This window comes from Chryseobacterium candidae (assembly GCF_004916905.1).
In the GTDB taxonomy this organism is placed as follows: Bacteria; Bacteroidota; Bacteroidia; order Flavobacteriales; family Weeksellaceae; genus Chryseobacterium; species Chryseobacterium candidae.
In genome coordinates this window covers 1-164,612 of the sequence record NZ_SDLV01000023.1, presented here as the reverse complement: position 1 = coordinate 164,612, position 164,612 = coordinate 1, and the positions used below count along the sequence as shown (strand labels likewise).

The window sequence follows — 164,612 nt, the reverse complement described above, 5'->3', positions numbered from 1 at the left end:
CCTGGTCCCAAACCAGGCGCGATGACCGGACTACGCTACGCCCCGAGGGTGTCATCAGTAACGAATTTTACTTCGTTTTTGCGGTTGCAAATGTACAATACTTTTTGGAATAAAAAAATAAATTTATGAATAAATTTTAATTATTTTTTTATGAACGCTCTTTGATTAGGTATACTTATTTAAAAATCACGTTCTTGGATTATTTTGTTATCCCTCACTAAAATGGATGTCTTTTACCCAAACCGGAGAAAAAACAAAAGACTCACTGTTTCCAGTAAGTCTTTAAGTGAGCGCGAAAGGATTCGAACCTTTGACCGTCTGCTTAGAAGGCAGATGCTCTATCCAGCTGAGCTACGCACCCTAAATGTTTTTTTTAAAGTCGGGGCGGCAGGATTCGAACCTGCGACCTCCTGGTCCCAAACCAGGCGCGATGACCGGACTACGCTACGCCCCGAAAGGGTCATCAATAACGAATTTTACTTCATTTTTAGGGCTCCAAAGTTGCGATTCTTTTTTTAATAAAAAAAGAAAACGAAGTATAATTTTTAATTAATTTTTTATGCGCCCGTTTTTATTACCTTTACCCTGTTAATAACCATTGATTTAGCCCAATTAAAAATGATGAAAGAATTTTCGTTTTTTTTGTTCACATTAAACATTCTTATCCCGAAATATAAAAAAACAGCCTGGAAAGCAGGAGCTTGTTTTCCTCTGTTCTGTTGTTTTTTGATGGTGATGTCTTCTTGCTATAAGAATCAGGAATTTGTAAGTCACACTATTGTAAATGCATCACTGAGTTTACCCAAATCAATGGTCGTTAAAAAAGAATGGACTGAAGATTCCCGGTTATACACCATTAATACTGCAAATAAGCACATTGGTTATATTTATTATGGTGATTATAAACCTTTTGTGGAAGATAATTATATGATTACGATAGAGCCTGAGATTTTTGAGAAGTTTAAGAATAACAGAGAATTCAGAGCTTATTTTTCTGATAATTCTAACAGATATTACAGAAATGGAGTTTTTAATGTTAATTATTATTACTAGGATAGGATATAATCAATAAACACAGCGCTAAGATTATGATGCCGAAAAAAATGAATAAAGGATTTATTGGGATTCATTTTGATAGTGTAGATATTCACCAAAATAAAATGGCAATTATTATCAGTGATTTGATTGAAGAGAATAAACAGTTATTTTTAAAAGTTTTTAAAACTATTTGAAATAAGAATTAATGAAAGATATATTCGAGTTTAAAATTGTAATTTATGAAGAATTGTCGGAGAATCTGGTTGACTGGTTTATTTCTTTTATTGAACATCATGGTCTGTATTGGGGAGGTGGTTGTTCTGGTAATCAGATCAATGGAGGATTATATGCTGACGAGAGTGTAGTACTTAATATCAATGATTTTATGAGAGTGTTTGTTACATTTTTTATGCATCTGGAAATTAAAATCCATAAAATTGAGATTAATATGCATGACTTTTATTTTTATCGTTTTGATCATGATGTTTTTGTTGAAAATTATTCTTCGTTACCTGTCAATATTTGCTGTCGGGAGTTATAATTATTCCGGCGAAAAATGAAATACCTTCCAAAAAAAACTGAATGTTTTATGAAGAAATATAGAGATATCCATCATTATTACCTTTCCAATTTTTTTAAACATAGTGAATTGAGCTGTGATAGCTTTTGGCTGTTTTATAATCTTGAGGATGGAATTCAAATGGAAAATTTTCTTCCTGACCAAAAAGTTTATTCGTTTTTATGGGAGTATGCAGATAAAGATATTTTAGTAAAAATAGATGAATGGAAAAGAGCATTCAGAAGAAATGATATTGAGTTCTTACCAGAGGCTAAGCTACACAAACGAGATTACCTGTCAGGAAAGCGAAAAGTATATCTGGATTGCCTGGAAACCAATCTTAAAACTGCAGATGAAAAATTTAAAGGCCTGACCGCATATGATACCGGACAACGCTTTTTTCAGATTGTGACCGATGAGGATCTCTCTTTTAAAGATATCGATTTAAGTTTTCTGGAATTAACAGATACAGGAGATAAATCTAGAGCGCTTATCAGAATTTTAGATACTGATGGTATTCAGACATTGATCTTAAATGGTTACCATCACCGTGGAGAATTACTGAAAGTCTGCATTGTGAAGAGTGACAAAACTAGCTTAAAAATAACAGAAGATTTACCCCTAAATATCTTTGAAAACACCTATGTGTCCATGCCATTTAACTGGTGAAATTGTAGTTCTGAACTCAAGAGGCTGTGGATAGATATTTTTCATACAAAAGAAATAGAAATTTAATAATCATGTTGATTATAATTGCCGGCATATTTCTATACAAAGCTATATTTTCGTCAAAAAGCAAAGACCGTTTTTTAGATGAAATTAGAAATAAAGGTATAAAATCAATAGTTAGCAAAAAGTATATTAATTATGATAATCACAATATACCATTCTTGGTGTATGGCAATAAAGATAGTATAGTGGTTTATAGAGATTGGTGGGATAAGGTTTTGGATGGAGACTCAATAATAAAACCAAAAGGTTCTTTAGAGATAGTTATTAAAAACTCTGATAAAATTGAAAAATTTGATTATCAAGATAAATTTGGTTTAGAACCCAACTTTTGAGTTAATACATTTAGTTTTAGCTGATACCAATAAACTTAATAGTTTTACAAGTTTTGTTATATACAAAATTGAAGACTTTGCTGGACAAGATCCTAAGAGTAAGGGTGTTTATGAAATAAAATAATTTGGTAAATAAAAATGGAGGTATTTTTAAATAATATTAAAATAGATTATCTAGATCTTACTAGAAATAAGAAAATTGTCAATGATGAATTATTGCTGAAGGTTAAGCCTGAAGCTAAATCCATTATTTTAGCAGAATTAGAAAAGCCTGAAATTAAGCTAACCGTAAAGATTTACAATAAAGCAGGTAAAAAAGAAATATTGTATAAAACCCGATTTATCGTAGACTATGTTTTAACTGAGGAAGATTATAATGAGACAGATGGGATCGTTCTTTATGGAACTATGATTAATAAAATGAGTAGTACAGGAAGAGGATATGATCAATATCTTATGGAAAATTTTTACAATTGGTTCAATTATTCAGAATTTAACTGGTGGGAGACTGAGAACAGTGAACTTAAAAACTCTTATCTCCAGGCTTGTTTTATTTGGAACCATGGTCTTTATAAAATGAGTAAAGAGAATAGCATCATGAAAATGGAGGGAAGTCTTGTTAAAAATAATGAAGATTATTTCTGTTATTTAGGTGAATTATTTTTTGGGAAAAGAGGCTTTATGGGAAATGGATTGGATTCACTTCACGATCATACTATAGACGTAAGTAAGAATAATAATATGCAAAAATTCTATTTGCATATCAATTCAGCAGCTGTTCTAGAAAAAGCATTGGGAACTGGTTGTTTTTTTAGATCTTTAGAAATTTTAAAAAGGACGGGGCTTAATATTTATGTAGATGATTTAGCTTTTTAAGATTCTCTCACTCTGCAAAGTCTCCCGACTTTGATGCAAAAAAAAATCAAATAACTTAATTCAATATTATAAAAACCTCGCATTTTGCGAGGTTTTTTAATTAAAAAGCCCCACTAATCCCTATATTTGCCCCATGAAACGATTAATGCTGTTGTACGTACTTTTCCCTTTATTCCTGTTCTCACAGACGACTGGAAAAGTGATCAAAATTTCAGACGGAGACACAATTACTTTATTGCTTAAAGGCAATCAACAAAAAAAGATCAGATTAGCCGAAGTCGATTGTCCGGAAAATGGGCAGGCGTTCGGTAAAAATGCCAGGCAGTTTACTTCTGCTCAGGTATTCGGGAAAACGGTAAGCTTTGTTGAAACCACTACAGACCGTTATGGAAGATCCATTGCGAAAGTGTACTATGATGACGGAAAATACCTTTCCAGAGAGCTTATCAAAGCCGGAATGGGATGGTGGTATTTTTCCTATTCCAAAGATGCCTCTTTGGGAAAACTGCAGGAAACCGCACAACAGAAGAAAATAGGTCTGTGGCAGGATAGTAATGCCATTGCTCCGTGGGAATATCGTAAAATCAAACGGGAACTTAGAAAGACGAAGAAAATGGAAGCTGCTAAAAATGGAGCAAAAATAAAAGATGTTGCATTTATAGAAGGTTAGTGTTTAATCTGATAAGTGGTAAAAAATGAAAACGGTCAATTAAGCCTCCATCAATCATGCAATTGATGCTCATAATGAAGGGACTCTGAAGAATGTATAAGATAGAATTATCCAAAGTTTCGGAATAAATTACATGAAACTAAAATAAACAAAAAACCTCACAATAAGAATTGTGAGGTTTTTGTGAGCGCGAAAGGATTCGAACCTTTGACCGTCTGCTTAGAAGGCAGATGCTCTATCCAGCTGAGCTACGCACCCTTAAAAGTTGATTCCCGCTTAGTAAATAAGCACATTAAAAAGTCGGGGCGGCAGGATTCGAACCTGCGACCTCCTGGTCCCAAACCAGGCGCGATGACCGGACTACGCTACGCCCCGAATATATAAGAAGAGCGGAGGGTAAGGGATTCGAACCCTTGCGACACTTTCGCGTCGACAGTTTAGCAAACTGCTCCGTTAACCACTCCGGCAACCCTCCTTTTTTGTTTATTTTTTAATGATCGTTGTTCCGTTATTGCGAGTGCAAATATAGAACAGATTTCTTTATTTACCAAATAAAATTCAAGAAAATTTTGTGTATTTTTGAACTAATAAATCATCCAAAAACCAAACTGATGCGTAAAACATTATATATCATCGGATTAAGCACATTTGTTTTTTCATGTACTTCCAGGCAAAATGTGAAAAAAAATACTTACAAACCGAAAACCCCAACAACACAGGCGAAACCAGCTGTTCAGACAAAACCTCCGGTTGCTCAAAAACCTAAAGTTGTATCTGATCATGGAGTGGATTTTTTTACGACCAATATAGCAGATCCAACCAAAAATGATAATACGGCAAGTTATGGTTCTATCGTATCTGCAAAACCAGGCGGATATAAGGTGGTGAAAACTTTTTTTCCTGCAGTGGCCCAGAATTTCAGACAGCGTTATCTGATATTACATTATACAGCTCTTGCAGATGATAAATCAGTTACTGTTCTGACCCAACAGGCGGTAAGTGCCCATTATCTTGTAAATAATGCCGGAGATAATGAGATCTATCAATTGGTGGATGAAAACAAGCGGGCATATCATGCAGGCGTAAGTGCGTGGAGAAATGATAAAAATCTTAACGATAATTCTATCGGTATTGAAATTGTAAATACAGGCTATACTACAGATAGTACCGGTAAAAGAATTTTTGCCCCTTTTAGTGATGAGCAGGTAAAAAAAGTGGCTGCATTGGTTAAAGATATTGTAACAAGGTATCAGATCCAGCCAACAAACGTATTGGGCCATTCAGATATTGCCCCTACAAGAAAGCAGGATCCTGGACCGATGTTCCCATGGAAAAAGCTCTATGACGAATATCAGGTTGGAATGTGGTATGATGAAGCTGCCAAACAGACGTATCTTGCAACTGCACAGGCAGACCTGGCAGCCAGATATAATGATGCCAGCTTTATTTTCCTTATTCAGACTTCATTACAGAAATTCGGATATGCACTTGATCTTAGCGGACAATGGGACGATGCTACCAAGAAAACAATTGAAGCTTTCCAGTACCACTTCCGTCCACAGAATTATGACGGAATCATGGATGCTGAAACATGGGCAATACTCCAGGCTTTAAATCAAAAATATACTGTAAAATAATTCAAATTAAAACGCATCGGTTAGATGCGTTTTTGCTATCTTTAAACGATCAAAAACAGTAAAATATCTGTAATGGAAAATTTCAGAAAAGAAAGTGATCTATTAGGTGAGCTGAATGTGCCTTTAGACGCTTATTATGGGGTTCAGACACAAAGAGCTATCGACAATTTTAAAATTTCAGGACAGCTTTTGTCTTCCTATCCGGATTTCATAAAAGGATTGGCGTTTGTAAAAAAAGCAGCGGCAAAAACCAATTATGAATTAGGGCTTTTAGACGAAAATCTGTATTTTAAAATAGCAGAAGCATGTGATGAAATTGTAGAAGGGAAATATCATGAGCAGTTTCCGGTAGATATGATTCAGGGAGGCGCTGGAACTTCCATCAACATGAATGCGAATGAAGTGATCGCCAATATCGTGTTGGAAAAATTAGGAAAAAATAAAGGAGAATACGAGTTCTGTTCACCTAATGATCATATCAATCTCTCTCAATCTACGAATGATGCTTATCCTACAGCAATCAAAATGGGACTGCTTCAGATGAACATCGGATTGGTGGAAAAACTGGAAAGAATTATCACGGCTTTCCGTGCAAAAGGGCAGGAATTCCAGGATGTGATCAAAATGGGACGTACACAGCTTCAGGATGCCGTTCCGATGACTTTAGGACAGGAGTTTGAAGCCTACGCAGCCACTTTGGAAGAAGATATCTCCAAGCTTAATAACAATGCCAGCCTATTTGTGGAAGTAAATATGGGAGCTACAGCAATCGGAACAGGATTAAATGCTCCGGTAGGATATGCTGCCCTTTGTGCTAAAAACTTAGCTCAGATTACAGGATTTCCGATTGTTTCAGCACCTGATTTAGTAGAAGCCACTCCTGATACAGGGTCTTATGTAATCTACTCTTCAGCAACAAAACGTCTTGCAGTAAAGCTGTCTAAAATCTGTAATGATTTAAGATTACTTTCATCAGGTCCAAGAGCAGGTCTTTTTGAAATCAACCTTCCGCCAATGCAGCCAGGATCTTCTATCATGCCTGGGAAAGTAAATCCTGTAATTCCGGAAGTGGTCAACCAGGTTTGTTTCAAAGTAATCGGGAATGATCTTACCGTAACTTTTGCCGCAGAAGCAGGACAGCTGCAGCTGAATGTAATGGAACCGGTACTTTCTCATGCCATTATGGAAAATATCAACTTCCTTTGCAATGCTTTGGATACACTTCGTGACAAATGTGTGGTTGGAATTACCGCCAATAAGGAAGTCTGCCTGAATATGGTGAAACACAGCATCGGTATTGTAACCGCATTAAACCCTTATATCGGATACAAACAGTCTACACAAATTGCTAAAGAAGCATTAGAAACCGGTAAAAGCGTTTACAACCTTGTTCTGGAGAAAGGAATTCTTTCTCAGGAAAAACTGGATGAAATTCTTGATCCGAAGAACATGCTGAAACCGCATAACAAATAAAATCATCAACGATAAATGATCAATGATAATTGATGCCCTCAAAAGCTACTCATCATTGATCATTTATTATTCATCATTTATACTATAATTCGTGAGGTTTTTAATCATCATTCCCGCTCATAACGAAGAAGACAACCTCCCATTTACTCTTAATTCTCTGCAACAGCAAAGCAGCAAAGATTTTAAAGTAGTGGTAGTGAATGACGGTTCTACAGACAGAACAGCTGAAGTGATCAGGAAATACACAGAAACTGATTCCCGTTTTGAAACAATCAACCTTCAGAAATCTGAACATCAGCCAGGTTCTAAAGTAGTTCATGCTTTTAACAACGGACTCAATACTCAAACGATAAATGAATTTGACATTATCTGTAAATTTGATGCCGATATCATTCTTCCGGAAAACTACCTCACTGCAGTAGAAACAGCTATTATCAATCATCCCGAATATGGCCTTGTAGGAGGCCTTCTGTATATAGAAAAAGACGGAAATTGGGTGTATGAAGGTAATTCTAATAAACATCACGTAAGAGGTCCTGTGAAGGCTTACCGTAAAGAATGTTTTATTCAGATTGGCGGTTTAAGGGAAACTTTGGGCTGGGATAATATTGACTCTATACTGTTGGAAAATCTGGGATGGAAAGAAGTTGTTCTTCCTGAGCTCCATGTAAAGTTGATTAAAGTAAAAGGAGCTGATTATACGATACGTCCTGCAGATTATTACGGAAGATATTTTTATTTCTTAGGACTGAACAGGTTTCTGGCTTATATCGCCTCCTCAAAAGAAGCTATGAAAAGTAAGTCTGCTTCATTTTTCTTTGATATCATAAGGTCTTATGAAAGCTGCAGATCAAAGAAATTAGCACTGAAAATTACAAAAGAAGAACAAAAAGCCGTTAATGATAAGCGTTGGAGAATGCTGAAAAAGAAATGGCTTAAGATGTAAAAGATAAATTATTTTATACATTGTAAATGTTCATCAGTAGAAACGGGCTTTAGCCCGTTTAATTAAAAAAATAAAAATCCATTGGCTTTAGCCAAAACTTAAAATATAACTCCCGCAAACCCTTGAAAAAAATAGCTTACATAGAAATAGACACTCACGCAGAAATAGCTCACGCTTTCATGGATATTATGGAAGGTTGTCAGGATTTTGCGGTAGACTATTATTTTTCAAAGAGAATCAAAGATCAGGTAAGTCATCACAATGAAGCAGTTTTCTTATCAGACAGTTCTATGATTATGGATCAGCTAAAGGGAAAAGGGTATGATCTGGTGATCATAGGAACTGTTCATCGTTATTTTAATACATTTTTGGCAGTAACAAAAAAGTATAATACCGCAGTCATTACCCATAATCTTAATTTCATAAAATCTTCAAAGCTGGACCTTATAAAAAGTGTTTTCAAAGGAGATATTATCTTCAGATTAAAACTATGGCTGAAGGAAGGATTATTTTACAAAACCAAAGTTTATAAGACTTCAGGAACTCTTTTCGTGCTGGATGAAGCATTGGTTTCAGGGAGATATCAGTATTTGCCGCTGTTTTATACAAGAGATTTTGATAAAGCAAAAAATGAAGAACTTGTGGTGGTGATTCCTGGTGGAGTTTCACAGAAAAGAAGAGATTACGCCCATATTTTTAAAACTATTCAGAAACTCAGTACGGATCAGCCCTGCAAATTTGTTTTCCTTGGAAAAGCGGGCGGACACGAGTTAAAACAACTTGAAAACCTGCCTGGAAAATTACCGGAAAATATTGAAATTACCTGTTTTTCAGAAAGAGTTTCCTCCGAAGATTTTGAAAAATGGATGCAGAAAGCAGATGTTTTATGGTGCCCGATTCAGCAGGAAACAGAGTTTTTCGGCATGAAAGAAATTTATGGACTGACTAAAATGACAGGAAATCTGGGTGATGCCATCGCCTACGGAAAATTGGCGGTTTTTCCAGGAAATTATCCTTCAAAACTGGACTTCATTATTGCTGAAAAAGAAAATGTTCTTGAACAATTAAGAACTGTTTCAGAGACTTCATTTGATTTTTTGACAACATACAGCAGGAAAGAAGTTCAGAAGAAACTGGAACAATTTCTAACATCTTTGATCTGAAAAGTCTGGATTATTCTTTTATTTTATCTTAAATACACTCTTGATAAACCTCATATTCAGATAGTCTTCAACCGGGAAAATCTTGGTGAAGTAATTTCCGATATAGATCAGTATCAAAACAACTGCAGGTTTGTAAACAAGATTAAGCAGATTGCTGTTGAAATTTGGGAGAACAATAGCCACGGTAATAGCTAAAGTACAGATAATGGAGACAAAAATCATTTCAATACTCAAAGGCGAAACCTTAAACACAATATAATTGAAAACAATTTTCACCACATTGTAAATGGTAAGGGAAATTGCTGTAGACAGAGCAATTCCGATCAGCTTCAGATCCGTGTTTTTAATGAAATAATAATTCAGTCCGATCGTTAATCCCGCCAGCAAAAGCATCACCAGAATATTGAATCTGTAATATTTTGAGAGTGAAATAATATTCCCGTTGAATCCGGTAGCAAGATCTATTAATACTGCAGAACCCCAGATCCAGACTACGGGTTCATATTCTCTGAGCATGGTTCCGTTCTTTGGCATGAACTGCGTCAGATAAGGAAATCCTACCATAATACATGAGAATAAAACAGCACCAAGGAAATACAGTGTTAAAGAAGTTTTTTTATGGAACCTGTCCAGTTCCACCATATCTCCGTCTGCCAGAGTTTTGTTGATGATAGGTGCTGAAATATTAAATAATCCAAGCTGGGGAATAGAAATTAACGAGATCAGAGCATACAGAACAGAATAAATTCCAACCTCTTCCATTCCCATAAATTCTCCGATCATAAAGCTGTTGATCGCCAGATAATTTCCAAAAGTTCCCAGAAATCCAAAGAAACTGTAATTGAAAAACTCTTTCCAGAAATTATTCTTTTTGAAATAATCGGTATTAAAATCCAGCTGAATTTTTTCCAGTTTGTTGGTGTAATAAATATATCCCAAAAGCATTAAAAAGAAAATTCCAAAAAAGAAAGCATATGCAATGATCTGTGACGCAGAAGCTGTAACATTCTGTGATAAAGCAAAGAAAAAAAGACAGAATGCTCCCAGGTTCGCTATTTTCGGAAACAGATTGTCGAAGATATTGGAAACTACAATTCTTTTGTAATTGGATGTGTATTTATTGAAAATAGCACAGAATGAAAGGATTAAAATCAATGGCAGAATCATTTCCTTGATCTTCCATGCTTCTGAATGTCTGAATTTCGGATAAAAATAGGGAAGTATAAAAAATACAGCCGTGAAAATAATAAAGTTGATAAAAACCGTCAGTAGTGACAGTGACAGCATATTCTGTTTTTTACCATCTTTTTCTACTTTGTGAAAAAATTTCACATTCGAATAAGAAATACCCAAAACAACAAAAGGAACCAGCATTTCAGCTGTAGGAAGAATGTAGCGTAGCTTTCCGTAAAATTCAAAATCATTCGGAAATATGAATATTGCGGAAACCGTGCCCAGCAAAAAACCAATATAACCGATAATGGAATATTTGAAGCCTTGTCTCGCTACTACACTCATAAGTTGTTTTAAATGTTTTTAGGTATAAAAATAATATTGTTGATGTACTGAGTTTTATTTTTTTCGTCGTTTGTATTTTGCGTTATGATATCTTCTGTAAGATTTTCCAGCGTAAAGCTGTTTCTGTTAAGATATTTGGCATCGTATCCCCAGCTCATCACTTCGGATATTTCATTCCATATAGGAGTTTGGTGGTGTCTTTGTTCCATTTCGACCATTAAAGTCGGCTTAAATTGTCTGATGGTTTCTCTCGCCCCGGACAATGTTTTTATTTCATTTCCTTCAACGTCTATTTTGATAAAATCAAGTCTGCTGAAATTTTCCAGTGCAGCCCATTCATCAAGCTTGATAACTTTTACTTGCTCCGTATAGCTTTTCTCTTCTCCTTTTTCTTTGTAAGAAGTATTTAAAGTGCCGCGGGAAGCAATGGTTTTTCCATTAATAATGGGTACTTTGAACTCTGCAATCCTGTTTTCGTCAGAAAGAGCCAGAGGGAGAATGTGCATGTTAGAAAAAAGTCTTTTTAGTCTTCTGTAAAGCTTTTTATTAGGTTCAAAACCATAAATATGCTCATGCTTCAAGGTGTTTTCCAGCTGATAAAGGAAAGTTCCCACATTGGCACCAATATCCAGTATCACAGCATTTTTAGGAAGGTATTCTTTGATCCATACCAATTCCGGTTCTACATTACGTTCCGAAAAGTTATTTTTATTAAGATTATTTAAAGCTTTAAAATATCTTTTTTTGTAGAAATTCGGGCTTATGTATTGTAGTTTCTCTGCAATTTTTTGGTATAAAGACATCTTTGGCTTTTTGGCGAACAGCAAAGATAAGTAAAAATGTAAAACTTTTCTTAAAAAATGTTAATTATAATGGCTTGATTTTCAGGATAGGTTTTTAAAATCACTTTTGTAACCTGTTGAATTTTAATATATTTTTGATTTGTCCCAGAGATATCTGCATACCCTGAATATCTCAATAATAATATTCTAAAATAATACAAACCAGTAAGAACGCACCCGATTCTCTGTTAAAAATGAGTGATCTGTGATTGAAAAAAAATAAAACTGTTTAAAGAAAAGGTGTATTCAGGAAATCATTGAAAGGCTTCATCAGTTTGAAAACTTTGGTCATGTTTTTCACCGCATTTTTGTCCAGTACTTCCTCATCTTTCAGAGAATATACCACAATAAAGTTTTTAAGCTTGAGATATTCTCCCATAGGATCATCTTTCTCAAAACCCTGAGGTATTTTCTTCAGTTTGTCTTCCTGATCAAGTTCCGGAAAATGTTTTTTGAAATCTTTATTATTGAGAATTTTCAGAAAATCATCTCCGTACAAAGAAATTTCTTTACGAACTTCTTTCAGTACGGAAGATTCCGGCATGTAAATTCCTCCGGCTAAAAAGGATTTTCCAGGTTCCAGGTGAAGGTAATAACCTCCTTTCTGATTTCCTTTTCCCATTCCAAGAGAAGCTCCGAAATTGGTTTTATAAGGAGATTTGTCCTTAGAAAAACGGGTGTCTCTGTAAATTCTGAAAAGGGCTTTTTTACTGTCAATTTTAGCAAGCTCATCATCAAAACCAGACATTTCTTTGATGAGTTCATCTAAAAATGAAACTACATTTTGCTGAGATTCTGTGTACAGGTCTTTATTTTCATTAAACCATTCGCGGTTATTATTTTTATTTAACTTTTGTAAAAAATCAAAAGTTTTGGGAGAAATACTTGCAGACATATTGTGTTAAGTGTTTTTTTGTTATTACATGAGATTCGAAGCTGCTTCCCGAGCCCGGACCAAAATTTCAAAGCCCTGAAACCTCAAAACCAAATGTACAAAAAGTATTCATAGAAATATTATTCTGTTTTTTCTATTCAATAAAATTTCCCAGATTTCATACGGATGCATAATAGTATGGATGGACAGGTATTAAATGATTATGCAGAAAGATGCCAAAAGAAAAATTTACTTTTCATGGCTTTATTTTTGAAAATTCATAAATAGTACAGAAAAAATCAATCGAATTTAATAAAAAAAAATAATGTTTAACAATTTTCTAATCTGAGGCTTGTTTTTTTGGGTTTAATTTTCCAAAAATTAAAAAAATATTACAGGATTGTGAATTTAAGATTGTATATTTAAAACTTTATTCAAAAACAAATCAAATATTTATTGTATCTTTGCAAAAATTTTAAAATAGTTAATGAATTTATTTACGGAAACCAATTTAAGTCCTGATATCCTTAAGGCAATTGGCGAACTGGGCTACGAAAGCCCAACAGAAATCCAAAAACAGACTATCCCTTTTATTCTTTCAGATATTCGCGACTTGATCGCACTTGCGCAGACGGGGACAGGCAAAACAGCAGCGTTTTCGCTTCCGATTTTGGATATGATTGACGATACGAGTCGCAAAATCCAATTATTGGTGCTTTGTCCGACACGGGAATTATGTCTTCAGATTTCGAAGGACATAAAGAATTACTCTAAGTATATGAAAGACATCAAGACAACTGCGGTTTATGGTGGAAGTAGTATTGTAGAGCAGATGAGATCTTTGAAGGATAAACCACAAATCATTGTGGGAACTCCGGGAAGAGTAATTGATCTTATCAACAGAAAAGCACTAGACTTTTCTGCGATTCATTGGTTGGTATTAGACGAAGCTGATGAAATGCTTTCTATGGGATTCAAGGATGAATTGGAAACCATTCTAAGCGAAACTCCGGAAACGAAACAAACTTTCTTATTCTCTGCAACGATGAATAAAGAGGTGGAAAGAATTTCCAAGAATTATCTTACAAAACCACATCGTATTTCAGTAGGTTCTATCAACGAAGTGAAGAAGAACATTACTCACGAATACTATGTTGTAGGATACCGTCAGAAAAAAGAAGCATTGAAGAGACTTATTGATGCGAATCCTAACCAGTACTCCATTATCTTCTGCAGAACGAGAATGGAAACTCAGGAGGTTGCTGATTTCTTAATGCAGAACGGATATGCAGCTGATGCTCTTCACGGTGATCTTTCTCAGGCGCAGAGAGATACGGTAATGAAGAAATTCAGATTGAAAAACATCGATATTCTTGTAGCAACAGACGTAGCAGCAAGAGGATTGGATGTGAACTCTTTAACTCACGTTATTCACTTCTCTTTACCAGATGATCCTGAAGTATTCGTTCACAGAAGCGGAAGAACAGGTAGAGCTGGGAAAGATGGTATTTCCATGGCTTTAATCAAGCCTGAAGAAAGCAGAAAACTGAAACAGATCAAATCTGCAACAAAAATTGAAATCAACGAGAAATTCATTCCTACTGGTGATGATATTATCAAAGCTCAGGTAGGTGGTGTATTCGAAAAATTATTGACCGAGCACGAAGATCTTTTCGAATTTGATGACAGCTTAATCCCGGATCTGAGCAACTTTACAAAAGAAGAACTGGTACACCAGCTTCTACAGTTCCAGTTGAGAGATCTTGCTTTATACTACAAAGACAAGCATGATCTTGTAGAGCAGAAATTCAGCAGCAGAGATGACGATTACTCCAGAAGAGACCGTGGCCGTGAAAGAGACAGAGACAGAGGTCGTGACAGAGATAGAGGAGATCGTGGAAGAGACAGAGATCGTGGGGCAAAACCAAGAAGAAGAGATGAAAACATGGTAAGATTCTTCTTCAACCTTGGTAAGAAAGACCATTTGAAAAAGCTTGATGTTTTAGATATTATCAATAAGGCAACTGCTGGCGGAAAAACCAAAAAGAGAGCTGAAATCGGTGATATCGAAATCTTAGAGAAATTCTCTTTCTTCGAAGTTGAAAAATCTTTCAAAGACAATGTATTGAGCAATATTCAATCTATGAAGTTCAAAGGAAAAGATATGAGAGCTGAAGTAGCAAACTAATCTCTTCCTATACCATACAAAACCGGCATTAATGCCGGTTTTTTTTATTGATAATCAGTTGTTAAGCGAATGTTAACAAAACTTAATGTCATATAGTTTCACGTACAATCCTTTTTTAAGAAATTTGCACACGAATTATAAATACTAAAAAATGGGAATTGGTAATATTTTCCACGCTTTTCAACCAAAAGATAAAATCTTCTTTGTACTTTTCGAAAAAGTAACTGAAAATCTAGTTGCAATGTCAGAAGAATTCAACACAGGAATCAAGGATTTCGATCTTAATGACGATTCAATGTTGAAGAAAATGAGCGACTTCGAACACAAGAATGATGAACTTACTCACGAAATTTTCGTAGAATTAGGGAAGAACTTCATTACACCTTTTGACCGTGAAGACATTCACACACTGGCAACAGGACTTGATGATATCGCTGATTATATCTACGCATCCACAAAATATATTTTCCTTTACAAATCACCTGAGATGAAGGCTTATTCAGACTTCTCTTTATTGATCCACAAAGCATGTCTTGAAATTCAGAATGCTATGAAAAACCTGAAAGGGTTTAAAAATATGGAACAGGTGAAAGAAGCTTGTATTAAGGTGAACTCTATTGAGAATATTGCTGACGATTTGCTTTCCAACTCAATGGTAGAATTATTTGAAACCAATGATGCCATCAACATTATTAAAGTTTCATCCGTATTAAACTACCTTGAAATTGTAACAGACAAAGCAGAAGATGTTGCCAATACCATTGAGAACATCATGATTAAATACGCCTAATACATAGCAAAAATGGAATTTCCGATTTTACTTATAGTTATTATTGCGCTGGCATTGATCTTCGATTATATCAATGGTTTCCATGATGCAGCCAACTCAATTGCAACTATAGTTTCTACAAAAGTTTTAACTCCATTCCAGGCTGTACTTTGGGCGGCGCTTTGGAACTTTGCAGCTTTCTTTATTGCTGCTTATATTATTGGAGAATTCAAAATTGGTAACACAATTGCCAAAACAGTTAACGAGAATTTTATCACCCTTGAAGTTATATTTTCCGGTCTTGTGGCAGCTATTGCCTGGAACCTCCTTACGTGGTGGTTCGGAATCCCCTCATCATCATCACATACGCTGATCGGAGGTTTCCTGGGAGCAGCTCTTATGCATGCTTTCATGATGGATTATCATGATGTGGTGGCAACACAGCCAGATCTTGGAATGTGGGGTACTGTTAAAGAAGCTTTCAATCAGGTTACCCATCAGAGTGTAGTGAAGTTTGATAAAGTAATTCCTATCTTCCTGTTCATTTTTATGGCACCAATTATAGGGATGATTATCTCAATCATCATTACCCTGATTATTGTACACCTTTATAAAAGATCAAACCCACACAAAGCAGACCAGTCTTTCAAAAGATTACAGCTGGCTTCTTCAGCTTTATTCAGCTTGGGGCACGGTTTGAATGATGCTCAGAAAGTAATGGGGATCATTGGTGCAGCACTTATCTATTATCATGTTGAAATGCTGCATGACCCGGTTTATCTGAATATTCCTGCTGCAGGACGTTTTGATTATTTTGCAGAACATTACCTTTGGGTTCCTTTGGTATCATTCCTTGCTATCGGTTTAGGAACCATGAGCGGTGGTTGGAAGATCATAAAAACCATGGGTACCAAGATTACTAAGGTAACTTCATTAGAAGGTGTAAGTGCAGAAACCGCAGGTGCTATTACCTTGTTCATTACAGACCACTTCGGTATTCCTGTATCTACTACCCATACGATTACTGGTTCTATCATCGGGGTAGGATTAACGAAAAGAATTTCAGCGGTAAGATGGGGAATCACTGTAAGCTTACTTTGGGCTTGGGTTCTTACCATTCCGATCTCTGCAATAGTAGCGGGAATTACCTATCTTGTGGTAACTTTCGTTTTCTAAAAAACAAATCATATAATTATATAAACTTTGTCCGTTTGGGCAAAGTTTTTTGTTTTATAAAGCCCTGAAAAATCGTATTTTTGTTCAAATTATAAGATTTTATGGAATTTTTAGACAGATACCAGCAGATTGTTGCAGATGCCATCACTAAATATACTTTTAAAGATAAACCTTCGGAGCTCTATGAGCCGATGAATTATATTATTTCCCATGGTGGAAAACGTCTTCGTCCTATTATGGTGCTGATGGCATGTGATATGTTCGGTGGAGATCTTAAACAGGCCATCAAACCTGCATTGGCTATCGAGTTTTTCCATAACTTCACCCTGATCCATGATGATATTATGGATGAAGCTCCTTTAAGAAGAAACAAGCCTACCATTCATACTTTACATGGCCTTAATGTAGGTATTCTTTCCGGAGACGGGCTGATGCTGAAAGCGTATAAGTTTTTTGAAGATCTTGAACCTGAAATTTTCAAAGCATGTATCAGAATATTTACCCACACAGGACTTCTGTTGTGTGAAGGACAGCAGTATGATATCAACTTTGAAACTCAGAAAGACGTTACTTTTGATGATTATATCAGAATGATTACCTATAAAACCGGAGTGTTAAGTGCTTCTTCATTTGAAATCGGGGCTTTGATCGCAAGAGCTGATTTTAAAGATGCGAAAGCTATTTTTAATTTCGGAAAGCATATCGGAATTGCGTTCCAGATTATGGATGATTATCTTGATGTATTCGGAGATCAGGCACAGTTTGGAAAAAAGCATGCCGGAGATATTTATGAGAACAAAAAAACGGTTCTGTATCTGTTAGCAAGAGAACATGCTACCGATGAAGAAAGAAAAGAACTGGATTACTGGTATTCTAAGAAGACTGAAAATGTTGATAAGGTGTATGGCGTAGAAAAGATTTTCAGAAGAACAAAAGTAGATGAGAAAGCTTTACGTCTGATTGAAAAACATAATGAAATAGGACAAAGTTACCTTCAGAAAATAGATGTTCCGGAAGAAAAGAAAAAACCTTTCATTGAACTGGCTAATTATTTGTTGAGAAGAGAAAGTTAATATAGGTAACAGAGGGTAGTTCGCAGGTAACAGCAATTTACCTGCAACCTGTTCCCTGCAACCTAATCCCTATACAATGAAATTCAGAACCGAAGTTGATATTCCCGTATCAGAAAAGAAGATTGAGATTGAAGATAAAATATTTTCAATAGGATCATGCTTTGCCTCTGAAATGACAGATCTACTTCAGGACGGACAACTTCAGACTCTTAACAACCCCTTTGGGACTATTTTTAATCCTTTTTCCATCAATAATGCCATCAACAGATTACATGATTCTGCATTTTACGAAGAAGAGGAGCTGATTACTTACAATGAAGAATACATCTCTCTGGATCATCACACCAGTTTTGATACCCGATATATTCATCAGACCCTGGACAGGATTAACGGTGCTATTGAAGCGGGAAATGCCTTTCTTCAGGAAGCTGACTGGATCATTATCACTTACGGATCTTCATTTATCTATGAATTTCTTCCCAAGAAAAAGCTGGTAGCCAACTGTCATAAAATTCCGCAGAAGTTTTTTGAGAAAAGATTACTTTCCCATCAGGAGCTGACAAGCTCAATTTACCATACAATTCTGGATCTTAAAGATATTTGTAAAGAAGGAGTGCAAATTCTGTTTACCGTTTCCCCCGTAAGGCATACAAAAGACGGAATGGTAGAAAACCAATTGAGCAAATCCAAGCTGATTACGGCTATCCATGAGTCTATTTCTATGTTCGAAGACTGTCATTATCTGCCGGTTTATGAGATTTTAATGGATGACCTCAGGGATTACCGTTTTTATAAAGAAGATATGATTCATCCCAGTACGCAGGCGGTTAATTATATATTTGAGAAATTCGGGAAGTCTTATTTTTCAGAAGAAACACAGAACTTTATCAAAGAAAATTTTAAAATCATCAAGGCTCTTGAACACAAGACAAGCGATAAGAAAGATCCGAAGTTTATTGAGTTCAGAGAAAAACTGGATCAGAGAATTGAAGTACAGCGCAAGAAGGTAAAACATAAAATATTTTAAATGCCTGATTTCACCAGAATTGACTATCTGAAAGATGGAAATGAAAGACAGAAAAAAGCTTACGAAATTCTTAAAAAATATCGTGTTTTCGATAAATTGAAGGATTATTCTCCAATTTTAGCAGGAACTGTTCCTATTGAGATTGATATCAAAGGAAGTGATCTGGATCTTATTTTCGAGGTGGATTTAAAATTTGAACAGGATTTTCTGGATGATTTACTATTTTGCCAGCTTATTCCTCATGATGCAGAAGTGGAATATCCCATTGTAAACGGGGAGAAATGTATTACGTTAAATTTTATACTGGACGGGTTTCTTATTGAGATTTTTGGACAAAATAAGCCTACAACAGAGCAGAATGCATACCTTCACATGGTTGCAGAATACAAAATATTACTGAAAAAAGGAGAAAAATTTAAACAAAAAATAATAGAGCTGAAAAAACAGGGAATAAAAACAGAGCCAGCTTTCGGACTATTGCTGGGACTTGAAAACCCTTATGAAGATCTGTTGAAATTTTAAATAAAATGATTGATACACATACACATCTATACGCAGAAGAATTTGATGAAGACAGAAAAGAAGCCATTCAGAGAGCTTTAGATAAAGGGATTAGAGAATTTTATCTTCCTGCTATCGACTCTGAATCCCATGAGAAAATGCTGCAGCTGGAAACAGACTATCCGGGCCAGATTTTTTCTATGATGGGGCTGCATCCCTGCTATGTAAAGCCAGAATCATGGGAAAAAGAACTTGAAATTGTAAAAAATTATCTTGGTCAGAGACATTTTCCGGCTATTGGAGAGATTGGAATTGATCTTTATTGGGATAAAACAACACTTGATATTCAGGTGAAAGCCTTTGAACAGCAGATTGACTGGGCGATAGAAAAAGACCTTCCGATTGTCATCCATACCAGAGAAAGTTTTGATGAAACATTTGAGGTTCTGGAAAGAAAAAAACATCCGAAACTTAGAGGAATCTTCCATTGCTTTTCTGGAAATCTGGAACAGGCAAAACATGCCATTGGTCTTAATTTTATCTTGGGAATCGGTGGAGTAGTGACTTTTAAAAATGGAAAAATAGATCAGTTTTTGAACGAAGTTCCATTGGATAAAATTGTTCTGGAAACAGATTCTCCATACCTGGCTCCGGTTCCTCACAGAGGGAAAAGAAATGAAAGCTCTTATCTTGATCTGGTTGCCGGAAAACTGGTGGATATCTATGGGAAAGACTTTTCTGAGATAGACCTTATTACAACAGAAAATGCTAAAAACATTTTCAAATACCATAATTAATGAATGCCCTGTTAAATTTTATTAGGAGCAACAGGTTGAATGGCATATTGCTGTTTGCTGTTTATTTCATCATTAATCTTTTATTTCTGACAAAATATGGAATCAGGCAGTCTTTTGTTCCTCTTACTATTTTAGTTATTCTTTTTTCAGGGGGTAATTTATTATTATTCTCTTTAGGAAAATGGTCTCGGTTGAAAAAATTATGGACCGAAAAATCTGTATATTTTCTTATCATTTTTATAACTATTGTTTACATTGCTTTGTGCCATGTGATAAAAGATCCCTACAAAATGAATATTGACAGATGGGCAACTTTAGAATTTTCTGTAGAGCATTGGACAAAAGGAGAATATATCTATGATACTCCAAATTTCATGGGAAATTTATCCTCTTATCTCCCCGGGCAATTGCTTTTGTCAAGTGTTTTTTATTTTTTAGGTAATGTCGGATACCTTCAGGTTGCTGCCTTCTTACTGTTTTCCTATGTTATTTTTTTAGAATTTAAGAGCAATTTTCATAGATTTTTTGCGATAGGAATGTTAGGTATTTCCCTGGCTTATATTTATGAAGTGGTCTGTAAGAGTGATTTTATCTCTTCCTTTATTGCAGTTGCAGCCTTTATTCTTTTTTGGAGCAGAAAGTTTAAAGATGATTACTTTAAAAGACCTTTTCTGTTGGGAATATGCATAGGAATTCTATGTCTTACAAGAAGCGCAGTGATCATCCCTTTAATTATTTTTTTATTAAATCCTTTTATTAAAACCAGCTGGAAAAATAAAATAAAATTTGGGGTATGCTTTTTATTGACGGTAGCAATCTTATTGGCATCTGTTCTGCTGCCTGCCAAAAATATTGAGCATGTGCTGCAATATAATCCTCTTAATCTTCAGGGACAAAGCAATAAATTTGTTATGCTGTTCTTTATGATACTGTCGGTTATCCTTTCCTTCTATGTTAAAAAAATAGAAACAGTATTTTACTTCTCAGCTTATATTCTTTTTTTGGTGATGTTAAGTTTTGTAGGTGAACAGTATTTCACTTTAGGGTTTTCTTACCAGAATAATTTCTTTTCTACCACTTATCTGGCAGCTTGTTTACCTTTTTGTATTATCGGTTATTGCTATACAAAACAAAAAACAGAATAATAATAATCAACGATCATAAAAAAGGTCGTTTTCACAAGTTGTGAGACGACCTTTTTTATTTTATTTCTTTCTTGTGAAATTCTTGTTCTTAGGTTTTTTAAACCCTACCGAAGCTCCCGCAGAAGGCTTTTTACGGTTGTTACTCTGCCTTGAGCTGTTACTGTTGCCTGTTGTTTTAGGTTTCTCACCACCTGCATGCAGAGGTTTGTTATTTGAATCCCTTTTCTGGGCAACAAGATCATCAGTATGGAACGGATGATCTTTGATTACGGGGATTTTCTTTCCAATCAGTTTCTCTGTATTCTTTAAATTCAAAAGATCAAGTCCGTCTACAAAAGATATAGAATTACCTTCGGCTCCGGCTCTTCCGGTTCTTCCGATTCTGTGTACATACGTTTCAGAAACATCGGAAAGCTCAAAATTGATCACGAACTTCAATTCATCAATATCAATTCCTCTGGCAGCAATATCTGTGGCGACAAGAACCCTTGTTTTTCCGGATTTAAAATTATTCAATGCATTTTGTCTCGCATTCTGAGATTTGTTACCGTGAATTGCTTCTGCAGAGATATTATCCTTCTGAAGTTTTCTGGAAATCTTATCTGCACCGTGCTTCGTTCTTGCAAAAACCAATACAGAGTCTGAAATATCATTTTGCAGAATATGAGAAAGTAAATTCAGTTTATTATCCTTTTCTACGAAATACACAGATTGTTTGATGGTATCTGCCGTAGAAGAAACCGGAGTTACCTCTACTTTTATCGGATTATTGAGGATAGAATTAGCCAGTTTTTGAATTTCAGCCGGCATTGTTGCGGAAAAGAATAAAGTTTGTCTTCTCTGAGGTAAAAGTTTAATGATTCTTTTTACATCATGTACAAAACCCATGTCCAGCATTCTGTCTGCTTCATCAAGAACAAAAATCTCAAGATTTTTCAGGCTGATGATGCCCTGTGCAATAAAGTCCAGAAGTCTTCCCGGTGTTGCTACCAGAATATCAATACCTTTTCTCAAAGCTGCCTCCTGGTTTCCTTGCTTTACTCCTCCGAAGATAACAAGTTGTTTTAATGGAAGATATTTACCGTACGCATTAATGTTTTCCTCAATCTGAATAGCCAGTTCTCTGGTTGGTGTAAGGATTAATGCTTTAATATGTTTGTTGGGAATTTTATTTTTGGATAAATTCTGTAGGATGGGGATGGAAAAAGCGGCTGTCTTCCCTGTTCCTGTCTGCGCACAACCTAAAAAGTCTCTGCCTTCCAGAATATCAGGAATAGATCTTTCCTGAATAGGCGTAGGTGTGGTGTATCCCTGCTCCTGGATTGCTTTTGCAATAGGTTCTATTAAGTTTAAGTCTGTAAAATTCAAATGAATTATTTTAAAATTTAAATAAAAATTCCTTCAGTCTGAAAGAATTACATTCTGCAAAGGTAGTTTAAAAAAAATTAAGATTTTTATTCTGCTCATTTGCATCTTTATAAAGCTTATTTTATGGCTGTAAAATATCAATGGCCACCCATATACAAGCAGCCAATTGTTTTATTGTAAAAATAAAATCTTATCTGGATCAAAAGATCATAGTAAATGAAATTATTTCACTTTAGTCCATTGCTGGTTTTTTCGTAAATTTTCAAAAAACTGATACAGTTCCGAAAGCTTTTCGCTTCCACGCTTTCCGTAATCTTCCACATTTTTTGAAGTTCCGTCAGCGAATTGTACTCTTAAATAGGCGGTTGGAAGATCGGTAATATTGTGTTCACCGTATTTGTTATTCAAACTTTTTACATTTAAGCCATCAAGTAAACTGATTAATTTATTATAATCTTCTTCTTTAATGACTCCTTTAAAACTTCCTTCACGTGGTTTGGAGAACTCATCTTTGGAAGGCTTATCATTAAAATTAAAATGTTCTGCTTCAAAAACTGCACTTCTGTCCGGGTTGATTATTATTTTAAAAACAGGGCAGAAACCAAAACACGGAGTTGCCTCATATTCAATTGCAGTATATTTTGAATTTACTTTTTGAGAAGTTGTACAGGATGTCAAAAACACAAATGCGCAAATGGCGAGGAAATATTTCATAGTCTTTTTAAATTTGAAAGAGTCTCCCAAGAATTGTTCCAAAAGATAAAATTTTCTTTGTTTCGATGTTAAACATAAAATAGTAAATCTGCTTAACCTTTAAGATTGTATCAAGTGTTAAGAATATGAAGATAAGCTCTGCTTTATGCTTAAGAGATCAGAATGATTCATCTTAACGATGCTTTATTTTTAAATCTTTTCTTAATGGTTTAAAAATTTACGGGAAATTTTATAAAGAAAAACAGCCTCAGAGGAAATCTGAGGCTGTTTTTTATGCTGCAGCTCTATTTTCAAAATAAAACTGATAAATCAATGTACGTCTATCCGTGCAATTGTTTCCAGATAGCATCTTTCAGCTCCATAAGGCCTTCTCCGGTAACTCCTGAGAAAAATAGAGGCTGTTTGTTTTCCGGGAACTCTGCTGCAATTTCTTTTTTCAGTTCATCATCCAGAAGATCAGATTTTGAAACGGAAACAATGAAATCTTTATCCAAAAGTTCCGGGTTGTACTCCTTCAGTTCGTTTTCAAGAATTTTAAACTCCTGGAAATGGTTTTCAGAATCGGCCGGAATTAAGAATAAAAGGATAGAGTTTCTTTCAATATGTCTCAGGAATCTGTGTCCTAAACCTTTTCCTTCTGCTGCTCCCTCAATGATTCCCGGGATATCAGCCATCACAAATGATTTGTAATTTCTGTAATCTACAATCCCAAGGTTAGGAGTTAATGTAGTAAAAGCGTAATTGGCAATTTTGGGTTTTGCTGCAGAAACAGAAGCCAAGAGTGTAGATTTTCCAGCATTTGGAAATCCAACAAGTCCTACATCGGCCAAAATTTTAAGCTCGAAGACTACATAGCCTTCTTCGCCGTCCATTCCGGGTTGAGCATATCTTGGAGTCTGATTGGTAGAGGATTTAAAATGTTCGTTTCCTTTTCCTCCTTTTCCTCCCTGCATCAAAATGATTTCCTGTTTATCTTCAAGGATTTCTCCGATAATTTCACCTTCTTCATTTTTAGCGATAGTCCCAATAGGAACGTCGATATAAATATCAGAACCGTCAGCTCCTGTCAGCTGGTTTTTCGCTCCGTTTTCACCTCGTTCTGCTTTTATGTGACGGGTATATCGGAGTGGAAGCAAAGTCCATTCATTAGCATTTCCTCTCATGATGACGTGTCCGCCGCGACCTCCGTCGCCACCGTCAGGCCCCCCTTTAGGAATATACTTTTCACGGCGAAGGTGGGCAGAACCAGCACCTCCGTGTCCGCTTTTACAATGGATCTTTACGTAATCTACAAAGTTAGACATATAGTTTGTGTTGCGGGTTGCAGGGATGAAACTTCTTATCCCTTGCCATATCCCGATTATTTAATTTTCTCTACCTCAGCGAAAAGTTTTTGGGAAATCTCATCAATTTCTCCAACACCGTTTACCTCTACATATTTCCCCTGCTGCTTATAAAGCTCGGCAACTTCTGCTGTCTTGGTATAATATTCTTTAATTCTGTTTTCGATGATCTCTACATTGCTGTCGTCTGATCTTCCGCTGGTCTCACCTCTTTTCAGAAGTCTTTCAACCAAAATTTTGTCCTCTACTACCAATGAAAGACAGATGTCAATCTCGTCATTCAGTACTTCTTTAACGATAGTCTCCAATGCTTCTGTCTGAGCAGTTGTTCTTGGATATCCGTCAAAAATAAAACCATTGGTATCAGTAGGCTTTTTGATCTCGTCGATCAGCATATCTGTTGTTACCTGATCCGGAACCAATTCTCCCTTATCGATGTATGACTTCGCCAGTTTTCCAAGTTCAGTGTCATTTTTCATGTTGTATCTGAAAAGATCACCTGTTGAAACCTGTTTTAAATTGAATTTCTCGATCAGATTCTGGGCTTGTGTTCCTTTTCCACTTCCTGGAGGGCCGAACAGAACAATGTTTATCATAATGTTGATACGCTTCCAGCAATTGGCATTTTGCTTCCGGCTCCTGGCTTTTGGCGGTTTGCTCTTTGCTTTCAGCTTTTTTAAGTTAATATTAAATTTATTTCTTTATTATAATTTTTAAGCTAAAAGCTATCAGCTAATAGCCAACAGCGTTTAATGGTTGATTTGTCCGTCTTCCAGCTGATATAAATTTGGAAGGTTTCTTCCCAATTCATCATAATCCAGTCCGTATCCAAGTACAAATTTGTTTGGGATTTCCTTTCCGATGTAATCCAGTTTGAAATCTTTCTTGTAAATCTCAGGTTTCAATAGAAAACTAGCCAGTTTTACAGATTTAGGACGTTGTGTTTCTTTGAAATATTTAAAAAGACTTTCAACCGTATTTCCTGTATCTACGATATCCTCAACAATGATGATATGGCGGTCTTTTACGTCTTTTGTAAGCTCCATTTTCTGATAAACGATCCCCGTAGACTCAGTTCCTACATAAGAGCTCATTTGAATGAAGGCAATTTCGCATTCCCCCGGGTAATATTTTAAAAGATCAGAGAAGAACATCACCACTCCATTTAACACCCCAATGAAAACAGGAACTTCATCCTTGTAATCTTCATAAATTCTTAACGCTGTCTCTTTTACAATTTCCTGAATTTCGGCATCCTTTAAATAAGGAACGAAAGTTTTGTCGTGAACTTTAATGCTTTCCATAAAATTTTTAGTAGGAGGCAAAGTTACGGATTTTTGATTAAAATACTTTCCTGTTTTTATCAGTTTGAAACTTTGATGGTTTCAGGACATCTGAATTGAATAATATGATAAAGTCTGTTTAAATAATAATAAAGAGAAGCTTTTTAACGAGACATTAAGGTATAACCTTAAAAAACGACTCCGCAAACAATGAAAAATAAACAAGTGTTTAAAACAAAGAAGCAAAAGAGGGGGATAAATGTTCTGATTGAAATGAAAAAGAATAATATTCAGGAAAATGACTATCTTTGTTCTTTCAAACCCAACAATACAGACATGTAGGATATCATTTCTTTCAGATTCATAAAAACAGTAATGAAGAAGTTGCTGGTGTTCAACCATTATTAAGAAAGAAATCATGATTTTACTGCAAAATATATCCTTTGGGTTTCCGGGAGGAAATCTTCTATTTAATCATATCAATTTAACAATACAGTCTCATACCAAATCTGCTCTGGTAGGGAGTAATGGCGTGGGAAAATCAACCCTGCTGAAAATAATCGCGGGAGAAATACAGCCTCTCAACGGCAATACCAATATTCCGGGTAATATCTTTTATGTACCGCAGATATTTGGAAATTTAAATGATCTTACCATTGCAGAATGCCTGAGGATAGATCAGAAACTCCATGCTCTTCAAAAAATTACCAATGGAGAGGTGGACGAAATATATTTTGAAACGCTCAATGACGACTGGGATATTGAAGAAAGATGCCAGCATGCTTTGGAGCATTGGGGTCTCGAAAATTTTGAATTAACTCAAAAACTGGAAGACCTGAGTGGAGGACAGAAGACTAAAGTTTTTCTCGCCGGAATTCAGATCAATCAACCTGATATTATTGTATTGGATGAACCTACCAACCATTTGGATCTTAATGGCAGGAAATTACTGTATGATCTTATCAACAAAACAGATGCAACAGTGGTTATCGTAAGCCACGACCGTACTTTGCTCAATCTTGTGGATACCATATTCGAATTAAGCAATCAGGGAATTGCAACTTATGGTGGAAACTATGACTTTTATGCCAAACAGAAAGAAGTGGAGGAGGAAGCATTGCAAAATGATATCCATTCCAAAGAACGTACTCTGAAAAAAGCAAAAGAAAAGGAGCGGGAAACTCTGGAACGAAAGCAAAAACTGGATGCAAGAGGTAAAGGGAAGCAGGAAAAATCCGGAGTAGCCAGAATTATGATGAATACGCTTCGGAATAATGCTGAAAAAAACAGTTCAAAACTTAAAAGTGTACACGCAGAGAAAATTAGTGGGATTTCCGGTGACTTAAGAGATCTGCGTTCCTCCTTAAAGAATTCTGATCAGATGAAAGTTAATTTTAATGATTCCAATCTGCATTCAGGAAAGATCCTTGTTACCGTTGAAGATATTAATTTCACTTACGGAAAAGAAAAACTCTGGAAAGAAAACATCAGTATGGAGGTGCGAAGTGGAGACCGAATATCAGTGAAAGGCTCAAACGGTTCCGGAAAAACTACCCTGATAAAACTTCTGCTGGGAAATATTAAACCTTCGGAAGGAAAAATAAATAAGACAGAATTCAACAGTATCTATATTGACCAGGAATATTCCCTTATTGATAATGATTCAACGCTTTACGATTTTGTACAGACTTTCAATGACAATGCCATGCAGGAATCCGAAGTGAAAACATTACTCACCAGATTTTTATTTTGGAAAGATACTTGGGACAAAAAATGTGGAATGCTAAGTGGCGGAGAGCGTTTACGATTGCTTCTTTGCGGTCTTTCCATCAGTAATAAAGCACCCGATATGATTATCCTTGATGAACCAACCAATAACTTAGATCTTCAGAATGTAGAAATTCTCACCAATTCTATAAAAGATTATCATGGTACCCTGCTGGTGATTTCCCATGATGAGGTTTTCCTTCAGGAGATTGGAATTGACAGAGAACTGATGCTGGGGTAATTGTTACATTTCTTGCAAATCAGACAAAATCCTTTTTAGATATTCAATAGGGGTGGGCTTTAGCCCGCCTTCAACATCAAAACAACTCCATCTGCTTTAGCCAAAACTTATACAGAAATTCCAGATCAATGCTATCTGGAATTTTTATTTTGTTCTTATTATTTTAAGATCCAGTTATGGATTTCCTTCAGAACCTGTTCTCTTATGGATTCGTTTAAAATCTCATGACGCATATCAGGATAGATTTTTAAGTCCACATTTTGAAAACCATCAATTTTTAAGTTGTTGACGGTTTGTATGACACCTTTTCCAAAATCACCGATCGGATCGTTCTGCCCGCTTACGAATAAAAAAGGAAATGATTTAGAAATAGGTGCAGCCCAGTTTCTCGTTGTCGCTTTTTTATAAATGGTAAATAAAGTATAAAAAGCATTATGAGTGAACGGAATTCCACAAAGTTCATCCTGTTCAAAAGCTTGTCGGTTTTTAGGATTTACACTGAGCCAGCTGGTATCACTGAAATCTTTATCCTTTTTAAAATGTTTGTTATTGACACTCGTGAAAACAGAATTCAAAAAAGTACGATGATGAGGCGCTATGGCATTGGCCAATGACAAATAAACTCTCAATATATTGATTCCCGGTAAAGGTCCGCCGGTTCCTGTAATGATAGCCCCGGAAAATTTACTGCTTGCTTTTTGAAGAAGGCATCGTGTAATAAAAGATCCCATAGAATGTCCCAGAATAAAATGGGGGACATCCGGATATTGTTCTGCAAGATAATCTGCCATCATTTCAGCATCTGCAACAAGCCTTTCATCCGGTTTTTCAAGCTGGAAGAAACCAATATCTTTTTTCTCTTTTACAGATTTTCCATGTCCCAGGTGATCATAGGTCAATACAGCAATTCCATGAGACGCAAAATATGCTGCAATCTCTGCATATCTTCCGCTATGTTCCTGCATGCCGTGAACGATGAGAAGAGTGGCTTTTGCTGTTTCCGGAGAAAATATGGTGTGGAAAAGCTGGGAGCTTTTGTTTAAATTTGATGGTAAATATGATGATGTTTGGGATAATAGCATGATAATTAGGGTTTACGTTATTTTATCTCGATTTCAGGAAGCTTTAAAGATTATCATGGGACTTTGTTGATAGTATCGATTTCAGAAGATGTGCGTGTTTGAAGATGAAGTAGGTAGAACAGTGGATTGGTAATTATTGTACTTTAACTTTGTTTTAATCAAAACTTAATGATATTTATAAATCTAAATAACCAAAATATTCATTTGGTGGGATATTTAAATCTATAAAATTAAAACTAGGCTTTTGGTCTTCTTCTTGGAGAAGGTAATAAATTTTGATACTCTCGGTGTCTGAAGACAAATAATAAATGATATTTTTCTCTACATCTGCTTGAGAAAATAATTTTGAGTCATTTGGAATTATATTTCTTTCAGCTAGTTTTAATTTTCCTTTTTTTGTGAAAACTACTTTAGCAATGTCCCCTGTTTTAGTGGCATGATTCAGATTAAATGGAAGAATAGCTAAATTTCTTAAAGGTAGTTCTGATATTGAACCTCCAACACAATATTCAGCAATTGAAATTGTTGAAATATACATTTTGATATCTTTGCTTAAGAAGTATTTATAATATTCCAAAGCATTTTTAAATAATGGATCAGCATCATTTAAAAATCTAATAAAGAAACTTGTGTCTAGTAAAACTCCATTAACTTTCATAGCTTCCTCTCATTTGTCTTAACCATTCATCAGGATTAATATTTGAAAGCCAAGATTGTTTTGCCCTATCTCTTAATTTTTTCAAATAATTTTCGTCAAAAATGGGATTGTAATCAATTAACTCAATGAACTCTAAATTTGTAAAATCAATTTCTCCGTTTTCGGAATGTTGATTACCTTTAGCTCTTATACCTAAAGATCTATATAGAATATTTTCTTCTTGTTGTTCTAAGAATGAAATTGGAGTTTGAATTCTAACCGTTCCGTATTCATCAGTCAATAAATGAATATTAGCTTTATCTTTGCCTCCTGCATTAGTTATTTTTCCATAGAAATAAAATTCTGCTTCAGCCCAAATTGCTTCTGTTCTTTTAAAATCAGAAAATTTATCAATTCGAATATTATTAGAACCTTCAAGTGATGTCGTTATATCAAGAGCAAAATCCTTTTTCTTTGCTAAATCTTGAAGGTTTTCAATAGCTTTAGCTGTTGCTAAATCCAAATAATCAATTGTATTAGTTTGAGAAATTAAACCTAATACGGCATTAAAACTAACTATATATTGTATTCCGGTTTTAAAAATATTTCTAACAGAGCCTTCTTTAATATCATAAGAAATCAAAGGTCTATTTTTCTTATCTCCAGAATATAGCAAATCATCAACATTGTTTAATATAGAAACTATTTCCTTGATATCAAAGTTATCAGGATTTATATCTACGTTTCCAATTTTTCCAGAAACTTTTATTTCTATTTGACCATGTTTTTCCACAAAACAAAAGTAAACAAATTTTTATTTCAAAAATTATACGACATGACTTTATTATTTTAGTCTAAATAATTTTAATAACTTCAACCTCATGATTTTCACCCCAACTAAAAATAAATATCCTCTAGAATTTGGTCGTCATTTTTTTTAAAAGTAATTTTGCACGAATCTAAAAACAAAAGTAAAATATGTCAACTTATGTAGTTGTAGGTCTTCAGTACGGAGATGAAGGCAAAGGAAAAATCACGGATGTTTTATCAGCAAAATCGGACTATGTAGTGCGTTTCCAGGGTGGAGACAACGCTGGTCACACGGTTTATGTGGGTGATGAGAAATTCGTTCTACACCTTCTTCCTTCAGGAGTTCTTCAATGCAAAGGGAAATGTATCATTGCGAACGGAGTAGTGGTAAACCCTAAGTCTTTCATTAAAGAAGTTGGTCAGATTGAGAGCAAAGGCTTGAGAACAGATCATATCTTTATCAGCAGAAGAGCGCATGTCATCATGCCTTACCACATCCTTTTGGATACTTACCGTGAAGAGGAGCACGGAGGAACTCAGATCGGAACTACCAAAAAAGGAATCGGACCTTGTTATGAAGATAAAATTGCAAGAGTCGGGATCAGAATGGTAGACCTTTTAAATCCTGAAATTTTAAGAGATAAAATCGAGAAAAACTTAAAAGTTAAGAACTCTCTTTTTGAAAAATATTACGGAAAGCCAACGTTAGACGTTGAAGAAATCTACAACGAATATTTAGCAATCGGAAAACAGCTTCAGGACAGAATCGTTGATACAGAATTAGAGCTGAACGAAGCGATCAGAGACGGTAAAAACGTCTTATTCGAAGGTGCACAGGCGTTAATGTTGGATATCGACTTCGGTACCTATCCATACGTAACTTCATCTTCTCCATCTACAGGAGGTGTTTGTTCAGGAGCAGGTGTGCCGCCAACTTCACTTCAGAACTTAATTGGTGTTGCAAAAGCTTACTGTACAAGAGTTGGAAACGGACCTTTCCCTTCTGAACTGGATAACGAACTGGGTGAAAAAATCAGACAGATCGGTGGTGAATTCGGAGCAACTACAGGTAGACCAAGAAGAACAGGTTGGTTAGACCTTGTTTCTTTAAAGCATGCTTGTATGATTAACGGTATCAATAACCTTGTCATCACTAAGCTTGACGTTCTTACAGGAATTGAGAATCTGAAAGTAGTAACACACTACAAAACTGAAGACGGAAAAATTATCGATTATTTCACTTCTTCAACAGAAAAACTATACAATTACGAGCCAATCTACCAGGATTTACCAGGGTGGAGCGAAGATATTACGAAAGCAAGAAGCTATGATGAACTTCCTGACACTGCTCAGAAATATATCGAGTTTATTGAAAAATACTTAGGAATCAACGTATACTTGGTTTCTGTAGGTCCTGAAAGAAGTCAGAACATTATCAGAAAAGAATTATTCTAATATTCTTAGAGATTAAAATAATAGAGAGACTATCATTGGATGGTCTCTTTTTTTTAACCCTTGTCAAGGTTCAAAACCTTGACAGGGATAAGGTAATGAATTGCTATTTATTTACAGAAGAAATAACTCCTTTTTCTCCTGTAAACTTTCTATTTGTAAATGTTAAAATTTAAACATTGTCATAAAATTTTCTAATATTATGTTGTTTTGATAAAATTTTGGCAGATGTTTTGATATTGAAACACTACTTATCGATAAGAACAATAAAACTAATAATCAAAATTTTTAACAGTTTAAATAGTAGTAGTGATGAAACAACATAACCAAAATCAGGAATTTCGGTTCAACGAAGTTCTGTTTGAGCACCGCAATAAAGAATATGGTGCCTATGTATTAAGAAACGAATCAGATAGAATATTAACCAAAGCGCTTTTTATCGGAGCAGGTTTAATGGCCGCAGTATCCATTACACCATTTGTGATCTCTGCAATGAAACCTGCTGATATACCCGCAGGACCGTTATATGAACTTCCAAGAGTTGTTGAGATTCAGGAGATAGATAAACCAAAAGATCCTCCTGCGCAGATTGTAAAACCAACGCCGCCAGCTCCTGCAGTAAAAACATATGATGAAAGAGTGCCAGAGCCTAAAGCAATTGTTACCAATGAAAAACAAGTGGAGGATAAAACAAATGCAGTGGCAAGTACACAGACATCGGACGGTAAAGAAGTACCAAATACAACCTATATTCCGATTGTTCCACGTGTTATTGGAGGAGACGGGCCACCCGCTGTAAAGGCTGATCCGGTAGTTGAAAAAGCAGATCCTAAAAAGATTGAAACGGAATTAAGTGTAGAAGCCAATTTTGCAGGAGGAATAGACTCCTTCAGAAATAAAGTGATGAACAGCTTCGACAGTTCAGGATTTGAATCCGAAGATGTAGTAAAAACGACAGTTACCTTTATTGTAGAAATGGACGGAACCATCTCAGGGGTAAAAGCTAACGGAACCAACGCCGATTTTAACAATGAGGCAATGAGAACAATTAAAATGATTTCCAACAAAGGAAAATGGATTCCAGCCAAAAACAAAAAAGGAGAATTCGTAAGAAGTTATTTCAAATTTCCCATCTCCATGAAATTTGAGAATTAATACGAAAAAGTAAATTTCAAATAGTTATCCACAAAGAATTTTTTTTGTGGATAATTTTTTTTATCGTTAAATTGCTTATTAACAATATTTTAACTCAATTTTGATTTTCCCCACTCACCGAGAGCAAAGAAAAAAGTGTATTTTTGAAACTTAAAGTTCTAATAATGGCAAAAATCATAGGTATTGCTAATCAAAAAGGAGGCGTTGGTAAAACTACCACCGCTGTAAACCTGGCGGCAGCATTAGGAGTATTGGAAAAAAGAATATTAATCATCGATGCTGATCCTCAGGCGAATGCTACATCCGGCCTGGGTGTTGAAGATGTTCAGTATTCAACATATAATCTGCTGGAGCACAGTGCGGATACGAGAGTCTGTATCAAAAGAACGGCAACTCCGAACCTGGATATTATTCCGTCACATATCGATCTGGTAGCTGCGGAAATTGAATTGGTAGACAAGGAAGACCGTGAGTATATGCTGAAAAAAGCATTGGCAAGCGTAAGAGATGATTATGATTATATTATCATCGACTGTGCACCGAGTTTAGGTCTTATTACCGTCAATGCTCTTACGGCAGCAGATTCTGTAATCATTCCGATTCAGTGTGAATATTTCGCATTAGAAGGGCTTGGGAAACTTTTGAATACCGTTAAAAATGTTCAGAAGATCCATAATAAAGATCTTGGAATTGAAGGTCTTCTTTTAACCATGTATGACAGCCGATTGAGATTATCCAATCAGGTAGTGGAAGAAGTAAATCTGCATTTCCCTGAGATGGTTTTTGAAACCATTATCAGTAGAAACGTAAGATTGAGTGAAGCACCAAGTTTTGGAGAAAGTATCCTGAATTATGATGCAGAAAGTAAGGGAGCTGTTCAGTATATTCAGTTAGCTGAAGAAGTTCTTTTGAAGAATGAAAACTTAATAAAGAATTAAATTAATAATAAATGGCAATAAGTGAATGCCAGGCATCACTTTTCAAACATCATTTATCAATTATATCTATGAAGGACAAAAAAAGAGCTATGGGACGCGGCTTGGGCGCCATTTTAAGTGCAGAATCCAAAGCAACTATCAATTCCGCTACTGATGAAGGAGCAGATAAGTTTGTGGGAAATATTGTGGAAGTTGCGCTTGAAGATATCTATCCGAACCCAACGCAGCCGAGAACTTATTTTGATGAAAAAGCATTAAATGAGCTAGCACAGTCAATCAAAAACTTGGGTGTAATCCAGCCGATTACCCTGAGAAAAGACGGTGAAAAGTTTGAAATCATTTCCGGGGAAAGACGTTACAGGGCAACTAAAATTGCAGGGTTAACGACTATTCCCGCCTATATTCGTTTAGTGAATGACCAGGAGCTTCTTGAGATGGCTCTTGTTGAAAATATTCAGAGAGAAGATCTTGATGCTATCGAAATAGCATTAACCTATCACAGGCTTTTAGAAGAAATAGGTCTTACTCAGGAAAACCTGAGCCAGAGAATAGGAAAGGACAGAAGTACCATTACCAATTCTATCAGACTGTTAAGATTAAATCCGGATATTCAGAATGCCATCAGAAGCGGTGAGATTTCTGCAGGACACGGAAGAGCCATTATCAGCCTTGAAAGTGAAGAGGATCAGCAGGTTTTGTTTGATCTTATTATCAAAGAAAAATTAAACGTTCGTCAGGCTGAACAGGCTGCTGCAGCATTGAAGAACCCAAAATCTGCTGCCGCTAAAAAAGCAAAAGTAGAGCTTTCCAACAACTATAAAAAAGCCCAGAAGACCATCGCAGATATCTTGGACGTAAAAGTAGAGATCAAAGCTTCTGGAAATGGTAAAAAAGGTAAGATTGTTCTGGACTTCAAAAATGAAGAAGAGCTGGAATATATTTTATCCCATATTAAATAAATGAAGAAAATATTTTTCACATTTTTCTTGTGTATGGCTGCACTGGCTTACTCACAAGTAAAACCTATCGATACCGTTCGGATGCAGACTCTTCCGAAAGAAGAACCTCGTGTGGTGAAACCAGGCAAAACAGAAGCAAAGATTATTGAAGATCTTGAAAAAGCCAATGGTCCCACAGTAAAAACTATAAAGCTGAATCCTACCAGAGCGGGATTGTATTCCGCAGTTTTACCTGGATTAGGACAGTTTTATAACAAAAAATACTGGAAAATTCCTATTGTTTGGGGAGCGGTTGGAGCGGGAGTTGGTATTGCCGTATGGAATGATAACCAATACAAAAAATATCGGGAATATTACGTAGCAAAGCTGAACGGTACACCAAATGAATTTGTAGACACCCACCCTTGGCTGGACAAAAGAGCTTTGGGTAATGCACAGGACAGAGCCAAAAGGCAAAGGGATTATGCCATTGCTATTACAGGTCTGATCTATATTCTGAATATTGTAGATGCTGTAGTAGATGCCCATCTTTACGAAAGCCGTCATGACCCGGATCTGGTTTTTAAGCCATCGGTTATTCAGGATCAGTATGGGTACAGTGCACCGAAAACAGGATTCAGTTTAAGTTACAGATTTTAAAAGACAATAGACCTGCAGAAAGTTCTTAGGATTAAATGCAGATTAAAAAATAAAAAGATTATATGAAAATAGCATTAGTCGGTTACGGTAAAATGGGTAAGATCATTGATGAGATCGCACAGAAGAGAGGTCATGAAGTAGTTGCCCGTCTGAAGGAAACCCCAACTGCTGAGAATCTTAATAATCCGGATGTTGTGATTGAGTTTTCACTGCCGGAAGTTGCATTTGAAAACATCAAAGCCTGTCTTGAAAATAAAATTCCGGTGATCTGCGGAACAACAGGATGGCTTGATCAAAAAGCTGAAATTGAAAAACTGGCTGTAGATAATGAAACAGCTTTCCTATATGGCTCTAATTTTAGTTTAGGAGTAAATTTATTCTTTGCTTTAAATGAAAAATTGGCAGCTCTTATGAAAAACGTAGATGAATACTCTTGCCAGCTGGAAGAGATTCACCACATTCATAAGAAAGATGCTCCAAGTGGAACCGCCATTTCCATTGCAGAAGGAATCATTCAAAACAATCCGAAATTTGATGCCTGGAAGCTGGAAGAAACAGAAGGGAAGCAGCTTGGAATTTTTGCAGTACGTGAAGATGAAGTTCCCGGAACGCACAGCGTGTACTACAGAAGTGAGGTAGACGAAATCGAGATCAAACATACCGCATTCAACAGAAATGGTTTTGCACTGGGAGCTGTAGTAGCTGCAGAGTGGATTAAAGATAAAAAAGGAAACTTCGCAATGAAAGACGTTTTGGGGCTTTAATTTGTAACAAATTCTGTAAATTGCGACAAATAAAGAAGATGATGAATAGTGAATTGTAAACAGCGGACTGCTTTTATCATTTATTACTCATCATTTTATCATTGATATCATAAGAATAGGCACAAAAATTTATGAATTATTTTTTAACTTATACAGTATATGTCCTCATACTATCCGTATTGATGGGCATTTCATCTTGGAAACTGTTCAAGAAAATGGGTTATAGCCCTTTATTTGCTTTTATCCCTTTCTACAACTATTTCATTATTCTGAAAGAAACAAAACACCCGAAATGGTGGGCAATCCTGTCTTATCTTCCGATAGTAGGGCCAATCATGATGTCTGTTTTCCACCTTTACCTGGTGAAAAAGTTTGGAAAAACACTTTTCAAAGATCAGATTCTTACCGTGATCCTGCCATTTATTTATATGGCGGTCATCAACTATTCTAAAGACGTAGAGTTAGAAGATGAAAATGCAAACGATCTGTTTCTTACAGACGAAGAAAAAAATGATAAGAAGAATGATACATTCATCGGTTCCATTACCTTTGCGGTAGTTTTCGCAACCATTATCCACGTTTTTGTAACACAACCTTTCGGGATTCCTACAGGATCCATGGAAAGAACATTATTGGTAGGTGACTTCCTTTTCGTAAACAAATGGAGCTACGGTTACAGACTTCCAATGCGTCCGGTAGCAATACCTTTCCTTCAGGGAACCATTATGGATACAGGACAGAAAGGGAATCCGAAAGATGATCCGAAGTCTTATGTAGACGCAGTAAAGCTTCCTTATACAAGAATATTACAATTCAATAAGCCGCAGAGAAATGATGTGGTGGTTTTCAACTATCCTCAGGATTCAGTACATACAGCAATTGACAGAAAAGATCCTTACGTAAAAAGATGTGTGGCTACAGCAGGAGATACTTTTGAAATGAGAGCCGGAAGACTTTTCGTCAACGGAAAGCCGGAGACTGTTTTAGGAGATCAGGAAGTACAGCACAGATACCTTGTAACGACGGACGCCCAATTGGATATCCCTACTTTATATAAAGCTTATGGATTCTTACCGGTTCAGGAAGTACAGCAGAATAACGGAGGTTTCCTTTATGGATTCCAGGGCTTAACGGATAAAACGGCTAAAGAAATTAAAGAACTTCCTCACGTTATTGATATGAAGGAAGAGGTTTCACCAAAAGGAGAAGCTGCAGTATATTACAGAGACGAAGCTAAAACTAAAATCGATACTACTCAATCTATTTTCCCAATCAACAAACCATGGAATCAGGATTGGTACGGACCGGTTAGAATTCCTAAAAAAGGAGATGTAGTAGCGATCAATCAGGAAACACTGCCAATGTACCAGTGGATCATTTCTGAATATGAACACAACAGCTTAGAGAAAAAGAACGGAAAGATCTTCATTAATGGTAAAGAAGCGAATCAGTATACCATTCAGCAGGATTATTATATGATGATAGGGGACAACAGAGATGCTTCATTGGATGCAAGATTCTTTGGCTTCGTTCCGGAAGAAAATATTGTTGGAAAACCAATGTTTACATGGATGAGTCTTCAGGGTGCATTCTCTGACAGCAGTTCCACTTACCAGGCTCCATTCAAAATCCGTTGGGAAAGAATGTTCAAAGCCACCAACACAGGTGAAGCCAATAAAACTTCTTACTGGTGGGTTGCAGCGATGATTCTGATCTTATTCTTCGGATGGGATTATTTCATGAAATTATTCAGAAAGAAAAAAACTGAAGACGACTAATAGAAAAATTAAACTTAAAATAGAATGAAGTATTTGAAAAAATACTTCATTTTTGCATTATGAATATGACGAATGTATTATTGCCGGCATTTTATATGCCCCCAATCTCATGGTTCTCAGTGTTTTTGAATCCTGAGAATAAAATTGTATTTGAACAGTTTGAAAACTTCCCGAAGCAAACCTATAGAAACAGAGCCAATATTTATGGTGCCAACGGAAAATTGTCATTAATAATTCCTATCAACCATAACGGAAAAAGAGAATTTAAAGATATTGAAATCTCTTACCGTGAAGACTGGAGAACGCTTCATTGGAAATCCATTAAGACCGCATATCAAAGCTCTCCTTATTTTGAGTATTACGAAGACAAGTTCAGAAAAATATTTGACCTTAAAGAAAAGTTTCTTCTTGATTTTAACCTTAAAGGAATAGAAGTAATCCAACAGATACTGAAAACAGAAAAGGCACACTCTTTGAATGAAGAATATATCAAAAATCCTGACAGTATCAATTTCAGAGAAAAGTTTTCAGCAAAACTTCCTTCAGAATTTCAGATGGAAGAATATTACCAGACATTTTCTGATAAATTAGGATTTTTGGAAGATCTTTCGGTTCTTGACCTTATCTGTAATAAAGGGCCGGAATCATTAGTGTATATAAAAAATATAAAACAATTAGATTAGCATACCATCGCCTTTGATGGCATTTTCACTATAAAACAGATGCAGGTGGCGATGGGAATATGCATAAGTCTTTAAAAAATTAAATATCAACATATGAAAAAGGTATTATTAGCTGCCGTTTTTTTGGCAGGTTTTAGCTTCTCTTTTGCACAGGAATCTAAAGCTAAAAGTATTGATCCCAAAGAAGATAAAGATCTTATGACATGGTATCATAAAGATTTTGCAACTTCAAAAGTATATGGGGTAAATACTGCAAATGCTTATAAATACCTGGAATCTAAAGGGCTGAAGCCTAAAACCGTAGTGGTGGGTGTGTTAGACAGCGGAGTACAGGTAGATCATCCGGGACTGGTAAAGAATCTATGGTCAAATCCGAACGAAGTTCCCGGAAACGGAAAAGATGACGATGGAAACGGATATATTGATGATGTACACGGATGGAACTTTATAGGAGGAAAAAACGGTGATATTGATATCGATAACATGGAGGTGACAAGAGTAGTTGCCAAATATAAACCTGTTTTCGAAGGAGATGATTCCACAAAAAATAAAGCCAATCAGGCTAAGATGAAGGATGAGTTTGAGATGTACATGAAAGCCAAAGATATGTTCAATAAAAAGAGTATCGAGGCTCAGCAGAACTTCAGAACCTATTCTATGCTTAACGAACTGATTCCTAATATGGTAAAACTGCTGGGAGGTAAGCCTGTAACTGCAGAAACGATTGCTGGGATCAAAGCTCCTACAGATCAGAGAGATGCCATTGCGATGGAATTTTTAGGCCAGATTTCACAAAGCCCAGAATTCAAAGGAAAATCAGCAGCAGAGTTTGAAAAGAAGATGAAGGAGGAAATGAAAGAAGCAATCGATCACTTTGCTCCTGCAGCAAAACAATATGACCTTTCATATGATCCAAGAAAAGAGATTGTAGGGGATAACTATGATGATTATTCTGAAAAAATCTATGGAAATAATCATTATGAAGGACCGGACGCAGAACATGGAACTCACGTGGCAGGTATTATTGCCGGACTTCCTCAAGGAAAAGAAGTTCAGTACGGAGTCGCTTCCAAAGTGGCTAAAATCATGTCTGTAAGAACAGTCCCGAATGGAGATGAAAGAGATAAAGATGTTGCCAATGCCATCAGATATGCAGTAGATAACGGAGCGAAAGTATTAAACATGAGCTTTGGAAAACCGGTTTCTCCCGGTAAAAATGTTGTTTGGGATGCTTTCAAATATGCTGAAGATAGAGGTGTCCTTTTAGTGAAGGCTGCTGGTAACGAAAATGAAGATGTAGCAGAACATCTGGCATATCCTACCAACTTTAAAGACATTACAGACGAAAAGCCATTTGTAAGCAACGTTCTTGTAGTAGGAGCAAGTACCAATAAAAATAATGCCCTGAGAGCAGATTTTTCTAATTACAATAAAAAAATGGTCAACGTTTTTGCTCCGGGAGAGGAAATCTATTCTACCGTTCCTAAAAATGAATATAAATACCTTCAGGGTACTTCTATGGCTTCCCCTGTGGTAGCCGGAGGAGCGGCTGTTTTACTGGCTTATATGCCGGATCTTAAACCTTATCAGATCATTGAAGCTCTTGTGAAAAGCAGCAATCCAAGTACAGCAAATGGATTTGGAGACCAATCTCAGGCTGGTGGAGTTATTGACCTGAAAAAGGCCGCAGAATATGCCTATACCAATTTCTATAAAGGTAAACCTTCAGGCACTGCCAAGCCTTCGAAATCCGTAAAAAAGGCTGTTAAAAAATAATTTATCTCACTGTATTTAAGGAGAAACCATAAAGAGTCCGGATTTTTTCGGACTTTTTATTTTTTATTTTAAATTTTGGCACGGTTTTTTGTAACTTTATAGTAACAAAATAATAAACAACAAAATGAAAAAGTTACTACTTGCAGGGATGTTGGGAACATCACTTTTTGCAGTTTCGTGTTCCTCTGTTAACAAAGCAGCTACATCTCAAAATCAAAGAGCCGACTTCCTGAAAATGAAAGGAGACTGGCAGATTGTAAGCATAGATTATGATAAAGGTTATAAAATTAAGCCTTTTGACGAAGGTGCAGACGCACAGTGTTTCGTAGGAAGCCACTGGAGATTGATTCCCAATAACTGGACAGGAGCTTATACTTTAAACGGGGGTGGAGATTGCCCGGCAATTACACAGCCCATCAAATTTGAAGTAAAAGGCGGTAATACGTTTATGTTTAAAAAAATTGCTTCAGGCACAAAAGCTAAACAAAATACAGCAGGTTACAGCCTTACAATGATCAATCAGACTACAGATCAGTTTTCACTTGAGCAAGATGTTCCTTTTGAAGGAGGTAATGTAAAAGTAGTTTACAACTTCCAGAGAACAGGAATGAAATAATTTATCAACATAAAAGATCAAAAAAAATGAAATTTACAAAAACATACGTAGGAGCCCTTTTCTTATCATCAGCATTATTATTGACAAGCTGTGAAGCGGTTCAGAATTCAAATCACCAACAAAAAGGTACAGCAGTAGGGGTTGCTTCGGGAGCCGTAATTGGGGGTATCCTTGGTAACAATGTAGGGAAAGGAGGAAACGGAGCTATCGGAGCTATATTGGGAGGTATTATAGGTGGTGTTGCAGGTAACGTTATTGGTAACAAAATGGATAAGCAGGCAAAAGATATTAAAGAAACTTTGCCGGGAGCTCAGGTAGAAAGAGTAGGAGACGGTATTAAGGTAACCATGAATGAAAGTATTGTAAACTTTGCTTTCGACTCTTCAAACCTTACTTCTGTTGCACAAACAAACCTTGACAAATTAGCTGAAGTACTGGTTAATAATCCAGATACGAATATTAATATCTATGGTTACACAGACAGCAAGGGTGCAGATGCTTACAACCTTAAGCTTTCTCAAAGAAGAGCAGACGCTGTGAAGTCATACCTGGTAGGAAAAGGAATTGCATCAGCCAGAATGTTTACAAAAGGTGAAGGTGAAGCTATGCCTGTAGCTAGCAACGATACCGATGAAGGAAGAGCTAAAAACAGAAGAGTAGAGTTTGCTATTACTGCCAATGAAAAGATGATTAACGATGCCAAACAAGGCCAATAGTTAATTTAATATATAAATATTTTCGTAAAAGACCGCCCCGGCGGTTTTTTTTGTATTTTTATGCTAGAAATTTTGAATTTATTATTTTTGTATTTGGAATAACATAAATGAAGAAATATTTAAAGCTGCTCCGTGTGGAGCAATGGGTGAAAAACCTTTTTGTATTTGTCCCTCTTTTCTTTTCAGGTAATATTACCAATATAGATCTGCTTCTCAAGAGCATTTTTGCATTCGTTATATTTTCACTTGCAGCAAGTGTGGTCTATATACTGAATGATTATAACGATATTGAAGCAGACCGAAAACACCCAGAGAAAAGGAGAAGACCTTTGGCCAGTGGTGCTATTTCAAAATCAAAAGCCGTAGGAATTCTTATCGGTCTTATTGTGGTAGATATTGCTCTTGTATTCTTTACAAAAATTTATTTCCATGAATTACTTTGGAAATTTGCCATCATCATAGTTTTTTATGTGGTGATGAATCTTGCCTATACTTTCAGGCTGAAGCATGTTCCTATCATTGATATCTTTATTATTGCCATAGGATTTGTTCTGCGTGTATTGGCCGGAGGTTATATTACAGGAATAAGTATCTCACAGTGGGCGATCCTGCTTACATTTGTATTGGCTTTGGTACTGGCTATAGGAAAAAGAAGAGGCGAACTTATCAATGCACAGGTTTCAGGAAAAACAAGAAAAGCGCTGGATGGATATAACGTTCAGTTTGCTGATATTGCTTTGTCCATTTCTATTACACTGGCTATTGTCTGCTATCTCATGTTTACCCTTTCTCCGGAAGTTCAGGAAAGATTTCACGAAAGAGTTTTTTATACCGTAATTTTTGTTGTATTTGCGTTGTTAAGATATCTTCAGCAGACCCTTGTTTACAACAGAACGGAATCTCCAACAAAAATTGTTTACAGAGACCGTTATATACAGGTTACCTTATTGCTTTGGGTAGTTGCATTTTTAATTCAAATTTATTTTAAGAAATGAAACCGAATTTCACACAGAAAGTTACAAACTGGGGGAATTTCCCAATAGTAGAGAAGGAAATGAGATCTGAGGACAGTTTCAGAAAAATAAAAGAATTTGTACTCAATCACAACGAAGTTATTGCAAGGGGAAATGGAAGATGCTACGGAGATGCTTCGTTGGGAGAATCTATATTTTCAACTAAAAAATTAAATAAATTTATCAATTTTGACCGTTTGAACGGCATCATAGAATGTGAATCCGGAGTGCTGCTTTCAGATGTACTGGAAATAGCAGTTCCACAGGGATACTTTCTATACGTTACTCCCGGGACAAAATTTGTATCAGTAGGAGGTGCTATCGCTTCCGATGTTCATGGAAAAAACCATCATGCAGAAGGATGTTTTTCAGAATATGTGATTGAGTTTAAGCTAATGACTGAGAAAGGTGAAATTATTACCTGTTCCAGAGAAGAGAATGTGGAAAAGTTCTGGGCTACCATTGGAGGAATGGGACTTACAGGAATTATTCTTACCGCAAAATTTAAACTTAAAAATATAGAATCTGCATACATTCGCCAGGAAAGCATCAAAGCGGATAATCTGGATGAGATCTTTAAACTGTTTGATGAAAGCGAAAGCTGGACCTACACGGTTGCCTGGATTGATTGTCTTCAGAAAGGAAAAAATATCGGAAGAAGTATTCTGATGAGAGGAGAACATGCTTTCCAGCATGAACTTCCCCAGAGTTTTTCCAAAACACCTTTGAGATTGAAGAAGAAATTTTCTCCTACAGTTCCGTTTTATTTTCCGGGATTTGTACTGAATGCCCTTACCGTAAAAATATTTAATTGGTTATACTATAAGAAACAGTCTAAGAAGGAAGTTAAGAATTTTATCGATTATGAGACGTTTTTCTATCCTTTGGATGCTGTTAATGACTGGAATAAAATCTATGGCAAATCAGGATTTATACAGTACCAAATGGTGATTCCTAAAGAAACAGGAAAAGAAGGAATGAGAAAAATCCTTGAAACGATAGCGAATAGCGGAAACGGATCATTCCTGGCTGTTTTAAAACTTTTTGGAAAAAACAATCCTCAGGCTTACAATTCATTCCCTGTTGAAGGGTATACATTGGCTCTGGATTTTAAAGTTAATTCAAAACTGAAAAAACTGGTAGATCAGCTTGATGCTATTGTTCAGGAGTTTGGAGGGAGAATTTATCTTACCAAAGACAGTATGAGCAGATCATCATTGACCAGTTACCTGAAAAATATTCAAAATCCTAAATTTGTGTCTTTACAGCACAAAAGAATCATAAATAACAATTCATAATGATAGTTCTGGGAAGTACATCTGAAGTGGCACAGGCTTTTGTGGAAAAAGCACTTCAGGAAGGAGAAAAGTTTGAAAAAATCTATCTTTTTACCTCAAATAAAGAAACTACAGAGCGTTTTGCAAGGCATATTGATGTTAAGTTTCTGCAGCAGGCGGAAGTTGTAGAACTGGATCTGACAAAAGAAATTGATTATAATAGATTTGATAATATCAATTCAAATGTATTATTTTGTGCCGTAGGATATTTGGGAGAAGGAACCGAAGAAGGATTATATGATAACAAAAATACAGAACGTATCATTGAGATTAATTATTCAAAACTGGTTCCTGTGATGAATTATTTTGCCCATAAGTTTGAAAGCAGAAGATCCGGAACGATTATCGGGCTTTCATCAGTGGCAGGAGACAGAGGGAGACAGAGTAATTTTATCTATGGAAGTGCAAAAGCCGCTTTTACGGCTTACCTGAGCGGTTTGAGGAACTATCTTTTTGATAAGAAAGTACATGTTCTTACAATAAAGCCTGGGTTTATGGCAACTAAGATGACAGAAGGCCTGTCTTTAAATCCGAAACTGACAGCAACTCCAAAACAGGCAGCTTCCTGTATTTATAAAGCCTTTAAAAAGCAGAAGGATGTGGCATATGTTTTGCCGGTTTGGAGTATTATCATGATGATTATCAGGAATATCCCTGAATTTATATTTAAAAAATTAAAGCTTTAAAAAAAATGAAAAAATTGTATTGTTTTGATTTTGACGGAACCCTGACATATAAGGATACCATGTTTATGTATCTTAAATTTTACGATTCTACAAAATACCGTATACAATTTTTAAGACATGTGCCTCTTTTTATCCTGCTGAAGCTGAAACTGGCCGAAACGGAAAAAGTGAAAAAAAGCTTTATCGGTTCTATTTTAAGGGGACAGACCCAGGAGAAAATAGAACAGAAGTCTAAACAGTTTTTTGAGCAGCATTATCCTAAAATAGTGAGGGAAAATGCGTTAGACTTTATAAAAAATATCGATAGGAATAATACACAGAGTTTATTGGTAACCGCTTCACTAGATATCTGGGTGAAACCTTTCGCGGAAGAACTTAAAATGGAGCTTGTGTCTACGCGGGCAGAGTTCAAGAACGGGGTTTTCACCGGAAATTTTGTAGGAAAAAACTGCAATGGAAATGAAAAGCTCGTAAGAATCAAAGAAGAAATTAATGATTCCAGATATGATAAAATTATTGCATTTGGTGATACTTCCGGAGATCGTCCAATGTTGAAATGGGCAAATGAGGGACATTACCAATTTTTTCACTAATTTTGGGAGATAAAATTGTAAAAAATGAAAAGCCTGATCATTGCATGTGCAGTACTCTTCATGGGTTGTGCCGGTACTTCATCTCAGAAGTTTTCTGCTATGCAGGAAAACACGGATCTCCTGGTTTCTGAAAATCAGGGAGGAGCTGATGCTCCCGGCTTTAAGATCATTAAAGACGAAAAGGATTTTCGGAACATTATCAGCGGAAGTTTTGGCATTTCAGAACCGGGAAAGGAATCTTATATAAAATATCCACAATTTCCGAAAAATAAAAAAGTTGTTTTATATAATTTGGGAAGCTTCAGATCTGGCAGTCACAAAATTGAAGAGATTAAAAATATATCTGTTAAAAATCAGATTTTATATGTGGAAGTTCCGGCTGGAGAACCCTCAGGTGGAATGGAAATTCAGATGATCTCAAGCCCCTGGATTATATTTACTGTTCCCGCAGATTACAAATTTACCTCTGTAGAATTAAAATATTCAAAATAATAATGAATAAAGTATATTTAGATAATGCCGCAACCACTCCGCTTGCAGAAGAAGTCATAGATGCAATGGTTGGCACTATGAAAATGAATTTCGGAAACCCGTCTTCAACACACAGTTTTGGGCAGGAAGCAAAAATCCTTATTGAAAATGTAAGAAGACAGGTTGCAGACTATCTTCATGTAACTCCTGCTGAAATCATTTTCACTTCCTGTGGTACCGAATCAAACAATATGATCATCAAATCCTCGGTAGAACACCTTGGAGTAGAAAGAATCATCAGCTCTCCTCTGGAACATAAATGTGTTTCTGAAAGTATTCTGGATATGAAAAGCAGAAAAGGAGTAGAAGTAAACTACATCCGTCCGAATGAAAAAGGAGACATTGACCTTGTTAAATTAGAAGAGCTTTTAAAAGCTTCAGATAAAAAAACATTGGTTAGCTTAATGCATGCCAATAACGAAATCGGAAATATCATTAACCTTAAACAAGTTGCCCAGCTGTGCAAAGAGCATCATGCGCTTTTCCACTCAGATACTGTACAGACAATGGCCCATATGAACCTTGATTTCTCTGATATCCCTGTGGATTTTGCATCTTGTAGCGCCCATAAATTTCATGGACCCAAAGGTGCTGGATTTGCATTTATCAGAAAATCAACAGGCTTAAAAGGAATTATTACCGGAGGGCCTCAGGAAAGAAGTCTTAGAGCAGGAACAGAAAATGTTTGCGGTATCGTAGGGTTGGGTAAAGCATTAGAGCTTTCTCTGAATCATATGGAGGAATATACCAACCATATGCAGAATATCAAAGAGTATGCAATTGAAAGGCTTTCTGCCGAAGTTGAAGGAATTAAATTCAACGGAAGAAGTGCTGAGAAAGAAAACAGTCTTTATACGGTTTTAAGTGCTTTATTGCCTTATAAAAACCCATTGATAGGACTTCAATTGGATATGAAAGGCATTGCAATTTCTCAGGGAAGTGCATGCTCATCAGGTGCGTCAAAGCCTTCAATGGTTATGATGATGGTGCTTTCTGAGGATGAAATGGATCACTGCACTCCATTACGTATATCGTTCAGCCATATGACTACAAAAGCAGAGATCGATATATTGGTCAATGCATTAAAGGAAATTTCAAGCGATTACACTATAGAAAAAACTAATGTTGAGCATAGATAGTCTTGTGCTCTAAAAAGCGTAATTTTGAACATCCAATAAAGGAAAAGAAAATAATATTAATTAAAATAAAAGAAACAAAAATGGCTTTAGAAATTACAGACAGCTCATTTCAGGATACGGTTTTAAAATCAGACAAACCGGTATTAGTAGACTTCTGGGCAGTATGGTGCGGACCTTGCAGAACTTTAGGACCAATCATCGAAGAAGTAGCATCAGATTTTGAAGGTAAAGCAATAGTTGGGAAAGTAGATGTAGACAACAACCAAGAAATTTCTATGCAGTATGGTATTAGAAATATTCCTACAGTTCTTATTTTTAAGAATGGAGAAGTAGTAGACAAATTAGTAGGTGTAGCTCCAAAAGAGGTAATTGCTGAAAAATTAAGCGCTCACTTATAAAAAAAATAAGTTTGATAATGAACGCCTTCCAGTATTGGAAGGCATTTTTTTTAAAATAATTTGCAGATAACAAAAAAAGTTGTAATTTTGCAACCACGAAAAAGAAACGACGTTCTTTAAAATAATGATCCGGTAGTTCAGCTGGTTAGAATGCCGCCCTGTCACGGCGGAGGTCGCGGGTTCGAGTCCCGTCCGGATCGCCACTGCGATATCAAAGTAGTCAAAATACTGTAAAATACATATTTTACAGTATTTTTTTTTGTGTATGCATGTGAATTAAATATAAGAATATCTCAAAACAGAATATTTATATTTTGAATAAAAATTAACATATGCTATTAAAAATATTAATAATAATTATTATCTTCGCTCGATAATAAAACCACCAAATGTTGAATTAATGAAAAAGATACTTTAGGTTTATTTGTGTATGGGTAATGTTTTTAAAATCAGGGAAGTAAGATATATACCCAGGTGGTCGGTTTTTCTTATTGATATTTCAGTCATTTTTTTTTCAGTTTTAGTTTCATATTTTCTTTTGAATAGTCTAGGAGTAAAACTTAACTTCATTAAGTATCAAAAGGAAAAAATATTTTCAGTGATTATCATTAATATTTTGTGTATAGTTCTTTTCAAGACGTATGCAGGAATTATCAGACACTCTACTTTTTTTGATTTCTTTAGAATTGTATGGTCTTCAGGCAGTGCTCTTATTGTCTTGCTGGGGCTGAATTTTATATCGGAACTGATATTGGGTAAACCAGTATTTTTATACCCTGTTCTTTTTTTATTTTTCTTTATCTCTATTTTTCTGATGTTCTTTTTCAGAATGATAACAAAAGAACTTTTTGGTGTGTTAGAAAGTAAGGGTACTCTATCTAAAGACAGAATTGCTATTGTAGGGGTAGAGGATACTTCTGTGTCATTAGCAAAGGCTATTATTCATAATCCCGATCATCCATATCAGCTGGCAGGGTTTCTTAGTGCAAGATCGGATTCTAAAAAAGCAATGTTGCTTGGTCATAAAATTTATAATAAAAAGCAATTTCTTAAAAGCGGTAATCTTAAAGAACAGTTTGATGCGGTGTTAATCAAAGATGTGATGACTAAGCAAGAGATAGAAGAATGGACTAGCTTTGCATTGGATAAAGGATTGAAAGTATTAAAAGCACCGGTAACCAATATAATAAAAGAAAATCATAAAGTGGAAGACATTCGTCCTCTTCAGATTGAGGATTTACTGAACCGTCCGGCAATTAAAATAGAGAATGATGAGGTAAAATCTTATCATGTTAATAAAAATATTCTGGTAACCGGAGGAGCAGGATCTATAGGAAGCGAAATTGTAAGACAAGTTGCTCAGCTAAATTCGTCACTTATTGTAGTCGTAGATCAGGCTGAATCTCCTTTATATGAATTGCAGCTTGATTTATTAGAAAAATTTCCCAATCAAAGGTTTAAATTTATACTGGCGGATATTTCAAATTATTCCAGAATGGAAAAATTGTTTGATGATTATCAGTTTTCAATAGTGTATCATGCGGCAGCATACAAACACGTACCTTTGATAGAAGATAATCCGCATGAAGCTATTTTTGTAAATATCGGAGGAACTAAGAATGTAGCGCTCTTATCAAAAAAATATGATGTCAATCGTTTCGTGATGGTATCTACGGATAAAGCTGTAAATCCTACTAACGTAATGGGGGCTTCCAAAAGAGCTGCTGAACTTTTTGTGCAGTCTTTACAAAATTCTTCAGATAATACAACAAAATTTATAACAACACGTTTTGGAAATGTATTAGGTTCCAATGGCTCTGTAATACCACATTTCAAAAAACAAATTGAAAAAGGAGGTCCGGTAACGATTACCCATCCCGATATTATTCGTTATTTTATGACGATTCCGGAGGCCTGCGAATTGGTACTTCAGGCCGGAACGATGGGGCAGGGAGGTGAAATTTATGTTTTTGATATGGGGAAACCAGTTAAAATTCTGGATTTGGCGGAAAGAATGATAAAATTATCAGGATATACTCCGGGTATTGATATTAAAATTGATTTTATTGGGTTAAGACCTGGTGAAAAGCTGTATGAAGAACTTTTAACAGATAATGCTACAACAATTCCAACGCACCATGAGAAAATTATGATATCAAGAGATCCATTAATGAAGTTTGAAGATATAGAAAATTTGAGTACACAAATTATTCTGTCAGCAATGAATAAAGATAGTTTACAGATTGTGAGAATATTAAAAATTATTGTTCCTGAATTTATAAGCAATAATTCGGAGTTTGAAATTCTTGACTGCGTATCCGGGTAAAAGTGTATGACGGAAATTAAAGCATAAAAGCTACAAAAAAAAGTATAAAATAATAATTTAGCAATTTTAATTCCAAACGGAATGAAAATTGCTAGAGAATGAATTAATTTAAATATACAGATTAAAATACGCTTCGCATAAGTGAATATCCTGATTAATATAATAAATTATGTGTGGTTAGCTTTCTTACAATAAGTATCTTAAATTTAACCCAGATAGATTATTAAATAATAACACAAGTAGACTTAGAATAAATAGCATATGAATAAAAAGATTATTACATATATAACACTTTTGTCGGTTATTTTATTATCATGCCGGCCAAAGCAGAATATGGTATATATGTCAAAACATAATATGGAAGAGGAGGTTGCTAAAGCAAAATTTCAAGGCTTGCATATTCAGGAAGGAGATGTACTTTTAATTCTTGTTTCTGCACTTGATGAAATTGCTGTAAAACCTTTTAATCTTAATACCGTAAATAAAGTCGGAAGTGTATCAAACACCGGTACAAATCAGTATTCGCAACCAAGTGAATATCTTGTGAATGAAGAAGGATATATATCTTTCCCGGTTTTAGGGAGTGTGTATACTAAAGGAATGACACAGGTACAATTGAAACAGGATTTGGAATCCCGGTTGAAAAGATATCTTACAGATCCACTGGTAACCATTACTCTGAAAAATTTCAATGTAAGCATTTTAGGTGAAGTAAAGATGCCGGGGCAAAAAGAAAGTGTTTCGCAAAAAATTAATATTTTTCAGGCTCTGGGTCTTGCAGGTGACATGACAGATTTCGGAGACCGTACAAACGTGAAGCTTATCCGTACAGGAGACGACGGTACAGACCAAATTGTTCACATTGACCTTACCAGATCTGATATTGTGAGTTCGCCATACTATTATATGAAGCAGAATGATATATTATATGTACAGCCGGACAAAAATAAACAGGTTCAAGCCAACTCTAACCCAAACAGAGCCCTTACATTCCAGATTATTGGTGCATTATTAACAGCGGGTACACTTATTATTGCTTTAACACGACGATAAAATATGCAGCAGATAGAACTTCAACCAAAGGAGGAAAAATTAAACTTAAAAAAAGTCATTGCCAAATATCTTTATAAATGGCCATGGTTTATAGCCTCCATTATAATCTGCTTAGCAGTAGCTTTTATTTATCTAAGGTATAGCATTCCTCAATATCAGTCAAAAACTACTCTTAAATTTGATAAAAAGCAAAATGACCTTACTTCAGCTCTTTCTGATCTTGATAATCTTGGAATAGGACTGGGGAACTCTGATGAACTGAAAGGGGAAGCGGCCATTGTTAATTCGCGACCGTTATTGATGCAGGTGGTACAGAATCTTAACCTTAATGTAGAATATTTCAGTGCAGGAGACATTAAAGATTCCCAGCTATTTGGTAAAACTCCTATTAACGCTAAAGTACTGAGTTATACTAAAGAAAAATTTGTCAAATTTGAATATACACTAACAGATTTAAAGGGAGATCAGTTTATTCTTCACAATGCAAATAAAAAAGAAATTGCAGGGAGATTTAATACTCCTATAAAACTGGATTTCGGAACAATATTATTACAAAGTAATTCTGATCTAGCTTTAGGATCAAAGTATAAAATTATTTTTTGGAGTCCAATAGAGAGAGTAAAAAAACTTGAGAAAACAATTCAGATCAATATTCCGGATGAGAAAGCAATGCTGATGGATATCAGTCTTATAGGGTCTCTTCCCGAAAAATCTGAAGCTATTCTTAATGAGGTAACCAGACAGTATAATCTGGATGGTCAGAGAGATAAAAATTTACAGGCTCAGAATACCCAGGAATTCATTGATAAAAGACTGGAAGTGATTACCAAAGACCTTTCAGGAGTAGAGAATCAAAAAGAAGATTTCCAAAACCGTAACCGTATTGTCGACCTGCAGGCACAGGCTGAGCTGGCTCTTCAGAATACCAGTGAAAATACAAAAGCTCTTCTTCAGCAGCAAGCTCAGTTGGATCTTTTGAATTCCCTTTCAGGGGAGGCCTCCAAAGGTAACAATCAGCTTATGCCATCTAATCTTGGGTTGAATCCTTCACTGGAACAAACTATTTCTCAATATAATTCTTTGATTATCAGTAGGAATAAGACTCTTAAACAGGCTACCAATGAAAACCCTGCTATTATAGAAATGAACAAGGAGATCGCTTCTTTAAAGGAAGTTATCCGTGACAATATTCGTGAGCAGAAACAAACTGTACAGACAGGTATTTCTCAGCTTCAGAGCCAGATTAAGACCAGCAATAATGTAATTGAAAAGGTTCCTGGACAGTCTAAAGTATATAGAGGTATTGAACGCCAGCAAAATCTTAAAGAACAGTTATTCCTGTTTCTTCTTCAAAAAAGAGAAGAAAATGCAATCAATCTTTCAGTGGACGTTCCGAAAGCAAAAATTGTAAACCCTGCATTCACTGAAGATATTCCGGTATCACCTAAAAAAGAAATTATTCTTCCCGGTGCTTTACTACTAGGATTATTAATTCCTTTCGCTGTTTTATATCTGTTGTTCCTTCTGGATGATAAAATTTACAGTAGAGAAGATATTAAAGAACGTTCAGGTCTCGGTATACTCGTGGATATTCCTTCACTTTCAGACAATGAAAATCACCTGGTTCAGAAGAACGACTTCTCAGAGCTGGCAGAAGCCTTCAGAGTATTAGTTTCCAACCTGAAATTTGTTTTACCGGTAAAGGATTCAGCTAAAGTTATCATGGTTACTTCTTCTGTAAAAGGAGAAGGGAAAACTCTGGTATCTGTGAACCTTGCACTTACCATTGCTAATAAAAATACGAGAGCCCTTCTTATTGGGTCAGATATTCGTAATCCACAGATTCAGAGATATGATGATGAACCTGTTAAAAGAAAAGGTCTGACGGAGTTTTTATATGATGAGTCTGTGAATGTAGACGAGCTTGTGCATACATCCACTACCAATCATTCTTGTGACGTTATTTATGCCGGTGCTATTCCTCCTAACCCTCAGGAACTGCTTTCCAACGGACGTTACCAAAAGCTTATTGAACAGATGTCTTCCAGATATGCCTATATTATTATTGACTCTGCACCCCTGATGCTGGTTTCTGATACTTTAAGTATTGCAGATACAGCAGATGCAACATTGTATGTCGTAAGATCAGGAGTATCAAAAAATATACTGGTAGATTTCGCCAATGATATGGTGAAAGATTCAAAACTTTCTAATGTATCGTTTGTGATTAATGATGTATCGAGACGTGCCGGCGGATATGGTTACAACTATAGCTATGGGTATGGTTATAGCCAAACGAAGGACAGGAAAAGTTGGTGGAGCAAAATTTTCAAATCATAAAAATGAATAGAATTTTAATTACAGGTGGAGCGGGTTTTATAGGCTCTAACTTAACGGAGTATTTTTTGAGTAAAGGTTATAGTGTAGTGTGCTTAGACAATTTTGCAACAGGACACCGCCATAATGTTCAGCCTTTTCTTGAGAATCCAAACTATAAACTCATTGAGGGAGATATCCGTGATTTGGAGGTTTGTCAGAAGGCAGTGGAAAATGTAGATTATATTCTTCATCAGGCTGCACTAGGCTCAGTTCCAAGATCTATTAAAGATCCTATCACCAGTAACGATGTAAATATATCAGGATTTCTGAACATGTTGATCGCAGCTCGTGATGCCAACGTAAAACGTTTTGTATATGCTGCTTCATCTTCTACTTACGGAGACTCAGAGTCATTACCTAAAGTGGAGGATGTCATCGGAAAACCATTATCACCTTATGCCATCACTAAGTATGTCAATGAATTATATGCTGATGTATTTGGAAAAACATATGGGATGAAGTGTATCGGACTTAGATACTTCAATGTATTTGGACGCAGACAGGATCCGAACGGAGCTTATGCTGCGGTAATTCCTTTATTTGTAAAACAGCTAATCAACCACGAATCTCCCACAATAAACGGAACAGGAGATTATTCACGTGATTTTACATACATAGACAACGTTATTCAGATGAATGAACTGGCTATGCTTACTGAAAGTGATGAAGCTGTGAATACCGTTTATAATACCGCTGTAGGAGATCGTACCACATTGAATGATCTGGTAGGATATCTTAAAAAGTATTTAAGTGAATTCGACGAGAAGATTGGTGAAGTTGAAGTTATTCATGGTCCGAACCGTGTAGGAGATATTCCTCACTCTCTGGCATCTGTTGAGAAAGCAGAAAAATTACTAGGTTATAAGCCAAGCCATACGATAGAAAAAGGATTAAAAGAAGCTATCAGCTGGTATTGGGAAAATTTAAAATAAATAAGATTAAATTGATTCTTTGTGGAAAAACAATATAAAATTGCCGTAATTGGGTTAGGATATGTAGGGTTGCCTTTAGCAAGATTATTTGCAACAAAATATCCGGTTGTAGGGTTCGATATCAATCAGAAAAGGATTGAAGAATTAAATACAGGAACTGATAGTACTCTTGAAGTGGAGGATGATGTGCTAAAAGCGGTCTTAAAGTACGAAAGTCCTTTTAGTCAGGCTGCTGAAAACGGATTGTACTGTTCAGCAGACATCCATGATATTAAAGATGCAAACATCTATATCGTTACCGTTCCTACCCCTGTAGACAAACATAACCGTCCGGATCTGACTCCATTATATAAATCTTCAGAAACTGTAGGTAAAGTATTATCAGAAGGAGATATTGTTATCTATGAGTCAACCGTATATCCGGGAGCTACAGAAGAAGAATGTATCCCTGTTCTGGAAAAAGTTTCAGGACTTAAATTCAATCAGAATTTCTTTGGAGGTTATTCACCTGAAAGGATTAATCCCGGTGATAAAGAACACACTGTAGAAAAAATTCTTAAAGTTACCTCAGGTTCTACACCGGAAATTGGAGAAGTAGTAGATACTTTATATAAATCTGTAATTGTAGCAGGAACTCACCTGGCTCCAACGATAAAGATTGCGGAAGCAGCTAAGGTAATTGAAAATTCACAGAGAGATATTAATATTGCTTTTGTGAATGAGCTGGCTAAAATTTTCAACCTTTTGGAAATTGATACACATGCTGTATTGGAAGCAGCAGGAACCAAATGGAACTTCTTACCATTCAAACCAGGATTGGTTGGTGGGCATTGTATCGGAGTAGATCCTTACTATCTGGCTCAGAAAGCTCAGGAAAATGGCTATCATCCTGAAATCATATTGGCAGGACGCCGGCTTAATGATTCCATGGGACAATATGTGGCTTCCCAGTTGGTAAAAACAATGATCAAAAAGAAGATCAGCATCAATGGAGCTCAAATATTAAACTTAGGAATAACGTTTAAAGAAAACTGTCCGGATGTACGTAATACCAAAGCGGTAGATGTTATTCAGGCGCTTGAAGATTATTCTTTACATGTTACTACTTTTGATCCATGGGCTAAACCTGAAGAAGTAAAACATGAGTATGGGTTAGATGTTGTGAATGAAATTCCACAAGAAAAATTTGATGCAATTATCCTTACAGTTGCTCATAAAGAATTTATGGGAATCAATCTGAATGATTATCTGAAGGAAGGAGGAATTATTTATGATGTAAAGGGCGTTCTGGAAGAATGTGATTCCAGGCTGTAAATATTTATTTGCTTAAAATTATGAAAAAAAGACATCTGATTGTTTTTGGAACAAGACCCGAAGCTATAAAAATGGCTCCTTTGGTAAAGGAATTTCAAAAAGAATCATCATTTGAGACTAAAGTTTGTGTCACAGCTCAGCATAGAGAGATGTTGGATCAGGTTTTAAGTTTTTTTGATATCAAGCCAGACTACGATTTAAATCTCATGAAGCCTGGCCAGAATTTGTATAATCTGACTGCTGATATTCTTACAGGAATGAAATCTGTTTTGGAAGATTTTAATCCTGATTATGTGTATGTACATGGGGATACCACTACTACAATGGCTACCAGCATTGCAAGTTTTTATTCCGGTGCTCAAGTATGCCATGTAGAAGCCGGATTAAGAACCCATGATAAAAGATCTCCATTTCCGGAAGAAATTAACAGACAGGTAGCAGGACGTATTGCAGATTATCATTTTGCTCCGACAGAACAGTCTAAGCAGAACTTATTAGCTGAGAACACCAAAGAAGAAAATATACTCATTACAGGAAATACAGTGATCGATGCATTATTTTTTAGCTCTGCAAAAGTAGAACATATAGATAACACAGAAATAGAAACCCTTAAGACCAATATAGATCTTTCTAAAAAAATAATACTGGTGACAGGCCACAGAAGGGAAAATCATGGGCAGGGATTTATCAATATTTGTGAAGCTTTAAAAGAAATAGCTGTAACAAACCCTGATATTCAGATTATTTATCCTGTACATCTGAATCCTAATGTAAAAGGGCCGGTATATGAAATTTTATCTGATATTAAAAATGTAATCCTGATAGCGCCCCTGGCATATCCGGCTTTTGTATGGCTTATGAACCAGTCTTATCTGATCATTACCGATTCCGGAGGTATACAGGAGGAAGCTCCAAGTCTTGGGAAACCGGTGCTGGTAATGCGTGATACTACAGAAAGACCCGAAGCTGTGAATGCAGGAACTGTAATTCTTGTAGGTACAGATAAAAATAAAATTGTCTCAGAAGCGCAAAGTTTATTAAATGATCCGGTACGCTATCAATCCATGAGAGAACTGCATAATCCTTATGGAGATGGAACTGCTTGTAAGCGCATTGTAAATTTTATAAAAAGTAAATAAATGAATATATCTTCTCTGATCAAAAAGAAGATGTTTAAAGAAACTTTAACATATTCCATAGGAAGCTTTGGATCAAAGATTCTTTCATTTTTATTAGTCCCTTTTTATACCTATTTTCTCACTAAAAAAGAATTGGGAGAATATGACTTACTGCTCACAACAATAAGTCTTTTTGCACCATTGGTGTCTTTACAGATTTCCGATGCTACCTACAGATGGCTAATTGATAAAGAATATATCAGTGAAACCGAGAAGGCAAAAATTATGACCAATTCTATCATAACATTATGTATAGGATATCTTCTCTTTTGTCTTGGCTTTTCTGTTTATATTTTTTTTAACAGCTTTCAGTATCAGGGATATTTCATAGTACTGATTTTTCTTAATTGCTTACTGCCCTTACTGCAGAGTATTTTAAGAGGGCAGGGGAATACCAGACAGTTTGCTATCAACGGGATTTTAACTACTTTTTTAATTGTTGTTTTTAATGTCATATTCATTTACCTGTTAAAGTTAAATGTTGAAGGCGTATTCATTGCCAATATTGTAGCTTATACTGTTGCATGTATTCTGGTTTTATATAAAGTAAGGATAATTCAGTATTTCAAATTTAAGTATTGGGATCTTAAGCTTATAAAATCAATGGCATCTTATTCTTTGCCTTTGATCCCCAACTTAATGAGCTGGTGGGCTATATCTTCTGCCAGTAAATTTATTATACTGCATTATATGGGAGCTGAAGGAAATGGTTTGTATGCGGTAGCCAGTCGTTTTCCTGCATTGCTTTTAGTGATCAATTCTGTTTTACTGTTGCCATTACAGGATCGTATTTTAAAAGAAAAAGATGATATCACCTTTAATAGATTGCTAGATAAGTTTATTATGTTTGAAATAACTTTAGCTTTCTTCCTGGGAATGGTGTCTCCTGTAATGACTAAAATACTAGTTTCCAAAGAATATTTTGAAGCTTGGCAATATATGCCATTTCTATATTTAGGAGTAGGCTTCAACGCCATCGCAGGTTTTCTGGGGTTAAAATATCAGAAAGAAAAGAATACATTAAAAATTACAATCACCTCTTTGCTAGGAGCAATTATTTCAATTGTATCTAGTATAGTCCTAATACAAATATTGGGATTACAAGGTATTTCGATTTCATTTTTAATTGGGTTTTATTTTATGTTTATTTTTAGATATTGGGATATATTGAAATCTGAAAAAATACAAGTAAGAATCCGAAAGCTTTGTTTGATTACATCTGTAGTAGTTATTGTTATAATAATAAATTATTTTATAAAATATTATATTTCATGAATATATCAATAAAAGGAGCATATGGTGATAGTAATTTTGGTGATGATTTATTAATGATTGTATTTGAGGATTTTATCAAGGCCAATATTAAAAACAAATCACTGAACTTTATTGGAGCTGAAAATAATTATGTGCTAAAATTTTTAAGCGGTTCATCATATAATAATAATCAGAAAGATGATTTATTGGTGTATGGTGGTGGAACACAGTTTTTTTCTTTTATAGAAAAATCTACGCTTGCAACCAAAATGAAGAATAATATTTCTAAAAATCCGGTTAAAATATTAAAAAAATTACTTCGGAAAATCAGTTCTGCTGATCATGCAGAAGTGTCTGGTTTTGAAAAGGCTTTTCTAGGTTTTGGTTTAGGACCTTTTAATAATAATATACAGGCTATAGAATTTGCAAAGAATCAATTAAAAGATTCATTGTTCACTGGGGTCAGAGATCGGGTTTCTTATAATTACTGTAACGACTGGAATATTGAATCATTCTTAGGAGCTGATGTAGTATTTTCATCCTATTTTTATAAACATATTCAAAATGTTCCAAAGGCAGAAGATACCAATAAAATAGGAATTATCGTGAGAGACTGGGACTGGAAGAACAGTCCGGCTGATTATCAGGACCAACTGATCCACTTTGTTAATTCCAATCCGCATCTGGACGTTACATTTATTGTATTTGCAAAAGATAAAGATCCGAAATGGATCAAAAGAATACAGAATTATAAAAGTATCGTCTGGCATCCTGAAACAATGCAAATCAATGATTTTATAGAAATTTTAAACTCATTTTCTACATTTATTACTGCCCGTTACCACGGTGCAATCATTGCCGGGTTGTTGGGAAAAAAAGTAATCTGTGTTGAAATAGAGCCTAAATTAAGAATTCTTACAGAGCAGATTCCTTCATTTGCTTTATGGGATGATCGTTTCGATATTGTGACACTTGGTGATTTACTCAATTCTGAGTTAGAAAATAATCATGAGAAGTCTATTTCGGAGCTGAGAACAAAAGCAGATGATATGTTGAATCAATTTATAAAAAAATATAACAGTACATTTAATGGAGAATAAAGAAATTGTAATTGTTCATAAAACCTGCGTTTCAGATTACCCTCCTTTACTGGCTTTTATAAAGTATCTGAATAAAAATGGTTATAAAATACATCTTGTTTTAGGCTTTGAGAAAGGAAACTTAATAGATGAGCTGAACCGTCTTTGTTATAAAGTTCATTTAACCGAGATAAAACCTTCATCCAACAAGATTTTATACTGGTTTAAGATCAGAACAACCTTTTGGAAAATTATGCATGAAAACCATTATCAGGATAAACTGATCTGGATTCCGGCTGCAGATACTACACTGGCTCTAGGAAAAAAGCTACTGTCACTTAACTATGTGCTTAATTTATATGAGCTGTTCGATTATGCACCAAGGTATATAAAAGGTCTTGAAAAATTTGCAAAAAATGCAAAAATGGTCATCTGTTCAAATTTAGACAGAGCCAATATACTTCGGGTTTGGTGGAAGCTCAATAAAACCCCGGAGGTGATTCTGAATAAGCCTTATTCAGAATTGTCTGAAAGAAATCTCCCTCTAACTGATGAATTGTCAAACCTTTTGGAATCCGCAAAAGGGAAAAAGAAAATTATCTACCAGGGAGTTATTTTTCCTGAAAGAGAATTGGAAGGAATCTGCCGTTACATCAATCAGTCAGAAGATTTTGCATTGATTATAATGGGTAAGGAAACAGAGTATTTGAAGAAATTACAGACTATATGTCCTTCCATTATCCATATTCCGTTTGTTGCACCGCCTTATCATTTGCATGTAACCAGCCATGCGGATATTGGTATATTAACATACGATCATTCTTCTTTGAATAATATATTTTGTGCGCCCAACAAATTATGGGAGTTTTCTAACTTTGCAATACCTATGATTGGAAATGATATTCCAGGACTTATTAATACAATTGTAACCAATAAAATGGGAGAATGTATTGATTTCCGAAAAGAAGATAAAGTGGCTGAAACCCTACAGAGTATCTTGGAAAATTATACAGAATATTCAAGAAATGCAAAATCATTTTATAGCAGTTATAATTATGATCTTGAATTAGACCGTATCATGCAGAATTTGTAGAAAGAGAAAAATGGATCCTATTATACATGCATTTGACTTAAGATTTACACTTATTTATATGAGTGTGGCTCTTTTTGCTGTCATTCTGATTAATGAATATGTCTATAGAAGAAAGAATTCTGATGATGTTCAGAATTTCTTATTATTGTTTTATGCATTGGTGATGATATTACTGATAGGTATCAGAGATAAAAAAGTAGGCTCGGATTCAGAAAGATCATTGGTCTATTTTACCGGGGCTAAAGTTGTACGCTCTTTAAACGAACTCAAAGATATAGGAATCTATTTTATTTCATTATTTGCCCGTAAAATTAGTGATAATTATAAAGTTTTTTTTACATTGAATGCAGTGCTATATGTAACACCCATTATTATAGGCATACGGAATTTAACACAGAAAAACAGGTTTCTGATTTTCTTTATCATAGTGAGTATGTTCTTCTTTAAAACGATGGGTATTAATACAACCAGACAGGGAATTGCATTCTCTTTCTTTTTTCTGGCAGTCACCTATTTTGATAAGAAAAAATGGTTATCCATTGTGTTTTTTATTGTTGCATTTTTCAATCATGCTTCAATTATTATCCCTATTATGGTCTTCATCCTGTCTACCAGGATTAATAATCTTAAAGTAATATTTTTGATTTATGTAGCTGCTACGGTACTGTCATTAGTGAATTTTAATCTAAATGAACTTCTAGGTAAAATACCTGTGATCAATGTTTTGGTTGAAGAAAGGTTAGATCAGTATTACTCCAAAGGAGCTAAAGTTGCTTACAAAACGGGTTTTAGGGCAGACTTCTTTATATTCAATACCATTTTTGCAGTGATTGGATACTATACTCTTAAAAACATTGGAAATATTGAAGAGTATTTAAAGTATAAAAGGTTTTATGTGACGTATATGCTTACCTCTGCTTTTTTCTTTCTTATGTTTTCCGCGGCTTTTAGTGATCGTTTTGGTTTCTTATCATGGATTTTCATTCCTTTTCTGATGTATCCGTACACCCAAACCAATCAGAAAATAGGTTTTTTCAATCTGTTTGGAATATTTTTTATTTGTTTTTTCCTGTTTTTAATGTTTAATTTAAAATAATGATATCAGTAGTAATCCCTTTGTATAACAAAGAAAAATATATTAAGGAAACGATCTGTAAGGTACTGAACCAGACATATCAGAATTTTGAAATCATTATTATTAATGATGGAAGTAAAGATAAAGGTCCGGATATCGTCAGTGAAATTAATGATCAAAGAGTAAAATTGTTCAATAAAGAAAATGGAGGTGTTTCTTCAGCACGTAACATAGGGATTGAAAAATCTCAATTTGAATATATTGCTTTTTTGGATGCTGATGATGAGTGGTTGCCCAATCATCTGGAGGAAATCAATAAGCTTATTACCAGATATAAAAGTAGAGCAGATGTTTTTGTTACGAATTTTGCAAGAAAGTATTCTGAAGAAAATATTGTTGATAATAGAAAACAGGATGAACTTAAGGAAGGAATCGTTAAAGATTATTTCAAAATAATTTTCAAAAAAGCATTAATACATACCTCTTGTGTCTGTGTGAGTAAAAAAGCTCTGTTAAAAGCAAAATTATTTGATGAAAGGTTATCCAGAGGAGAAGATATAGATCTTTGGGGAAAGTTATCCAGAGAATATGAAATAGCTTATTCTCCAGTAGTTACAGAATTATACTTGCAGGAGGCTGAAAATAATAGTAAGGGAAAGTCAGATATTACAAGATCTATCCTCTATCATTTGGACTTCTCTACAGTAAAATCTTTAGATGAGAAAAAATATTTGAAAAAATTACTCTATAGAAAATATGCTTCATTATTGAAGGATATTGATTTTGCAAACTTTATTAAGTTAATGATTAAACAAGGTTTTTAAATGAAAGAAAAAGTATATCAATTATTACCTGATTTTCTTCAGAACTTTATGGTCTATATGTATAACAAACAGGCCTATAAAAGAAGATATCGTGGCGAGTATAAAAATTTCAGAAAAGAGAAAAAAGAAAATCGCACATTATCATTAGAAGAGCTAAAAGAATATCAGAAAAAAAGGTATTCAGACTTTATAAAATTTGTAATTCAAAATTCAGATTATTATAAAAATTCGATTGGACCTATTAAGAATGCTGAATCAATTGATAATATTTCCAGCCTGCCAATCGTTAATAAGGAAATACTTCGTAATAATATTGATTCCATAACGGTAAAAACATCTGAAAAATTAGAAAAATCCAAAACAGGAGGTACTACAGGAAAATCCCTGGAAGTGAAGTTTTTTTTCAGAGACAGCCAGGAAAGATTTGCTTTTTTAGATGATTTCAGATCCAGATTCGGGTATGAACTGGGAAAAAAAACAGCATGGTTTTCTGGGAAAAATTTATTGACAGCTAGGGATGTTAAGAAGAATGTATTTTGGAAAACAGATTTTGTGCACCATGTTCGCTATTATTCCACATTCCATATCAAAGATGACTATCTTAAATATTATGTAGAAGATTTAATTCGTTTCGGACCAGAGTATTTAGTAGGATTTCCGTCTACCATATTGGAAATTGCCAAATACGGTATTGCCAATGGATATGATTTTCCTGAAAATACTGTAAAAGCAGTGTTCCCGACAGCAGAAACCATTACTGAAGAAACAAGATATTTTATAGAAAAATTTTTTAAAGCAAAACTTTATAACCAATACGCTTCTTCCGAAGGAGCTCCTTTCATTATTGAGTGTGAGAAAGGAAACCTTCATTTGGAACTGCAAACGGGTGTTTTTGAAGTTTTAGATGAAAATAATCAGCCGGCGCAATCCGGAAGATTAGTGGTAACTTCATTTACCACGGCCGCCACTCCGCTAGTTAGATATGATATCGGTGACTCGATAACACTTGAAAATGCTGATAAAACATGCAGCTGTGGAAATAATAACCCTTTGGTAAAAGAAATCTTAGGAAGAATTGATGATTTTATTTATTCGATTGAAAATGGGAAAATCAATTTAGGAAATGTTTCCAATACCTTAAAAGATACAAAAGGAATCATCAGGTTTCAGGCCGTACAGAATAAATTGGATGAATTGGAACTGTATGTTGTTGTTGATCATGATATCTATTCGAAGCAGATAGAGAAAGTATTTCTCCAAAACTGGAGGGACCGGGTAGGAAATGTTATGAAAATACATCTTCACTATGTAAGTGAGATTTCTGTAGAAGACAGTGGAAAATATAGAATCGTAAAAAATAATATAAAAGATTTATTATGAAAATTATAAAATCGTTTTTAATATTAGTTCTGTCAACTTTTTCTATCATCTGTTGTTCACAACGGAAAGATAAGGTGACGGTAGATAATTCCTTAATAGTAAATCAGAAAATCGCTGTTCAAACTAATGATTTTTTCAAAATTGAAACACTACTTCCCAAAGGGTATGTGAAGGATGGAACAGTAGACTATACTGATTATATTCAAAAAGCGATTGATGGAAATAGTAAAGTAATGATGCCGGACTTTCCACTAATGACAAACGGAATCTTTGCGCAATCAAACTCACAAATATATTTTCAGAAAAACTCCTCCCTGATATTAAAGCCAACTGCCAATATACGGTATCAGATCATTAGTTTACATGGAGTTGAAAATGTTAAAATTTATAATCCCACATTGGTAGGAGATCGTGATAAACATTTGGATTCTAAAGGCGAGTGGGGGTTTGGTATTGATATCAGAGGTTCAAGAAATATTGACATTTTTAATGTTAATATTTCTGATTGCTGGGGAGACGGAATTGTCTTGGTGAAGACTATGAGAAATATGAGAGCCGGTATTACCAAGGAAAAAATATTTCCAACAGAAAATATTAATATCATAGGGGGAATTATTAACAATGTAAGAAGAAATGGAATAACAATTGCTGGAGGTAAGGATATAGTAATCAAAAATCTTTTGATTACAAATATTAATGGAACAAATCCTATGGCAGGTATTGATATTGAACCTGACGACAGTAATAATATTTTAGAAAACATTATTATTGAGAATGTTAAGATTAATAATGCAAATGTAGGTATAGACTTGCATTTAGGACAGTATGGTAACCAGAGTGTAGCAAAGGATGTTACGGTTTCCTGCTCAAATATTTCAGTGGAAAATGCTAATTCTGGAATTTATATAGCTGGATATAAAGCGAAACCTAATATCAAGGAAATGACAGGTTATTTTAAAGTAGATAATTTTGTTACTAATAATGTGACCAAGCCTTTTGAGAAAAGAGATCAATTTGGATTGTATCCCATGATTCAAATGAACAATTATAAATTTAATACCAAAAACAAGATCGATCGTTCTACAGAATCACTTTTAAAAAATGTTAAAGATAGTAGTAAACTAAAATATTAAACAATTCATCTGAGCTAAAGTAATAGTATGTAGATAGATGAGATCATAGGTATCCGATACAAAAAAATAGCTAGCAATAATCGATGATTATACACAATTTGTAACTACCAAAAAGCTATTAAACTCAAAAAACACTTAACCAAATTGGAAAATAAATGATTTTCCAAAGCAGTAATGATGCAGTTTTAATTCAGAACTAATTCTGTTTGAAATTGGACCTGTTTTAGGGCGGGATTATATATTATCTTTTTTTATCAAAAATATGTGAATTATAGTGTTTTTGATAATATTTTACAACACAAAAAAAGATTTGCTAGAAATTTATTCATTAGTTCTAGATTTTTCAGGAATAATAAAAAAATAAAAAGAAGTTGAAAGCTAAATTAATACGGATTACAACAGTACCACTTTCTTTAAAAATTCTATTGAAAGGGCAGCACCGATTTATGTCAGAACATTTTGATGTAATAGGTGTTTCATCACCTGGTAAGGAACTGGATGAAGTGAAAAATGATGAAGGGATTGATGTAATATCGATTGATATGTCTCGTAAGATTACCCCAATAAAAGACATTAAATCTTTATGGAGTACTTACAAATTTTTAAAAAGAGAAAACCCCCAAATTGTTCATACCCATACCCCTAAAGCTGGTATTGTAGGAATGCTGGCTGCAAGAATGGCAGGAGTTCCTCATCGGCTGCATACAGTAGCAGGTTTACCATTGATGGAGGTAAAAGGCATGAAACGTCATGTTTTAGATCTTGTTGAAAAACTTACCTATGCTTCTGCAACCCAGGTGTACCCAAATTCAAAAGGACTGTCTGATTATATTATTAAGCACAAATATACGAACAAGTATAAGCTTAAAGTAATCGGGAATGGATCATCAAACGGAATTGATACTTCATTCTTTTCGCCTCAACAAGTTTCGGAAGATCATAAAATTCTTCTCAAAGAGCAATTGAAAATAAAAGATACTGATTTTGTTTTTGTGTTTGTAGGGCGTTTGGTGGGAGACAAAGGAATTAATGAATTGATAAAAGCATTTTCTGCTTTAAATAATCAAGAAAATCAGCAGCGTTCAAAATTATTACTGGTAGGTTGTCTGGAACAGGAGCTGGATCCTTTATATTCTGATACATTAAAAGAGATTGAAAATAATCCAAATATTATTTCTGTAGGTTTTCAGAGGGATGTGCGTCCTTATTTTGCGATTTCTAATGCGTTGGTTTTTCCTAGTTATCGTGAAGGATTTCCTAACGTAGTAATGCAGGCTGGAGCAATGGAGCTGCCAAGTATCGTTTCTGATATCAATGGATGTAATGAAATCATAATAGAAAATCAAAATGGGGTAATTGTTCCTGTAAAAGACAGTGAAAGACTTACAGAAGAAATGGAGAAAATGATCATGAATAAGGATTATTATCAGGCTTTAAAGATGAATGCCCGACCAATGATTGAAGATCGATTCGAGCAGTCAGTGATTTGGAATGCTATATTAAGTGAATATAACAAATTAATAAAAGAAAAAGGTTTTCGAAAATAAAATTTATAGTGATCATATATTTGTAAAGTAACACTAATGTTGATGGTAAAGCTTGATCAGAAATTTTTCTTCAAAGTTTAAATATGATTTTTTACAAAGTTACTCTTTAAGTAAGGATATCCGCTTTTTTGTGTTTGACAATCTGTACCTTAACAATGGCTGTGAAAGAAAAGAAATAGGTTTCTTTGAAGAAGCTAAAAAAAGCTATATATTTGCACCAGTTAAAAAGCAAATGCTACCTTATTGATCCGGTAGTTCAGCTGGTTAGAATGCCGCCCTGTCACGGCGGAGGTCGCGGGTTCGAGTCCCGTCCGGATCGCAAAAAGTCTTCTAGAAATAGAAGACTTTTTTATTTTTACCCCAACTTTTGAGACTGATCCGTATTATCGAAGATTATAATTTTGACGGGAATGGTGATATAGCATTTTCTGTCCCTGATGATGGAATGGGAGTGTACGGGATGTTTGAAATTTATTTGTATAATCCGAAGCAAACGTTTTGAAAAGCTTAAAGAACCGGACTCTTCGCACTCAAGCTGTTCATGTTTATGTGATGTCAGTGTAGAAAAAGATAAGAAACTTTTAATAACAGGATGCCGAGGTGGGGCAGGATGGCATCAGGATGCTTAACGGTTTTGACAAAAGAGAAATCTAGAATGGATTTCTACAAGAGAAAAGACTGATGAATAATGTTTCTTTTCAATATCGGGGAATACCTTTAAAATCTATGTTTTCTTTCGGTTTGTCAACTATAACTCCTCATTTACAGTGATAAAGCATCCGTTTTTTTACGGTATTTTTAAGAATGTCTTTTAGGATTCAAATTTAGGTCTGATATTTGTACTGGGTAGCCAAACTAAATGGCCGATTTATTTATGAAAAACATATCTGTGAAAAAATCCTTTTTTTATGTCTGTTTATGCGCTTTTTCGCTTGTTTCCTGTAAAAAGGAAATAGAAAAAATAAGTGATACTTTTAAAGATACCGTTTCTTCTTCAGAAGTTCCGGAGGTTGAAAAAGATTCTATAAAGAAAGATTCTGTTCCTGTAGTAAAAAAAGAATCCGTTCCACCTGTTATGCAGGAGAATGGTTTTTATAACGCTTTTGTTCTTCCCAAGGATAAAAAAATGCGTGATTCTATTTATGCAGAATTCAGTAAAAAATATAGTGTAGAGGAAAGAACTGCTATTTTAGCCTTAAACCGATTAGATTCTAAAAGTAAATGGAATGCAGACACATTGGTTGTTCCTGCGAAAATAGATACAACATTGATGGCATATTCACCTTTTCCCATGCAGCTGGATGTGTTGAGCGGAGTGAAAAAGTTTGTTATCTTCTCATATCCTATACAGGCTTTTGCTGTATATTCTAATGGAAGTCTCGTGAAATGGGGACCTACAAGTATGGGTAAAAAAGCAGCTCAGACCACAAGGGGACTTACTTTTGCCAACTGGAAAAAGAAACTGGCTATTTCCACCGTGAGCAGTGAATGGAAACTTCCTTACAACTTTAATATTCATAATATAGGAGGAATCGGATGGCATGAATATACGCTTCCCGGATATCCTGCTTCACACTCATGTTTACGATTGCTGAGAAAAGATGCCCAATGGCTGTATTCCTATGCAGATACCTGGATTCTGAATCCCGGAGGTGCTACCACTAAAGCCAGAGGTACAGCAGTAATGGTATTCGGAGATTATAAATGGGGCGGAAGAAAACCATGGAGAAAGCTTCTGGACGATCCTAATGCCAACAATATTTCTGTTGAAGAACTTACAAAACTCTTAGAACCGGATGTCCCGAAAATGCTTAAAGAACAAAGCAACAGAGAAAAAGTGGCGGATTCTATCAAAGCGGCAAAAGCATCAGCTGTACCTGTTCAGAATGAAAAGCCTGTAGAATCTCTGTCTAATTAATTTTCTTTTCAAACTGTAAAGTAGATTCTTCCGCAAATTTTCTAAGATTAAGCATTTCCTCTTTACCTTTATATTGCCCGAATCTTGCAGCAATATAAGTGAGAATAATAAAAAATAACATGATAAAAGAAGCGCTCAATGCCCAAGGGTATTCGGCGCTTTTTATTTGCTTTTCAACGTAATACATGGTGAAAAAGGTCATCCAGAGAATAGAAAAAGAAAAATAAAGGAACATAAAGAATGTCCACACCGCAGAACTCGGGCCAAACACGCCTCGTATTACCGTATGCTCATCTTCCATTTCTATTCGTAAGGCAAGACGGGGTTTCCAGTAATTATCATATTCTGTTTTTACCCAGATGGTAGCCACTTCTTTATTGATGTTGCCTGAAAACTCATCTTTATGCACTTCCATATATTTTTTCAGATTTTCAGCATACTCTTCTTTGGTAAGGTGAGTAAACATTTTAAATCTGGGTCTCGTTCTTATTCTGTCTAAGGTGGTTTCTTCGGTATTCATATTTTTATTCTTGATAAGGAATAGGGTCTTGAAGGGTGAAACTTAATATGAGTTTTTCATTTTTCCTTTGAATAACCATAGTAATATTTCGGCCTTCATTAGATTTCATAAGCTCTACAATTTTCTCCAGTGTCATCTCAGAAGTAGGGTCTCCATTAATACTTAGAATTCTGTCTTCCTTTTTCAGGCCTGCTTCATATGCAGGAGAGTCTTTTCTTACTCCTGCAATAGAGAATATAGGCTTCAGACTGAATTTATAACGAAAAGCTTCTTTATAAACTTCATTAACTACTTTAGCTGATTTTTGAGTTTCAATATTTATTCTGTCTTGCTGCCATTCCAGCCCGTCCTGCTTGAAGTCCAATCCGCTCATATTAAAATGAAAAGGATCCTTAAAGTATCTGTTTCTTTTCAAATATAACTTTTTATTGGGATAATCAAAAATTACTGTAAATCTGCGCATAATTTCATTGCCTACAGATCCTTTCCTGTTTTCTACTAAATTGACGTGTTGTATAGAGAATTCATCAGGCATAGAAGTAAGAGGCTTTTCAAACTTAAAATTTCCGAGGTAAAAATTATGGATACGACTTCTTTTACCATAAATATCTCCATTGAAACCGCGGCCAAGAAAATCGTCAATATTAGGTCTGTTATAAACAAAATTTTTAATAAGTGTGGGGAAGAGCCATATGGCATCACTGTTTCCAAGATCAATCAGTAATTTTGAGTCTTTCTTTTCATTCGTCATTTCTACCCCTGCATACATATAGGGCTTATCTCTTTCAATAGTAATGGGAAATTCTTCAAATTTTCTGATTTTCTTTTCTAAAAGAGAGGCATCTTCAAATACCGTTATTTTCTTGGAAGAATAGTCGATATAAATAGGATGGTTTTTGAAGAAATGATAGCCAATCACTCCATTTACGGGAATTCCTACGTGAGGCGAAATATTAAATTCTTCATCAATAATGATATAAAGAGACATAGTGGTATTGATTATTCCATCACCTATTCTGCCCAGATTACGTTCAGACTTCAGCCCATCAATACTTAAACTTCCCCCAAGTCCGGAAAATTTTACTTTTTCAACATTGCTTAGCTTCACTTCTTTATTTTCCAGGCTAAAAAGAATGGTTTCAGAAACTCCCGTATCCAGAAGAAAGGTAAGTTCTGCACCATTAATATTAATAGGAATAAAGATAAGATTGTTGATAAACTTAAAAGGAATAACTGCTTTTTTAGTATTGATCAGTTCAAAAGTATTCTGGGCATTTACAAAAATGCTTAGAAATAGTCCCAGTAAAAGCAATTTAAATTTCATTTACTGAATTTAGTGAATTTATCTATATCATAATAAAAAAACATTCCAAAACCTGAAATGTTTATATAAACTACAATAAAGTAGTGTTTTTTGTTGAATTTATTTTAAAGAAGTCTTTTTACTTTGAAAAGAAGTCCATCAAATCCATGTAATTCTTCTGATTAACACCATGTCCGCTCATATACTCTCTGAATGTAAAGTAACAGCTGAGATCATAAAGTAGATCTGCTGCTTTTCTTCCCCATTCAAGTGGGATTACAGCATCATCCGTACCATGAGAAATGAAGAAACGAAGTCCTTCCAGTTTCTTTTTATCTTTTACAATACCGTTCAGGATTTTTTCTTCAGGATAACTGCTCATACAGGCAACACGATTGAAAAGCTCAGGATGTTTTAAAGCCAAAGCATAACATAATATTCCTCCCTGGCTGAAGCCGCAAAGATGAGCTTTGCTTTCCGTAAGTCCATAGTGGTTGATAATCTTCAGCATACTTTCCAGAACAGCATGTAAAGACTCATTCGCCTGGTGAACATCAATGAAATTTTCGGGATCATTAAAATTGATATCATACCATGAATATCCTTCAAACTGAGTATCACGCGGAGCTCTGAAACTTACAATAATCCAGTCATTGGGTAGCGTTTCTCTAAAACTGAAAAGATCCTGCTCATTGCTGCCGTAGCCATGAAGCATAAAAAGAATGGGAGTTTGGGAAGTAATATTTTCCGGCTCTCTTACTAGATAATCTAAATTCATACAGCAAAGATAATTAAATTACCTGCAGAATCTTAACTTTTGTTATTCATACAATGAACTTCTGCTGCATGATGATTTATGTGTAATGATTAATTCTTTAGAGTATCTTTTTTTATTTTCAGGAGAATTTTTATTTTTATTGATTTGATATTATTTGGAAATCTTTATTGGAAATTTTTCATAAAAGTTATTTTTATATTAATAAAAAACTTATATTTGAAACATTAAAAAATCTATTTGGAGAAATGAAGCAATTTTACAATTCAAAAAGTTTACTTAGACTTTCTTTTTTATTCGTTTTATTATTTTCTGTAATCACCGTTGTCAATTCTTGTAAAAAAGATGATGATGAAGAATTTCAGGATCATGTGGTGCAGTTCGAAGTGAAGACAACTGCCGGAGGAAACATTATAAGTGTTGTAACACAGGTAGGTACAACTAAAACAGATATATTTAACACTCCGCAGTCTCCTGTAACTTCACCCTGGACAAGTGGAGAGTTCTTTGTAAATTCCAGCCAGGCACAGCTTAATCTTGATGCTAACGCTTCAATGCCGGATGATAATTCTGAATTGACAATCACTCTTTACATTGATGGTGAGGTAGCAAGAACAGTGAAGAAGAAAGGGAAAGGTGTGTTGGTTGCTTCTATTGATTACAGTTTCTTAGAGCCTTAAATTACTTTAACATTATAAAAAGAATCCGTCTCACAACCAATTTGTGAGACGGATTCTTTTTATATGTTGTTTTAAGATTAGTCTACCTTTACAATAAAATAGCTTTTCTTACCTTTTTGTAATAATAAGAATTTACCATCGATAAGGTCCGTTTCATTAGCTGTAAAAGTATCATTTACTTTTTGCTTGTTGACAGAGATTGAGTTTCCTTTAATCTCTCTTTGTGCTTCACTCTTGGATTTCAAAAATCCTGATTTTTCAGAAAGAAGATCAATAATATTTACTCCCAAAACATCAGCTTTTGCCATTTCTTTTTGAGGAACACCATCAAAAACTTCAAGGAAAGTTTCCTCATCAAGGCTTACAAGATCTTCAGCAGTAGAACGTCCGAAAAGAATTTCAGAAGCTTTCAGTGCCTTTTCATATTCTTCTCTTCCATGTACCCAAACGGTAACTTCTTCAGCCAGTTTCTTCTGTAGCTTTCTTTCGTGTGGAGCTGTTTTATGCTCTTCAATTAAACCCTCAATTTCTTCTTTTCCTAAGAAAGTGTAGAACCTGATAAATCTTTCAGCATCTTCATCAGTAGCATTCAGCCAGAACTGGTAGAATTTGTAAGGAGAAGTTTTCTTTTTATCCAGCCAGTAATTTTCACCGCTTTCAGACTTCCCGAATTTGGAACCATCGGCTTTGGTAATCAAAGGAACTGTTAATGCAAACGCTTCACCCTGAGCTTTTCTACGGATCAATTCTGTTCCTGTAGTGATATTTCCCCACTGGTCAGAACCTCCCATCTGCAGCTTTACATTATTGTTTTGATATAAGTGAAGGAAATCATATCCCTGGATGAGCTGGTAAGTGAATTCTGTAAAACTCATTCCGTCTGCACCGGATTCTCCTGAGAATCTTTTCTTCACAGAATCTTTTGCCATCATATAGTTGACCGTGATATTCTTTCCGACATTTTTAGCAAAATCAAGGAAAGAAATATTTTTCATCCAGTCGTAGTTGTTCACAAGCTCAGCTTTGTTAGGCTCGTTTCCTTCAAAATTAAGGAACTTTGAAAGCTGATTCTTTAAACAGTCTACATAATGTAAAAGAGTTTCCTCATCCAGGAGATTTCTTTCAGCAGATTTTCCGGATGGATCACCGATCATCCCTGTTGCACCTCCTACCAACGCAATCGGCTTGTGGCCATGCAGCTGGAAGTGCGCTAAAATTTTTATCTGGATAAGACTTCCGATATGTAAAGAATCGGCAGTAGGATCAAAACCAATATATGCAGTAGTTACCTCTTTATTCAGTTGTTCATCGGTTCCTGGCATCATATCGGCAAACAGACCACGCCATTTCAGTTCTTCTATAAAGGAATTCATTGATTTTTAACTTTAAAATTTTAAGATGCAAAGATAGTAAATTCAGAAGTATTAAGGGTAAAAAAGCAAAAGAGCAATAGGGTAGGAATATAAAATAAGAATATCACAAAACTTTCTGGTCGGCCACTTTGATAATAGAATGGCTTAACCTTTTTATCCCTTTGTTTTTTCACCCTAAATAATCTATATTTGTTATTAATGAACGACGAACAGCTATTCCTGCTCATACAGAAGGCCAAAGATAAAGACCAGAAGGCCCAGACTAAGCTCATCAATGTTTTTTGGGTGGACGTTTTCTCTTTTGTCATGAAGAAAGTGAGAGACGAAAATGATGCCGATGAAATTACAGTAAACGTTTTTTCAAAAGTATTGTCAAAACTGGATATGTTCGATCCCCATTTTCAGTTTAAAACCTGGATATTAACTATTGCCCAGAATACGGTAATCGATTTTTGGAGAAAAAAGAACCGGGATAACGAAGACGCCGTTGAAAATCTTGAAGAGGTAAAAAATCAATATGCCAAATCACCGGAAGAACTTCTCATTTCTGAAGAAGAACAAAAGAAAATCATCAAAACCATAGAATCTCTGGATGCGAACTACCAGGACATTATCAAGCTGAGATTTTTTGAAGAAAAAAGCATCAAAGAAATTGCTGAAGAGCTGGGAATCTCCGTTGCCAATACTAAGGTAAGAGTAATGCGTGCCAAAAAAGTCTTAGCCGAGCTATTGAAAAATAATGAGTTTGATGATCATTAAGCTCAGAAAAATCAATCTATTCAATAGAAGCCTGTTTACTAAAAATATAAATTCAAAATTGGATTTAGCCAAAACTTAAATATCACAACTTTTATTTAGAAATAAACCTCTTCTTTTGTTTTAGGAAGAAAAAGAAGGAAGAATATTTTTTCATAAGAATATTTTGGAGAGATAAATATACAAATGAAATTTGAATGATCAATTTCATCAATAGATCCGGTTGATGGTTTCCATTAAAAAATCCTTAACTTTGAACTTCAATTTTAGAAATGGAAAATTCAGTTCAAGACACTACCGTTCAAAAACCAAAATGGATCCGCGTAAAACTTCCTACCGGAAAGAATTACAGAGAGCTGAGAACTTTGGTTGATAAATATAAATTAAATACCATTTGCCAAAGCGGAAGCTGCCCGAACATGGGAGAATGTTGGGGCGAAGGTACAGCTACTTTCATGATTTTAGGAAATATCTGTACAAGAAGCTGTGGATTCTGTGGCGTAAAAACAGGAAAACCGCTTGATGTAAACTGGGATGAGCCTGAAAAAGTAGCAAGATCCATCAAATTAATGAAGATCAAACATGCCGTTCTTACTTCTGTAGACCGCGATGATCTGAAAGATATGGGATCTATTCTTTGGGGAGAAACAGTGAATGCTGTAAGAAGAATTTCTCCGGGAACTACAATGGAAACACTTATTCCGGATTTCCAGGGAATTACAAAACACCTGGACAGATTGGTAGATGTAGCTCCTGAAGTGATCTCTCACAACATGGAAACGGTAAAACGTCTGACCAGAGAAGTAAGAATCCAGGCAAAATATGAAAGAAGCCTTGAAGTATTAAGATATCTGAAAGAGGCCGGCCAAAGAAGAACAAAAACAGGGGTTATGCTTGGATTAGGGGAAACTAAAGATGAGGTTTTCCAGACGATCGAAGATATCAGAAACGCCAACGTAGACGTAATCACTCTTGGACAATATCTGCAGCCAACTAAAAAACATCTTCCGGTAAAGAAATTTATCACGCCTGAAGAATTTGATGAGTTCGGAGATTTTGCAAGAAGCTTAGGTTTCAGACACGTTGAAAGTTCTCCTCTTGTAAGAAGTTCTTACCACGCAGAAAAACATATTCATTAAATTACAGACCGTTCAGCAATGAACGGTTTTTTTGTTTTTTTAGGTAGCAGGGATCAGGTAGCAGATTATTGGTGATAGGTTGCAGGTATCAGGGGTTACGGATTAGCTAATGAATGTGGCAATCTTTACAATAATGGCTGCCATCATTCCCATCCTTTGGAGGGGTGGCAAAAATTCAAAGAATTTTTGACGGGGTGGTTCATACAAAACTCACAAAAGCATCCACAGCAGCGGACTTTAGTTAAAAATTACTTAACAAGTCGTATCCTTCTTAATCACTCCAATTCTTCCATTGATTTCAATAGGTCTGAAATGTTTTTTCTTAAATTCCGAAGGCGTTTCTCCTGTATGCTGCTTGAATAATTTATTAAAATAAGAAAGGCTTTCAAAGCCCACCTGAAAACAAACCTCCGTCACAGAATGATCTTTCAGCAGGAATATTTTAGCCTGATTGATTCTGTAATTGTTGACAAAATCTGTAAAGGTCATATTTGTCTGCTTTTTGAAATACCGGCAGAAAGCAGGAGTGCTCAGGCTCACTACCTTGGCCACTTCATTCACATTAGGCTTTCGGTCGTAATTTTCATGAATGTAATCATAGATAGTTCCCATTCTGATTTTATCATTCAGAAACCATTTGATTCTTGTATCTTCTTTATTGAGTTCCTTTACTTCAGGAGAATCGGCGAGGATTTGCAGAATTTCAATTAACCCAACTAAAGATTCAAAAGAGTTTTTATCTTTAATAATCTGCAGTTTTTCAACAACTGTATTTTTCGTTTCTCCGGAAAATGATAGTCCGAGGTATGACCGTTCTAAAAGGGTTTTAATATTTTCAAATTCAGGAACAGGAAGAATAATATCCTGAAGAAAGCTTTCCCTCATCTGCAATACAAGCTGTTTACATTCGGTCTGAATACCGTAATCAAAATTAAGATGAGGTACATTGGAACCAATCAGTAAAAGATCACTGTCTGTAAAGCCTGAAATATTTTTTCCAACGTGACGGATTCCATTCATAGCTTCTACATATACCAGTTCAATTTCCGGATGATAATGCCAGAAAAAACAGTTTTTCAGAGAAGGAGCAAATAGCTTGAATGATTTTCCTTTTTCAAACTCAATAATTTCTTTCTGGATTTTCATTTTGTTCTGATTTGATTGTTTCTGAATTTAAATTTAAATAAAAAGGTTAATATGGAGCAAATTTTTATCATTCAAAGAGGTGTGAAATTCAAACTTTCTGTCGATTTTTGCACTTTCAAAATAAAGATACTCAGTGAGTCATTTAATTTGAAAAGAATTAATTCAGAAAAAGATTTAGATACAATGAAGATTGATAAAAGAATAATACCACTGGCCATAGGTGGTTTAGGGATAGGAACTACAGAATTTACGGTCATGGGACTTTTGCCGGATATTGCCAAAACATTGCAGATCACCATTCCGCAAGCCGGACATCTGATTTCTGCGTATGCTATGGGTGTGGTTATCGGAGCTCCGATTCTGATTGGGTATTCTGTGAAATTTCCACCCAAAAAAGTTCTGATGGCTTTCATGATCCTTTTTACATTATTTAATGGTCTTTCGGCTGTTGCTCCTGGATACAACAGTATGCTGGTTATCCGTTTTATGTCCGGACTTCCTCATGGAGCATTCTTCGGAGTAGGAACAGTGGTGGCTTCAAGAATGGCAGGAAAAGGAAAAGAAGCCTTTTATATATCCATGATGTTTACAGGTCTTACGGTCGCCAATCTGGCAATGGTACCTCTGGTCACCTATATAGGACACACTTTCCACTGGAGACTGTACTTTGCTATTGTAGCAGTTATTGGACTTTTTGCTATCTTATTTTTAAAACTCTGGCTTCCCGCGATGGAATCCAACCAGAATACTCATTTCATGGAAGAGCTGAAATTCCTTAAAAATAAACAGTCTTGGCTGGTATTGGCCATTACAGCGATAGGATTTGGAGGATTGTTCACATGGTTAAGCTATATCACCCCTTTAATGACCATTGTTGCCGGAATCAAAAGCAGCCAGATGGCTTATGTAATGGTTCTTGCCGGAGCAGGAATGGTAGTAGGAAATCTGGTTGGAGGTATTGTTTCAGATAAATTGGGTCCGGAAAAAACCTGTTCTCTTTTGATCTTCCTGATGATGATTTCTCTTGGTGGTGTTTTCTTCCTTGCGGAATATAAAAATATTGCTCTGGTATTGACATTTATGTGTGGTGCTTTGTCCATGTCTATTGCATCGCCTATCAATATTATGATGATGAAAGCGGCCCCGAAAAGTGAAATGATGGCTGCCGCTTTTATGCAGGCTGGTTTTAATATTGCCAATGCAATGGGTGCTTTTCTTGGTGGTATTCCTTTGGAATATGGCTATTCATTCAATTATCCGTCATTGGTAGGAGTGGGAATGACATTGATTGGAGTAGTTATAAGTATAAGGTATATGTATCTGTACGGCTCAAAAACTCAAAATGAAGAAAAAGTGGCTGCGGAATGTGTATCATGTGATAAATAAAGAGTTATAGTTAAAAATAAAATCGCCTGTTTCAGTGAGAAACAGGCGATTTTTTATAAGATAAGTTTTATGCCTCTACTTCATCTCCGTTTTTACACCAGTACAGGGCATTATATAAATTTTCTTTAGGAAAGGATTTAAATTCTCCCGGCATCAGGACACTGAAAATACTGGTGAAATTCTGTATTCCTGCTTTGTCTGTTACAATGGCTGCACGATTCCAATGGGCAAGGTTCTTGAACCCTAACAGCAAATCTTCAAGCCATGCTCCTACGGTAAAATTATCCAGATCGGTATCCAAATACAATAAATAGTTGAGTTCACCGAATTGCTCTACCTTCTCTTTAACACGCGGAATTACCAGTCTTTCAAAATCCTCTTTCGTTACTTCTCCCGTTGCATTAAATGCTGCAACATTCTCCGGAGCTTCTGGAATAATTGTTATCATAATAAATATTTTTTGGTGGTTTAGTTTAAAAAAATAACAATAATTACACCATTATTTGATGTATAATTGTTAAAAAAGGTATAAATATTGATATTTTAAATGTAAAATATCAATATGGATTTAAAATCAAATGAACCTTTCTGGCTTTTAAAAAACGGATTATTAGCATCTTACCCTTCATTAAAATCAAACGAAGAATGTGATGTTCTCATCGTGGGCGGAGGTATTACGGGAAGTCTGATTGCCCATCAGATGATAGAAGACGGATATAGTACGATTCTTATTGATAAGAGAGAACTTTGTAACGGAAGTACTTCTGCTACAACTTCAATGCTCCAGTACGAAATAGATGTTCCACTCTATGAACTGATAGAAAAAATAGGAGAAAAGGGCGCGATCTTAAGTTATAAAGCTTGTAGTGATGCTATTGATAGGATAGAAAAGCTTTCAAAATTAACCAAGTCAAATGCAGGTTTCAAAAGAAAAAAATCACTGTATTTTGCTTCAAAAAAGAAAGACCTCCAATGGCTGAAGAAAGAATACCAGGCGCGGAAACAAAACGGATTTGAAGTACAATGGCTGGAAGCAGAACAGGTTTTAGAACAATTTGAATATGACAATACCTATGGCGGAATTTTATCAAAACAAGGAGCAAGTATTGATGCTTTTCAGTTTGCTCATGAGTTATGTATACATAATGTAAAGAAAGGGCTTAAGATATTTGATAAGACTGAAATGGTAAAAGTAAAAGAACACAAAGGGTTTAATCTGGTTACCGTTGACAGTGGATTTGAGATCAAAGCAAAAAAAATCATTTACTGTATTGGTTACGAAAGTAAAAACCTGTTAAAAGAAAATTTTGTTAACCTGAAAAGTACCTATGCGGTAGTTTCCGAAATAGATAAAGACAAGTTTAAAAACATAAGCAGCACTTTAGTATGGAATACCGACGACCCGTATCTCTATATGAGAACTACTGATGACGGAAGGCTTCTGATTGGAGGAGGAGATGAAGATTTTTATGACGCAGAAAAGCGTGACGCCATACTCCATAAAAAAGAAAAAGAGATTCTGAAAAATCTAAAGAAAATAAAGCCGGATTACCACTTTTATCCTGATTTTGTATGGGCTGGTACTTTTGGTGAAACTAAAGATGGTTTACCTTACATCAGCGAACATGAGAAATTTAAGAACTCCTATTTTGTGCTAGGTTTCGGTGGAAATGGAATTACTTTTTCGGTAACGGGAATGAAAATGGCTTCTTTGTTTATGAAAGGTAAAAAGCATCCGTTATCAAGGTATTTTAAGTTTGGAAGATGATGCTTTATTTTACCACAATTTTTAATAAGAATAAAGGCTATTTAGATTCCTACGGAATGACAAACTGCCTGGATAAATCGTTATTCCAATTGTGTCATTCCATAGGAATTCTGCTTAAATCATTTGAAAAAATGTAGTAAAAAGATGCTTTGACAAATAGCCCGATAGAAAGACCTTAATTCCCCTCCTCCGGAGGGGTGTCGAAAATTCAAAGAATTTTTGACGGGGTGGTCTATTCATTATCCAGCATCAAAAAAGCGGGTTTTAACCCGCTTACACTACAAACTATACCCATTCTTCTTAGCCAGTTCAAGAATAGAACTCTCAATGGCTTTTCCCAAATCGTCAGAATCATCAGTACCCCGTTTTTTCATTTCGGAGTCAATGTACATCTGACGTTTTCTGGAAAGTTCCTCAATTTCCTTTTGAATTTTGTCCCGAGCTGCTGATTTTATAGCAATTGTCTTTTGAATTTCTTCCTTGCTTTTTCCTTTCAATTCTGCAGGAAGTTCACTTTCTTTTACATTGGCGATAAATCCTGCATCTTTTTCAGCTTTATCCACAAGATCCCAGTGATCATTTTTATAAGCATTCTTTTTAGATTTGGCAACCGCTCTTTCCACTAAGTTGGATGCCGATTGGGCTTCTGCATTTTTATCCTGTGTGATCTGCTTAAGCCTGTATTCTGAGCCATGATTTCCGTAATAGATATACGTATCATTCAACTTTGCATTGCATTCAGAAATTCTGATGTCATAAGGTGTTTCAATATAGAGTACTTTTCTGTCGCTATCAATATTGAAATACTTTCCACCTCCTAATAAAGCTCCGTTTTGCCAGAAAGTCTGGATTCCTTCTTCCCGGCTTCCACAGAAAATGGTATTGGTGTAAATATTTTTACCTTTTGATTTTGAAACAACCTCTTTATAATTTATTTTTCCCTGATCAAATGATTCGTTACCAGCAATATAAATCAGTTTCATGCTTTTTTCATTGCTGTCCCAGTTCAGATTGGCTGAAGCGTCACGAATCACAGCGCCACAGTATTCACTGCCGCCATTGGTTCTTAATGCAAATAATTTTTCAGAAACCAGATCAAGATCCTGAGTGAGAGGAGTAACCTGACGGATGTAATTTTCATCACGGATTCCGTCATTACCGTATTCATACAGTGCAATTTCTATCTCGGGAGCTTTTCCGTTGTATCTAAGAGTAGTCAGCGTATTTACGATATTCCATAATCTGGATTTTGCCTGATCAATCAGTCCGTCCATACTATTGGAAGTATCCAGAAGAAGAGCAACCTGAATTTTGTTTTCTTTTGTGATGGAGTTTACGGGAATCAGTACGTTATTTTGAACCTGAAAATTATGATTTTCATTACTTTTTGCATAACGGTTATCAGGAAGATTTCCGGAGCTTAATAAAGCCGTACCTGCTGCAAGTGCTAAGATTTTTAAAGTTGTCATATTGTTATTTTTTTATAAGTTATAATTAGGAAATAGCGTTTCGTCGTTTATTATTTTGAATTTCTAAAGTAAAATTATCCCTATTTAAGATTTGGAATTACGAGACTTGGTGAATGAGTAGTTTGACTTGGTGAACCTGGCAACAAGCAAAAAATAAAGACAGCTCAGGAGGAACTGTCTTTTCAAATCTGTTATTTTTAAAGGATCTCGTATTTTGTTTTAATGCTGTATTTCAGCTTGATGTTTTCAATATTATCAAATGAAAAATCTATCGGAGAATCCGCCATTTCCAACTGAATATTGCTTGCTCTTCCTTTGTAAGCTACTGGCATAATCATATCGCTGGTGTAATCTTCTATTTCTACAATTTCAAGAGCGTTTCCTGTTTTTTTACCCATGCTTTCCAATAAGTAGTCAGCTTTTTCTTTGGCTGCCTTTAGAGCATTGATCTTAACGGCTTTTCTGAAATCCGCAATTTTGGTATTCTTTACCTCTGCAATGTTCAGGCTGCTTACCCACTTTTGGTTCAGATCTTCAAAGATCTTGCTAAGGCTTGATTTTGTGCCGGCTTTGAACTGATAATTTTTGGAAAACCTGGCTGTTTTAGAATAGATATTCTGGTACATGGCTTTGAACTTGATATCCTCGTTCTTTACTCCTGCGTTTTTTAAAATATCAAATAGCTTCTTTTCATTATCTGCCAGATCGTTTTTATTATCAGCTTTGATCCCTATGCTGAAGATAATTTCATCCGGTTCTACTTCCATTTCGGCAACGCCTGTTACTTCAATGACGTTTTTCTTTACTTCCTGAGCATTTACAAAGCTTCCAAGGGTTAAAATTCCGATTAATAAAAAATGTTTCAATTTCATAATTTCCTGTTTTTAAATTTTTAATTCTGATGTAAAATTACTCAGATCAGAAACCTGAATCCGGGAGACTTGGTGAAATGGAGCTTTCACTTGGTGAATAATTTTTGAGTGCACTATATATATGTATATCTTTGTTTTATGAAAATGCTTACACTTTTTACTTTCTTTTTACTGATGCTTTGGGGAAATACAATATCTTCCCAAACCACCAATAACAGTAGTACCGCTGTAGAAGAAGTGCAGGTAGAAACGAAGAAGCTGAAAAAAGCAATGGACAGTAAAAACGAACCTGCCCAGGCAGATTCTTATTATAATATCGGGGAAACATTTTTCAATGGCGGAAACTTTCCGAAAAGTGAAGAGTATTATACAAAAGCCAAAAAACTGTATGAAAAACTCAATGACAAACCCAATATTGAAAAAGCTACCCGGAGATTAGCCCAGTCACAGGAAAAACAGAATAAAATAACGCCTGCCATCAGCAATTACAGCATGGCTGCACAGATGAGTTACAGCGAAAAAAGTAAAGCTGTCAATTCTAATGATGTGGCAAGGCTTTCTTCTCCTACACCGGAGCTTAAAGCAGAGGCTATTCAGAATAATATCAATCTTACTAAAAAAGAAAATGAGCAAGGTGATCTTGCAGAAAGCTACAGTCAGCTGGCAGATATTAATCTCAGACAGAAAGATGTCTCCAGTGCTGAAGAAAACCTGAATACCGCCTATCAAATTTCTAAAAAAGAAGCCCCTCAACAGGCATTGGCTATCAATCAGAAACTGGCTGATCTCTATGTTGAGAACAAAAACTTTGAGAAAGCTATTGAAGCTAAAAAGAAAGTACTGAAGGAAGATTTTGTAAAAGAAAATTCACAGGAAAAGGTCAATCAGATTCAGGAGCTGGCAGATATTTATATTAAAAAGAATGATCCTAAAGAAGCGGTGGACCTGTTGAAAAATGCCTACGGAATTGCTTTAGACAAAGGTCATACACTGGAAGCGCAGAAAAGTGTAAAAAAACTGGACAGCCTTTATGCGATTTCAGGAAATGTAGATGCATCAGTTCAGCTGTACAGAGATTTTTTGGGAAAACTTCCGAATCTTGTTTCAAAAGACAGAAGTCTGGTAGATAATAAAATTCTGGAAGATACGGAACAGCGAATTTCACAGCTGGAAAAAGAAAAAGAGCTTAAAGACGAGCTTATCAGAAAGAAAAATCTCTTTAATTATGGTCTGATTGGAGCTTTAATTCTTTTAACCGGATTGATTGTTTTTATTTTCAGAACGCTTAAAAAAGTTCAGATCAAAAATAAGAAAATTGCCTTGCAATCTTTGCGTAGAGAAATGAATCCGCATTTTATCTTTAACAGTTTAAATAGTGTCAATCACTTCATCGCAACCAACAATGAACTGGAAGCGAATCAGTATCTTACAAAATTTTCCAAACTGATGCGCGGTGTAATGGAAAACTCTACTGAAGATTTTATTCCTTTTCAGCAGGAGCTGGATCTTCTTCAGAACTATCTTGCTTTGGAAAAAACACGGTTTGCAGATAAATTCGATTACGAAATTGAAGTAGATGAAAGCCTGAATATGCAAAATCTCCAGGTTCCGGGAATGCTTATACAGCCGTTTCTGGAAAATGCGGTTTGGCACGGACTCCGCTACAGAGCAGATAAAGGATTTTTAAAATTGAGTTTTGAGAAAAAAGAATCTCATCTGAAGATCCTTATTGAAGACAACGGAATAGGAATCAAAGAAAGTAAAAGGCAGAAAACACAGCACCAAAAAACGAGAGAAGGCAGAGGAATGAAAAATACACTGGAAAGAGTTCAGCTGTTGAATGATCTGTATAAAAAAGATATTAGATGCTCCGTAAAGGATAAGGAAAATAACAGTGGAGTGTTGGTGACCATTCAAATCAATCTGAGCTAAGTTAAACTCAGATTGATTTTTATATTCTATTGACTCTGTTTTTTCTTCAAATTTGATAGGGCATTAAGTTGTATCAAAGTCCTGTAAATACTTGAAAATTTTGTATTTCTAATACCTCTTAACTTATATCTGCTACCCGCCGCCTGAAAAACCTTGTAACCATTTTGAAACAGAAATTGTCTAAATAGACAAAAACGTAATCCAAAATGAATACCAACAGAAAAACAGCCAGACTCGCGGGATTTCTTTACCTTATTGTTGTACTAACCGGACTTTTCAGTTTAATGTATGTTCCGTCTAAACTGATCGTCTGGGAAAATCCTGCATTGACCTTTCAAAATATTTCTTCCTCAGTACAATTGTTCAGATTGAGTATTGCCAGTAGTATAATCTGTTATATCGCTTTTACTTTACTCCCTTTAGTGCTCTATCAACTGTTGAAAGAGGTAGGTAGAACTTATGCAAAACTGATGGTTATTCTCGCCCTTATCAGTGTACCCATTTCCTTTATCAATCTCCAAAGCAAATTTTCAGTACTCACCATAATTGAAGGTGCTGATTATTTGAAAGTGTTTGATGTAAAACAGCTGCAAGCCCAGATGATGTTCTTGTTGAGCAATTATAACAAAGGGCTTTTAATAGCACAGGTCTTTTGGGGATTATGGCTTTTTCCTTTTGGATATTTGGCCTATAAATCTGGATTTTTACCTAAAATCTTGGGAATTTTCTTAATGATTGGTTGTTTTGGGTATCTGCTCAACGTCTTTGGAAGAACTGTTGTTTCCCATTTTTCATATTATGCAATATCAAATTATATCACATTACCAGCAACGATAGGAGAGATAGGAACCTGTTTGTGGCTGCTGCTGGGAGTACAAAATAAAAAAGTAAATCAAGATCAAAATTAAAATATAACCCATGAACAATTCTACAAAATTTGAAGATATTAAAGTCAATATAAAGATCATATTGGCAGGTCTTTGGACTTCGGTTACTTTGTGCTATCTGTACGGAGATTATTTTGAATTGTATACTCCGGGAAAGGCACGTGGCCTTTTGGAAGGAACCAATTTGTTAGATTCGCCTCCGAAATTATTCCTTGCTTCCGTTGTTTTGGCTATTCCCGCAGTAATGGTATTTCTTTCTTTGATACTAACACCGGCAGTGAACAGAATGCTCAACATCATCTTTGGTACATTTTTTACTTTGATTATGTTGTTTATTGGTATTATTTCCTTTTCAGATTGGTATTTGTTTTATGTTTTTCTTGCAATGGTAGAGTGTATGATCACTATATTGATTGTAAAATATGCCTGGAGCTGGAAGAAAGTATAACCTTTATGTGTACATAGGTTGGGTAAGATTGTAAGGTTGAGTAAATATCACTAATTTGCATCTGCAACCTATTATCAGCCACCTAAAATCTGTTCAAATGAAAATAAAAGCAGTCATTGTAGATGATGAACTCATAGCAAGGGAAGTTTTACGAAGCTATCTTACCAAATACTGTCCGCAGGTAGAAATTTTGGGTGAAGCTGAAAATATCAAAGAAGCTGTTCCGTTAATTGCTGAAAAACAGCCACAGCTGGTCTTTCTGGATGTAGAAATGCCTTTTGGAAATGCCTTTGATGTTCTGGAAGCCACCAGAGATTTCTCCTACGAAACCATTTTCATTACCGCATTTTCACAATATTCTTTACAGGCTTTAAATAAATCGGCAAGCTATTATATTTTAAAACCCATTGATATTCAGGAACTGATTCTGGCCGTCAATAAAGTGGCGGAGAGCCTTGAGAAAAAAGATGAGCTCAACCGGAATAAGATTCTTCTTGAAAACCTGAAATTAAAACCTGAAAAGCAGCAGTTGATTTTACCAACTTTACAAGGATTTGATGTTGTAAAGACCGAAGATATTGTCAGGCTTCAGGCGGATGGAAATTTTACTCAGGTATATCTTACAGACGGCTCGAAGAAGATGGTATGCCGTTTTCTGAAACACTTTGATGACCTTTTGGAAAATCCGTTTGTAAGGGTTCACCGTTCTCATATTATCAATACAGGTTTCGTAAAATCCTATCATAAAAGCGGAACGGTTATGTTGTCTGATGATACGGAAATTGAGGTTTCAGGAAGCTTTAAAGATAATTTCCTAAAGGTATTTTCATAGAATTTATTGTACCTTTAACAGACTTAAGGCATTATTTTTGACGTTTTTATAACAACCACACAAAATATTTCTGTCATGAAAACTATTCATAAAATTATACTTCCCGTTTCATTAGGAGCATTGGGGCTTATCGTTTTCAATTCCTATTCTGTAAGAATTCCAAGAAGAGCAGCTGCAGTAAAGAATTTTGATCTTAAAAAATACCTTGGCAGATGGTATGAAATAGCACGTTTTGATTACAGGTTCGAAAAAAATATGGATAATGTTACCGCAGAGTACACGGAGAATCCGGATGGAACAGTACAGGTAAAAAATAAAGGTTACGATTATAGTAAAAAAGTATGGAATGAATCCATCGGAGAAGCAAAATTTGTAAAAGACCCTACAGAAGCCCGCCTCAAAGTTTCATTTTTTAAACCGATATGGGCTGGTTATAATGTGATAGATATTGATGAAGACTATCAGTATGCGCTGGTAGCAGGAAGCAGCTTAAAATATTTATGGATACTTTCCCGTACCACCAGCATTCCGGAAAGTATCCGCCAGCGTTTCATTCAGAAAGCAAAAAAAATCGGCTATAATACCGATGAACTGATCTGGGTGAAGCATAACCAATAAAAAAACGAAGAAAACAGATGAGGTTCATCAACTAATTTGCTCTCTGTTTTCTTCATTCTAAGTTTTTAGCTGTTTATATATTCCTTCCATTCCTCAAAACGATGATCAATAACCTGTTTCATCAGATCATAGTTTTCGTAGGTATCCTCTATGTGATAGAATGTTTCGTATTCATAGTTGCTTTCCTCTGCTTTGGCATCAAAAATATTCACGTAATCATCAGCAAATGAACTGTATCTGTTTCCAAAATCGGTATCATCAGCATAATAATCTTTTGCAAAAAGATTCCCCAGTTCATTCAGATCATATTCGGAAAATTTTCCATCGCAGGAATCCATAACAAATTCTGCACCGGTAATTTCTCTTCGTTTTACCTTTTCTATTTCTTCTGCAGCATCTTCTTTAAGTTCATCGGAGATCAGATTGTTATGAATACACCAGTTCAGGAACATTCCTGTATGTGTAGCCCCGTTTTTTTGAGGAAGTCCTTCCGGAAAATCACCGCCATAATGCCATGAAGCATCATCATATTTAGACATAATTCTTCTTGTAGTTTTAGATAATTTCGTCAAAAATAGAAAAAATCAATTTATATTGCCGCTGCCACAGAATTTTCCGTCATTTGCATAGAATTTTTTTCAACAAAAAAACATATGGAAAAAGCTGTTCTGATTACTATCGGGGATGAAATTCTTTCCGGAAATACGGTAGATACCAATTCTAATTTTATTGCAACTGAACTTAAAAATATTGGAATAAAAGTTATTCAGATTCTTACGATCTCAGATGAAATTGAAACCATTAAAAATGCATTGAATGTTGCTTTTGAAGCAGGTGATTTAGTCATTACAACGGGTGGACTTGGCCCAACCAGAGATGATAAAACCAAAAAAGCCCTCGCAGAATATTTCAACGATCAAATAGCTCTGGATGAGGTAACCTTCAACCACCTGAAAGGTTATATGGAAAGACGAGGAAGAGCAGATATTCTCGAAAGAAACAGAGAACAGGCTTTTGTTCCTACCAAATCCATTGTTTTTCAAAACCATTACGGAACTGCTCCATGCATGATGATGGAAAAGGACGGAAAATTGTGCTACAGCCTTCCGGGTGTTCCTTACGAGGTGAAACCACTTATTAAAGATCAGATTATCCCTTATTTACAGCAAAGATTCAGCCTTCGCTATATCTATACCAGAATTGTTTCTGTGGTAGGGATTCCTGAAAGTATTCTTGCAGACAAAATTGAAGACTGGGAACTGGCACTTCCGGAAAATATTGCACTGTCTTATCTTCCGGTAGGAACACGTGTAAAACTTCGTCTGACAGCTTCCGGAGAAAATGAAGAAGATCTGAAACAGAGAACGGAAGAAGAAATCCAGAAATTGCTTCCTCTGGTAGAAGGTCATGTGATTGCAGTATATGAAGATAAAATTGAAAATATTCTGGCAGAAATGCTTACCGAAAGAAAGCTGACGATTTCAACCGCAGAAAGTTGTACCGGAGGTGAACTGGCAAAAATGATCACTTCAGTTTCCGGAAGTTCAAAATATTTTCTGGGCGGAATGGTAGCGTATGCCACAGAGAAAAAGATTAAAATTCTGAATGTTTCCAGAGAAACCGTTGATGAATTCACTGTGGTGAGCGAACAGGTGGCGCAGGAAATGGCCAGAGGCTGCCAGGAATTGTTTGAAACTCATATTTCCCTTTCTACAACAGGTGTTGCAGGACCGGGAAAAGGAGAAGACGGTAAAGATGTGGGAACGGTTTACTATACGATCAGAATCAATGATCAGGAAGTAACCTCAAAATTGTACATGCCTCATCTGGAAAGAGCAGACTTTATGCATTTTGTATCTCAAAAGGTGATTCAGGATTTGGTAAGTCTTCTTGTAAACAGTTAGATAGGCTATATCTTTTTAATTTTTTTTTAATTAATTTTTATGCAGTTTTTCACGCTTTTTGAAAGCCCTACAATAAATTTCAAAAATCGTGGAAAATTCCAAACAGATTTTTCAGACCAGCAGCAAAAAACGATGGAAAAGTGTACAGTGGGGAAGCCGTGTTTTTATCTTTATAGGAATACTGCTTCTTCTTGCTTTAGGTCTGATGATGACTCTGGACAGAAGTCCTAAAATACCTTTTAAAGAAGATTATAAAGCGGTAATTACAGCCAACAAACCTTATCTTCAGGAGAATAAAATTTCCAAAGAATATAAAGGTTTCAGAAGTTTTATTTCTGAAAAAACAATTCATACCAGTCTCGACAAAATTGAGAAGGCAAGAGCCGAAAGATACAAGAATCAGAACCGAAACTGGACCCAGTTTCCGGGAGGAATCCGTTCTGCATTTTATGTGGCCTGGGACCCTCAGTCGCTGATGTCTCTGAAAAGAAATATCAGACACGTGAATCTTGTTTTCCCTGAATGGTTTTTCCTTGATCCCAAAACAGGTGACCTTAAAACCAATGTGGATCCGGAAGGCTACAAAGTGATCAAAAGAACGGGTGTTGCTGCTATGCCAATGCTAAGTAACAACTCAGACAGAGAATTCCGTTCAGAAGGATTGGTGAAAGTTCTTAATGATCCTCAGAAAAGAACCCATCTGATTCAAAAAATTACCCGGCAATGTCAAAAATATCATTTCAAAGGAATTAATATTGACTTTGAAGATATGAACCTGAATTCTGATGACAATCTGATTGCCTTTATGAAAGAGCTATCAGAAACCTTCAAAAAGAATCAGCTGCTGGTGACCATGGATATCATGACGGATAATGACGATTACAATATCCCAAGACTGAATCCTTATGTAGACTACTTTGTGCTGATGGCTTATGATGAATATTCTGCCGGAAGTGATGCCGGTCCGGTTTCTTCCCAAAAATGGATTGAAGAACAGACCGGGAAAATCGTCAAACAGGTTTCTCCGCAAAAAATCATTTTGGGCTTGGGAGCATACGGTTACGACTGGAGTTCCAATAAGGATGATAATACCTCTGTCACGTACATGCAGGCAATCACAAAAGCCAGTGCCAGTAAAGCCGTCATTGATTTTAATGACAATACGTTTAATCTAAATTATTCCTATACAGATTCTAAAAATCTTACCCATACCGTATTTTTCAATGATGCGGCTTCTATCTTCAATACCATGCGTTTCTCCTCAGAATATCCTTTGGCAGGAACAGCACTCTGGAGGTTGGGAAGTGAAGACAGCAGAGTCTGGAATTTCTATGATAAAGACCTTACGTTCGCTGGCCTTTCCAGGCTGAATTTAAAAACACTTGAAAATGTAAAAGGGCAGACCATGGTGGATTACATCGGAGACGGAGAAGTATTAGACGTTCTGAATACGCCTCATGACGGAAAAATTGCACTGGAAATTGATCCTAAAGAGAAAATTATCACAGACGAGAATTATATTACCTATCCAAGTTCTTATGAAGTAAAAAAATATGGAAGCGCTCCTCAGAAAGAGCTTGTCCTCACTTTTGATGACGGTCCGGATGAAACCTATACGCCGCAGGTTTTGGATGTATTGTCCAAATATCATGTTCCGGCAGCCTTCTTTCTGGTAGGATTGAATGCCGAAAAAAACCTTCCGCTTGTGAAAAGGATTTACCGCGAAGGACATGAGATAGGCAATCACACATTTACCCACGAGAATGTAGCAAAAGTAAGCCCGGAAAGGGCTTTGCTGGAAATGAAACTGACAAGACTGCTGATTGAATGTATCACAGGCCATAGTACAATTCTCTTCAGAGCGCCATATAATGCAGACTCTGAACCTACCACCTCGGAAGAGATTATTCCGGTAGCATTGGCCAGACAGCAAAACTATCTTGATATCGGGGAAAATATAGACCCTGAAGACTGGCAGCCAGGGATAAAAGCAGATGAAATTGTAAAACGTGTAATGGCTGGAATCAAGCAGCAGAGAGGAAATATCATTCTTCTTCACGATGCAGGAGGAGATACCAGAGAAGAAACGGTAAAAGCTTTAAAGATTCTGATTCCGACACTTCAGAAACAAGGCTATCATTTTACCAATCTAACGAATATTCTGCACAAAAGCAGAAACGAGTTGATGCCTGAAGTTCCTAAAACGAGATCATATTACATCATGCAGCTGAACCTTGTTTTGGCTACCGTTATCTATGGAGTAAGTCATTTTCTCGTGGCATTATTTACTATTTTCATTCTATTAGGATTAATCAGATTATTGCTGATGGCATACTGGGCTTTTAAAGAAAGAAGCAAAGAAAAAAAACTGGGTGAGTTTCCGGTTCTGAAATCTTATCCGAAGGTTTCCATCATAGTTCCTGCTTATAATGAAGAAGTGAATATTGTGTCTTCCCTGCAGAATTTGCTGAAACAGACTTACCCTAATTTTAATATCATTATGGTAGATGACGGAAGTAAGGATTCTACTTATGAAAAAGCAAAAACTGCATTTCCTGAACATCCGAAGCTGAAAATTTTTACTAAAAGAAACGGTGGAAAAGCAACCGCTTTAAATTTCGGAATAGCACAGACGGATGCTGAATATGTAGTATGTATTGATGCTGATACCAAATTACAGCAGGATGCAGTGAAATATCTTATTGCAAGATTTTTAAATTCAGATCCGGAAGAAAAAATAGCAGCGGTAGCAGGAAATGTGAAAGTAGGAAACAGAGTCAACTGGCTTACCAGATGGCAGGCTATAGAATATACAACAAGTCAGAATTTTGACAGGCTGGCATATGCTCACATCAATGCGATTACCGTTATTCCGGGAGCTATCGGAGCATTTAAAAGATCCGTGATCATTGAAGCAGGAGGCTATTCATCCGATACCTTGGCAGAAGATTGTGATATTACCGTAAAAATATTAAAAGCAGGATATACGGTTGCTAATGAAAACAGAGCCGTTGCTGTCACAGAAGCTCCGGAAACCGTGAAACAGTTTTTAAAACAACGTTTCCGATGGACCTACGGAATCATGCAGATGTTCTGGAAACAGAGACAGACTTTCCTTAACCCTAAATATAAAGGATTGGGACTTTGGGCAATGCCGAATATTTTATTATTCCAATATATTATACCATTTTTCTCACCATTGGCAGACTTGATAATGTTCTTTGGAATTCTTTCCGGAAACGGAGACAAAATATTCACCTATTATCTGATCTTCCTTTTGGTGGATGCTTCACTAGCTTTAATTGCATTCATCGTGCAGCGTGAAAAGCTGATTAATCTGCTGTATATTATTCCACAGAGATTCGGGTATAGATGGCTGATGTATATTGTATTGTTTAAAAGTTTAAGAAAAGCACTGAAAGGCGAAGTGCAGTCCTGGGGATTTCTGAAAAGAACCGGAAATGTAAAAGAGATAACAACTTCATGATAACTAATAAAGGCTGGAAGCAGGAAGAATGAGGCTGGATATTATTATTCAGGAAGCTGAAGTTTGTGTTATGACTTTCATAACTTCCAGCTTCCTGCTCCCAACTTCCCATTTAGGATGCTTTCATGTTATTTGTTTAAATTTTTTTCGTTGAAAAGTAACAAATCCGAAATAAATTATACCTATTCTAAAAATTGTTATCATAATGAAAAAAATAACGCTTTCTTTGTTTTTAATAGCAGGGATCTGTACTCAGACTACGATGAGCGCACAAGCTAAAGCTGCTAAAGTAGCAGTGAATAACACAGATAAAGGCTTAGACCTTAGCTTGATGGACACTTCGGTGCGTCCTCAGGATGATTTTTACAACTACGTAAGTGGAACCTGGATGAAAACAGCCAAAATTCCATCTGACAAACCAACATGGGGAAGCTTCAACAAACTGGCTGAGGATACGGATAACAATTCCATGACCATCCTGAACTCTCTTCTGAAAGATAAATTTGCTGACGGAAGTGAAGGAAAGAAAATTCAGGATCTGTATGCCACTTATATGAATATGCAGAAGAGAAATGCAGACGGCATCAAACCTATCCAGGAAAACCTGAACAAGATTGATGCTATTAAAAACATGGCCGATCTTCAGAACTACCTTACTTCTGTAACCAAAGAAGGGGAAAACGTTTTCTACGGATGGGGAGTGGATGCAGACCTTAAAGATTCTAAAATGAATGCCGTTTATCTAGGAAACGCTTCATTAGGTTTAGGAAGAGATTACTATCAGAAAGTAAACGAGAAAAATACAGAAGCAATTGCTGAATATCAGAAATATGTAGCTTCAATGCTAAAAGAATTAGGATACAAAAATGCTGATGAAGCAGCAAAAGGTATTGTTAATTATGAAAAAAGCATCGCAAATACTTACCTGACAAACGAGCAGAGCCGTGATAACACCCTTCAGTACAATCCTAAAACGATGGCTGAACTTTCTGCTTTAGTAAAAAATGTTGACCTTCCAGGTTACCTTAAAAAAGTAGGCGTAAATTCTGACAAAGTAATTATCAGTGAATTAGGATTCTATAAGAACTTTGATAAATTGGTAAACGCTCAGAATCTTCCTGTGATCAAGGATTATCTGAAATTTCACATGATCCACGGAAGTGCTTCTTACTTAAGCGAAAACTTAGGAAACATGAAGTTTGCTTTCTATGGGAAATATCTGAGAGGACAGCAGGAACAAAGAGCTCTTAACAAGAGAGGATTTGAATTGATCAACGGTACTTTGGGAGAAGCTTTCGGAAAACTATATGTTGAGAAATATTTCCCTGCTGAAGCAAAAGCTCAGATGGTGGAATTGATTGACTATTTAAAGAAAAGTTTCGCTGTTCACATCAACAACTTAGCGTGGATGTCTTCTACCACTAAGGAAAAAGCAATGCAGAAACTGAACAAGTTCACTGTAAAAGTAGCTTATCCGGACAAATGGAAAGATTATTCAAAATTAAATATCGTTTCTGAAGCTAAAGGAGGAAATCTATATCAGAACCTTCAGAACATAGGAGAATGGCAGTATAACAAAGACTTAGCTAAAATTGGGAAGCCGGTAGATAAAACAGAATGGGGAATGACGCCACAAACTGTAAATGCATATTACAATCCGGTAAACAATGAGATTGTATTCCCTGCAGCCATCCTTCAGCCGCCATTCTTTAATCCTAAAGCTGATGCTGCGGTAAACTTCGGAGGAATCGGAGCCGTTATCGGTCACGAAATGAGCCACGGATTTGATGATTCAGGTGCACAGTTCGATGCAGACGGTAACTTAGTAGACTGGTGGACTCCGGAAGATAAAGCAAACTTCGAAAAAGCAACAAAAGCTCTTGCTTCTCAGTATGACAAATACGAGCCTGTAAAAGGAACTTTTGTAAACGGTACTTTCACAAACGGTGAAAATATCGCTGACTTAGGTGGTGTAAATATCGCTTATGATGCTCTTCAAATGTATTTAAAAGACAAAGGAAACCCAGGGAAGATCAGTGGATTCACTCAGGATCAGAGATTCTTCCTAAGCTGGGCAACGGTTTGGAGAACATTATCAAGTGAGAAATATATGGTGAATCAGGTGAAAACTGACCCGCACTCTCCAGGATATTTCAGAAGCTTCGGTCCGCTTATCAACGTTGATGCCTTCTATAAAGCATTCGATGTGAAAAAAGGAGACAAATTATACAAAGCTCCGGAAGAAAGAATCAAAATCTGGTAACAATAACAACCGCTCAGCAATGGGCGGTTTTTTTTAGGTGGCAGGTGATGGGTAGTAGATGATAGGATTTTGGGATTAGGGATTAGGGATTAGGGAATCGGATGATATATATTTGTCGTAGTGGCTTCCATTATTCCCATCCTCTGGAGGGGTGTCAAAAATTCTTTGAATTTTTGACGAGGTGATAAACTCTAAACTCTAAACTTTTAATCCAAATCCTCCACCCATATATAAATATCATTCATTACATATCATTAAAGTTTGTATATTTGATAAGTTTGTGTAAAATCAAAAATTATCTTTAATGAAAAAGCTAAATATTGGGATACTTGCCCTTTCAGGTATTGTATTTCTTAACTCGTGTGGCGCAGCAAAGACTGCAGGAACTGAGAATAAAACTGAAGCTGCAGCAAAAGTAGCTGAACCGGTAAAAGAAGAAGCAAAAGAAGAGGGAATTAATTTATCGTATATGGATACCAGTGTCCGCCCGCAGGATGACTTTTTTAGCTATGTGAACGGAAACTGGGTGAAAAATACTCAGATTCCTTCCGATAAAGCCAGCTGGGGTTCTTTCAATGCGTTGAGAGAAAATGTAGATGATGCTTCATTAGATATCTTAAACAAAATTCTTACCGAATCATATCCTGCTGGGTCAGAAGGACAGAAAATCCAGAATCTGTATGCTTCTTTTATGGATACCAATAAGAGAAATGCAGAAGGTCTGGCACCTATCAAAGCTGATCTTGCCAAAGTAGATGCTATTAAAAGTCTTGGTGATCTTCAGAAATACCTTTTGGATGCTACAAAATTAGGAGACAACTCTTTCTATGGATGGAGAGTAGGTGCTGATATGAAAAATTCCAACATGAATGCGGTATATCTTGGCGGTCCGGATCTGGGATTAGGAAGAGATTACTATCAAAAAGTAAACGATGCCAATACTAAAACATTAGCAGAATATCAAACCTACGTTGGAAAGCTATTCGGGGTTTTAGGATATAAAAATTCTCCTCAGGCTGCACAGAATGTGGTAGACTTTGAAAAACAGCTCGCCAATTATTTATTGACTCTTGAGCAGAACAGAGATGCCAATTTAAGATACAATCCTAAAAATGTATCAGAATTGTCAGGGCTTGTAAAAAACGTTGACCTTGCCAAATACCTGAAAGATGCGGGCGTAAATACAGACAGAGTGATTATCGGAGAACTGAAATATTACCAGAATATGGATCAGTTCATTACGCAGAAAAACCTTCCTCTGCTGAAAGACTATCTGAAATATCACATCATCAACGGAAATGCAAGCAATCTTGATGACAGTTTAGAGCAGATCAGATTCGATTTCTATGCTAAATATTTACAGGGTCAGAAAGAACAGCGTCCAATGAACAAAAGAGGGCTTTCCCTTGTCAATGGTGTTCTTGGAGAAGCTTTCGGAAAACTGTATGTAGACAAATATTTCACTCCTGAAGCTAAAAAGCAGATGGAAACGTATATTGATTACCTTTTAAAATCATTCAAAACACATATCGCCAATATAGACTGGATGTCTCCTGAAACGAAAGTAAAAGCTCAGGAAAAACTATCCAAGTTTACGGTGAAAATTGCTTACCCTGATAAATGGAAAGATTATACCCAATTGAAAGTAGAATCTCCAAAAGAAGGGGCTACCCTTTATTCTAACCTTCAGAATGTTGCAGCATGGCAGTATCAGAGAAGTTTGGATAAAGTTGGAAAACCTGTTGACAAAACAGAATGGGGAATGTCTCCGCAAACGGTAAATGCATACTACAGCGGATCAAACAATGAAATTGTATTCCCTGCAGCTATTCTTCAGCCGCCTTTCTACAATCCTAAAGCTGATGCCGCGGTGAACTTCGGAGGAATCGGAGCCGTTATCGGTCACGAAATTTCTCACGGATTTGACGACAGCGGTTCGCGTTTCGATGGAGATGGTAACCTGAATAACTGGTGGACGGATGCAGACCGTAAAAACTTCGATGCAAAAGTAGGTCAGTTAGCCGCTCAGTACAGTGCTTACGAACCTGTAAAAGGAAGCTTCGTAAACGGTAAATTCACAAGCGGTGAAAACATTGGTGACTTAGGTGGAGTAGCGGTGGCTTATGATGCCCTTCAGATGTATTTAAAAGATAAAGGAAACCCAGGTAAGATCAGCGGATTCACTCAGGATCAGAGATTCTTTATGAGCTGGGCTACGGTCTGGAGAACTAAAGCTACCGATCAGTATATGATTAATCAGGTGAAGACCGATCCGCATTCTCCGGGAATGTTCAGAGCTTTTGGGCCATTGGTAAATCAGGACTCATTCATCAAAGCATTTGATATCAAACCGGGAGACAAAATGTATAAAGCTCCTCAGGACAGAATAAAAATCTGGTAATTTTACCTTAAATTGTTAGAAAAGAAAGAATCTGCTTCACTACGAAGCGGATTCTCTTTTTAATATTCTTTCTTATAATTCCGGAGCACAAACTTTATTCCGGTTTCCATAATATCTCCCATGGTTTTACAATACTTGAAATTGACATCGTAGGTGAGTTTTTGTAAAGCAGTTCTTAGTTCTATAACATTGGCTTCCGGTGCTATATTGTCTTTTTTCATAATAGAAATCAGTTCATCAAATCTGTTTTGGCTGCTTGTAACTCTTTTTACGATCTGCGAACGTACTTCCTTACGGTACTGTTCTATAGAACTTGGTTTGAGTTTTTCCAAAACCATATTCACCATCTGATTGTTTTCTTTAAAATATTGGGGAAGATATACTTTCAGATTTCCCTCATACGTTTGCTGATCAAAATCGATAGGGCGGATTCTGTAAATAACCTGGTCGAAATCATGGATGGGAATTACAACATAATTATAAGAACGCATGTCACCAAGAAGCCCGATAAGGCAGCGTTCATTAAACTTCACAAATTCCTTGGAGATCTGTGCTTTTTCCAGTTCTGTACAGTTGACAAGGTGCTTCTGGATAAAAACATCTCCGGGAATTCCTAAAATATGTTCTTCAATCAAAGTGTTTTTATAAACCAGAAAATTAATCCGGTTGGGAGAAAGCAGGTCTTCAAGCTCCAATCCGAATATTCGTGAGGCATCAGCCTGTTTAATATAAAAATAAGTATAATTATCATTAAGTACATTTCTTACCCGGATCCGGAAAGGTTTGGAATTCCCGAAAGTACAAAAATCGATCGTGTCAACTTTCAGATAAGGTAATGTAGCCGTATCTCCATCAGAATGAAGGAGGGTATAAATTTTATTTAAATTGGCCTCTATTTCTTTAAACTCATATTCAGAATACAGCACCCCAAGCCACAAAGTATCTTTGCCTTCTTTATCCAGAATTCTCACACTGTCACTAAACCTTAAAAGGTCTTCATACAGAAACTTGATCTTGGTGGTTCTGTTGTATTTTTCCAAATACTGCTGTAACGCTTCCGAAACTGGAAATATGGGTTTTCTGAACGCTATTTTTACATCTTTCATGACACTGTTCACTTTGTTTAAATATAAAAAATATTTTTTGCAAAGTGAGAGAAATTCTTATTTTAATATTCATTAGGCATGTTTGTTAAAGAGTAAAACAAACAAAAATTTTATTTTATTTTTCTTGGAAGACTTTATTTATTTTTTCATAGCTTAGTGATATCGTAATGTGGTGATTTTATGTTGAATAAATGCAAAATAAATTTGATGATCCAGGAAAAATCTTAGTAAAATTTTTTATGTTACAGTTTTTTTTTAAATTTAAACATTGGATTGGTAATTTATTTGATTCATCAGTAAATTATTCAAAGACAAATCCAAACCAAATTAATAAATCTCAAAATAACAATAATATGGCAATGTTTAATTATGGTGTTGGCGGAAACGAGGTAAAAGTAGACGCTAATGAAGCTATTCAGGAAATACAGGAAAATAAATCACTGATAGTAAGCCAACTTACAACAGAAGAGTCTTATACCCCTGAAATTGTAACAGGATTAAAAACCGTGGAAGATGTTTTCAAACATTTTCAGCCTGCAATATCTGTACAGCATGAAGCAGAAGACGGTGGAGTGATAGAAGAGGAATTCCGTTTTCAAAACCTTGGAGACTTTACCCCTAAAAGCCTTACTCAGAAATCAGATTATCTGCAGCAGCTGAGCATGGAACAGGAGCAGTACAACAAAATAGTACGTCAGCTGAAAACCAACAAAATTCTACGCAACATGCTGGAGAACGATCAGACAAGAGCTGCGTTCGTGGAAGTATTGAAAGAAGTGGCACAGGAACTTGAAAAATAATTAAAGACTACATTAAATCATGGATAGCAAATTACAGGCACAAGAAAGCCAGCAGCAGGGGCAGCAGCACTCAGGGCAGCCGAAAGGCAACCCGCTTGCAGAGCTTAATAAAATAGGAGGTTTTGGCTTTGTTGAATCCGTTGTAGACGGTATCGCCAATATGAACCCAACAAGAAAGGCAAGAAAAGAAATCTTCCTGAATGACAGTAATAAAGCAGACGAAAGAAAAGAACTTCTTCAGAAGATCAATCTTTGGATAAACCTTTTAGAGGGGAATGAATCTGCAGATAAAATGGCCGATACGTGCAAAAGTAAAGCACAACAGGCCGATCAGAACTTAAAAACAAACTTAAAAAATACGCTGGATGCTGTTCGTCTGCTGGAAACCAACTACAGAACAGTAGCTCAATTCTACAAAAATACAGAATTGGATAAGGTGGATAACGTAAGCATCGTCAATGCTAGCCTTGAACAGGTATCCGATCTGGATAATCCTTTGTTCATTGATGCTATTGCAGAAGAGTTCAAGAACTATTATGACCGCCTTGACCTTAGAGATAACTACTCAATCCTTGCAATTCCAGGATATTTAGGGTCAAACAAGGTCATTGAGAAATGGGCAAAAATCTGTAACGAAAACAAAGTAATGATGGTTACAGACTTCGCCAACCTTGATAAGCCGGATGATGTTGTAGATTTATTCCACTCTGCCAACCTTACCGGAGGCGAACTTCACAGAAGTAACGTGATTATGACGTGTAACTGGCTGGTAGGACGCGGTAAAGCAGAAGAAGTAGGGGAAGAGGAAAACGTAGAACTTCCACCTTCCACTTCATTAGCAGGGAAAATCCACAAAACACTGATGTCTCAGGTAGCAGCAGGTAAAAAGCACGGTAATATCAATGAAGTAGATGCTGTAAAATTCGAATTGAAGAAAAGTGAGATTTCTCAGTTGGAAAAAATGGGCCTTGTACCAATGGTCAACGAATACGGAAAGATTATGGCTTTCTCTGCGAAGACCTTATTTACAGGAGACAATATTGGTCTTCAGACGTATTCCGTAGTGCGTGTATTCGACTATGTAACAAAGGTATTGCTTGATTTCCTTAACAGAAGAGCCTTCGAAAACTGGAATGCTAAGAACGAGGATGATTTGAGAAGACAGATTGTAACATTCCTGGATAACATCAAAGGGCCGGACAAATTGATCGAGAAATTCAAAATTGTTCGTTTTGAGCAGGATAGAGTGAACAAAGACAGAGTATGGCTGGATATCCGTATGACGCCTTATTTCCCTACAAAAAGTTTCGTTATTAAATTGGACGGACACAAAGGAGATGATGGCAACGAATGGGATGCAGAATATACTCAGGAGTAACATCAACACACTTTACATAACAAAAACCGATGCAATTTTACATCGGTTTTTTTTCAACCAACACCTATGAAATTGAATATGAATAAAACACTTATTATTGGATTGCCTATCATGTTGATCATCCTTTTGATAAGCTGTGAAAAAAAATACCAAAGTCCGGGTCATTATGAAAATGATCTTTTTGCTGACGAACACCAGGAAGGAAAAGCATACATCATGAATAGAGATGAGTGTTTTGATGGCAGTGAACTCGTTATTGCAAGTTCAGATGTAATACTTTCAGACAGTTCAAAAGGCCGTGGAAAATCATTCTTTCTCTATAAAGTAAAATCTGGAAAAGTATTGAAAACGGTAAGAGATTCTACAGTAGAAATGCCAATGCTGTTTTTATCTCAATACAAATTAAAAATAAAGAACACGGATTCTATGTATGTTTATCTGAAGAAACTTGAAGGATACCGTTTTATAGCCAAAGACAGGAACCTTAAATACCAATGGTTAAAAGCGGCTCCGGTGTATTCTGTTGAGATAAATTAACGTTAAATTCAATTCTTTTTATATCACTCTATCATGATTTTTTTTATTTTTGTTTTTGAACCAACACAAAAACACGATGAAAAAAAATGTAATCCTATATGAGGGTATATCCCTTCATTCTCTCCTACAATTAGATCAGAAAAGTAATATCTGTCAAAATAGTTTCCAGCCTGAAGTTATTTATAAATTATAGTAACCATGACAGGAAATATTACCGGGGAGCAAAATCCTCAGGTAGGAACAACATACTCCTACGAAGTTAAACCTTCCGGTCTTTCATTCGGACTGAAGGGTGAATATGAATGGTATATTTATAAGAGACAAAAGAACAGAAGCTGGAAAGATATCACCGGGACACCTAAAACTGGTGAAAAAGTAACCTACAAGTTTGGAGAAATAGCACTGGGAATAGAATTTCAAATGAAAGTCTATGAGATTAAAAAAGGTGTTTTACCGGGACTTCCTGATACCAGAGAACTGGCTGGAAGTCTTACCATTATTCCTGCCAGTAACAAAGTCCCGAAGATTGATAAAGTAGTACTCTTCAACAGAGGAGCAAAAGACTTTAATAAAGCCAGTTATTATGATACTCTTATTGCGCAGGCTCATTGTATTGCGATGTTTAATAAAGAGATTGAGTTTCACCTTTGGGAAGATGACGCTCCTGGAAAAGGCCACGATGCCAATATTAACAAAAACAACCGTCACACCCGCAGCTATAAGGCTCACGTCAATGAAAAAGGGATTGCGGAAGTCTCCATTCCTCTGATGTCTGATGAAAAAATCCTTCGTCAGATCGCCAATCAGTTTCTGATGAAAGGTGACAGAAATGAAGGCGCGAATCACGAGTATTATGTTACGGCCACTTACTCCGGGAAAATTCAGGGAGCCAGCCAGGTGAATGTAGATGTAGCCAATCCGGATTATAAAGGACTGCCTCAAAACCAGCCCCAACCTAAGCCGCAGCCTGAGAAGCACACGCCAAAATTCCCGGTCGGACAAGGAGACGCGCCCAAACAACCTGATCCTAAAGGCAATATTATAGAAGCTGTTTTCATAGATGATACCGGAAAAGAGCTTTCCAAAGTAGCGGTAGGAGATAAAGTTAGGGTAAGAATTCACTCCAAAAACATGGTGGGAAAACACATCCAATATGTCATCTGGGAATCTGACCCGGTATTCCAAGATGAGGTTTACCGAAGCAGAATGATTAAAATACCCGCAGATATATGCGACACTTCAGGATTTTTCATTACCAAAGATATTTTTCAAAAAGGAACAGGCTCTCCTATAGGCAATTCGGATTCGGATAAACAAAATTATTTCATCGAAATTATCTCCAAAGATCTTTCTGCGGAATCTCAGAAATTTGGGGTAAATTCGGAAGGTTTGATGCAGGTGGAGAAGGTGAAGAGTGCGGCGGGGGTGCAGAAGACCCAAGATCCGAAACCAAAAGATGGAAAATGTCCTAATTGCGAAAAAGATATAACTGTTGAACAATTACAAAGGATATATTCAGAGGTTAAAGATAAAGCTTTATTATCTGAACTTGCAGAAACTTTAAACAAATACAAAAAGATCTATAAATTAGATACCTGTGCACGGAAAGCTCATTTTTTTGCTCAATCGATTGAAGAATCTGGGCTAGATCTATCGGGTGCCATACACGGAGAAGGTTTAAATTACTCAGCAGAAGCATTACCAATTCAATTTAAAGCATTTAGAAAAAGAAATGCTCAAGAAAGAGCAGTTGATAAACATGGAAATCCAACAGATGATAATTCTAAAACAGTTCCAAATGATCTAGCCTATCAGTACGGAAGAAGCTCAAGGAATGGATATGTAGCAAACCAAAAGAAAATTGCAGAAATAGCATATGGAAATCGGCCAGAGCTAGGTAATAAATCTGCTGAAGACACTTGGAATTATAGAGGAAGAGGGTTACTCCAAATAACAGGTAGAACTACATATGGCGAAATTCAAAAAAGGATTGATAAATTTGCCTCATCTGAGAATATTAAAATAAGTGATGGGATTGATAGAGACTATACTCCAAAAGAGGCAGCCCTAACAGGTATGGCAGATTGGTATAAAGAGGATATGTTTGATAAGGCAGATGAAACAGGAAAATTAAAAGATGATGATGTTGTAGATTTGATTGTTAATATTATAAATAGAAATACTAATTCAAGAAAGAAAAGAAAAGATCATTACAAAATAACTAAAGTAGTTTTTGAAGTTGATAAATGTCCGGAAGTTAAACCACAAAATAAAACTAATGATGATAAAAATGCTATCTGGAACAACCCATTAGAGAATCCCCAGATTACTATATATACTTTCGGTGGCTTAAAACGACCATGGCGATCTGCTTTCGGAAGAGTAAGAACAGATATGCCTGGAAGTGACAATGGAAAAAGACCTCATCATGGCATCGATTTGTTTGCAGAAAAAGGAACTCCCGTATATGCATGCCTACCTGGTAAAGTAGTTAGTTTGTCTCCTGGAACTGGATACGGAAAAGGTTTAGTTTTAAAAGTAGATTCTCAATATTTAGAAATATTTAAGAAACAACGTCGAGCTTACGAACCATACTATGTAAAATCAAAAAGGACTTATGATAAAAACAAATATGATATAGAAGGATATGGTGATTTTGACGAATATGAAGGAATTACAGAAAGTAAAGATGTTTATTTGATGTACGCACATTTAAGTGAGCTAAATGTTTCACAAAATGAAGAAATTACGATTGAAAATTATAAAACAAAACGATTAGGAAAAACTGGCGACACTGGAGCAACTGGTACTAAAGGGCCACACCTTCATTTTGAAATAAGAAGTGCTCAAAACCCTTCTGGATATTCCGAACGTTATAATCCAGCTTTCTATGTTAATTATAAGAATGAGACTCAGCTTTCGGAAGCTGAAAGAAAAAAACAAGATAAAACAGCAGGTAAGTAATATGAAAAATTTAACGAATCTATTTATACTATTATTTTTCTTTAATCTATTATCATGTAAGGAAAATAGTCCTAAACAAGAAAAAATAGATAAACTCACAACATTATATTCTATTGATTTTAAACAGGAACAATTAAACTGTACTGGTGAAAAGTATAGTTCAAATAAATGTATTGATAAAAATAAAAACTTATCAATTTCTTTTGATAAAAATTCGATCCTATTTACCAATAATAATAAAAATTACATTGATAAATTAAATAATTCAAGTGATCTAGGATATGAAACTTTTTTATTTGGAAGCAGCAATGATGAAAAAATTATTTTAATAGATAGTTTTTTAGAAAACGGACACCTATTTCTTGTCTATTATGTTAATAATAACAATATAAAGTTCTTAGGAAAAAATGAAGTAATCGACAACACTGAAGAGAATAATGCATATAATTTTAAAATAAAAAAAACAGAAGGTAAAGTTGATATATTCTTAAATCCTCAGCTTGGCAACTTTTCACTTGATATAGAAAAAGCAGTTAATCTTAATAACAATGATGATAAGAAAGCTATCTTAAATATTAATTTTCTTAATGATAATATTGCAACTCCAGATAAGATTACCAATGAATTAATTTTCACAAAAGACAAATCGGGAAAATTAATAATTAATACTGATATTCTGGATTACATACAAAAAAACACAGCTAATAGTAATAATTCATACTCAATGTCATTATCGAAATATGTAACCCAACTTATTGTTAATTTTTATGATAATGAGAGTACAAAATGGACGGAAGAAGACTTATTTAGAATAATTGGATATGCTGCAAATACCACAGATCCATTGTTTAAGAAATACTGGAAAAATAATCCTGAAAAATGGAATAATGGACAAGAGGGGTATATTTTAGGTTTTTGTAATGTCGCATATCATGACCAAATCTGGGCTAAATTAACTAATAATTTCAAAAAAAACAAATATTATAATTTACCTTATTTAGAAGAAATGGTGTGGTATGGAAGCGATTTTGATAAAGTAGGAGCACCTTAATATTACTCCATAAAGCTTCAATTAATGATGAAAAACTTTTTAATTTTACTACCTCTCATATTTTTATTTTACAATTGTAAAGGCCAGGATAAAGATGAAAAAAAGAGAATAGAAACAAAAGTTTACGTTGCAAACTGTAAAGGTGAATATTCTACAAAAGAAAAATTAGCTGAAAAAGATAAAGCGTGGTCTCTCAATAGTAATGATGTTGAAAAAATCATGAAGTTATCAGTTCCTATTACTGAAGAAGAATGGCATTTCTCATATCCAATTACACCATGTAATATTGATATAAAAGATTATTTATATAAAGGGAAAAAATATGATTTACAGATTAATGGAGGTTCATACATTTCTTTTTTTGATGGAAAAAAAACACAAATTCTTGGATGTGAGCTACCAGAATGTAAAAAATATTTCCTAAAGTCTAAAGAAAATATAGACGAAGAAGATCTACCCTCTTCTTTTAATTCAAATTCCACACAAACTAAAAGCTATAAAGTTAACTTTAATAAAAGTGATAAAAATGATCTCATTATTATAGAAAAAAATAAAAATGACTATACCTTAAAAGCGCAAACCGATAATAAAGTATTTTTTACAAAAAATATTGACTGTGATTTTATAGAAATAGATACTGCTATAAAAAATAAACAAGCTTTCAATTTAATCTTAGGTTACACTGATCAGTATCAAAATGCGTCTCGGAAAATTGTTATACCGGTTTTTTTCAAGAATAATGATTTATTTATTGAAAAATTATTCATTGCAACTTTGGGAATCAGTGCGAAAACAGGTGAGGAAGAATGGATGCAAAAAGAGATTTATGAAAAAATAACACTCAAACAGCTTGATTTGGATAAAATCTTATCAGAATAAATAAACCAACTGATGAAATCCTTTTTTAACTTTATGATCATATATATTCAGGTAATTAGGAAGAGATAAGAGTAAAAAATTTATACAATAACGGATTCATAATCAGAACATTTTCTCCATAAATCTATTTTTCATGTAACAGAAACAAAAAATCTCTTTCAAAATCAAAACAGGTAAAAAATAAAATAAACCTATCTTTGCAGCATTGAAAATAATGTTCAGGATGAAGAGAAAATCATCTCTTCAGTGATTTAAAATAAGATTGATTTTTGGGAAAAAATAAAACAGGTTCAGAATTTCTGCATGTGGGCAGCAAAATCCTTGAATGGTATAAAAATAATGCAAGAGATCTGCCTTTCAGACAGACAAAAGATCCGTACAAAATCTGGATCTGTGAAATTGTATTTCAGCAGACGAGAATCAACCAGGGATTGAATCATTATAATAATTTCATTAAAAGATTTCCCGATGTAAAAACGCTGGCAAAGGCTGAAGAAAACGAAGTTTTATTGTATTGGAAAGGGTTAGGTTATTATTCCAGAGCTATTAATATACATAAAGCCGCCCAACAGATCATGAATGATTATCAGGGTGTCTTTCCTCACCAATACGAAGAGATTTTAAAACTGAAAGGAGTAGGAAAATATACAGCTGCAGCTGTTTCAAGCATCTGCTTCGGTGGAAAAATGCCTGCTGTTGACGGGAATTTCTACCGTGTTCTGAGCCGTCTTTTTGCGGATGATTTTGATATTTCAAATTCAAGAGCATTTACCTATTTTTCTGAATTGGCCGCCTTGGTGATGCCGGAGAATGTAGGAGATTTTAATCAGGCTATGATGGATATCGGCTCGGAAATCTGTAAGCCCAAAAATCCATTATGTGGAGAATGCCCTTTAAATGAAGACTGCCTGGCATTTTCTATGCAGAAAATTTCAGATTATCCTGTAAAAACCAAAAAAGTAAAAGCAGAAGATCTTGCTTTAACCTATTATTTTGTTCACAAAAACGGACAGTTTCTGATCCGTCAGAGAGCAGATGACTTCATCTGGAAGAAATTATTTGAATTTCCGACAGCTATTCCTTCGGATATGGAATCCTTCATTACAGGTTCAAAAACGGTTACCCATAAACTGACTCATAAGAATTTAAGCATTGAGATTTGGAATGTTGAGGTTACTTCAGAAAAACAATGGAATGATTTTATTGCTGAAAATCAATACCTGATTACAGATCTTGAAGGCTCTCATGAAAAATCCTTTCCGAAGCCTTTGGAAATTTACATTCAAAACGCTCTGAAAGACTGAAATTTGTCTTCTGAAATCTGAAATCTAATTTGTACTTTTGCAAAATGATTAAAAAAGTCATTTTTATTTTTGTATCGCTGCTTTTGATTTCATGTGGAAAAGACCCTTCACCAAAACCTTATGGAGAACTGCGTCTTGAATATCCTGCACCGAAATACCAGAAGTTTGAAAACAATTGCGCCTATACCTTTGAGTATTCGGACTTTGCTTCAATTGCACCAGCCAAAAAACCTTGCTGGTTCTATCTGAATTATCCTAAAATGAAAGCTAAGCTATTCGTTACCTATTATCCGATACAGAACGACTTTGCTGACCATATCAAGGAAGCCGAGAAAATGGTATATGAGCATACCATTAAAGCCAGTTCCATAGATACAAAATCCTTCGAGTACCCTGAAAAAAAAGTATACGGGAACTTCTATGAGCTGAAAGGGCAAAGCGCTTCCAATCTTCAGTTTTACGTTACAGACAGTACGAAACACTTCGTGACTGCTTATTTATACTTTAATACGAGACCGAAACCGGACTCTCTTGCCCCCGCAGTAAACTATATCAAAAATGATATGAAACATCTGCTGGACACTTTTGAATGGAAAAAATAATTACTTTTAATATACATTGAAAAATATATGAAACTTTTAGTTGTAGGAAGTGTTGCATTTGATGCAATTGAAACACCATTTGGTAAAACGGACAAAATTTTAGGAGGTGCAGCCACTTATATCGGAATCACTTCATCAATTTTAGGCGTTAAATCCGGAATTGTTTCTGTAGTAGGAGGAGACTTTCCACAGGAACATCTTGACATGTTCACAAACAGAGGTGTAAACATCGAAGGAATTGAAATCGTGAAAGAAGGAAAAACATTCTTCTGGTCCGGAAAATACCACAACGATCTGAATACAAGAGATACTCTGGCTACAGAAGTAAATGTACTGGAAAACTTTGATCCGAAAATCCCGGATTCAATGCAGGATGCCGAAATTTTGTTACTTGGAAACCTACACCCTGGAGTTCAGTTATCTGTACTTGAAAAAATGAACAACCGTCCTAAACTGGTTATCCTTGATACCATGAACTTCTGGATGGATTCTGCTTGGGATATTTTGATGGATATGATTGCAAAAACAGATGTAATTACCATCAATGATGAAGAAGCAAGACAGCTTTCAGGAGAATATTCTTTGGTAAAAGCGGCGAAAAAGATCCACACAATGGGTCCTGAATATGTAATTATTAAAAAAGGAGAACACGGAGCTTTACTTTTCCATGACAATAAAGTATTTGCTATCCCGGCACTTCCTTTAGAAGACGTTTTCGACCCTACCGGAGCCGGAGATACTTTTGCAGGAGGTTTCGCGGCCTATCTTGCTAAAAAAGGGAAAATTGATTTCGAAACGATGAAGTCTGCCCTTATCGTAGGATCTGCAATGGCTTCATTCACCGTAGAGAAATTCGGAACAGAAAGAATAGAAGAAGTAAACGAAGCGGATATGTTCAGCAGATTGAGACAATTCAAAGAATTAACAACATTTGATGTTGAACTGCAATAAATAAGTCTTTTTAAGAAATATTTATAATAAAAAATTGAAGGAAATTCGTTAAGAATTCTAAATTTGCAACTTGTTAAAATAGTAAAATGACAAATAAACTAAAAATCACTTTTCTTCTTGGGATTTTCATCATGATATTCTCTTCAAATATGATGAATGCCCAGCTAAAACAAGGAGATTTGGTGGATGGTATTGCAGCTGTTATCGGGGATGAGATTGTATTGGAATCTGATGTAATCGAGCAGATGAATTATGGTAAACAGCAGGGAGCTGCCAACACGGATAAATGTGAGTTCCTGGAAAACCTTATCAGCAATAAGCTTCTTGTATACGAAGCAAAAAAGGACACCTTAATTGAGAACCGTTCTGCAGCCATCAAAGAACAGGCTAATGCAAAATACCGTCAGATGCTTTCTCAGTTTCCGGATGAAAAAACAATGCTTGCAGCCTATAAGTTCAGAAATGCTTATGAACTGAAAAATGCTATTGAGAAAATAGATACAGACCAGTATTACGGACAGGCAAAATACCAGAGAGTTACTGATAAAGCAGACGTAACCCCAAATGAGGTAACTGATTTCTACAATATGTATAAAACACAGCTGCCACAGGTAAAAGATGAGGTTACTTTAGCTCAGATCATGATTTATCCGTCACTTACAGAAGCTCACAAACAAGACCTTATCAACAGATTGAAAAAAATCAAGCAGGATATTATCGGAGGGGAAACTTTTGAAAGCCAGGCAAGAATCTATTCTGAAGATGAAGGATCAGCGGCCAACGGAGGATTATATAAGAATATCAATAAAGGGCAGATGGTGAAGCCATTCGAAGCTGCTGCATTGAACCTTCAGGAAAATGAAATCTCAGATCCTGTTGAATCTGAATTCGGATTCCACATTATTCAGTTGGTAAAAAGATCTGGTAAAGTATATGATGCAAGACATATCTTGTTGAAAGCTGTTCCTACTGATGATGAGATCAAAACTGCAAAAGCAAAATTAGACAGTATCAGAGGGCTTATTATGGATGGCAAAATAACATTCAAAGATGCGGCTTTTAAATTCTCAGATGATAAAAGAACAAAATTCAACGCGGGGATCATTCCCGGAGCTGATGGTTCCGATAAAATTGAAAGAGAAAGTATCCCTGGAACAATCAGCTACGAATTGGCAGGATTAAACAAAGGAGATATCACTACTGCTTTTGAAGATGAAGAGAACAAGAGAAAACAAATCAAGATCATCAAAGTGGAAGATGTGATTCCTTCTCACCAGATTACCCTGGAAACAGACTTCAGCAGAATCAAGCAGATGGCGCTGAATAAAAAGAAAAGTGAAATGGTTGAAAAGTTTGTCAACTCCAAGTTGCCAACCACTTTTATTTCAATCGACAAACGTTACGACAGCTGTAACTTTAAGTCTAACTGGAAGAAACAATCCATGTCAAAATAAAATCTAAACCTTCAGAATTTCTGAAGGTTTTTTTTATCATCAGACTTTATAAAGACGAAAACCATGATGGAAAATATTGACAGATATTTCCCGGAAAACCATTGTTTTTAGTATTTTTACGCATGAGCAATTTTATAGATTTTAACGCTGCAAAAAAAATTCATGACATGGAGGGAACACACAATAGAATTTCACACCTTTTCAATATTAAATATCCGATTATCCAGGCAGGGATGATCTGGCATTCAGGCTGGAGACTTGCTTCCGCAGTTTCCAACTGTGGAGGATTAGGAATAATAGGAGCAGGAAGCATGTATCCTGATATCCTGAGAGAAAATATCCGGAAATGTAAACTGGCAACAGATCAACCATTTGGGGTAAATGTACCGATGTTATATCCTAATATTGAGGAAATCATTCAGATCATCCTTGAAGAAGGAGTGAAAATTGTATTTACGTCAGCCGGTAATCCGAAAACCTATACGGAAATGCTGCAGAAAGAAGGTATAAAAGTAGCCCATGTAGTATCCTCTACCAAATTTGCTGTAAAATGCGAAGACGCGGGAGTTGATGCCATCGTTGCAGAAGGTTTTGAAGCAGGAGGGCACAACGGAAGAGATGAAACAACTACATTCTGCCTTATACCTAATGTAAAAAAGCATATTTCTAAGCCTTTAATCGCAGCCGGAGGAATTGCTTTAGGTTCACAGATTAAAGCTGCAATGATTCTTGGTGCAGATGGAGTACAGATTGGTTCCCGTTTTGCGGCTACAACCGAAGCAAGTGCTCATGAGAACTGGAAAAAGAAAATCACAGAATTACAGGAAGGAGATACACACCTTACTTTAAAAGAACTGGCACCTGTAAGAATGGTTAAAAATAAATTCTTCAATGAACTGGAAGATATCTATGTAAACGGAAGAAATAAAGATGCCTTAATTGCCTCATTAGGAAGAGCCAGAGCAAAAAAAGGAATGTTTGAAGGAGATATGGAAGATGGAGAGCTGGAAATAGGTCAGGTTTCTGCCTTAATAGATGAAATCCTTCCGGTGGAAACTGTTTTCAGTCATCTTTTAAAAGAATTTGAAGCAACAAAAATGCCTGTTTTTTAATATGATTTTTATTTGATGGAAGGAAGAATAATTAATGTAAAGGGACAAAAATTATATATTGAACACAATAATCAATTTGAAGGCAGGCCTACAATTATATTTCTGCATGATTCATTAGGATCAGTACAGCTTTGGAGAGAATTTCCTGCTAAGCTATCAGAAATTGCACAATGCAATATCCTCGCGTATGACCGTTTAGGTTATGGGAAATCTTTTCCTATGCTTACTCATGAAAGACCCGTAAATTATATGGAGCTGGAAGCAGATTTGTTAAATAATTTATTGATCGAAATGGATATTGATAATGCAATTCTCTTTGGACACAGTGATGGAGGAACAATAGCCTTAATTACCGCTTCAAAATATCCTGAAAGAATAGAAGCCGTTATCTGTGAAGCTGGTCATATTTTTGTGGAGGAGGTAACTTTAAAAGGAGTTTATGATGCCTGGGAAGCTTATAAAACGACCAATCTTCCTCAACGTTTACAGAAATACCATGGTGATAAAGTAGAAATGCTTTTCAAAGCCTGGACAGAAACCTGGACACGCGAAGATTACAGAACCTGGAATATTGAATATCTGTTGAAAGATATTAAAGCTCCATTGTTATTTATTCAGGGAGAGGCTGATGAATACGGAACTTTAGATCAGGTAGAAAAAACAGTGACTCAGGTGAGTGGAAGTGCAGAAAAATATATCATCCCCGGAGTAGGACACACACCTCATAAAGAAGTGCCTGAGCTTGTGTTGGAGAAAGCGGCCGGATTTATCAGCAAATATTTCTAATATGCAATATCAAACAAGACACCTATTACCGGGTGTCTTTGTTTTGTTAAATAACAGATTCATCTATTTTTTATTTTAATAACTGAAGTTCAGCTGTAATGTTTTCCTTTGCCTGGTTTTCATATTTTTCACTAAAATACTCTGTTTTAAAGATACTTTCAAGTTCAAGAAAATGCTTAAGTACTTTTCTGCGTCCCGGTTTGTAAAGAAAGTCAGGATAGATAGCATATTCTTTCCTGATATTTTGAGTATACTCCAGATAAGTTTTAAAATCTTTACCCAATACAGAAAGGTCAGCATCGAGAAGATAATTCGTTTCCTCACTATCAGACTGCTGATGTGATTTTGTTGCCAGAATCTGTGCAGAAATGATTGAAATTTTATGTTTATCTATATGAAGTTCGGCAAGCCTTTTTTCTGCCTTGGCAGCACTTTTCTCCTCATTGACTTTGGAGGTAGCAGCATAGATAATATCATGGTAAAATACAGAAAAAGAAAGAGCGGTAAAATCTGAGATATTATTTCTCACTGCTTCAAGCTCTTTAAACATATTGTCAAGATGAAGAAGATTGTGGTAATGTCTGCCTTTTTCAGAATATTGGGTTTCAATCTCTTTCCACAGGCTGTTGATCAGCTGTTTGTCTTCCGTGAAAGGAGAACAAAGTGCTTCAAATTGATTTTTCAGATTCATAGAAATAAGATATAAAAAAAGGAACTTTTAAAAAGTTCCCTGATTTGCTTCCAGAACAGCCTTCAGCTCAGCCCAGCCTCCGCCGTTATAACCGTCCTTTAATCCTTGAGCGTTAAGATAATCCAAAGCCTTTCCGCTTCTGTTTCCACTTCTGCAGAATAAGATTACTGGTTTTTCAACAGATAAGATCTCATCCTGTCTGTCTTCCACTTCACCTAAAGGAATATTCTTAGCACCATCTATATTACCGTCCATTTCAAGCTCCATTGGCTCACGAACGTCGATTAATTCATAGTTTCCTGATTGTATTACTTCTATTAAAGACATAGTTGTTGGTTTAAACATTAAATTAGAAACGAAATTACGTATTTTTTTTTTGAAAAAATTCCTAATGAAAATATAATTTTTTCAGAAAAGAACCATCAGTGGAATGTACTTTGGCAGAAATCAGAACATTGATAAAATAATCTTAATTTTGCAGTGTGAAATTAATGAATGCAGACGCTGAAAAATATTCCCAACAGATAAAGTCCAAGGCAAAAAGTTTTGGGTTTCAGAATTGTGGCATTTCGAAAGCTGATTTTCTGGAGGAAGAAGCTCCTCATCTGGAAAAATGGCTGAAGAATAATTATAATGGCGAAATGAAGTATATGGAAAATCATTTCGATAAAAGGCTTGATCCGAGACTCCTGGTAGAAGGTTCAAAATCTGTGATTTCACTTTCCTATAATTATTTTCCTGAAGAAAAGATTTCAACGCTGGAGAATTTTAAAATCTCAAAATATGCTTATGCAGAAGACTATCATGAAGTAATCAAAGAAATACTCCGTGAAATGGTTGCAGAGCTGCAGGAAGAAATAGGCGGATTCGGATTTCGTGTTTTTGTAGATTCTGCACCGGTTTTGGAAAGAGCCTGGGCTAAAAAGTCGGGAATAGGCTGGGTAGGAAAAAATGCCAACCTTATTACCAAACAAAGCGGTTCTTTTTATTTTCTGGCTGAAATTATCTGTGATCTGGAGCTGATTCCTGATCACGCCACTACAGATCATTGCGGAAGCTGCAGGAAATGTATTGATGCCTGTCCTACAGATGCCATCGTTTCTGAAAAAATTATAGATGGAAGCCGGTGCATTTCTTATGCAACCATAGAGCTGAAAAATGAAATTCCGGATTATTTTAAAGATAAAATGGAAGACTGGATGTTCGGCTGCGATATCTGTCAGGATGTTTGCCCATGGAACCGTTTTTCCGCTCCCAACAAACAGAGCCGTTTCCAGCCCAATGAAGCTTTGAAAAATTTCAAAAAAGGAGAATGGAAAGAACTTACCCAGGAAATTTTCTCCGAAATCTTCAGAAAGTCCCCAGTAAAACGCACAAAATTTACAGGACTTAAGAGAAATATAGAGTTTTTACAGAAGTCTTCAGACTGATTTTTCCCTAAACTTTCGGTGATAATCCCTCATTTGGAATTTTTTGAATTTCCAAACCAGAGCTGATAATTGACCATTCCTCAAATTTTTCGCTTTAAGGAGGTGAAGATTTACATCAATAAGTTTCTTGAAAAGCCTTTCCTATAAAGAAAAAAAGATTTTCAGGAGATTAAAATCTCACAGAAAATCAACGTTTTTTTTGTATTCTTTTAGGAGCCGTTTTTACTCTTACTTTAAATCTTTTTTGGGATTTAGTATTTTTACGCATATTTGTGAATGTTTCGTAACTAAATATAGCTAATTTTTCGATTAAAACAAATACTTTTACTAAAAATTGTAGATTAAATTTTATTAAAACATGACTGTGAAAACTGTAGCAATGTATCTCCTGAAAGTGATAGGAATTATTTTAGGAATTGTGATTATTTATGCCATCCTTGGGCTGCTGATTCCCTATATTCCCGTTTCTGCAAAAGATGACGGACTGAAGAAAGAAATCCCTATTTATATTTATACTAACGGAGTGCATACTGATATAGTAATGCCGGTGAAAAATGACCTTCAGGACTGGAGTCAGAAAATTCCTTTCGGAAATACTAAATCTAAGAAAACAGATTATCAGTATATAGGAATAGGATGGGGAGACAAAGGGTTTTATCTTGATACGCCTACATGGGCAGATCTGAAATTTTCTACAGCTGTGAAAGCAGCATTCTGGCTAAGTGATTCTGCAATGCACTGTACTTACTATAATACGATGAAAGAAGGTGATGACTGTAAAATGATTATGATCAGCAGAAGCCAGTATGAAAATCTTGTGAAATATGTAGAAGATAAATTTGACAGAGACCAGAACGGAAATTTCATGCTGATCCCTACCAATGCTGTATACGGTGATAATGATGCCTTTTACGATGCAAAAGGTACTTACAGCTTTCTTTATACCTGCAATACCTGGTCCAATAACGCTTTAAAAGCTGCAGGACAGAAAGCCGCCCTTTGGACACCGTCTGATTTCGGAATCTTTCAGCATTATAAATAAAATATGAAAATGATTTTTTTGTTTTTCACCATCTTTTGGATGTGTTCATGTTCACAAGAGAGAAAAAATAATACAATAAGAGCGGTAGAAACACCAGTAGTTGCAGAAAAGAAACCTGAGGCAGATCTTTCTAAATTAAAATTAAAAGCAGACGAAGCTTTGAAATTCTGTGCTTCAAAGAATCTTAACAAAGATTTCTGCATTCTCATTGATATGAGCCTTCATTCTGGTGTTAACCGTTTTTTCGTTTGGGATTTTAAAAACAATAAAATCGCCAAGAAATATCTCGTAGGACATGGCTGCGGTTCCAATTCATGGAGTAAAGATGATTCTAAAGCAAATCCCGGATTCAGTAATGAAGACGGAAGCCACCTTTCTTCCCTGGGAAAATATAAACTGGAAGGAAGAGGTTACAGCGATTGGGGAATCAATATAAAATACCTGATGCACGGCCTTGAAGAAACCAATAGTAATGCTTTAAAAAGATTTATCGTCTTTCATTCCTGGAATCTGATGAGTGACGAAGAGGTGTTCCCAAAAGGTTCACCCGAAGGATGGGGCTGCCCAACCGTTTCCAACAATGCAATGAGGGAAATAGATCCGATGATTCAGAAATCAGGAAAACCTGTCCTGATGTGGATCTATAATTAAATCTTTGTTATACCTTTGTTTCATAGTATTTAGGTTAACTGATTCCGTTTTATGAAACATACCCTTTTCCGTGAACAACAGCTCAATTGTGATATAGAAACCGCCTGGAAATTCTTTTCCTCAGCCAATAATCTTTCAGAAATTACCCCGAAAGACATGGAATTCATTGTATTGACGGAAATGGAAGATGATGAAATCTATGAAGGAATGATCATTGATTATTATGTTTCTCCGCTATTCGGTATTAAAATGAAGTGGCAGACAGAGATCACCCATGTTGATTACCAGAAAAGCTTCATTGATTTTCAGAAAAAAGGTCCGTACAAACTCTGGAACCACCACCATGAATTTATTCCCAATGAAGAAGGTGTTCTGATGAGAGACACCATAGATTATGAACTTCCCATGGGATTTTTAGGAGAAATTGCCCATCGCCTTTTCGTCAGAAAGAAACTGGAACATATCTTTGATTATCGTTTCAGGATATTGAGTAAGTTGTTCTAGCCATTCAATAGAAATGGGCTTTAGCCCGTTTGAATAAGAAAACAAAATTTCAATTGGCTTTAGCCAAAACTTAAAACAGTCAATAATCAGATATATTACATTTCTTATTTTATTCTGAATTGTAGAGGTAGATTCTCTACGGAATGGCAGACTGCATGAATAGACTTCGCGTTCTATTTGTCATTCCATAGGAATCCCAATACGAATAAATAAGATTATTCATCCATTGTTTAAGTTTTTTTAACAGTTCAATGGCCGGATTTTCCGGTAAAAATCCCTAATTTTGCCAGACTATCGTTTTTTACTGAAAAACTAAAGTATTCTGATTGACATGGCAGGTCTGAGGTCATTTTTCTTATTTTATATCATACTGGTTTTTTCCCTTTTCAATTCGAATTGGGTAGAAAAATCGTTGCAGAATATCCCTCATGTTCCTCCTGTAACAAACATTCATGTTCTGGATGTTTACGAAGAGGCAGATATGAATACGCATGCATTGCCTGCTGCTGCCAAAATTGTAAAACATTCAGTTAAAAAAAACGATCCTGGTATTGCAGATTTTTCAGGAATATTAAAACGTATTCCAAAAATTACGCTTCCTGAGATCGCAATTTCTATTATCTGTGGCGTTAAATCTTTTCTCCATCTCCTCCAGCTGTACTAGGTTTAAGTTTTTGAAAAACAAATCATTTTAACGGAAATCTTATAACTTAAACATTTAAAAATGTATTTTAAAACTGTAATAATTTGCATTCTTGCAACATTATTCGCTGTGTCATGCAGTAAAGACAAGAAAAACAACAATCAGAAAGATAAAGAAGTTCCCGTACTGGAAATCAAAGAAAAAGATACATTGGTGAGCAACCAGTTTGTCACTGATATTCAGGCTAAAAAGAATGTTGAAATGCGTTCCAGAATCGGAGGTATTATACAGCATATCTATGTAAATGAGGGGCAGTTTGTCCATCAGGGGCAGGCTTTATTTAAAATCAATGATGCCGAACTGCAAATGGAACTGCTGAAAGCCAATGCAGCATTAAAACAGACTGAGGCAGATGTTCGTATTGCAGAAGTAGAACTGAAACAGATTCAGAGTCTTCATGCCAAAAAATTTGTGGCCAACAATGAGCTGGAAATGGTGAAAGCCAAATTATCCTCTGCCAAAGCAAAACATGCATTTGCCGATGCAGAAAAGAGAACCGTTCTTCAGAAAATAAGCTTTACAAGAATTACGGCACCTTTTGATGGAGTGATTGATGTAATTCCCCATAAAGACGGAAGTTTGGTGGAAAACGGTACTTTGCTAACCACACTCTCTCAATTGAATGAAGTGTATGCCTACTTTTCCATTCCTGAAAACTTATATTTTGAGCTTTTAGCCAACGATAAGATCGGAAATCATCAAAAGATCGAACTGACACTGCCAAACGGAGTGAATTACCAGTTCAACGGAGCTTTGAAAACCGCTGAAGGAGAAATCGACAGAACCACAGGTTCCATACGTTATAAAGTGCTTTTCCCGAATCCGGACCGTTTGATTAAACACGGTACTTCCGGGAAGCTTATCATTTCCGAACAACAAAATAATGCGATCCTTATTCCGCAAAAATCAACCTTCTCCATTCAGGATAAGACCTATGTTTTTGTTGTGGATAAACAGAATAAAGTGAAAATGACCAATATTAAGATCGGAACTACCCTGAGAGATTCTTATATGGTGGAAAGCGGTCTTAAAAAAGGAGATTTAATCATTTATGAAGGAACTCAGTCTTTGAAAGATGGTGATATTATCAAAATCAAAAAGAAGTATTAACCTTTCATAATCTTTAAATCAATTGACTATGGTAGAAATGTTTATAAGACGAAAGGTTCTTTCGTTGGTTATTTCCATATTATTTGTATTACTGGGAATTATGGCGTTACTGAAAATGCCGATCACCCAGTTTCCCGATATTGTACCGCCTTCAGTAACCGTTACAGCAAAATATACAGGAGCGAACGCCGAAGTGTCTGCCAATGCGGTAGCCCTTCCTCTGGAACGCGCGATCAACGGAGTACCCGGGATGACGTATATGTCTACGGTAACCTCCAATGACGGTCTTACTCTTATTCAGGTGTTCTTTGAGGTAGGAACAGATCCTGATGTAGCAGCGGTAAACGTTCAGAACAGAGTAACAACTATTCTTGATGAGCTTCCTGAAGAAGTAATCAGAGCTGGAGTAACTACTGAAAAAGAGGTGAACAGTATGCTGATGTACCTTAATATCACCAGTGCAGACCCCAGCCAGGATGAACAGTTCATCTATAACTTTACGGATATTAACGTCCTTCAGGAGCTGAAACGTATTGATGGAGTAGGGCGTGCTGAGATTATGGGACAGAAAGAATACTCGATGAGAGTATGGCTTGATCCTCAGAAAATGGCAGCGTACAATATTGCTGCAGATGAGGTAATCACTTCCCTGCAAAAACAGAATATTTCTGCAGCACCAGGAAAAGTAGGTGAAACCTCTGGTAAAACCTCCAGCCAGCTTCAGTATGTGATTAAATATAAAGGAAAGTTTTTTGAGCCTAAACAATATGAAGAAGTTCCCATCAGGTCTAATGTGGACGGAACCATTTTAAAGCTTAAAGATATTGCTAAGGTAGAATTCGGAGCGATGAACTACGGAATGGTTTCTAAAACAGACGGAAGGCCTTCTGCATCCATCATGATGAAACAGCGTCCCGGTTCCAACGCATCTGAAGTGATTGAAAGTGTAAAAGCAAAAATGGAAGAATTGAAAGTCACCTCTTTCCCTCCCGGAATGGAGTATAACATGGCTTATGATGTTTCCAGATTCCTTGATGCTTCCATCAGTGCAGTATTAACAACCCTTATTGAAGCCTTTATTCTGGTAGGAATCGTAGTCTTTATCTTCCTTCAGGACTGGCGTTCCACATTAATTCCTGTGCTGGCTGTACCCGTAGCTTTGGTAGGAACTTTTGCATTCATGAATATGCTGGATTTCTCTGTCAATCTTTTAACATTGTTCGCATTGGTTCTTGCCATCGGAATTGTGGTGGATAACGCCATTGTCGTCGTTGAAGCCGTTCACGTTAAAATGGAAGAAGGAATGAATGCGATGGATGCCACCATCAGTGCCACCAAAGAAATTGCAGGAGCGGTAGTAGCAATCACGATCGTAATGTCTGCCGTATTTATTCCTGTGGCATTCCTGGATGGTCCGGTGGGAGTATTTTACCGTCAGTTTTCATTAACATTGGCCATCAGTATTGTGATTTCTGGTGTCAATGCATTGACGCTTACTCCGGCACTTTGTGCGATTATTTTAAAACCTCATGACCACAATAAAAAGAAAACCATTATCGACAGAGCTTTCCAGAGTTTCAATACAGGATTTGAAAGACTGACCAATGGTTATGTGGGGATTTTATCAAAATTTGCCACAAGAACTACAGTAACTTTCGGGCTGTTGTTTCTATTTGTGGGACTTACTTTTGTGACCAGTAAATTCCTGCCAACCGGATTTATTCCAATGGAAGATCAGGGAATGGTGTATGTAAGTGTTACCACTCCGCAGGGTGCAACAGTCGAAAGAACAGAAAAAGTATTGGATGAAGTTACGGTTATTGCGAAGAAAATTAATGGAGTGGAAAACGTGACCACACTGGCAGGATACAGTATCGTCACAGAAATCGCAGGTTCATCTTACGGTATGGCGATGATCAATCTTAAAGACTGGAAAGAAAGAAATATCTCAGTGAATGATCTTATTGCAGAGCTTTCAGACAAAACGAAAAGCATTGCAGATGCACAGATTGAAATCTTTGCGCCGCCAACGGTTCCGGGCTTTGGTAATACCAGTGGTTTTGAATTGCGTTTGCTGGACAGAACCGGAGGAACAATTGAAAATACAGATAAAATTACGAAGGATTTTGTTAAAAAATTAAACGAAGCTCCCGAACTGCAGAACAGTTTTACCAGTTTTGACGCTACTTTCCCGCAATACATGATCAATGTGGATTATGATATGGCAGCGAAGAAAGGCGTATCAGTAGACAACGCAATGTCGACATTACAAACGATGCTGGGATCTTATTATGCAACAAATTTCATCCGTTTCAGTCAAATGTACAAAGTGATGGTACAGGCAAGTCCGGAACATAGAGATACGCCTGAAAGTATTCTGAATTTATATTTAAAAAATGACAAAGGCGAAATGGTTCCTTTCTCAACCTTCATCACCATCGAAAAAGTATATGGTCCTGAAGTACTCACAAGGTACAATATGTATATGTCCGCTATGATCAACGGCGAGCCTGCTGATGGTTATAGTTCAGGAGATGCCATTGCAGCGGTAGAACGTGTAGCCAAAGAATCTTTGCCGAGAGGATTCGATATTGAATGGTCCGGAATGACAAGAGAAGAAATTTTATCAGGAAACCAGACCGTTTATATCTTTGCGATCTGTCTCTTATTCGTATATCTCTTACTTGCAGCGCAATATGAAAGTTTCCTTCTTCCCATGCCGGTATTATTGAGTCTTCCGACAGGAATCTTCGGTTCTTATATCGCTTTGGTAATAATGGGATTGGATAATAATATCTATGCACAGGTAGCTTTGGTCATGCTGATCGGATTGCTGGCCAAGAATGCCATCCTGATCGTAGAATTTGCGGTAGCAAGAAACAAACAGGGATTTGATATTGTTCCGGCAGCTATTGAAGGAGCAAGGCAGCGTCTGAGACCGATTCTGATGACTTCTTTTGCATTCGTAGCCGGACTTATTCCTCTATGCATTGCATCAGGAGCGGGAGCAATCGGTAACCGTTCCATTGGTACAGCGGCAGCAGGAGGAATGCTGATAGGAACTATCTTCGGATTGGTGGTGATTCCGGGACTGTATATATTCTTTGCAAAACTTGAAAATAAGAAGAAAGATGAAAAGATTAAATCATAGAAATATATTGTATGGAATAGCATCACTGAGCCTGGTTTCCTGTGCTGTTCCCAAGGTAACGGAGCTGAAAAAAGCTCAGGAATTGCCGGAGGAAATCATTAAATCCGACAAAAGCAAATCTCCGGATGAATTCCAGCAGATCAACCTGAAAGCTTATTTTACAGATCCGCAGCTGCTTGAACTTTTTGATAAAGTAGTTCAGGCAAATCCTGACTTCCAGATTGCACAGCAGAGAGTAGAGATTGCCAACAGTTTCCTTCAAAGATCAAAGATGGATTTATTGCCATCTCTTGAAGTGGGAGTGCAGGCTTCCGGTGACCGCTACGGAAAATATACAATGGAAGGAGTGGGGAACTATGACACCAACCTTTCACCCAATATAACGGAAAACCAGAAAATCAACAGAGATTTTACCCCTAATTACTGGCTGGGCGCAAGAAGCAGCTGGGAAATTGATGCCTGGGGAAAACTGAAAAATAAGAAGATTGCAGCTCAAAAGAAATTTTTGGCTTCCACGGAAGGGTTAAGATTATTACAGGTGGAGCTTTTCACGGATATTGCCAACCTGTATTACCAGTTGGTTGCTTTAGATAACCGTCTTGCCATTTATCAGAAGAACTATAAACTTCAGCAGAGAGCCTTTGAAATTGTTCTGGCTCAGCGTGAAGTGGGAAAAGCTACGGAATTGGCAGTTCAGCAGTTCAAAGCTCAGAATAACAACTGGCTGGCAGAGATTGAACACATAAGAGTGGAAATCGTGACAGTAGAACAGGCAATCACAACATTGACAGGAAGCTACGGCGGAGAGGTGAAGCGCGGTTCAATACTGATGCCTACCAATATGGAAGTCTTGAATAAAACCATTAATGTAGAAAATGTGATCCATTCCAGACCGGATGTGGCTGCCAATTATTATGTGTTGGAAGCTTCTCAGGCTGATGCGAAAGCTGCAAGAGCCGCTTTTTACCCCAAAATTGATTTAGGTGCCGGTTTCGGACTGAATTCTTTTTCTGTCGAAACATTCTTTAAACCAAGTTCCCTTGCCGGGCAGTTGTTGGGAGGATTAATGGTTCCTGTTTTCAATAAAGGACAGTTGAAATATGAATTCAAAGTAGCAAGTAAAGAGCAGGAAATTGCCTTTTTAAATTATCAGAAAAGCATTACAACTGCTTTTAATGAACTTCAGTCGATTCTGAAACAGACTAAGATCTATGAACGTGTTTTAAAACTGAAATCAGAAGAAGTTGGGTTTCTTGACCGTGGTGTAGAGGTCTCCAATGATCTTTATCTTACTGGATATGCCAATTATTTCGAACTGATCAATTCCCAGAAAAGCAAACTGACTGCTGAACTTGATCTATTGCAGTTTCAGCACCAGAATACCAGAAATAACGTCCTGCTGTTTAAAGCATTGGGAGGGAAACTGGATTGATTTTTACTTTTTTTACGATGAAGGAGCTGTCTTTTAGGCAGCTCCTTTTGTATTTTAATCAGCTTCTATGGATTTTCGTAATGATCATTGAAATAATGCGATACGATCTAACTTTTTACAAGTTGAGTTAACTTTTTTTATATGTCCCTAAAAAAAGAGACTGTCCGAAGGGCAGTCTCTTTGTGTATGGTTTAAAATGAATCTGCTTTTAGAACAGAAACATTTTATAAGTACATATTATTTAACTAGCTGAATTTCAACAGCGGAAAATCCTTTAGGAGATTTCTCTTTTTCGAAAGATACTTTGTTTCCTTTTTTCACCGGCTCTGTACAGTTGTTATTGTGGAAGAAGATGTTTTCTTTGGAATTATCTTCCGTAATGAAACCATATCCTTTTTCACTCAGGAAAGTAACAATTCCTGTTTTTCTTGGATCTTCTTCAATGATAGGTGCTGCACCCAGCTGAATATCATCAAGGTTTACTTCCTGTCTTTGTTCAGGGGGAGTAGAAGTTAATCTTCCGAATTCGTCTACATACATGAAGACATCCTCCGCTCCTTTGTTGTTGTTCGTTTTACGTTCTTCGCGTCTTAGCGCCTTTTCTTTTTGCTTTTGAATTTTTTTCTTGAAATTTTCCTTTTTAGAAAAAGAATCTGCCATAAATTATTTTTAGTATTTAGTTTCTATAAATTATTGAGTTCAATCTGGCCTGTTTTTAGACCCTATAAAGCCTGGCTATGTTTTCTGTCCTGGATAATCCCAATCATACAGAGCTTTAAAATTCCGACAAGTATTGTTCTTAATAGAAGAATAAAAGTTAAAAAGATGGCTGCTCAAAAGGCAAAGACTGAATAAAAAATATTCGGGTCGTTACAGAAAACAAAGTAGAGACTTGGTTTATAATGTACAAATATACAACAATAAAATGAATAATCAGGTTTTAAATGATTGATTATCAGAAAAGGTTAAAGTGATACCTTATATTCGGCAGGAATGATATAAAGGAAGTTGTAATAATTGGATAAAAAAATCCTCAGAAGCCTGAGGATTATAAAAAAATATATTAAAAATGAAGTGGTGGTGCGTAATACGGGAGGAAGGTATCAAATGTTATGCCTAAAATCTACGCGAGTTTGTGAATTATCCAAAAGTGTTTAACTGAAAAGCTATGTAACAAAGCGTATCTGATTGGTAAATAACATTCTATTAGAAACTATTTTTCACATGAAATAATAAATACTTTTCCTTTGGTTTAAAAATAATTAATAGAAATTTCCGAAAATTTCACCATGTTGAGGCCGTTTTTATTATTGATCTTTGTCTTATTAATATTTAAATATAAAAACATGTCAACACAAAATGTACAGGGAAAAGTTGTTTTAATTGCCGGAGGAGGTAAAAATTTAGGAGGATTATTAAGCAGAGATTTTGCATCAAAAGGGGCAAAACTGGCAATCCACTACAACAGCGAAAGTTCAAGAGCAGAAAGCGAAAAAACACTCGCTGAAGTGCAGGCTTTAGGGGCTGAAGCATTTTTATTTCAGGGAGATCTTACTAAAGTAGATCATATCACAAAGTTTTTTGATGAAACCATTTCCCGTTTCGGAGGAATTGATATTGCGATCAATACTGTAGGAATGGTACTTAAAAAGCCATTTTCAGAAACTACGGAAGCTGAATATGATACGATGTTCAATGTCAATTCCAAGTCGGCTTACTTCTTTCTTCAGGAAGCGGGAAAAAAACTAAACGATCACGGAAAGATTTGTACCATTGTTACTTCATTGCTGGCGGCTTACACCGGATTGTATTCCACCTACGCAGGAGCAAAAGCACCGGTAGAGCATTTTACAAGAGCGGCTTCCAAAGAATTCGGAGCAAGAGGTATCTCCGTAACGGCAGTGGCCCCCGGCCCAATGGATACTCCTTTCTTCTACGGGCAGGAAACGGATGATGCAGTGGCTTATCATAAATCGGCATCCGCATTGGGTGGACTTACTGATATTAAAGATATTGCACCTCTGGTAGAATTCCTGGTAACAGAAGGATGGTGGATCACCGGACAAACCATCTTTGCCAACGGCGGATATACAACGAGATAATATATTATAAAATCCAGGCAAAAAAGAAACTCACTGAAAAACAGGATTCAGTGAGTTTTTTATGGTAAAAGAAATAAGAAAATTAAAAGGTTTTAATCTTTCCTTTCTCCCATATACTTCTGATAATAAAGAATAATCCGAGAAGAACAAATGGAATACTCAAAAGCTGCCCCATATTCAGGCTCATTCCGTGCTCGAATTCTACCTGATCTACCTTGATAAACTCAATCAGGATTCTCATGATGAAGATCAACAGAATACTGATTCCAAAATAAAACCCTTTTCCGATTTTAAAGATATTCTTCCTGTAAATAAAGTATACAGCAATGAAAATGATAAAATAAGAGATAGCTTCATAAAGCTGAGCAGGATGTCTGGGAAGATCATCCACCTGACGGAAAATAAAAGCCCATGGAACATTGGTAGGAGTTCCTATAATCTCGGAATTCATAAGATTGGCAAGCCTGATAAAAGTACCTCCCAACGGAAGTACAATAGCTATTGCATCCAAAACGGTCATGAACGGAATTGAATACTTTCTGGCATAGATAAGAAGCATAATAACCAGACCAATACCACCACCATGGCTGGCAAGACCTGCAAATCCTGTGAAATGGTAGATCCCATCCGGTCCTTTCTGAATAGGTAGAAATATCTCTACCGGATGCTGGGAATAATAATCAAAATCATAAAAAAGACAATGTCCCAATCTCGCACCCACTAAAATTCCTATCAGTGCATAAGAGAATAAAGCTTCGTGGGCTTGTGAACTAAGCCCCTCTTTTTTATAAATTCTTTTTAAAATATTTAATGATAAAACAAGTCCCGCAAGGAAAAGTAATCCGTAATATTTTATGGGAAGCCCTAAAATATTGACGATTTCGGGATTGACATCCCAGTTGATATATAATAAATTCATTGCTGCAAAGATAAGAAAATAGGATTTTCCCGAAAATATGAACCTGTTCAGGATTTCTATGGTCTGGCTCATAAATCGTTAGCTACAATATTGGTTGTGTTGGGTGTACATCCAAAAGAAAGAATTTTTTTAGACTGAGATTAATAAAAATGTGTATATTTGCCCAGCAAAAAAAGAAAATGATTTTATCTAACCTTAAAAAATCAAAGAAACAGAACTTACGTCGAACGTCGTGAGTCATTTTCCTTTGGTTAGAAACTAAAATATATCAGGAGCTTGTCATCACGACAAGCTCTTTTTTTTTTGGAAAATATTCAACAATTTAAATCTATTATGAAAGTATTAAAATTTGGAGGAACTTCAGTAGGAAGTCCGGGGAGAATTGAGCAGTTATTACCTATCATCAGATCTCAGGCAGCAGATCAACATCTTGTTGTTTTATCAGCTGTTTCAGGAACTACCAATGACCTGGTAAAATTATCAGAGCTGTATGAGAAAAAAGATATTGAAGCTGCTTACAAACACATTGATGAAATGTATGATAAGTATAAAAGCTTTGTTAATGAACTGTTTAAAACTGAAGAAGGTATTGCAGAAGCATTACTGTTCATTGACAAAATTTTTGATCTGTTTTATCAATTTAAAAATAAAAACTTTACCTCCAGTGCAGAACGGATTATTCTGGCTCAGGGAGAAATTATTTCAACAACGCTTTTCCATTTCCATTTAAAGGAAATTGAAATTCCTTCAGTGCTATTATCAGCACTTGATTTCATGCTGATTGATGAAGATAAAGAACCCAATATTGATTATATCAGAGAGCACGCAGGGCGTAAAATTTCAGAATACCCTGAAGAAAGCTTATTTATCACTCAGGGGTATATATGCAGAAATGCCGAAGGTGAAATTGATAATTTACAAAGAGGAGGCTCAGATTATACAGCATCATTATTAGGAGCAGCATTACAGGTTGAAGAAATCCAGATCTGGACAGATATTGACGGATTCCATAACAATGATCCCAGATTTGTTCAGAATACAAAATCTATTGCCAGACTCAGTTTTGATGAAGCTGCCGAATTATCCTATTTTGGAGCTAAAATTCTTCATCCGCAAAGTGTTTTCCCGGCAAGAAAATATAATGTTCCCGTAAGATTACTGGATACGATGAATTTGAGTGCGTCCGGGACATTGATCTCCGGAGAAAGTACAAATCAAAATCAGATTGTAGCCATTGCCGCAAAAGACAATATTACGGCAATTCGTATTCAGTCTTCACGAATGTTGATGGCTTACGGATTTTTAAGAAAGGTTTTCGAAGTTTTTGAACGTTACAAGACACCTATTGACATGATTACTACTTCTGAAGTAGCTGTTTCACTTACTATAGATCAAACTGATTATCTTTCTGAAATTGTGAAAGAGCTGGAATCTTTTTCAGCAGTTGAAATTGATTATGAACAATCTATCGTTTGTATTGTGGGAGATTTCAGAAAAAACAATAAAGGGTATGCCACTATTGTTTCTGAAGCGGTAAAACATATTCCGATAAGAATGATTTCTTATGGAGGAAGTGAGAACAATATTTCACTACTGGTCTCATCTGCTTATAAGATAGAAGCCCTGAGATCCCTTCATAATAGATTGTTTTAGAAACAATTACCATCCTCAATAAAAATGTTGGAAAGAAATAATATTGTTAAAAATGTAAACTGCAACATCTTCCTTTAATTAATATAGATTGATGTTCAATACCGGTCATATAGAGCAGTCTGTATGACCGTTTTTTTAATGAGATGCTTTATATAATAGATTTTTTCCTGAAATAATATTCTTGGTTTCCTGAATATTTAAATTGAAAATAACCTCAAAAATGAACCTTTAGCTGTCTGATAAAAATAGAAGACCTTCACTGATAATGAAATGAAGTTAATTTAAAATGATTCTTGATGAAACATTTGGTAACTTTATGCTGCTACCAAAACAAAAATTATGCATCATCCGCTGGAGAAACATTATGTAAACAGAGTAGGCTGGCTTCGGGCAGCTGTATTAGGGGCAAATGACGGGTTGTTGTCCACCACAAGTATCGTCATAGGGGTTGCGGCAGCAGCTCCGGAACGGCATGTGATTATTCTTGCTGCACTGGCAGGAATGATTGCCGGAGCAATGTCTATGGCTGCCGGGGAATATGTATCCGTAAGCTCACAGGAAGATACTGAAAAGGCAGATTTGATTCGTGAGCAGCGCGAGCTGGAAGAAATACCCGAAATAGAACTTAGAGAATTGGCCAAAGTGTATGAAAGAAGAGGTTGTACCAAAGAAACCGCCATGCAGGTAGCTATTGAACTTACAGAACACGATGCACTTGGAGCGCATGCCCGTGACGAACTGGGTATAAATGAAATCACACAGGCGAAACCTTTGCAGGCAGCACTCGCCTCATTCAGTTCATTTGCAGTAGGAGCTTTATTGCCGTTTACCATTTCTCTTTTGGCTCCTCTTAAGCAAATGGTATACTTCCAGTATGGTTTTTCAATCATATTTTTAATGCTTTTGGGAGCTGTTTCTGCCAGAGCCGGAGGTTCCGATATTAAAATTGCCGTGTTGAGAATCTGTTTCTGGGGAACTGTCGCAATGGGAATTACAGCATTGGTTGGACATGTTTTCGGCGTAAATGTTACCTGAAAATGTAAATATTGTCTTTTGAAATCTTCTTGAATGGTAAATACAAGCCTACTGTGGGAGAGGAAACTTTCAATAAATCTCACAAAGAAGGAACTTTAACAACCTTGAAATGGTCAAACGGTTATTTCATCCAGCACGAAGTAGATTTTAATGCAGTAGATGGCGACAGTATATATCAGTTTTGTGATAAGTATATAAAAGATTTATTTTTTTTCGATAATAAAAACTCACCAGACATTATATAATTATGTTTGTATTTCTAATTTAAAAAATATTATTAAATACATAAGAACAGCTGCAAAATGAAGCTGTTCTTATGATGTATTTGTGTTGATAGAATTTGCCTGTAAGGTAATGGGAGCTTTACCTGTTTTTAGTGTAATTCAAAGGATTAATCAATGCGGACTACGTTGATTGTAAAAGGGGCTACAATATTTGTTGTATTAGGAGTTGATCCAAAAGTAAGGGCCTGAAATGAAAGTACCTGGCCTGCATTTATTTTTAGTAATGCAGAATTTGTACAGGTAACGAAAGACGGAGCTCCAGATACTTCAGGTAGAACAACTTTAGTATTGGTAAATGACTGCTGAATTCCGTTCAGACTGATCTGGGCATATCCTGAATAACCATCTCCACCGTCTTCTGTTGATCCTCTTTGAGGATAATTGATGGTAAAATCAATTTTATACAATCCCGTAGAAAATGCTGTAAAAGTGTTTCCTGTCATTTCACTGAGATTATCAAAAGTTTTTACCGAAACGGAGGTATTTACAAAAGTATTGTTTTGTGTAATTGAAACTATTCCGGTACCTCTTGCAGCACTGATGCTGGAAGAGTTTTTTAACTGTACAACGCCTGTACTGTTCACCGTTAAGCTTCCTGCCGTTCCTGCCGCAGCCTGCAGTCCCTCCAGTCTTACAGGGTTGGTCGCATTAATGTGCAGTTTATTTGTTGCAGGAGACGTTCCGATTCCTACATTTCCCGTTATAGGATTAATTCTCATTCTTTCAATTAAACCACCTCCGGTAGAATTTCCGATATAAAAATCTTCTTCCGAACCATTGGTCAATGTTGATCCCGTACGAACAGATCCTAATGCCCAATTTCCCCCACCTGAAGAAGGCCCGTTATTGGTAAAACTAAGCAATGAAAAATTTCCTGTGGCCAAAGCAGAAGTATTTCTTAAAGCGACAATTCCGTACTGATTGGTTCCGGCACTGGCATCAATCAAATTATATCGGTTTGAAGATGGAGTAGTGGAAACTACATGGAATTTTGTTTCAGGAGAACTTGTTCCCAATCCGATTCTGTGATTGGCTCCATCTACAGAAAAGGTAGTCCCGTCAACAGAAAAGCCATTGGTTGCCGTGGTTGTAAATGATAAGCTATTGGCATTTTGAGTCACTACTCTGTTTCCTGAAAGACTTCCGTCTGTATTGTAGATATTCATTGCAAAAGGAACCCATTGAAATCCGCTAAAATAGTAATATCCAATGTTGTCAATACTGCCAACCTCTGCTATACTTGGCGTTGTACCGGTGGGGGTAGTTGAGTCTGTAACATAGACAATGGTCCCTTTCTGGGCACTTCCGTAGATTCCCACATCCTTAGAAGCTAACTGCTGTTTAGAAACTCTTGGAGGCAGAATACCATCTCTCATACTTGTATTAGTACTTCCTGCAACATCTAAAGTTGCCTGTGGATTTGTAGTATTTATCCCTACCTGAGCTTTTATGCCTGCTGTTGCCGCATATATTGCGATTAGGGAATAAAATTTAATCATTTTCATATCGTGGGTTATTTAGCTTTTACTTACTGTACTGATTTCTAATAAATCATTGAGATTTTTTACTTTTAATTGCATTACAAGCAATATTGTAATTCGGTAAACAGCTGTAAATCAGATATGCAAATCTATTTTAATTTTATATCATATTCGATACGTAGAAATACTACATTTTTATAAAACAATATCTACAAAATTTTTTATTACGGAGATTGGCTACTATAGAACCACGAAAATTCAGGTTTGAACAAACAGTGCCGGTAAATAATTGGTCACGATATCTTATTATTTAAAATAAAGATTTTTTAGCATTGCAAGAATGACAGGTTTTGATGTGTAGTTATGTTTGGGAATTGGAAAAGGATAAAAATAATCTGGAATAGACAATATTAAAATATAAAAAGGTAGAAGAAAAATATCTTCTGCCTTTTTTATATGTAGGTTCATTTATAACCTGTATTCAGAATAGTGTGATTCATCTTTTACTCAAAAATTTTATAATTTTGAGTAAAAGGTTTTCCATTTTGCAATCGTATTCCTACTTGTTCCAAATATAATACACACTTCGGAATTATTCAAATTATTTTTTTTCTGATAATTCAAAATATACTTTATATCTTCCAAAGTATATGAGCGATACACGTTTTTATCTTTTAGATTTTTCGATTGTCCGAATATAATCTTATTCAAAACCAAAACATCCAAAGATGTTAGACAATCCTTTGCTAAAATCGTACTGCATTCCTGAATTTTTTCAGGAAATTCTTCATTCAAAATATCTAAAAAAATAATCTTGAAATGTGGCGATTTATTCTCCATTCAAAAAATATTTTAAATTCAATATAATTATACTTACTAAAAAGCAAAACCAAAAGGTATTTAAATTCAGTTTTGTACTTTACACAACTTTTTACAACTAAAACATTAACTATATTTTTCTATCCATTTATATAAGGTTGTCTTTGGAATATTATATCTATTTATAACTTCTATTTTAGTCATATGGCCGGAAGCTATTTTTTTTAGAATAAAATCAATAATTTCTTTCGAATAGATATTCTTCCGGAATATTGGTAAAGTAGACTTTTTAATATTGGTCTTTTGATTACACTCTGGAGAATACAAAATAAGATGCTGTGAGTATAAGCGAAAAAAATCATACTTCAGCAATTTGCTCAATTTTAAAAGACGATCTGAATCTATTTTATCGGTTATAAATACCATCTCTAGCTCGCTTTCAGAAATATTTAAAAAACTGCATACACGGTGTTTGTCGATATCAAGATCTATAATTCTCTGTTTAATTAAGGAACCTATATGTATATTTTTAATATTCAATTTAATTTTTATTTTTTTAATTTTACTTGAGTTATTCAACAATATCAATAACTTGTAGATTTACTGTTGCTTAGATAAGGCAATAAGCCAATTTGTTTTTCTAATGAAAGTATCTGAATAACAACCATAATTGTAAATTCCGCTTTTACTCCTGAGACTGTAAAGAAATAAAAAAAGGTAATGAACAGAAATAGTGGATATCGATCATTTTGAAACTAGTAATAAGATTTTTCGATTTTTGAAGTGATATTTTTGATAATACTTTTGATTTCACTTGAGTAAAAGAAACGTATGTTTCGATATAAAGGTTACAGATATTTCTAAAAACTTTTTTCAACCTACTTTTGTTGCTGAAAATAGTATATATCTACTATTTTTTTGTGTATGTGACGAGTGTACTTTTGTAAAAATATTTACTTTACAAATTATGATGAATAGAATTTTATTTTGTATTTTATTGACATTCATATGTTTCCATCCATTATTGTCACAGGTTGGCATCAACACATCAGATCCAAAAGCTACACTGGATGTTAATAAAAATGCTTCTATAGCTACCCCGCCTCCGGGTATCATTGCACCTAGACTTACGGGAGATGAGATAAAAACTTTAGATAATCAGTATACGATAGCCCAAAAAGGAGCAATTGTTTATGCCACATCTCCTGTAACAGTTCCTTCTGTGAAAACAGTCAATATTACCAGCCCTTGTTACTATTTTTTTGATGGAGCTATTTGGGAAAATCTCGGACAATGTTCTGACCCCACCAATGGGTCGGATATTATAAAAGCAATTTATACTGGAACCGCTCCAGATCCTTCTAGAACAGTATCCATAGGAGACTATAGGTTCAGGTTTGGAAATGTGAGTGGCAACTTTCAGCCTCAGATAGCGCTGATCAATCAGCCTGCGGCTAATAAAAATGTTTATATCGGTTTTAACCAGCAATATGCTCAGAATGGTTTTGAATACAATAACTGGACGAGAACTTTTACACAATCTAATTATTCTACATATCAGAATGTTACAAGCGATGTTTCTAATAATATTGTTAATTATGAATTAAATATCGTCAATATAGTAGATGTTGAAGCTAATGGCTATTACAGGGTTACATTTTACATATCGGGACCACCTTCAGGCGCAAAGGCATTCATTATAGTGGCCGAAAAGTTTTAAATTTTTAATCTGTTACATGCCTATTATCGCAAGACTTTTAATAAAAATTGATATAATAATAAAATATAAACCTGAACCTAAACAGAGAAATGAAAGTTGCATAAATCCATCGTGGCAATAAATTAATAACCTAAAAAACACACAAACAAATGAAAATTAAATCTACTATCCTCACCTACAGGAACTCTTACTGCGGAAGTACTTCCATTATCGCGTTACTTATTTAACTTTAGGCTTTTGTAAAGATGCTTTCGTTATAAAAATTAGCACTGTCAATATTTTATAAGAATGAATTTTGAGCAAGATGTTTTGACTCAATAAATTCTTTTGTGATTTTTTCTGTTTTTTAAAGCACGAAAATTTTACACTTTCCAAAACGCTTTTTTTGACCTACATCTTTTACAAATAATAGCATCCACAGACAGAGCATGACACTGTTTAAAAATTGCAGATTATGATCTGAGGATATCGTCCTAAGCTTGCAGAAAGAATTCTTTATATAACCAATTATCAATAGCACTTATTCAATATTAGTTCAAGAAATAGGTAAATATGTTTTTCAAAAAGACCTATAGTGCTATTGATTTTAATCTATTTACATCAGATAAAGATGAATAAAGATGATTAAAATCGGACAGAATGGAATGAGTTCACACAAATTTAAAAGACACAATTATTTAAAATAAATTATTAATTAAAACCAAAAAATGAAAAAAAACCTATTTACATTTTTATTGCTATCAGGAAGCTCTATGGCATTCGGCCAGGTAGGGATTAATGCGGATAACCCTAGTGCATCTCTTGATATCTTATCAAAAGGAAACACCTCTGCCACCAAAGCGTTAGAAGTCAATTCTTCCACTGCAGAGATCGTTACAGTATTGGATAACGGTAATGTTGGCATCAACGTTACAAATCCTGCTACTAAGCTTCACATTGTATCCTCTACCGCCGGCTCCGGCTTGCGTTTGGCCGATGGTTCACAAGCCGCAGGCAATGTACTGATATCCGATTCAGATGGTAATGCCCGCTGGGTAGCTTCTCCTATTGATTGGAACACCAATGGTAATACAGGAACCACCGCCACATCGGCAGCTTTGGGAACCGATATCAGCACAGGCAATTACCTGGGAACAAATGACGGCCAGAATCTTGTTTTTGCCACTAAGAAAAATGTGAAAGCGATATTGGATGCCAACGGAACTTTACGGGGGGGGAACTCTACTGAATTCGCAGGTAATTATGCAGCCTTTTCCTGGGGAACCAATAATTCAATCGATTCATCATCTTCCAATGTTGCAATAGGAAGAAATAATTCAGTTACTGCAATCAATGGTGAGTCTCCATCTGTTGCTATTGGATCACGCAACACAGTGACAAGAGGAGCAAAAGTAATTGGCAATTCTAATTCCGCAACAGGAGCCTATAACTTGGTATTCGGAAATTTGAATACAGTTAGCGGTACAACTGGGATAACCTTAGGATTTACTAACACAAATGATGGTGGAGTAGCTGTAGGATCTTCAAATAATGTAGGGATTGGTTCCTTTACATTTGGGACAGGAAATAAAGCGATTTCTGGTAATGGATCGATAGTTCTTGGAATTAACGGACAGGGCGCAGGCAATGAAAACGTTTATGCCAATAAGACACATGTATTTTTTAATGAAAATAATGCAGATAATACCGTAGTAGGAATCAATATGAGGCCTTCTGCCGGTTCTGTTACAGGGAATGGTGCGGCTATTCAAATGAAGGGCGTTTCCAAACCGAATAATGACTCTTGTACTGCTGCTGAAGAAGGCGCAATTCGGTACAATTCTAACCTGAAGAGACACGAAGGGTGTAACGGTACAATATGGACAGGTATGTATTAATTAAATTATATGAATCCTTGTTCTATTACCTAAAACTATTTTAACGCAAGGTTCGCTAAGTTTTATTTGATTTTATAAGTGTTTTTAAGGCTCGCAAGGGCGTAAACTCAGCAAAGTTTTAGGTGTTTTTATAGCATTTTCAACTTAGGTAACATATCGGAAATTCATTTAAATTAAATACTCTAATGGACTTATCTCTTTTTTAAATTTGAACATTGTTGGGTTATGTTTTAAAATAAAAGGGATAAGACAGCCATAGAGTGCTCTATAATCATTGTTATTTGACCATAAAATATTCATTATGAATGAAAAATAATTTTTTCTCCTTTGTACTGTTGTCAGCATATTAATTACGGTGCAATCAGCAGTTTCAGGGCTATACGATACGTTTAATGGGTTTTATACGTCTACAGCAAGCACTTATAAAACTACTCCAATTGTGAATGACAGTAACTTTGTGAATCGTCTTTACAGAGACTTACAATAACATAACGAAAACTTATCATCGCTTCTTCTATCTTACTTTATCTCTGATAGCAGAAGAGGCCTAGAGATATCATCAGCAATATTCAACATAGATGCGAAGGATATTAAACCATTGTCATTAAGCTCTGCGATAGATGATATACCGGATTTTTCCGGTACACAGGTTGGGCAACAGCCATCTGGTGCTTCCATATCTTCACACTTTTAGATTATTTGAATAGTCAGGAGGGGAATTCCATCGTGTTACCACCTGTAGGAAGAAATGACTGCAGTTTTTAGAACGGATAATAAACAAAGTAATGGTGTGTGAGATACCTGTTTGATCTCTTTCAGGCTGCAGGATTTGCATTGATGCATCCAATATAAACTCTGTGGCAAAGCTAATGATAACATTTTCCGGAGAATCGGATATATTTTTTTTGCCTTTAATACCAACACCCTCCAATGTGCTTGCTATGATCCTCCAATACAACAGGCATTACCTTACAGCAGATTGGCAACCGTGATTGGGAAATGAGCAGAACCGGAGTACAGACAAGTTTGGAATCCAACACAAAAGGTCTTGTCACTACCAAAAAGGTTTGCTGTATTAATGGAAACTCTGGAGCTTATGGACGGATCCTTAAATCTGAAAAATTAATATTCTGAAACCTGATAAATTAAACTAAACAAAAACTTAAAAAAACAAAAAAATGACAAAAAAAATGACAAAAAAATTAGCTGTTATGCTGATGACATTCCTGATGTCTGCTATAGCATTTGCACAGCAAGGCTACGAACCTATCCGCGGGATGGGAGTAGAGGCAAAACCTGTAAATAATTCGGGGATTTGCTTAGCATGTTACAATGGAAGTATGACCCCTGTGGTAGATGCCAATCTTGATAATAAAGTGAGCCTGGGTAACTTTGCTTCTTTAGTGAGTGGAAACGGAATTTCTGTAAAAAATAATAACACAACTTATCCGGCTGGTTATATCACAGGATTTAATGTTGATCTCGGGGCAAGTTTTATCACCATAGACCTGCTGAGCTCTTTGAGGATCAGTACCTATAAAAACGGTGTCCTGCAGGAGACAACAACAAGCAGTACTTTGCTATCCGTACCGGCATTCGGGGGTAGTAAAAACAGAATATTCCTGCATTTAAAAACAACGAAAGCGTTCAATGAGGTAAGGCTCTATCAAACCAATGTGCTTTCTTTGTTCAGCGCTTTGAATGTGTATTATGCCTTCGCTTTCGATCCCTCTGCAGTACCAACCGATAAGAATGGCATCTGTGATGATATCATTGCCGGTAGCGGTGTAGATGGTAACGTATCAGGAAGCAGTAGTTTCATTTCACCACTTTCATTTGTTGTGGACAAAGAAAAGATTGGAGATGGCAATAAAAATTCTTACGGATCTATTGTTCTTCCTGTCGGGTTGCTGGGATCTTATTCTGTAGGGGTTTTAGATAAGAATCAGGTCTACCCCGCTGGCAACAGAACAGGATTTGTTATAGAGCCCGATGATCAGGGGAAACTGTTGAGTGCGGAGTTTCTAAAGACCATTACTGTTGAAACCTATCTATTTGGGCAACTTCAGGATTCCAGAAGATTATCTGATGGCGGAGGTCTGATGAATATCAAGGTTATAAGCTTTGGTTCTGCAAAACAAAAAGTAACCCTCACCACCACGAAGCCTTTCAACGAGGTAAGGTTGAAAGTTACTCAGGGAATTGGTTTCAATTTAGGAAAGCTGAAAGTGTATTATGCCTTCGAAGAACCTATAGGTTGCGAATGTGACGATAAGATCCAGACAAGCGGGTCTTCTATTTCCGGAAATATCGTAGACGGATATGGATGGACCAATTCTGGTTTGGGTCTTTTTGCACCAAATCTATCAAATCCTGGTGCTGTGGTAGACAATAATCCGAACAATTACGCCAAGCTCACGGCTCCATTGCTAGGGGTATTTCTTTTGCCTGGTAGTTTGACCGTTAGTACCAATAGTATGCTTCCGGCCAATACAGTGGCAGGCTATACTCTCGAAAAATCGGGAAGTTTGATCGGTGTAGGTATTTTTGATGCCATTACCGTGCAGTTCTATAACGGAAATACATTAACAGACACCTTCTCATCCGGAAGCTTGATCTCCGGGAACTTACTTACAGGTGGAAGCAACAGGTTCTATGTTGGGGGTAGGTCTACCCAACCTTTTAACCGTATAAAAATTACCTTCAGTACACTGCTATCCGTCAGCCTGGGCCAGGGCTACAATATTTATAATGCTTTTGCCAGCAAAGATGATGACAATGACGGAGTGCCAAACTGCTTCGATCGTTGTCCTAACGGTGATGACAGTATAGACCTTAATGGAAACGGAATACCGGACTGCGCAGAGGGATGTTCAGTAGTAAACGACAAATCACCTGTATTGGATACAGATGGTGATGGTATCTTAGATGCTTGTGACCTGGATTCTGATAACGACGGGATTCCTGATGCTGTTGAAGATTTTGATAAAAATGGACTCTTCGAGAATGATGATAATGAGGGTAATCTTCTGTTATTGCCAGTTTTGGGAGATGGCGTACCGAACTACCGTGATCTGGATTCTGATAACGATGGCGTTCTGGATCTGTTTGAATCCGGAATCCCAACATCAATTATATACCAGATTGATACCGACCGTAATGGAGTGATTGACAGCAATATTGCAATAGGTAATAATGGTATTGCCGATATTTTGGAAACTTATCCTGATTCTGGAGTAATGAAATATCTGATTAAAAATACAGACGGTGATTACCTTCCGGATTTCTTGGATATCACTTCCAACGGTTTAGATTTTGACTTGCACCAGATCGGGAAAGCCAATCTTGATACATTAGACGGTGGATTTATCTCTATAATCAACGATAGTGACAAAGACGGTATCCAGGCTTTGGTAGATACAGACCTTGTAAAAAGAGGAGCACCAGATTCCCCACTTTCTCCATATGCTGCATTTATGAAGAACGGTTCCAATACCACTGAAAAAGAGCTAAACATAACAGATGTTGCAAAGGATGTCAAAGTATATCCTAATCCTGTACAGGCAGGTAACAATCTGATGGTATCTGGTCTGGATGAAGGGAATTATACTATGTACTCTGCTATGGGACAGGTTGTGAAGACCGGCAAGCTCAATGCAAATACAGAAATTAATACCACTGCATTACCAACCGGGATCTATATCATTAAGTTAGAAAATAAATCATTTGTAAAATCCTATAAAGTGATGGTGAAGTAATCTCATAATCCTTTACCATAAAAGTAAGACTGCTCATTTTTGGGCAGTCTTTTTTATTGAATGAGAGTCCTCTGCTTTAAAGGCTCAAAAATTTACCATTTGTGATGTAATGACTATGAATAGGGATAACTTAATAAAGTTCAGATTTTTTTGCGTAGAAAAATGCTTGTTGCTATACTCCCGTTGATCTTTTAAACATATAAAACAGGCAACCCAAATAGAAGAGGAGGCCATTCCGGATCAAATTATGTTCTTTGGTTCGTGATATTGCCGTTGGTGTAGACTGCCAGGTTTTCCTAGGATCCCAGCTCAGCACCCAGGTGCTTTATCGTATAGGCCACCAGCTCACCGGTGGTTTTGGTATTGGTCTTCTGCCTAAGGTTGCGTTTGTGATTTTCTACCGTATGGTATGAGATAAAAAGCTTTTCTGCGATCTGTGGTGTAGTGAAGCCTTTGAATATCAGCGCCAGTACCTCCTTCTCACGACGCGTGAGAATAACCGGGCTGGTATGCTGCTGTTTTATTTGCTGTTCTTCATAGATATAATGGGTCGATTTTCCATTAGTATGGTCTACCATAGACAGCAACGGGACATCCCTGTCCTGAAGCCCATCCATATCATAGACCACAAACAGGACACTTTCCAGATTTTTTGCCAAGCTGATGAACTGCTGTGCAAACTGCATCAGCACCCAGCGGTAGATATTGTTCCGGCTTATCATCCTCACATAAATACTAAACCTGATGCCTTCTCTGGCCAATTCTCCTTCCCCAAGATAAATGTCGGTCATAAAATGGATGGCCGACCGGATAAAGGCCCGGTCATCGGGATGGTAAAGCTCAGAAAAGTAAGCAGCATCCCGGGTGAGCCATTCTTCTTTGGAATAGGGCGTAAACTCATCAATGTTATGGCTCACATGTTCCAGCCTAAGCGTGTAATGGTTTGACACTGCCCAGCAAAACGGCGCTATCGCAAAATCCTCTATCCTTTCTATAAAACCGGAAAAATAGCTGAGGTAATCCGTAGCGGGCTCTTCTCCGTCTATTTTGAAAAAACGGATAAAGGCATCTGTGTCAATGTGATTCAGTCTTTTCATTTTTTGTAAGTATATTATCTGCCCACTCCTGCAACCTCAATAATCAAGTGAAAGAATAAAAAACAGAGAAGACCAATAACCAGCAGTCTTTCCGACTGAAACAAAGTAACCTAATTATAACAGATAATAAAATGACAGATTTCTACTATTTATTCCTTTTAGAATTGCTCTTAGCTTTGTAAACATAAATTGATGAATACAATATTATGTCTATCAAGTACAATCTGATCCAGAGAGTCCAGCCTGGTGTGACAGACGATGTAAAAAAGAAATGGTATGCGGTAGCCATCAATGACGATGAGATCACAGTAGAAGATCTCTGTAAACAGATAGAAAAATTCTCTGCATTGTCCGAAGCTGATATCAGAGGAGTTGCCATTGCACTGTATAATGTGATTTAGGGAAGCCTGTCCAATGAAAAGATCGTGAGGTCAGAGTGAACTACCGGGCCGAGCAACGTATCAACACTGCTCTGAAGGCCGTTGCATTCAGGAGATCTAAATAGCATCAGAGCGGGCGCGCTTAAGAGTTGCTTAATTCATAAGTATAAGTTGTTCAACTCTTCGCTAAGAGTTAAGAATATAACAGTGTAGATTTTACAGATATCCATAAATTATTATTGTTTATAATTTTAACCATGAATTCTAGAGATTCAAATTATACAATTTTTAAGTTGGGCGGGATGTTGGCATCCCGCTTTTTATGGACTGACTGATCTGTCCTCTGTGCCAGAGAATTTGAAACATTGCTCAAAAAAACGATGATGAACAATGAAGAACATATTTTTACATACCGTTGAGAAATCCAGGATAGGATCAAAAACCCTATCATACACTTACATTAATAAACATAAAAACACATTTACATAATAATTTGAAACCGACTGCAGAGAGTCAGTTTTTCTAATCAATTACGAATGAATTACAAATCTTTAATTACAACCTGCATCTTATCCTTAACGCTATTAGCTTGTAATGCAACTCAAAAATTCAAAGAAAAAACAATCTTGATCGGGGCTGAAACCAAACCTTGTGATGCCGGAGCCGGAATGACGCGCTGTATGCAGGTAAAATGGTCGGAAGACCAAAAGTATTGGGGTTATTTTTATGATCATATAGAAGGTTTTAATTACCAGGAGGGCTATGAATATGAACTCGTGATCAAAGAAGAAAAAGTAGAAGATCCTCAGGCAGATGCCTCCAGTGTCAAAATAACCCTGGTGAAAGAACTAAGCAAAAAAAAGATGTTACCTACGCTTTCTAACAATCAATTAAGTAAAAAACCATTTACTTCATCGCACCTTTTTACAGCCCGTTATAATGGCACAGATTTTCACCAATGTATGGGGCGTACTGCTTTGTGCCCTGACAGATGTGGCGAATCCGGCAACTTGGCCAAGTTTAGCATTATAGATTACAAAAATCATTTGATCAATGGTAAAGCCGGCACAGAAAAGCTGAAAGAATATGCTGTACTGATCAGTGACTATTACAAAAAAGATTTGAATAAACCTTATGTAGCTGCCATAAAGAGTTTGAACAAAGGAGACATAGTTACCATTAATCTTGATTTTGTGTATGACACCACTCAACCTGTTGTAAAAACAGAACAAAAAATAATCAGTATTACCAAAAACAGCGGACAAAACAGCAACACCGGTCAGTTGCCAAATAATGAAACTATTACAGATAAGAGATGGACATTGGTAGAGTTTATGGGTAAGACTGTTATGGCTGATGGAAAAGATTACTACATCATTTTTCATACTAAAGACAAACGTGTAGAAACAAAGGTGGGTTGCAACCTGATGAGGTCAACGTATGAAATGGAAAATATCTATGCGTTGAAAATCAATGCGCTGGCAAGTACAAGAATGGCCTGCAAAAATGGACAAATAAACGAAATCGAATATTCCAAACAAATACAAAACGTAAATAATTTTACGGTAAGCGCAGATGGTAAACGGCTGTCGCTGAACAAAAACCGAATGTCACCTATTGCTGTTTTTCAATTGGGAAAATAGATAAGTATAAAACGATTGGCAAGTTTCAATGTGATTATGAAAACGTCAGATATAACCTATGGATACTATAAATGGTAGTTTTTTCCCGAGAAGCAAATCTATCATATATAGTACCCGAAAAGAATGACTGAACTTTAAAAAATAATACTGATGAAAAACATTTCTATCCGTCAAGTTATCGATATCGCTTTATTGATTTTACTTTTGGTTTTTATTGGTCAAAACCTTGAAAATGTCAAAGTAAAATTTACAGTATTTAGTTTTGAGTTACCGTTGGTAATACTTATCGCTATTGTATTCTTCATAGGATTTTACACCGCAAAATCATTTAACAGAAAAAAATAACATAGCATTAAAAGAACTGCTACAAAGATTAACAACGGAAAAAAATACCCCTTGCGTAAGCATTTCATTAAATACGCATCGTACACACCCGGATAACGCAAATGATGAAGTTATTTCATATAGACAATATCAGGAGCTAATTCAGGAGTATATGGTGTGATATAAACAACGAACTGCTAACAAAGCAATGTTCAAAGTCGGGTTGAAGTTCATCGATTGGGCATTTGTGCAGGGGGCAGCTTTCATTTTTTTGATTGAACTCTTATGGACAATCATACATTTTTATATATGAAACTAAAAATATAAGGTGTTGGTTGTCTGCAAGTAATAGAGATTGTTATATGTAGTAAAGCTGATTTGCGGTACATGTAAGTATGTTTTTACCTGGTATTTTTTACAAAGTTGATGTTCTGAATACCAATAATGCATCCAGTGAAACAGTTTTGCTTGGTGTAGAATTATCTTTTATTTTTTCTAAGATTAGTTCTGCTGCAATTTCACCCATTTTTGTTAAGGGTTGCTGCACACTGGTCAGTTGAGGATAAACCATCGTAGATAATTCAGTTCCTGAAAAACTTGCAACGGCTACGTCACCGGGAATTCTTAGACTCTTTTCAAGAAGAAAATTCATAGCTCCAATTGCAAGGGTATCACTGAATGCAAAGACACTGTCAAACTCTACCTTTTTATCTAATAACTGCTGTATCGCATTTCTCCCATCATTAAAAGTCATTCCTTCCGTTTGGGTAATCAGACGCTTATCAAAGATACCGTATTTATCCACAATACGCTTATATCCGTTAAATCGTTCTCTGACATTTCTGATTGTTGGCGGTCCCATGATATACGCTATTCTTTTTCTACCGGTTTCAACGAGATGCTCCACCATTAGAGATGTTTTAATATAATCATCCACAATTACCTTTGAAACATCCAGAGCTTTATCGGGAATTCTGTCGAAAAAAACCAAAGGAATTCCCTGTCCCATTATACGCCTGTATATATCATTATTAAAGGTTTCATGACATACATTGATAATGATCCCGTCTACATCAAATCCTTCCAGAAGTTCCAGGTTTTCCCTTTCGATTAGCGGATTCTCATCACATTGGGTGATCACAAGTCTGTAACCTAAAGGATATAGCACATTCTGAATCCCTTCAAGCACCTTTGCCGAAAAAGGAGTCACCATCTCGGGGACCACAATCCCTATTGTCTTTGATTTTCCGGACTTTAAATTCAGAGCAGTCAGATTAGGTTTATATCCTAACTGATCTGCAGCATCCAGTACCCGTTGACGCGTTTCAAAATTTACATTTTTATCATTAAGCAGTGCCCGGGAGATGGTAGAGGTAGATAATGACAAAAATTTTGACAAATCTTTAATGGTTGCTCGCTTCATGGGACTATGTTTTTGTTAAAATTAATAAAAAAAATCGGCAATTGGGAACGTGCCCGGAATTTTGAGAACGTTCCCAATAGAAATTTTATAAAAAAAATGAAATGTGAACAGATTGTTAATATAGTTTTAACCCATTCACTAATTTACTAAGAATTTACCTATGAATACCATTTCTTATCATTATGATCCTCAAAAGATAAAGACGGGAATTTTACACATTGGTGTAGGAAATTTCCATAGAGCTCATCAGCAGTTTTACACCAATAAATTATTGGAATTTGAAGACCAGCAGCAATGGGGAATCTGTGGAGTATGCCTATTGCCTTCCGATGAAAAGATTATCAATGACCTTAAAGCTCAGAATCTTGATTATACACTTACAGTATGTGGAAGAAATGAAACAAATCAAGTCTACAAAATAGGATCATTAAATGAACTCATCTGGGGGATTGAAGATCCGGAAGCGGTGAAAGAAAAAATTGCAGACAGCAATGTTAAAATAATCACCTTAACGATTACGGAAGGAGGATATAATCTTGATAAGGAAACAGGCAAATTTTTGTTAGCAGATAAAAAAATTCAGGAGGATCTGCGCAATACTGAAAATCCTTCCACTGTTTTCGGATTCATCGCAGAAGGTCTGAGCAGGAGGAAAATGAGGAATAACGGAGGCGTTACGATTCTTTCCTGTGATAATCTACAGCATAATGGTAACACGTCTAAGCAAGCTTTTACCGAATTTATACAAGCCTGGGACAAAGATCTTGCAGAATGGGTAAAAAACCATGTTACCTTTCCCAACAGTATGGTAGACCGCATTACTCCGTCCACAACTTCTGAAGATATTACCAGACTGAACAGCTCCAGCGGAATTGCGGACCTGGCTCCTGTTTACTGTGAAGATTTCATACAATGGGTAATAGAGGATGACTTTATTGCCGGAAGACCTGAATGGGAAAGAGTTGGAGTGGAATTTACAGATGATGTGACAGCTTTTGAGAATATGAAACTGAGCCTTTTAAATGCTTCACACACCCTGCTCTCTTACCCTTCTTTTCTTATGGGATACCGTAAAGTGGACCAAGCCATGGAAAACCAGAATCTCAAAAAGTTTGTTCGTGATTTTATGGATATTGATATCACCCCTTTTGTTCCTGTTCCTAAAAATACAAACCTGGAAGAATACAAAAAAACGCTTCTCGAAAGATTCTCTAATCAAAGTGTGAGCGATCAGGTGGCAAGGTTGTGTTTTGACGGGATCTCAAAATTTCCGGTGTATATCACGCCAAATCTGGACAAAATGATTAAAGCCGATGCAGACCTTACAAGACTTGCTTTTCTTATCGCTGCCTACAGGCATTATCTCAAATACAAAAAGGATGACAAAGGGAATTCTTATGAGGTTTCTGAGCCTTGGCTGACTCCGGATGATGAGCAACTGATCTTAAGCGTTGAACCGTTAGACTTTTTAGAACTGTCATCTTTTAAGAGTACTGGACTAAGGTCTTCGGATAAATTTGTGAAGCTATACGCGCGGTTTGCAGATGAAATTAAGAATCAGGGAACCAGTCCTGTTTTACAATCAATTCTAAATAAATTACCATGATTATACAACCAGATATACAGCCATCAGGAGGAAAGCATAATCACGCTGTTCTTCCATTTGCAATTATTACATTCATTTATTTCATTGTCGGATTTTTGACTACCGTAAACGAACAGCTGCAGGCCCCCTTAAAATTTACATTTCTCAGCCATGCTGGCAGTCTTAGAAACACATTGACGACACTTACCACCTTTTTCTTCTTTTTGGGTTACCTGCTGAACGGGACTTTGGGAAGTAAATGGGTCAATGCTTACGGATACAAAAACACAATTTTACGGGGACTTCTTTTTATGATCTCGGGGCTGTTTATGTATCTGTGCTCATCTTGGATGGGAACTCAATATCCAGATTTGAAATTCAGCATCAGGGATGCCATTATTCCGTTGGGCTTTATCATTTTTATCATTGGGTCTTATTTGATGGGAACATCAGCAGCAGTTATCCAGGTAGTGGTCAACCCTTATGCTGCATCTTATGAGATGAAAGGCACTCAGCCAGTACAGCGGCTGAATATTTTGACAGCAATCAATTCTATAGGAACCACGTCAGCACCTTTCTTTGTTACAGTAGTGATGTTTAGTGGTATTTCCATTGAAAATATAGAGATCAAACAATTATTGTTTCCACTTTCTATGCTCATCCTGTGCATCCTGATTATTATTTTGGTTACTAAAAGACTTCATCTGCCGGATATTGCGAATACCAGAGCTGTAGATGGGGAGAAGCTGGAAAGGAGCATCTGGTCTTTCAGGCACTTTGTTTTAGGGGTAGGTGCCATATTTTTTTACGTAGGAACAGAGGTTGCGATAGGTGCTAATATTAATCTCTATGCTTTTGAGCTGATGGATTCAGGGCATCCCATCAATTTCTTTGGGAAAACAGATATTATTATCGGCGGAGTAGATTTTGGAATCCATGCTTTATTATCTACCCTCTATTGGGGAGGATTTCTTGTAGGAAGATCAATATCCAGTTTTTTTAACAAAATATCAGCAAGGACACAGTTGATTGTCACAACGATTTTGGCTGCTATACTTGCCCTGGTTTCTATGATTACACAAAATCTTTGGTTTCTGGTGGCTATAGGTTTACTGCATTCCTCTATGTGGAGCTGTATTTATTCACTTTCCATAAAAGGATTAAACAAATATACCTCAAAAGCTTCCGGAATATTTATTTCTGCTGTATTTGGGGGAGCTATTTTCACCCTTATTCAGGGAGGTTTGGCAGATATTTTCGGATCATGGAGATGGACATGGTCTCTTACCGTAATCTGTGAATTACTGATGCTTGGATATGCTTTATTTGGGTCTAAAGTACGAGAAAAGGATCTTATCTGATATTTATAAAAAAACAGATCATGATAAAATATAAATTGCTGCTTGCTTTTTCAATAATTGTTGGAAGCATGTCATTGAGTGCGCAGGAAATACATTCCGCATTGCAGCTCAGGAACAGCCATCTTTGGAGAGGATTAGAAGTTTCTGCGGGATTGATCTATACCGGAGATGTTCATCTGGACTTTGAAAATTTCTACGGAGGCTTTTGGGCAGGAGGTAATGCAGATGGCTCTTATAAGGAATTCAATAATTATATAGGTTACAAAAATAAACATCTGGTACTGGAACTGTGGGATATCTACAATTTCTCGCCTGATGCACTATACAATAACAAAGAGTTCTTTAATTATTCTGCAGCAGAAACCGGAAGATTCTGGGATCTGAGGTCTTACTATACCATCAGTGATCAGTTTCCTCTTATTCTTAGCTGGAATACCGTTGTTTTTGGAAGGGACAGAAACAGTAAAAATACAGGGAATAAGTATTCTTCTTTTGTTTTCGGTGAATATCCTGTATATAAAAAGGAAAATCTGGAAGTACGGGGAAGAATAGGCTATGGTTTCGCTCTGAACAATCGAGGTGAAAAGAATAATTTCTTTGCAAAAGACGCCGGATTCAATGAAATAAGCCTTATCATTTCGAAAAGCTTTACCATCGAGGGATACAAGATCCCTATCGGAATATGGGGAATGTGGAATCCAGTGAACAATAATGCATTTCTGCAATTTTCGGTGCAGGCCTATTCTTTTTAAAATAATATCAGAGAGAAAATGCGACCTCAGCTACTAGTCTTTTTCCCGGCTTTGTTGGGTCTTCAAGTATTGTCAATATATAATTAAATAAATAATAGAAATGAAAAAACATAAAATAGTCTGTTTTGGGGAAGTTCTTTGGGACATATTTCCGGAATCCCAAATGAGAATCGGGGGAGCCCCGTTCAATGTGGCTTATCATCTTTTTAAGATGGGATTAGATGTATCAGTGATCAGTAGTGTGGGCAATGACGGGCCTGGCCATGAACTGTTGCAGAAAATTAAAAACTGGGAAATTCCGACGGAAGATATCCAGGTGAGTGAGGAACATCCCACAAGCACCGTTATTGCTACTGTGGATAAAAATAATGAGGCCCACTATGATATTGTAGAGAATGTGGCTTGGGATTTTATCGAGGTTACCCCGGAAAACCAAAAATCCGTGGAAACAGCAGATGCATTGGTATTTGGGACATTGGCTACCCGAAATGAAAAGTCAAAGAACGCATTATTTCAAATGCTTGAAATAAGCCCTTACAATGTTTTTGATATTAACCTTAGAGCACCTTACTATGATATCAGGACCATTAATGACCTTCTGCATAAGACCCAATTGGCAAAATTCAATAAGGCAGAACTCCGGCTGGTACTTAATTTTTTGAAGAAAGAATACAAGACAGAACAAGACAGCATCAGGTATTTGCAGGAAAAATTTGGGATTCCGGAAATCATCATTTCCAAAGGAAGCAAAGGAGCATTGTATACAGACGGAGATAATTTTTATCTCTATCCTACGATACCTGTAGAAGTTAGGGATACTGTTGGAAGTGGTGACTCATTTTTAGCTGGATTTTTGTCCAAAAGAATCGGGAAAGGAGATTCTGCTCATGAGATCATGGCACAGGCAGTTTCCCTAGGAGCTTTTATTACATCACAGGAAGGCGCATGCCCCGAATATACACAGGAAGATTTTAAAAAATTTAAAGATGCCCATCCACTATCGGCTTTGAATGTTTCTAAATGGTGATTTCGTTATTAAATTCACTTAGTATTGAATTATTTGCAAGTTAATTGTTTGAATTGAATTTAAAGCGCATTTTTTTTTGGCTTTATATTTGAATTTGTTAAAATTAAATATGGTTTAAAATTAAATTTTAGGCTAACATAAAAACACTTACTGTTATGAAGAAAAAAATTGATCCTATTAATGTTGAACAACTTTTTGATTTTTTTTCTAAAAAAGGAAATTTGGATGATAATTACTATGAGTTTTTCGAAGATACTATAAAAAGTGCGGAAAATTTTGCCATAGGTCCCTTCTTTTGGTTCATCACAAACAATATCAAAATGAGGACGGAGATTGTGAGTAAAAATATAGAGCAATTTACTCCTTTTACAAAAAATGACTGGGTGAACTCTGATACCGATTTTTTTATGGGGCTTTTCCATCCGGATGACAGACCGCTGATCATGGGAGCTTTTGTCTTTAGTGCAACAATGCGGCTCAACCTCCTAAGGTCCGGAAAAAAAGGTATTCGGTTCAATTATTATGGCAGAATGCTTGATTCAAAAGGTGTTTACCGCTGGATTTTATTGCAATCTCCGCTGCAGCGCATAAATGAGAATTATGAAATTCAGGCCTCCCTGGTGTTAGTATACGATCTGTCCCATTTTGAGATTCAAAGTCTGCCATTGTTATCTGTTATTGATATGTCTAATAAGGAGGTGCATTATTTCAGACATGTGAATCAGAATGTACACAAAAAAATAGATATTGATATCCCCGCTATCACTGCTCGCGAAAAGGAGATCCTAAATCTGATGGCTCAAGGACTGAATACCCCGCAAATAGCTGAAAGGCTTTTTATATCTTATCACACGGTGGAAAATCACAAAAGCAATCTGAGAAAGAAGACCAACACGAAAACCTCTGCAGAACTTATTGCCTATACGATGAAGTACAGTCTGCTCATGGTATGAGATTAGCAGGACATCTTTTAAAATTTATATACATCGTATTATCATTTTTAATGTGTTCGGTTTTCCGCGAAGAGATGGTGCTCTTTACGAACAGATATGATTAGGAGACGATGTATATAAAATGACTGCATGGTGTCATTGCTGGGAAAAAAGGAGGCTGAGGTGTTTGGAATGAATACCGCTTTTTTTAAACTTATTATTGCGCAACCATCCTAAAATAAAAAAGAGAACCTACAAAACAAAAAAACCAAAGTAAAAAAGTTTTTACTTTGGTTCAACTAATTAATATTACTATAATATGATTTTATATAATTTGTTAAGGATAAAATTATTTTTTAATTATTTTAATAGTCTTAATAATTCCGCTGTTCATTTTTAAAGAAAGTAAATACAAACCATCTTTTAAATCAGTTAAATAAATTACAGATGAAGGTTTTTCAATAGTTTTTATAAGTTTTCCTGATGGGTCAAAAATAGAAATTGATTGTACGTCTGATATATCAGATATAGTAAGCTGATCAGTAAAAGGATTTGGAGATACATTGATTTCTCTTTTCTTTTGTATGACTTCGTTGGTTGCTAATGAAGTCGTGTCATATACTGAAATTTGGAATTCTCCATTTTCTGTATTGTCATCATATTTAGAAACACTTATATACAATGTAGCACCCGGAGTTTGTCCAGTTAATGAAAGAGAAGAAAAAAGATCTTGCAATTTGTCATCATTACAATCAATTTCTGTTAAATTACCACATGTCCCACTGTAAACAGTAAGCACGGAATCATCAAACAGAGAATCTGCAACCTGATCTGTTTCAATCATCAGTTTTCCGCTTGCGGGAACCACCACCTTAAACCAAACATTTTCAACTGCGTCTGAATTACAGGAAGCAGTAGGTCCATCAGTAGTTGCAGTAAGATTCGTAGCAGTTATTGCTCCAGAAGAAAAGTCTGTGCCTACTGATAATGATATTGCTTCTGCGCAATTATCATTGGCTGCTGGTATTAAATCATATGCCGAAATTTGGAATTCTCCATTTTCTGTATAGTCATCATATTTAGAGACACTTATATACAATGTAGCACCCGGAGTTTGTCCAGTTAATGAAAGAGAAGAAAAAAGATCTTGCAATTTGTCATCATTACAATCAATTTCTGTTAAATTACCACATGTCCCACTGTAAACAGTAAGCACGGAATCATCAAACAGAGAATCTGCAACCTGATCTGTTTCAATCATCAGTTTTCCGCTTGCGGGAACCACCACCTTAAACCAAACATTTTCAACTGCGTCTGAATTACAGGAAGCAACAGGACCATCGGTAGTAGCTCCTGTATTACTAGAATTCACGGCTCCTGAAGAGAAGCTTGTACCAACCGTTAGTAGTACAGCTCCTGAACAATCGTTATTTTGAGCTTTAATAATAATAGCCATCAAAAATAGCCAACAAAATAATAGTTTATTTTTCATATATTTTTTTAAAAAATTAAAATTTGAGGTTTTACTATGCAAAATTTTTATATTACTAACGTCGCTCAGTCCGGTTTTTACTTAAGATGTTTTTATATGCTGTGACAATTCAAAATTATTGTTAAGTATCACTAAGCAATATCTTCTATGTGTTCATAAAGTTTATCTTCTATACTTTCTTTATGATTGATATCTAAAAATATTTATTTTTTATCTGGATATTTTTATTGACAGAAAAGTAGTAAGATGTTTATATAAAACAAATAGTGGAAATCTATCAATTTATATTTCTGTTGCATTAATTTACTTTGTCTTGGTAATAGTAGAAAATTAAACATCAAAATATATTTGGTATAGAAATTTATATACTGCTTTTCCCAAATTAAACTCAATGAACTAGACTGTCATTGCAATTTTCTCGAATGATTCTGTAATCTCTTCTATAAAAAAAATACTTTTTGGACTTTTTTACCTTTATCATCAAAAATAACTGCAACAAATAATGGATATCTACTAGATGTTTTCATTTATTCAATTGTTATTTTTGCAATATAACATATGTAGTGATGTATAGCATATTAATTGTTTAAAGGTTAAGGCCTGTTTTCAATTTTTTTTTTCCGAAAAAATCAGATTATCTTTTGTTATATATTGAATTGTATGAAAATATATACATCGGTTCTGAATAGGCTTTTTCCTAATTTGTAACTTAAATGTAATAAAAATATAAATCAGAATAATGAATAGAATTATTGATCTCCGTAGCGACACTATCACAAAACCTTGTGATTATATGAAAAGAGCAATGGAGAAAGCTGAGGTAGGCGATGATGTGTACAAGGAAGATCCCACAGTTAAGCTGTTGGAAGAGAAAGTTGCCAGGATGTTTGGGATGGAAGCTTCTTTGTTTTGTGTGAGCGGAACAATGTCTAATCAATTGGCAATTAAAGCGCACACAAGTCCGGGCAATGAGGTGATATGCGATAAGTCTTCGCATATTTATTTGTATGAAGGTGGTGGGATTTCTGTGAACTCTTTATGTTCAGTCAAGCCTCTGGATGGAGACTATGGCATTATTTCCGCAGAACTTTTGAAAGGGGCCATTAATAATGCAGATGATATACACCAGCCTATCAGCAGGCTTGTTTCATTAGAAAATACAACAAACAGAGGGGGTGGAGCTTATTATGACTTTGAAGAAATCAAGAAGATCAAGGAAGTTTGCCAAAAAAACAATCTGAAGCTTCATTTAGATGGTGCAAGACTTTTTAATGCTTTGGTAGAAACACCTCAGTCTCCCGAGGATTATGGGCGTGTCTTTGACAGTATCTCAATATGTTTATCAAAAGGTCTTGGATGCCCTGTTGGCTCTGTAATAATTGGTGATCGTCAATTTATTGAGAAAACACGCCGTCTCAGAAAACTAATGGGTGGCGGCTGGAGACAGGCAGGATCACTGGCAGCTGCTGGAATATATGCTCTTGATAATAACATACAGTTATTAAAAGAAGATCACCGCCGGGCAAAACAAATCGGCGAAATATTACAGGCAAGCACTTTTGCTAAAGAAGTACTTCCCATTGCTACAAATATCGTTATGATGATACCGGCTGATGGTAATGCAAATGAATTTGTAGTAAAAATGAAAGAAAGAAATATCCTTTGTACTGCATTTGGCGATCAGCTGGTCAGATTTGTAACCCATTTGGATATTAGTGATTCTGATTTAGAAGATTTTAAAATGAGAATTTCAATGTCCGGCGAAAAGATTAATAATTCTTAAGTGCGATAGATTTTTGTAAACTTATTTTACATATGAACTACCGCTGTTTGGCTAAAAAATAAAAAGCCTCCACAGACTATGGAATGCTTTTAATCAAAACAACCCTAAAATATTATTACCAGATTACTAAATTAATAACTATAGATTAAAATTGAAATGACAGATTTCTGTCATTTCAATGAGACAATGGTATGTAGAATCGGGGTATTCGTTTTTCATCATTCCTGAATACAGATTTTTTTAATTATTAAATCAATCTATGAAAACTTTGGTATAACGCTGTTGCAGTGAAGCTGAAAAAGGGATATGAACTTTTAAGCTATCCTTAAATAAAAACTTTTGGTAATCATACAGTTTGTTTCATTTGAAGGTTTCGAAAAAGACTTTCTGTGTCGATAAATGGTGTTTAATAAAAAAAGAGAATACATCTACTCGTTAATATCACAGTCTGTTTTATTTTAAATTTTTTTATTCCAAAAAATAATTATGTACAATTTTGAATTTGAAAACAGAGGGTTTTCCGGACAATTGATTGCAGATATAAGAAAAAACTGGGATTTTTTCTTTCCTCTTTCTGATGAAGAGTTTTATATTAAGTTATCAAAACTGAAGCAAACGAGCTTTAAAAAGAATGAGTATCTTCTAAAGAAAGGAGAGATTTGCAAAGAATATTTTTTTCTGTCAAAAGGTGCAGTGAAATATATCGAAGAAAAAAACGATAGAGAATATATTATTGATTTTAATTTTGAAGGAGAATGGAGCGGAGATTATATAAGCTATATGATGCAGAATCCGTCTAATCTTGCAGTTAAAGCAATAGAAAATGTTGAGGTTTTTACCCTTCATATTGAGGACAGCAGAAGTTTGTGTAAGGAAAATATTAATTTTGAAAGATTGGAAATGAATATATTGCGAGAGGCCTTTGCACAGTCATTAAACCAATTGGTACAATTGAAAAGCAATACGCCGGAAGAGAATTATCTTCAGCTTATCAACAACAGACCCTTTATTTTCAATAGGGTGAGAATACTTGATATTGCCACCTATCTTGGCATTACGCCTCAAAGTCTGAGCCGTATAAGAAGAAGGGTTGCCAATAAATAGCTGAAAAATTAACAAAAGATAATATAATCATTTCATTTACTATCTATTGCATATGTTATTTTATAGATTTACTCAATACCTTTGTGCTGTAAATAAAATTTTTTTCATCATGTGTGTTTTAGGTGTTACAAATAATGATTTGTAACATCTTTTTTGTTGATATGATAAAAGCTATCAGATAATGAAGTTCTACCAATGATTATCTAAGTTTATAAATTAATCTAAAGAATTTCTCGATGCTCAGCCTCGATGTTAAAAGAGGCAAAGTTTGAAAAACGGATGGTTTTTCAATAGAAAAAGAATTAGTTTTGATTTATGGATGATCATATTTTGAAACAACATAATAAAAACCGTGCTTCTTTATCATTTGGCTTTTCCAGTTATGTATATGAATTCTTTTATTACTGAAGATGTTGGTCAGTATGGCAATAAAGATGTTATTAAAAAGATATAAAGTATCAGAAAATATATGAGGCCCAACTCACTCTTTTCGATTTTTAATACTTTGATGCTCTGCAATGGGGTAGTTTATTAATTATCCCTAATATGAAATAAATTATATTTTAATAAAATATTCAGCAGTGTACGCTTTTGATTACAACATTATATCAGTTGTGTTCTTGTTGTTTCAAAGGAATCTAAAAAGCGCCAAAACAAAATTATTACTACAAGCACGTATATTGATAAGAATATTTGCCTTATATCTAAAATACTATGATTAAACAGTTAAAAGCACTAAAAAAAAGATTCTTTGTCAATCTTATTGTTTTAGTCATATTAACCATAACAGCGCACGTATTTCTATACGGATTTATGGGTGCTTATTTTTTTGCTTATTATAATTTAGCGGCCTTAATTATGGGCATATTTGTTTTGTTGTATGTGAAGAATAAGCCATTTGATAGTATAGAGCATTTCCTTCATCTTTACCTCATCTTTACTTCCTGGTTTCTATTTTTGTACTCGCTTGTATTATGGGAAAAAACGCCTATAGTTTTTTTGTGGTATTTTCTGATCCCTTATGGTCTGAATACATTGTACAATTATAAAATAGTTGTTAAATGGTGTGTATATATACTATTTTTAATCGTAATGACAGTTGCAATCACCCCTCATATTTATAAGTATTTGGCATTTCTAAAGCCATCACATATAAATATCCTGGTGGTAAATATCTCTTCAATTGTAAATATTTTACTATTGATTTGCTTTATTTCCTATTACGCACATAAGATTAGTGGATTGAAATTCATCTTGAAAGCGAATATCAGTAGCAGTGATAATGATATGCCAAATGAAACTTCTCTGGAAAAAGACGAGAATAATCCTGTTTCCGAAGATGGGCGCAAATACGATTTACTGTATCAGGAAATTTTGTATTATTTTGAAAACAACAAATCTTATCTAGAAAAAGATTTTAATGTTGCCTGGCTGGCCTTGCAGCTAAACAGCAATGTGAGCTATGTCTCTAGAGCCATCAAGATTAATGCTCAATGTAATTTTAATTATTTTCTTAACAGATACAGAGTAGAGAGTGCAAAAAAAATGATCATTGAGCAAAATCTAGATAGATATTCGTTAATGTACATCTATTCATCATCGGGTTTTAAAAACCAGTCTACATTCAACAGAGTCTTCAAAGAAATTGAAGGCCTCACCCCTTCGGCATTTATTAAAAACTACAATAAGGAAATTTCTTCCCAATAAACCGGTTTAGTTTTAAGGGTATTTTTATAATTGCCATTCAATTAAAATTTCAAATTTCAGAGCTGGTTTTTAGCATTTACTAAACGATATTTTCTAAGTCTGCGTTTCGTTACGCACAATTCTGCTGCAGAATTCTATCATTCAGTTAATACTAATCTCAAACTTTAAGTTTAGATGAAATTTATATGAAGAAAAAATAATCAAATTCGGTATTTAGTATTTTAAAGTGTTTTATTTCAGTTGTTTATAAAATATAAATGATTTTCAGTATAGCATTTAACAACATGTAGAAGGGAGTATATGTATACAATATATTTGTATTTCAAAATATACTTTAAAAATGAAAACATTATTTTCTCCTGTATTCTTATTTTTCTCAACCCTATTATTTTCTCAAGTTGGAATTAATACAGAATCACCCGACGCATCTTCCAATCTTACCGTAGCACCCACGGATAGGAAAACACCGGCAGGCTATAAAGGAACCTTGCTGAGTGCGATGAGCAGTGCAAACAGGTTGCAGATAGCATCGCCTGCGACTGGGCTTTTGGTGTATGATACAGATCAAAGGTGCCTTATGTCTAATAACGGAACACCGGCTGCTCCTGTATGGGCTTGTACAAATGTCGGATCACCGGTAGATGCCGGTACTTTTAGACATTTATACTTTAAGTTTAATTATAATACAATGACTACTGTATCAGGATATGTAACACAAACTGGAACTAACCCACCGACTAATCAAAACAATAATGTTGTTGGATACTTAACAAATAACAGCCCGTCTACTCTTGTTCAGGTACCGGAATTTGATGGCTTAAGAATGAACGCTGTTTTCGACACCAAAGGAACTTCAGGTCTTATAGCTCCTCTTATAGAAAATGTTTCTGGTGCCCCAATTACAGATTTTGTTTTTTTTAATTCCTCAACAAATTTTTCTACAAGTAGAGTTCCATATACAACTATTCCTACTGGAAATTTTATAAATGCAGATGGTAACTTTAGCATGTTTTATGGTGATAATAATTATGAAATTGCTAATGCACTGATTAGTCATAATGGAAAAATGTATAGATGTACTTGGTGGGGATATTATGGGGATGGCACCCATCATATTCACATGACGATGGAGGTTTTTAATTAATTGTCATATTGTACTTTATTGTAAGTCTGCTCTATAACATTATAGACATTGGACTTGAAGCTCTTTCTCAGGATACGGATAAATGGATATACTAATTTAGCTTCCAGTTATATAAGCATAGCATCTTAATTTTAACAAATGAAATAAGGCCGAAAAATCTATGATCCGGCTTTAAAAAAACAAACAGCTCAATTGAGCTATGCGGGGTCTAATATTTTGGAGCTGGCAAGAGAACTGGGTATTGAAGTTATGGTGTTTTACAAATCGAGAAAGCATTATCTGGAATTTTGAGAGAAGAGTTTTCCTCGGAAGAGTCAGGATTTACTTCTTTTGAGACTCTGAGAAAGGCCATAATAAATCATTACAGGGATATTCTGAATTATTTCGATTAAAGAAGCACCAATGGCTGCTGCTGAATCTTTCAATGCGAAAATAAAAAACTTCAGAATGCAGCTCCGCGGTGTAAAAGACAAAGCATTCTTCTTATTCAGATTAGCTAAACTTTTTGCCTAGTCCCCAAATTTTGCGCTTGATCCCTATTATACTACATAAATTAAATAATAGAAAATAATAGTCCCCTTTTTGATACCCTAAAAAGCAAAAACCTCTGAAAATCAAATGATTTCAGAGGTTTTTTGTACCCATAGCCGAAGGATTATCGAAACATTTAATGGAGGATTTAGAAAGGATTACAGAATTAAATAATTTTATCTTGTTGGCTTAACGAAACATTATCATTTATTAAAATACATAGATAACGTTTTGAAGAGCTTAAATAATATTCAAAAAGTTTGAATTAAATTGTGGGATTAGTGATTGGTTATCATTTAATTGAATAACGATTGTCAAGCCTGTATCTAATCCTATAAATTTAAATATGATAAGGCAGATTTAGCGGCTATTTTTTTAAGCGCTAATTTTTCTAATTAAAACTTTTATATTCATGGGGAGTGATACCTGTTCTTTGCTTGAAAGTCTGATAAAATACTGTGGATATTTAAATCCTAATTCGTAAACAATCTGAGCAATGTATTTATCAAAATTGAAAATTCTTTCCTTGGTAACATCAATAATTTTATTCTGAATATATTCTTGTGCTGTTTTCCTGTTTCTTTCTTGATGAGATCACCAAAATAGTTGGCTGAAAAGTGTAATTAATCAACACGGTAAGCTACAGATCGAAGTCCAATAATATTAGGTTTTTCATATGAAAAATAAACAATCCCATATACTTAACCTTAAGCCTATTCTCATTTTAAGCTTTCGTAATTTTACTTTTTGCATGATCTACATTTTATACAAAAGAGCAAAAATATAAAGATAATGTAAAAAAATTAAAACATCCACTATTTTCTTAACAGCTAGATTCTAAATTCATGTCCTTTTTGAGCACTTTTAGATTATTTTAGACCCTTATATTCAATGACTACATTAATTGCATTTGCTCCACCGATTTCATCCAGGTATTAAAATCTTCATGAGAAGGTATATTATATTTTTTTCTGATCCTGTGTTTGCGCAATTGTACCGCAGCAACAGAAACAAAAGTATAATTAGAGATCTCCTTAGTTGAAAAGTTCATAAAAGCCAATGCACAGAAAAAGAGTTCTGAATTTCTAACATGAGGATTTAATTGTTTCAGATTAGCCGTGAAAATTGGATACATTTCTTCAAACAGGATCAGAAACTCCGGGTTATTGTTTTTAGCCAAGGATATTAATTCATTAAATTGGTTTTGATAAGCTTTTTTATTTAATTCTTTTTTTTGGCCTTCCAATTCCCTATTTTTTTTAATAAGCTTTTCTTTTTCCACCAAAACATCTCTTTTTCTCTTATATATTTTTCTGTTCCTTAAATAGAGATAAGCTATAGCCAAAGTAGATAATCCTCCTATGAGAAAAAAAATAATTTTATTTTTCTTTTTTATTACTTTCTTTTCATTATCTTTTTCATCAAGAATTAAATTTACGGCTTTTTGTAATCCTTTATTATTTTCGTGGTTATACGTACTCAATTCATTCTTAAACTCATTCAGGTATTTCTGCTCATTTCTCCTATCATTTAACTTTCCATATATTTTATATATTTTTTCTTTAACCATCATTGAGCACTCCGTATCTTTAATATTAAAACTTGCCATGTCATTTAACGTCTTCTGATAATTAATTAAAGCCAGTGGATAGTTTTCTTTATAATAATAATAATCAGCTAATACCATGTATAATGTATATTTAAAGGAATATTTACCTTTTACTTTCTGAGAATCAAATGACTTATTAATAAAATAAAAAGCAGAATCCGTCTTTTTAAGCGCTAAACAGATATAAGCTTTCGCAATAAAAGTATCTATAGGCTTTGGCTTCAAAATTTCTTTATTAAGTTTTAGCGTTTTATTTATATATTCGTCAGCTTTTTTAAAATCCCCCTTCACTTCATAATAATTTGATAAATAAGCATAAACACGAGCTTTTATTTCTCGGGCATCATTTGTTTCATTGGAAGAAAGAATTTCAAGAATCTCATTGAGCTCTTTTAAATTAAGCTCATCAAGTCCTAAAGCTTCAAAATTATTTGATTTTACTTCTTTCAATCTTGCCCTTTTTATTGGATTATTTAGAATATTTTTTTTTTCAATATTCTTTATATATTCTAAACTTTTATCGAACATATCCAGGGTGTAAAGACAATCAGCCATCTGTAAATATGTTCCAAATAGCAACTCATTATCATTAATACTTTCTGCAAGTATACTTGCCTGTTTTGCATATTTGAGTGATTGAAGCCCATCCTTAAATTCATAATTAGCAGATAAAGACAATAAGGAATCTATTTTTTTGACTGCTCCAATTTGCGCATAGGAAATCCCTGACAGAAAAATTATAAAAGATAAAAATCTCATCATATATTCTGGTTGTTTTTATTCGTTTCTTGTTTGCAAAAGTAGCATTTTATAATCTAAAAACATTGTTGCAAAGAAATTAATCCTGAAAAACAAAATATGATTATCAGATACTTACGCTTTTGTAACATCTATGTAATACCTTATTTTTTCATCGTACAAAAAAAAAATAATTATTTGCAACACTAAATGAAAGCATATGAAAAAAATTAATTATTTTATAACGATCCTATTATCAGTTACAGTTTATTCACAGGTAGGAATAAATACAAGTAACCCACAAACAGTTTTTCATATTGATGGAAAAAAAGACAATCACCCAACAAATGTTCCATCAACTACACAACAAAAAAATGATGTTGTTGTGACCTCGTCCGGTAATATGGGGATAGGAACTATAAGTCCCTCTGCTAAAATACATATAATTAGTGACCAAACATATGGAGCTTTCCAAATGCAGGATGGAAGCCAGGGAACAGGAAGACTTTTAAGCAGTGATGAAAATGGAAAAGGCACATGGATTAATAATCCTTTGACACCAATTAAATTTAGTACTTATATTGGTGATGCTCAAACACCATACGATGTTCCAAGTGATACATATTTAAATACTTATATTGATCTCCCTAAAGGCAGATGGATAATTTATATCGGTCAATTATTTCTTTCTAATCAAACATCAGCTGCTAATAACACCTGGATTAGGATGACATTGAGCAGTAGCTCTACATCTAATGTGGAAAGTGGTTTTAATTTTTTATCATCAAAACTTGTTTCTGGCTGGTTAACTGTTAATAGTGCGGCTAATAACAGATATACTTTTTTAAGCGGAACAATTCCGGTTGAAATAAATGGTTCTTCTGTAACTCGTCTTTATTTAAGAACAAAAGACTATACCTCTATAGGTACTAATCCAATCCCCTCAACGCGTGGAAATTATGGTGAAAATTACTGTTACGCTGTACCTGCATACTAAGCAAAGTATTGTCAACGGCACAAATTATTCGAATCATATTTTCCCAAAAAGAATAAAAAGTGTTTTGATTTTCAGTTAGTTATAATTTTGTAACACCTATGTAACACCTTGTTTTTTCATCATATAAAAAAAAATATAAAGATTTGTAACTCTAAATAAAAGCATATGAAAAAAATTAATTATTTGATAATTACACTATTATCAGTTACAGTTTATTCACAGGTAGGAATCAATACAAGTAACCCACAAACAGTTTTCCATATTGATGGAAAAAAAGACAACCATCCCACAAATATTCCATCAACTACAGAAGAAAAAAATGATGTCGTTGTGACTGAAAACGGACACGTTGGGATAGGTATCATATCTCCATCACAAAACCTGGATGTAAATGGAAATGTAAGATTTAGAACCGTACCGGAAAGCAATTCAGTTGTGACTACAGATAAGATAATGGTATTACAGGAAGATGGTACTGCAAAGAAAGTAGATGTAAAATCACTTCAACCAGCAGAAAAATTTGCTTTGGATGACATTTACTCCGTAACTGCAACTTCTCCAGTATTAAGAAACATTGAAGGTACATGGACCACTGAACAAAAAATCAATAATATAGATATAGGAATGAGTCAACTAATTGTAATTCCTCCTAATACTTCAACAATGATTGCTGTAAATTATTCCGTCCCTCTAGGCATGGATGGCAACTCCCAATGTGCCAATAATGTATTAAATTATTATGGAATAAGATTCCTTAAAAATGGGGTTGAGAGACCTGCAGGCTCGAGAAAATTCTCTTTTCCAAATTTATCAACAAGTGCACAGGTCAGTACTGTTACAGCGTCATACACAGAGCAAATCGTTAATAATTCTACAAACTCATTAAATATAACATACAGTCTCAATGGATATCTTGAATTTAAATCAGGAACTATAACTTCTTCTCCATGCACAGTTAAATATAATATGGCTTCTGCTTCCGGCGAAAATTACAACTGGGGAAAATCTAATATGAGTGTACAGACATTCAAAAAACCATTATAAAAAATAATTTATAAACAAAATTTTAAAACTAAAACACATAAGATCATTATTTCAGACTTAAAAGAGTCATTCTTCAACTTGTGAAAACAAGCTTTTATAAAAACTACACAAACGATTCTAAGACAAAAAATGAAAAAAAATTTAACACGACTTGTTCTCCTTTTCAGCAGTATTACAACTTATTCCCAAATTGGGGTAAATACAGCAACTCCAAATGCAACCTTGGATGTAAGATCATCTGCCAGTGATCTATCAAAAACAGATGGTATTATAGTGCCAAAGCTGACAGGAGATCAGCTAAAACTCAAAGATAACTTATATGGTACAGAGCATATAGGAACAATCATATATGCCACCACAGCAGTATCATCATCACCTACCATAAAAACCGCTGCTGTTACCTCTCAGGGTTTTTATTACTTTGATGGCAATAAATGGGTTAAAATGCAAACAGACATGAAATCCAGCGACCCTACTCCCGACGCTTTTATTGACGATCCCACCAATGCAATGGTTAAACTGGGAGCTTCTTCAAGTGGAAATACAAGAGCAACCGGGGCAGATTTTGTTGTAAAAGACAACGGCAATACAGGAATAGGAACTTCTTCTCCTTCACAAAAACTGGATGTCAACGGAATTGCAAAAGCTGATAAAGTTGCTATTGGTGCCAATTACACCTCTGCAGCCCTATATGTCAAAAATAATATTGCTGCAGAGCCCATATTGGGGCTTGCAAGTTCTGACAATATTTACAGAATGTATGTTCAAGATGGCGGTAATGTTGGAATAGGAACTTCTTCTCCTTCACAAAAACTGGATGTCAATGGAATTGCAAAAGCTGATAAAGTTGCTATTGGTGCCAATTACACCTCTGCAGCCCTATATGTCAAAAATAATATTGCTGCAGAGCCCATATTGGGGCTTGCAAGTTCTGACAATATTTACAGAATGTATGTTCAAGATGGCGGTAATGTTGGAATTAATACGAATTCTCCTTCACAGAAACTGGATGTAGATGGAAATATACGATTAAGAAACGTTCCCGGAGCAACTAATCTGCAACCGACCGACCGCATAATGATATTATCTGATGATGGTACAGGAAAAAAAGTGAATGTTTCCACTCTCAAGTCAGATATTGATACCAACATTTACAACACAAATGGTACCCTTACCAGTGACAGAACTGTAAATCTTGATGGAAAAAATATGTTTTTTGAAGGTCCGTCTTCGACAATAGGAATTAGATCTAAAAATAGCAGTCCATCTGAAATTTACCTTCATATGGATAATAATGGAACAAACCTTCCTACCAATCAAATTGTTGGTAAGATTAATTTCAGTGGTAAAGTTGGAGGTTCCAATAAATATCTGGCGGGTATCAGAGCAACCTATGTGGGAAATGGTTCAAATACACTTGCGGATCTTCGTTTTTCTGTCAATGACGCCGATAATCAAAATATGGTTTTGAGCTCGGAAGGAAGATTGGGCATTGGTACGGGCAGTCCTCTCCAAAAACTAGATGTGATGGGAAATGCTAGAATTTCTGAAAAATTGGCAGTAGGTTCCAACTGGACAGGGGCCGGTTTGTCTGTGGTCAACAGTGTAGCATCCGAACCTATTTTAGTATTATCAAATGCATCCAATACCAAACAACTCACAGTCCAAAATAATGGAAATGTAGGAATTGGAGTATCTGCCCCGGATGAAAGACTAGATATAAACGGAACAGCAAAACTGAGAAATGTACCCAATGGCGATAGTGATGATAAAATTCTTGTAATCGCTAATGATGGTACAGTGAAGAAAAAAGGGCTCGATCTGCCGCCATCCCCATCTTTTGCATTGTATGCATCAAGTAATAGTTATGTTTGGAGAAATGCCGATAATGTTCATAGGGAATTGAATTTGAACGTGACAAATAAAATTTACTCCGCTTATATTGAAAGGATAGATAGCAATAAGTTCCGGGTGAAAAAAAATGGCATCTATAGTATAGAGGTTTGGGGCATGTTTGCCAATGTTCCATACAGTTCCGCTCCGGGATCCGGAAGAGGCTGTAGTATACAGTTAACGGTAGCAGGAAATGGATTTCAGCAGATAGGAGACCGATGGAGTGAAGGAGCAGCAACGGCTAATTTCACAAAAACAGTAATTTTAAATCAGGGGCAAGTAATATCAACCGAATCCATATGTGTAAGAGAAGGTAACCAGCGATACCAGACAGCGCCAGGTTCTTCAATTTTTGTGACTTATATGCCTTTGTAAAGGCTTTGATTATCTGGAAGGGACAATTTCAGAAAAATCAAAATGCACCTTAGAATTATAACAACAATATTTTCTTACTAATAATACGAATGATGGAGAATTTTTGCAGAGGTAGAATAGAAATATCCCGCCTCTGCAATAATTTTTCATTAAATTAAAATTTATGGACACTGAGACAAGTTCCTGTATAGTATATATACTTAATTCATAAATTTTTCCATACTTCTGTCAGTCCATATATCAATAAAAACGACTAAATATTATTATGAATTTTAAAAACATACATATTGGAAAACTTATTCAATTAAGAGTTACTGAAAGCGAGATAGAAATGTCCCGTATCTGTAATTTTTTAAAGTGTACAGAAGCTGAGATAGAAAAAATGTACTATCAGAAAGGTTTAGACTCTGAACTCCTTTTACGCTGGAGTAAATTGTTAGATTATGATTTTTTCAGGCTGTATACACAGCACCTCATATTATATTCTCCTCATTCCAATCAAAACATCAATAGGGCTTTAAAGAAAAATAGTAACGCCTTACCTCTTTTAAGAAAGAACATATACACCAGTGAACTGATCTTGTTTATTCTGGAATTAATAGAAACAAAAAAGAAAACAAAACTTCAGATCATTAATGAATATGGTATTCCTAAAACAACTTTATATAAATGGATGGAAAAGTACAAAATATAATATCAGCTCCCAACTACCAGAAGATTTATAAGGATCTAATTCAGCAAAAATTTCCTGATAAGTTTGATCTATGCAAAAGTCTTTTACAAAAGGAATCTTTCTGCACACTAGATGTCATTTCTTTAAACAAAATCATTTTTGAAACAAGAGATAAAGATACAGAGTCATTTGATCAAAAGCACCGTTGCTATGATGAAAAAAGTATATTTAAAATTTTGCATCATCAAAAAAGACTCAATCTAAACAATAGCCAGATTGCCAGTATTTATAAACTTAGTAGAAATACTATTGCGAAATGGAAAAAACTATATCATATCAAAATATAATCTATAATCCCTCAAAATTGAGCAGGGTATTCCTGCTCAAATTGACCACCAAAAGTATCTTCTCCGCAATCCATGCGGTAATGTTTTTTCCTGTTTTACTTTTAATAACACCTTAGATAATTAGGGTGAAGATTGAGCGCACTAGCATAGTATTGTACCCGAAAAGCTAGATCTGCTTTTCCCGAACTCAGATCACGATAATGCTGCTCTAAGATTCTTTTAAAAGAAATAACAATCTGAGAACTGTGATTTCCTTCGTATATAGGGTTATAATCTATCCAGATTACTGCAATTCAATCAATCAGGAAATTACTGATCAGAATTTTAAAATGTTCTTTTCTTGCGGATCAGAAAATTTTGAAAATATTCCTACAAGCTCCAGTTCTTTTGAAACAAACAGCTGGGTAAATAATAATATCACATGGACGGCTTCTGATTCCCGAACCGATCAAACAATTAATAGTAAAGCAATTGTTATCAGAAATGGTAGTCTTACGAGTTCTATTATTACAGGAGGAATTAAAAGTCTTACTGTCACTACACAATTAAAATTTTCAGGAAATCCGGGAAACCTAATTCTGCAAATTAATGATATCCAGGTTGGGACAATACCTTTTAATTCCGAAGTTGTGACAACAACAATTGATAATATAAATGTAGCAGGAAATATTACTGTTAAACTTGTAAATCCTAATACAGGACAGAGAGTTGCTATTGATGATCTTTCTTGGACTTGCTACACAGAAACATTATCAACAAATGAATTTAGTAAAACTAATGACTTCTCATTTTATCCAAATCCTGTTAAAAGCGGTGAAATCCTGCACTTCAAATCAAAAATTGAGAGAATTTTGTTATACAACGCTGAAGGTAAATTAGTGAAAAATTTACTTTTAAATAGTGATGTGTTATTAATAAATGATATTTCGAAAGGAACTTATTTTATCAAAGTTGAAAATAGTTCATATAAACTCATTGTTGAGTGATTTTTTTATTTCATTATCAATCAGTAAATTTGTGAAGCGAATTATCCGCCAATTTTATTTATAAAAATTATTGGATTAGAAATATAGCAGGTAAATCCTAAAGTAAATGTGATGTCATATCATAAGTGTATTTTGAAGACACTATTCCGAAAAGTGTGTAAGTTAAAAAGTTAAGGCTTGG

At 35.5% G+C, this 164,612-nt stretch carries 144 protein-coding genes, 7 tRNA genes and 1 pseudogene; 116 read left to right on the top strand and 36 right to left on the bottom strand.

Translation table 11 applies throughout. The features are described from left to right. Positions 1-287: 287 nt before the first annotated feature. Positions 288-361, bottom strand: a tRNA-Arg gene (locus EK417_RS11950). 18 nt (positions 362-379) lie between these two features. Then, positions 380-454: transfer RNA gene (locus tag EK417_RS11945), tRNA-Pro, on the bottom strand. Between the two features lie 164 nt (positions 455-618). Here EK417_RS11945 and EK417_RS11940 point away from each other — a divergent pair. From EK417_RS11940 to EK417_RS11915, 7 genes are all read left to right on the top strand, one after another. Beyond that, entirely contained in the window at positions 619-1,053 is a 435-nt protein-coding gene (locus EK417_RS11940; RefSeq protein WP_136522278.1) for a hypothetical protein, read from the top strand. A 50-nt stretch (positions 1,054-1,103) separates the two neighbouring features. Next, positions 1,104-1,232 (top strand): hypothetical protein, encoded by a 129-nt coding sequence (locus tag EK417_RS21555; protein WP_262709822.1) that lies wholly within the window; start codon positions 1,104-1,106, stop codon positions 1,230-1,232. Between the two features lie 11 nt (positions 1,233-1,243). Next, positions 1,244-1,579, top strand: a complete 336-nt coding sequence (locus tag EK417_RS11935) for a hypothetical protein (protein ID WP_136522277.1) — start codon at positions 1,244-1,246, stop codon at positions 1,577-1,579. A 48-nt stretch (positions 1,580-1,627) separates the two neighbouring features. After that, complete coding sequence (locus EK417_RS11930; RefSeq protein ID WP_136522276.1) at positions 1,628-2,266, top strand: hypothetical protein; 639 nt, start codon at positions 1,628-1,630, stop codon at positions 2,264-2,266. A gap of 71 nt (positions 2,267-2,337) precedes the next feature. Continuing rightward, positions 2,338-2,661: a hypothetical protein gene (locus EK417_RS11925; protein WP_110367790.1), complete on the top strand. Its 324-nt coding sequence runs from the start codon at positions 2,338-2,340 to the stop codon at positions 2,659-2,661. A 138-nt stretch (positions 2,662-2,799) separates the two neighbouring features. Then, positions 2,800-3,537 carry a barstar family protein gene (locus tag EK417_RS11920; protein ID WP_136522275.1) on the top strand — a complete coding sequence of 246 codons (738 nt, stop codon included), beginning with the start codon at positions 2,800-2,802 and terminating at the stop codon, positions 3,535-3,537. 133 nt (positions 3,538-3,670) lie between these two features. Next, entirely contained in the window at positions 3,671-4,207 is a 537-nt protein-coding gene (locus EK417_RS11915) for a thermonuclease family protein (protein ID WP_076597589.1), read from the top strand. A gap of 184 nt (positions 4,208-4,391) precedes the next feature. Here EK417_RS11915 and EK417_RS11910 read toward each other — a convergent pair. The 3 genes from EK417_RS11910 to EK417_RS11900 form a co-directional block, all read right to left on the bottom strand. Further along, positions 4,392-4,465, bottom strand: a tRNA-Arg gene (locus EK417_RS11910). A gap of 42 nt (positions 4,466-4,507) precedes the next feature. Continuing rightward, positions 4,508-4,582: transfer RNA gene (locus EK417_RS11905), tRNA-Pro, on the bottom strand. 15 nt (positions 4,583-4,597) lie between these two features. Next, a tRNA-Ser gene (locus tag EK417_RS11900) sits at positions 4,598-4,682 on the bottom strand. A gap of 136 nt (positions 4,683-4,818) precedes the next feature. On the opposite strand from EK417_RS11900, the gene EK417_RS11895 reads away from it, so the two are divergent. The 4 genes from EK417_RS11895 to EK417_RS11880 all read left to right on the top strand — a co-directional run bounded on the left by EK417_RS11895 (position 4,819) and on the right by EK417_RS11880 (position 9,426). Then, positions 4,819-5,844 carry an N-acetylmuramoyl-L-alanine amidase gene (locus EK417_RS11895; RefSeq protein WP_136522274.1) on the top strand — a complete coding sequence of 342 codons (1,026 nt, stop codon included), beginning with the start codon at positions 4,819-4,821 and terminating at the stop codon, positions 5,842-5,844. A 72-nt stretch (positions 5,845-5,916) separates the two neighbouring features. Continuing rightward, positions 5,917-7,317: an aspartate ammonia-lyase gene (gene aspA, locus EK417_RS11890; RefSeq protein ID WP_076596734.1), complete on the top strand. Its 1,401-nt coding sequence runs from the start codon at positions 5,917-5,919 to the stop codon at positions 7,315-7,317. 91 nt (positions 7,318-7,408) lie between these two features. Beyond that, complete coding sequence (locus EK417_RS11885; protein WP_136522273.1) at positions 7,409-8,263, top strand: glycosyltransferase family 2 protein; 855 nt, start codon at positions 7,409-7,411, stop codon at positions 8,261-8,263. Positions 8,264-8,385: 122 nt separating this feature from the next. Beyond that, on the top strand, positions 8,386-9,426 hold the full coding sequence (locus EK417_RS11880; RefSeq protein WP_136522272.1) for a glycosyltransferase family 4 protein: 1,041 nt from the start codon (positions 8,386-8,388) through the stop codon (positions 9,424-9,426). 18 nt (positions 9,427-9,444) lie between these two features. On the opposite strand, the gene EK417_RS11875 is transcribed toward EK417_RS11880, so the two are convergent. From EK417_RS11875 to EK417_RS11865, 3 genes are all read right to left on the bottom strand, one after another. Next, a complete protein-coding gene (locus tag EK417_RS11875) occupies positions 9,445-10,944 on the bottom strand; it encodes a lipopolysaccharide biosynthesis protein (RefSeq protein WP_110367785.1) in 1,500 nt (499 codons plus the stop codon). Between the two features lie 8 nt (positions 10,945-10,952). Continuing rightward, positions 10,953-11,747: an FkbM family methyltransferase gene (locus tag EK417_RS11870; RefSeq protein WP_076596738.1), complete on the bottom strand. Its 795-nt coding sequence runs from the start codon at positions 11,745-11,747 to the stop codon at positions 10,953-10,955. A gap of 268 nt (positions 11,748-12,015) precedes the next feature. After that, complete coding sequence (locus tag EK417_RS11865; protein WP_136522271.1) at positions 12,016-12,681, bottom strand: DUF2461 domain-containing protein; 666 nt, start codon at positions 12,679-12,681, stop codon at positions 12,016-12,018. Between the two features lie 466 nt (positions 12,682-13,147). Between EK417_RS11865 and EK417_RS11860 the strand changes: the two genes are divergently transcribed. The 8 genes from EK417_RS11860 to EK417_RS11825 all read left to right on the top strand — a co-directional run bounded on the left by EK417_RS11860 (position 13,148) and on the right by EK417_RS11825 (position 21,336). Then, on the top strand, positions 13,148-14,848 hold the full coding sequence (locus tag EK417_RS11860; RefSeq protein WP_136522270.1) for a DEAD/DEAH box helicase: 1,701 nt from the start codon (positions 13,148-13,150) through the stop codon (positions 14,846-14,848). 151 nt (positions 14,849-14,999) lie between these two features. Further along, positions 15,000-15,638, top strand: coding sequence for a DUF47 domain-containing protein (locus EK417_RS11855; RefSeq protein WP_027374906.1), 639 nt, complete (start codon positions 15,000-15,002; stop codon positions 15,636-15,638). A 12-nt stretch (positions 15,639-15,650) separates the two neighbouring features. After that, entirely contained in the window at positions 15,651-16,793 is a 1,143-nt protein-coding gene (locus tag EK417_RS11850) for an inorganic phosphate transporter (protein ID WP_110367782.1), read from the top strand. Positions 16,794-16,894: 101 nt separating this feature from the next. Continuing rightward, positions 16,895-17,866: a polyprenyl synthetase family protein gene (locus EK417_RS11845; RefSeq protein ID WP_076596742.1), complete on the top strand. Its 972-nt coding sequence runs from the start codon at positions 16,895-16,897 to the stop codon at positions 17,864-17,866. Positions 17,867-17,942: 76 nt separating this feature from the next. Beyond that, complete coding sequence (locus tag EK417_RS11840; protein WP_110367781.1) at positions 17,943-18,893, top strand: GSCFA domain-containing protein; 951 nt, start codon at positions 17,943-17,945, stop codon at positions 18,891-18,893. Further along, complete coding sequence (locus tag EK417_RS11835; protein WP_136522269.1) at positions 18,894-19,415, top strand: DUF4269 domain-containing protein; 522 nt, start codon at positions 18,894-18,896, stop codon at positions 19,413-19,415. It begins immediately after the preceding gene. Positions 19,416-19,420: 5 nt separating this feature from the next. Beyond that, positions 19,421-20,191 (top strand): TatD family hydrolase, encoded by a 771-nt coding sequence (locus tag EK417_RS11830; RefSeq protein ID WP_136522268.1) that lies wholly within the window; start codon positions 19,421-19,423, stop codon positions 20,189-20,191. Then, positions 20,191-21,336 carry a hypothetical protein gene (locus tag EK417_RS11825; RefSeq protein ID WP_136522267.1) on the top strand — a complete coding sequence of 382 codons (1,146 nt, stop codon included), beginning with the start codon at positions 20,191-20,193 and terminating at the stop codon, positions 21,334-21,336. Before EK417_RS11830 ends, EK417_RS11825 begins: the two co-directional genes overlap by 1 nt. A 60-nt stretch (positions 21,337-21,396) precedes the next feature. On the opposite strand, the gene EK417_RS11820 is transcribed toward EK417_RS11825, so the two are convergent. The 5 genes from EK417_RS11820 to EK417_RS11800 all read right to left on the bottom strand — a co-directional run bounded on the left by EK417_RS11820 (position 21,397) and on the right by EK417_RS11800 (position 26,065). After that, positions 21,397-22,704, bottom strand: coding sequence for a DEAD/DEAH box helicase (locus EK417_RS11820; protein ID WP_136522266.1), 1,308 nt, complete (start codon positions 22,702-22,704; stop codon positions 21,397-21,399). Positions 22,705-22,926: 222 nt separating this feature from the next. Then, the gene (locus tag EK417_RS11815) at positions 22,927-23,418 is read right to left on the bottom strand and encodes a DUF6438 domain-containing protein (RefSeq protein WP_136522265.1); all 492 of its coding nucleotides are present in this window, start codon (positions 23,416-23,418) and stop codon (positions 22,927-22,929) included. A 320-nt stretch (positions 23,419-23,738) separates the two neighbouring features. Next, on the bottom strand, positions 23,739-24,722 hold the full coding sequence (obgE, locus tag EK417_RS11810) for a GTPase ObgE (protein WP_076596748.1): 984 nt from the start codon (positions 24,720-24,722) through the stop codon (positions 23,739-23,741). Between the two features lie 56 nt (positions 24,723-24,778). After that, complete coding sequence (locus EK417_RS11805; RefSeq protein ID WP_034697446.1) at positions 24,779-25,357, bottom strand: adenylate kinase; 579 nt, start codon at positions 25,355-25,357, stop codon at positions 24,779-24,781. 153 nt (positions 25,358-25,510) lie between these two features. Next, a complete protein-coding gene (locus EK417_RS11800; RefSeq protein ID WP_076596749.1) occupies positions 25,511-26,065 on the bottom strand; it encodes a phosphoribosyltransferase in 555 nt (184 codons plus the stop codon). A 189-nt stretch (positions 26,066-26,254) separates the two neighbouring features. Between EK417_RS11800 and EK417_RS21550 the strand changes: the two genes are divergently transcribed. Together EK417_RS21550 and EK417_RS11795 are read left to right on the top strand one after the other, a co-directional pair. Further along, on the top strand, positions 26,255-26,386 hold the full coding sequence (locus EK417_RS21550) for a hypothetical protein (RefSeq protein ID WP_262709821.1): 132 nt from the start codon (positions 26,255-26,257) through the stop codon (positions 26,384-26,386). A gap of 76 nt (positions 26,387-26,462) precedes the next feature. After that, the gene (locus tag EK417_RS11795) at positions 26,463-28,052 is read left to right on the top strand and encodes an ABC-F family ATP-binding cassette domain-containing protein (RefSeq protein ID WP_136522264.1); all 1,590 of its coding nucleotides are present in this window, start codon (positions 26,463-26,465) and stop codon (positions 28,050-28,052) included. Positions 28,053-28,210: 158 nt separating this feature from the next. Here the strand turns inward: EK417_RS11795 and EK417_RS11790 are convergent, their stop codons facing one another. From EK417_RS11790 to EK417_RS11780, 3 genes are all read right to left on the bottom strand, one after another. After that, a complete protein-coding gene (locus tag EK417_RS11790) occupies positions 28,211-29,134 on the bottom strand; it encodes an alpha/beta fold hydrolase (protein WP_136522263.1) in 924 nt (307 codons plus the stop codon). Positions 29,135-29,309: 175 nt separating this feature from the next. Further along, complete coding sequence (locus EK417_RS11785) at positions 29,310-29,792, bottom strand: type II toxin-antitoxin system VapC family toxin (RefSeq protein WP_136522262.1); 483 nt, start codon at positions 29,790-29,792, stop codon at positions 29,310-29,312. Continuing rightward, positions 29,782-30,564 (bottom strand): hypothetical protein, encoded by a 783-nt coding sequence (locus EK417_RS11780; protein ID WP_136522261.1) that lies wholly within the window; start codon positions 30,562-30,564, stop codon positions 29,782-29,784. The genes EK417_RS11785 and EK417_RS11780 overlap by 11 nt, the downstream gene beginning before the upstream one ends. A gap of 185 nt (positions 30,565-30,749) precedes the next feature. On the opposite strand from EK417_RS11780, the gene EK417_RS11775 reads away from it, so the two are divergent. The 35 genes from EK417_RS11775 (at position 30,750) to EK417_RS11605 (ending at position 68,239) form a co-directional block, all read left to right on the top strand. Further along, complete coding sequence (locus EK417_RS11775; protein WP_062676417.1) at positions 30,750-32,036, top strand: adenylosuccinate synthase; 1,287 nt, start codon at positions 30,750-30,752, stop codon at positions 32,034-32,036. Between the two features lie 309 nt (positions 32,037-32,345). Beyond that, on the top strand, positions 32,346-33,188 hold the full coding sequence (locus EK417_RS11770; protein ID WP_136522260.1) for an energy transducer TonB: 843 nt from the start codon (positions 32,346-32,348) through the stop codon (positions 33,186-33,188). Between the two features lie 164 nt (positions 33,189-33,352). Then, on the top strand, positions 33,353-34,126 hold the full coding sequence (locus EK417_RS11765) for a ParA family protein (protein ID WP_002981269.1): 774 nt from the start codon (positions 33,353-33,355) through the stop codon (positions 34,124-34,126). 68 nt (positions 34,127-34,194) lie between these two features. Beyond that, the gene (locus EK417_RS11760; protein ID WP_076596756.1) at positions 34,195-35,085 is read left to right on the top strand and encodes a ParB/RepB/Spo0J family partition protein; all 891 of its coding nucleotides are present in this window, start codon (positions 34,195-34,197) and stop codon (positions 35,083-35,085) included. After that, a complete protein-coding gene (locus tag EK417_RS11755; protein ID WP_136522259.1) occupies positions 35,086-35,724 on the top strand; it encodes a DUF5683 domain-containing protein in 639 nt (212 codons plus the stop codon). It begins immediately after the preceding gene. A gap of 62 nt (positions 35,725-35,786) precedes the next feature. Beyond that, entirely contained in the window at positions 35,787-36,488 is a 702-nt protein-coding gene (gene dapB / locus EK417_RS11750) for a 4-hydroxy-tetrahydrodipicolinate reductase (RefSeq protein ID WP_076596758.1), read from the top strand. 131 nt (positions 36,489-36,619) lie between these two features. Further along, on the top strand, positions 36,620-38,266 hold the full coding sequence (lepB, locus tag EK417_RS11745; protein ID WP_136522258.1) for a signal peptidase I: 1,647 nt from the start codon (positions 36,620-36,622) through the stop codon (positions 38,264-38,266). 59 nt (positions 38,267-38,325) lie between these two features. Continuing rightward, a complete protein-coding gene (locus EK417_RS11740; protein WP_181446079.1) occupies positions 38,326-38,949 on the top strand; it encodes a WbqC family protein in 624 nt (207 codons plus the stop codon). A 93-nt stretch (positions 38,950-39,042) separates the two neighbouring features. Continuing rightward, complete coding sequence (locus tag EK417_RS11735; RefSeq protein WP_136522256.1) at positions 39,043-40,725, top strand: S8 family serine peptidase; 1,683 nt, start codon at positions 39,043-39,045, stop codon at positions 40,723-40,725. Positions 40,726-40,849: 124 nt separating this feature from the next. Beyond that, positions 40,850-41,341, top strand: coding sequence for a lipocalin family protein (locus tag EK417_RS11730; protein WP_076596761.1), 492 nt, complete (start codon positions 40,850-40,852; stop codon positions 41,339-41,341). 26 nt (positions 41,342-41,367) lie between these two features. Next, on the top strand, positions 41,368-42,057 hold the full coding sequence (locus EK417_RS11725) for a YiaD family glycine zipper/OmpA-like lipoprotein (RefSeq protein ID WP_076596762.1): 690 nt from the start codon (positions 41,368-41,370) through the stop codon (positions 42,055-42,057). A 107-nt stretch (positions 42,058-42,164) separates the two neighbouring features. Further along, positions 42,165-43,052 (top strand): decaprenyl-phosphate phosphoribosyltransferase, encoded by an 888-nt coding sequence (locus EK417_RS11720; protein WP_076596763.1) that lies wholly within the window; start codon positions 42,165-42,167, stop codon positions 43,050-43,052. Further along, entirely contained in the window at positions 43,049-44,368 is a 1,320-nt protein-coding gene (locus EK417_RS11715) for an FAD-binding oxidoreductase (protein WP_076596764.1), read from the top strand. Before EK417_RS11720 ends, EK417_RS11715 begins: the two co-directional genes overlap by 4 nt. Further along, entirely contained in the window at positions 44,368-45,093 is a 726-nt protein-coding gene (locus tag EK417_RS11710) for an SDR family NAD(P)-dependent oxidoreductase (RefSeq protein ID WP_136522255.1), read from the top strand. Before EK417_RS11715 ends, EK417_RS11710 begins: the two co-directional genes overlap by 1 nt. Before the next feature lie 5 nt (positions 45,094-45,098). Further along, entirely contained in the window at positions 45,099-45,686 is a 588-nt protein-coding gene (locus EK417_RS11705; protein ID WP_136522254.1) for an HAD family hydrolase, read from the top strand. A gap of 24 nt (positions 45,687-45,710) precedes the next feature. Further along, the gene (locus EK417_RS11700) at positions 45,711-46,178 is read left to right on the top strand and encodes a hypothetical protein (RefSeq protein WP_076596767.1); all 468 of its coding nucleotides are present in this window, start codon (positions 45,711-45,713) and stop codon (positions 46,176-46,178) included. A 2-nt stretch (positions 46,179-46,180) separates the two neighbouring features. Further along, positions 46,181-47,356, top strand: a complete 1,176-nt coding sequence (locus tag EK417_RS11695; RefSeq protein ID WP_076596768.1) for a cysteine desulfurase family protein — start codon at positions 46,181-46,183, stop codon at positions 47,354-47,356. An 80-nt stretch (positions 47,357-47,436) separates the two neighbouring features. Further along, positions 47,437-47,754, top strand: coding sequence for a thioredoxin (trxA, locus tag EK417_RS11690; protein ID WP_047380983.1), 318 nt, complete (start codon positions 47,437-47,439; stop codon positions 47,752-47,754). Between the two features lie 126 nt (positions 47,755-47,880). Next, positions 47,881-47,957 (top strand) — tRNA-Asp (locus tag EK417_RS11685). Positions 47,958-48,184: 227 nt separating this feature from the next. Further along, positions 48,185-50,080 carry a polysaccharide biosynthesis protein gene (locus EK417_RS11680; protein WP_076596769.1) on the top strand — a complete coding sequence of 632 codons (1,896 nt, stop codon included), beginning with the start codon at positions 48,185-48,187 and terminating at the stop codon, positions 50,078-50,080. Between the two features lie 342 nt (positions 50,081-50,422). Then, positions 50,423-51,133 (top strand): polysaccharide biosynthesis/export family protein, encoded by a 711-nt coding sequence (locus EK417_RS11675; protein WP_228402585.1) that lies wholly within the window; start codon positions 50,423-50,425, stop codon positions 51,131-51,133. A 3-nt stretch (positions 51,134-51,136) separates the two neighbouring features. Next, positions 51,137-53,473, top strand: a complete 2,337-nt coding sequence (locus EK417_RS11670; protein ID WP_136522253.1) for a GumC family protein — start codon at positions 51,137-51,139, stop codon at positions 53,471-53,473. 2 nt (positions 53,474-53,475) lie between these two features. Then, positions 53,476-54,444 carry an SDR family oxidoreductase gene (locus EK417_RS11665; RefSeq protein ID WP_136522252.1) on the top strand — a complete coding sequence of 323 codons (969 nt, stop codon included), beginning with the start codon at positions 53,476-53,478 and terminating at the stop codon, positions 54,442-54,444. Between the two features lie 21 nt (positions 54,445-54,465). Continuing rightward, positions 54,466-55,758 (top strand): nucleotide sugar dehydrogenase, encoded by a 1,293-nt coding sequence (locus EK417_RS11660; protein WP_136522251.1) that lies wholly within the window; start codon positions 54,466-54,468, stop codon positions 55,756-55,758. A gap of 20 nt (positions 55,759-55,778) precedes the next feature. Then, positions 55,779-56,897: a non-hydrolyzing UDP-N-acetylglucosamine 2-epimerase gene (wecB, locus tag EK417_RS11655; RefSeq protein WP_136522250.1), complete on the top strand. Its 1,119-nt coding sequence runs from the start codon at positions 55,779-55,781 to the stop codon at positions 56,895-56,897. Further along, a complete protein-coding gene (locus EK417_RS11650; RefSeq protein ID WP_136522249.1) occupies positions 56,898-58,211 on the top strand; it encodes a lipopolysaccharide biosynthesis protein in 1,314 nt (437 codons plus the stop codon). After that, positions 58,208-59,290 carry a polysaccharide pyruvyl transferase family protein gene (locus EK417_RS11645; RefSeq protein ID WP_136522248.1) on the top strand — a complete coding sequence of 361 codons (1,083 nt, stop codon included), beginning with the start codon at positions 58,208-58,210 and terminating at the stop codon, positions 59,288-59,290. Before EK417_RS11650 ends, EK417_RS11645 begins: the two co-directional genes overlap by 4 nt. After that, positions 59,280-60,362, top strand: a complete 1,083-nt coding sequence (locus EK417_RS11640; RefSeq protein ID WP_076596777.1) for a glycosyltransferase family protein — start codon at positions 59,280-59,282, stop codon at positions 60,360-60,362. The genes EK417_RS11645 and EK417_RS11640 overlap by 11 nt, the downstream gene beginning before the upstream one ends. Positions 60,363-60,372: 10 nt before the next feature. Further along, positions 60,373-61,458: an EpsG family protein gene (locus EK417_RS11635; RefSeq protein WP_136522247.1), complete on the top strand. Its 1,086-nt coding sequence runs from the start codon at positions 60,373-60,375 to the stop codon at positions 61,456-61,458. Continuing rightward, entirely contained in the window at positions 61,458-62,261 is an 804-nt protein-coding gene (locus EK417_RS11630) for a glycosyltransferase family 2 protein (RefSeq protein ID WP_136522246.1), read from the top strand. The genes EK417_RS11635 and EK417_RS11630 overlap by 1 nt, the downstream gene beginning before the upstream one ends. Continuing rightward, positions 62,262-63,641, top strand: a complete 1,380-nt coding sequence (locus EK417_RS11625) for a phenylacetate--CoA ligase family protein (RefSeq protein WP_136522245.1) — start codon at positions 62,262-62,264, stop codon at positions 63,639-63,641. Next, positions 63,638-64,774, top strand: coding sequence for a glycoside hydrolase family protein (locus EK417_RS11620; protein WP_136522244.1), 1,137 nt, complete (start codon positions 63,638-63,640; stop codon positions 64,772-64,774). Before EK417_RS11625 ends, EK417_RS11620 begins: the two co-directional genes overlap by 4 nt. Before the next feature lie 446 nt (positions 64,775-65,220). Then, positions 65,221-66,321, top strand: a complete 1,101-nt coding sequence (locus EK417_RS11615) for a glycosyltransferase family 4 protein (protein WP_136522280.1) — start codon at positions 65,221-65,223, stop codon at positions 66,319-66,321. Positions 66,322-66,566: 245 nt separating this feature from the next. Then, positions 66,567-66,640: transfer RNA gene (locus EK417_RS11610), tRNA-Asp, on the top strand. Positions 66,641-67,210: 570 nt separating this feature from the next. Beyond that, on the top strand, positions 67,211-68,239 hold the full coding sequence (locus EK417_RS11605; RefSeq protein ID WP_076596828.1) for a L,D-transpeptidase: 1,029 nt from the start codon (positions 67,211-67,213) through the stop codon (positions 68,237-68,239). Here the strand turns inward: EK417_RS11605 and EK417_RS11600 are convergent. The 3 genes from EK417_RS11600 to EK417_RS11590 form a co-directional block, all read right to left on the bottom strand. Next, a complete protein-coding gene (locus EK417_RS11600) occupies positions 68,232-68,759 on the bottom strand; it encodes a hypothetical protein (RefSeq protein WP_076596784.1) in 528 nt (175 codons plus the stop codon). The two genes, EK417_RS11605 and EK417_RS11600, sit on opposite strands and share 8 nt — an antisense overlap. 4 nt (positions 68,760-68,763) lie before the next feature. Beyond that, the gene (locus EK417_RS11595) at positions 68,764-70,083 is read right to left on the bottom strand and encodes a PDZ domain-containing protein (protein ID WP_076596785.1); all 1,320 of its coding nucleotides are present in this window, start codon (positions 70,081-70,083) and stop codon (positions 68,764-68,766) included. 118 nt (positions 70,084-70,201) lie between these two features. Further along, on the bottom strand, positions 70,202-70,840 hold the full coding sequence (locus EK417_RS11590) for an alpha/beta hydrolase (protein ID WP_136522242.1): 639 nt from the start codon (positions 70,838-70,840) through the stop codon (positions 70,202-70,204). 245 nt (positions 70,841-71,085) lie between these two features. Between EK417_RS11590 and EK417_RS11585 the strand changes: the two genes are divergently transcribed. After that, positions 71,086-71,517: a hypothetical protein gene (locus tag EK417_RS11585; RefSeq protein ID WP_228402587.1), complete on the top strand. Its 432-nt coding sequence runs from the start codon at positions 71,086-71,088 to the stop codon at positions 71,515-71,517. Between the two features lie 77 nt (positions 71,518-71,594). Here the strand turns inward: EK417_RS11585 and tyrS are convergent, their stop codons facing one another. Beyond that, entirely contained in the window at positions 71,595-72,890 is a 1,296-nt protein-coding gene (tyrS, locus tag EK417_RS11580; RefSeq protein WP_136522241.1) for a tyrosine--tRNA ligase, read from the bottom strand. A 198-nt stretch (positions 72,891-73,088) separates the two neighbouring features. On the opposite strand from tyrS, the gene EK417_RS11575 reads away from it, so the two are divergent. Both EK417_RS11575 and lipA read left to right on the top strand, forming a co-directional pair. Then, positions 73,089-73,649 carry an RNA polymerase sigma factor gene (locus EK417_RS11575; RefSeq protein ID WP_076596789.1) on the top strand — a complete coding sequence of 187 codons (561 nt, stop codon included), beginning with the start codon at positions 73,089-73,091 and terminating at the stop codon, positions 73,647-73,649. 269 nt (positions 73,650-73,918) lie between these two features. Then, complete coding sequence (gene lipA / locus EK417_RS11570) at positions 73,919-74,785, top strand: lipoyl synthase (protein ID WP_076596790.1); 867 nt, start codon at positions 73,919-73,921, stop codon at positions 74,783-74,785. A 252-nt stretch (positions 74,786-75,037) separates the two neighbouring features. Here the strand turns inward: lipA and EK417_RS11565 are convergent, their stop codons facing one another. Further along, positions 75,038-75,931 (bottom strand): AraC family transcriptional regulator, encoded by an 894-nt coding sequence (locus tag EK417_RS11565; RefSeq protein ID WP_136522240.1) that lies wholly within the window; start codon positions 75,929-75,931, stop codon positions 75,038-75,040. A 183-nt stretch (positions 75,932-76,114) separates the two neighbouring features. Between EK417_RS11565 and EK417_RS11560 the strand changes: the two genes are divergently transcribed. Further along, positions 76,115-77,317: an MFS transporter gene (locus tag EK417_RS11560; protein ID WP_136522239.1), complete on the top strand. Its 1,203-nt coding sequence runs from the start codon at positions 76,115-76,117 to the stop codon at positions 77,315-77,317. Between the two features lie 67 nt (positions 77,318-77,384). On the opposite strand, the gene EK417_RS11555 is transcribed toward EK417_RS11560, so the two are convergent. Beyond that, positions 77,385-77,765, bottom strand: coding sequence for a SpoIIAA family protein (locus EK417_RS11555; protein ID WP_076596792.1), 381 nt, complete (start codon positions 77,763-77,765; stop codon positions 77,385-77,387). Positions 77,766-77,879: 114 nt separating this feature from the next. Between EK417_RS11555 and EK417_RS11550 the strand changes: the two genes are divergently transcribed. Next, the gene (locus EK417_RS11550) at positions 77,880-79,085 is read left to right on the top strand and encodes an NAD(P)/FAD-dependent oxidoreductase (RefSeq protein WP_076596793.1); all 1,206 of its coding nucleotides are present in this window, start codon (positions 77,880-77,882) and stop codon (positions 79,083-79,085) included. 278 nt (positions 79,086-79,363) lie between these two features. Here the strand turns inward: EK417_RS11550 and EK417_RS11545 are convergent, their stop codons facing one another. Together EK417_RS11545 and EK417_RS11540 are read right to left on the bottom strand one after the other, a co-directional pair. Next, the gene (locus EK417_RS11545; RefSeq protein WP_110367748.1) at positions 79,364-80,554 is read right to left on the bottom strand and encodes a VWA domain-containing protein; all 1,191 of its coding nucleotides are present in this window, start codon (positions 80,552-80,554) and stop codon (positions 79,364-79,366) included. A 197-nt stretch (positions 80,555-80,751) separates the two neighbouring features. After that, entirely contained in the window at positions 80,752-81,426 is a 675-nt protein-coding gene (locus tag EK417_RS11540) for an SIMPL domain-containing protein (protein ID WP_076596795.1), read from the bottom strand. Positions 81,427-81,564: 138 nt separating this feature from the next. Between EK417_RS11540 and EK417_RS11535 the strand changes: the two genes are divergently transcribed. From EK417_RS11535 to EK417_RS11515, 5 genes are all read left to right on the top strand, one after another. Further along, positions 81,565-83,358 carry a tetratricopeptide repeat-containing sensor histidine kinase gene (locus EK417_RS11535; RefSeq protein WP_136522238.1) on the top strand — a complete coding sequence of 598 codons (1,794 nt, stop codon included), beginning with the start codon at positions 81,565-81,567 and terminating at the stop codon, positions 83,356-83,358. 206 nt (positions 83,359-83,564) lie between these two features. Beyond that, entirely contained in the window at positions 83,565-84,266 is a 702-nt protein-coding gene (locus tag EK417_RS11530; protein WP_136522237.1) for a DUF4386 domain-containing protein, read from the top strand. Positions 84,267-84,276: 10 nt separating this feature from the next. Continuing rightward, entirely contained in the window at positions 84,277-84,693 is a 417-nt protein-coding gene (locus EK417_RS11525) for a DUF6326 family protein (RefSeq protein ID WP_136522236.1), read from the top strand. A gap of 97 nt (positions 84,694-84,790) precedes the next feature. Beyond that, positions 84,791-85,525, top strand: a complete 735-nt coding sequence (locus tag EK417_RS11520) for a LytR/AlgR family response regulator transcription factor (RefSeq protein ID WP_110367750.1) — start codon at positions 84,791-84,793, stop codon at positions 85,523-85,525. A gap of 75 nt (positions 85,526-85,600) precedes the next feature. Beyond that, complete coding sequence (locus EK417_RS11515) at positions 85,601-86,143, top strand: lipocalin family protein (protein ID WP_110367751.1); 543 nt, start codon at positions 85,601-85,603, stop codon at positions 86,141-86,143. Between the two features lie 65 nt (positions 86,144-86,208). Here EK417_RS11515 and EK417_RS11510 read toward each other — a convergent pair whose 3' ends face one another. Continuing rightward, entirely contained in the window at positions 86,209-86,682 is a 474-nt protein-coding gene (locus EK417_RS11510; protein WP_076596799.1) for a DUF7832 domain-containing protein, read from the bottom strand. Positions 86,683-86,796: 114 nt separating this feature from the next. Here EK417_RS11510 and EK417_RS11505 point away from each other — a divergent pair, with 114 nt between their 5' ends. The 4 genes from EK417_RS11505 to EK417_RS11490 all read left to right on the top strand — a co-directional run bounded on the left by EK417_RS11505 (position 86,797) and on the right by EK417_RS11490 (position 96,198). Then, entirely contained in the window at positions 86,797-88,047 is a 1,251-nt protein-coding gene (locus EK417_RS11505) for a CinA family nicotinamide mononucleotide deamidase-related protein (protein ID WP_136522235.1), read from the top strand. Between the two features lie 88 nt (positions 88,048-88,135). Beyond that, positions 88,136-91,534 (top strand): trifunctional glycoside hydrolase family 18/polysaccharide deacetylase/glycosyltransferase family 2 protein, encoded by a 3,399-nt coding sequence (locus EK417_RS11500; RefSeq protein WP_136522234.1) that lies wholly within the window; start codon positions 88,136-88,138, stop codon positions 91,532-91,534. Between the two features lie 205 nt (positions 91,535-91,739). Continuing rightward, positions 91,740-93,797, top strand: coding sequence for a M13 family metallopeptidase (locus EK417_RS11495; RefSeq protein ID WP_076596802.1), 2,058 nt, complete (start codon positions 91,740-91,742; stop codon positions 93,795-93,797). Positions 93,798-94,101: 304 nt separating this feature from the next. After that, on the top strand, positions 94,102-96,198 hold the full coding sequence (locus EK417_RS11490) for a M13 family metallopeptidase (protein ID WP_110367745.1): 2,097 nt from the start codon (positions 94,102-94,104) through the stop codon (positions 96,196-96,198). A 59-nt stretch (positions 96,199-96,257) separates the two neighbouring features. Here the strand turns inward: EK417_RS11490 and EK417_RS11485 are convergent, their stop codons facing one another. Continuing rightward, positions 96,258-97,304 carry a hypothetical protein gene (locus tag EK417_RS11485; protein ID WP_136522233.1) on the bottom strand — a complete coding sequence of 349 codons (1,047 nt, stop codon included), beginning with the start codon at positions 97,302-97,304 and terminating at the stop codon, positions 96,258-96,260. Positions 97,305-97,657: 353 nt separating this feature from the next. Here EK417_RS11485 and EK417_RS11480 point away from each other — a divergent pair, with 353 nt between their 5' ends. The 12 genes from EK417_RS11480 to EK417_RS11425 all read left to right on the top strand — a co-directional run bounded on the left by EK417_RS11480 (position 97,658) and on the right by EK417_RS11425 (position 111,122). After that, positions 97,658-98,104 (top strand): type VI secretion system contractile sheath small subunit, encoded by a 447-nt coding sequence (locus EK417_RS11480; RefSeq protein WP_076596830.1) that lies wholly within the window; start codon positions 97,658-97,660, stop codon positions 98,102-98,104. Positions 98,105-98,123: 19 nt separating this feature from the next. After that, positions 98,124-99,482: a DUF5458 family protein gene (locus EK417_RS11475; RefSeq protein WP_076596805.1), complete on the top strand. Its 1,359-nt coding sequence runs from the start codon at positions 98,124-98,126 to the stop codon at positions 99,480-99,482. A gap of 78 nt (positions 99,483-99,560) precedes the next feature. Beyond that, positions 99,561-100,019: a hypothetical protein gene (locus EK417_RS11470; RefSeq protein ID WP_228402589.1), complete on the top strand. Its 459-nt coding sequence runs from the start codon at positions 99,561-99,563 to the stop codon at positions 100,017-100,019. 198 nt (positions 100,020-100,217) lie between these two features. Next, entirely contained in the window at positions 100,218-102,983 is a 2,766-nt protein-coding gene (locus tag EK417_RS11465; RefSeq protein ID WP_136522232.1) for a peptidoglycan DD-metalloendopeptidase family protein, read from the top strand. 1 nt (position 102,984) lies between these two features. Further along, positions 102,985-104,034: a hypothetical protein gene (locus tag EK417_RS11460; RefSeq protein WP_136522231.1), complete on the top strand. Its 1,050-nt coding sequence runs from the start codon at positions 102,985-102,987 to the stop codon at positions 104,032-104,034. Between the two features lie 24 nt (positions 104,035-104,058). Then, positions 104,059-104,913, top strand: a complete 855-nt coding sequence (locus EK417_RS11455) for a hypothetical protein (protein ID WP_136522230.1) — start codon at positions 104,059-104,061, stop codon at positions 104,911-104,913. 269 nt (positions 104,914-105,182) lie between these two features. Further along, positions 105,183-106,217, top strand: a complete 1,035-nt coding sequence (mutY, locus tag EK417_RS11450; protein ID WP_136522229.1) for an A/G-specific adenine glycosylase — start codon at positions 105,183-105,185, stop codon at positions 106,215-106,217. 44 nt (positions 106,218-106,261) lie between these two features. Continuing rightward, a complete protein-coding gene (gene gldD, locus EK417_RS11445) occupies positions 106,262-106,819 on the top strand; it encodes a gliding motility lipoprotein GldD (RefSeq protein ID WP_076596811.1) in 558 nt (185 codons plus the stop codon). Between the two features lie 27 nt (positions 106,820-106,846). Next, entirely contained in the window at positions 106,847-107,770 is a 924-nt protein-coding gene (locus tag EK417_RS11440) for a PfkB family carbohydrate kinase (RefSeq protein ID WP_076596812.1), read from the top strand. A gap of 86 nt (positions 107,771-107,856) precedes the next feature. Beyond that, positions 107,857-109,224: a peptidylprolyl isomerase gene (locus tag EK417_RS11435; RefSeq protein WP_076596813.1), complete on the top strand. Its 1,368-nt coding sequence runs from the start codon at positions 107,857-107,859 to the stop codon at positions 109,222-109,224. A gap of 167 nt (positions 109,225-109,391) precedes the next feature. Next, on the top strand, positions 109,392-110,336 hold the full coding sequence (locus EK417_RS11430; protein ID WP_136522228.1) for an NAD(P)H-dependent flavin oxidoreductase: 945 nt from the start codon (positions 109,392-109,394) through the stop codon (positions 110,334-110,336). Positions 110,337-110,351: 15 nt separating this feature from the next. Next, positions 110,352-111,122 (top strand): alpha/beta fold hydrolase, encoded by a 771-nt coding sequence (locus EK417_RS11425; RefSeq protein ID WP_076596814.1) that lies wholly within the window; start codon positions 110,352-110,354, stop codon positions 111,120-111,122. 70 nt (positions 111,123-111,192) lie between these two features. On the opposite strand, the gene EK417_RS11420 is transcribed toward EK417_RS11425, so the two are convergent. Further along, positions 111,193-111,813: an HD domain-containing protein gene (locus EK417_RS11420; protein ID WP_136522227.1), complete on the bottom strand. Its 621-nt coding sequence runs from the start codon at positions 111,811-111,813 to the stop codon at positions 111,193-111,195. 27 nt (positions 111,814-111,840) lie between these two features. Then, the gene (locus EK417_RS11415; protein WP_047420452.1) at positions 111,841-112,140 is read right to left on the bottom strand and encodes a rhodanese-like domain-containing protein; all 300 of its coding nucleotides are present in this window, start codon (positions 112,138-112,140) and stop codon (positions 111,841-111,843) included. 164 nt (positions 112,141-112,304) lie between these two features. Here EK417_RS11415 and queG point away from each other — a divergent pair, with 164 nt between their 5' ends. From queG to EK417_RS11375, 8 genes are all read left to right on the top strand, one after another. Then, positions 112,305-113,243, top strand: a complete 939-nt coding sequence (gene queG, locus EK417_RS11410; protein ID WP_076596816.1) for a tRNA epoxyqueuosine(34) reductase QueG — start codon at positions 112,305-112,307, stop codon at positions 113,241-113,243. A gap of 358 nt (positions 113,244-113,601) precedes the next feature. Continuing rightward, positions 113,602-114,285, top strand: a complete 684-nt coding sequence (locus EK417_RS11405) for a TIGR02117 family protein (RefSeq protein ID WP_136522226.1) — start codon at positions 113,602-113,604, stop codon at positions 114,283-114,285. 3 nt (positions 114,286-114,288) lie between these two features. Then, a complete protein-coding gene (locus EK417_RS11400) occupies positions 114,289-114,936 on the top strand; it encodes a murein L,D-transpeptidase catalytic domain-containing protein (RefSeq protein WP_136522225.1) in 648 nt (215 codons plus the stop codon). 51 nt (positions 114,937-114,987) lie between these two features. Further along, the gene (locus EK417_RS11395) at positions 114,988-115,440 is read left to right on the top strand and encodes an SRPBCC family protein (protein WP_110367734.1); all 453 of its coding nucleotides are present in this window, start codon (positions 114,988-114,990) and stop codon (positions 115,438-115,440) included. A 331-nt stretch (positions 115,441-115,771) separates the two neighbouring features. Next, positions 115,772-116,104 carry a hypothetical protein gene (locus EK417_RS11390; protein ID WP_136522224.1) on the top strand — a complete coding sequence of 111 codons (333 nt, stop codon included), beginning with the start codon at positions 115,772-115,774 and terminating at the stop codon, positions 116,102-116,104. Positions 116,105-116,164: 60 nt separating this feature from the next. Next, on the top strand, positions 116,165-117,253 hold the full coding sequence (locus EK417_RS11385; protein ID WP_136522223.1) for an efflux RND transporter periplasmic adaptor subunit: 1,089 nt from the start codon (positions 116,165-116,167) through the stop codon (positions 117,251-117,253). A gap of 28 nt (positions 117,254-117,281) precedes the next feature. Beyond that, positions 117,282-120,404 (top strand): efflux RND transporter permease subunit, encoded by a 3,123-nt coding sequence (locus tag EK417_RS11380; protein WP_136522222.1) that lies wholly within the window; start codon positions 117,282-117,284, stop codon positions 120,402-120,404. Then, positions 120,385-121,836 (top strand): TolC family protein, encoded by a 1,452-nt coding sequence (locus EK417_RS11375; protein WP_136522221.1) that lies wholly within the window; start codon positions 120,385-120,387, stop codon positions 121,834-121,836. The genes EK417_RS11380 and EK417_RS11375 overlap by 20 nt, the downstream gene beginning before the upstream one ends. A 237-nt stretch (positions 121,837-122,073) precedes the next feature. On the opposite strand, the gene EK417_RS11370 is transcribed toward EK417_RS11375, so the two are convergent. Then, complete coding sequence (locus tag EK417_RS11370) at positions 122,074-122,496, bottom strand: cold shock domain-containing protein (protein ID WP_076596824.1); 423 nt, start codon at positions 122,494-122,496, stop codon at positions 122,074-122,076. Positions 122,497-123,182: 686 nt separating this feature from the next. Here EK417_RS11370 and EK417_RS11365 point away from each other — a divergent pair. Further along, complete coding sequence (locus EK417_RS11365) at positions 123,183-123,938, top strand: SDR family oxidoreductase (RefSeq protein ID WP_076597636.1); 756 nt, start codon at positions 123,183-123,185, stop codon at positions 123,936-123,938. 82 nt (positions 123,939-124,020) lie between these two features. Here the strand turns inward: EK417_RS11365 and lgt are convergent, their stop codons facing one another. Further along, positions 124,021-124,857 carry a prolipoprotein diacylglyceryl transferase gene (lgt, locus tag EK417_RS11360; RefSeq protein ID WP_136522279.1) on the bottom strand — a complete coding sequence of 279 codons (837 nt, stop codon included), beginning with the start codon at positions 124,855-124,857 and terminating at the stop codon, positions 124,021-124,023. A 333-nt stretch (positions 124,858-125,190) separates the two neighbouring features. Between lgt and EK417_RS11355 the strand changes: the two genes are divergently transcribed. The 3 genes and pseudogenes from EK417_RS11355 to tssD form a co-directional block, all read left to right on the top strand. After that, complete coding sequence (locus tag EK417_RS11355; protein WP_136522220.1) at positions 125,191-126,510, top strand: aspartate kinase; 1,320 nt, start codon at positions 125,191-125,193, stop codon at positions 126,508-126,510. Between the two features lie 339 nt (positions 126,511-126,849). After that, entirely contained in the window at positions 126,850-127,545 is a 696-nt protein-coding gene (locus tag EK417_RS11350) for a VIT1/CCC1 transporter family protein (RefSeq protein ID WP_136522219.1), read from the top strand. Positions 127,546-127,565: 20 nt separating this feature from the next. Continuing rightward, positions 127,566-127,743: pseudogene (gene tssD, locus EK417_RS21100) on the top strand (type VI secretion system tube protein TssD); the annotation flags it as partial. A gap of 193 nt (positions 127,744-127,936) precedes the next feature. On the opposite strand, the gene EK417_RS11345 reads toward tssD, so the two are convergent. Together EK417_RS11345 and EK417_RS11340 are read right to left on the bottom strand one after the other, a co-directional pair. Next, positions 127,937-129,334 (bottom strand): phage tail-like protein, encoded by a 1,398-nt coding sequence (locus EK417_RS11345; RefSeq protein WP_076597633.1) that lies wholly within the window; start codon positions 129,332-129,334, stop codon positions 127,937-127,939. A 492-nt stretch (positions 129,335-129,826) separates the two neighbouring features. After that, the gene (locus EK417_RS11340) at positions 129,827-130,150 is read right to left on the bottom strand and encodes a helix-turn-helix domain-containing protein (protein WP_136522218.1); all 324 of its coding nucleotides are present in this window, start codon (positions 130,148-130,150) and stop codon (positions 129,827-129,829) included. A gap of 946 nt (positions 130,151-131,096) precedes the next feature. Between EK417_RS11340 and EK417_RS11330 the strand changes: the two genes are divergently transcribed. The 3 genes from EK417_RS11330 to EK417_RS11320 all read left to right on the top strand — a co-directional run bounded on the left by EK417_RS11330 (position 131,097) and on the right by EK417_RS11320 (position 137,484). Next, positions 131,097-131,849 carry a phage tail-like protein gene (locus tag EK417_RS11330; protein ID WP_136522217.1) on the top strand — a complete coding sequence of 251 codons (753 nt, stop codon included), beginning with the start codon at positions 131,097-131,099 and terminating at the stop codon, positions 131,847-131,849. Positions 131,850-132,556: 707 nt separating this feature from the next. After that, positions 132,557-133,726 (top strand): hypothetical protein, encoded by a 1,170-nt coding sequence (locus EK417_RS11325; protein ID WP_136522216.1) that lies wholly within the window; start codon positions 132,557-132,559, stop codon positions 133,724-133,726. A gap of 1,190 nt (positions 133,727-134,916) precedes the next feature. Continuing rightward, positions 134,917-137,484 carry a T9SS type A sorting domain-containing protein gene (locus EK417_RS11320; protein WP_168801985.1) on the top strand — a complete coding sequence of 856 codons (2,568 nt, stop codon included), beginning with the start codon at positions 134,917-134,919 and terminating at the stop codon, positions 137,482-137,484. Between the two features lie 296 nt (positions 137,485-137,780). Here EK417_RS11320 and EK417_RS11315 read toward each other — a convergent pair whose 3' ends face one another. Beyond that, positions 137,781-138,275 (bottom strand): response regulator transcription factor, encoded by a 495-nt coding sequence (locus EK417_RS11315; RefSeq protein ID WP_083688922.1) that lies wholly within the window; start codon positions 138,273-138,275, stop codon positions 137,781-137,783. Between the two features lie 3 nt (positions 138,276-138,278). Between EK417_RS11315 and EK417_RS21095 the strand changes: the two genes are divergently transcribed. From EK417_RS21095 to EK417_RS11300, 4 genes are all read left to right on the top strand, one after another. Further along, on the top strand, positions 138,279-138,431 hold the full coding sequence (locus EK417_RS21095; protein ID WP_168801984.1) for a hypothetical protein: 153 nt from the start codon (positions 138,279-138,281) through the stop codon (positions 138,429-138,431). Between the two features lie 356 nt (positions 138,432-138,787). Then, complete coding sequence (locus tag EK417_RS11310; protein WP_170872103.1) at positions 138,788-138,982, top strand: HU family DNA-binding protein; 195 nt, start codon at positions 138,788-138,790, stop codon at positions 138,980-138,982. Between the two features lie 515 nt (positions 138,983-139,497). Then, complete coding sequence (locus EK417_RS11305) at positions 139,498-140,604, top strand: DUF4377 domain-containing protein (protein WP_076597627.1); 1,107 nt, start codon at positions 139,498-139,500, stop codon at positions 140,602-140,604. A gap of 150 nt (positions 140,605-140,754) precedes the next feature. Beyond that, entirely contained in the window at positions 140,755-140,949 is a 195-nt protein-coding gene (locus tag EK417_RS11300) for a LapA family protein (RefSeq protein WP_076597626.1), read from the top strand. A 394-nt stretch (positions 140,950-141,343) separates the two neighbouring features. On the opposite strand, the gene EK417_RS11295 is transcribed toward EK417_RS11300, so the two are convergent. Next, positions 141,344-142,351 (bottom strand): LacI family DNA-binding transcriptional regulator, encoded by a 1,008-nt coding sequence (locus tag EK417_RS11295; protein ID WP_136522214.1) that lies wholly within the window; start codon positions 142,349-142,351, stop codon positions 141,344-141,346. 160 nt (positions 142,352-142,511) lie between these two features. Between EK417_RS11295 and EK417_RS11290 the strand changes: the two genes are divergently transcribed. From EK417_RS11290 to EK417_RS11270, 5 genes are all read left to right on the top strand, one after another. Beyond that, positions 142,512-143,957: a mannitol dehydrogenase family protein gene (locus EK417_RS11290; RefSeq protein WP_076597624.1), complete on the top strand. Its 1,446-nt coding sequence runs from the start codon at positions 142,512-142,514 to the stop codon at positions 143,955-143,957. Beyond that, complete coding sequence (locus tag EK417_RS11285; RefSeq protein WP_110367722.1) at positions 143,954-145,297, top strand: MFS transporter; 1,344 nt, start codon at positions 143,954-143,956, stop codon at positions 145,295-145,297. The genes EK417_RS11290 and EK417_RS11285 overlap by 4 nt, the downstream gene beginning before the upstream one ends. Before the next feature lie 20 nt (positions 145,298-145,317). Further along, positions 145,318-146,049: a hypothetical protein gene (locus EK417_RS11280; protein ID WP_076597622.1), complete on the top strand. Its 732-nt coding sequence runs from the start codon at positions 145,318-145,320 to the stop codon at positions 146,047-146,049. Positions 146,050-146,149: 100 nt separating this feature from the next. Then, positions 146,150-147,076 (top strand): carbohydrate kinase family protein, encoded by a 927-nt coding sequence (locus EK417_RS11275; RefSeq protein ID WP_317129503.1) that lies wholly within the window; start codon positions 146,150-146,152, stop codon positions 147,074-147,076. A 155-nt stretch (positions 147,077-147,231) separates the two neighbouring features. Continuing rightward, on the top strand, positions 147,232-148,029 hold the full coding sequence (locus tag EK417_RS11270) for a LuxR C-terminal-related transcriptional regulator (protein ID WP_110367719.1): 798 nt from the start codon (positions 147,232-147,234) through the stop codon (positions 148,027-148,029). 328 nt (positions 148,030-148,357) lie between these two features. Here the strand turns inward: EK417_RS11270 and EK417_RS11265 are convergent, their stop codons facing one another. Continuing rightward, positions 148,358-149,500 (bottom strand): T9SS type A sorting domain-containing protein, encoded by a 1,143-nt coding sequence (locus tag EK417_RS11265; RefSeq protein WP_136522212.1) that lies wholly within the window; start codon positions 149,498-149,500, stop codon positions 148,358-148,360. Between the two features lie 739 nt (positions 149,501-150,239). Here EK417_RS11265 and EK417_RS11260 point away from each other — a divergent pair. The 4 genes from EK417_RS11260 (at position 150,240) to EK417_RS11245 (ending at position 155,238) form a co-directional block, all read left to right on the top strand. Beyond that, positions 150,240-151,283, top strand: coding sequence for a threonine aldolase family protein (locus EK417_RS11260; RefSeq protein WP_110367717.1), 1,044 nt, complete (start codon positions 150,240-150,242; stop codon positions 151,281-151,283). Positions 151,284-151,769: 486 nt separating this feature from the next. Then, positions 151,770-152,387 carry a Crp/Fnr family transcriptional regulator gene (locus tag EK417_RS11255; RefSeq protein ID WP_110367716.1) on the top strand — a complete coding sequence of 206 codons (618 nt, stop codon included), beginning with the start codon at positions 151,770-151,772 and terminating at the stop codon, positions 152,385-152,387. Positions 152,388-153,629: 1,242 nt separating this feature from the next. Continuing rightward, positions 153,630-154,094, top strand: a complete 465-nt coding sequence (locus EK417_RS21090; RefSeq protein WP_168801983.1) for a helix-turn-helix domain-containing protein — start codon at positions 153,630-153,632, stop codon at positions 154,092-154,094. Positions 154,095-154,434: 340 nt separating this feature from the next. After that, the gene (locus EK417_RS11245; protein WP_076597615.1) at positions 154,435-155,238 is read left to right on the top strand and encodes a phage tail-like protein; all 804 of its coding nucleotides are present in this window, start codon (positions 154,435-154,437) and stop codon (positions 155,236-155,238) included. A 1,426-nt stretch (positions 155,239-156,664) separates the two neighbouring features. Here EK417_RS11245 and EK417_RS11230 read toward each other — a convergent pair. Beyond that, complete coding sequence (locus EK417_RS11230) at positions 156,665-158,140, bottom strand: helix-turn-helix transcriptional regulator (protein ID WP_136522211.1); 1,476 nt, start codon at positions 158,138-158,140, stop codon at positions 156,665-156,667. Positions 158,141-158,336: 196 nt separating this feature from the next. Between EK417_RS11230 and EK417_RS11225 the strand changes: the two genes are divergently transcribed. The 6 genes from EK417_RS11225 to EK417_RS11200 all read left to right on the top strand — a co-directional run bounded on the left by EK417_RS11225 (position 158,337) and on the right by EK417_RS11200 (position 164,431). Further along, on the top strand, positions 158,337-159,113 hold the full coding sequence (locus EK417_RS11225) for a hypothetical protein (protein ID WP_110367513.1): 777 nt from the start codon (positions 158,337-158,339) through the stop codon (positions 159,111-159,113). Positions 159,114-159,278: 165 nt separating this feature from the next. Then, positions 159,279-160,157 (top strand): hypothetical protein, encoded by an 879-nt coding sequence (locus tag EK417_RS11220; protein ID WP_136522210.1) that lies wholly within the window; start codon positions 159,279-159,281, stop codon positions 160,155-160,157. Between the two features lie 129 nt (positions 160,158-160,286). After that, on the top strand, positions 160,287-162,425 hold the full coding sequence (locus tag EK417_RS11215; protein ID WP_136522209.1) for a phage tail-like protein: 2,139 nt from the start codon (positions 160,287-160,289) through the stop codon (positions 162,423-162,425). 265 nt (positions 162,426-162,690) lie between these two features. Next, a complete protein-coding gene (locus EK417_RS11210; RefSeq protein ID WP_110367516.1) occupies positions 162,691-163,119 on the top strand; it encodes a transposase in 429 nt (142 codons plus the stop codon). Further along, positions 163,095-163,445: a helix-turn-helix domain-containing protein gene (locus EK417_RS11205; RefSeq protein WP_228408023.1), complete on the top strand. Its 351-nt coding sequence runs from the start codon at positions 163,095-163,097 to the stop codon at positions 163,443-163,445. Before EK417_RS11210 ends, EK417_RS11205 begins: the two co-directional genes overlap by 25 nt. Before the next feature lie 329 nt (positions 163,446-163,774). Continuing rightward, positions 163,775-164,431, top strand: coding sequence for a T9SS type A sorting domain-containing protein (locus tag EK417_RS11200; RefSeq protein WP_136522208.1), 657 nt, complete (start codon positions 163,775-163,777; stop codon positions 164,429-164,431). Positions 164,432-164,612: the final 181 nt, after the last annotated feature.

Excerpts from the sequence above, each read along its gene's own strand:
- EK417_RS11940 (WP_136522278.1), top strand. The coding sequence starts at position 619 with ATGATGAAAGAATTTTCGTTTTTTTTGTTCACATTAAACATTCTTATC.
- EK417_RS21555 (WP_262709822.1), top strand. The coding sequence starts at position 1,104 with ATGAATAAAGGATTTATTGGGATTCATTTTGATAGTGTAGATATTCAC.
- EK417_RS11935 (WP_136522277.1), top strand. The coding sequence starts at position 1,244 with ATGAAAGATATATTCGAGTTTAAAATTGTAATTTATGAAGAATTGTCG.
- EK417_RS11930 (WP_136522276.1), top strand. The coding sequence starts at position 1,628 with ATGAAGAAATATAGAGATATCCATCATTATTACCTTTCCAATTTTTTT.
- EK417_RS11925 (WP_110367790.1), top strand. The coding sequence starts at position 2,338 with ATGTTGATTATAATTGCCGGCATATTTCTATACAAAGCTATATTTTCG.
- EK417_RS11920 (WP_136522275.1), top strand. The coding sequence starts at position 2,800 with ATGGAGGTATTTTTAAATAATATTAAAATAGATTATCTAGATCTTACT.
- EK417_RS11915 (WP_076597589.1), top strand. The coding sequence starts at position 3,671 with ATGAAACGATTAATGCTGTTGTACGTACTTTTCCCTTTATTCCTGTTC.
- EK417_RS11895 (WP_136522274.1), top strand. The coding sequence starts at position 4,819 with ATGCGTAAAACATTATATATCATCGGATTAAGCACATTTGTTTTTTCA.
- aspA (WP_076596734.1), top strand. The coding sequence starts at position 5,917 with ATGGAAAATTTCAGAAAAGAAAGTGATCTATTAGGTGAGCTGAATGTG.
- EK417_RS11875 (WP_110367785.1), bottom strand. The coding sequence starts at position 10,944 with ATGAGTGTAGTAGCGAGACAAGGCTTCAAATATTCCATTATCGGTTAT.
- EK417_RS11870 (WP_076596738.1), bottom strand. The coding sequence starts at position 11,747 with ATGTCTTTATACCAAAAAATTGCAGAGAAACTACAATACATAAGCCCG.
- EK417_RS11865 (WP_136522271.1), bottom strand. The coding sequence starts at position 12,681 with ATGTCTGCAAGTATTTCTCCCAAAACTTTTGATTTTTTACAAAAGTTA.
- EK417_RS11860 (WP_136522270.1), top strand. The coding sequence starts at position 13,148 with ATGAATTTATTTACGGAAACCAATTTAAGTCCTGATATCCTTAAGGCA.
- EK417_RS11855 (WP_027374906.1), top strand. The coding sequence starts at position 15,000 with ATGGGAATTGGTAATATTTTCCACGCTTTTCAACCAAAAGATAAAATC.
- EK417_RS11850 (WP_110367782.1), top strand. The coding sequence starts at position 15,651 with ATGGAATTTCCGATTTTACTTATAGTTATTATTGCGCTGGCATTGATC.
- EK417_RS11845 (WP_076596742.1), top strand. The coding sequence starts at position 16,895 with ATGGAATTTTTAGACAGATACCAGCAGATTGTTGCAGATGCCATCACT.
- EK417_RS11840 (WP_110367781.1), top strand. The coding sequence starts at position 17,943 with ATGAAATTCAGAACCGAAGTTGATATTCCCGTATCAGAAAAGAAGATT.
- EK417_RS11835 (WP_136522269.1), top strand. The coding sequence starts at position 18,894 with ATGCCTGATTTCACCAGAATTGACTATCTGAAAGATGGAAATGAAAGA.
- EK417_RS11830 (WP_136522268.1), top strand. The coding sequence starts at position 19,421 with ATGATTGATACACATACACATCTATACGCAGAAGAATTTGATGAAGAC.
- EK417_RS11825 (WP_136522267.1), top strand. The coding sequence starts at position 20,191 with ATGAATGCCCTGTTAAATTTTATTAGGAGCAACAGGTTGAATGGCATA.
- EK417_RS11815 (WP_136522265.1), bottom strand. The coding sequence starts at position 23,418 with ATGAAATATTTCCTCGCCATTTGCGCATTTGTGTTTTTGACATCCTGT.
- obgE (WP_076596748.1), bottom strand. The coding sequence starts at position 24,722 with ATGTCTAACTTTGTAGATTACGTAAAGATCCATTGTAAAAGCGGACAC.
- EK417_RS11805 (WP_034697446.1), bottom strand. The coding sequence starts at position 25,357 with ATGATAAACATTGTTCTGTTCGGCCCTCCAGGAAGTGGAAAAGGAACA.
- EK417_RS11800 (WP_076596749.1), bottom strand. The coding sequence starts at position 26,065 with ATGGAAAGCATTAAAGTTCACGACAAAACTTTCGTTCCTTATTTAAAG.
- EK417_RS21550 (WP_262709821.1), top strand. The coding sequence starts at position 26,255 with ATGAAAAATAAACAAGTGTTTAAAACAAAGAAGCAAAAGAGGGGGATA.
- EK417_RS11795 (WP_136522264.1), top strand. The coding sequence starts at position 26,463 with ATGATTTTACTGCAAAATATATCCTTTGGGTTTCCGGGAGGAAATCTT.
- EK417_RS11790 (WP_136522263.1), bottom strand. The coding sequence starts at position 29,134 with ATGCTATTATCCCAAACATCATCATATTTACCATCAAATTTAAACAAA.
- EK417_RS11785 (WP_136522262.1), bottom strand. The coding sequence starts at position 29,792 with ATGAAAGTTAATGGAGTTTTACTAGACACAAGTTTCTTTATTAGATTT.
- EK417_RS11775 (WP_062676417.1), top strand. The coding sequence starts at position 30,750 with ATGTCAACTTATGTAGTTGTAGGTCTTCAGTACGGAGATGAAGGCAAA.
- EK417_RS11770 (WP_136522260.1), top strand. The coding sequence starts at position 32,346 with ATGAAACAACATAACCAAAATCAGGAATTTCGGTTCAACGAAGTTCTG.
- EK417_RS11765 (WP_002981269.1), top strand. The coding sequence starts at position 33,353 with ATGGCAAAAATCATAGGTATTGCTAATCAAAAAGGAGGCGTTGGTAAA.
- EK417_RS11760 (WP_076596756.1), top strand. The coding sequence starts at position 34,195 with ATGAAGGACAAAAAAAGAGCTATGGGACGCGGCTTGGGCGCCATTTTA.
- EK417_RS11755 (WP_136522259.1), top strand. The coding sequence starts at position 35,086 with ATGAAGAAAATATTTTTCACATTTTTCTTGTGTATGGCTGCACTGGCT.
- dapB (WP_076596758.1), top strand. The coding sequence starts at position 35,787 with ATGAAAATAGCATTAGTCGGTTACGGTAAAATGGGTAAGATCATTGAT.
- lepB (WP_136522258.1), top strand. The coding sequence starts at position 36,620 with ATGAATTATTTTTTAACTTATACAGTATATGTCCTCATACTATCCGTA.
- EK417_RS11740 (WP_181446079.1), top strand. The coding sequence starts at position 38,326 with ATGAATATGACGAATGTATTATTGCCGGCATTTTATATGCCCCCAATC.
- EK417_RS11735 (WP_136522256.1), top strand. The coding sequence starts at position 39,043 with ATGAAAAAGGTATTATTAGCTGCCGTTTTTTTGGCAGGTTTTAGCTTC.
- EK417_RS11730 (WP_076596761.1), top strand. The coding sequence starts at position 40,850 with ATGAAAAAGTTACTACTTGCAGGGATGTTGGGAACATCACTTTTTGCA.
- EK417_RS11725 (WP_076596762.1), top strand. The coding sequence starts at position 41,368 with ATGAAATTTACAAAAACATACGTAGGAGCCCTTTTCTTATCATCAGCA.
- EK417_RS11720 (WP_076596763.1), top strand. The coding sequence starts at position 42,165 with ATGAAGAAATATTTAAAGCTGCTCCGTGTGGAGCAATGGGTGAAAAAC.
- EK417_RS11715 (WP_076596764.1), top strand. The coding sequence starts at position 43,049 with ATGAAACCGAATTTCACACAGAAAGTTACAAACTGGGGGAATTTCCCA.
- EK417_RS11710 (WP_136522255.1), top strand. The coding sequence starts at position 44,368 with ATGATAGTTCTGGGAAGTACATCTGAAGTGGCACAGGCTTTTGTGGAA.
- EK417_RS11705 (WP_136522254.1), top strand. The coding sequence starts at position 45,099 with ATGAAAAAATTGTATTGTTTTGATTTTGACGGAACCCTGACATATAAG.
- EK417_RS11700 (WP_076596767.1), top strand. The coding sequence starts at position 45,711 with ATGAAAAGCCTGATCATTGCATGTGCAGTACTCTTCATGGGTTGTGCC.
- EK417_RS11695 (WP_076596768.1), top strand. The coding sequence starts at position 46,181 with ATGAATAAAGTATATTTAGATAATGCCGCAACCACTCCGCTTGCAGAA.
- trxA (WP_047380983.1), top strand. The coding sequence starts at position 47,437 with ATGGCTTTAGAAATTACAGACAGCTCATTTCAGGATACGGTTTTAAAA.
- EK417_RS11680 (WP_076596769.1), top strand. The coding sequence starts at position 48,185 with ATGGGTAATGTTTTTAAAATCAGGGAAGTAAGATATATACCCAGGTGG.
- EK417_RS11675 (WP_228402585.1), top strand. The coding sequence starts at position 50,423 with ATGTCAAAACATAATATGGAAGAGGAGGTTGCTAAAGCAAAATTTCAA.
- EK417_RS11670 (WP_136522253.1), top strand. The coding sequence starts at position 51,137 with ATGCAGCAGATAGAACTTCAACCAAAGGAGGAAAAATTAAACTTAAAA.
- EK417_RS11665 (WP_136522252.1), top strand. The coding sequence starts at position 53,476 with ATGAATAGAATTTTAATTACAGGTGGAGCGGGTTTTATAGGCTCTAAC.
- wecB (WP_136522250.1), top strand. The coding sequence starts at position 55,779 with ATGAAAAAAAGACATCTGATTGTTTTTGGAACAAGACCCGAAGCTATA.
- EK417_RS11650 (WP_136522249.1), top strand. The coding sequence starts at position 56,898 with ATGAATATATCTTCTCTGATCAAAAAGAAGATGTTTAAAGAAACTTTA.
- EK417_RS11645 (WP_136522248.1), top strand. The coding sequence starts at position 58,208 with ATGAATATATCAATAAAAGGAGCATATGGTGATAGTAATTTTGGTGAT.
- EK417_RS11640 (WP_076596777.1), top strand. The coding sequence starts at position 59,280 with ATGGAGAATAAAGAAATTGTAATTGTTCATAAAACCTGCGTTTCAGAT.
- EK417_RS11635 (WP_136522247.1), top strand. The coding sequence starts at position 60,373 with ATGGATCCTATTATACATGCATTTGACTTAAGATTTACACTTATTTAT.
- EK417_RS11630 (WP_136522246.1), top strand. The coding sequence starts at position 61,458 with ATGATATCAGTAGTAATCCCTTTGTATAACAAAGAAAAATATATTAAG.
- EK417_RS11625 (WP_136522245.1), top strand. The coding sequence starts at position 62,262 with ATGAAAGAAAAAGTATATCAATTATTACCTGATTTTCTTCAGAACTTT.
- EK417_RS11620 (WP_136522244.1), top strand. The coding sequence starts at position 63,638 with ATGAAAATTATAAAATCGTTTTTAATATTAGTTCTGTCAACTTTTTCT.
- EK417_RS11615 (WP_136522280.1), top strand. The coding sequence starts at position 65,221 with ATGTCAGAACATTTTGATGTAATAGGTGTTTCATCACCTGGTAAGGAA.
- EK417_RS11600 (WP_076596784.1), bottom strand. The coding sequence starts at position 68,759 with ATGAATACCGAAGAAACCACCTTAGACAGAATAAGAACGAGACCCAGA.
- EK417_RS11595 (WP_076596785.1), bottom strand. The coding sequence starts at position 70,083 with ATGAAATTTAAATTGCTTTTACTGGGACTATTTCTAAGCATTTTTGTA.
- EK417_RS11590 (WP_136522242.1), bottom strand. The coding sequence starts at position 70,840 with ATGAATTTAGATTATCTAGTAAGAGAGCCGGAAAATATTACTTCCCAA.
- EK417_RS11585 (WP_228402587.1), top strand. The coding sequence starts at position 71,086 with ATGAAGCAATTTTACAATTCAAAAAGTTTACTTAGACTTTCTTTTTTA.
- tyrS (WP_136522241.1), bottom strand. The coding sequence starts at position 72,890 with ATGAATTCCTTTATAGAAGAACTGAAATGGCGTGGTCTGTTTGCCGAT.
- EK417_RS11575 (WP_076596789.1), top strand. The coding sequence starts at position 73,089 with ATGAACGACGAACAGCTATTCCTGCTCATACAGAAGGCCAAAGATAAA.
- lipA (WP_076596790.1), top strand. The coding sequence starts at position 73,919 with ATGGAAAATTCAGTTCAAGACACTACCGTTCAAAAACCAAAATGGATC.
- EK417_RS11565 (WP_136522240.1), bottom strand. The coding sequence starts at position 75,931 with ATGAAAATCCAGAAAGAAATTATTGAGTTTGAAAAAGGAAAATCATTC.
- EK417_RS11560 (WP_136522239.1), top strand. The coding sequence starts at position 76,115 with ATGAAGATTGATAAAAGAATAATACCACTGGCCATAGGTGGTTTAGGG.
- EK417_RS11555 (WP_076596792.1), bottom strand. The coding sequence starts at position 77,765 with ATGATAACAATTATTCCAGAAGCTCCGGAGAATGTTGCAGCATTTAAT.
- EK417_RS11550 (WP_076596793.1), top strand. The coding sequence starts at position 77,880 with ATGGATTTAAAATCAAATGAACCTTTCTGGCTTTTAAAAAACGGATTA.
- EK417_RS11545 (WP_110367748.1), bottom strand. The coding sequence starts at position 80,554 with ATGACAACTTTAAAAATCTTAGCACTTGCAGCAGGTACGGCTTTATTA.
- EK417_RS11540 (WP_076596795.1), bottom strand. The coding sequence starts at position 81,426 with ATGAAATTGAAACATTTTTTATTAATCGGAATTTTAACCCTTGGAAGC.
- EK417_RS11535 (WP_136522238.1), top strand. The coding sequence starts at position 81,565 with ATGAAAATGCTTACACTTTTTACTTTCTTTTTACTGATGCTTTGGGGA.
- EK417_RS11530 (WP_136522237.1), top strand. The coding sequence starts at position 83,565 with ATGAATACCAACAGAAAAACAGCCAGACTCGCGGGATTTCTTTACCTT.
- EK417_RS11525 (WP_136522236.1), top strand. The coding sequence starts at position 84,277 with ATGAACAATTCTACAAAATTTGAAGATATTAAAGTCAATATAAAGATC.
- EK417_RS11520 (WP_110367750.1), top strand. The coding sequence starts at position 84,791 with ATGAAAATAAAAGCAGTCATTGTAGATGATGAACTCATAGCAAGGGAA.
- EK417_RS11515 (WP_110367751.1), top strand. The coding sequence starts at position 85,601 with ATGAAAACTATTCATAAAATTATACTTCCCGTTTCATTAGGAGCATTG.
- EK417_RS11510 (WP_076596799.1), bottom strand. The coding sequence starts at position 86,682 with ATGTCTAAATATGATGATGCTTCATGGCATTATGGCGGTGATTTTCCG.
- EK417_RS11505 (WP_136522235.1), top strand. The coding sequence starts at position 86,797 with ATGGAAAAAGCTGTTCTGATTACTATCGGGGATGAAATTCTTTCCGGA.
- EK417_RS11495 (WP_076596802.1), top strand. The coding sequence starts at position 91,740 with ATGAAAAAAATAACGCTTTCTTTGTTTTTAATAGCAGGGATCTGTACT.
- EK417_RS11490 (WP_110367745.1), top strand. The coding sequence starts at position 94,102 with ATGAAAAAGCTAAATATTGGGATACTTGCCCTTTCAGGTATTGTATTT.
- EK417_RS11485 (WP_136522233.1), bottom strand. The coding sequence starts at position 97,304 with ATGAAAGATGTAAAAATAGCGTTCAGAAAACCCATATTTCCAGTTTCG.
- EK417_RS11480 (WP_076596830.1), top strand. The coding sequence starts at position 97,658 with ATGGCAATGTTTAATTATGGTGTTGGCGGAAACGAGGTAAAAGTAGAC.
- EK417_RS11475 (WP_076596805.1), top strand. The coding sequence starts at position 98,124 with ATGGATAGCAAATTACAGGCACAAGAAAGCCAGCAGCAGGGGCAGCAG.
- EK417_RS11470 (WP_228402589.1), top strand. The coding sequence starts at position 99,561 with ATGAATAAAACACTTATTATTGGATTGCCTATCATGTTGATCATCCTT.
- EK417_RS11465 (WP_136522232.1), top strand. The coding sequence starts at position 100,218 with ATGACAGGAAATATTACCGGGGAGCAAAATCCTCAGGTAGGAACAACA.
- EK417_RS11460 (WP_136522231.1), top strand. The coding sequence starts at position 102,985 with ATGAAAAATTTAACGAATCTATTTATACTATTATTTTTCTTTAATCTA.
- EK417_RS11455 (WP_136522230.1), top strand. The coding sequence starts at position 104,059 with ATGATGAAAAACTTTTTAATTTTACTACCTCTCATATTTTTATTTTAC.
- gldD (WP_076596811.1), top strand. The coding sequence starts at position 106,262 with ATGATTAAAAAAGTCATTTTTATTTTTGTATCGCTGCTTTTGATTTCA.
- EK417_RS11440 (WP_076596812.1), top strand. The coding sequence starts at position 106,847 with ATGAAACTTTTAGTTGTAGGAAGTGTTGCATTTGATGCAATTGAAACA.
- EK417_RS11435 (WP_076596813.1), top strand. The coding sequence starts at position 107,857 with ATGACAAATAAACTAAAAATCACTTTTCTTCTTGGGATTTTCATCATG.
- EK417_RS11430 (WP_136522228.1), top strand. The coding sequence starts at position 109,392 with ATGGAGGGAACACACAATAGAATTTCACACCTTTTCAATATTAAATAT.
- EK417_RS11425 (WP_076596814.1), top strand. The coding sequence starts at position 110,352 with ATGGAAGGAAGAATAATTAATGTAAAGGGACAAAAATTATATATTGAA.
- EK417_RS11420 (WP_136522227.1), bottom strand. The coding sequence starts at position 111,813 with ATGAATCTGAAAAATCAATTTGAAGCACTTTGTTCTCCTTTCACGGAA.
- EK417_RS11415 (WP_047420452.1), bottom strand. The coding sequence starts at position 112,140 with ATGTCTTTAATAGAAGTAATACAATCAGGAAACTATGAATTAATCGAC.
- queG (WP_076596816.1), top strand. The coding sequence starts at position 112,305 with ATGAATGCAGACGCTGAAAAATATTCCCAACAGATAAAGTCCAAGGCA.
- EK417_RS11405 (WP_136522226.1), top strand. The coding sequence starts at position 113,602 with ATGACTGTGAAAACTGTAGCAATGTATCTCCTGAAAGTGATAGGAATT.
- EK417_RS11400 (WP_136522225.1), top strand. The coding sequence starts at position 114,289 with ATGAAAATGATTTTTTTGTTTTTCACCATCTTTTGGATGTGTTCATGT.
- EK417_RS11395 (WP_110367734.1), top strand. The coding sequence starts at position 114,988 with ATGAAACATACCCTTTTCCGTGAACAACAGCTCAATTGTGATATAGAA.
- EK417_RS11390 (WP_136522224.1), top strand. The coding sequence starts at position 115,772 with ATGGCAGGTCTGAGGTCATTTTTCTTATTTTATATCATACTGGTTTTT.
- EK417_RS11385 (WP_136522223.1), top strand. The coding sequence starts at position 116,165 with ATGTATTTTAAAACTGTAATAATTTGCATTCTTGCAACATTATTCGCT.
- EK417_RS11380 (WP_136522222.1), top strand. The coding sequence starts at position 117,282 with ATGGTAGAAATGTTTATAAGACGAAAGGTTCTTTCGTTGGTTATTTCC.
- EK417_RS11375 (WP_136522221.1), top strand. The coding sequence starts at position 120,385 with ATGAAAAGATTAAATCATAGAAATATATTGTATGGAATAGCATCACTG.
- EK417_RS11370 (WP_076596824.1), bottom strand. The coding sequence starts at position 122,496 with ATGGCAGATTCTTTTTCTAAAAAGGAAAATTTCAAGAAAAAAATTCAA.
- EK417_RS11365 (WP_076597636.1), top strand. The coding sequence starts at position 123,183 with ATGTCAACACAAAATGTACAGGGAAAAGTTGTTTTAATTGCCGGAGGA.
- lgt (WP_136522279.1), bottom strand. The coding sequence starts at position 124,857 with ATGAATTTATTATATATCAACTGGGATGTCAATCCCGAAATCGTCAAT.
- EK417_RS11355 (WP_136522220.1), top strand. The coding sequence starts at position 125,191 with ATGAAAGTATTAAAATTTGGAGGAACTTCAGTAGGAAGTCCGGGGAGA.
- EK417_RS11350 (WP_136522219.1), top strand. The coding sequence starts at position 126,850 with ATGCATCATCCGCTGGAGAAACATTATGTAAACAGAGTAGGCTGGCTT.
- EK417_RS11345 (WP_076597633.1), bottom strand. The coding sequence starts at position 129,334 with ATGAAAATGATTAAATTTTATTCCCTAATCGCAATATATGCGGCAACA.
- EK417_RS11340 (WP_136522218.1), bottom strand. The coding sequence starts at position 130,150 with ATGGAGAATAAATCGCCACATTTCAAGATTATTTTTTTAGATATTTTG.
- EK417_RS11330 (WP_136522217.1), top strand. The coding sequence starts at position 131,097 with ATGATGAATAGAATTTTATTTTGTATTTTATTGACATTCATATGTTTC.
- EK417_RS11325 (WP_136522216.1), top strand. The coding sequence starts at position 132,557 with ATGAAAAAAAACCTATTTACATTTTTATTGCTATCAGGAAGCTCTATG.
- EK417_RS11320 (WP_168801985.1), top strand. The coding sequence starts at position 134,917 with ATGACAAAAAAATTAGCTGTTATGCTGATGACATTCCTGATGTCTGCT.
- EK417_RS11315 (WP_083688922.1), bottom strand. The coding sequence starts at position 138,275 with ATGACCGACATTTATCTTGGGGAAGGAGAATTGGCCAGAGAAGGCATC.
- EK417_RS21095 (WP_168801984.1), top strand. The coding sequence starts at position 138,279 with ATGGATGGCCGACCGGATAAAGGCCCGGTCATCGGGATGGTAAAGCTC.
- EK417_RS11310 (WP_170872103.1), top strand. The coding sequence starts at position 138,788 with ATGTCTATCAAGTACAATCTGATCCAGAGAGTCCAGCCTGGTGTGACA.
- EK417_RS11305 (WP_076597627.1), top strand. The coding sequence starts at position 139,498 with ATGAATTACAAATCTTTAATTACAACCTGCATCTTATCCTTAACGCTA.
- EK417_RS11300 (WP_076597626.1), top strand. The coding sequence starts at position 140,755 with ATGAAAAACATTTCTATCCGTCAAGTTATCGATATCGCTTTATTGATT.
- EK417_RS11295 (WP_136522214.1), bottom strand. The coding sequence starts at position 142,351 with ATGAAGCGAGCAACCATTAAAGATTTGTCAAAATTTTTGTCATTATCT.
- EK417_RS11290 (WP_076597624.1), top strand. The coding sequence starts at position 142,512 with ATGAATACCATTTCTTATCATTATGATCCTCAAAAGATAAAGACGGGA.
- EK417_RS11285 (WP_110367722.1), top strand. The coding sequence starts at position 143,954 with ATGATTATACAACCAGATATACAGCCATCAGGAGGAAAGCATAATCAC.
- EK417_RS11280 (WP_076597622.1), top strand. The coding sequence starts at position 145,318 with ATGATAAAATATAAATTGCTGCTTGCTTTTTCAATAATTGTTGGAAGC.
- EK417_RS11275 (WP_317129503.1), top strand. The coding sequence starts at position 146,150 with ATGAAAAAACATAAAATAGTCTGTTTTGGGGAAGTTCTTTGGGACATA.
- EK417_RS11270 (WP_110367719.1), top strand. The coding sequence starts at position 147,232 with ATGAAGAAAAAAATTGATCCTATTAATGTTGAACAACTTTTTGATTTT.
- EK417_RS11265 (WP_136522212.1), bottom strand. The coding sequence starts at position 149,500 with ATGAAAAATAAACTATTATTTTGTTGGCTATTTTTGATGGCTATTATT.
- EK417_RS11260 (WP_110367717.1), top strand. The coding sequence starts at position 150,240 with ATGAATAGAATTATTGATCTCCGTAGCGACACTATCACAAAACCTTGT.
- EK417_RS11255 (WP_110367716.1), top strand. The coding sequence starts at position 151,770 with ATGTACAATTTTGAATTTGAAAACAGAGGGTTTTCCGGACAATTGATT.
- EK417_RS11245 (WP_076597615.1), top strand. The coding sequence starts at position 154,435 with ATGAAAACATTATTTTCTCCTGTATTCTTATTTTTCTCAACCCTATTA.
- EK417_RS11230 (WP_136522211.1), bottom strand. The coding sequence starts at position 158,140 with ATGATGAGATTTTTATCTTTTATAATTTTTCTGTCAGGGATTTCCTAT.
- EK417_RS11225 (WP_110367513.1), top strand. The coding sequence starts at position 158,337 with ATGAAAAAAATTAATTATTTTATAACGATCCTATTATCAGTTACAGTT.
- EK417_RS11220 (WP_136522210.1), top strand. The coding sequence starts at position 159,279 with ATGAAAAAAATTAATTATTTGATAATTACACTATTATCAGTTACAGTT.
- EK417_RS11215 (WP_136522209.1), top strand. The coding sequence starts at position 160,287 with ATGAAAAAAAATTTAACACGACTTGTTCTCCTTTTCAGCAGTATTACA.
- EK417_RS11210 (WP_110367516.1), top strand. The coding sequence starts at position 162,691 with ATGAATTTTAAAAACATACATATTGGAAAACTTATTCAATTAAGAGTT.
- EK417_RS11205 (WP_228408023.1), top strand. The coding sequence starts at position 163,095 with ATGGATGGAAAAGTACAAAATATAATATCAGCTCCCAACTACCAGAAG.
- EK417_RS11200 (WP_136522208.1), top strand. The coding sequence starts at position 163,775 with ATGTTCTTTTCTTGCGGATCAGAAAATTTTGAAAATATTCCTACAAGC.